Annotated in this window: 213 protein-coding genes, 1 tRNA gene, 1 other RNA gene, 1 pseudogene and 1 riboswitch (2 of these 217 only partly in view); of the genes and pseudogenes, 117 read left to right on the top strand and 99 right to left on the bottom strand. The window is 61.3% G+C overall.

The features are described from left to right. The 5 genes from NIBR502773_RS08040 to NIBR502773_RS08020 all read left to right on the top strand — a co-directional run. Positions 1-675, top strand: partial view of an SDR family oxidoreductase gene (locus NIBR502773_RS08040; RefSeq protein ID WP_141155804.1) — the 3' portion only. It extends 147 nt beyond the left edge of the window; only the last 675 of its 822 coding nucleotides appear in the window; the start codon falls outside the window, past its left edge; it ends in the stop codon at positions 673-675. Positions 676-712: 37 nt separating this feature from the next. Then, on the top strand, positions 713-1,699 hold the full coding sequence (locus tag NIBR502773_RS08035) for a substrate-binding domain-containing protein (protein WP_065926341.1): 987 nt from the start codon (positions 713-715) through the stop codon (positions 1,697-1,699). After that, the gene (gene araG, locus NIBR502773_RS08030; protein ID WP_141157833.1) at positions 1,696-3,195 is read left to right on the top strand and encodes an L-arabinose ABC transporter ATP-binding protein AraG; all 1,500 of its coding nucleotides are present in this window, start codon (positions 1,696-1,698) and stop codon (positions 3,193-3,195) included. Before NIBR502773_RS08035 ends, araG begins: the two co-directional genes overlap by 4 nt. A 19-nt stretch (positions 3,196-3,214) precedes the next feature. Further along, complete coding sequence (gene araH / locus NIBR502773_RS08025; RefSeq protein WP_092486876.1) at positions 3,215-4,180, top strand: L-arabinose ABC transporter permease AraH; 966 nt, start codon at positions 3,215-3,217, stop codon at positions 4,178-4,180. Between the two features lie 87 nt (positions 4,181-4,267). After that, complete coding sequence (locus NIBR502773_RS08020; protein WP_027603627.1) at positions 4,268-5,071, top strand: IclR family transcriptional regulator; 804 nt, start codon at positions 4,268-4,270, stop codon at positions 5,069-5,071. On the opposite strand, the gene NIBR502773_RS08015 is transcribed toward NIBR502773_RS08020, so the two are convergent. After that, positions 5,072-6,124, bottom strand: coding sequence for an NAD(P)-dependent alcohol dehydrogenase (locus NIBR502773_RS08015; protein WP_141155803.1), 1,053 nt, complete (start codon positions 6,122-6,124; stop codon positions 5,072-5,074). A gap of 182 nt (positions 6,125-6,306) precedes the next feature. Between NIBR502773_RS08015 and NIBR502773_RS08010 the strand changes: the two genes are divergently transcribed. Beyond that, positions 6,307-7,200: an AraC family transcriptional regulator gene (locus NIBR502773_RS08010; RefSeq protein WP_141155802.1), complete on the top strand. Its 894-nt coding sequence runs from the start codon at positions 6,307-6,309 to the stop codon at positions 7,198-7,200. Positions 7,201-7,280: 80 nt separating this feature from the next. Here the strand turns inward: NIBR502773_RS08010 and NIBR502773_RS08005 are convergent, their stop codons facing one another. Further along, positions 7,281-8,945: an electron transfer flavoprotein-ubiquinone oxidoreductase gene (locus NIBR502773_RS08005; RefSeq protein WP_065940717.1), complete on the bottom strand. Its 1,665-nt coding sequence runs from the start codon at positions 8,943-8,945 to the stop codon at positions 7,281-7,283. A gap of 533 nt (positions 8,946-9,478) precedes the next feature. Between NIBR502773_RS08005 and NIBR502773_RS08000 the strand changes: the two genes are divergently transcribed. The 14 genes and pseudogenes from NIBR502773_RS08000 to NIBR502773_RS07935 all read left to right on the top strand — a co-directional run bounded on the left by NIBR502773_RS08000 (position 9,479) and on the right by NIBR502773_RS07935 (position 21,132). Continuing rightward, a complete protein-coding gene (locus NIBR502773_RS08000) occupies positions 9,479-10,228 on the top strand; it encodes an electron transfer flavoprotein subunit beta/FixA family protein (protein WP_065924817.1) in 750 nt (249 codons plus the stop codon). A gap of 2 nt (positions 10,229-10,230) precedes the next feature. After that, positions 10,231-11,160, top strand: coding sequence for an electron transfer flavoprotein subunit alpha/FixB family protein (locus tag NIBR502773_RS07995; RefSeq protein ID WP_027603632.1), 930 nt, complete (start codon positions 10,231-10,233; stop codon positions 11,158-11,160). Positions 11,161-11,244: 84 nt separating this feature from the next. Beyond that, positions 11,245-12,060 (top strand): ABC transporter substrate-binding protein, encoded by an 816-nt coding sequence (locus tag NIBR502773_RS07990; protein ID WP_141155801.1) that lies wholly within the window; start codon positions 11,245-11,247, stop codon positions 12,058-12,060. A gap of 9 nt (positions 12,061-12,069) precedes the next feature. Continuing rightward, on the top strand, positions 12,070-12,432 hold the full coding sequence (locus NIBR502773_RS07985; RefSeq protein ID WP_115489087.1) for a DUF4398 domain-containing protein: 363 nt from the start codon (positions 12,070-12,072) through the stop codon (positions 12,430-12,432). Beyond that, positions 12,429-13,244 (top strand): OmpA family protein, encoded by an 816-nt coding sequence (locus NIBR502773_RS07980; RefSeq protein WP_141155800.1) that lies wholly within the window; start codon positions 12,429-12,431, stop codon positions 13,242-13,244. The genes NIBR502773_RS07985 and NIBR502773_RS07980 overlap by 4 nt, the downstream gene beginning before the upstream one ends. 271 nt (positions 13,245-13,515) lie before the next feature. Then, positions 13,516-14,955 (top strand): PLP-dependent aminotransferase family protein, encoded by a 1,440-nt coding sequence (locus NIBR502773_RS07975; protein WP_017527404.1) that lies wholly within the window; start codon positions 13,516-13,518, stop codon positions 14,953-14,955. Between the two features lie 104 nt (positions 14,956-15,059). Further along, a complete protein-coding gene (locus NIBR502773_RS07970) occupies positions 15,060-15,551 on the top strand; it encodes a translation initiation factor 2 (protein ID WP_115489089.1) in 492 nt (163 codons plus the stop codon). A gap of 162 nt (positions 15,552-15,713) precedes the next feature. Next, positions 15,714-15,968 carry a YkgJ family cysteine cluster protein gene (locus NIBR502773_RS07965; protein ID WP_065940713.1) on the top strand — a complete coding sequence of 85 codons (255 nt, stop codon included), beginning with the start codon at positions 15,714-15,716 and terminating at the stop codon, positions 15,966-15,968. Positions 15,969-16,009: 41 nt separating this feature from the next. Then, the gene (locus tag NIBR502773_RS07960) at positions 16,010-16,615 is read left to right on the top strand and encodes an START domain-containing protein (RefSeq protein ID WP_141155799.1); all 606 of its coding nucleotides are present in this window, start codon (positions 16,010-16,012) and stop codon (positions 16,613-16,615) included. 103 nt (positions 16,616-16,718) lie between these two features. Then, positions 16,719-16,955: a hypothetical protein gene (locus tag NIBR502773_RS07955; RefSeq protein WP_027603638.1), complete on the top strand. Its 237-nt coding sequence runs from the start codon at positions 16,719-16,721 to the stop codon at positions 16,953-16,955. Positions 16,956-17,168: 213 nt separating this feature from the next. Then, entirely contained in the window at positions 17,169-17,510 is a 342-nt protein-coding gene (locus NIBR502773_RS07950) for a ribonuclease E inhibitor RraB (protein ID WP_025854181.1), read from the top strand. A gap of 458 nt (positions 17,511-17,968) precedes the next feature. After that, positions 17,969-19,378: a circularly permuted type 2 ATP-grasp protein gene (locus NIBR502773_RS07945; protein ID WP_027603639.1), complete on the top strand. Its 1,410-nt coding sequence runs from the start codon at positions 17,969-17,971 to the stop codon at positions 19,376-19,378. Positions 19,379-19,382: 4 nt separating this feature from the next. Continuing rightward, positions 19,383-20,332: pseudogene (locus NIBR502773_RS07940) on the top strand (alpha-E domain-containing protein). Next, complete coding sequence (locus NIBR502773_RS07935) at positions 20,329-21,132, top strand: transglutaminase family protein (RefSeq protein WP_027603641.1); 804 nt, start codon at positions 20,329-20,331, stop codon at positions 21,130-21,132. The pseudogene NIBR502773_RS07940 and the gene NIBR502773_RS07935 overlap by 4 nt, the downstream one beginning before the upstream one ends. 28 nt (positions 21,133-21,160) lie before the next feature. Here the strand turns inward: NIBR502773_RS07935 and NIBR502773_RS07930 are convergent, their stop codons facing one another. Next, on the bottom strand, positions 21,161-21,967 hold the full coding sequence (locus NIBR502773_RS07930) for a cytochrome c (protein WP_141155798.1): 807 nt from the start codon (positions 21,965-21,967) through the stop codon (positions 21,161-21,163). Between the two features lie 640 nt (positions 21,968-22,607). On the opposite strand from NIBR502773_RS07930, the gene NIBR502773_RS07925 reads away from it, so the two are divergent. The 3 genes from NIBR502773_RS07925 to NIBR502773_RS07915 all read left to right on the top strand — a co-directional run bounded on the left by NIBR502773_RS07925 (position 22,608) and on the right by NIBR502773_RS07915 (position 26,794). Further along, entirely contained in the window at positions 22,608-23,813 is a 1,206-nt protein-coding gene (locus NIBR502773_RS07925; RefSeq protein ID WP_141155797.1) for an acetyl-CoA C-acetyltransferase, read from the top strand. Between the two features lie 16 nt (positions 23,814-23,829). Continuing rightward, positions 23,830-25,974 (top strand): 3-hydroxyacyl-CoA dehydrogenase NAD-binding domain-containing protein, encoded by a 2,145-nt coding sequence (locus NIBR502773_RS07920; protein ID WP_141155796.1) that lies wholly within the window; start codon positions 23,830-23,832, stop codon positions 25,972-25,974. Positions 25,975-26,068: 94 nt separating this feature from the next. Next, entirely contained in the window at positions 26,069-26,794 is a 726-nt protein-coding gene (locus tag NIBR502773_RS07915; protein WP_065940707.1) for an amidotransferase, read from the top strand. On the opposite strand, the gene NIBR502773_RS07910 is transcribed toward NIBR502773_RS07915, so the two are convergent. The 3 genes from NIBR502773_RS07910 to NIBR502773_RS07900 form a co-directional block, all read right to left on the bottom strand. Further along, complete coding sequence (locus NIBR502773_RS07910) at positions 26,791-27,762, bottom strand: magnesium and cobalt transport protein CorA (protein WP_027603646.1); 972 nt, start codon at positions 27,760-27,762, stop codon at positions 26,791-26,793. The genes NIBR502773_RS07915 and NIBR502773_RS07910 overlap by 4 nt on opposite strands. A 139-nt stretch (positions 27,763-27,901) precedes the next feature. After that, on the bottom strand, positions 27,902-28,624 hold the full coding sequence (locus NIBR502773_RS07905; RefSeq protein ID WP_141155795.1) for a 1-acyl-sn-glycerol-3-phosphate acyltransferase: 723 nt from the start codon (positions 28,622-28,624) through the stop codon (positions 27,902-27,904). A gap of 212 nt (positions 28,625-28,836) precedes the next feature. After that, positions 28,837-29,529, bottom strand: a complete 693-nt coding sequence (locus NIBR502773_RS07900) for a crotonase/enoyl-CoA hydratase family protein (protein WP_065924808.1) — start codon at positions 29,527-29,529, stop codon at positions 28,837-28,839. A 336-nt stretch (positions 29,530-29,865) separates the two neighbouring features. On the opposite strand from NIBR502773_RS07900, the gene NIBR502773_RS07895 reads away from it, so the two are divergent. Continuing rightward, positions 29,866-29,955, top strand: a tRNA-Ser gene (locus NIBR502773_RS07895). A 210-nt stretch (positions 29,956-30,165) separates the two neighbouring features. Here the strand turns inward: NIBR502773_RS07895 and NIBR502773_RS07890 are convergent. The 7 genes from NIBR502773_RS07890 to NIBR502773_RS07855 form a co-directional block, all read right to left on the bottom strand. Continuing rightward, positions 30,166-30,750, bottom strand: a complete 585-nt coding sequence (locus NIBR502773_RS07890) for a hypothetical protein (protein ID WP_141155794.1) — start codon at positions 30,748-30,750, stop codon at positions 30,166-30,168. A 330-nt stretch (positions 30,751-31,080) separates the two neighbouring features. Beyond that, a complete protein-coding gene (locus NIBR502773_RS07885; RefSeq protein WP_131699714.1) occupies positions 31,081-31,350 on the bottom strand; it encodes a short-chain dehydrogenase in 270 nt (89 codons plus the stop codon). A gap of 345 nt (positions 31,351-31,695) precedes the next feature. Then, positions 31,696-32,736, bottom strand: coding sequence for an EamA family transporter (locus NIBR502773_RS07875; protein WP_141155792.1), 1,041 nt, complete (start codon positions 32,734-32,736; stop codon positions 31,696-31,698). 77 nt (positions 32,737-32,813) lie between these two features. Next, entirely contained in the window at positions 32,814-33,167 is a 354-nt protein-coding gene (locus NIBR502773_RS07870; protein WP_141155791.1) for a gamma-glutamylcyclotransferase family protein, read from the bottom strand. Between the two features lie 17 nt (positions 33,168-33,184). After that, positions 33,185-33,844 (bottom strand): M24 family metallopeptidase, encoded by a 660-nt coding sequence (locus NIBR502773_RS07865; RefSeq protein WP_141155790.1) that lies wholly within the window; start codon positions 33,842-33,844, stop codon positions 33,185-33,187. A gap of 70 nt (positions 33,845-33,914) precedes the next feature. Continuing rightward, positions 33,915-34,493 carry a DUF4337 domain-containing protein gene (locus NIBR502773_RS07860; RefSeq protein WP_027603653.1) on the bottom strand — a complete coding sequence of 193 codons (579 nt, stop codon included), beginning with the start codon at positions 34,491-34,493 and terminating at the stop codon, positions 33,915-33,917. A gap of 56 nt (positions 34,494-34,549) precedes the next feature. Then, a complete protein-coding gene (locus NIBR502773_RS07855) occupies positions 34,550-35,434 on the bottom strand; it encodes a LysR family transcriptional regulator (protein WP_141155789.1) in 885 nt (294 codons plus the stop codon). 95 nt (positions 35,435-35,529) lie between these two features. Between NIBR502773_RS07855 and NIBR502773_RS07850 the strand changes: the two genes are divergently transcribed. Further along, complete coding sequence (locus NIBR502773_RS07850) at positions 35,530-36,513, top strand: SDR family oxidoreductase (RefSeq protein WP_141155788.1); 984 nt, start codon at positions 35,530-35,532, stop codon at positions 36,511-36,513. Here NIBR502773_RS07850 and NIBR502773_RS07845 read toward each other — a convergent pair. After that, positions 36,485-36,856: a DUF2784 domain-containing protein gene (locus NIBR502773_RS07845; protein ID WP_141155787.1), complete on the bottom strand. Its 372-nt coding sequence runs from the start codon at positions 36,854-36,856 to the stop codon at positions 36,485-36,487. The two genes, NIBR502773_RS07850 and NIBR502773_RS07845, sit on opposite strands and share 29 nt — an antisense overlap. Before the next feature lie 108 nt (positions 36,857-36,964). Here NIBR502773_RS07845 and NIBR502773_RS07840 point away from each other — a divergent pair, with 108 nt between their 5' ends. Beyond that, entirely contained in the window at positions 36,965-37,654 is a 690-nt protein-coding gene (locus NIBR502773_RS07840) for an HAD-IA family hydrolase (protein ID WP_053132697.1), read from the top strand. 47 nt (positions 37,655-37,701) lie between these two features. On the opposite strand, the gene NIBR502773_RS07835 is transcribed toward NIBR502773_RS07840, so the two are convergent. Next, complete coding sequence (locus NIBR502773_RS07835) at positions 37,702-38,448, bottom strand: 3-oxoacyl-ACP reductase family protein (RefSeq protein ID WP_027603657.1); 747 nt, start codon at positions 38,446-38,448, stop codon at positions 37,702-37,704. A gap of 126 nt (positions 38,449-38,574) precedes the next feature. Here NIBR502773_RS07835 and NIBR502773_RS07830 point away from each other — a divergent pair, with 126 nt between their 5' ends. Beyond that, positions 38,575-39,498 carry a LysR family transcriptional regulator gene (locus NIBR502773_RS07830; protein WP_141155786.1) on the top strand — a complete coding sequence of 308 codons (924 nt, stop codon included), beginning with the start codon at positions 38,575-38,577 and terminating at the stop codon, positions 39,496-39,498. A gap of 13 nt (positions 39,499-39,511) precedes the next feature. Here NIBR502773_RS07830 and NIBR502773_RS07825 read toward each other — a convergent pair whose 3' ends face one another. From NIBR502773_RS07825 to NIBR502773_RS07815, 3 genes are all read right to left on the bottom strand, one after another. Further along, the gene (locus NIBR502773_RS07825) at positions 39,512-40,240 is read right to left on the bottom strand and encodes an aspartate/glutamate racemase family protein (protein WP_027603659.1); all 729 of its coding nucleotides are present in this window, start codon (positions 40,238-40,240) and stop codon (positions 39,512-39,514) included. 13 nt (positions 40,241-40,253) lie between these two features. Beyond that, positions 40,254-41,783, bottom strand: a complete 1,530-nt coding sequence (locus NIBR502773_RS07820) for an NCS1 family nucleobase:cation symporter-1 (protein ID WP_141155785.1) — start codon at positions 41,781-41,783, stop codon at positions 40,254-40,256. Between the two features lie 425 nt (positions 41,784-42,208). After that, positions 42,209-42,943: a phosphoadenylyl-sulfate reductase gene (locus NIBR502773_RS07815; protein ID WP_027603661.1), complete on the bottom strand. Its 735-nt coding sequence runs from the start codon at positions 42,941-42,943 to the stop codon at positions 42,209-42,211. Between the two features lie 151 nt (positions 42,944-43,094). Between NIBR502773_RS07815 and thrH the strand changes: the two genes are divergently transcribed. Beyond that, positions 43,095-43,712 carry a bifunctional phosphoserine phosphatase/homoserine phosphotransferase ThrH gene (gene thrH, locus NIBR502773_RS07810; RefSeq protein WP_115489104.1) on the top strand — a complete coding sequence of 206 codons (618 nt, stop codon included), beginning with the start codon at positions 43,095-43,097 and terminating at the stop codon, positions 43,710-43,712. Positions 43,713-43,789: 77 nt separating this feature from the next. Here the strand turns inward: thrH and NIBR502773_RS07805 are convergent, their stop codons facing one another. From NIBR502773_RS07805 to NIBR502773_RS07780, 6 genes are all read right to left on the bottom strand, one after another. Further along, complete coding sequence (locus NIBR502773_RS07805) at positions 43,790-44,146, bottom strand: type II toxin-antitoxin system HigA family antitoxin (RefSeq protein WP_092486821.1); 357 nt, start codon at positions 44,144-44,146, stop codon at positions 43,790-43,792. Further along, the gene (locus tag NIBR502773_RS07800) at positions 44,146-44,448 is read right to left on the bottom strand and encodes a type II toxin-antitoxin system HigB family toxin (RefSeq protein ID WP_115489105.1); all 303 of its coding nucleotides are present in this window, start codon (positions 44,446-44,448) and stop codon (positions 44,146-44,148) included. Before NIBR502773_RS07800 ends, NIBR502773_RS07805 begins: the two co-directional genes overlap by 1 nt. Positions 44,449-44,677: 229 nt before the next feature. After that, positions 44,678-46,021, bottom strand: coding sequence for an aminodeoxychorismate synthase component I (gene pabB, locus NIBR502773_RS07795; RefSeq protein WP_115489106.1), 1,344 nt, complete (start codon positions 46,019-46,021; stop codon positions 44,678-44,680). 102 nt (positions 46,022-46,123) lie between these two features. Continuing rightward, the gene (locus tag NIBR502773_RS07790; protein ID WP_027603666.1) at positions 46,124-47,110 is read right to left on the bottom strand and encodes an alpha-L-glutamate ligase-like protein; all 987 of its coding nucleotides are present in this window, start codon (positions 47,108-47,110) and stop codon (positions 46,124-46,126) included. After that, a complete protein-coding gene (locus NIBR502773_RS07785) occupies positions 47,110-48,642 on the bottom strand; it encodes an inactive transglutaminase family protein (protein WP_027603667.1) in 1,533 nt (510 codons plus the stop codon). Before NIBR502773_RS07785 ends, NIBR502773_RS07790 begins: the two co-directional genes overlap by 1 nt. Positions 48,643-48,647: 5 nt before the next feature. Next, positions 48,648-49,184, bottom strand: a complete 537-nt coding sequence (locus NIBR502773_RS07780; RefSeq protein WP_027603668.1) for an ATP-dependent zinc protease — start codon at positions 49,182-49,184, stop codon at positions 48,648-48,650. Between the two features lie 273 nt (positions 49,185-49,457). Here NIBR502773_RS07780 and NIBR502773_RS07775 point away from each other — a divergent pair, with 273 nt between their 5' ends. The 6 genes from NIBR502773_RS07775 to prpD all read left to right on the top strand — a co-directional run bounded on the left by NIBR502773_RS07775 (position 49,458) and on the right by prpD (position 57,769). Next, positions 49,458-50,168, top strand: coding sequence for a GntR family transcriptional regulator (locus tag NIBR502773_RS07775; protein ID WP_027603669.1), 711 nt, complete (start codon positions 49,458-49,460; stop codon positions 50,166-50,168). Continuing rightward, positions 50,165-51,058 (top strand): methylisocitrate lyase, encoded by an 894-nt coding sequence (prpB, locus tag NIBR502773_RS07770; RefSeq protein ID WP_027603670.1) that lies wholly within the window; start codon positions 50,165-50,167, stop codon positions 51,056-51,058. Before NIBR502773_RS07775 ends, prpB begins: the two co-directional genes overlap by 4 nt. Positions 51,059-51,100: 42 nt before the next feature. Further along, positions 51,101-52,228 carry a 2-methylcitrate synthase gene (gene prpC, locus NIBR502773_RS07765; protein WP_131699698.1) on the top strand — a complete coding sequence of 376 codons (1,128 nt, stop codon included), beginning with the start codon at positions 51,101-51,103 and terminating at the stop codon, positions 52,226-52,228. Between the two features lie 129 nt (positions 52,229-52,357). Beyond that, positions 52,358-54,952, top strand: coding sequence for a Fe/S-dependent 2-methylisocitrate dehydratase AcnD (gene acnD, locus NIBR502773_RS07760; protein ID WP_141155784.1), 2,595 nt, complete (start codon positions 52,358-52,360; stop codon positions 54,950-54,952). An 11-nt stretch (positions 54,953-54,963) separates the two neighbouring features. After that, a complete protein-coding gene (gene prpF / locus NIBR502773_RS07755) occupies positions 54,964-56,154 on the top strand; it encodes a 2-methylaconitate cis-trans isomerase PrpF (protein WP_141155783.1) in 1,191 nt (396 codons plus the stop codon). Between the two features lie 130 nt (positions 56,155-56,284). Next, positions 56,285-57,769 (top strand): 2-methylcitrate dehydratase, encoded by a 1,485-nt coding sequence (gene prpD, locus NIBR502773_RS07750; protein WP_141155782.1) that lies wholly within the window; start codon positions 56,285-56,287, stop codon positions 57,767-57,769. A gap of 57 nt (positions 57,770-57,826) precedes the next feature. On the opposite strand, the gene NIBR502773_RS07745 is transcribed toward prpD, so the two are convergent. From NIBR502773_RS07745 to NIBR502773_RS07725, 5 genes are read right to left on the bottom strand one after another with little or no spacing between them, the layout of a single operon-like run. Beyond that, positions 57,827-58,555 carry an alanyl-tRNA editing protein gene (locus NIBR502773_RS07745; RefSeq protein ID WP_065940685.1) on the bottom strand — a complete coding sequence of 243 codons (729 nt, stop codon included), beginning with the start codon at positions 58,553-58,555 and terminating at the stop codon, positions 57,827-57,829. Between the two features lie 2 nt (positions 58,556-58,557). Beyond that, positions 58,558-59,550 (bottom strand): serine O-acetyltransferase, encoded by a 993-nt coding sequence (locus tag NIBR502773_RS07740; RefSeq protein WP_065940684.1) that lies wholly within the window; start codon positions 59,548-59,550, stop codon positions 58,558-58,560. A 37-nt stretch (positions 59,551-59,587) separates the two neighbouring features. After that, the gene (locus NIBR502773_RS07735) at positions 59,588-60,502 is read right to left on the bottom strand and encodes a PLP-dependent cysteine synthase family protein (RefSeq protein WP_065940683.1); all 915 of its coding nucleotides are present in this window, start codon (positions 60,500-60,502) and stop codon (positions 59,588-59,590) included. A 15-nt stretch (positions 60,503-60,517) separates the two neighbouring features. Continuing rightward, positions 60,518-62,380, bottom strand: coding sequence for a molybdopterin-synthase adenylyltransferase MoeB (moeB, locus tag NIBR502773_RS07730; protein ID WP_141155781.1), 1,863 nt, complete (start codon positions 62,378-62,380; stop codon positions 60,518-60,520). Between the two features lie 23 nt (positions 62,381-62,403). Next, positions 62,404-63,297, bottom strand: coding sequence for a DMT family transporter (locus NIBR502773_RS07725; RefSeq protein WP_168209033.1), 894 nt, complete (start codon positions 63,295-63,297; stop codon positions 62,404-62,406). 160 nt (positions 63,298-63,457) lie between these two features. On the opposite strand from NIBR502773_RS07725, the gene NIBR502773_RS07720 reads away from it, so the two are divergent. After that, a complete protein-coding gene (locus NIBR502773_RS07720) occupies positions 63,458-64,882 on the top strand; it encodes a PLP-dependent aminotransferase family protein (RefSeq protein ID WP_092486799.1) in 1,425 nt (474 codons plus the stop codon). Positions 64,883-65,069: 187 nt separating this feature from the next. On the opposite strand, the gene NIBR502773_RS07715 is transcribed toward NIBR502773_RS07720, so the two are convergent. Beyond that, positions 65,070-65,888, bottom strand: a complete 819-nt coding sequence (locus NIBR502773_RS07715) for a pyruvate, water dikinase regulatory protein (RefSeq protein ID WP_027603681.1) — start codon at positions 65,886-65,888, stop codon at positions 65,070-65,072. Positions 65,889-66,065: 177 nt separating this feature from the next. On the opposite strand from NIBR502773_RS07715, the gene ppsA reads away from it, so the two are divergent. The 8 genes from ppsA (at position 66,066) to NIBR502773_RS07675 (ending at position 74,162) form a co-directional block, all read left to right on the top strand. Continuing rightward, complete coding sequence (gene ppsA, locus NIBR502773_RS07710) at positions 66,066-68,441, top strand: phosphoenolpyruvate synthase (protein WP_027603682.1); 2,376 nt, start codon at positions 66,066-66,068, stop codon at positions 68,439-68,441. A 104-nt stretch (positions 68,442-68,545) separates the two neighbouring features. After that, positions 68,546-69,535, top strand: a complete 990-nt coding sequence (locus NIBR502773_RS07705; protein WP_141155779.1) for an alpha/beta fold hydrolase — start codon at positions 68,546-68,548, stop codon at positions 69,533-69,535. 188 nt (positions 69,536-69,723) lie between these two features. Next, on the top strand, positions 69,724-70,215 hold the full coding sequence (gene rraA / locus NIBR502773_RS07700) for a ribonuclease E activity regulator RraA (protein WP_027603684.1): 492 nt from the start codon (positions 69,724-69,726) through the stop codon (positions 70,213-70,215). 26 nt (positions 70,216-70,241) lie between these two features. After that, on the top strand, positions 70,242-71,237 hold the full coding sequence (locus NIBR502773_RS07695; RefSeq protein ID WP_027603685.1) for a zinc transporter ZntB: 996 nt from the start codon (positions 70,242-70,244) through the stop codon (positions 71,235-71,237). Between the two features lie 86 nt (positions 71,238-71,323). Then, a complete protein-coding gene (locus NIBR502773_RS07690; protein ID WP_015885347.1) occupies positions 71,324-71,569 on the top strand; it encodes a hypothetical protein in 246 nt (81 codons plus the stop codon). A gap of 2 nt (positions 71,570-71,571) precedes the next feature. Beyond that, on the top strand, positions 71,572-72,396 hold the full coding sequence (locus NIBR502773_RS07685) for a mechanosensitive ion channel domain-containing protein (RefSeq protein WP_003175519.1): 825 nt from the start codon (positions 71,572-71,574) through the stop codon (positions 72,394-72,396). Positions 72,397-72,483: 87 nt separating this feature from the next. Beyond that, complete coding sequence (gene sigX / locus NIBR502773_RS07680; protein WP_010208495.1) at positions 72,484-73,074, top strand: RNA polymerase sigma factor SigX; 591 nt, start codon at positions 72,484-72,486, stop codon at positions 73,072-73,074. Between the two features lie 107 nt (positions 73,075-73,181). Further along, the gene (locus tag NIBR502773_RS07675; protein WP_115488471.1) at positions 73,182-74,162 is read left to right on the top strand and encodes an OmpA family protein; all 981 of its coding nucleotides are present in this window, start codon (positions 73,182-73,184) and stop codon (positions 74,160-74,162) included. Positions 74,163-74,219: 57 nt separating this feature from the next. Here NIBR502773_RS07675 and cobA read toward each other — a convergent pair whose 3' ends face one another. The 5 genes from cobA to NIBR502773_RS07650 all read right to left on the bottom strand — a co-directional run bounded on the left by cobA (position 74,220) and on the right by NIBR502773_RS07650 (position 79,916). Further along, positions 74,220-74,963: a uroporphyrinogen-III C-methyltransferase gene (gene cobA, locus NIBR502773_RS07670; RefSeq protein ID WP_065924776.1), complete on the bottom strand. Its 744-nt coding sequence runs from the start codon at positions 74,961-74,963 to the stop codon at positions 74,220-74,222. A 26-nt stretch (positions 74,964-74,989) separates the two neighbouring features. Next, positions 74,990-76,660, bottom strand: a complete 1,671-nt coding sequence (locus NIBR502773_RS07665; protein WP_115488470.1) for a bifunctional protein-serine/threonine kinase/phosphatase — start codon at positions 76,658-76,660, stop codon at positions 74,990-74,992. Beyond that, on the bottom strand, positions 76,660-77,871 hold the full coding sequence (locus NIBR502773_RS07660; RefSeq protein ID WP_027603689.1) for a NarK/NasA family nitrate transporter: 1,212 nt from the start codon (positions 77,869-77,871) through the stop codon (positions 76,660-76,662). The genes NIBR502773_RS07665 and NIBR502773_RS07660 overlap by 1 nt, the downstream gene beginning before the upstream one ends. A gap of 229 nt (positions 77,872-78,100) precedes the next feature. Then, the gene (locus NIBR502773_RS07655; protein ID WP_141155778.1) at positions 78,101-78,676 is read right to left on the bottom strand and encodes an ANTAR domain-containing response regulator; all 576 of its coding nucleotides are present in this window, start codon (positions 78,674-78,676) and stop codon (positions 78,101-78,103) included. A gap of 13 nt (positions 78,677-78,689) precedes the next feature. Beyond that, the gene (locus NIBR502773_RS07650; protein ID WP_141155777.1) at positions 78,690-79,916 is read right to left on the bottom strand and encodes a CmpA/NrtA family ABC transporter substrate-binding protein; all 1,227 of its coding nucleotides are present in this window, start codon (positions 79,914-79,916) and stop codon (positions 78,690-78,692) included. Positions 79,917-80,222: 306 nt separating this feature from the next. Here NIBR502773_RS07650 and sctC point away from each other — a divergent pair, with 306 nt between their 5' ends. The 5 genes from sctC to NIBR502773_RS07625 all read left to right on the top strand — a co-directional run bounded on the left by sctC (position 80,223) and on the right by NIBR502773_RS07625 (position 83,968). Then, a complete protein-coding gene (sctC, locus tag NIBR502773_RS07645) occupies positions 80,223-81,617 on the top strand; it encodes a type III secretion system outer membrane ring subunit SctC (protein ID WP_141157832.1) in 1,395 nt (464 codons plus the stop codon). A gap of 15 nt (positions 81,618-81,632) precedes the next feature. Continuing rightward, on the top strand, positions 81,633-81,857 hold the full coding sequence (locus NIBR502773_RS07640; protein ID WP_115488467.1) for a FliM/FliN family flagellar motor switch protein: 225 nt from the start codon (positions 81,633-81,635) through the stop codon (positions 81,855-81,857). Positions 81,858-82,010: 153 nt separating this feature from the next. After that, positions 82,011-82,409 (top strand): winged helix-turn-helix domain-containing protein, encoded by a 399-nt coding sequence (locus NIBR502773_RS07635; RefSeq protein ID WP_115488466.1) that lies wholly within the window; start codon positions 82,011-82,013, stop codon positions 82,407-82,409. After that, the gene (locus NIBR502773_RS07630; protein WP_115488465.1) at positions 82,402-82,863 is read left to right on the top strand and encodes a transglycosylase SLT domain-containing protein; all 462 of its coding nucleotides are present in this window, start codon (positions 82,402-82,404) and stop codon (positions 82,861-82,863) included. The genes NIBR502773_RS07635 and NIBR502773_RS07630 overlap by 8 nt, the downstream gene beginning before the upstream one ends. An 85-nt stretch (positions 82,864-82,948) precedes the next feature. Beyond that, positions 82,949-83,968 carry a quinone-dependent dihydroorotate dehydrogenase gene (locus NIBR502773_RS07625; protein ID WP_092486772.1) on the top strand — a complete coding sequence of 340 codons (1,020 nt, stop codon included), beginning with the start codon at positions 82,949-82,951 and terminating at the stop codon, positions 83,966-83,968. A 159-nt stretch (positions 83,969-84,127) separates the two neighbouring features. On the opposite strand, the gene rmf is transcribed toward NIBR502773_RS07625, so the two are convergent. After that, entirely contained in the window at positions 84,128-84,343 is a 216-nt protein-coding gene (gene rmf, locus NIBR502773_RS07620; protein ID WP_002553055.1) for a ribosome modulation factor, read from the bottom strand. A 531-nt stretch (positions 84,344-84,874) separates the two neighbouring features. Here rmf and rlmKL point away from each other — a divergent pair. Then, positions 84,875-87,139, top strand: a complete 2,265-nt coding sequence (gene rlmKL / locus NIBR502773_RS07615; protein ID WP_141155776.1) for a bifunctional 23S rRNA (guanine(2069)-N(7))-methyltransferase RlmK/23S rRNA (guanine(2445)-N(2))-methyltransferase RlmL — start codon at positions 84,875-84,877, stop codon at positions 87,137-87,139. Positions 87,140-87,280: 141 nt separating this feature from the next. Then, complete coding sequence (locus NIBR502773_RS07610; RefSeq protein WP_141155775.1) at positions 87,281-89,680, top strand: GGDEF domain-containing protein; 2,400 nt, start codon at positions 87,281-87,283, stop codon at positions 89,678-89,680. Between the two features lie 9 nt (positions 89,681-89,689). Here the strand turns inward: NIBR502773_RS07610 and dacB are convergent, their stop codons facing one another. Next, positions 89,690-91,150 (bottom strand): D-alanyl-D-alanine carboxypeptidase/D-alanyl-D-alanine-endopeptidase, encoded by a 1,461-nt coding sequence (dacB, locus tag NIBR502773_RS07605; RefSeq protein WP_115488461.1) that lies wholly within the window; start codon positions 91,148-91,150, stop codon positions 89,690-89,692. Between the two features lie 237 nt (positions 91,151-91,387). Between dacB and NIBR502773_RS07600 the strand changes: the two genes are divergently transcribed. Then, the gene (locus NIBR502773_RS07600; protein ID WP_010208515.1) at positions 91,388-91,732 is read left to right on the top strand and encodes a YggL family protein; all 345 of its coding nucleotides are present in this window, start codon (positions 91,388-91,390) and stop codon (positions 91,730-91,732) included. 37 nt (positions 91,733-91,769) lie between these two features. Here the strand turns inward: NIBR502773_RS07600 and NIBR502773_RS07595 are convergent, their stop codons facing one another. Beyond that, positions 91,770-92,960: a benzoate/H(+) symporter BenE family transporter gene (locus NIBR502773_RS07595; protein ID WP_141155774.1), complete on the bottom strand. Its 1,191-nt coding sequence runs from the start codon at positions 92,958-92,960 to the stop codon at positions 91,770-91,772. Between the two features lie 247 nt (positions 92,961-93,207). On the opposite strand from NIBR502773_RS07595, the gene NIBR502773_RS07590 reads away from it, so the two are divergent. Further along, positions 93,208-93,972: a GntR family transcriptional regulator gene (locus NIBR502773_RS07590; RefSeq protein ID WP_003175499.1), complete on the top strand. Its 765-nt coding sequence runs from the start codon at positions 93,208-93,210 to the stop codon at positions 93,970-93,972. Between the two features lie 127 nt (positions 93,973-94,099). Here NIBR502773_RS07590 and guaD read toward each other — a convergent pair whose 3' ends face one another. From guaD to xdhA, 4 genes are all read right to left on the bottom strand, one after another. After that, on the bottom strand, positions 94,100-95,404 hold the full coding sequence (gene guaD, locus NIBR502773_RS07585) for a guanine deaminase (protein WP_141155773.1): 1,305 nt from the start codon (positions 95,402-95,404) through the stop codon (positions 94,100-94,102). 7 nt (positions 95,405-95,411) lie between these two features. Continuing rightward, positions 95,412-96,254: a xanthine dehydrogenase accessory protein XdhC gene (xdhC, locus tag NIBR502773_RS07580; protein ID WP_141155772.1), complete on the bottom strand. Its 843-nt coding sequence runs from the start codon at positions 96,252-96,254 to the stop codon at positions 95,412-95,414. A gap of 86 nt (positions 96,255-96,340) precedes the next feature. After that, positions 96,341-98,740 carry a xanthine dehydrogenase molybdopterin binding subunit gene (xdhB, locus tag NIBR502773_RS07575; RefSeq protein ID WP_141155771.1) on the bottom strand — a complete coding sequence of 800 codons (2,400 nt, stop codon included), beginning with the start codon at positions 98,738-98,740 and terminating at the stop codon, positions 96,341-96,343. Then, positions 98,733-100,181, bottom strand: coding sequence for a xanthine dehydrogenase small subunit (gene xdhA, locus NIBR502773_RS07570; RefSeq protein WP_141155770.1), 1,449 nt, complete (start codon positions 100,179-100,181; stop codon positions 98,733-98,735). Before xdhA ends, xdhB begins: the two co-directional genes overlap by 8 nt. Positions 100,182-100,461: 280 nt before the next feature. Here xdhA and NIBR502773_RS07565 point away from each other — a divergent pair, with 280 nt between their 5' ends. The 8 genes from NIBR502773_RS07565 to NIBR502773_RS07530 all read left to right on the top strand — a co-directional run bounded on the left by NIBR502773_RS07565 (position 100,462) and on the right by NIBR502773_RS07530 (position 111,612). Then, entirely contained in the window at positions 100,462-101,121 is a 660-nt protein-coding gene (locus tag NIBR502773_RS07565; protein WP_027603706.1) for a GntR family transcriptional regulator, read from the top strand. Between the two features lie 2 nt (positions 101,122-101,123). Next, positions 101,124-104,612 (top strand): chromosome segregation protein SMC, encoded by a 3,489-nt coding sequence (gene smc, locus NIBR502773_RS07560; RefSeq protein ID WP_141155769.1) that lies wholly within the window; start codon positions 101,124-101,126, stop codon positions 104,610-104,612. Positions 104,613-104,871: 259 nt separating this feature from the next. Continuing rightward, positions 104,872-105,735, top strand: coding sequence for a cell division protein ZipA (gene zipA / locus NIBR502773_RS07555; RefSeq protein ID WP_027603708.1), 864 nt, complete (start codon positions 104,872-104,874; stop codon positions 105,733-105,735). An 86-nt stretch (positions 105,736-105,821) separates the two neighbouring features. Further along, positions 105,822-108,188, top strand: a complete 2,367-nt coding sequence (gene ligA / locus NIBR502773_RS07550) for an NAD-dependent DNA ligase LigA (protein ID WP_141155768.1) — start codon at positions 105,822-105,824, stop codon at positions 108,186-108,188. Between the two features lie 135 nt (positions 108,189-108,323). Beyond that, positions 108,324-109,490 carry a putative zinc-binding metallopeptidase gene (locus tag NIBR502773_RS07545; protein ID WP_141155767.1) on the top strand — a complete coding sequence of 389 codons (1,167 nt, stop codon included), beginning with the start codon at positions 108,324-108,326 and terminating at the stop codon, positions 109,488-109,490. 146 nt (positions 109,491-109,636) lie between these two features. Continuing rightward, an RNA gene (ffs, locus tag NIBR502773_RS07540) (signal recognition particle sRNA small type) lies at positions 109,637-109,733 on the top strand. A gap of 243 nt (positions 109,734-109,976) precedes the next feature. Continuing rightward, on the top strand, positions 109,977-111,023 hold the full coding sequence (locus NIBR502773_RS07535) for an N-acetylmuramidase family protein (RefSeq protein WP_141155766.1): 1,047 nt from the start codon (positions 109,977-109,979) through the stop codon (positions 111,021-111,023). 1 nt (position 111,024) lies between these two features. Beyond that, positions 111,025-111,612: a hypothetical protein gene (locus tag NIBR502773_RS07530; protein WP_141155765.1), complete on the top strand. Its 588-nt coding sequence runs from the start codon at positions 111,025-111,027 to the stop codon at positions 111,610-111,612. A 56-nt stretch (positions 111,613-111,668) separates the two neighbouring features. Here NIBR502773_RS07530 and NIBR502773_RS07525 read toward each other — a convergent pair whose 3' ends face one another. Next, entirely contained in the window at positions 111,669-112,571 is a 903-nt protein-coding gene (locus tag NIBR502773_RS07525; RefSeq protein ID WP_141155764.1) for a DUF2167 domain-containing protein, read from the bottom strand. A gap of 61 nt (positions 112,572-112,632) precedes the next feature. Next, complete coding sequence (locus NIBR502773_RS07520; protein ID WP_141155763.1) at positions 112,633-113,496, bottom strand: LysR family transcriptional regulator; 864 nt, start codon at positions 113,494-113,496, stop codon at positions 112,633-112,635. Between the two features lie 102 nt (positions 113,497-113,598). On the opposite strand from NIBR502773_RS07520, the gene NIBR502773_RS07515 reads away from it, so the two are divergent. Further along, positions 113,599-114,558, top strand: coding sequence for a DMT family transporter (locus NIBR502773_RS07515; protein WP_141155762.1), 960 nt, complete (start codon positions 113,599-113,601; stop codon positions 114,556-114,558). Here NIBR502773_RS07515 and NIBR502773_RS07510 read toward each other — a convergent pair. Further along, positions 114,472-114,843: a VOC family protein gene (locus tag NIBR502773_RS07510; RefSeq protein WP_141155761.1), complete on the bottom strand. Its 372-nt coding sequence runs from the start codon at positions 114,841-114,843 to the stop codon at positions 114,472-114,474. The two genes, NIBR502773_RS07515 and NIBR502773_RS07510, sit on opposite strands and share 87 nt — an antisense overlap. Positions 114,844-114,897: 54 nt before the next feature. Further along, positions 114,898-115,659, bottom strand: coding sequence for an ABC transporter substrate-binding protein (locus NIBR502773_RS07505; protein WP_141155760.1), 762 nt, complete (start codon positions 115,657-115,659; stop codon positions 114,898-114,900). Between the two features lie 133 nt (positions 115,660-115,792). Between NIBR502773_RS07505 and dnaX the strand changes: the two genes are divergently transcribed. The 4 genes from dnaX to recR all read left to right on the top strand — a co-directional run bounded on the left by dnaX (position 115,793) and on the right by recR (position 120,060). Beyond that, the gene (dnaX, locus tag NIBR502773_RS07500) at positions 115,793-117,841 is read left to right on the top strand and encodes a DNA polymerase III subunit gamma/tau (RefSeq protein WP_141155759.1); all 2,049 of its coding nucleotides are present in this window, start codon (positions 115,793-115,795) and stop codon (positions 117,839-117,841) included. Positions 117,842-117,884: 43 nt separating this feature from the next. Beyond that, complete coding sequence (locus NIBR502773_RS07495; RefSeq protein WP_003193199.1) at positions 117,885-118,223, top strand: YbaB/EbfC family nucleoid-associated protein; 339 nt, start codon at positions 117,885-117,887, stop codon at positions 118,221-118,223. A gap of 133 nt (positions 118,224-118,356) precedes the next feature. Then, entirely contained in the window at positions 118,357-119,391 is a 1,035-nt protein-coding gene (locus tag NIBR502773_RS07490; protein ID WP_065924748.1) for an NADP-dependent oxidoreductase, read from the top strand. Between the two features lie 66 nt (positions 119,392-119,457). Beyond that, positions 119,458-120,060, top strand: a complete 603-nt coding sequence (gene recR, locus NIBR502773_RS07485) for a recombination mediator RecR (RefSeq protein ID WP_027603720.1) — start codon at positions 119,458-119,460, stop codon at positions 120,058-120,060. A gap of 78 nt (positions 120,061-120,138) precedes the next feature. On the opposite strand, the gene NIBR502773_RS07480 is transcribed toward recR, so the two are convergent. Together NIBR502773_RS07480 and fnr are read right to left on the bottom strand one after the other, a co-directional pair. Next, on the bottom strand, positions 120,139-120,687 hold the full coding sequence (locus NIBR502773_RS07480; protein ID WP_027603721.1) for an adenine phosphoribosyltransferase: 549 nt from the start codon (positions 120,685-120,687) through the stop codon (positions 120,139-120,141). Positions 120,688-120,766: 79 nt separating this feature from the next. Continuing rightward, on the bottom strand, positions 120,767-121,501 hold the full coding sequence (gene fnr / locus NIBR502773_RS07475; protein WP_027603722.1) for a fumarate/nitrate reduction transcriptional regulator Fnr: 735 nt from the start codon (positions 121,499-121,501) through the stop codon (positions 120,767-120,769). A gap of 151 nt (positions 121,502-121,652) precedes the next feature. Here fnr and NIBR502773_RS07470 point away from each other — a divergent pair, with 151 nt between their 5' ends. Further along, complete coding sequence (locus NIBR502773_RS07470) at positions 121,653-122,120, top strand: hypothetical protein (RefSeq protein WP_115488443.1); 468 nt, start codon at positions 121,653-121,655, stop codon at positions 122,118-122,120. Here the strand turns inward: NIBR502773_RS07470 and hemN are convergent, their stop codons facing one another. The 16 genes from hemN to ccoN (NIBR502773_RS07390) all read right to left on the bottom strand — a co-directional run bounded on the left by hemN (position 122,121) and on the right by ccoN (NIBR502773_RS07390) (position 136,770). Next, positions 122,121-123,503 (bottom strand): oxygen-independent coproporphyrinogen III oxidase, encoded by a 1,383-nt coding sequence (gene hemN / locus NIBR502773_RS07465; protein WP_141155758.1) that lies wholly within the window; start codon positions 123,501-123,503, stop codon positions 122,121-122,123. Between the two features lie 102 nt (positions 123,504-123,605). Then, positions 123,606-124,289 (bottom strand): sulfite exporter TauE/SafE family protein, encoded by a 684-nt coding sequence (locus NIBR502773_RS07460; RefSeq protein WP_141155757.1) that lies wholly within the window; start codon positions 124,287-124,289, stop codon positions 123,606-123,608. After that, the gene (gene ccoS / locus NIBR502773_RS07455) at positions 124,282-124,500 is read right to left on the bottom strand and encodes a cbb3-type cytochrome oxidase assembly protein CcoS (RefSeq protein ID WP_027603726.1); all 219 of its coding nucleotides are present in this window, start codon (positions 124,498-124,500) and stop codon (positions 124,282-124,284) included. Before ccoS ends, NIBR502773_RS07460 begins: the two co-directional genes overlap by 8 nt. A 22-nt stretch (positions 124,501-124,522) precedes the next feature. Beyond that, the gene (locus tag NIBR502773_RS07450) at positions 124,523-126,973 is read right to left on the bottom strand and encodes a heavy metal translocating P-type ATPase (protein WP_141155756.1); all 2,451 of its coding nucleotides are present in this window, start codon (positions 126,971-126,973) and stop codon (positions 124,523-124,525) included. A gap of 8 nt (positions 126,974-126,981) precedes the next feature. Then, a complete protein-coding gene (locus NIBR502773_RS07445; protein ID WP_065940648.1) occupies positions 126,982-127,521 on the bottom strand; it encodes a FixH family protein in 540 nt (179 codons plus the stop codon). Positions 127,522-127,536: 15 nt separating this feature from the next. Continuing rightward, complete coding sequence (gene ccoG / locus NIBR502773_RS07440; RefSeq protein ID WP_141155755.1) at positions 127,537-128,964, bottom strand: cytochrome c oxidase accessory protein CcoG; 1,428 nt, start codon at positions 128,962-128,964, stop codon at positions 127,537-127,539. A 207-nt stretch (positions 128,965-129,171) separates the two neighbouring features. After that, positions 129,172-129,582 (bottom strand): type II toxin-antitoxin system VapC family toxin, encoded by a 411-nt coding sequence (locus tag NIBR502773_RS07435; protein WP_053132925.1) that lies wholly within the window; start codon positions 129,580-129,582, stop codon positions 129,172-129,174. After that, positions 129,582-129,836 (bottom strand): type II toxin-antitoxin system Phd/YefM family antitoxin, encoded by a 255-nt coding sequence (locus tag NIBR502773_RS07430; RefSeq protein WP_027603731.1) that lies wholly within the window; start codon positions 129,834-129,836, stop codon positions 129,582-129,584. The genes NIBR502773_RS07435 and NIBR502773_RS07430 overlap by 1 nt, the downstream gene beginning before the upstream one ends. Positions 129,837-130,011: 175 nt before the next feature. Further along, the gene (gene ccoP / locus NIBR502773_RS07425) at positions 130,012-130,989 is read right to left on the bottom strand and encodes a cytochrome-c oxidase, cbb3-type subunit III (protein ID WP_141155754.1); all 978 of its coding nucleotides are present in this window, start codon (positions 130,987-130,989) and stop codon (positions 130,012-130,014) included. Next, entirely contained in the window at positions 130,986-131,171 is a 186-nt protein-coding gene (locus NIBR502773_RS07420; protein ID WP_003193169.1) for a CcoQ/FixQ family Cbb3-type cytochrome c oxidase assembly chaperone, read from the bottom strand. The genes ccoP (NIBR502773_RS07425) and NIBR502773_RS07420 overlap by 4 nt, the downstream gene beginning before the upstream one ends. 6 nt (positions 131,172-131,177) lie before the next feature. Then, complete coding sequence (ccoO, locus tag NIBR502773_RS07415) at positions 131,178-131,786, bottom strand: cytochrome-c oxidase, cbb3-type subunit II (RefSeq protein ID WP_003193167.1); 609 nt, start codon at positions 131,784-131,786, stop codon at positions 131,178-131,180. Further along, positions 131,786-133,228, bottom strand: a complete 1,443-nt coding sequence (ccoN, locus tag NIBR502773_RS07410) for a cytochrome-c oxidase, cbb3-type subunit I (RefSeq protein WP_027603733.1) — start codon at positions 133,226-133,228, stop codon at positions 131,786-131,788. Before ccoN (NIBR502773_RS07410) ends, ccoO (NIBR502773_RS07415) begins: the two co-directional genes overlap by 1 nt. A 350-nt stretch (positions 133,229-133,578) precedes the next feature. After that, positions 133,579-134,526 carry a cytochrome-c oxidase, cbb3-type subunit III gene (gene ccoP, locus NIBR502773_RS07405; RefSeq protein WP_115488440.1) on the bottom strand — a complete coding sequence of 316 codons (948 nt, stop codon included), beginning with the start codon at positions 134,524-134,526 and terminating at the stop codon, positions 133,579-133,581. Next, complete coding sequence (locus tag NIBR502773_RS07400; protein WP_027603735.1) at positions 134,523-134,723, bottom strand: cbb3-type cytochrome c oxidase subunit 3; 201 nt, start codon at positions 134,721-134,723, stop codon at positions 134,523-134,525. Before NIBR502773_RS07400 ends, ccoP (NIBR502773_RS07405) begins: the two co-directional genes overlap by 4 nt. 3 nt (positions 134,724-134,726) lie before the next feature. After that, positions 134,727-135,335 carry a cytochrome-c oxidase, cbb3-type subunit II gene (gene ccoO, locus NIBR502773_RS07395; RefSeq protein ID WP_065873836.1) on the bottom strand — a complete coding sequence of 203 codons (609 nt, stop codon included), beginning with the start codon at positions 135,333-135,335 and terminating at the stop codon, positions 134,727-134,729. A gap of 10 nt (positions 135,336-135,345) precedes the next feature. Then, positions 135,346-136,770, bottom strand: coding sequence for a cytochrome-c oxidase, cbb3-type subunit I (ccoN, locus tag NIBR502773_RS07390; protein ID WP_141155753.1), 1,425 nt, complete (start codon positions 136,768-136,770; stop codon positions 135,346-135,348). 79 nt (positions 136,771-136,849) lie between these two features. Here ccoN (NIBR502773_RS07390) and NIBR502773_RS07385 point away from each other — a divergent pair, with 79 nt between their 5' ends. Beyond that, entirely contained in the window at positions 136,850-137,542 is a 693-nt protein-coding gene (locus tag NIBR502773_RS07385) for an alpha/beta family hydrolase (RefSeq protein ID WP_141155752.1), read from the top strand. A gap of 93 nt (positions 137,543-137,635) precedes the next feature. Here the strand turns inward: NIBR502773_RS07385 and NIBR502773_RS07380 are convergent, their stop codons facing one another. Beyond that, on the bottom strand, positions 137,636-139,201 hold the full coding sequence (locus tag NIBR502773_RS07380) for a PAS domain-containing methyl-accepting chemotaxis protein (RefSeq protein ID WP_065940642.1): 1,566 nt from the start codon (positions 139,199-139,201) through the stop codon (positions 137,636-137,638). A 103-nt stretch (positions 139,202-139,304) separates the two neighbouring features. Beyond that, a complete protein-coding gene (locus tag NIBR502773_RS07375; protein ID WP_141155751.1) occupies positions 139,305-140,096 on the bottom strand; it encodes a CPBP family intramembrane glutamic endopeptidase in 792 nt (263 codons plus the stop codon). 425 nt (positions 140,097-140,521) lie between these two features. Here NIBR502773_RS07375 and NIBR502773_RS07370 point away from each other — a divergent pair, with 425 nt between their 5' ends. Beyond that, positions 140,522-141,382, top strand: coding sequence for a DMT family transporter (locus tag NIBR502773_RS07370; protein ID WP_141155750.1), 861 nt, complete (start codon positions 140,522-140,524; stop codon positions 141,380-141,382). 30 nt (positions 141,383-141,412) lie between these two features. Here NIBR502773_RS07370 and NIBR502773_RS07365 read toward each other — a convergent pair whose 3' ends face one another. Further along, complete coding sequence (locus tag NIBR502773_RS07365) at positions 141,413-142,297, bottom strand: DMT family transporter (RefSeq protein WP_141155749.1); 885 nt, start codon at positions 142,295-142,297, stop codon at positions 141,413-141,415. Between the two features lie 52 nt (positions 142,298-142,349). Next, a complete protein-coding gene (locus NIBR502773_RS07360; RefSeq protein ID WP_373682387.1) occupies positions 142,350-143,960 on the bottom strand; it encodes a methyl-accepting chemotaxis protein in 1,611 nt (536 codons plus the stop codon). A gap of 405 nt (positions 143,961-144,365) precedes the next feature. On the opposite strand from NIBR502773_RS07360, the gene aceK reads away from it, so the two are divergent. Next, positions 144,366-146,087 carry a bifunctional isocitrate dehydrogenase kinase/phosphatase gene (aceK, locus tag NIBR502773_RS07355; protein ID WP_141155747.1) on the top strand — a complete coding sequence of 574 codons (1,722 nt, stop codon included), beginning with the start codon at positions 144,366-144,368 and terminating at the stop codon, positions 146,085-146,087. Between the two features lie 131 nt (positions 146,088-146,218). Here the strand turns inward: aceK and NIBR502773_RS07350 are convergent, their stop codons facing one another. Beyond that, positions 146,219-146,839, bottom strand: coding sequence for a hypothetical protein (locus NIBR502773_RS07350; RefSeq protein WP_141155746.1), 621 nt, complete (start codon positions 146,837-146,839; stop codon positions 146,219-146,221). Between the two features lie 1,009 nt (positions 146,840-147,848). Here NIBR502773_RS07350 and hrpA point away from each other — a divergent pair. The 4 genes from hrpA (at position 147,849) to NIBR502773_RS07330 (ending at position 154,115) form a co-directional block, all read left to right on the top strand. Then, positions 147,849-151,760, top strand: coding sequence for an ATP-dependent RNA helicase HrpA (hrpA, locus tag NIBR502773_RS07345; protein WP_141155745.1), 3,912 nt, complete (start codon positions 147,849-147,851; stop codon positions 151,758-151,760). A 362-nt stretch (positions 151,761-152,122) separates the two neighbouring features. Next, the gene (locus NIBR502773_RS07340; RefSeq protein WP_115488411.1) at positions 152,123-153,244 is read left to right on the top strand and encodes a beta-ketoacyl-ACP synthase III; all 1,122 of its coding nucleotides are present in this window, start codon (positions 152,123-152,125) and stop codon (positions 153,242-153,244) included. Positions 153,245-153,261: 17 nt separating this feature from the next. Then, on the top strand, positions 153,262-153,876 hold the full coding sequence (locus tag NIBR502773_RS07335) for an RNA polymerase sigma factor (RefSeq protein WP_065940633.1): 615 nt from the start codon (positions 153,262-153,264) through the stop codon (positions 153,874-153,876). Beyond that, entirely contained in the window at positions 153,870-154,115 is a 246-nt protein-coding gene (locus NIBR502773_RS07330) for an anti-sigma factor (protein WP_027603752.1), read from the top strand. The genes NIBR502773_RS07335 and NIBR502773_RS07330 overlap by 7 nt, the downstream gene beginning before the upstream one ends. Positions 154,116-154,222: 107 nt before the next feature. Here the strand turns inward: NIBR502773_RS07330 and NIBR502773_RS07325 are convergent, their stop codons facing one another. Further along, positions 154,223-155,566, bottom strand: a complete 1,344-nt coding sequence (locus tag NIBR502773_RS07325; RefSeq protein WP_065940632.1) for a putative porin — start codon at positions 155,564-155,566, stop codon at positions 154,223-154,225. A gap of 283 nt (positions 155,567-155,849) precedes the next feature. Between NIBR502773_RS07325 and NIBR502773_RS07320 the strand changes: the two genes are divergently transcribed. After that, entirely contained in the window at positions 155,850-156,974 is a 1,125-nt protein-coding gene (locus NIBR502773_RS07320) for a GNAT family N-acetyltransferase (RefSeq protein WP_141155744.1), read from the top strand. Positions 156,975-156,983: 9 nt separating this feature from the next. Here the strand turns inward: NIBR502773_RS07320 and aqpZ are convergent, their stop codons facing one another. The 5 genes from aqpZ to NIBR502773_RS07295 all read right to left on the bottom strand — a co-directional run bounded on the left by aqpZ (position 156,984) and on the right by NIBR502773_RS07295 (position 162,135). Beyond that, complete coding sequence (gene aqpZ, locus NIBR502773_RS07315) at positions 156,984-157,685, bottom strand: aquaporin Z (protein ID WP_141155743.1); 702 nt, start codon at positions 157,683-157,685, stop codon at positions 156,984-156,986. A 226-nt stretch (positions 157,686-157,911) separates the two neighbouring features. Further along, the gene (locus NIBR502773_RS07310; RefSeq protein WP_141155742.1) at positions 157,912-159,744 is read right to left on the bottom strand and encodes an ABC transporter ATP-binding protein; all 1,833 of its coding nucleotides are present in this window, start codon (positions 159,742-159,744) and stop codon (positions 157,912-157,914) included. A gap of 82 nt (positions 159,745-159,826) precedes the next feature. After that, on the bottom strand, positions 159,827-160,390 hold the full coding sequence (locus NIBR502773_RS07305) for a peptidylprolyl isomerase (protein WP_027603757.1): 564 nt from the start codon (positions 160,388-160,390) through the stop codon (positions 159,827-159,829). 3 nt (positions 160,391-160,393) lie between these two features. Further along, positions 160,394-161,197 carry an alpha/beta fold hydrolase gene (locus tag NIBR502773_RS07300; RefSeq protein ID WP_141155741.1) on the bottom strand — a complete coding sequence of 268 codons (804 nt, stop codon included), beginning with the start codon at positions 161,195-161,197 and terminating at the stop codon, positions 160,394-160,396. Between the two features lie 14 nt (positions 161,198-161,211). Continuing rightward, positions 161,212-162,135 carry a LysR family transcriptional regulator gene (locus NIBR502773_RS07295; RefSeq protein ID WP_058425360.1) on the bottom strand — a complete coding sequence of 308 codons (924 nt, stop codon included), beginning with the start codon at positions 162,133-162,135 and terminating at the stop codon, positions 161,212-161,214. Positions 162,136-162,184: 49 nt separating this feature from the next. On the opposite strand from NIBR502773_RS07295, the gene NIBR502773_RS07290 reads away from it, so the two are divergent. From NIBR502773_RS07290 to NIBR502773_RS07275, 4 genes are all read left to right on the top strand, one after another. Continuing rightward, positions 162,185-162,499, top strand: coding sequence for a hypothetical protein (locus tag NIBR502773_RS07290; RefSeq protein ID WP_027603760.1), 315 nt, complete (start codon positions 162,185-162,187; stop codon positions 162,497-162,499). 151 nt (positions 162,500-162,650) lie between these two features. Continuing rightward, positions 162,651-163,253, top strand: coding sequence for an FMN-dependent NADH-azoreductase (locus tag NIBR502773_RS07285; protein ID WP_065940625.1), 603 nt, complete (start codon positions 162,651-162,653; stop codon positions 163,251-163,253). 211 nt (positions 163,254-163,464) lie between these two features. Next, positions 163,465-164,340, top strand: coding sequence for a carboxylate/amino acid/amine transporter (locus NIBR502773_RS07280; protein WP_141155740.1), 876 nt, complete (start codon positions 163,465-163,467; stop codon positions 164,338-164,340). A gap of 68 nt (positions 164,341-164,408) precedes the next feature. Beyond that, on the top strand, positions 164,409-164,825 hold the full coding sequence (locus NIBR502773_RS07275) for an Lrp/AsnC family transcriptional regulator (RefSeq protein ID WP_027603763.1): 417 nt from the start codon (positions 164,409-164,411) through the stop codon (positions 164,823-164,825). A gap of 28 nt (positions 164,826-164,853) precedes the next feature. Here the strand turns inward: NIBR502773_RS07275 and NIBR502773_RS07270 are convergent, their stop codons facing one another. The 6 genes from NIBR502773_RS07270 to NIBR502773_RS07245 form a co-directional block, all read right to left on the bottom strand. Further along, complete coding sequence (locus NIBR502773_RS07270) at positions 164,854-165,531, bottom strand: phenylalanine--tRNA ligase beta subunit-related protein (protein ID WP_027603764.1); 678 nt, start codon at positions 165,529-165,531, stop codon at positions 164,854-164,856. A gap of 4 nt (positions 165,532-165,535) precedes the next feature. Further along, positions 165,536-166,762, bottom strand: a complete 1,227-nt coding sequence (locus tag NIBR502773_RS07265) for an ATP-grasp domain-containing protein (protein WP_257228208.1) — start codon at positions 166,760-166,762, stop codon at positions 165,536-165,538. A gap of 3 nt (positions 166,763-166,765) precedes the next feature. Further along, a complete protein-coding gene (locus NIBR502773_RS07260; RefSeq protein WP_141155738.1) occupies positions 166,766-167,947 on the bottom strand; it encodes an MFS transporter in 1,182 nt (393 codons plus the stop codon). Positions 167,948-167,955: 8 nt separating this feature from the next. After that, positions 167,956-168,270: a Rieske 2Fe-2S domain-containing protein gene (locus NIBR502773_RS07255; RefSeq protein ID WP_141155737.1), complete on the bottom strand. Its 315-nt coding sequence runs from the start codon at positions 168,268-168,270 to the stop codon at positions 167,956-167,958. A 12-nt stretch (positions 168,271-168,282) separates the two neighbouring features. Next, a complete protein-coding gene (locus tag NIBR502773_RS07250) occupies positions 168,283-169,662 on the bottom strand; it encodes an iron-containing redox enzyme family protein (protein ID WP_065940620.1) in 1,380 nt (459 codons plus the stop codon). A 269-nt stretch (positions 169,663-169,931) separates the two neighbouring features. Beyond that, entirely contained in the window at positions 169,932-171,218 is a 1,287-nt protein-coding gene (locus tag NIBR502773_RS07245) for a mechanosensitive ion channel family protein (protein ID WP_065940619.1), read from the bottom strand. Positions 171,219-171,411: 193 nt separating this feature from the next. On the opposite strand from NIBR502773_RS07245, the gene NIBR502773_RS07240 reads away from it, so the two are divergent. Then, positions 171,412-172,758: a DEAD/DEAH box helicase gene (locus NIBR502773_RS07240; protein ID WP_027603770.1), complete on the top strand. Its 1,347-nt coding sequence runs from the start codon at positions 171,412-171,414 to the stop codon at positions 172,756-172,758. Positions 172,759-172,807: 49 nt separating this feature from the next. Here the strand turns inward: NIBR502773_RS07240 and NIBR502773_RS07235 are convergent, their stop codons facing one another. Next, positions 172,808-173,083, bottom strand: a complete 276-nt coding sequence (locus tag NIBR502773_RS07235) for a hypothetical protein (protein ID WP_065940618.1) — start codon at positions 173,081-173,083, stop codon at positions 172,808-172,810. A gap of 154 nt (positions 173,084-173,237) precedes the next feature. On the opposite strand from NIBR502773_RS07235, the gene NIBR502773_RS07230 reads away from it, so the two are divergent. The 5 genes from NIBR502773_RS07230 to copD all read left to right on the top strand — a co-directional run bounded on the left by NIBR502773_RS07230 (position 173,238) and on the right by copD (position 177,622). Next, a complete protein-coding gene (locus tag NIBR502773_RS07230; protein WP_017134854.1) occupies positions 173,238-173,627 on the top strand; it encodes a hypothetical protein in 390 nt (129 codons plus the stop codon). Between the two features lie 130 nt (positions 173,628-173,757). After that, complete coding sequence (locus NIBR502773_RS07225) at positions 173,758-175,473, top strand: copper resistance system multicopper oxidase (RefSeq protein ID WP_115486721.1); 1,716 nt, start codon at positions 173,758-173,760, stop codon at positions 175,471-175,473. A gap of 10 nt (positions 175,474-175,483) precedes the next feature. Next, a complete protein-coding gene (locus NIBR502773_RS07220) occupies positions 175,484-176,308 on the top strand; it encodes a copper resistance protein B (protein ID WP_115486722.1) in 825 nt (274 codons plus the stop codon). Positions 176,309-176,408: 100 nt separating this feature from the next. Beyond that, positions 176,409-176,744, top strand: coding sequence for a copper homeostasis periplasmic binding protein CopC (gene copC, locus NIBR502773_RS07215; RefSeq protein WP_141155736.1), 336 nt, complete (start codon positions 176,409-176,411; stop codon positions 176,742-176,744). Next, positions 176,741-177,622, top strand: coding sequence for a copper homeostasis membrane protein CopD (copD, locus tag NIBR502773_RS07210; RefSeq protein WP_141155735.1), 882 nt, complete (start codon positions 176,741-176,743; stop codon positions 177,620-177,622). Before copC ends, copD begins: the two co-directional genes overlap by 4 nt. Here copD and NIBR502773_RS07205 read toward each other — a convergent pair. The 3 genes from NIBR502773_RS07205 to NIBR502773_RS07195 form a co-directional block, all read right to left on the bottom strand. Then, the gene (locus tag NIBR502773_RS07205) at positions 177,619-178,485 is read right to left on the bottom strand and encodes a DUF6279 family lipoprotein (protein ID WP_141155734.1); all 867 of its coding nucleotides are present in this window, start codon (positions 178,483-178,485) and stop codon (positions 177,619-177,621) included. The two genes, copD and NIBR502773_RS07205, sit on opposite strands and share 4 nt — an antisense overlap. 66 nt (positions 178,486-178,551) lie before the next feature. Further along, complete coding sequence (locus NIBR502773_RS07200; protein ID WP_027603777.1) at positions 178,552-179,274, bottom strand: TorF family putative porin; 723 nt, start codon at positions 179,272-179,274, stop codon at positions 178,552-178,554. Positions 179,275-179,480: 206 nt separating this feature from the next. Further along, entirely contained in the window at positions 179,481-179,660 is a 180-nt protein-coding gene (locus NIBR502773_RS07195; RefSeq protein WP_003193095.1) for a hypothetical protein, read from the bottom strand. A gap of 322 nt (positions 179,661-179,982) precedes the next feature. Here NIBR502773_RS07195 and NIBR502773_RS07190 point away from each other — a divergent pair, with 322 nt between their 5' ends. The 3 genes from NIBR502773_RS07190 (at position 179,983) to NIBR502773_RS07180 (ending at position 182,971) form a co-directional block, all read left to right on the top strand. Beyond that, positions 179,983-180,819, top strand: a complete 837-nt coding sequence (locus NIBR502773_RS07190; RefSeq protein ID WP_027603778.1) for a S1 RNA-binding domain-containing protein — start codon at positions 179,983-179,985, stop codon at positions 180,817-180,819. 113 nt (positions 180,820-180,932) lie between these two features. Continuing rightward, positions 180,933-181,331 (top strand): DUF2177 family protein, encoded by a 399-nt coding sequence (locus NIBR502773_RS07185; protein WP_141155733.1) that lies wholly within the window; start codon positions 180,933-180,935, stop codon positions 181,329-181,331. A 197-nt stretch (positions 181,332-181,528) separates the two neighbouring features. Continuing rightward, positions 181,529-182,971, top strand: a complete 1,443-nt coding sequence (locus tag NIBR502773_RS07180; protein ID WP_141155732.1) for an NCS1 family nucleobase:cation symporter-1 — start codon at positions 181,529-181,531, stop codon at positions 182,969-182,971. Here the strand turns inward: NIBR502773_RS07180 and NIBR502773_RS07175 are convergent. After that, positions 182,883-184,091, bottom strand: coding sequence for an MFS transporter (locus NIBR502773_RS07175; protein ID WP_141155731.1), 1,209 nt, complete (start codon positions 184,089-184,091; stop codon positions 182,883-182,885). The two genes, NIBR502773_RS07180 and NIBR502773_RS07175, sit on opposite strands and share 89 nt — an antisense overlap. A 103-nt stretch (positions 184,092-184,194) precedes the next feature. On the opposite strand from NIBR502773_RS07175, the gene NIBR502773_RS07170 reads away from it, so the two are divergent. The 3 genes from NIBR502773_RS07170 to NIBR502773_RS07165 all read left to right on the top strand — a co-directional run bounded on the left by NIBR502773_RS07170 (position 184,195) and on the right by NIBR502773_RS07165 (position 187,446). Then, positions 184,195-185,088, top strand: a complete 894-nt coding sequence (locus tag NIBR502773_RS07170) for a LysR family transcriptional regulator (protein WP_141155730.1) — start codon at positions 184,195-184,197, stop codon at positions 185,086-185,088. Between the two features lie 143 nt (positions 185,089-185,231). Next, positions 185,232-185,354, top strand: coding sequence for a PA1414 family protein (locus NIBR502773_RS30885; RefSeq protein ID WP_003193089.1), 123 nt, complete (start codon positions 185,232-185,234; stop codon positions 185,352-185,354). A gap of 484 nt (positions 185,355-185,838) precedes the next feature. Continuing rightward, on the top strand, positions 185,839-187,446 hold the full coding sequence (locus NIBR502773_RS07165; protein ID WP_141155729.1) for an NAD(P)-dependent oxidoreductase: 1,608 nt from the start codon (positions 185,839-185,841) through the stop codon (positions 187,444-187,446). A gap of 65 nt (positions 187,447-187,511) precedes the next feature. Here the strand turns inward: NIBR502773_RS07165 and NIBR502773_RS07160 are convergent, their stop codons facing one another. The 4 genes from NIBR502773_RS07160 to speB are packed head-to-tail and all read right to left on the bottom strand — an operon-like array spanning position 187,512 to position 191,827. After that, positions 187,512-188,894 carry a sodium:solute symporter gene (locus tag NIBR502773_RS07160; RefSeq protein ID WP_141155728.1) on the bottom strand — a complete coding sequence of 461 codons (1,383 nt, stop codon included), beginning with the start codon at positions 188,892-188,894 and terminating at the stop codon, positions 187,512-187,514. Positions 188,895-188,918: 24 nt separating this feature from the next. Next, positions 188,919-190,433 carry a cytosine permease gene (locus NIBR502773_RS07155; protein ID WP_141155727.1) on the bottom strand — a complete coding sequence of 505 codons (1,515 nt, stop codon included), beginning with the start codon at positions 190,431-190,433 and terminating at the stop codon, positions 188,919-188,921. Positions 190,434-190,454: 21 nt separating this feature from the next. Next, complete coding sequence (locus tag NIBR502773_RS07150; RefSeq protein ID WP_141155726.1) at positions 190,455-190,877, bottom strand: nuclear transport factor 2 family protein; 423 nt, start codon at positions 190,875-190,877, stop codon at positions 190,455-190,457. Next, entirely contained in the window at positions 190,877-191,827 is a 951-nt protein-coding gene (speB, locus tag NIBR502773_RS07145; RefSeq protein WP_027603787.1) for an agmatinase, read from the bottom strand. The genes NIBR502773_RS07150 and speB overlap by 1 nt, the downstream gene beginning before the upstream one ends. Before the next feature lie 149 nt (positions 191,828-191,976). Between speB and NIBR502773_RS07140 the strand changes: the two genes are divergently transcribed. The 7 genes from NIBR502773_RS07140 to NIBR502773_RS07110 all read left to right on the top strand — a co-directional run bounded on the left by NIBR502773_RS07140 (position 191,977) and on the right by NIBR502773_RS07110 (position 199,803). After that, on the top strand, positions 191,977-192,870 hold the full coding sequence (locus tag NIBR502773_RS07140; RefSeq protein WP_065924693.1) for a LysR family transcriptional regulator: 894 nt from the start codon (positions 191,977-191,979) through the stop codon (positions 192,868-192,870). A 5-nt stretch (positions 192,871-192,875) separates the two neighbouring features. Then, positions 192,876-193,481, top strand: a complete 606-nt coding sequence (locus NIBR502773_RS07135; protein WP_141155725.1) for a tRNA-uridine aminocarboxypropyltransferase — start codon at positions 192,876-192,878, stop codon at positions 193,479-193,481. A 229-nt stretch (positions 193,482-193,710) separates the two neighbouring features. Then, positions 193,711-194,613, top strand: a complete 903-nt coding sequence (cysM, locus tag NIBR502773_RS07130) for a cysteine synthase CysM (protein WP_141155724.1) — start codon at positions 193,711-193,713, stop codon at positions 194,611-194,613. Further along, positions 194,613-195,965 carry a 23S rRNA (uracil(1939)-C(5))-methyltransferase RlmD gene (gene rlmD, locus NIBR502773_RS07125; protein WP_141155723.1) on the top strand — a complete coding sequence of 451 codons (1,353 nt, stop codon included), beginning with the start codon at positions 194,613-194,615 and terminating at the stop codon, positions 195,963-195,965. The genes cysM and rlmD overlap by 1 nt, the downstream gene beginning before the upstream one ends. A gap of 123 nt (positions 195,966-196,088) precedes the next feature. Continuing rightward, complete coding sequence (gene relA / locus NIBR502773_RS07120; protein WP_141155722.1) at positions 196,089-198,332, top strand: GTP diphosphokinase; 2,244 nt, start codon at positions 196,089-196,091, stop codon at positions 198,330-198,332. 66 nt (positions 198,333-198,398) lie between these two features. Next, positions 198,399-199,232 (top strand): nucleoside triphosphate pyrophosphohydrolase, encoded by an 834-nt coding sequence (mazG, locus tag NIBR502773_RS07115; protein WP_115486732.1) that lies wholly within the window; start codon positions 198,399-198,401, stop codon positions 199,230-199,232. 25 nt (positions 199,233-199,257) lie between these two features. Then, positions 199,258-199,803 (top strand): DUF2058 domain-containing protein, encoded by a 546-nt coding sequence (locus tag NIBR502773_RS07110; protein WP_010208656.1) that lies wholly within the window; start codon positions 199,258-199,260, stop codon positions 199,801-199,803. A gap of 150 nt (positions 199,804-199,953) precedes the next feature. On the opposite strand, the gene NIBR502773_RS07105 is transcribed toward NIBR502773_RS07110, so the two are convergent. From NIBR502773_RS07105 to purM, 4 genes are all read right to left on the bottom strand, one after another. After that, on the bottom strand, positions 199,954-200,142 hold the full coding sequence (locus tag NIBR502773_RS07105; RefSeq protein ID WP_065940603.1) for a hypothetical protein: 189 nt from the start codon (positions 200,140-200,142) through the stop codon (positions 199,954-199,956). 273 nt (positions 200,143-200,415) lie between these two features. Then, on the bottom strand, positions 200,416-201,129 hold the full coding sequence (locus NIBR502773_RS07100; RefSeq protein WP_065940602.1) for a DUF3108 domain-containing protein: 714 nt from the start codon (positions 201,127-201,129) through the stop codon (positions 200,416-200,418). 8 nt (positions 201,130-201,137) lie between these two features. After that, on the bottom strand, positions 201,138-201,788 hold the full coding sequence (purN, locus tag NIBR502773_RS07095) for a phosphoribosylglycinamide formyltransferase (RefSeq protein WP_141155721.1): 651 nt from the start codon (positions 201,786-201,788) through the stop codon (positions 201,138-201,140). Continuing rightward, positions 201,788-202,846, bottom strand: a complete 1,059-nt coding sequence (purM, locus tag NIBR502773_RS07090) for a phosphoribosylformylglycinamidine cyclo-ligase (protein ID WP_014719398.1) — start codon at positions 202,844-202,846, stop codon at positions 201,788-201,790. The genes purN and purM overlap by 1 nt, the downstream gene beginning before the upstream one ends. A 357-nt stretch (positions 202,847-203,203) precedes the next feature. Here purM and NIBR502773_RS07085 point away from each other — a divergent pair, with 357 nt between their 5' ends. From NIBR502773_RS07085 to NIBR502773_RS07065, 5 genes are all read left to right on the top strand, one after another. Then, positions 203,204-204,244, top strand: a complete 1,041-nt coding sequence (locus NIBR502773_RS07085) for a DUF2066 domain-containing protein (protein WP_141155720.1) — start codon at positions 203,204-203,206, stop codon at positions 204,242-204,244. A gap of 42 nt (positions 204,245-204,286) precedes the next feature. Continuing rightward, positions 204,287-205,360 (top strand): AI-2E family transporter, encoded by a 1,074-nt coding sequence (locus NIBR502773_RS07080; protein ID WP_065940599.1) that lies wholly within the window; start codon positions 204,287-204,289, stop codon positions 205,358-205,360. A 203-nt stretch (positions 205,361-205,563) separates the two neighbouring features. Beyond that, entirely contained in the window at positions 205,564-206,268 is a 705-nt protein-coding gene (gene hda / locus NIBR502773_RS07075; RefSeq protein ID WP_027603798.1) for a DnaA regulatory inactivator Hda, read from the top strand. A gap of 209 nt (positions 206,269-206,477) precedes the next feature. After that, positions 206,478-207,107 (top strand): C40 family peptidase, encoded by a 630-nt coding sequence (locus NIBR502773_RS07070; RefSeq protein ID WP_027603799.1) that lies wholly within the window; start codon positions 206,478-206,480, stop codon positions 207,105-207,107. A gap of 144 nt (positions 207,108-207,251) precedes the next feature. Then, positions 207,252-207,788, top strand: coding sequence for a C40 family peptidase (locus tag NIBR502773_RS07065; protein ID WP_027603800.1), 537 nt, complete (start codon positions 207,252-207,254; stop codon positions 207,786-207,788). Between the two features lie 122 nt (positions 207,789-207,910). Here NIBR502773_RS07065 and NIBR502773_RS07060 read toward each other — a convergent pair whose 3' ends face one another. Further along, a complete protein-coding gene (locus NIBR502773_RS07060; protein ID WP_141155719.1) occupies positions 207,911-209,224 on the bottom strand; it encodes a sorbosone dehydrogenase family protein in 1,314 nt (437 codons plus the stop codon). Between the two features lie 99 nt (positions 209,225-209,323). Then, positions 209,324-209,581: riboswitch (cobalamin riboswitch) on the top strand. Between the two features lie 72 nt (positions 209,582-209,653). Here NIBR502773_RS07060 and cobO point away from each other — a divergent pair. From cobO to NIBR502773_RS06990, 14 genes are all read left to right on the top strand, one after another. Then, positions 209,654-210,265 (top strand): cob(I)yrinic acid a,c-diamide adenosyltransferase, encoded by a 612-nt coding sequence (gene cobO / locus NIBR502773_RS07055; protein WP_065924919.1) that lies wholly within the window; start codon positions 209,654-209,656, stop codon positions 210,263-210,265. Then, positions 210,262-211,611, top strand: a complete 1,350-nt coding sequence (locus NIBR502773_RS07050) for a cobyrinate a,c-diamide synthase (protein WP_141155718.1) — start codon at positions 210,262-210,264, stop codon at positions 211,609-211,611. Before cobO ends, NIBR502773_RS07050 begins: the two co-directional genes overlap by 4 nt. Then, on the top strand, positions 211,608-212,258 hold the full coding sequence (bluB, locus tag NIBR502773_RS07045; protein ID WP_141155717.1) for a 5,6-dimethylbenzimidazole synthase: 651 nt from the start codon (positions 211,608-211,610) through the stop codon (positions 212,256-212,258). Before NIBR502773_RS07050 ends, bluB begins: the two co-directional genes overlap by 4 nt. Beyond that, positions 212,255-213,163, top strand: coding sequence for an adenosylcobinamide-phosphate synthase CbiB (gene cbiB, locus NIBR502773_RS07040; protein WP_141155716.1), 909 nt, complete (start codon positions 212,255-212,257; stop codon positions 213,161-213,163). Before bluB ends, cbiB begins: the two co-directional genes overlap by 4 nt. After that, on the top strand, positions 213,156-214,145 hold the full coding sequence (cobD, locus tag NIBR502773_RS07035; RefSeq protein ID WP_141155715.1) for a threonine-phosphate decarboxylase CobD: 990 nt from the start codon (positions 213,156-213,158) through the stop codon (positions 214,143-214,145). Before cbiB ends, cobD begins: the two co-directional genes overlap by 8 nt. Continuing rightward, positions 214,142-215,593, top strand: coding sequence for a cobyric acid synthase (locus NIBR502773_RS07030; protein WP_141155714.1), 1,452 nt, complete (start codon positions 214,142-214,144; stop codon positions 215,591-215,593). The genes cobD and NIBR502773_RS07030 overlap by 4 nt, the downstream gene beginning before the upstream one ends. A 427-nt stretch (positions 215,594-216,020) precedes the next feature. Then, positions 216,021-216,542 (top strand): bifunctional adenosylcobinamide kinase/adenosylcobinamide-phosphate guanylyltransferase, encoded by a 522-nt coding sequence (gene cobU, locus NIBR502773_RS07020; protein ID WP_092355238.1) that lies wholly within the window; start codon positions 216,021-216,023, stop codon positions 216,540-216,542. Continuing rightward, positions 216,539-217,594: a nicotinate-nucleotide--dimethylbenzimidazole phosphoribosyltransferase gene (cobT, locus tag NIBR502773_RS07015; RefSeq protein WP_141155713.1), complete on the top strand. Its 1,056-nt coding sequence runs from the start codon at positions 216,539-216,541 to the stop codon at positions 217,592-217,594. The genes cobU and cobT overlap by 4 nt, the downstream gene beginning before the upstream one ends. Continuing rightward, positions 217,591-218,166 (top strand): alpha-ribazole phosphatase family protein, encoded by a 576-nt coding sequence (gene cobC / locus NIBR502773_RS07010; RefSeq protein ID WP_141155712.1) that lies wholly within the window; start codon positions 217,591-217,593, stop codon positions 218,164-218,166. Before cobT ends, cobC begins: the two co-directional genes overlap by 4 nt. Before the next feature lie 2 nt (positions 218,167-218,168). Beyond that, complete coding sequence (locus tag NIBR502773_RS07005) at positions 218,169-218,897, top strand: adenosylcobinamide-GDP ribazoletransferase (protein ID WP_027603811.1); 729 nt, start codon at positions 218,169-218,171, stop codon at positions 218,895-218,897. 42 nt (positions 218,898-218,939) lie between these two features. Then, positions 218,940-219,344, top strand: coding sequence for a MarR family winged helix-turn-helix transcriptional regulator (locus tag NIBR502773_RS07000; protein WP_027603812.1), 405 nt, complete (start codon positions 218,940-218,942; stop codon positions 219,342-219,344). Positions 219,345-219,407: 63 nt separating this feature from the next. Next, positions 219,408-220,607 carry an MFS transporter gene (locus tag NIBR502773_RS06995; RefSeq protein WP_168209032.1) on the top strand — a complete coding sequence of 400 codons (1,200 nt, stop codon included), beginning with the start codon at positions 219,408-219,410 and terminating at the stop codon, positions 220,605-220,607. Continuing rightward, positions 220,604-220,726 carry a hypothetical protein gene (locus NIBR502773_RS30880; protein WP_256221084.1) on the top strand — a complete coding sequence of 41 codons (123 nt, stop codon included), beginning with the start codon at positions 220,604-220,606 and terminating at the stop codon, positions 220,724-220,726. The genes NIBR502773_RS06995 and NIBR502773_RS30880 overlap by 4 nt, the downstream gene beginning before the upstream one ends. A gap of 35 nt (positions 220,727-220,761) precedes the next feature. Beyond that, the gene (locus tag NIBR502773_RS06990; protein ID WP_027603814.1) at positions 220,762-221,313 is read left to right on the top strand and encodes a glutathione peroxidase; all 552 of its coding nucleotides are present in this window, start codon (positions 220,762-220,764) and stop codon (positions 221,311-221,313) included. Between the two features lie 65 nt (positions 221,314-221,378). On the opposite strand, the gene NIBR502773_RS06985 is transcribed toward NIBR502773_RS06990, so the two are convergent. The 4 genes from NIBR502773_RS06985 to NIBR502773_RS06965 all read right to left on the bottom strand — a co-directional run bounded on the left by NIBR502773_RS06985 (position 221,379) and on the right by NIBR502773_RS06965 (position 224,543). Further along, on the bottom strand, positions 221,379-222,662 hold the full coding sequence (locus NIBR502773_RS06985; protein ID WP_115486744.1) for an OmpP1/FadL family transporter: 1,284 nt from the start codon (positions 222,660-222,662) through the stop codon (positions 221,379-221,381). Between the two features lie 146 nt (positions 222,663-222,808). Then, the gene (locus NIBR502773_RS06980) at positions 222,809-223,291 is read right to left on the bottom strand and encodes a hypothetical protein (RefSeq protein ID WP_141155710.1); all 483 of its coding nucleotides are present in this window, start codon (positions 223,289-223,291) and stop codon (positions 222,809-222,811) included. A gap of 280 nt (positions 223,292-223,571) precedes the next feature. After that, on the bottom strand, positions 223,572-223,793 hold the full coding sequence (locus NIBR502773_RS06975; RefSeq protein WP_010563939.1) for a hypothetical protein: 222 nt from the start codon (positions 223,791-223,793) through the stop codon (positions 223,572-223,574). A gap of 444 nt (positions 223,794-224,237) precedes the next feature. Then, positions 224,238-224,543 carry a hypothetical protein gene (locus NIBR502773_RS06965; RefSeq protein ID WP_141155709.1) on the bottom strand — a complete coding sequence of 102 codons (306 nt, stop codon included), beginning with the start codon at positions 224,541-224,543 and terminating at the stop codon, positions 224,238-224,240. A gap of 457 nt (positions 224,544-225,000) precedes the next feature. On the opposite strand from NIBR502773_RS06965, the gene NIBR502773_RS06960 reads away from it, so the two are divergent. Next, positions 225,001-225,279, top strand: partial view of a hypothetical protein gene (locus NIBR502773_RS06960; RefSeq protein WP_043293316.1) — the 5' portion only. It continues 45 nt past the right edge of the window; only the first 279 of its 324 coding nucleotides appear in the window; its start codon is at positions 225,001-225,003; the stop codon falls past the right edge of the window.

Genomic DNA, 225,279 nt, shown 5'->3' with positions numbered 1-225,279 from the left:
GTGATCGCTGATATCCAGGGCGACAAGGTCGAGAAAGTCGCTGCCCACTGGCGCGAACGCGGCGCCGAGATCTACGCCCAACCCGTCGATATCACCTGCAAAGCGCAATGGCTGGCGCTAGTCAATGTGGCCATTGAGCGCTTCGGCCGGGTAGATGTGCTGGTCAACTGCGCTGGGGTCAACGTGTTCCGCGACCCGTTGGAGATGAGCGACGAAGACTGGCGCCGTTGCTTCGCCATTGACCTCGACGGCGCCTGGTATGGCTGCCGCACGGTGTTGCCGCACATGCTCGAGCAGGGCATCGGCAACATCATCAATATCGCCTCCACCCATTCCAGCCACATCATTCCCGGCTGTTTCCCTTACCCGGTGGCCAAGCATGGCCTGCTCGGGCTCACCCGCGCCCTGGGTATCGAATACGCGTCCAAGGGCATCCGCGTGAATGCCATCGCTCCTGGCTATATCGAGACCCAGCTCAACGTCGACTACTGGAACGGTTTCCCCGACCCCCACGCCGAACGCCAGCGTGCGTTCGACATGCACCCGCCCAAGCGCATCGGCCAGCCCATCGAGGTGGCGATGACGGCGCTGTTCCTGGCGACCGACGAGGCGCCCTTTATCAATGCCACCTGCCTGATGATCGATGGCGGGCGGTCGGTGATGTACCACGACTAGAACTTGCCACTCCCAATAACAACAAGAGGTGCCGTTCATGAAAAAAGCAATACGCGTACTGGCAGCTGCCGCCGTGCTCAGTGGCCTCAGTACTTTCGCATTTGCCGAGGAAGTGAAGATCGGCTTCCTAGTCAAACAGGCCGAGGAACCGTGGTTCCAGACCGAATGGGCCTTTGCCGAAAAAGCCGGCAAGGAACATGGCTTTACCGTGATCAAGATCGCTGTGCCCGATGGCGAGAAAACCCTCTCGGCCATCGACAGCCTGGCCGCCAACGGCGCCAAGGGCTTTGTGATCTGCCCGCCGGACGTGTCCCTGGGCCCGGCCATCGTCGCCAAGGCCAAGGCCAACGGCTTGAAAGTGATTGCCGTGGATGACCGTTTTGTCGATGCCAAGGGCAACTTCATGGAGGACGTGCCGTACCTGGGCATGGCCGCGTTTGAAGTGGGCCAGAAACAGGGCGCGGCCATGGCTGCCGAGGCGAAAAAACGCGGTTGGGACTGGAAGGACACCTACGCGGTGATCAACACCTTCAATGAACTCGACACCGGCAAGAAACGCACCGACGGCTCGATCAAATCCCTCGAAGAAGCCGGCATCCCTAAAGACCACATCCTCACCGCCGCACTGAAAACCCTCGACGTCCCCGGCAGTATGGACGCCACCAACTCGGCCCTGGTCAAGCTGCCCAGCGGTGCGAAAAACCTGATCATCGGCGGTATGAACGACAACACCGTGCTCGGCGGCGTGCGCGCCACCGAAAGCGCCGGTTTCGCTGCGGCCAATGTGATCGGTATCGGTATCAATGGCACCGACGCCATCGGCGAATTGAAGAAGGCCAACAGCGGCTTCTTCGGCTCGATGCTGCCAAGCCCGCACATCGAGGGCTACAACACTGCGTTGATGATGTACGAGTGGGTCACCAAGGGCACCGAGCCGCCTAAATACACGGCCATGGATGAAGTGACCCTGATCACCCGCGCCAACTTCCAGGAAGAACTGACCAAGATCGGGCTGTGGAAATGACGGCGGCGGCCCTGCGTTTTGACGCTATCGGCAAGACCTTTCCCGGGGTCAAGGCGCTGGACGGCATCAGCTTCACCGCCCACCCGGGGCAGGTGCACGCCTTGATGGGCGAGAACGGCGCGGGCAAGTCGACGCTGCTGAAGATATTGGGCGGTGCCTATATCCCCAGCAGCGGCAGCGTGCAGATCGGCGCGCAGACCATGGCGTTCAAGTGCGCCGCCGACAGCATCGCCAGCGGCGTCGCGGTGATCCACCAGGAGCTGCACCTGGTGCCGGAAATGACCGTCGCCGAAAACCTGTTCCTCGGGCATTTGCCCGCGCGCTTCGGCGTGGTCAACCGGGGCCTGCTGCGCAAGCAGGCCCTGGCCTGTCTCAAGGGCCTGGCGGATGAAATCGACCCCGAGGAAAAACTCGGCCGCCTGTCCCTGGGCCAGCGCCAACTGGTGGAAATCGCCAAGGCGCTGTCCCGTGGCGCCCATGTGATTGCCTTCGACGAACCCACCAGCAGCCTGTCGGCGCGGGAGATCGACCGCTTGATGGCGATCATCACGCGCCTGCGGGACGAGGGCAAAGTGGTGCTCTATGTGTCGCACCGCATGGAAGAAGTGTTCCGCATCTGCAACGCGGTCACGGTGTTCAAGGACGGCCGCTACGTGCGCACCTTCGATGACATGAGCGCGCTGACCCACGACCAGTTGGTGACCTGCATGGTCGGTCGCGACATCCAGGACATCTACGACTACCGCCCGCGCGAGCACGGCGAGGTGGCGCTCAAGGTCGACGGTTTGTTGGGGCCGGGTTTGCGTGAGCCGATCAGTTTTGAGGTGCGCAAGGGCGAGATTCTCGGCCTGTTCGGCTTGGTCGGGGCAGGGCGCACGGAGCTGTTCCGTTTGCTCAGCGGCTTGGAGCGCGCCAGCGCCGGCAGCCTTGAGTTATGTGGGGAGGCCCTGCAACTGCGCTCGCCCCGCGACGCCATCGCCGCCGGTGTACTGCTGTGCCCGGAAGATCGCAAGAAGGAAGGCATCATTCCGCTGTCCAGCGTCGCCGAGAACATCAATATCAGCGCCCGTGGCGCCCACTCTTCATTCGGCTGGTTGCTGCGCGAGGGCTGGGAGAAGGGCAATGCCGACCAGCAGATCAAGGCGATGAAGGTTAAAACCCCGACCGCCGCGCAAAAGATCATGTACCTGTCCGGCGGCAACCAGCAGAAAGCCATTCTTGGCCGCTGGCTGTCGATGCCGATGAAGGTCCTGCTGCTGGACGAGCCGACTCGCGGCATCGACATCGGCGCCAAGTCGGAGATCTACCAGATCATTCATAACCTGGCCGCCAGTGGCATTGCGGTGATTGTGGTGTCCAGCGACCTGATGGAAGTGATGGGCATCTCCGATCGCATCCTGGTGATGAGCGAAGGCGCGCTGACCGGCGAACTGAGCCGCGATCAAGCGGATGAAGCACGCCTGCTGCAACTGGCACTCCCGCGTTCGCGGGCTTGAAGAATAAGAGGGTGTAGGCATGTCTCAGGTAAAAACTGCAAAGGGCTTCTGGCCGGGTTTCAACCAGCGCAAGTTTCTCGATGACTGGGTGATGCTGTTGGCGGCATTGGGCATCTTTGTGCTCAGCGCGCTGTTTATCGACAACTTCCTCTCGCCGCTGAACATGCGTGGCCTGGGCCTGGCGATTTCCACCGTGGGCATCGCCGCCTGCACCATGCTGTTCTGCCTGGCGTCGGGGCACTTCGACCTGTCGGTGGGCTCGGTGATTGCCTGCGCCGGGGTGGTAGCGGGGATCGTGATTCGTGACACCGACAGCGTGGCGCTCGGTGTGTCCGCTGCATTGGTCATGGGGTTGGTGGTGGGGCTGATCAACGGCATTGTCATCGCCAAGCTGCGTATCAATGCGTTGATCGCGACGTTGGCGACCATGCAGATCGTGCGCGGCCTGGCCTATATCTTCTCCAACGGCAAGGCGGTGGGGGTGATGAACGAGGATTTCTTCGTGTTCGGCAACGGCCAACTGCTGGGCGTGCCGGTGCCGATCATCATCACCGTGCTGTGCTTTGTATTTTTTGGCTGGCTGCTCAACTACACCACCTATGGGCGCAACACCATGGCCATCGGCGGCAACCAGGAAGCCGCGTTGCTCGCCGGGGTGAACGTTGATCGCACCAAGATCATCATCTTTGCCGTGCACGGCCTGATCGGCGCGCTGGCCGGGGTGATCCTCGCTTCGCGCATGACCTCGGGCCAGCCGATGATCGGCCAGGGGTTCGAGCTGACGGTGATTTCCGCCTGCGTGCTGGGTGGGGTGTCGTTGAGCGGCGGCATCGGCATGATCCGCCATGTGATTGCCGGGGTGCTGATCCTGGCGATCATCGAGAACGCGATGAACCTGAAGAACATCGACACCTTCTACCAGTACGTGATTCGTGGTTCGATCCTGTTGCTGGCGGTCATCATCGACCGCATGAAGCAGCGCTAGATCGAACACCACCCACCTTTGGATCGCCACTGTATTGAGGGACGGTATTTGCCATAATGCCCCCGCTTTCATACCTATAGGCCCGATATGCAGGAAAACGCCCACACCCCCGTCAAAGACGCTGCCCCCACCGGCACCCAGACCCTGCTGCGTGGCCTGGGCGTCGTGCAGGCGGTGGCGGCCGGTGCGCGGGATCTGAAAGAGATCGCCAGGCGCATCGGCACCACCCGCAGCACCACCCACCGCCTGGCCAGTTGCCTGGTGGAAGAGCGTTACCTGCGCGTGGTACCGCAAGTCGGCTACCTGTTGGGGCCGAAGTTGATCGAGCTGGGGTTTCAGGCCCGCGAAGAGCTGCCGCTGGTGACCCTGGCGGTGCCGTACCTGGACGAGTTGTCGGCATTGACCGGCGACACCATCCACCTGGCCATTCGCGAATACGACGACGTGCTCTACCTGCACAAGAACCCTGGCCGCAACGGTCCGGAAATGCGCTCGCGGGTCGGCCATCGCATGCCGTTGGCGCGCACGGGCGTGGGCAAGGCGATGCTGCTGGATGACTCGGTGCAAGAGTGGCAGCGCTTGTACGAGACCAGCCTGCCGGCGGGTGGGAAAAACCTGCAATGGCCGCAGCATCCAGAACAGTCCTGGGCGCAGTTCGAGCAGCGCATGCGTGAGTATGTGGTGGGCGGGTATGCGTTCGACCTGGAAGACAACGAACCGTCGATCCGTTGCGTGGCGGCACCGGTGCGCGATGCCAGCCGGCGAATCGTCGCCGGCATCAGCATCGCCAGTACCGTGCCCTACATGCCGCTGGAGAAAATGGCCGAGCTGATCCCTGTGATCAAACAGGTCGCAGCGCGGCTGTCGGCGGAGTTGGGTGCGAAGGCCTGATCAGACCTTCAAGGTCGCCATGTCGATGACAAAGCGGTACTTCACATCACCGGCGATCATGCGGGTATAGGCCTCGTTGATCTGGCGGATGTCGAGCATTTCGATGTCGCAGGTGATGCCATGCTCGGCGCAGAAATCCAGGACTTCCTGGGTTTCGGCAATGCCACCGATCAGCGAACCGGCCAGCACTTTACGCCCCAATACCAGTTTGGCGGCGTTGACCGGTGGGTCCACGGGCTCGATCAGGCCAACCAGGATGTGCACGCCATCAAAGCGTAATACGTCGAGGTAGGGGTTCAGGTCGTGCTGCACCGGGATGGTGTCGAGCAGGAAGTCAAAGCTGCCGGCGGCGGCTTGCATCTGTTCGGCATCGGTGGACACGATCACATGGTCGGCACCCTGGCGACGACCTTCTTCAGCCTTGCTCGCCGAGCGGGTGAACAGTGTCACTTCCGCGCCCATGGCCTTGGCGAACTTGATGCCCATGTGGCCCAGGCCACCCATGCCGAGAATCCCGACCTTGTCGCCAGCCTTGACGCCGTAGTGCTTGAGCGGCGAATAGGTGGTGATGCCTGCGCACAGGATCGGCGCGGCGCTGGCCAGGTCGAGCTTGGCCGGGATCTTCACCACGAAGTGCTCGCTGACCACGATGCTGTCGGAGTAACCGCCCATGGTGTTGCTGCCATCGACGCGGTCCGGTGTGGCGTAGGTCATGGTCGGGCCTTCGAGGCAATATTGCTCCAGGTCCGATTTGCACGCTTCGCAGTGGCGGCACGAATCGACCATGCAGCCGACACCGACGAGGTCGCCGACTTTATGCGCGGTCACGCGGGCGCCGACGGCGGTGACTTTGCCGACGATCTCGTGGCCCGGCATCAGCGGGTACACGGCGATGCCCCATTCGTTGCGCGCCTGGTGGATGTCGGAGTGGCACACGCCGCAGTAGAGAATCTCGATGGCCACGTCATCGGCGCGCGGGCTGCGGCGTTCAAACGACATGGGGGCGAGGGGAGTGGTGGCCGACTGGGCGGCGTAACCGATGGCGGTATACATGGCGAAAACCTCGCAAAAGCAGGGACAGATGAGGCGGGCCATTTTCCGCGTCACCCCCTGATGCGGCCATGGCGATTGCTCCGAGTCTCATGCCTATTCGTCCGGGAGTGCCCCCTGTTTGGATTCATCGGCGGCCAGACCTGCGATGATGCTCTCATCCCTTATTCGCGAAGTTTTTTGCCATGCTGTTGACCCGCCATGTTGATGCCAACGCCATGCTGGTTGCCCTGATCGAGGGGCTGACGTCCCGCGACGGTTTCTCCCCGACCCACCTGCCGGGCGTGCAAGTGCTGCGCGCCAGTTGCGACGTAGAGCGCGGCCCGCAGATCTACGAGCCGAGCCTGATGTTCGTGGCCCAAGGCAGCAAGGTCGCCTACCTGGGCCCGCGTACGCTGGAGTATGGCGCCGGGCACTACCTGATCCAGGCGATGCCGGTGCCGTTCGAGTGCGAGACGTTCGCCATGGCGCCCGGTGCGCCGCTGCTGGGGGTGACCGTGGGCATCGACCGCGTGGTGCTGGGTGAGTTGGTGATGGCCATGGGCATGCAGGCCGGTCCGCCGCCGACCGCGCAAACCCTGGAGTCGATGAGTTCGGTGGTCCTGGATGACGCCATGCGTGGCTGCGTCGAGCGGCTGCTGCAGTGCCTGCACGATCCACTGGAAAGCCGGATCATGGGGCCGGCGCGGGTGCGGGAATTATTGTTCACCGCCTTGCGCGGCCCCCAGGCCGATGTGCTGCGCGCCTTGGTGGAACAGCAGGGGCAGTTTTCGCGGATCGCCACGTCGTTGAACCACCTGCATGCCCACTACGCCGAGCCGCTGAATATCGAGACGTTGGCGGGGTACGCGCACATGAGTGCGTCGACGTTTCACGAGCATTTCAAGCGTTGCACGCTGCTGTCGCCGGTGCAGTACTTGAAGCGTTTGCGCTTGCTCAAGGCTCAGCAGTTGCTGCTGGTGGAGGGCATGGGCGTGGCGCAGGCGGCGCACAGCGTGGGGTACCAGAGTACGTCGCAGTTCAGTCGCGAGTACAAGCGCTACTTCGAGCGTAACCCTGGCGAAGAGCGGGCTGCCTAGTCATTTCAGGCAAGCCCCCTCCCACAGTTGACCGAGTTTGACTGCATAAAAAAGGCTCCCATTCGGGAGCCTCGCTTGGCTTACATATTCGGGTAAGTCGGCCCACCCGCACCTTCCGGTGTGACCCACGTGATGTTCTGCGAAGGGTCCTTGATGTCACAGGTCTTGCAGTGCACGCAGTTCTGGGCGTTGATCTGGAAGCGCTTTTCGCCGTCTTCCTGGGTGATCACTTCATACACGCCGGCCGGGCAGTAACGCTGCGCCGGTTCATCGTAGAGCGGCAGGTTGGTGCCGATCGGGATGCTTGGGTCTTTCAACTTCAAGTGGCACGGCTGCTCTTCTTCGTGGTTGGTACCGGAGATGAACACCGAACTCAGTTTGTCGAAGCTCAACTTGCCGTCGGGTTTCGGGTAGTCGATCTTCTTGCTGTCTTTGGCCAGCTTCAGGCAGGCGTAGTCCGGCTTGGTGTCGTGCAGGGTGAACGGCATCTTGCCGCCGAGGATGTTCTGGTCCAACCAGTTGAAGCCGGCGCCGATGATCGGGCCGAACTTGTGCATCGCCGGGCCGAAGTTGCGGCTGGCGAACAGTTCTTCGTAGAGCCAGCTGGATTTGAAGCTGTCAACGTAAGCGGTCAGCTCATCACCCCCTTCGGACTCGGCAAACAGGCGGTCGGCCACGGCGTCGGCGGCGAGCATGCCGGACTTCATGGCGGTGTGGCTGCCTTTGATCTTGGCGAAGTTGAGGGTGCCCAGGTCGCAGCCGATGAGCGCGCCGCCCTTGAAGACCATCTTCGGCAGCGAGTTCAGGCCGCCTTTGCAGATGGCGCGTGCGCCGTAGCTGATGCGCTTGCCGCCTTCCAGGTACTGGGCCAGCACCGGATGGTGCTTGAGACGCTGGAACTCATCGAACGGCGACAGGAAGGTGTTGCTGTAGGACAGGTCGACGATCAGGCCAACCACCACCTGGTTGTTTTCCAGGTGATAGAGGAACGAGCCACCGGTGTTCTCGTTGCTCATGATGTCCAGCGGCCAACCGGCGGTGTGCACCACCAGGCCTGGCTGGTGCTTGGCCGGGTCGATCTCCCAGATTTCCTTGAGGCCGATGCCGTAGTGCTGGGCGTCGGCGTCGCTGTCCAGGTTGAAACGCTGGATCAACTGCTTGCCGATATGCCCACGGCAGCCTTCGGCGAACAGCGTGTACTTGCCGCGCAGTTCCATGCCGGGGGTATAGACGCCTTCCTTTGGCTGGCCTTCACGGTCGACGCCGAGGTCGCCGGTGATGATCCCGCGCACCACGCCGTTTTCATCGAACAGTGCTTCCTGGGCGGCGAAGCCTGGGTAGACTTCCACGCCCAGGTTCTCGGCCTGCTGGGCCAGCCAGCGGCACAGGTTGCCCAGGGAGATGATGTAGTTGCCTTCGTTGTGCATGGTCTTGGGCACGAAGAAGTCAGGCACCTTGGTGGAGGTGTCGGCGCTGCGCAGCACATAGATGTCATCGCGCACCACGGGGGTATTGAGCGGGGCGCCGAGTTCCTTCCAGTCCGGGAACAGTTCGTTCAGGGCGCGGGGTTCGAACACGGCACCGGAGAGGATGTGTGCGCCCACTTCGGAGCCTTTCTCGACCACGCAGACGCTGATTTCCTTACCGGCTTCGGCGGCCTTCTGCTTCAGTCGGCAGGCGGCAGACAGGCCCGCCGGGCCAGCGCCGACGATGACCACGTCGAATTCCATGTATTCGCGTTCCACAGGCTATCTCCTACTCAAGGCTCAACAGGCTTTTTTTCTAATGGGTGGAGGTTCGGTGTCGTGTCCGTCATCGCCGTGCGCAACGGCAGGGGATGACCCACCTGTCTCTCTAGGTGGCGCATTATATATAGACCACTGTCAGCGTCCAATACAAACGTTTGTTTGAATTGCCCGCAGGCTAGGTAAATCAAAGCAACGCGGCTTATGACTGGCCATTTTGCCGTATTGACCAGAATAGGCGTTCCGGTCAATATACGGTCGGTTTTGCACAGACCGTAGGCAGACTGTAGGTTTCAAGAGCACGTCCAAAAGCACGGCAAAGGCAAAACAGGTGACGCGCGTTTAATTGATGGCGCGCAGTTTACACGCCGCGATAAAGAATGACCTCCCAGTCACCACTGACGAACGGTCATCACTTCCCGTGAGCAAGGTCATTCGCCGCCGTTTTTGGAGGTGCCCTTGTGTGCCGATGAGCATCAACCGCCAGGTTCGCCTAGGCGACTTTCTTTTCACCGGAGAGTAACGAGGAATCCATGAAGGTTCTTGTAGCTGTCAAACGCGTTGTCGATTACAACGTGAAAGTTCGCGTCAAGGCGGACAATTCCGGCGTCGACCTTGCTAACGTCAAGATGTCGATGAACCCTTTCTGTGAAATCGCCGTGGAAGAAGCCGTACGCCTGAAAGAGAAAGGCGTGGCGACTGAAATCGTTGTGGTTTCCATCGGCCCGACCACTGCTCAAGAGCAGTTGCGTACCGCCCTGGCACTGGGTGCCGACCGCGCTATCCTGGTCGAGTCCGCTGAAGAACTGACCTCCCTGGCCGTGGCCAAGTTGCTCAAGGCCGTTGTCGACAAGGAACAGCCTCAGCTGGTGATCCTCGGCAAACAGGCGATCGACAGCGACAACAACCAGACTGGCCAGATGCTGGCTGCACTGACCGGTTACGGCCAGGGCACCTTCGCTTCGAAAGTCGAAGTGAGCGGCGACAATGTTGCCGTGACCCGCGAAATCGACGGCGGCGCGCAGACGGTTTCCCTGAAGCTGCCGGCCATCGTCACCACCGACCTGCGTTTGAACGAGCCGCGCTACGCGTCCCTGCCAAACATCATGAAAGCCAAGAAGAAGCCTCTCGAAGTGCTGACTCCGGATGCTTTGGGCGTTTCCACCGCCTCCACCAACAAGACCGTCAAAGTTGAAGCCCCGGCTGCACGCAGCGCAGGCATCAAGGTCAAGTCGGTGGCTGAACTGGTCGAGAAACTGAAAAACGAAGCGAAGGTAATCTAATCATGACTATCTTGGTAATCGCAGAACACGACAATAAGGTGCTGGCCCCGGCCACCCTGAACACTGTTGCTGCTGCCGCTAAAATCGGTGGCGACATCCACGTACTGGTCGCCGGTCAAGGCGCTGGCGCCGTGGCTGAGGCTGCAGCCAAAGTGGCTGGCGTGAGCAAAGTACTGCTGGCCGACAACGCCGCTTACGCTCACCAACTGCCGGAAAACGTTGCCCCCCTGGTAGCAGAGCTGGGCGCTGGCTACAGCCACATCCTGGCTGCCGCTACCTCCAACGGCAAAAACATCCTGCCACGCGTTGCCGCGCAGCTGGACGTTGACCAGATCTCCGAGATCATCTCGGTAGAAAGCGCCGACACCTTCAAGCGCCCGATCTACGCCGGTAACGCCATTGCCACCGTGCAATCGACCGCTGCCGTCAAAGTCATCACCGTGCGTGCCACCGGTTTCGATCCGGTTGCCGCTGAAGGTGGCTCGGCTGCCGTTGAAGCCGTCTCCGCGGCCCACGACGCTGGCACCTCCAGCTTTGTCGGCGAAGAGCTGGCCAAGTCGGACCGTCCTGAGCTGACCGCTGCCAAGATCGTCGTTTCCGGCGGCCGTGGCATGCAGAACGGCGACAACTTCAAGCACCTGTACGCCCTGGCCGACAAGCTCGGCGCTGCGGTCGGCGCCTCCCGCGCGGCCGTCGACGCAGGCTTCGTACCCAACGACATGCAGGTCGGCCAGACCGGCAAGATCGTTGCGCCACAGCTGTACATCGCCGTCGGTATCTCCGGCGCGATCCAGCACTTGGCCGGCATGAAAGACTCCAAGGTGATCGTCGCGATCAACAAGGACGAAGAAGCACCGATCTTCCAGGTGGCCGATTACGGCCTGGTGGCGGACTTGTTCGAAGCCGTACCTGAGTTGGAGAAGCTGGTCTAATCCAGCCGCTTCACTTATAAAGAGCCCGGTCTAGTGACCGGGCTTTTTTTGGCCCGGGCTTTTTTGAACGCCGGAGAAACCGCCATGGAACTGCGCCCCTGGGCCGTACTGCTGGGACTTACGCTGCTGCCGAGCCTGACCCAGGCAGCCGGCAAATGTGATCGCCTGGTGATCACCGGCAGCCCGGACGCACCGCCGCTGCTGTGGCGCGATCCCCAAGACCCGACGCATTTGATCGGCGCCACCGCCGATGTCTTGCAACTGGTAGCCAAGGAGCTTGGGTTGAAAATCGACCTGCTCTACGGCGGCAAGCGTTCCCTGGCCCTGGACGAAGTGCGCAGCGGGCGCATGGACATCCTCGCCGATGCACCGCTGAACCTTGGCGAGCTGGAAACCCTCGACTACATCCACCCGGCGCTGGTACAGCTCGATTATCTGGTCTGGACCCGCAAGGATTCGGCGCTGGCCTATACCACGGCGGCCGACCTGCATGGCCACAAGGGTGCAGTGTCGGAGCGAGCACGCTTGAGCCGCGACTTTGAAACCTTCGCCGGCCAGCAATTGACCCTGCAACGCCTGCCCACGTTGACCCCGGCCTTCCAGAAACTGCTGCTGGGGGAAGTGGACTACGTGCTGGCCGGGCGTTACTCCGGCATGGCCATGGCCCAGACATTAGGGATGAGCAATGACCTGGTCGCCCGGGACGTGCCCGTCGATCAGCCCGGCCTGTACCTGGCGATTTCCCACAACTCGGCCTGCAATGATCCTTGGCTGCGCGGACAGCTGGCCAAAAAGATGACAGAATTGCCCGGGTCTGGTGTGACGGAAGCCGCGCTGCAGCGCAATCTGGAGCGTTGGAAAGCGCAATTGCAACAACCCGTCGGCACCCCAACAAAGTAGGGATTTTCAGTGACTCTTCGACCTTTTTTCGCGGCCCTCGCCGTTGTCGCTCTGGCGGGATGTGCAGCCGATCCTGCGCCGAATGAACAAATTCGCCTCACCCAGCAAGCCCTGGAACAAGCCAACGCCGTGGGCGCCAGCACCGATGAATCACCCGAACTGAAACTGGCCGAAGACAAATTCGCCCAGGCCAAGGCCGACATGGCCGAGCAATCCTACAAGGACGCGCGCATGCAGGCCGAACAGGCCGAGCTGGATGCGCGCCTGGCCGAAGCCCAGGTGCTGACCCGCAAGAGCCAGGAACAACTGAACGTGCTCAACACCCGCATCACGCGCCTGCGCAAGCAATTGCAGCTGGGAGAAGCCCAATGAACCCGATGATCCGTGGTCTGGGCTGTGCCGTGCTGCTGGGCACTGCGGCACTGGGCGGTTGTGCCAGCCACCCCAATGGCGAACAGGCCTTGCAACAGGCGGGCAGCGACTTCCAGAAGGTCAAGGAAGACGCCAACGTGCTGCGTATCGCACCCAAGGACGTGATCCGCGCCGGTGAATCCCTGGCGCGGGCCGACCGCTTGTCCAGTTACTGGGGCAGCGGCCCCGACGTGGTGCATTACGCCTACCTGAGCCAGCGCTACAGTGCCATCGCCCGCGAACACACCGAGCAGACACTTAACGAAGAGCGTGCAGCCAAGCTCGAACTGGAACGCCAGCGCCTGCAATTGGCCCTGCGCGAAAGCAAGCTGATCAGCGTGCAGCAGCAGGGTAAATGGCTCGAAGAACAGATCGCCAGCCTGACCACCACCCAGACCGATCGCGGCCTGGTGATGACCCTGGGCGACGTGCTGTTCGATACCGGTGAAGCGGAGTTGAAAAATTCGGCCAACCGCACTGTGTTGAAAATCGTGCAGTTCCTGCAACTGAACCCCAAGCGTGTGGTGCGCATCGAGGGGTACGCCGACAATACCGGTGGTCAGCAGGAAAACCTCAAACTGTCCCGTGATCGTGCGCAATCGGTGGCCGATGTGCTGGTGGACCTGGGGATCGACGAGAAACGCATCCAGGTTGAGGGCTACGGCGACCAGTACCCGGTGGAAGCCAACGCCTCCGAGCGTGGCCGCGCGCAGAACCGTCGCGTGGAAATAGTGTTCTCCGACGAGAAGGGCCAGTTGGGCGCCGCTCGCTGAAGCCTTGCGCAAATCAAAAGTGTGGGAGGGGGCTTGCCCCCGATAGCGGTGGATCAGTCACTATTTTCGGCGACTGACACTCCGTCATCGGGAGCAAGCCCCCTCCCACATTGTTCTGTATACATCTGAGTATTCTCTCCACTGACCTTACAGTTTTTACTGTCACTCCCGCGCGCGCTCGACTATTGTGGCAACTGTCCCCGTACACTTCTAAACTGTGCCGGTATGTTTCACACAAAAATAAAATACCCGTGAAATCGAGTGCTGCGTCATGACCAATCTGTTGCTTTACCAACGTATCGCCCAGCAACTGGCTGAGGACATCCGTCGCGGTGTCTATCAACCTGGCGAGCGCGTGCCCTCGGTGCGCAAGATGAGCTCCCAGCTCAATGTCAGCCACGCCACGGTATTGCAGGCCTACGCCAACCTGGAAGATCAGGGATTGATCCGCGCACGGCCGCAGTCCGGTTACTACGTGCACCAGACGCCGGCACTCACGGCGCCCACGCCGGACATCGCGCGGGTCGAGCGCCCGGGGTTGGTCACCCGCAGCAGCATTATCCAGCAGGTATTGGGCGAGTCGCGCCGCGAAGGTGTATTTCCCCTGGGCGCCGCCGTGCCGAGCGTCGACTATCTGCCGGTACGGGCGCTGCACCAGCAATTGGCCAAGGTCACGCGTTTCCAGAGCCCACGCGCCTTCAGCTACATGTTCAGTCCCGGTTTCGAGCCGCTGCGCCGCCAGGTGGCGATTCGCATGCGTGACGCCGGCGTGGTGGTGGACCCCTCCGAAGTGGTAATCACCCACGGCTGTGTTGACGCCTTGCAGATGTCGCTACGGGTGCTGACACGCCCCGGCGACTTGATCGCGGCTGAATCGCCCACCTATTACGGCTTGCTGCAACTGGCCGACCTGTTGGGCCTAAAAGTCATCGAGATCCCCAGCGACCCGTCCACCGGCATGAGCCTGGAAGCCCTGCAACTGGCAGCCAACCAATGGTCGATCAAGGCCCTGGTGTTGACCACGCGCCTGAGCAACCCCCTGGGCGGCACCATGCCCGAGGAACGGCAGAAACAGTTGCTGCGCCTGGCCTCGGATTTCGATATCCAGATTGTCGAAGACGATATCTACGGCGAACTGATGTTCGAACTCGGCCGCACCAAGGCCCTCAAGGCCTATGACCGCCTGGACCGGGTCATCTATTGCTCGAGCTTTTCCAAGACCTTGTCGCCGGGTGTGCGCATCGGCTGGATGATCGCCGGCAAGTACCAGCAGGAAATCCAGCGCCTGCAAATGTTCAGCACCCACTCGGCCTGCAGCGTCACCCAGATGGGTGTGGCAGCGTATCTGGAGAACGGCGGCTACGACCGGCACCTGCGTTACATCCGCCAGGAATACCGCAAGAATCTCAGCGCCTTCCAACTGGCGGTGCAGCAGTATTTCCCGGAAGGCACCCAGATGACCCGTCCGACGGGCGGCTTTATCTTGTGGGTCAGTTTGCCAGGGCGGGTCAATACCCAGGAACTGCACGTGCGCGCCCTGCAACAGGGCATCAGCATTGCGCCGGGGTTGATCTTCAGCAATACCGAGCAGTTCAACCACTGTATTCGTCTTAACTGCGGCACACCGTGGAACCGCGAGGCAGAGCGAGCGCTGATGACCCTGGGGATGCTGGCCAGCCAGTTATGCCAGGAAACCGCAGCCGGCTTTTGAGGCGTTGAAAAGGGACAACGCCGATAGCTGGATGATCACCGTGCTTGTCATGCCGCGCACAACAAGCGAGCATATGGCCCTCTGCCGTTAATGCTGTAGGCAATATGACCTCAATTGTTCGCGCTGCTTTGGTGATTGGCCTGTTAAGCCTGTGTAACGTCGGCACAGCGCTGGCGGCGGCACCCGTGGCTGAAAACAAGCCCGCTGCCAACACCCGGCAGGATGCCCCGGTAAAAAAACCTTCCTCCGCCAAGCAAGCCCCCGTCACGAAGAAGCCAAGCGCCACGGCGAAAAAGCGTGCGTCAACGGCGAAAAAATCCAAGTCAGCCCAGGAAGTGGCACAGACCAAACTGCCACCGGCACAGTTGGATTTGTCCCTACCTTCGGACATGGTCAGGCACCTGCAGCCCCTGGGCACCGTGCCCAAGCCCAAGAGCGTGCCGTTGTTGCCGCCGATGTTCGGTGAAAAGCCTACCGACAACAGTGCGTTCCAGATCAATGGCCGTTTGCTCAGCAATGAGATGAAGCTGCAATTGCGCAACGAAGAGCGCCGTGAAGTGGAAGGTGCGGCGTTGGAATTCGAGTTCAAGCAGTAAACTTTTTCCTGCACAGTGACGCGGGCCATCGACCATCTGTCGCAGACTGGTCGGTCACTTTTGTTTTGTGCGAAAAACCCCTGTTAACCCATTTTAAAACGGCTGTTTAAGGGCGTACTCTAGCCCGGCCGTCCCTATTGAGTCGTCGAGGACCTGCTGGTCATGAATTGCCGTGAAGGCTGTGGCGCCTGCTGCATCGCCCCCTCCATCAGTTCGCCCTTACCCGGGATGCCCAATGGCAAACCGGCGGGCGAACGCTGCCTGCACCTGTCGGTCGAACAGCTGTGCCAACTGTTCGGCCGCCCGGAGCGCCCGGCCGTGTGCAGTGATTTCAAGGCGGATATCGATGTCTGCGGCACCGACCAGGCCGATGCGATTCGGTTGATCGGCTGGTGGGAGCAGATGACGGCGGCTTGATGGGCTTTACTATCGGAACTTCAACAATAAGGAATACAACAATGGGTTCGCTGAAACGAATGGCTGTGCTGTGCGGTTTTACGCTGGTATTTGCTGCCACTGCCCAGGCTGAGGATTGGCAGGTTGCCAAGGATGAAGACGGTATCAAGGTGTCCCTGAGCGAAGTCGCCGGCTCCAAATACAAGGCGTATCGCGGTGTGACCGTGATCAAGGCGCCTGTCGCCAGGATCCAGGCCCTGCAGGAAGATGTGGCCGGTGCCTGCTCGTGGATTCATGAGTGCAAATCCCAGAAGCTAGTGGACAAGAAAGGCGATGAGGCCTGGACCTACACCCAGTTCAAGGCGCCGTTCCCGGTGACCGATCGTGATTCGTACATCCATGTCACCACCACCAAGGACGCCGACGGCAACGTAACCCGCAAGCTGCAGGGCGTGCCGACCTACAAGCCCGAAGAAAAAGGCTACGTGCGTGTCGCTCAGGTCGAGGGCTTCTGGAAACTGGTCCCTAAAGGCGCCAATGAGACCGAAGTCACCTACCAGGTACACACCGAGCCAGGCGGCAGCGTGCCGTCGTGGCTGGCCAACAAGTTCGTGGTGGACGCGCCGTTCAACACCTTGAAAGCCCTGAAGGAACACGCTGAAAAATAACTGCGCTTGATCCGGTGCCTCCTGAGGTGAGTGGAACGTTTGCCGAGCCCTCAAGGTCCAGATAGATGTAAGCCCACACATGGGTTTTATCGAGGAGGCACCGATGCAAAAGTGGCAGATTACCTTCGTTGATGATCACGGCGTACAGTCCGTGGAGCAGTTCACCTGCGAGCACAAGCCCAGCCTCGAAGATGCGGCACACATGATTCGCAACAAGCTGGTGCCCGTGGCCGCCGAACTGGACCTCAATGACCTTGAGGGCCGCAAGCCCGAGCCCACGGTCAAGATCCTCAAAGACCAGAACAGTATTCAGATCCTCGACATCTCTCCCGCCGCCTGAACATTCCCTGTATGCCATTCAAGCACCTCTGGTGGAGGTGATAGCTTCGCGCTACTCTGCAAGTGAGATCAGCGAATGAATCGCTAAGGTCTGGTCTTGTCAGCTACATGCTTGTTTTCCTGCGGTGCTGTACCTGCCGTAGTACCCGCGCCAGTAGGGCGCGGGCTTTGGGAAGCACGGAAAGTCTATCCATCGGTTTGAGGAGGACGTTTCATGAGCACAGCCTATCAAGAAGACATCAGCACCAACGTTCTGCGCCGCATGAAAGAAGGCGGCTTCGACTTTTCACGGTTCCACCCCATTGAGTTCTACGCCATTTTCCCGGATGAGGAACGGGCGCGCAGGGCTGCGGGTGAATTTCGTGGTGAGTCCCTGAATGCCCAGGTCAGTGCGCGCGACGATGGCGCCTGGTACCTGGAACTGAGCAAGATCATGTTTGCAACCTACGATGGCATAGGAGACTTCGAGCAGGACTTTGGAGCGGTGGTCGAGCCGCTGGGCGGAATCATCGAAGGTTGGGGCGTCAAGCAGGAGGTGCGTGGGTTACCCATGTAGCGCCATTGTATGAGCAACACAGCGTATCGGCTGGCCTTAGGGTCGGCCGATTTTGTTTGCGGTATATGAAGATTTGTGGAACTTGCGCCGCTCTTTCTTGCACAAAAAAAAGCCACCCGTAGAAAAGGGTGGCTGAAAGGGAAGACCGAAGGAGCCGGTCGGTACACGAGTGATCACGGTACCGATTACGCAATGGCTAAAGCTGTAGGACATGTCCTGTTCAGCGGATGGGGGCGATTATCCGCACGCTTCGACGGGCAGTGAAATCAACTCTGACTATGCTGTTGATAGCCAAAGCTTGCATTGCCATGAAGCGTGCAGCAGGGCAGCGGGCATTCTGCGCACCAGGACGGTGCGATCAGTTCCTTGCTTATATTTAACCAACTGATTTTTAAGTGTTTATGCCGCTGGCACGGGCCTTGCGATGGTTCTTGCGTCCGGGTGACAAGGAGTACGGCATGATCCGCACTTATTACGACGAAATGTACGATGGGGCAGGGCAGGTTCGCCCTCACTACCGCGAGTTCGCCCGCTGGTTGGCCGACACCCCCGCTGAACTGCTGGCCCAGCGCCGGCGCGAAGCCGACTTGCTGTTTCACCGTGCCGGGATCACCTTCACGCTTTACGGCGACGAGCAGGGCACCGAGCGCCTGATTCCGTTCGACACCATCCCCCGCAGCATTCCCGCCAGCGAATGGCGGATGGTCGAGCGTGGCTGCATCCAGCGGGTCAAGGCGCTGAACATGTTTCTCGCCGACCTCTATCACGAACAACGCATCATCAAGGCCGGGATCATTCCCGCCGAACAGGTACTGGCCAATGAGCAATACCAGTTGGCGATGCAGGGGCTGAACCTGCACCGCGACCTGTATTCCCACATCTCCGGAGTCGACCTCGTACGCGATGGCGACGGCACCTACTACGTGCTGGAAGACAACCTGCGTACACCCAGCGGCGTGAGCTACATGCTCGAAGACCGCAAGATGATGATGCGCCTGTTCCCCGAGCTGTTCGCCGCCCAGCGCATCGCGCCGATCGATCATTACCCCAACCTGCTGCTCGATACCCTGAAAAGCGCCAGCCCCCTGGATAATCCCAGCGTCGTGGTACTGACCCCGGGGCGCTTCAACAGCGCGTTTTTCGAGCATGCATTTTTAGCCCGGGAAATGGGTGTGGAGTTGGTGGAAGGCGCGGACCTGTTCGTGCGCGATGACCGTGTGTTCATGCGCACCACCGACGGCCCCAAAGCCGTGGACGTGATCTACCGTCGCCTCGACGACGCATTCCTCGACCCACTGGCCTTCAACCCCGACTCCATGCTCGGCGTGCCCGGTCTGCTGGCGGCCTATCGCTCGGGCAATGTGGTGCTGGCCAATGCCATCGGCACCGGGGTGGCGGATGACAAGTCGGTGTACCCCTTCGTCACCGAGATGATCCGTTTTTACCTCGATGAAGAACCGATCCTGCAGAACGTTCCCACCTTCCAGTGCCGTAAGCCCGACGAATTGTCCCACGTGCTGGCCAACCTGCCGGACCTGGTGGTGAAGGAAACCCAGGGCTCCGGCGGCTACGGCATGCTGGTGGGCCCAGCGTCCACGGCGGCGGAAATCGAAGCCTTCCGCGCGCGTATCAAGGCCAAGCCCCACGCCTATATCGCACAGCCAACCCTGTGCTTGTCCACCTGCCCGACTTTTGTCGAAAACGGCATTGCGCCGCGCCATATCGACCTGCGCCCGTTTGTGTTGTCCGGCAAGGAAACCCGTGTGGTGCCCGGCGGTTTGACCCGTGTCGCGCTGCGTGAAGGGTCGCTGGTGGTCAATTCGTCCCAGGGCGGCGGCACCAAAGACACCTGGGTGGTCGAGGACTGATGCCATGTTGAGTAGAACTGCCTCGGATTTGTACTGGATGTCGCGCTACCTGGAACGCGCGGAAAACCTCGCGCGCATGCTCGATGTCAGTTATTCGCTGTCGCTGATGCCCCAGGATGGGCGCGGTGATGGCCTGCATGAACTGGCCATGCCGCTGTTGATCACCGGCACGCTGGATGATTACCGCGAGCGCCACGGCGAATTGCACGCCGAACGCCTGCTGCATTTCTTCGCACTGGATGCGGCCAACCCGGCCAGCATCTACAGTTGTCTCGGTGCCGCGCGGGCCAGCGCCCATGCTGTGCGTGGGCGAATTACTGCCGACATGTGGGAAAACATCAACGCCACCTGGCTGGAGATTCGCGAAATATCACAGCAGGGCCTCAGCCGCTACGGCATGAGCCGGTTCTGCGAGTGGGTCAAGGAGCGTTCCCATCTGTTCCGGGGGCGACCTACGGCACCATCATGCGCAATGACGCCTTCCGTTTTATTCGGCTGGGTACGTTTATCGAGCGCGCCGACAACACCCTGCGCCTGCTGGATGCGCGCTATGAAATGGCCGGCGACCAGGCCGAAGCGGTCACCGATGGCACTGCCCACGCCTACTATCAATGGAGTGCCTTGCTGCGCGCGTTATCGTCGTTCGAGGCCTACACCGAGATCTACCGCGACGCCCCAGGTGCCCGGCAAGTCGCGGAGCTGTTGCTGTTGCGCGCCGATGTACCCCGCTCGCTGCGGGCCTGCAGCGAAGAGATCGACCAGATCCTCGCCAGCCTGCCCGGCATCAACGGCCGTCCGGCCCAGCGCCTGGCGGCCGAGATGGACGCGCGCCTGCGGTTTACCGCGATCGATGAAATCCTCGAGGAAGGCCTGCACGCCTGGCTGACCGACTTTATCCCCTTGGTCCGCCAGTTGGGCGACGCCATCTACAGTTCCTACCTGGAGGCCGCATGAGACTCTCCATCAGCCACGAAACCACCTACCACTACGAAGACCAGGTACGCGCCAGCATCCAGTACCTGCGCCTCACGCCCCACGACAGCGAGCGCCAGCACGTGCTCAGTTGGCAACTGGACCTGCCTCGCCCGGTGCGCGCGCAGATCGACCCGTTCGGCAACATCCTGCACGTGCTGACCCTGGACGAACCCCACGACGCCATCATCATTGGCGCCCGTGGCCAGGTGGATATCGATGAGCTGCGTGAGGCTGAGCACGAGAGCCAGTCAGCCTTTCCGTTCCTGCGCTGCACCCGCCTGACCGAGCCCGACGACGCCCTGCGCGCCTTCGCGCAACAGCATTGCCACCAGCGCCGGGATCGCACGGCCCTGATCGACCTGATGCACGCCCTCAACCAGTCGATGGTCTACACGCCCGGCGCCACCGAAGTCGACACCTGCGCCGCCCAGGCCTTCGCAGGGCGGGCGGGGGTGTGCCAGGACCATACCCATGCGTTCCTGGCCTGCGCGCGCAGCCTGGGCATTCCTGCGCGGTATGTGTCGGGGTATTTGTACACGGAAGACAGCACTCACCTGGCCAGCCACGCCTGGGCAGAAGCCTGGCTGGATGACGCCTGGTACAGCTTTGACGTGACCAACCAACTGGCCCGGCCGGAGCGGCATTTGAAACTGGCTGTGGGCCTGGACTACCTCGACGCTTGCCCGGTACGCGGCATGCGCCGTGGCGGTGGGCATGAGCAGATGCATGCCAAGGTGTTCGTGGCACCGACGCCGGTGGTCCTGGTCCAGCAGCAATAACCCGCTCGCCACCGAGATCAGGCTGGGTTCAGGGGTGTTGTTTACGCCCTGCCATATGCTTCAAGTACCCCACCAGCAATTCCAGCTCGCTGTCAGGCAACACGCTGGCGGCGAACGCTGGCATCTTCGCCTGCGGCCAGTGCCTCAGGCTCTGCGGGTCGCGGATATAGCGCTTGAGGAAGTCGCCGCTGAAATATTCCGTAGGGTTGTAGGGAACATTCAGGTCCGGCCCCACCTGTGCATCGCCGGCGCCATTGAGGCGGTGACAGGCCAGGCAGTTCTTCTGGAACAGCGCAAAGCCTTGGTTGACCTGATCATCCGCCGCCAACATCGGGTCGGGCAACAGCGCCGGAAAACGTTCGGCCACCGTCTTCAACTGCTTGATCGCGGAGATCTGGAACGGCCACTGCTCCGGGCTGATATGCCCGGCCTGCGGATCGGTCCACACCAGGTAGAACGGCCCGGCACTCGGCTTGCCGTCTGCCAACGGGGGCCATGGGTGGGCCGGGTCTTCCACGGCCAGCCAGGCGCGGGCGCCGTTTTTTTGCAGCAACGGTGCCGCCGTCAGTTCGGCGGCGAAGCCATCCAGGGCAACGGCTTGCAGATGATTATCGGGCTGTAGGCCCGGCAGGAGCACTGCCAGCGGTACTGCGCGATAGGTCATGTTGCGCTTGTAGGAAACGTCATCGACGACCTGCACTGTCTGCGCATCCGGATGCTTGAGCAGGTCGGCGGTCTGCCAGGTCTTGCGGCTGTGATCCAACTCGACGGTCAATTGCGCCGCCGAAGCGGGCAGGGCGAGCAACAAGGCAAGGAATGCGAAGAACGGTTTCAAGACGACGGCCCCGTGTTAAGTGGCGATAGGGCCCACGATAGCGGAAAAGTGCAGGTAAAAAGGCAGCTCCTGCAACAGGATCGCTATGCACGAAGTCCCGGCAGGTGCTGCCAAAAGCGGTAATCCTGAGGTACAGAACAGGCTCAAGAAGAGGTCACCCAATGACCTTGGTCAAGTTGGGCAAGATCAGAATCAATGTGGTGGCGAACAGAATAAGTCCCGCCTGACGTACTTTCGAATGTTTGAACATGGCTGACTGCCTTTTGTTGTTATTCCTGAGCGTCAAATGCGTGCCGTTGAATATGAGTATCGCAATGTGACGTGTCGCTTTTCTTACAGCTGCTCCAGCAAAACCCGGCAGCAACTTCTTACTGATTGAACCTTAGAGCCCTCGTTCTGCGCGGCTTAGACCCATTTCATATCACCTGATCAGCATTTCAGCTTAAAAAGGCATGAGGCATAACGCCATCTTGGCGCCAATGCCTTGGCTAGACAGCTAAAACGATTAATCCAGCAATTACCTTAGGTGCCTACCGTTCGTCCGAGCGTGGCGGTCAAAAGCAATGAGCGCATCCGTCATTGAAACCGTGTCAATCGGGCCTAAGGTAAGGGCATTACTGCGCAATGGTTCGAGGACGTCATGACCCAAGCTTTGATCTTTGATGCGATACGCACGCCCCGCGGCAAAGGCAAGGCCGACGGCGCCCTGCACAGCGTCAAGCCGGTAAACCTGGTGGCCGGCCTGCTCACCGCGCTGGCACAACGCAACGACCTCGACACCCAGCAGGTGGATGACATCGTGCTCGGCTGCGTTACCCCGGTGGGCGACCAGGGCGCCGACATCGCCAAGACCGCCGCCCTGGTGGCGGACTGGGCCGTCAACGTCGCCGGTGTACAGATCAACCGATTCTGCGCCTCGGGCCTGGAGGCGGTTAACCTCGGCGCGATGAAAGTGCGTTCCGGCTTTGAGGACCTGGTGGTGGTCGGCGGCGTGGAGTCCATGTCCCGCGTGCCCATGGGCAGCGATGGCGGGGCCTGGGTGCTCGACCCGCAGACCAACATGCACAGCCACTTCACGCCCCAGGGTATCGGCGCCGATCTGATCGCCACCCTGGAAGGTTTCACCCGCGAGGATGTCGATACCTTTGCCCTACAGTCCCAGCAGAAAGCCGCCAGGGCGCGTGCAGACGGTTCCTTCAACAAGTCGTTGATCGCGGTGCAGGACCAGAACGGCATCGTGCTGCTGGACCATGATGAATTCATTCGCGCCGATTCCACCCTCGAAGGCCTGGGCAAGCTCAAGCCCAGCTTCGAAATGATGGGGCAGATGGGCTTCGACGCCACCGCGTTGCGGGTCTACAGCCATGTGGAACGCATCCACCACGTCCACACACCAGGCAACAGCTCCGGCATTGTCGACGGCGCCGCATTGATGTTGATCGGCTCCGAAGCGAAGGGCCGCGAGCTGGGCCTGCAACCGCGGGCGCGCATCGTCGCCACGGCCGTCACTAGCACCGACCCGACCATCATGCTCACAGGCCCGGCGCCGGCCACCCGTAAAGCGCTGGCCAAGGCCGGTTTGCGCGTAGAAGACATCGACCTGTTCGAGGTCAACGAAGCCTTTGCCTCGGTGGTGCTCAAGTTCATCAAGGACATGGGCATCGACGCCGAACGCGTCAACGTCAACGGAGGCTCCATCGCCATGGGCCACCCGTTGGGCGCCACGGGTTGCGCGATCCTCGGCATCCTGCTCGACGAACTGGAGGTGCGCCAGCAGCGCTACGGCCTGGCCACCCTGTGTGTCGGCGGCGGCATGGGCATCGCCACCATTATCGAACGCCTCTGAGCCCAAGGAATTTGTCATGACCGCTGCCATTCGTTACGAAAAAGGCCAGGACCAGATCGTGGTGCTGACCCTCGACATGCCCGGCCAGAGCGCCAACACCATGAACGCCGCGTACCGTGAGGCGATGGCGGCCACCGTCGCACGCCTGCAAGCGGAAAAGGACGACATTGCCGGCGTGGTTATCACCTCGGCGAAGAAGACCTTTTTCGCCGGCGGCGACCTCAATGAACTGATCAAGGTCGACAAGGCCCATGCCAAGGATTTCTACGCCAGAGTCCTGGTGTTGAAGGCGCAACTGCGCAGCCTGGAAACCCTCGGCAGGCCGGTGGTGGCCGCCATCAATGGCGCAGCCCTCGGCGGCGGTTGGGAGATCTGCCTGGCGTGTCACTACCGCGTCGTGCTGGATGACAAGTCGGTGCAACTCGGTTTGCCGGAGGTCACCCTTGGCCTGCTACCAGGCGGCGGTGGTGTGGTGAGGATGGTGCGCATGCTGGGCTTGGAAAAGGCGTTGCCGTATTTGCTCGAAGGCAAAAAAGTCCGGCCACAGCAAGCGCTGCAAGCCGGGTGGGTCGATGAGCTGGTGGCGGATCGCACTGAGCTGCTGGCCAAATCCCGCGCATGGATTCTCGCCAATCCGCAGGCCAGGCAGCCGTGGGACAACAAGGCCTATCAGATTCCCGGTGGTACGCCGTCTCACCCGAAAGTGGCGCAAATGCTCGCCATCGCACCATCGATTTTGCGCAGCAAAACCAACGGCTGTTTCCCGGCCCCGGAGAAAATCCTCTGCGCCGCCGTGGAGGGCGCGCAGGTGGATTTCGACACCGCGCACTTGATTGAAACCCGCTACTTCACCGAATTGGTCACCGGGCAGGTGGCGAAAAACATGATGGGCACCTTCTGGTTCCAGCTCAATGAAATCAACGCCGGTAGCTCGCGGCCTCAGGGCTTTGCGCCTTACGTGACGCGTAAGGTCGGAGTGCTCGGCGCCGGGATGATGGGCGCGGGCATCGCCTATGTCAGCGCCTGTGCGGGCATCGAAGTCGTGCTCAAGGACATCAACCTGGCAGCCGCCGAGAAGGGCAAGGCACATTCGGCGGCGCTGTTGGACAAGAAGGTCAGCCGTGGGCAATTGACCGCCGAGCAGCGCGAAAGCACCCTCGCGCGGATTCATCCTACGGCTTCAGATACTGATCTGGTCGGCTGCGACCTGATCATCGAGGCCGTGTTCGAAGACCGCGAACTCAAGGCCAAGGTCTCGGCTGCCGCACACAGTGTGGTCGGCGCCGACGCGGTGATCGCCTCCAACACGTCCACCTTGCCCATCAGCGGCCTGGCCACGGCGGTGCCGGATCAAGGCAAGTTCATCGGCCTGCATTTCTTCAGCCCGGTGGACAAGATGCCCCTAGTGGAAATTATCAAGGGCGCCCGCACTTCGGACGAAACCCTGGCCCGAGGTTTCGATTTCGTCCTGCAGATCAAGAAAACTCCGATCGTGGTCAACGACAGCCGTGGGTTCTTCACCTCGCGGGTGTTCGGCACCTTCACCCATGAAGGCATCGCCATGCTGGGCGAAGGCGTGGCTGCGCCGATGATCGAGACCGAGGCGCGCAAGGCGGGTATGCCGGTGGGGCCGCTGGCGGTGTCCGATGAAGTGTCCCTCAGCCTGATGAGTCATATCCGACAGCAGGCTGCCAAGGATCTGCAGGTTGAAGGTAAAACAGTCCCAAGCCATCCGGCGACGGTGGTAATTGATCTGTTGGTGAACGAGTACAAACGCGCGGGCAAGGCGGCGGGGGGAGGTTTCTACGAGTACCCGGCGGGCGGGCAGAAGCATCTGTGGCCTGAATTGAAAGCGCGCTTTGAGCGAGCCGACCAGCGCATTTCAGCGCAGGATGTGCGCGACCGTTTGCTGTTTATCCAGGCCATCGAGACCGTGCGCTGCGTAGAGGAGGGCGTGTTGATGTCCACCGCCGACGCCAACGTGGGGTCGATCTTCGGGATCGGTTTTGCCGCCTGGAGTGGTGGCGCGTTGCAGTTTATCAACCAGTACGGCCTCAATGACTTTATCGCCCGTGCCCGCTACCTGGCGGAACAGTATGGGGAGCGGTTCTCGCCGCCGGCGTTGTTGCTCGACAAAGCTGCGCAGAACACGACCTTCTGACGGTTTTGGGCATGTACAGGGCTTGCCTTGTCAGGGTATTTCAAGGCAGGCTCTGGGGTGTGCATTATTCCCATCACCGTGTCAGGTATTTTTTATGTCGCTACGCGTCTGTATCCTGGAAACCGATATCCTGCGTCCAGGCTTGATCGATCAATACCAAGGCTACGGGCAGATGTTCAAGCGCCTGTTCTCCAAGCAGCCGATTGCCGCCGAATTTGTTGTGTACAACGTGGTGCAGGGCGAATACCCGTCGGACGACGAAGTGTTCGACGCCTACCTGGTGACCGGCAGCAAGGCCGATTCCTTCGGCACCGACCCCTGGATCCAGACCCTCAAGACCTACCTGCTCGAACGCTATGAGCGCGGCGACAAGTTGCTGGGCATCTGCTTCGGCCATCAATTGCTCGCGTTGCTGCTGGGCGGCAAGGCCGAGCGCGCGGGGCAGGGCTGGGGCATGGGCATTCACGATTACAAACTGGATACCCAGGCGCCGTGGATGAGCCCTGAAGTGCCAGAGCTGACGCTATTGATCAGCCACCAGGACCAGGTCACCACCTTGCCGGACAATGCCACGGTCATCGCCTCCAGCGAGTTTTGCCCGTTCGCCGCCTATCACATCGGCGACCAGGTGCTGTGCTTCCAGGGGCATCCGGAATTTATCCATGACTATTCTCGCGAGTTGCTGGAGATTCTTCAGACGACCCTGGGTGAAAAAGTCTACACAAACGGCGTGGCCAGCCTGGCGCGCGACCACCACGGCGTCACCGTGGCGGAATGGATGATGCGTTTCGTGGCGCACAAGCCTGAAGCCCGGGTTTAAAGCCAGCCCGAGCGTTTGAAACTGGCCCACAAGCCGGTGCAACCGAACGCAATAAACCCGAGCACCGCAAAATAGCCGTAGTGCCATTGCAGCTCGGGCATGTTCTGGAAGTTCATCCCATAAATCCCCGCCACAGCGGTGGGGAACGCCAGGATCGCCGCCCACGCGGCAAACTTGCGCTGAACCACGCTCTGGCGCGACGCTTCGAGCAATACACCGATCTCGATGGTCTGGCTGGCGATATCGCGCAGGGTGGTGAGGTCTTCCATCTGCCGCGTGACGTGGATCTGCACGTCACGGAAATACGGGCGCATGTTCTTGTCGATAAACGGAAAGCTCAGCTTCTGCAGTTCCTGGCTGATCTCTACCATCGGTGCCACATAGCGCTTGAGTCGCAGCACGTCGCGGCGCAGGCCATGGATCTTCTGGATATCGCGCTCGCTCAGCGAGCTGCACAGCACGTTGTGCTCCAGTTCATCGATCTCGGCGTGGATCGCCTCGCTGACCGGCTGGTAGTTCTCGGTGACAAAATCCAGCAGGGCATAGAGTACGAAATCTTCCCCATGCTCCAGCAATAGCGGCCGGGCCTCACAGCGTTGCCGAACAAAGCCGTAGGACGCCGAATGGCCGTTGCGCGCAGTGATGATGTAGCCGTTGCCGGCGAAGATATGGGTCTCGATAAACTCCAGCTTGCCGTTCTCGCGTACCGGTGAATAGGTGACGATAAACAGCGCATCACCGAAGGTTTCCAGCTTGGGGCGGCTGTGTTTTTCCAGGGCATCTTCGATGGCCAGTTCATGCAGGTTGAACTGGCGTTGCAGGTTGGCCAGCTCCTGGGCGTTGGGCTCTTCCAGGCCGATCCACACAAAGTGCCCGGGTTTGGCGGCCCAGGCCGCGCCTTCGTCGAGGGTGATATCCGTGACTTTCTTTCCGGCGCTGTACACGGCGGCCGCAACAACTCTACCCATGGTGCTGATCACTTCTTATTAGGAGGACAGGTGTTGGGCAGCTTAGCTTGAATGACGTTCCGTTGCGGCGTTTGCAGGTGCTCGCTTTTTGTGACGAGCAAGCTTGTTTACGTGGGGGGCCAGGCCCCCCGGAAGGTGTTCAGGCAGATTGCACTTCGCGATCCATTGCAGCAATGCACTCATCCATCTGCGCCTGACAGGTCTGCATCAACTGCGGGATGTCATCCGAAGTCAGGCCCACAGTAGGAATCGGCGGCAACGAGCGTATGAGCACATCACCACTGTTCCAGCGATTGAGCTTCATATGGGTAACGTAATTGCTGACACACACCGGCACGATGGGCACGCCAGCGGCGATGGCCATATGAAACGCGCCTTTCTTGAACGGCAACAGGCCTTTGCCCAGGTTGCGCGTGCCTTCCGGAAACACCCAGATCGACGTGTCCTGATGCTGCAACGTATGAGTGGTGGTGAGCATCGCGCGACGTGCCTTGTGCGCATTGCCGCGGTCGATCAGCACATTGCCCGCCAGCCAGAACAACTGGCCGAACAGCGGTACCCATTTCAGGCTCTTTTTGGCGATACACACGGTGCGATGGGGCACCACGGTGCCCAGCACAAACAAGTCATAGTTGGACTGGTGGTTGGCGATGATCACACACGTACCCGGCTTGTTGCGCAGGGAGTCGACATCGGTCTTCACCTTCAGCCGCAGGATCCACATGGCCGGCAGCGCATAAAGGCGCGCGCACAAGCGGCTGTTGTCCGGGTTGAACGGCCGGCAGGCCCCGAGCAGCACGCCCAGTGCACCGGTCACCATAAAGTGCAGGCCCATCAATAACATGCGTAACAGAAAAAGCATCGACACGGCCCATCGGGATAAAAGGTGGCGCAGTGTACGGATGTGCACTGAATTCGGCAATTACCCGTAAAGAGGTAGGAGATAGGCGATGTTTAAGCACATGTTTCAACATGTGCCGATATAGGCAGGCTAGAGCGGCTAAAGATGTTTCGGATTCATTTGTACGAAAAAGCCCGACGCAAGGTCGGGCTCTGATGTTTCGGTTGTAGGGCTTAACTCAGGATATGGCCCTGATCCTGGATGATTGCCTCATCCAACGCCTCCAGCAGCGCCTTACGCACCTTCAGCTTGGTGTGCTTATGGGCATTCATATTCAGCTTCTTCAACTGACGTGCCGCTTCCAGCGCCGCCGCCTGCAGCTCTTCAGGTGCCACCACCTTGTCGAGGAAACCGGCCTGCAACGCGCCTTGCGGGTCAAACATCTCGGCATTGATCACCGAGCGATGAAACGCCGATTTACGCAGACGGTCCCGCGCCAGCTCGATACCGGCGTGGTGCATGGTCATGCCGATCGCCACCTCATTCAGGCCAATGCTAAACGGGCCTTCCACCCCGATCCGATAATCTGCCGACAACAACAGGAACGCACCCTTGGCCACCGCATGCCCAGGGCACGCCACAATCACCGGGAACGGGTGCGACAACAGGCGACGCGCCAACGTCGAACCCGACGTCACCAGGCCGATGGCTTCTTTAGGGCCGGCTGTCATTACCTTCAAGTCATAACCACCCGACAGGATCCCCGGCGTGCCGGTGATGATCACCACCGCCCGATCTTTCTCGGCCTGGTCCAGCGCTGTATTGAACGCACTGACCACATCCGGAGAAATGGCATTCACCTTGCCGTTGCTCAGGGTCAGGGTCGCGATACCGTCTTCGAGGTGGTAAGCAATCAACTCACTCATGACGCGGTTCCTTGTAGGATTTGTTATAGAGAGGCTGTTTATAAAGGCGCATGCGCAGACGTTACCCACCACGCCCGCCCCGGTAAAGCGCCGTGACTGACTGCCCAGTCAGACTTTCCCCGCAGGGAGAGCACTGGAAGGCCTGGGGCAGGGCGCAACACCGACCCCAGACACAGGCCGCCCATGCCCAAGAATGGCAGAATCACCACCCCTTGCCGGGCGCATCTCGGCATAGCCGTCTAACCGCATGAAAATTCTGAAAAAAACCTTTGCCATCAGAAAGGCTTTCGACTACATTAGCGCGCCTCGACAGACTGAACTGGTTTGGCGAGATACGGTGAAGTGTCCGAGTGGCTTAAGGAGCACGCCTGGAAAGTGTGTATACAAGAAATTGTATCGAGAGTTCGAATCTCTCCTTCACCGCCAAATTGATAAAACGCAAGCCCCTGATTTTCCTAGAGAAAGTCGGGGGTTTGTGGTTTTTGGCGTCCAAAAAATGCCCCCATGGGACCATCATGGGACTGGCGCGCTGTTTTGGTGCGAAATTGTTCACCAGTCATCTGCGAATTTTTGAGTCGTGAAAGTGGCTTCGCGAGTCCTGTTGCATCCATTTCATACGGTGCTTCGGGTGCCCTGTCAGGCTGGCGTTCGTAGCACCAAAAATTGCACGAGGACAATCGCCAAATAGATGAACGTACTAGCACCTAATAGAAGCAAGGCACGTGCAATATTGATTTTTAGAGGAGATGAGTAGCCCACCCATGAAAGCCTCACGTTTTTCGCGATGCATTCCGCGCTTCGAACTAAAAGAAGCTCTGGCAGATCTCTGTTGATGCACATTATTTCAATCCCGATTTCCTCCTTTGGGGATAGGTTATCGAATATCAAAATATGGCGACCATCCTGATCAGTTTTATGTTCGTAATGACGAACGGGCCAGAGATTTATGTATTGCGGTTTCCAATTGAAAACTAATTCGATCTTTGTTGCCGTCTCTCGTCCAGTGTTGATCACCTTGATTGAAGCTGTGCATACGCGTTGAGTCGGGCTTACAACGTTGCCTTCAGGATCGTTGAGCGGCTCCTGTACTAAAAAATGGAAGAAATGGGGGCTTGCCCATACCAGCTTTGCTTTAGCCTTGAGCCCCGAATTCAGTATCCAAGTTAGTAGCGGAACCGCTAGCGATACAATTTCTTTGCCATATGCACTTAGAAAGTTCATGTGTTTTCCTTGATGTGGACTGTCGAGTTTCCAAAGCGAGAATATTCTTTTTTCTACGGCTGAAACCTACTGTCGAGCAAAACTCGTTTCATTTTGCGTTTCTAATAACGACACTTATGTAAAAAAGGCCCCCACACCGAAGCCAAGTGCGGGGGCCTTTTTTTTGGCTACGGAAACCAATCCCCCCTAGAGTGGCCTACCGGCTCCCGGCACTCTGGTTTTACAAGGAAAAGCGGAAAAATTTATTTGATTTTTAAACAAAACCCCTGATTTCGAAAGAAACCAGGAGTTTGTGATTTTCGGATTCTGAAAAAGACTGTGAGTATTAAATCACGCGCCCGGCGCATCCATGTGGCGCCCTATGACATCCAGCAAATCGCATCCGTCTCGCAGAGGGATTGAGCAGAGCAATGCAAAATCGCTCAGAACAACGGCATCACTGCTGATTTCACTGCGTAGTGCGAGGTTCTCCAGGACTTGGGTGACGGCGCGAAGTCGATATGTCGCGGCATCGAGCAGTATCTGCAGAGGCACGGTAGTGTCGACAAAAAGGGCAGGGGTGGCGCTGTCGTTGCTGGTAAGTGCTATGTATTGGTTCATGAATTAAGTCCGTTCACTTAGTAGAAGGTCCGCCACACATTTGTCGCCAAACAAATGGTGGCAGCTGTACGCGGGTTGGCGAACCGGGACAAGAACGGACAAAGACCGGCAGACCCAAGGGTCTCCCACGCACAGCTACCATTGAGCAGCTTATTGCGTGCAGGGCCGACCCGCAAATTAGCCGGGAGGCTTTCTGCCATCTTGTAGTCGAGTCGCCAAACCCGATCGCCATTTCAGCGACCGAGGGACTATAGGCTGGGTGGTTTTGAAGTGGGAGAGTGGCGCTTCTGAGTGACTTGTAGGAAGTTGCTCAAATCTATTGTTGCTGCGCAATAGATCACCCCCTCAATGCCTATGCCGATGATGCACATCCGGAAAATGCGCATGGCTGTGCCTCAGCGGACTGTGCACATGCACATGGCTATGGGGTTCCGCCGGATCCCACTCAAACCCGTGCTCATGCTGATGATGTTCATCATGCACATGCCGATGCCCGTGTTCCGTCGCGTCATGCTGATGATCATGGGCATGTCGTTCCGTCAGGTGCAGCCAAACCCCCACGGCCATCAGCGCTGAGGCAATCCAGAACGCCAGCGTCACTGACTCACCCAACAACAGCACCGCAATCGCAGCACCCAGGAACGGCGCGGTCGAAAAATACGCCCCCGTGCGTGCACTGCCCAGTCCGCGTAACGCCAACACGAACATCACCAGGCTGATGCCGTAGCCCAGAAAACCCACCAGCAAGATAGGCGCCAGCTGCGCCATGCCCGGAATCTGCGCCCCGAGATAAAGCGCCAACCCGCCATTCACCAGCCCCGCAATCAACCCCTTGGCCCCGGCGATAAACAGCGCGTCCGATGCAGACACCTTGCGTGTCAGGTTGTTATCGATCCCCCAGCACAGGCACGCCACGGCAACCGCCAGCGGCCCCGTCCAGTCATGGCTGGTGCCACCGCCGTCGGCCCCCGACAGCACCACGCCGCCCAGCACGATGGCGATCATCCCCAGGACGATGCGACGGTCGGCGTTTTCCCTGAACACGACCCAGGCGATAACGGCGGTCAGCACCGATTCCAGGTTGAGCATCAGGGAGGCGGTTGCGCCGGCGGTGCGGCTCAAGCCGAACATCAACGCGACGGGCCCGAGGATGCCGCCGAATGCGATGGCGCCGAGCAGCCAGGGCCATTCCGAAGGGGTTAGCCCGGAGGGTTTCCAGCCGCGATCACGAATAACGCGCACACCCGCGAGGCCGACGCCACTGCCAAGATAGAGCAGGCCGGCGAGCAGCACGGGCGAGAGGCCCAGGCCGAGGTGCTTGGCGAGCGGGGTGCTGGCGCCGAACAGGGCGGCGGCGGCGAGTGCGTAGAAGATACTGAGGTTCATGGGCCATCCTCGAAAGGTTGGCCCATGATACGTCGTGGGCTCAGGTTAAAGCTTGGGCGATTTGGGCAACGTCATCTTCAGGCTTGCACATACACCCACGCCGTCAGCCCGGACGCCAACGTCACAGCCATGCGCTTGTAGTCCGCCACTTCATACGCATCCGCCGCCGCCAGTTCCTGCTCGGAAATCTGAAACACCATCCCCTCAATACGCGCCCCCGCCTCGGTGGTAGGTTGCACAATCGGGTGATGGGTCTTGCCACTGCTGGCCAGTACCTGCGGGTCGCTGATTTCTACCCAGCTTTGCGCGTAGCCCAGCATTGCATCGTGTCGGCCCGCCAGTTCCCGCCCGAAGTTGGCCAGTTGCACGGTTTTGTCCTGCAATGTGCCGTAGGAAAACAACAGCACAGAGTGTTCAGTGGAGCGTTCCATTTCTGTTCCTTTAACGGTCAGGCGAGTAAGTCTTCATAGAAGGCACCGTAGGGCTTGGTCGGGTGGGCGATCTGGATTTCCAGGATCCACAGCCCTGCATTCGGGTAGTGCTCGAAGTCACCCAGGTCGCCGCCACGATGGATGGCGTGGGGGAAGTCGCTGACGCGATGGCCCTTGATGTCCAGGTTCAGTTGCCAGCCCATGGCCTGGGCTTGTTGTTCGGCGTAGCGGTAAAGCTCCAGGCCGACGACCTGGTCGTTTTTCCAGCGCGCTTGCACGCGGTCGAACAGCGTCTTGGCGGCGTGGGCGCAGGCAATCATGTCCGCGTCGTTGCCGGTGGCGAAGGTCGCGCCGGCATCGCCTTCGTGGCCTTGCCACACGGCGCCCATGTCGATGAAGAAGATGTCGTTGTCACCCAGCACCGGGTCGCCATCGGAGCGCTGCTTGAAGGTCTTGAGGGTGTTGGCGCCGAAGCGCACCAGCAGCGGGTGCCAGATGCGTTGCATGTCGAGCTCGGCAAGCACGTGCTTGCCCAATTCGCGCGCTTCGGATTCCAGCATGCCGGGGCGGATGTGCTGGGCGAGGTGGTCGATGGCTTGCCAGGTCATGGCCTGGGCATAGCGCATGGATTCAATGCTGTAGGCGGCGCCCACGGCTTCTTTGGGTTGTGCGGACACCGGTCTCTCCTTGGGTAACGTTATGCCATTTACTATATAGCGATGAATGCAACGCGCCCAAGTAAAATTGCTAGATATGCAGCCAGGCCAGGCTACCTAGCACCACCGCCACACCCGCCGCCGCATAGGACATGCGCTTCAACCATTCCCTTCTCGTCAACAACGTAATCGCCGCCAGCGAAATCGCGATCTGAATCGCGGTCATCGCCTGGGCCCAGCGATGATGCTGGTGCAAGGCCTGCTCGGATTTTTCATCCCATTCCTTTGAGGTCGCTTCCAGTTTTTCCGCTTGCTTGCGTACCTCTTCCTTCTGGCTTTTGTAGCGCTCGATCTCATCCTTGTAATGGGCGGCATCCACACCGGGAATATGGGTCGCGAGTTCCGCCAGGTTCTGTCGGCTGGACTTGGCCTGGTAGTAGTTCCATTGGTTGGCGGCGTCGGTCTTGATGATGGCCGCGTTGTTCTTGTCCATCGCCGCCTCACTCTCGGTGGAGCCGGCCTGGTAGCTGAGCATGGCGCCGAGGGTGGCCATCAGCGCGGTCATGACGGCGATGCGGCTGGCGAAACTGTCACCACGGGCGTGGGCATGTTCGGTGGTGTGTTCGAGGTGTTTTTCGTGGGGGCTGGGGACTTCGAAGGCTTCGGACATGGGGGCGCGCCGGTGAAGGGACTGAGGGAGTCTGATTCTTTACCAGTGAAGCTGTCTCAAGCCTGTACGTAATGCTGCAAACCCTGCACCAGGGCGTCGAACATCACTCGGCAGCGCGGGCTGTTGCGCAGGTCTTCGTGCATGGTGACCCAGGTGTCCATCTTGAACGCAAAGGCATCCGGCAGAACGCGCAGCAGGCGTGGGTCGCGCTTGGCCAGTTGCACCTGGCAGCCGCCAATGCCGGCACCGGCGCGAATCAGCGCCAGTTGTGCCAGGTCGCTGTCGCTGCTGAGGGCAAACGCGCTGCGCTCGAAGCCAGGAATAGCCAGGCTGCGGATAAACGCGGTTTCCTGGTCGAAGCCGATCACCGAGTGCGCCGCCAGTTCTTGCAGGTGCTGCGGGATACCGTGCTGTTGCAGGTAGTCGTCGCGGGCGTGCAAGCCCACTTCGATCAGGCCGATACGCCGTGCCAGCAGTTGTTCCTGGCTCGGGCGGACCATGCGCACGGCGATGTCGGCTTCCAGTTGCAGCAGGTCGCTCAGGCGGTTGGTCAGGATCAGTTCGACCTTGAGGTGGGGATGTTGCTGGCGCAATTGGCTGAGGATCGGCGGCAGTACCTCAACGCCGACCACTTCACTGGCAGACACCCGCACTACGCCGCGTACTTCATCGCCTTGTGAAGAGGCGGCGCGCTCGAGGGCGGCGGCGGTACGCGCCATGGTTTCGGCGTGGGCGCGCAGCGTGTGGGCGACCGCCGTCGGCAACAAACCGGTCGGTGAGCGGGTAAACAGCACAACGCCCAGCGCCGTTTCCAGGGCGGCAATATGCCGACCGACCGTGGGCTGCGTGATGCCGAGCTGCCGTGCGGCCCCCGACAACGAGCCCTCCTTGAGTACACCGAGGAAGGTTCGGTAAAGCTCCCAACCGATAGTCAATGCCATGCATAAATGTATAGCGGCTGGATGCTCTTGGGCAATTTATCTATAGCGTGCCGGCGCTCAGGATGACCCCATCAACTCAGTGCGGGAGGCAGGGCATGGACAAGGTATTGGTACTCGGCGCGACCGGTGGGATCGGCGGTGAAGTGGCACGCCAGTTATTTGCCAAAGGGTGGCAGGTCATAGCGCTGACGCGGGAGGTGGACAAGGCCCGTCGCCACAGCAGCAATTTCACCTGGGTACAGGGTGATGCGATGAACCGTTCGGATGTGCTCGCGGCGGCCAAAGGGTGTTCTGTGATCGTGCATGGAGTGAATCCGCCCGGTTATCGCCGCTGGGCCGAGCTGGTGTTGCCGATGCTGGATAACAGCATTGCCGCGGCGATCGCAGAAGGGGCGACCATTGTGTTGCCGGGCACCGTCTATAACTATGGGCCGGATGTTTTCCCACGGGTTGGCGAAGATTCGCCCCAGCACCCGCACACGCGCAAAGGTGCGATTCGCGTCGAGATGGAGCGGCACCTGCTGGACGCATCGCGTAACGGTGCGCGGGTGCTGATTGTGCGGGCCGGGGACTTTTTCGGCCCCAAGGCGGCCAACAGCTGGTTTTCCCAAGGCCTGGTCAAACCGGGCAAACCGGTGGGCACGGTGAGTTACCCGGGCGCGCCGGGTATGGCGCACCAGTGGGCCTACCTGCCGGACGTGGCACGCACGATGGTCCAGTTGCTGGCGCGTCGCGAAAGCCTGGAACCGTTTGCGCGTTTTCATATGGCCGGGTATGTGGACACCGATGGCACCCAGATGGTTGAGGCCATCCGCCGAGTCGTCCAACGCAGGACGGGCACCACACCCCGCGTGGGCGCGTTCCCCTGGTGGCTGCTGAAGCTGGTTGCGCCTTTTGTCGTCACCTTCCGCGAACTGCAGGAGATGCGTTACCTGTGGCAAACCCCGCTGCTCCTGGACAATTGTCGGCTCCTGCAAGCCCTGGGCAGTGAACCCCATACGCCGCTGGATGAGGCGGTGGAGGCCACGCTGGTCGGCATGGGCAACCTGGCTACTGCGGCAAACCCCGCGGCTGCCTGATCAAGCGCACATACACCGCGATATTGATCACCAGCACCAACGCGCCCAGGCCCAGCTGGATCTGTGGCGTCAGCCCGGCCGGGTAGATCAGCGTGAGGATGTAATGCTCGATAAACCCACCGCCATAACCGTCCTGCCCGGCGAGGTGGCGAAACAGGTTTTCCCAGCGGGTCAGCGGGCAGGGCAGGTGGAACACTTCGACCGCTACGCCCCATGCAGCGGCGGGCAGGTGCAGCCAGATAACCGGACGCCATCTCAGGGCCAGCAGCCCACCAAACAGTACGAACAGGATGAAACACAGGTGGAACAGCACGAGGCTGTCTGCGGCTAGACGATAGAGCATTGCGCGCGCATCGAAAGGAGGGGGCGCACAGTCTAAAGGGTTGCTAGCGGGCAAGCGTGGCCGTTATTGTGCTGAATCCATTTAGTCCTTCCTCCAGGGTTTGTAGTGATGAATGCACCGCGTACGGCAGTCGGTCCGATCAAGGCCGTGATTTTCGATATGGACGGGTTATTGCTGGATACGGAAGGCATCTACACCGAAGTCACGCAGATCATCGCTGAACGCTACGGACGAACCTACGACTGGGGCATCAAGCAGCACATCATCGGGCGCGGCGCCCAGGATTTGGCCGACTATGTGGTCAAGGCACTGGACCTGCCAATTACCCCGGCTGAATTCCTCGAGATTCGCGAGCCGTTGATGAGCGAGCGCTTTCCCAAGGCCTTGGGCATGCCTGGCGCGGAGGCGCTGGTGCGGCACTTGAAGGCGCACAACATACCGATTGCGGTGGGCACCAGTTCGTCGCGCAATTCGTTTGGCCACAAGACCACCCTGCACCGCGAGTGGTTTGGTTTGTTCGACACCATCGTCACCGCTGACGACCCGGAAGTTGGCGCCGCCAAGCCGGCGCCGGACATCTTCCTCACCGCGGCGCGCCGCCTGGGCGTTGCGCCCGAGGATTGCCTGGTGTTCGAAGACTCGCCGTTTGGTGTGACGGCGGCGAAGGCCGCCCATATGACCGCCATCGCCGTGCCCGATGAAGCCATGGCCGACAGCAAGTACCAGCATGCCGACCAGATCATCCGCAAGCTTGCGGACTTCGACCTGGCGGCCTATGGCCTGCCGCCCATCTCCTGAACCAACAAGGTCAACCTGTGGGAGGGGGCAAGCCGCTCCCACATTGCTTAAGCGCTGAACCCACCATCGATAGTCAGGCTGGCACCGGTGATATACCCCGCTTCCGGCCCGGCCAGATACGCCACGAAACTGGCAATCTCTTCCACGTGCCCGTAACGACCCACCGCCATCAACCCGATCAGGCTCTCGGCAAAATCACTGTTTGCCGGGTTCATATCGGTGTCCACCGGCCCAGGCTGCACGTTATTGATCGTGATGCCACGCGGCCCAAGATCCCGCGCCAGGCCCTTGGTCAAACCGACCAGCGCCGCCTTGCTCATTGCGTACGGGCCACCACCGCCAAACGGCATACGTTCGGCATTGGTGCTGCCGATGTTGATCACCCGGCCACCTTCACCCATATGCCTGGCGGCTTCCTGGGTGGCGATAAACACGCTGCGCACGTTGATCGCCAGGGTCTGGTCGAAGTCTTCCAGCTTGAAGTCTTCCAGCGGTGCGATGGCCAGCACGCCGGCGTTATTCACCAGGATGTCCAGGCGGCCAAAGGCTTCCACGGTGGCGTTGACTGCGTTGCGGATCGCAGTGGCATCGGCGCTGTCGGCGTGAATCGCCAGGGCTTTGCCGCCTTCGCTGATCACGCTGTGCTGCAGGGCTTCAGCCTTGGCTGCCGAGCTGACGTAGGTAAAGGCAACGGCTGCACCCTGTGCTGCCAGGCGCTTGACGATGGCGGCGCCGATGCCGCGGGAACCGCCTTGAATCAAGGCGACTTTGCCGCTGAGGTTGTGTGTGGTCATGTCGATCTCCTGGTTATTCAAGGCGCAATGCCTTGTTGTTGGAGCCGAGTATCGACCTCGCTCGCCGCTGCCGGTAGATCGTGATTGCTATAGTCTGTGTAAACCAAAAGTTTAGAGTGGGGCGACATGGAAAGCTTTGGCAGTATCGAATGCTTTGTGCGCAGCGCTGAAGGTGGCAGCTTTGCCGAGGCCGCCCGGCACCTGAGCCTGACCCCGGCAGCGGTCGGCAAAAGCGTCGCCAAGCTCGAAGCACGCCTCGGCGTGCGGCTGTTCCAGCGCAGCACCCGGCGCCTGGCCCTGACCGAAGCCGGCAAGCTGTTCCTGGCCGAAGTCAGCGGCAGCCTCACCACCATCCAGAATGCCGTGGCTAACCTGGCCAGCGCCGAAGGGCGGCCGGTGGGCACGCTCAAGGTCAGCATGGGCACGGTGTTTGGCAATCGCTACGTGGTGCCGTTGCTGGGGGCGTTCATGGCGCGCTTTCCGGATATCAGCCCGGACTGGCATTTCGACAACCGCCAGGTGGACCTGATCGGCCAGGGCTTCGATGCCGCCATCGGTGGCGGTTTTGAGCTGCCTCAAGGGGTGGTGGCGCGCAAGCTGGCGCCGGCGCATCGGGTGCTGGTGGCCTCGCCGGATTACCTGGCGCAGCGCCCGCCGGTGCGCGAGCCCGAAGACTTGTCGCGCTGCAAGGGCATTCTGATCCGCTCGCCGCAAACCGGGCGTATCCGTTCCTGGCAGTTGACCAGTGTCGAACGTGAACACCGCCCGCTGGTGCTCAAGCCCGGCATGACCATGAGCGACTCCGAAGCCGCCTGCTGCGCCAGTGCCCAAGGCCTGGGGATGGCGCTGGTGAGCATGCCCATGGCCGTGCCGTTCCTCGACAGTGGCGCGGTGGTGCGCGTGTTGCCCGGCTGGTGTGTCGACGACGGCAATATTTCCATCTACTACGCCGAGCACAAACTGCTGCCCGGCAAGACCCGGGCATTTGTGGATTTCATCATCGAGCAGTTTGCCGAGAGGAAGCTGGGCCAGAGGTTCAGCGCAATCTGAAAGCAGGTGCCGGTCAGCGGCCGAACCGAGTCGGCCAGCCAATCACCTGCTTCGGCCGTGGCGTCGCGTAAGTGCGGATCTTCGACGTCGACAACCCCAGCCGCACCAGGGATTCGGCAATGGTCACCGCCGCCGTCACCCCATCCACCACCGGCACGCCGGTGCGCTGGCGAATCTGCTCATCCAGCCCGGCCATGCCGCCGCAACCCAGGCAGATCACTTCGGCCTTGTCCTCGCGAATGGCCAGTTCCGCCTGGCGCACGATGGCTTCCATGGCGGCCAGCGGGTCCTCTTCCAGTTCCAGCACCGCCATGCCGCTGGCGCGCACCGAGGCGCAGCGCTGGTACAGGCCGGCGAGTTTCAGGCGGTCTTCGATCAGCGGCACGGTGCGGTCCAGGGTGGTGACCACGGAGTAGGCGTGGCCCAGGAACATTGCGGTGCTGGCCGCCGCTTCGGTGATGTCCACCACCGGCACATTCAGCAACTCCTGCAAGCCTTCCCGGCCGTGCTCGCCGTAGCCGGCCTGGATCACCGCATCGAACGGTTGGTCGTAGGCCATCACCCGGTCCATCACGGCGATGGCGGCCAGATAGCTTTCAAAGTTGCCCTCCACCGATTCCGCGCCGAAGTAGGGCGTGAGCCCGACAATCTCGGTGCCCGGCGAGGCCACGGACCGCGCCTGTTGAGCGATGGTTTCAGTGATGGATTCGGTGGTGTTGACGTTGACCACGAGGATGCGCATGGAAGGTCCTTACTCAGTGACTGACGTTATCGACGGCAATGCTTTCGCCGCTGACATCGGCGTAGAACGGCTGGCGCTTGGCGATCAGCAGGTACAGCAACCCTGCAATACCGGCGCCAAACAACCAGGAAAACGGTGAGACGCTGGCAAAACCGGGCAACAGCGCCAGCAGGATGGCGATCACGGCTGCAGGAATAAACGCCGCCACGGCACGCATATTCACCCCGCGGCTGTAGTAATAAACGCCATTCGGGTTTTCGCTATACAGCTGCGGCACGTCCACCTGGCTTTTACGAATCAGCCAGTAATCGACCATGATCACCCCGTACAGCGGCCCCAGCAGCGCGCCCAGGCCGGAGAGGAAATACACGATCACCAACGGGCTGTTGTAGAGGTTCCATGGCAGGATCAGTACGGCCACGGTGGCGCTGATCAAGCCGGCGCGGCGGAAGTTCAGGTATTTGGGGGCCAGGTTGCTCAGCACAAAGGCCGGCGCGACGAAGTTGGCCATGATGTTCACCGCCACGGTGACGATCAGGAACGCCAGGCAGCCCAGCACGAGAAAGAAGGTATTGGGGATGGCGGCGATGATTTCAGTCGGGCTTTCGATCACCCGGCCATTGAGTTGGAATTGACCGCCGCACAGCAGCACGGTGATGGCCGCGAACACCAGGATATTCACCGGCAGGCCCCAAAAATTGCCGACCAGGATGGTCTTGCGGCACGGCGAAGAGCGCGCGAAGTCGCAGAAGTTGAGGATCAGCGTGCCATAGATCGCCAGCCACAACGCGCCACCGGCAAAGATATTGCGCCACATCTCGCCGCCGCTCAGCGGTTCGCGGATCGACCAGGCGATGTTGCCGCCGGCCTGGAAGTACATCCAACCGGCCAGCGCCGCCACCGTCAGCAAAATCACCGGCCCGGCGAAGCCTTCATAGCGGCGCACCATCTCCATGCCATAGGCCAGGATCACCAGTTGCACGAACCAGATCGCCACGAAACAGGCCCAACCCAGGGTCGATAATCCCAGGATCGAGTTGTGGTCATAGCCGGCAAAGCCCGGATGAATCGCCGTCAGCAGTACGCGGAAAACTACCGACGCCAGGTACGTCTGGATACCGAACCAGGCAATCGCGATTACGGCGCGGATCAACGCCGGTATCTGCGCGCCGTGAATGCCGAAGCTGATGCGGCTGATCACCGGAAACGGCACGCCGGTCTTCTGGCCCATATACCCCGACAGGTTCATGAAGAAGTACACCAGCGCCGCGCCGATGCCCAGGGACAACAGGATCTGCCAGCCGCCCAGGCCCAGCGCATAGAGGCCGATGGCGAACGAATAGTTGGCGATGTTGTGCACGTCATTGGTCCACAGCGCGAAGATGCTGTAGCGCCCCCAACGTCGGCCTTCGACCTTGGTGGGCGCCAGGTCCTTGTTGTGCAGGCGCGGGCTGAGCACCAGGGGGCCGGGGCTCGCGGCGTCCGGGTTCAGGGCGGAGGAGGGTAGATCCAGTGCGATGTTATTCGGGAGGCTTGTACGCATTCCGGCAGGCTCCAGCGCATCTGCTGAGGCGCTGCAGATGGCAAAGTGTATGTAGGTTTTGTATTTATTGTATACAAAGAGTATTTCACCTTAAGCCACATGCGTGCCAGCTTTGGATCTATGAAAGTCCTGGGTAATTTCGTTTTTATAGGTTGGTTGAATAACTGGCTGAATTTGAAGAAATATAAATTGACCGATTGAACAGCTATTTATTTTTGGACTGTCAGCCTGTGATTCACCAGGCCAACCAAGGGGAGGGGAGAGGTGTTACGTTATGGTGCGGATGAAGAAAAATTGCACACATAAATGGCACCGATGGTTACATCTATGTGTACATCTCTGACATTCAACACAAGACAAAATGTGGGAGGGGGGCAAGTCGAATCGTCGCCCCGCCCCTCCACATTTTCTAATCGCGTCCGCCCTTAGGCCTTGCTGATGATATTCCCGGCATGCAGCCCGCATTCCTTCTGCGTGGCTTCTTCCCACCACCAGCGCCCTTCGCGCTCGTGCTGGTTCGGCAGCACGGGCCGGGTGCACGGCTCACAGCCGATGCTGATAAAGCCGCGCTCATGCAGGCTGTTGTACGGCAGCTCCAGCATGCGGATGTAACCCCAGATCTCCTCGCTGGTCATCTGCGCCAGCGGGTTGAACTTGTACAGGGTGCGTTCCGGGGTGGAGAAGGCCGTGTCGATTTCCAGCGCCGCCACCTGGCTGCGGGTGCCGGGGCTCTGGTCGCGGCGCTGGCCGGTGGCCCAGGCGCTGACGCCGGAAAGCTTGCGGCGCAGCGGTTCGATCTTGCGCACGCCGCAGCATTCGCCATGGCCGTCCTTGTAGAAGCTGAACAGGCCTTTTTCCTTGACGAAGGGTTCCAGCTTGCTCTGGTCCGGCGAGATCAGTTCGATATCGATCTTGTAGAAGTCGCGCACCTGCTCGATAAACCGGTAGGTCTCCGGGTGCAGGCGGCCGGTGTCGAGGCTGAACACCTTGACGTTCTTGTTCAGCTTCCAGGCCATGTCCACCAGCACCACATCCTCGGCGCCGCTGAAGGAAATCCACAGGTCATCACCGAACTGGCTGAACGCCAGCTTGAGAATGTCCTGGGCAGACTTGTTGGCATAAGTCGTGGCGAGTTCAACGACGTCGAAGGCTTGGTTCATCAGGACGGTTCCTACAGTTCAATGGCGCTGAGCGCTCTATAGGGGAGCGATGGTATCAAAATCCGCCCTGCGTTGCGGCGGCGGGCTTGAATCGCTAGAGTTCGGCAGTCCTTTTGCTCGCTCAACTAACAACATCCAATGGGAGTGTCTTGTGGAAATTGCCTGTCTCGACCTGGAAGGGGTGCTGGTGCCGGAAATCTGGATCGCCTTCGCCGAAAAAACCGGTATTGAATCCCTGCGGGCCACCACTCGGGACATTCCCGACTACGACGTGCTGATGAAGCAGCGCCTGCGCATCCTCGACGAACACGGGCTCAAGCTCGCCGACATCCAGGAAGTGATCGCCACCCTCAAGCCGTTGGACGGCGCCATCGAGTTCGTCAACTGGCTGCGCGAGCGCTTCCAGGTGGTGATCCTGTCCGACACCTTCTACGAATTCTCCCAGCCGCTGATGCGCCAGCTGGGCTTCCCGACCTTGTTGTGCCACCGTCTCATCACCGACGAAAACGACCGCGTGGTCAGCTATCAACTGCGCCAGAAAGACCCCAAGCGCCAGTCGGTATTGGCGTTCAAGACCCTCTACTACCGCGTGATCGCCGCGGGCGACTCCTACAACGACACCACCATGTTGGGCGAGGCCGACCGTGGGATTCTGTTCCATGCGCCGGACAATGTGATTCGAGAGTTCCCGCAATTCCCGGCGGTGCATACGTTTGAGGATTTGAAGAAAGAGTTCATCAGGGCGTCGAATCGGCCGTTGAACCTGTAATTTCTTTCGGTCCGGCTGATGGCCCTATCGGGGGCTTGCTCCCGATGGGGAAAGTAGCGCCACTACCCATGTTTCTGTCAGCTCCCTGCAAGCAACCGCTCATAAGGAATACTCAAGCCTTCATGCAGCCGCTTGATCATCGACAGGCTCAGCTTTCGCTTGTGGTTCAGCACCTCTGACACCCGTCCGCTGGTGCCGATAAATGGCTCCAGGTCGCGGGCAGTCATGCCCAGTTGCTCCATGCGAAATTTAATGGCTTCCACCGGATCGGAAGGTGGCATTGGGTAATGTTCGGCTTCGTACTTCTCAATGAGTACTGCAAGAATTTCCAGCTCATCGCCTTCAGTCGAGCCGATGTCCGCTCCCCAGAGCTGCTGTACCCGCGCGAGTGCAGCAGTGAGGTCTTCCTGGGAGTGTATGGGTTTGATGTTCATTACACGGTCTCCGCGTTGATCTGGTCGTACTGCCCATGAGTCCCTACGAACCGTATGAACCCAAGCTGTCGCTGGTAATCGATCGCCATGATCACTCGATATTTGTTGCCGCCCACGTTGAATACAACCCTGCCACCTTTGAGAATGCTCGCGGTCCTGAGCGCTGCCTTGAGTGCTTGTGGCGTCGGGTAAATGGCCTTTTCCATATGGCGATACAGTTCTATAAGCGGTGCCTTTGCATCGATATAGGCGGGTTGGCTTTCCCAGAATATTCGTAAGGTCGAGAGGGCGATTATCCGCATCGCTGCAACCTCCCAATTTGGGAGATGATAGGCGCGGTTGAGAGGGGGCGCAATCTCGGAAATATTTCCTGACGGGTAGGCAGTCGCTTCATGTGATCCTTCACAGACGGCGGGTGGACGGTTGAAGCCGGACGCTATCTTCTGACGTTCAACTACGTCTACTGCGGTTCTGATTCAGGTTTTTTCTACTGCTCGGCGCTGCGTCTGAGAACCAGGAAGGCACTGTGCGCTACAGGCTTTCCAGCGTTTGTAACAACACCCGCACCTTCGTCAGCGACTCCTGGTACTCCGCCTCCCACTGCGAATCCGCCACGATCCCACCGCCGCCCCAACAGCACACCTGGCCATCCTTGACCAGCAAACTGCGGATGGCGATGGAGCTGTCCATCTCGCCGCGCACATCCAGGTACACCAGCGAACCGCAGTACAGCCCACGGCGTGTGGGCTCCAGTTCGTCGATGATCTGCATCGCGCGGATCTTCGGCGCACCGGTGATCGAGCCACCAGGGAAGCTGCCGGCGATCAGGTCGAGGGCATCTTTATCGTCGGCCAACTCGCCGGTCACGCTGCTGACCAGGTGGTGCACATTGGGGTAGCTTTCCAGGCTGAACAATTCCGGCACATTGACCGAGCCGGTGCGGCACGTGCGGCCGAGGTCGTTGCGCAGCAGGTCGACGATCATCAGGTTCTCGGCGCGGTCCTTGGGGCTGGCCAGCAGTTCGGCGGCATTCGCCGCGTCTTCTTCCGGCGTAAGGCCGCGGGGGCGGGTGCCTTTGATCGGGCGGGTCTCGACGTGGCGCTCGCTGATGCGCACGAAACGCTCCGGCGACAGGCTCAGCACCGCGCCGTCGTCGGGCAGGCGCTGGAACCCGGAAAACGGCGTCGGGCAGGCTTCGCGCAGGGCGCAATAGGCTGCCCAGGGATCACCGATGCATGGCGCGCGGAAACGCTGGGCGAAGTTGACCTGGTAGCAGTCGCCCGCCTGGATGTAATCCTGGATACGCACGATGGCTTGGCGGTAGGTCTCGGCGCTGAGGTCGGGGGCCATCGGGCCCTGGAGTTTGAACGTCGCAGAGGTGTCGACCGTCCCATGGCTGAACAACGCGATCAGCCGTTGCCGTTCGCTGTCTGCCAGCGACGGGTGAAACACCAGTTGGCTGCTCTGGGCCTGGTGGTCACTGATCAGCGCCCAGGCGTACAGCCCGAAGCGCGCGTCCGGCAGGTGCAGGTCATCCACCGCCAGGTGCGGCATGGGCTCCAGGTGCCGACCGAAGTCGTAGCTCAGGTAGCCGATCAAGCCACCGGCGAACGGCAACTGCAAACCGGCGGGGATTGCGGCTTCACCCAATCGCGTCAGGTTTTCTCGCAGGCGTTGCAGGAAAGCGGCGCCGCTTTCGTCAGGCGCTACCGTCAAGGTTGCGTCGGGCCAGGCGCTGAGCAGGTCGTAACGCCCACGCTCGGCCGCCGGGCGGCCGCTGTCGAGCAGTACCGCGCCGGGAGCGTGACGAATCGCCGCAAAATACTCGGCGGGGTTGGCCCGGTAGGGCAATGGGTGTACGGAGCAGGTCGACATGCGGGGTTGGATCAGCCAATGGCGCGGGGGGAGAGGGATTGTAGTCCCCCGTAGGATTTGCTCCTAGAGGGGATGTCGGGGATAGACAGTTCGAAGACTGGATCAGCCTTCCACGGGCGGAATATGCCCGAACATCTCCTGCACGAACTTCACCCGTTCTTCCGGGGTTTCCGTTACGCCGGCGGCTTTCAGTTCTTCCAGTCGCGCCTCCACCGCATGGGTGCGCAAGGTCAGGCCGCAGTCGTTGGCGATCTGGATATTCAGCCCCGGCCGCGCATTCAGCTCCAGGATCAGCGGGCCCTTTTCCTGGTCGAGCACCATGTCCACGCCGATATACCCCAGCCCGCACAGCTCGTAGCAGCCGGCCGCAAGCTTCATGAACCCGTCCCAGTTGGGCAGTTGCACACCGTCCACCGCGTTGGTGGTGTCGGGGTGCTTGGTGATGATGTTGTTCAGCCAGGTACCGCGCAGGGTCAGGCCGGTGGCGAGGTCGACGCCCACGCCGATCGCGCCTTGGTGCAGGTTGGCCTTGCCGCCCGACTGGCGGGTCGGCAAGCGCAGCATCGCCATCACCGGGTAGCCCATCAGCACGATGATGCGGATATCCGGTACGCCTTCGTAGCTGATGCTCTTGAAGATCTGGTCAGGCACCACGCGGTACTCGATCAGCGCACGGTCGCGGTGGCCACCCAGGGAGTACAGGCCGGTGAGGATGCTGGAAATCTGGTGCTCGATCTCTTCATGGCTGATGATCTTGCCCGACACCGTGCGGTAGCGCCCCTCGAAACGGTCCGCCACCACCAGGATGCCGTCGCCGCCGGCACCCTGGGCCGGCTTGATCACGAAGTCGCTGCGCCCGCCAATGATCTCGTCGAGCTTGTCGATTTCCTTCTCGGTGGAGATCACCCCGTACATTTCCGGCACATGGATGCCGGCGGCGATGGCCCGCTCCTTGGTGATGATCTTGTCATCCACGATCGGGTACAGGCTGCGCTTGTTGTACTTGAGCACGTAGTCGGCATTGCGCCGGTTGATGCCCATGATCCCCCGCGCTTCCAGGGCCTTCCAGGTCTTCCAGAAGCCGAACATTACGAGTCAGCCTTGAGGAAGGCCTTGAAGCGCACCAGCTCGGTCAGGCGGTAGCCACGATAGCGCCCCATTGCCAGCATGAAGCCCACCAGGATCAGCAGGATCGCCGGGAAGGTAAAGACGAAGTAGATCAGCTCCGGCACGCTCATGATGATGTGCGCCAGGGACGCGGCGAACAGCGTACCAATCGCGACTTTCATGGCATGGCTGGCGCCGCGCTCTTCCCAGGTGATGGACAGGCGTTCGATGGTCATGGTCAGGATCACCATCGGGAACAGCGCCACCGACAGCCCGCGCTCCAGCCCCAGCTTGTGGCTGAACAGGCTGATGGCGGCGATCAATACCACCACGAAGGTCAGCACTACCGACAACCTCGGCAGCATCTGCAGCTTCAGATGTTCCAGGTACGACCTGAGGGACAGGCCCAGCGCGGTGATAATCGTGAACAGCACAATCCCGAAGCCCAGCTGCGTCTCGCGGAACGCCAGGGCAATCAGCACCGGGGTAAAGGTGCCGAGGGTCTGCAGGCCGATCAGGTTGCGCAGGATCAGGATCACCAGCACCCCAATCGGGATCATCACCATGATCATGAAGGTCTGCTGGGTTTGCAGCGGCAGGCCGTACAGCGAGTATTCGAGGAAGTTGGCGTCGGTGTTCTCGTCGGTCAGCTTGGCCAGGCGAATGGCGTTCATTTCGCTGTTATTGAGGCTGAAGGTGACCATGGCTTTCTTGCCGCCATCGACGGTGATCAGGTTTTCATCGCCGGTCCACCACAGCAGGCGGTCGGCGGGCAGGCCCTGTTCGCCGGTTTCCGGGTTGAAGTACAGCCAGTCGTTGCCATTGAAGCTGCGCAGCCACAATTCCGGGGTTTGCGGCTGGTCGGCCACCAGGCGGATGGTGTGGACCTTTTCCACCGGCACGTGGGCGATGGACAGCAGCAGCTCGACGATCTTGGCCTTGTGCGGCGTCGACGGGTCGCCGGCCAGCAACAGCTTCACGTTGTCGTCGTTGAGGTTGTTGGTGCGCTTGATGGCTTCGGTGATAAAGGTCTCGACGTCGGCCGAATGCTGGCGGATCGGCGCCAGCAGGGCTTCGGCGGCAATTTTTTCCGGGCCTTCCACGGCAATACTGTCGCGGAAGGTCGGGCCCTTGATCTTGGTTTTTTCGCCGCTGTAGCGCTTGGTCAGCACCAGGCGGTAATACAGGGTCTGGTTGCCCTTGGCGCGGCGTGCCGACCAGGTGACCTTGCGGTTGCCGTCGATGCGGTTGACGCTCACCCCGTAGTTATTCGAGATAAAGCTCTCATTGAGGCTGACGAAGTCGCGGCTCAAGGGCGGCACGAACATCTGGATCTTCACCGGGTCCTTGGGGTTGGCGACGAACTCGACCTTGGCGTCGATGTTCCACAGGTCGTCGGTGGCGTCCTCGGTGACGGGAATGCCCAGCACGAAGATCTGGTAGGCGGTGACCGAAATACCCAACACCACCAGGATGGCGATCAGGATTCTCAGGTGCAGGGTTAGAGCGCGCATTCGGTTTACTCGGCGGTATGAGCGTCGGCGGCGCAGGCGGGTTTGCCTGCTGCGTATTTAAGACTGGGGTCGACCAGCGCATCAAAGCGTTTCAACGCTTCGGAGCCGATCAGCAGCGGGTATTGGAAAGCGCTGCGGTCAGTCAAGTTCACTTCGATGCTGCGTAAAGCGGTGCCCATGCAGATATCCAGGGCAATCACAGGACGGGCGGTGTAGTTCTTGTCCTCATCGGGGTCGTAGTCGCCGGCGCGACGCTTGATTTTGCTGACGCGGGCCAGGGGGCGTTCGATGGGATGGGAATGGGCGGTGTCGATGGCCAGGTAGAAGCGCACCCAGGATTCGCCGTTGCGCTTGAAACGCTTGATATCACGGGCGCTGAGGGAGGCGGTCTTGGCGCCGGTGTCGAGCTTGGCGGCTACTTCCAGGTCGATGCCGGCCAATTGCGCGTATTCATTGAGGCCATACACGGTCTTCTCGGCGGCAGCGCCAAGGCTCGGTATGGACAATAGGCAAAACAACAGGGGGAAGGGCTTGAGTCTCATAGATCCTGAGGCGGTGCAGTGCGATGTTCAATTCAAGGCGACTGGCATTGCTGCGCAAGCTCCCTTCGTGCGCCGTTTCATCAAGTGATGTCAGGCAAATGCGGCGGGCATTCTAACATGATGCTTTTCTGGCGCCAGCGCTGGCAGCCGGCCATGCCTTGAGGGGATACAGCCGGGATTATTAGACGATTGTCGACAATATCGATTTATTCTTTGACTGGTCGCGGTTTATTGGCTAGTTTTTGCCGCATTGCTTTCAAAGGTGTCGACAATATGCTGGGTCAATCAGAAGCTCCGATAATGGCGTCGGACGAATCCCAAACGATGTCCGAGAACGTCTTCCGACGCATCCAGGCCGCCATCGTCAAGGGTGAGATCGCGCCCGGCAGCAAGATTTCCGAGCCGGAACTGGCCCGCACCTACGGCATCAGCCGTGGCCCGCTGCGCGAGGCGATCCACCGCCTGGAAGGCCAGCGCCTGCTGGTGCGCGTGCCCCATGTGGGCGCCCGGGTCGTGTCCTTGAGCCACGCCGAGCTGGTTGAACTGTATGAAATCCGCGAGTCCCTGGAAGGCATGGCCTGTCGCCTGGCCGCCGAGCGCATGACCGACGCGGAAATCGAAGAATTGCGCCAGGTGCTGCACACCCATGAGCGCGACGCCGCGTTCCAGGCGGGTGTCGGCTATTACCAGCAGGAAGGCGACTTCGATTTTCATTACCGGATCATTCAAGGTGCGGGCAACCGCACGCTCACCCAGATGCTCTGCGGCGAGCTGTACCAGCTGGTGCGCATGTACCGCATCCAGTTCTCCGCCACCCCCAATCGTCCACGCCAGGCCTTTGCCGAGCATCACCGCATTCTTGATGCGATTGCCGATCGCGACGGTGAACTGGCCGAGTTGTTGATGCGCCGGCATATCGGTGCTTCCAAACGCAATATTGCCCGTCATTTCCCAGGCGGCGCCCCTGATAGAGGTGAGTCATGAGTTCGAACAACAAAAGCACACCCGGCCAGCGTTTCCGTGACGCAGTCGCCAGCGAGCACCCCTTGCAGGTGGTCGGTGCGATCAACGCCAACCATGCGCTGCTGGCCAAGCGCGCCGGCTTCAAGGCGATCTACCTGTCGGGTGGCGGGGTGGCGGCCGGTTCCCTCGGCGTGCCGGACCTGGGCATCACCGGCCTGGATGACGTACTCACCGACGTGCGCCGTATCACCGACGTCTGCGACCTGCCGCTGCTGGTGGACGTGGACACCGGCTTCGGCTCCTCGGCGTTCAACGTCGCGCGCACGGTCAAATCGATGATCAAGTTCGGCGCGGCCGCCATCCATATCGAAGACCAGGTCGGCGCCAAGCGCTGCGGCCATCGTCCGAACAAAGAGATCGTGTCCCAGCAGGAAATGGTCGACCGCATCAAGGCCGCCGTGGACGCGCGCACCGATGACAGCTTCGTGATCATGGCGCGCACCGACGCGCTGGCCGTGGAAGGCCTGGAGTCCGCCCTGGAGCGTGCCGCCGCCTGCATCGAAGCCGGCGCCGACATGGTGTTCCCGGAAGCCATCACTGAACTGGAAATGTACAAACTGTTCGCCGCCCGTGTGAAGGCGCCGATCCTGGCCAACATCACCGAGTTCGGCGCCACGCCGCTGTACACCACCGAACAGTTGAAATCTGCCGATGTTTCCATCGTGCTGTACCCGCTGTCGGCCTTCCGTGCCATGAACAAGGCCGCCGAGAACGTCTACACCGCGATCCGTCGCGACGGCACTCAACAGAACGTGATCGACACCATGCAAACCCGCATGGAGCTTTACGATCGCATCGACTACCACACCTTCGAGCAGAAGCTTGACGCGCTGTTCGCCGCGAAAAAGTGACGAACACGCCTCCCTGAATAACGACAAAATTGGAGAACAACCATGGCTGAAGCAAAAGTACTGAGTGGTGCCGGCCTGCGTGGCCAGGTCGCCGGGCAGACCGCACTGTCCACCGTGGGCCAGGCCGGAGCCGGCTTGACTTATCGTGGCTACGACGTGCGCGAACTGGCTGCCGATGCACAGTTTGAAGAGGTCGCTTATCTGCTGCTGTACGGCGAACTGCCGACCCAGGCCGAACTGGCCGCCTACAGCGCCAGGCTGAGCAAATTGCGTGATCTGCCGCAGGCGCTGAAAGAAGTGCTCGAACGCATCCCCGCCGACGCCCACCCGATGGACGTGATGCGCACCGGTTGCTCGTTCCTCGGTAACATCGAGCCGGAAAAAGACTTCAGCGTGCAACGCGACGTGACCGACCGCCTGCTCGCCGCATTCCCGGCGATCATGTGCTACTGGTACCGCTTCAGCCACGACGGCAAGCGCATCGACTGCGTGACCGACGAGCCGAGCATCGGCGGCCACTTCCTGCACCTGCTGCACGGCAAGAAGCCGAGCGAACTGCATGAAAAAGTCATGAACGTGTCGTTGATCCTCTACGCCGAGCACGAGTTCAACGCCTCGACCTTCACCGCGCGGGTGTGTGCCTCGACCCTGTCCGACCTGTATTCCTGCGTCACCGCCGCCATCGGTTCCCTGCGCGGCCCGCTGCACGGCGGCGCCAACGAAGCGGCGATGGAAATGATCGAGCGTTTCGGTTCGGCAGAGGAAGCTGTCGAAGGCACCCTCGGCATGCTGGCCCGCAAGGACAAGATCATGGGCTTCGGCCACGCGATCTACAAAGACAACGACCCGCGCAATGAAGTGATCAAGGGCTGGTCGAAAAAACTCGCTGACGAAGTGGGCGACACCGTGCTGTTCCCGGTCTCCGAGGCCATCGACAAGACCATGTGGGAACAGAAAAAACTGTTCCCCAACGCCGATTTCTACCATGCCTCGGCGTACCACTTCATGGGCATCCCGACCAAGCTGTTCACGCCGATCTTCGTCTGCTCGCGGCTTACCGGCTGGGCCGCGCATGTGTTCGAACAGCGCGCCAACAACCGCATCATCCGTCCAAGCGCCGAGTACACCGGCGTCGAACAGCGCAAGTTCGTGCCAATCGAACGTCGCTGAAGACCGACGATCCCAGGACTGGAATGAGGTCAAAGTGTGGGAGGGGGCAAGCTCCCTCCCACATTTTGAGCGCATTCCAGCCCCGGATCAGCCGGCTTTGTTTGCAATCACCGTGACCGAGTCCTGACGATGAACACTGAATTTCGCAAACCACTCCCCGGCAGCCGCCTGGATTACTTCGACGCCCGCGCGGCTGTCGATGCAATCAGCCCCGGCGCCTATGCCACGTTGCCCTACACCTCTCGTGTGCTCGCCGAGAACCTGGTGCGCCGCTGCGACCCGGCCACCCTCAACGCATCCCTGAGCCAGTTGATCGAACGCAAACGCGACCTCGACTTCCCCTGGTTCCCGGCCCGCGTGGTGTGCCACGACATTCTTGGCCAGACCGCCCTGGTCGACCTCGCCGGCCTGCGTGACGCCATCGCCCTGCAAGGCGGCGACCCGGCCCAGGTCAACCCGGTGGTCCCGACCCAGTTGATCGTCGACCACTCCCTGGCCGTCGAAGCCGGTGGTTTCGACCCGGACGCGTTCGAGAAAAACCGCGCCATCGAAGACCGTCGCAACGAAGACCGCTTCCACTTTATCGAGTGGACCAAAAAGGCCTTCAAGAACGTCGACGTGATCCCGCCGGGCAACGGCATCATGCACCAGATCAACCTGGAGAAAATGTCCCCGGTGGTCCAGGTGCGTGACGGTGTGGCCTTCCCGGATACCTGTGTCGGCACCGACAGCCATACCCCCCACGTCGATGCATTGGGCGTGATCGCCATTGGCGTCGGCGGCCTTGAAGCCGAAAGCGTCATGCTCGGCCGCGCGTCGTGGATGCGCCTGCCGGAAAGTGTCGGTGTCGAATTGACCGGCCAGCTGCTGCCGGGCATCACCGCCACCGATATGGTGCTGGCCCTGACCGAGTTCCTGCGCCAACAGAAAGTGGTCGGCGCCTGGCTGGAGTTCTTCGGTGAAGGCGCGTCCAAACTGACCCTCGGCGACCGCGCGACCATCTCCAACATGGCCCCGGAATACGGCGCCACGGCGGCCATGTTTTATATCGACCAGCAGACCATCGCCTACCTGAAACTCACCGGCCGCGAAGACGAGCAAGTCGCCCTGGTCGAACAATACGCCCGCCACACCGGCCTGTGGGCAGACGATCTCAAAGGCGCGCAATACGAGCGTGGCCTCACCTTCGACCTGTCCAGTGTGGTGCGCAACATGGCTGGCCCGAGCAACCCGCACGCCCGCGTCGCCACCCGCGACCTGGCCGCCAAGGGCATCTCCGGCCAGTGGGATGAAGTGCCGGGGCAAATGCCCGACGGCGCGGTGATCATCGCCGCCATCACCAGTTGCACCAACACCAGTAACCCGCGCAACGTGATCGCCGCCGGGCTGCTGGCGCGCAACGCCAACAGGTTTGGGCTGGCGCGCAAGCCGTGGGTCAAGTCGTCCCTGGCGCCGGGTTCGAAAACCGTGGCCATGTACCTGGAAGACGCCGGCCTGGGCCATGAGCTGGAAAAGCTCGGCTTTGGCGTGGTGGCGTTTGCCTGCACCACCTGCAACGGCATGTCCGGCGCGCTAGACCCGGCGATCCAGCAAGAGATCATCGACCGCGACCTGTACGCCACCGCCGTGCTCTCGGGCAACCGCAACTTCGACGGGCGTATCCACCCGTACGCCAAGCAGGCGTTCCTGGCTTCGCCGCCGCTGGTGGTGGCCTATGCGATTGCCGGCACCATCCGTTTCGACATCGAGAAGGACGTGCTCGGCCTCGACGCCGACGGCAAGGAAATCCGCCTGCAGGACATCTGGCCGAGCGACGAAGAAATCGACGCGGTGGTCAAGGCGTCGGTCAAGCCGGAGCAGTTCCGCGCGGTGTATATCCCGATGTTCGCGATCCACGAAGACACCGGCCCGAAAGTCGCGCCGCTGTACGACTGGCGCCCGCAGAGCACCTATATCCGTCGCCCACCGTACTGGGAAGGCGCGCTGGCCGGTGCGCGGCCGCTCAAGGGTATGCGCCCGCTGGCGGTGCTGCCGGACAACATCACCACCGATCACCTGTCGCCGTCCAACGCGATCATGCTCGACAGCGCCGCCGGCGAATACCTGGCGAAAATGGGCCTGCCGGAAGTCGACTTCAACTCCTACGCCACCCACCGTGGCGACCACCTGACCGCCCAGCGCGCGACGTTCGCCAACCCGAAACTGTTCAACGAAATGGTGCGGGAGAACGGCAAGGTCAAGCAGGGCTCCCTGGCGCGGATCGAACCGGAAGGACAGGTCACGCGGATGTGGGAAGCCATCGAAACCTACATGGAGCGCAAGCAGCCGCTGATCATCATTGCCGGCGCCGACTACGGCCAGGGCTCGTCCCGCGACTGGGCCGCCAAGGGCGTGCGCCTGGCGGGTGTGGAAGCGATTGCCGCCGAGGGTTTCGAGCGCATCCACCGCACCAACCTGGTGGGCATGGGCGTGTTGCCCCTGGAGTTTCTGCCGGGCACCGACCGTCACACCTTGCAGATTGACGGCAGCGAAACCTACGACGTGATCGGCCAACGCACCCCGCGTGCGCAGTTGACGCTGGTGATCAATCGCAAGGATGGCGAACGTGTCGAGGTGCCGGTGACGTGCCGCCTGGACACCGCCGAAGAAGTGTCGATCTACGAGGCCGGCGGCGTATTGCAACGTTTTGCCCAGGATTTCCTGGAATCGGCGACCACCGCCTGAAGAGGATGACCATGGCACACGCAGCGCAAATCAAGATCCCCGCCACCTATATGCGTGGCGGCACCAGCAAGGGCGTATTTTTCCGCCTCCAGGACCTGCCCGAGCCGGCGCAGGTGCCGGGAGCGGCGCGGGATGCCTTGCTGCTACGGGTGATCGGCAGCCCCGATCCCTACGACAAGCAAATCGACGGCATGGGCGGCGCTACATCGAGCACCAGCAAAACCGTGATCCTCGCCAAAAGCACCCGCGCCGATCATGACGTGGACTATCTGTTTGGCCAGGTCTCCATCGACAAACCCTTTGTCGACTGGAGTGGCAACTGCGGCAACCTGTCGGCGGCGGTGGGTTCGTTCGCCATCAGCGCCGGGCTGGTCGACGTGGCCCGCGTGCCCCATAACGGCGTGGCCGTGGTGCGGGTCTGGCAGGCCAATATCGGCAAGACCATCATCGCCCACGTGCCGATCACCGACGGGGCGGTGCAGGAAACCGGCGACTTCGAGCTGGACGGCGTGACCTTTCCGGCGGCCGAAGTGCAGCTGGAGTTCATGGACCCGGCGGCGGAAGAAGAGGGCGGCGGCGGCTCGATGTTCCCCACCGGCAACCTGGTCGACGATCTGGAAGTGCCGGGTGTCGGCACCTTCAAGGCCACGCTGATCAACGCCGGCATCCCGACGATTTTCATCAACGCCGAAGACCTCGGCTACACCGGCACCGAGCTGCAAGGTGCGATCAACGGCGACCCCAAGGCTCTGGCGATGTTCGAGACCGTACGGGCCTATGGCGCGTTGCGCATGGGGCTGATCAAACACCTCGACGAAGCGGCTCAGCGCCAGCACACGCCGAAGGTGGCGTTCGTGGCCAAGCCTGCCGACTACGTGGCGTCCAGTGGCAAGGCGATCAAGGCCGGCGATGTGGATTTGCTGGTGCGCGCCCTGTCCATGGGCAAGCTGCACCACGCGATGATGGGCACGGCGGCGGTGGCGATCGGCACGGCGGCGGCGATTTCGGGGACCTTGGTCAACCTCGCTGCGGGCGGTATTGAACGTAATGCCGTGCGCTTCGGGCATCCCTCCGGCACCTTGCGCGTGGGGGCTGAAGCCACCCAGGTGGACGGTGAGTGGGTGGTGAAGAAAGCCATCATGAGCCGCAGTGCGCGGGTGTTGATGGAAGGTTTCGTCCGCGTACCCGGCGACTCTTTCTAAAGTCCAACATCAATCCCCTGTGGGAGGGGCAAGCCCCCCTCCCACAGTCATAAACAGGCATTCAGACCTGCGAAACGATCAACCCTGAACCTGAGGATGCAACAACCCTAACTCACTTTGGAGATCCGCCATGAGCACCAACGTCGACCAGAACAACCGCCCCGACTACGACCAGGTTTTGCAGGACATCGCCGACTATGTCCTCAACTACCGGGTCGAGTCCCAGGCCGCCTTGGACACCGCCCGCAACTGCCTGATGGATACCCTCGGTTGCGGCCTGCTGGCCCTGCGTTTTCCCGAGTGCACCAAGCACCTGGGGCCGATGGTTGAAGGCACGGTGGTGCCGTTTGGCGCGCGGGTGCCGGGCACCTCGTTTCGCCTGGACCCGGTCAAGGCGGCCTGGGACATTGGCTGCATCGTGCGCTGGCTCGACTACAACGATACCTGGCTCGCCGCCGAGTGGGGGCATCCCTCGGATAACCTCGGCGGCATCCTTGCCGTGGCGGATCACCTGTCGCAAAAGCGTGTGGCCAATGGCGACGCGCCGCTGACCGTGCGCGCGGTGCTGGATGCGATGATCATGGCCCACGAAATCCAGGGTGTGATTGCCCTGGAAAACTCGTTCAACCGCGTTGGCCTCGACCATGTGCTATTGGTGAAAGTCGCCTCCACGGCGGTTACCGCCAAGCTGATGGGCGCCAACCGCGAACAGTTGCTGTCGGCGCTGTCTCACGCCTTCGTCGATGGCCAGGCCTTGCGCACTTATCGCCATGCGCCGAATGCAGGCTCGCGCAAATCCTGGGCGGCGGGGGATGCGTCGAGTCGCGGCGTGCGCCTGGCGGATATCGCCCTGCGCGGCGAAATGGGCATCCCTGGTGTGCTGAGCGCGCCGCAATGGGGCTTCTACGACGTGCTGTTCAGCCACACCAACAAAGACCTGGCGCTCAAGCCCGAGGACAAGCGTGCGTTCAGCCTGTCCCAGCCATATGGCACCTACGTGATGGAAAACGTGTTGTTCAAGATCAGCTTCCCCGCCGAGTTCCACGCGCAGACCGCCTGTGAAGCCGCGGTGACCTTGCATCCGTTGGTCAAGGATCGCCTGCACGACATCGAGCGCATCGTGATCACCACCCATGAGTCGGCGATTCGCATCATCTCCAAGGTCGGGCCACTGGCCAATGCGGCCGACCGTGACCATTGCCTGCAATACATGACCGCCGTGCCCCTGGCATTCGGCAACCTGGTGGCCGAGCACTACGAGGATGCATTCCACGCCGCTCACCCGATCATTGATCAGTTGCGCGACAAGATGGTCATCGTCGAAGACCCATGCTACAGCCGTGAATACCTGGAAGCCGACAAGCGTTCCATCGCCAATGCCGTGCAGGTGTTCTTCAAGGATGGCTCCAGCACCGAGCCAGTGGCGGTGGAATACCCGATCGGCCATCGCCGTCGTCGAGTGGAGGGCATTGCGTTGCTGGAAGACAAGTTCAAAGCCAACCTGGCCACGCGCTTTACCGCCCAGCGCAGTACCGAGATCTTTGCGTTGTGCACCGACCAGGCGAAGCTCGAGGCCACGCCGGTCAATCGCTTCGTGGACCTGTTCGTCATCTAGCAGGCGCCGCAAAACTAAAAATGTGGGAGAGGCAGGCCCCTCCCACAGTTGTTGCGTTCACTCAAACCGCAGAATCACCCGGCGGTTGTGCTTGCTCTTCTTCTCGATCTTCTCGCAGAACACCCGGCCGATTTCCTCGGTGTTGAGCACATGGGTACCGCCGCATGGCTGGATATCGATCCCGCCGATTTCAATCACCCGTACCGAACCCTGGATCACCGGCGGCGCAACCGCCTGGGTGCGGGTGATCTGCAGCAGGGTGGCGTACTCCGAAGCCGGCATCGACAGGGTCTTCACCTCGTGGGCCTGTTCGATCAGCGCGTTGAGGTCGCGGGTGATGCTGTCCTTGTCGAGGGTCATTTCCGGCAGGTCGAAATCCAGGCGGCCTTTGTCGGCACTGATGCTGCAACCGGTCACCGGTGCGTCGATGAGCGAGCACAGCAGGTGCAGGCAGGTGTGCATTTTCATGTGCTGGTAGCGCCGCTCCCAATCCAGGCCGGCGTTCACCATCACGCCGGCGACCAGTTGCTCGGGGCAGTGTTCCACCTGGTGCCAGATGATCGAACGCAGCACCGGGTCGCGCACCGTGCCGGTCACGTCGACCCGGGTACCGTCCGCCAGGGTCAGGTGGCCGGTATCGCCGGGTTGGCCGCCGCCGGTGGGGTAGAACAGGGTGTGCTCCAGGGCGATGCCGTGTTCGCTGACGGCAATCACCCGGGCGCTGAATGCGTTTTGGTAGGGCGCGCTGTCAAACAGCGCCAGGGTTTCCATGGTGTGCACGGACATGTTCAACCTCCGACGATCAGTGGGCTGGCTTGCAGCAGGTGGCGCACCATCGCGCTCAAGCCAGGGGGGGAGAGCAGGGTGATTTCGAATTCCGGCCCGCAGACTTTCAGGTTCAGCGGCAGGCGCGGCAGGTAGTTGCCGGATTCGAGGCGGTGCAGCCTGAATTGCAGGTGGTGACGTTCCTTCACCGTTGGCTCCAGCATCAGGCCTTGCAACGGATGAAAGTCGGCGTCCAGCACCGTGACCTTGTGGCTGGCATTGACCTCGCCGACCACGTGCAGGCGCTCATCCAGGGCGAAGGCCCCGAGGTAGTTGCTGTGGTCCGATTCATCGTTTTTTTGCAGTTGGATCTGGTTCACCACCTTCACCTTGGTGCCGGCGGGTACGTCCTGGGTGATCACACAGGAAGGGCTGATAAACACGTTGTCGCCGATCAGCACATAGCCCAGCACCCGGGCGCCGGAGCCGACTTCGACATTGTTGCCCAGGCGCGGATGACGCTTGCCATCGGGGTTGTTGGCGATGCCGCGGGCGCCCAGGGTCACGCCGCAGAGGATGTAGCAGTCGTTGCCGATCTCGCAGGTTTCGCCGATTACCGTGCCGTAGCCGTGGTCGAGCACAAAGCGCCGGCCGATACGTGCTGCCGGGTGGATTTCGGCCCCGGACAGGACCTTGCCCTGGTTGCTCAGCTTGAGGGCGATGCGTGAAAACACGCCGTTGGTCTGGTCGGGGAAATTCCACACCTGATGCGCAAGCCGGTAATAGAGCACCGCCTTGAACGACGCGTAGGACTCCAGGATCAGTTCGCCGCGGCCACGGGATGCCGGATCGCGATAGGCATATGCGATCAGGTCTTCGGCCACCGCCTGGGCGGCATTTTGGATCAGCGGCGCAAGGTGCGGCTCCAGCTGTTTCATCTGCATGGGGGTGAGGGTCTTGATGAGCTGGGTAAGCAACTCATCGTGCAACTGTTGCATGTCGATAAAGCCGCCCATGGAGGCATCCCCGCATTCTGGCTGGTTGGAAAACCGGTTATTCGAAACTGGGCAGGTAGCTGTCGGCATTGTCGTAGACCATGGTCAACACCACCGTTTCGGGCGGCAATTCGGGGGCGAGCCTGGCGATGGCCACCATGTTGGCGGCGGAGGACAGGCCCAGGCTGATGGCGTCGGTGCGCATGATGCGTTTCATCATGTCGATGCAGTCCTGGCGCGAGACCTTGAGCATGCCGTCGATCACCTCCAGATTGAGGATGCTCGGGATCAGGCCGATCGACAGGCCCTGGATATGGTGCGGCGCGTGCTGGTTCTTCAGCAGGTCGCATTCTTCGGGCTCCACGCCCATCACGCGCAGGGCTGGCCAGGCGGCCTTGAGGGTTTCGCCGATACCGGTGATATGGCCGCCGGTGCCGATGCCGCTGACGAAATAGTCAACACGGCGATCACCGAAGGCGCGCAGGATTTCCGGCGCGGTGGTGTCACGGTGGGTTTGCGGGTTGGCGCCGTTGCGTTGCTGGTTGAGCATCACGTAGCTGGGGTTTTCCAGCTGCAACTCCATGCATTTTTCACCGTGGGAATTGTTGCCGAGGCGGCTGTCGGAGAGCACCACCTTGGCGCCGTACAGGCGCAGCAGCTTCTGTTTTTCGGGGCTGTAGTTGTCCGGGATCACCAGCACCACCTTGTAGCCCAGCACGTTGCCGGCCATCACCAGGCCGATGCCGGTATTGCCGCCGCTGGGTTCGATGATGGTTTGCCCGGAGTCACGGATCAGCACGCCGCGCCGCTCGGCGTCGAGGATCATGCCCAGGGCGATGCGCGCCTTGTGGCTGCCCCCCGGGTTGAGGGATTCGAGCTTGGCGTAGACCTCGATGCCGAGGTCTTCGGAAAACTGCGCCAGGCGGACGATCGGCGTATGGCCGATGGCGTCGAGGATAGAGTTATGCAGCATCGGTCAGCCCCCGGATCAGTACAACGGCATGTCGGGTTCGACGTCGCGAACCCAGTGTTTCATGCCGCCTTGCAGGACTTTGGTGTTGGCGAAACCCGCCGCCAACAGGGTGCTGGCCGCTTGCTCGGCGCGGGTGCCGGCGTAGCAGATCAGGTAATGGGTGTTGTCGCGGCTGAGGCGCCCGAGCTGGCCATCCAGCTCGGCCAGGGGGATGTGCACCACCCCCGGTAATTTGCACACCTCCAGTTCGCTGGCGTCGCGCACATCCAGCAGCACGTCGGCGCTGCTGGGGTGTTCGAGTACCTGCTTGAGTACGCGCGGCTTGATGTAGCGCTCTTCGGCCAGGGACGGTTGGCTGGGCACGGCGTCCGCACATACGGCTGGCGCCAGGGTTTCGCTATGGCGCAGGTCGGAGCAGCACGGGCAGTCGGCACGGCGCTTGAAACGGATCTCGCTGAACTTCATCGCCAGTGCATCGAAGCGCATCAGGCGGCCGGACAGGGGCTCGCCAATGCCGATCAACAGTTTGATCGCCTCGGTGGCCTGGATCATCCCGACCACCCCGGGAAGTACGCCGATCACCCCTCCGGCGCTGCAATTGGGCGCCAGTTCCGCGGGCGGTGCGCTGGGGAACAGGCAGCGGTAGCACGGCCCGCCTTGGTAATTGAGCACGCTGATCTGCCCGTCGAAACGGTAGATGGCGCCGTACACCAGAGGTTTGCCCAGTTGCACGCAGGCGTCGTTGACCAGGTAGCGGGTGTCGAAATTGTCGGTGCCGTCGATCACCAGGTCATAGGCGCCCACCAGTTCCAGGGCGTTGTCGGCGTTCAGGGCGGTGTCGTGGGCGTTGATCTGGATATGGCGGTTGAGGTCCTGCAAGCGCTGCTTGGCCGAGTCGACCTTGGGCATGCCCAGGGTGCTGTTGCCGTGGACGATCTGGCGTTGCAGGTTGCTGCTTTCCACCACGTCGAAATCCACCAGCCCCAGGGTACCGACACCGGCCGCTGCCAGGTACAGGCTGATGGGCGAGCCCAGGCCGCCGGTGCCGATAATCAGGACCTTGGCTTTCTTGAGGTTCAACTGGCCTTCGCGGCCGACGCCGGGCAGGGTGATATGGCGCACATAACGTTGCACTTCCTCGTTGCTGAGGCTGTCGACGTCCATACCGCCGGAGGTGGCGAGCAGCACTTCGATGCGGGCTTTTTCCGGCAGCCGGTCATCGGCGCTGATCAGCTCTTCCTCGGCGGTGAACAGGAAGTGTTCCTTGAGCTGGTTGTTCTTTTCGTGAAACAGATGGGCGCGCAACTGCGGGTGGCTGCTGCAGAGGTTTTCAATGACTTCGCGCAATGTCGATCCGGCGCCCTCGAGGGTCGATTCCGGCAGCTTGGCCACGCGAACCAGAATGTCGGGGAAAGAGACAGCGTTCATGGACAACTCCGTGTGCAGGTCGTTGAAGGGGGTAAGGGCGAAATGCCTGCCATCCCAGGCAAACAGTTTTGAACCCAGGGCCTGGCCCTGGCGAACGTCGACCACCAGGTAACTGACGGGGTAGATCGGCTCGCCCATGAACAGGGCCTTGTCCTGGTCTTCATCGCTGAAATAGGCGCCGACATCCGGGTGGGAGTGGTAGATCACCAGGACCGGGTTGTCGCTGCGAAACGCCTTGTTCATCAGCAGGGTGTCGGCCACCGAGAAGGTGTAGCCATTGGCCGCGCTGCGCGGGTACATCTCGGGGTTTCTGCGGTGCAGTTCGTTCTGGATGTTGCTGCCCAGGTACACGCTGCCGTCGGCGAAGACAAAGCCGCAGCATTCCTCGGGATAGCTGCGGCTGGCGTGGGCGTAGATCTGTTCCAGGGCTTTTGGGCGGAGGACGTCCATGTTTCTCTCGCGTTGATGGAGGGTCAATTTTTCTTGGCCAGGAGTTTTTCAACAGGCAACTTGGTGATCGCAAAGCCGGCCAGCAGGATGGCCGAATACAGCATCAGGTCGCGGGAAATCGCCACGCCTTCATACCAGGCGCCGATGACCACCGCGAACACCGGGAAGATGATGAACACAAACGACAGGATGATCGGGCTCAAGCGCTTGAGCAGCATGAAATACACGATGAACCCACCCACCGAGGCTACCAGCCCCAGGTAGAACAGGGCGCTCCAGGAGCGCAGGGTGATGGCTTCGAAGGTCGGCGTTTCAAACCATAACCCGGCCACGAACAGCATCAGCCCGGCAATCCCGATGGGAAGGGTGTTATAGGTGATCACGCTGATGGCGCTGCCTTTTTGCTTGGTAATCACGTAGCACAACGCATGCATGATCGCGGCCGCCAGGATCGCCAGTACCCCCAGGAACTCGGCGTGGTCCAGGTGCAGGCCCTGGCTCCTGATGATCATGTAGAGGCTGCCGAAGCCGATACCGATGCCGACCACCTGGGAAAAGTAGATGCGCTCACGCAGGAACAATGCGGAGAAAATCAGGATGAATACCGGCATGCAACTGAACAGCAGGGCGGTAAGACCGGATGACACATGCATCTCGCCGTAGTTGAGCAGGTAGTAGGGCACGCTGAAGTAGGACAGGGTCACGAATACGAAGAACCAGCGACTCTCGCGGGGAAACAGGATGGGCTCGCGGCGCACCTTGGCAAAACACAGGAACAGCGGGAAGGCGATCAGGAAGCGCAGGCCGGCGGACGTCAGCGGCGGCACGCTCTCCACGGCGATCTTGATCCCCAGCCACGTGGTGCCCCAACTCAGGCACACGATCAGGAACATCACGCTGGTTACCAGCCCGGCCAGCCACTGTTTTTGCGTTTTGGTTTTGGCGGTGTTTTCGAGAACGGCGGACATTGGCATCGTTTATTGCTTCCCTGAGCCTGAATTGAACTCTATATTGAACTTGTAATGAGTTATGAAATTCGGCGATTGAACCCGTAAAAGCACACTATTAGGGCGAAAGATGGCTGTCAAAACAAATATTGACATGGTGTCAATTATGCGTGAGGGGTTGTCCAACGGGCAGGGCGTGAAGTACAAGCGCCTGTCCGATGTCATGGAACGGGGCATCCTCGAAGGCTTGATTGAGCCGGGACGAAAACTGCCGCCTCATCGGGTGCTTTCCGACAACCTGGGGGTGACCATCGGCACCATCAGCCGGGCCTACGGTGAGCTGGAGCGTCTGGGGTTGGTGGTAGCGCGAGTGGGTGACGGCACTTTCGTCCGCAAGCGTGGGATGGAACGCCAGCGTGATGAAGGCTTTCGTAACTTCAGCGAGGAGCCGCGCCAGTACTTCGACATGAGCCGCAACATGCATATCCCGGGTCAGGAAACCACCTTCCTGGCACAGAGCTTCCAAACCCTGTCGACCAACGCCAAGTTCCTCCAGGACATCAGCGCCTACACCCCGGATGCCGGCCTGCCGCGTTATCGCGACGCGGGGGCGCAGTGGCTGGTGCAGTGTGATTTTCATCCGATCCCCGAGCAGGTGATCTGCGTCAACGGCGGCCAGCATGGCCTGCTGTGCGCGATGATGGCCCTGCTGCGCGCCGGCGATACGGTGGTCACCGAACAATTGACTTACCCGGGGCTGATCACCGCCGCACGCATGCTGGGTATCCGCCTGATCGGCCTGGAGATGGACGAAGAAGGCGTGCTGCCGAGCGCGCTGGATGAAGTCTGTCGTAATCACCGGGTTTCAGCGTTGTATTGCACGCCGACCATCCAGAACCCGACCACGGCGGTGTTATCGGTGGCGCGCCGTGAAGCCTTGGTGAAGGTGTGCCGGGAACATAATCTGCTGATTCTTGAGGACGAAGCCCACGGCGTATTGGTTGAAGACCGTCCACCGCCCCTCAGCCATTTCGCCCCCGAACGTACGATTTTGATCAGCAGCTTGAGCAAGGCCGTGTCTGCCGGGCTGCGTGTGGGTTATGTGCATGCGCCCCCGGCGCTGGTCAGCCGTATCTCGGCGGCCTTGCGCTCCACCTGCTGGATGGCGACGCCGGTGACCCTGGAGCTGGCGACGCAGTGGATCGAAAACGGCACGGCGGAATACCTGCTGCGCCAACAGATCAACGAGATCAGCCGACGCAAAGCGTTGGTGCAGGATTTGTTGGCCGGCCTGGCGTACCGCACCCACCTGAACAGCCCGCACTTCTGGATCGAAGTGCCGGAGCCCTGGCGCGCGTCGGAAATCGAGGCGGAGCTCAAGCAGAATAATTACCTGATCGCCACCGCCGAGGCGTTTGCCGTAGGGCAGACGGCGGTGCCGCAGTTCATTCGGGCGAGTATCTGCAATACCTCGGGGGATGATCAGTTGTTGCGGGCGGGGTTTGATGCATTGGCGACGGCGTTGGGGCAAGGGGGAGGGCGGTTTCACCTATAGCCAGTGGACGTCCATGCTGTGAGCAGGCTCGTTGTGGTGAGCGGGCTTGCCCCGCGCTGGGCTGTGCAGCAGCCCCAATCAAGATAAATGCGGTGTGTCAGCCAGTTCTCGCTGACTGGTTTGGGGCTGCTGCACAGCCCAGCGCGGGGCAAGCCCGCTCACCACAGTAAAGCAGTGTCTCAAGGCATTATTTGAAGCGCCGCTCCACACCTTTCTCCACCAGAATCTTCGCCGAAATCTCTTCCACCGAAAAATGCGTGGAATTGATATGCGCAATATTCTCGCGACGGAACAGATTTTCTACTTCGCGCACTTCGAACTCGCACTGGGCATAGCTGGAGTAGCGGCTGTTGGGCTTGCGCTCGTTGCGGATGGCGGTGAGACGGTCCGGGTCGATGGTCAGGCCGAACAGCTTGTGCGAATGGGCGCGCAGCGCGGCGGGCAGCGTCAGGTGCTCCATGTCGTCTTCGGTCAGCGGGTAGTTGGCCGCACGGATGCCGAATTGCATGGCCATGTACAGGCAGGTGGGCGTTTTGCCGCAGCGCGACACGCCGACCAGGATCAGGTCGGCCTTGTCGTAGTAGTGAGTGCGGGCGCCGTCGTCGTTGTCGAGGGCGAAGTTCACCGCCTCGATACGCTCCATATAATTGGAGTTATGCCCAATGGAATGGGACTTTCCGACCGAATAGGAGGAGTGTTCGCTCAACTCCTGCTCCAGCGGCGCCAGGAACGTCGAGAAAATGTCGATCATGAAACCATTCGACGTTGCGAGAATCTCACGGATGTCTTGATTGACGATGGTGTCGAAAATGATCGGCCGAAAGCCGTCTTTTTCAGCCGCCAGATTGATTTGTTGTACCATGGCCCGCGCTTTATCCACGCTGTCGATATAGGGCCGCGTGAATTTGGCGAAGGTATTGTTTTCGAACTGCGCGAGCAGGCTCTGACCCAGGGTTTCGGCGGTAATGCCGGTGCCGTCGGAGATAAAGAAAGCAGATCGTTTCATTTGAGCCCTGGGCCTTAAGCTGATGACGAATCTTGGATATGATAGGCGCGATTTTGCCGTCCCATAGTGGGCCGCATTCTCACTTATTTTCCAGGTCCAGGCCACAAACGCGGGTAATCGCTCCTACGAGCAGCCGGCGTCCTGAGCTTTTCCAACACAGTTAGTGGAGAGATCACCTTGGTAGAGTACGTAGTTTCCCTCGATAAGCTCGGCGTCCATGATGTAGAGCACGTAGGGGGCAAGAACGCATCCCTCGGCGAGATGATCAGTAATCTTGCAGGCGCTGGTGTGTCGGTGCCCGGTGGTTTCGCCACCACGGCCCAGGCTTACCGCGATTTCCTCGAACTGAGCGGCCTCAACGCTCAGATCCACGCCGCGCTGGATGCCCTGGACGTCGATGACGTCAACGCCCTGGCCAAAACCGGTGCCCAGATCCGCCAATGGATCATGGAAGCCGAGTTCCCCGAGAAGCTCAACGAAGAAATCCGCACCGCCTTCGCCACCCTGTCGGCCGGCAACCCGGACATGGCCGTCGCCGTGCGCTCCTCGGCCACCGCCGAAGACCTGCCCGACGCCTCCTTCGCCGGCCAGCAAGAGACCTTCCTCAACATCCGCGGCGTGGAAAACGTGATCCGCGCCGCCAAGGAAGTGTTTGCCTCGCTGTTCAATGACCGCGCCATTTCCTACCGTGTGCACCAGGGTTTCGACCATAAGCTGGTGGCCCTGTCTGCCGGCGTGCAGCGCATGGTGCGTTCGGAAACCGGCACCGCAGGCGTGATGTTCACCCTCGACACCGAGTCGGGCTTCCGTGACGTGGTGTTTATCACCGGCGCCTACGGCCTGGGCGAAACCGTTGTACAAGGCGCGGTCAACCCCGACGAATTCTACGTGCACAAGCACACCCTTGAAGCCGGCCGCCCGGCCATCCTGCGCCGCAACCTGGGCAGCAAGGCGATCAAGATGATCTACGGCGACGAGGCCAAGGCCGGTCGCTCGGTGAAAACCGTAGACGTCGACAAAGCCGAGCGCGCGCGCTTCTGCCTGAGCGACGCGGAAGTCAGCGAATTGGCCAAGCAGGCGATGATCATCGAAAAGCACTACCAGTGCCCGATGGACATCGAATGGGCCAAGGACGGTGATGACGGCAAGTTGTACATCGTGCAGGCCCGCCCGGAAACCGTGAAGAGCCGCACCTCGGCCAACGTCATGGAACGCTACCTGCTGAAAGAAACCGGCACCGTGCTGGTGGAAGGCCGTGCCATCGGCCAGCGCATCGGCGCCGGCAAGGTGCGGATCATCAAGGACGTGTCCGAGATGGACAAAGTCCAGCCTGGCGACGTGCTGGTTTCCGACATGACCGACCCGGACTGGGAGCCGGTGATGAAGCGTGCCAGCGCCATCGTCACCAACCGTGGCGGGCGTACCTGCCACGCGGCGATCATCGCCCGCGAATTGGGGATTCCAGCAGTGGTCGGTTGCGGCAACGCCACCCAATTGCTCAAGGACGGCCAGGGCGTGACCGTGTCCTGTGCCGAAGGCGACACCGGCTTCATCTTTGAAGGCGAGCTGGGCTTCGACATCAAGCAAAACTCCATCGACGCCATGCCCGACCTGCCGTTCAAGATCATGATGAACGTCGGCAACCCGGACCGTGCCTTCGACTTCGCGCAGTTGCCGAACGCCGGTGTGGGCCTGGCCCGCCTGGAGTTCATCATCAACCGCATGATCGGTGTGCACCCCAAGGCCCTGTTGAACTACGACGGCCTGCCGCTGGACATCAAGGAAAGCGTGGACAAGCGCATCGCCGGCTACGACGACCCGGTGGGCTTCTACGTCGAGAAGCTGGTGGAAGGCATCAGCACCCTGGCGGCGGCGTTCTACCCGAAAAAAGTCATCGTGCGCCTGTCGGACTTCAAGTCCAATGAATACGCCAACCTGATCGGCGGCAAGCTCTACGAGCCCGAAGAAGAAAACCCGATGCTGGGCTTCCGTGGCGCCTCGCGTTACATCAGCGAAGCGTTCCGTGACTGCTTCGAGCTTGAATGCCGCGCCCTCAAGCGTGTGCGCAACGAGATGGGCCTGACCAACGTCGAGATCATGGTGCCGTTCGTCCGTACCCTTGGCGAAGCGAGCCAGGTCGTCGACCTGCTGGCCGAAAATGGCCTGTCCCGCGGCGAAAACGGCCTGCGCGTGATCATGATGTGCGAACTGCCGTCCAACGCCATCCTCGCCGAAGAGTTCCTGGAGTTCTTCGACGGTTTCTCCATCGGTTCCAACGACCTGACCCAGCTCACCCTGGGCCTGGACCGCGATTCCGGGATCATCGCCCACCTGTTCGACGAGCGTAACCCTGCTGTCAAGAAGCTGCTGGCCAACGCCATCCAGGCGTGCAACAAGGCCGGCAAGTACATCGGTATCTGCGGCCAGGGCCCTTCCGATCACCCGGACCTGGCCAAATGGCTGATGGAGCAGGGTATCGAAAGCGTCTCGCTGAACCCTGACTCCGTGCTGGAAACCTGGTTCTTCCTGGCGGAAGGTCAAGCGTCCGCCTGAGGTCGCCATGTCAAAAGTGCCGGTCCCCCGTCAGGGTGACCGGCATTCTTATCTGTACAGGGCGGAATCCTTGCGGACGTCGCCCTTTTTTGTGCAAGAGCATTATGCAAAGCAGCAGCAACCTGTTTCCTGTCGCCCTGATCAGCGCTGAGCGTCGTGGCGACCTGAGTGAAGACGTGTATCGCCTCAAGCCCGGTAACAGCCCCGACGGTACCGTCGAGCTGGCTGTGACCCGTTTAGGCCTGGCCGATGTCCCGGAAAACCGGGGCATACCGGTTATTTTGTTGCACGGCAGTTTTTCCAACCGGCGTTTCTGGTATTCGCCCAAGGGGATCGGCTTGGGCGCCTACCTGGCCCGCCAGGGATTCGATGTGTGGATCCCGGAAATGCGCGGTCATGGGCTGTCCCGGCGCAACCAGGACTACGCCCGCAACCGCGTCGCCGACTACGCGCGTTACGATCTGCCGGCCATCGGCGCCTTTGTGCGTGAGCAAAGTGCGCAGATTCCCCATTGGATAGGTCATTCTCTCGGCGCTACAACCCTGGCGGCGGCCCTGGGTGGGCAGCACCTGGGTGCGCCGGCAGTGGCCTCGGTAGCACTGTTTGGCTGTCAAGTCAGTCGCAGCCACTGGCCATTGAAACTTCCTCCAGTGGAGTGGACCGGCCGTCTGCTGTTGAAGCGCTTCGGCGAAGTGTCCGGCTCGCGGCTCAAGCGGGGCCCGGAGGACGAACCGGCCGGCGTGCTGATCGAAGCCATGCGCTGGAATGGCCTGTTCGGCCGCTTTGGCGAGGGTAAGCGCGATTGGTGGAAAGGCCTGGCGGACGTCGATGTGCCGCTGCTGGCCGTCAGCGCGGCGGGCGACCAGCAGGATCCGGACTGGGCGTGCCGTAAGCTGTTCGAGCAGATCGGCTCCGAGCACCGTCAGTACCTGTGCCTGGGGCGTCAGCAAGGGTTCAGCGGTGATTTCGGGCATGTGGAAATGCTCGTCAGCAAAGCCGCCCAGGCCGAGGTCTGGCCGCTGGTTGAGCAATGGTTGAACGATCCGCTGACACCTTTATTGGGTGCCAAGCCCGAGGCATTGGTCGTAGTTTGACGCAGGGCTCTGCCAAGGGCGTTTCGCTCGTGTGTGGTTGCGGCTAATATATGACGCGTTAAACGCTTCTGGTCATATTCAGTCGCGCAGTGGTTATTGCGTTACGACGAAGCGGATGGGATGTTGCGCACCGGCTCCGGCTGGTGCTTCTTTCGAAAGACACTTCTTTGGCGGAAAGGAATTTTTCAATGAACCATTACGTGACCCCCGACCTGTGCGACGCCTACCCGGACCTGGTGCAGGTAGTCGAGCCGATGTTCAGCAACTTCGGCGGCCGAGATTCCTTTGGCGGCGAGATTGTCACCATCAAATGTTTCGAAGATAACTCCCTCGTCAAGGAGCAGGCCGACCAGCCGGGCGCCGGCAAGGTACTGGTGGTCGACGGTGGTGGTTCCCTGCGGCGCGCGCTGCTGGGCGACATGATCGCCGAGAAAGCCGCGAAAAACGGTTGGGAAGGGTTGGTGATCTATGGCTGCATCCGTGACGTCGATGTGATCGCCCAGACCGACCTTGGGGTGCAGGCGCTGGCCAGTCATCCGATGAAAACCGATAAGCGCGGCATCGGCGACCTGAACGTCGTGGTGACATTTGCGGGTGTGACGTTCCGCCCAGGTGAGTACATCTACGCCGACAATAATGGCGTGATCGTCTCGCCAAGCCCGCTGCAGATGCCTGAATAAAACCGCAATAACCGACAGGGGTGAGGATGTTCGAGGAAGAAAACGCGCAGTGGGGGCTGGTGCATGCCCTGGTGCTGGACGGTAAAGGCGGTGCGCGTTCGATTGCCCGGACTGAGCTCGACGACTTGCAACTGCAGCCCCAGGAAAGCCTGTGGCTGCACTGGGATCGCAGCCATCCCCAGACCCAGACCTGGCTGCGCAAATCCAGTGGCTTGAGCGAATTTGCCTGCGACCTGCTGCTGGAGGAGAACACCCGCCCACGCCTGTTGCCGCTGCCGGATGCCGAGTTGCTGCTGTTCCTGCGCGGGGTCAACCTCAACCCGGGGGCCGAGCCGGAAGACATGGTCTCGGTACGTATCTTCGCTGCCGCCAGCCGTGTGATCTCCCTGCGTCTGCGCCCGTTGCGCGCCACCGATGAACTGCTCGTGCAGTTGGCGGATGGCAAGGGGCCGAAAACCGCTTCGGAGCTCATCCTTTATATGGCGCAGTACTTGACCAACAAGGTCCAGGATCTGGTCACGGATTTGTCGGAAATCGTCGACGCTGAGGAAGAAAAACTCGATACCGACGAACGGTATACACCTGAACATGGCAGTGTTTTGCAGATCCGTCGCCGAGCGGCCGGGCTCAAGCGTTTCCTGTCGCCGCAGCGGGATATTTTTGCCCAGCTCACGCGGATAAAATTGCCGTGGTTCTGTGACGACGATGCCGACTACTGGAACGAATTGAACAACAGCCTGACCCGCTACCTGGAAGAGCTCGAATTGACCCGGGAGCGCGTGGGGCTTGTGCTTGAGGCCGAAGACCGACGCTTGAGCGTACGCATGAACCGCACCATGTACCGCTTCGGGATCATCACGGGAATCTTCCTGCCGATGAGTTTCCTGACCGGTTTGCTGGGTATAAATGTGGGAGGCATACCGTTCTCTGCCAGCCCCTACGGATTCGTGATTGCATGCCTGTTGATGGTGTCGGTGGCGCTCGGACAATGGTGGTTGTTTCGACGATTGCGCTGGGTTTGAGCTGAATATGACCTGAACGTAGGAAGGGTCCTATGTGACCCCGGGAATTTTACCCTCGTCTTTTAAAACACTTGCGAGAGGTCTTTATGCACGATCCGTTCGAACAGTCTTTGCGTGACATGCTCAATGCCTCGCCGTCCAACCGCGACGACGATGCCTGCCTGGGCCGCGTATTGAAAACCGCTAACCGTCAGGTGGGCGCGGGTGACCTGTTCGGTCTGCTCGGCCGCTGGATGCCGGCGTTGATGATGGCCCTGAACAACGGTTCGGCCCATGTATCACCGGTCTCCCGTCGTAAACCTCTTGCTCGCACTGCTGATAAGGCTGATTGAATATGGAACTTGATCTCTGGACCCAGAGCCTGGTCACCGCGATGACCGCATTGTGGACCAAGGTGGCGAATTTCATTCCCAACCTGTTTGGTGCCCTGGTTTTGGTGCTGCTGGGCTTTGTCGTAGCCAAGCTGCTCGACACCCTGCTGTCCAAACTGCTCGCGAAACTGGGCCTTGACCGCCTGATGGCCGGCACTGGCTTGACCAAGCTGCTGGGCCGCGCCGGGTTGCAAGTGCCGATCTCCACGTTGATCGGCAAGATCGTCTATTGGTTTGTTTTACTGATTTTTCTGGTTTCTGCGGCGCAATCCCTTGGACTTGAGCGAGTTTCAGCTACGCTCGACATGCTGGCGCTGTATTTGCCGAAGGTTTTCGGCGGCGCGCTGGTGCTTCTCGTAGGCGTTTTGCTTGCTCAACTGGCCAACGGGCTGGTGCGCGGCGCCGCTGAGGGGGTGGGGTTGGATTATGCCGCTGGCCTGGGGCGTATCGCCCAGGGGCTGGTGATCATCATCAGTATTTCGGTCGCGATCAGCCAGTTGGAGGTCAAGACTGACCTGCTCAACCACGTGATCGTCATCGTTTTGATTACCGTTGGTCTGGCCGTTGCGCTGGCCATGGGCTTGGGAAGCCGGGAAATTGCCGGCCAGATTCTCGCGGGAATCTATGTGCGTGAGTTGTATCAGGTTGGGCAACAGGTGCGTGTGGGCGAGGTCGAAGGGCAAATCGAGGAGATCGGCACAGTCAAGACGACGGTGCTGACCGATGACGGCGACCTGGTGTCGCTGTCCAATCGGATTCTCCTCGAGCAGCAGGTCAGTAGCCGCTAACCCGGCAAACCCTGCTAATGTACGCCGCCGCAAGCCCGGCTGACCGGGCTGTAGCGGACATTGACCTGACTGTCGGCACGACTTGTTTTGAATAAAGCCCAAACGCTGTCCACGCGCTATGACCCCCGTGAGCTCTCTGATGAGGAGTTGGTCGCGCGCTCGCACACGGAGCTGTTTCACGTAACTCGCGCGTATGAAGAATTGATGCGCAGATATCAACGCACTCTGTTCAACGTTTGTTCAAGGTATTTAGGGAACGATAGAGATGCGGATGATGTCTGTCAGGAAGTGATGCTCAAGGTGCTGTACGGCCTGAAGAACTTCGAGGGCAAATCGAAGTTCAAGACGTGGCTGTACAGCATCACCTACAACGAGTGCATCACGCAGTATCGGAAGGAACGGCGAAAGCGTCGCTTGATGGACGCCTTGAGTCTGGACCCCCTTGAGGAGGCGTCTGAAGAAAAGGCGCCGGCACCCGAGGAGAAGGGCGGACTTGATCGCTGGCTGGTGTATGTGAACCCGATTGACCGGGAAATTCTGGTGCTACGATTTGTCGCAGAGCTGGAATTCCAGGAAATCGCTGACATCATGCACATGGGTTTGAGTGCTACAAAAATGCGTTACAAGCGTGCTCTAGATAAATTACGTGAGAAATTTGCGGGCGAGACTGAAACTTAGTGCGTGGCAAATATCTCTTACGTGTAGGCAAGTTCTGTTAGACTTGTCGCCGAGTTGTCCCCCGGTTTGTGGGACTGCTTTACAATCACCAGATGGGGATTTAACGGATGAAACTGAAAAACACCTTGGGCTTGGCCATTGGTTCTCTTATTGCCGCTACTTCTTTCGGCGTTCTGGCACAAGGCCAAGGCGCAGTTGAAGGCGAGCTGTTCTACAAGAAGCAGTACAACGATAGCGTCAAGCACATCGAAGACGGCTTCAATCCTGGCGCTCGCATCGGTTACTTCCTGACCGACGACCTGTCCTTGAACCTGTCCTACGACAAGACCAACCACACCCGTTCGAACGACGGTACTGGTAACCAGAAGATCAAAGGCGATACCGGCAGCCTGGTTGCCCAGTATCACTTCGGTCAAGCTGGCGTAGACAGCCTGCGTCCATACGTAGAAGGCGGCTTCGGTCACCAGAGCCGTACCAACGTTCAGGCTGACGGCCACAGCGGTCGCGACCAGACTACCTTCGCTACCGTTGGTACTGGTGTGAAGTACTACTTCACCAACAACCTGTACGCTCGTGCCGGTGTTGAAGCTGACTACGGTCTGGACAACGGCAAGTGGGACTACTCCGCACTGGTTGGCCTGGGCGTGAACTTCGGCGGTAACGCTGGCGCAGCTGCTCCAGCTCCTACCCCAGCACCAGCTCCAGAGCCAACTCCAGAGCCAGAAGCTCCAGTTGCCCAGGTTGTTCGTGTTGAGCTGGACGTCAAGTTCGACTTCGACAAGTCCGTTGTTAAGCCTAACAGCTACGGCGACGTGAAAAACCTGGCCGACTTCATGGCTCAGTACCCAGCTACCAACGTAGAAGTTGCTGGTCACACTGACTCCGTAGGTCCAGATGCCTACAACCAGAAGCTGTCCCAGCGTCGTGCTGACGCTGTTAAGCAAGTCCTGGTTAAAGACGGCGTGGCTCCTAGCCGCATCACCGCAGTAGGTTACGGCGAATCCCGCCCAGTTGCTGACAACGCAACTGAAGCTGGTCGTGCTGTTAACCGTCGCGTAGAAGCGTCGGTTGAAGCTACCGCTCAGTAATTACTGAGATGTAGAAAAACCCGGCTTCGGCCGGGTTTTTTTCGCCTGGAATTTGCCTCAGGCGCTGACTGCGGCAGCGACATAAGCCGTCTGCTCGGCGGCCGCAACATGGCCGATCACCAGAATCGCCGGGCTCTTCAAGGCAAATGCCTGTGCGTCTTCATGCATCCGTGACAGCTCACTGCGGCATTCGCGCTGTTGGGGCAGTGAGGCGTTTTCGATCATCGCCACCGGCATATCTGCCGCCATCCCGCCTTCGAGCAATTGCTGGCGAATCTCCTCCAGCTTGGCCACTCCCATATACACCACCAATGTCGTCCCGCCCTCGGCCAATGCGCGCCAATTAAGGCTGCTGTCGTCCTGGGTATGGGCCGTGACCAGGGTCACACCGCGGCTGACGCCACGCAACGTCAGTGGAATCGCGCAATTCGTTGCACCCGCCAGCCCGGCGGTGATCCCGTTGACCAACTCTACCTCGACGCCGCGTTCACGCAGCCACACGGCTTCTTCACCACCGCGCCCGAAAATGCACGGGTCACCCCCTTTCAGCCGCACTACGCACTTGCCTTGGCGGGCGTAACGCAGCATCAGGCGGTGGATAAAGTCTTGCGGGGTCGAGCGGCAGCCGCCGCGTTTGCCGACCGTGATCACCCGCGCCTCGGCGCAATGCTCCAACACCGCCGGGTTGACCAAGTCATCGATCAGTACCACATCGGCTTCGTGCAGGGCCCGTACAGCCTTGAGGGTCAACAGCTCCGGATCGCCAGGGCCCGCGCCCACCAGCCAGACTTTTGCGTTCATGGTTTTTTCCTCGTCTAGAGCTGACGTCAGCTGTGAAAGAGTGAATACAGAAGAATCAGATTGATCAGCATCGAGACCAGGCCCAAGGTGCGCCAGACCTTCAACGGTTCGCGCTCCAGCAGGGGCCTGGGGCGAATGCTCAGTTCATGGCGGTCAGCCTGTTCCAGCACCAGCAGCCATTCCTCGGCGGTTTCATAGCGATGCGCCGGCTGGGCAGCCACGGCCCGCTCCAGGCTCAGGGGGAGCCAGTCGGGGAGATCCGGGCGATAGCGGCTGGCGCTGACAGCCTGGGCAAATCGAGGCCGTTGGAAGGCTTCGATTTCCCCGTAGGGGTAATGCCCGGTCAACAGGTAATACAAGGTGACGCCTACGCTGTACAAATCCTGCTGGGCTGTCGGACGGTCGCCATTGAACGCTTCGGGCGCGATAAAGCTCGGGGTGCCGGGCAGTACGTGGGCACGGTCCTCGGAAAGACCGGGGCAGTAGGCCAGGCCGAAATCCAGCACGCGCAATTCACCGTCATCCCCCAGCAGCAGGTTTTCCGGCTTGATGTCGCGGTGCAGGATCTGCCGTCGATGCAGCATGCCGACTGCGCGCAGCAAACGCTCGGCGACGGACTGCCATTGCGCCAGGGGCAATGGGCCCTGGTGCTGGAACAGCTCGGCCAGGGTCTGCCCCGGGTATTCCCGCATGACGTAGTACAAATGCTGGCGCCCGCTGGCGGCGTGCACCTCAGGAAAGGCACGCCCGGCTACCCGGCGCAAAAACCACTCTTCCGACAGTAATGCCTGGCCGGCGTCGCTGTCGTCGTCGCGGCTCAGTGGCAGGGTTTTCAGCAGCCAGGGTTGCTGTTGGGCATCGCGCACCCGGTACAGCAATGACTGCCTGCTTTGCGCCAGTACGCTGTCCACCTGCCAGCCTTCAAAGCGTTGCCCGGATTTCAGCAGCGGTGGCAAGGGCCATTGCTGCAATTGCACCAGGGCGTCGCCGAGGGTGGCGGCGCCCAGCGTGTCGACGCGCACCAGCAAGGCGCTGGCATTGTCCTGGCTGCCCGCCAGGTGTGCGGCATTGACCAGTGTGGTGACCGCCAGGTCCAGGTCGGTTTGTTCGCGCAGGATCGCGCTGATGCTGTGATCGCCCAGGGTGGCCCATACGCCGTCGCTGAGCAGCAGGAAGCACTCACCTTCGCGCAATTGACCGTCGAGAAAATCCAGCACCAGGTGCTGATCCAGGCCAAGGGCACGCTTGAGTACGTGCTGCATGCCCGGTTGTTCCCACACATGGTCTTCGCTGATGCGCTGCAACTCACCGTCCAGCCAGCGATACGCCCGGCAATCACCGACATGGGCCAGGGTGAAACGCTGGCCGCGAAAGACCAGGGCACTGAGGGTAGTCAGCAACGGCTGGCCGCCGCCATTGGCCTGCAACCAGCGGTTTTGCGCCAGCAGCAAGCGCTCCAATGCCTGTGCCACACCCCAGGTTTGCGGTGTGGCGTAGTAATCCAGGGCCAGGGCCTGCAAAGTCGAGCGTGCGGCCAGGCCGCCGTCGGCGCACTGGCTCACACCGTCGGCCAGGGCGCACAGGTAACCTTTGCTCGCCGCCAGTTCCGCTGCGGGGGTGACGACCCGCAGCGCATCCTGGTTTTCCGCCCGTGGGCCGATGGCGCTGGCATGGGCGACGCTCAGTTGCAGGCTCATCAGACGCGTGCGGCGGTCACTGCGGCCGAACCCCAGGTGGTTCTCCAGCGACGCTTGACGCCATGCAGGCCGAACCAGGCCAGTACGCCCAGGCTGGCGAACAGCCACAAGGCCAGTTGATAGCTGCCGGTGCTCTGCTTGATCGCGCCCATGCCCGCGGCCAGGGCGAAACCGCCGATGCCGCCGGCCATGCCGATCAGGCCGGTCATCACACCGATCTCACGCCGGAAACGCTGTGGCACCAACTGGAACACCGCGCCATTGCCCGCACCCAGGCCGAGCATGGTGCAGACGAAGAGCGCCAGTGCTGCATAGGAACTGGGCAGGTTGAAACCCACCGCCGCAATGCAGATCGCCGCGACGCTGTACATGCCGAGCAAGGTGCGGATCCCGCCGAAACGGTCGGCCAGGGCGCCGCCCAGTGGGCGCATCAGGCTGCCACCGAACACGCAGGCGGCGGTGTAATAGCCGGCAGTCATGGGGCTCAGGCCGTATTGGTCGTTGAAATAGCCGGGCAGGGCGCTGGCCAGGCCGATAAAACCGCCGAAGGTCACGCTGTAGAAAAACATGAACCACCAGCTGTCGCGGTCGCCCAGGGCCTTGAAATAATCGGCCATGGACTTGGCTTTCGGCCGCTCGGGTGCATTGCGTGCCAGCCAGGCGAAGACGATCAGCGTCAGGATCAGCGGAATCAGCGCAAAGCCGAACACATTGCTCCAGCCAAACGCCGCCGCCAGCACCGGGGCCAGCAACGCCGCGAACACCGTGCCCGAGTTACCGGCACCGGCGATGCCCATGGCCTTGCCCTGGTGTTCGGCCGGGTACCATTGGGACGCCAGCGGCAGCGCCACCGCAAAGGATGCGCCGGCCATGCCGAGGAACAGTCCCAGCAACAAGGCTTGTTCGTAGCTGTGAATCCCCAGTTTCCAGGCGCTGAACAAGGCGACGATCACAATCACCTGGCCAATCAGCCCGGCGGTCTTGGGCGACAGCTTGTCCGCCAGCATGCCCATCAGGAAGCGCAGCACCGCGCCGGCCAGGATCGGCGTCGCCACCATCAGGCCGCGTTGTTGGGTGGTCAGGTGCAGGTCGGCGGCAATCTGCACCGCCAGCGGGCCCAACAAATACCAGACCATGAAACTCAGGTCGAAATACAGGAACGCGGCAAACAGGGTCGGGGTGTGCCCGGATTTCCAGAAGCTTGATTTCATCACGCACCTCAACGGTTGGGAGTCTTGTAAGAAGGCCTGGTGATGGAGCCGCCGGCTGAGGCCGCCCCACCGGCCCCGTGCTACCGGGGCCAAAACAAAAAAACGCCGCCACCGGGTTCGCGAGGGCAAACCGGGTGTGCGACGTCTTTGTCGTGAAGGGGCAACCGCCGTTGGTTACCTGTGGTGATTACTTAGCAAGTCCTGCGCCAACCTGCTGGCCGCAGGGTGCTCAGCCGAGCAGTTCACTCATGGCGATGATCTGCTCCGCCACCTGGATCAGTTTCTGCTGGCGGCTCATGGCCTGGCGGCGCATCAGGGTGTAGGCCTCTTCTTCATTGCAGGCCTTCATTTTCATCAGCATGCCCTTGGCCAACTCGATGCGCTTGCGCTCGGCCAACTGTTGGTCACGGGCCTGGAGCTGGGCGCGCAAGGCCTGGTCGCTCTCGAAGCGAGCCATGGCCACGTCGAGGATCGGTTGCAGGCGCTGCGCCTGAATGCCTTCGACGATGTAGGCGCTGACCCCGGACTTGATCGCCTGGCGCATCACGTCGGGGTCGTGCTCGTCGGTAAACATCACGATGGGCCGGGGCTGGTCGCGGCTGACCAGCACCACTTGCTCCATCACATCGCGGCTCGGTGACTCGGTATCGATCAGGATGACGTCCGGGCGCACCGTTTCGACGCGCGCAGGCAGGTCGATGGTCAGGCCGGACTCATCGATCACTTCAAAACCAGCCTCGATCAGCGCTGTCCTCAGGCGGCCGACTTTGCGCGGCGTGTCGTTGATCAACAGGATTCGCAGCATGGAAATCCTCCTGTCAGCGCAAGGCTTGGCGGCTGGTAGGGTCGACCATGGCATGCAGGCGGAAGCTGCGCGCGTAGCCGGCGGGGTCCGAGCCGTCCCAGATCTTGCCGTCGATCAGTTGGCTGCTGCGCATATCCTGGCCGTTGTCGCTGAGGCCCAGTGCCTCGGCGGCTTGGCGATACAGCGCCAGCTGTTGAACTTGGCGCGCAACGCCGAGGTAGTCAGGGTCTTCGCGCAGCAGGCCCCAGCGGCGGAACTGGGTCATGAACCACATGCCATCGCAGAGGTAGGGCAGGTTGACCTCGCCATCGGCAAAAAAACGCAGGGCGTGCGGGTCCTGCCACTGGTTGCCCAGGCCGTCGTCATAGGTGCCCAGCAAGCGGGGTTCGATGCAGTCGAGCGGGGCATCGAGGTACTCGCGGCCGCTGAGCAATTGTGCGGTGGAGCGGCGGTTTTCGGTGTTTTGCTCGATAAAGCGGCTGGCCTCCAGGATCGCCATCACTAGCACGCGGGCGGTGTTGGGGTACTGGTCGACAAACGCCTTAGTGCAGCCGAGCACCTTTTCCGGATGGTTCGGCCAGATCGCCTGGCTGGTCGCCAGGGTAAAGCCCTGGTGTTGCTTGACGGCACTGGCGCACCAGGGCTCGCCGACGCAAAAGCCATCGATACGCCCGGCCTGCAGGTGCGCGAGCATTTGCGGGGGCGGTACCACGACGCTGTCCACATCCTGTAGCGGATGAATGCCTTGGCTCGCCAGCCAGTAGTACAACCACATGGCGTGAGTACCTGTGGGAAAGGTCTGGGCGAAAGTCAGTTTTGTTCGGCTTTGGTGCACGTGGCGGTCCAGCGCCTCAGGAGTGACCACGCCCTGCTGTTGCAGGCTGCGGGACAGGTTGATGCTTTGGCCGTTCTGGTTCAGCCCCATCAAGACCGCCATGTCGGTAGGTGCGACGCCGCCGATGCCCAGGTGCACGGCATAGACCAGCCCGTACAGGCTGTGGGCGGCGTCCAGCTCGCCGCTGACCAGTTTGTCCCGCAGGTTGGCCCATGAAGATTGGCGCTTGAGGTTGAGGGTCAAGCCATACGGCTGGGCGAAGCCCTGGGTCGCTGCCACCACCAGGGATGCGCAATCGCTCAAGGCCATGAAGCCCAGGTCAAGGCTGCTCTTTTCCGGGGCGTCACTGCCGTTGACCCAAGCCAGTGGGTCGTTCGTCGGGCTGTTGCCAACCGAATCGTTCATCAACACCTACCTTTTCTTTCACAAAAAAGCGTCGTTCCCTCAGATGGCGATGCAAGGCCATTGCGGGTAACGACGCCTTTGTCCGTAAGCCCGCTCCGCCGTTGGTGCGCGCTCTGATACAGAGTCCATAGCAAGGCACATGCCACGGGCCGATGGGCACCGCCCGCCGTCAACTTTTCATCAAGATTGAAATTGGGCGGCCTCTCAGTATGGCCGCTTCTTACTGCCAGGCTGCCCAGGAAATCCAAGGTGTACGCTCATTTCTCCGTAACCACTGCCTGTCTCTGGCTGCTGTTTGCCGCGCTGATGCTGGGAAGTGTCGATGCCCAGGGCCAGACCTACCAGGCACGGGATGAGAGCCTGCATACCGTCTTTACCGCCTTGTCCGTGCCGATGGGCCTGCCCATCGTCGTGAGCAGTGAAGTGGCACGCATACGCATCAGCGAGGTCATTGACCTCGATATGCCGCTGCACGCCCTGGAGGCGCTTGCGTTGCAGTACGGCTTGATCTGGTACAGCGATGGCCAGGCGCTCTACCTCTACAACGCCAGCGAGGCAAAGCGTTCGGCAGTGGTGCTGAGGCATATATCTGTCGAGCGGTTTCGTGGCCTCATGCGCCGCTCGGGGCTTGATGAGACGCGCTACCCCCTGCGCGTGAGCGGGGCACGCACATTCGATGTGTCCGGGCCACCTCATTATGTCGACCACATTTTGCGCCTGGCCCAATTGATGGATCGCGAGCGGGCTGAATTACAAGTAGGTACCCAGGCGTTTGCTGTCGTTCAGGTACTCAACACCCATGTGGCAGACCGCAGCTATGCCATGGGTGACGAAAAGGTCACGGTGCCGGGCATCGCGTCGACGATCGAAACCCTGTTGGGTTCTGAACAGAAGGGGCCGCTGGCCGACAAGAGCCTGGTGGTGATCGCCTATCCGGACACCAATAGCCTGCTGATCAAGGGCAAGCCAGCGCAACTGGGGGTCATCGAGCGCCTGGTGGCGGAATTCGACACGCCCAAGCGCTCTATCGAAGTCTCGCTCTGGATGGTGGACGTGGACCGTGACGAACTGAAAAAGCTGGGTTTTGACTGGGACAAGGATGGGAAGGCCCAGGCCACGCGCATTCTGGAGCCGATGGACGATAACCGCGTGATGGCGCAAATCGCCGTGCTGGAACGCCGGCGGCGAGTAAGGGTGATGACGTTGCCGGTGATTCTCACCCAGGAAAATGTGCCGGCCGTGTTCCAGGATCACCACACCTTCTACCTGCCGACTCCCGGAGCTGAACATGCTGATTGGAAGCCCGTGCAATACGGCTCCCAGGTTAGCGTGCTGCCGCGTTTTGCCGAAGGGAACCAGATCGAGATGCTGCTCCATGTCGAGGATGGTCGACAATTGAACCAGGCGGGGCGGCGCGGCAAACCGACCGCGGTCGGTCGGGTGAGTGTCAGCAGCGTGGCAAGGGTGCCGCAGGGTAAGCGCTTGTGGCTGGGAGCGTTCAGCCGTGAGGCACATGAGTTGGGACGCAGCACCGTTTCAGCTGGCCCGGCCAAGGTTCGCCTGTTTGTGATTGAGGCCCGGGCCGTGGGAGGCGAGATGAAAACGTTGGCCACTGGCGTTGGCCCGCCACCGTTGAGTGCGGCGCAATACGAGCGCGTGCAACGTGCGTTCGTACGCCCGGGTCGCGATGGTTCTCCGTGAATAAGGCGTTGCCCCATGCATTTGGAAATTCTTCTACAGGAACAACTGATCAGCCGCAGGCGCCTGGCAGCCTTTGCTCCTGGGAAGGTGTTGCCATTGTCGCCCGGCATCATCCACTGCGTGGAAGTTCGGGTTAATGGCCGGTTGCTCGCATTGGGCGAGTTGGTGCAACTGGAAGATCGGTTGGGCGTTGAGTTGCACGAGGTCTATAAAAGGGGAGCGCCTGAGGTGTATGGGTGAAGTGTCTTACAGAGTGTTGCTAAAAATCGTTGGCTGTATGGGTTTTTTCCTAGCGTGGCCTGCAAGGCGGTTTTTTATAGTCGTGATGTGGGCGCAAGGGCCAGTACTGGAAAATAAGGGCTTCAATGTCAGTAGTCGGATGTCGAGGTAGATATGGCCGTCGTTAATGATGAATTGACGGCGACTTCCCTGCTCTTTTCCCGGTGGACGCTGCATGGCGATGGTCGCTTGACCGGAGACGGCAGCGATGTCCAGTTGCCACCCAAGGAGCTGCATGTTTTGCGGCTGCTGCTGGTCTCTGGCGGTGTACTGATGACCAAGGACCGCTTGCTGGAGCTGGCCTGGCCTCAGGGGGAGGTCGCCGAGGAGTCGCTGACCCGTTGCATTTATTCGCTGCGCAAGCATCTTGGCGCTGACAAAGGCTTTATCAAGACCATCTATGGTCGCGGGTATCGCTTTACATGCCCGGTGAAGGCTGAGCGCCATGGGCGCGGGCCTATGGATACCCGGCAGCATGTGTGTTCGGCCTGTGGACAAGTCAGTCATGGCTGAGTTCTGGCGCAGGCTACTGTGGCTTGGCCTGGTGACGAGCGGCAATCAGGCACTGGCCTATTGCTGGGAGGAAACTGCCCGCCGCTACGATATCGAACCGGAATTGCTACAGGCTATCGCCGCCGTGGAGTCGGATTTTCGCCCGGATGCGATGAACTACGCCAACGGTAATGGCACACGGGATATCGGCCTGATGCAGATCAACAGTATCCATTTACCTCGTCTGCTCAAGCTGGGTATCACTGAGGAAAGGCTGTTGAGTGAACCCTGCCTGTCGGTGGAAGTCGGGGCCTCCATACTGGCCGAGTTTATCCAGCGCTTTGGCTACAACTGGACGGCGGTGGGGTCCTACAATGTCGGGCCCGGCTCCGGCCCTGAGCGCGACGCGTTGCGCATGCGCTATGCAGAAAAAATCTGGGCACGTTATGAGACCCTGGTACAGCAACGCTACTGACGTTTGGGCGGCGCGCCTCGCGTGCACCCCGCCACCCCGCTATAATCGCCGCCACCTTCCGCCGCCATCCGAGTCTAGCCCGCCCATGTATACCCTGGCCCGCCAGCTGTTGTTCAAACTCTCCCCGGAAACCTCCCACGATCTGTCCCTGGACCTGATCGGCGCCGGTGGCCGCCTGGGGCTCAATGGCCTGGTATGCAAGGCACCGGCGAAAATGCCGGTGTCGGTGATGGGGCTCGACTTTCCCAACCCGGTCGGACTGGCCGCCGGCCTGGACAAGAACGGTGCGGCCATCGATGGCTTCGCGCAGCTGGGTTTCGGTTTTGTGGAGATCGGCACCGTGACGCCGCGACCGCAACCGGGTAACCCCAAGCCGCGTATCTTTCGCCTGCCGGAAGCCGAGGCGATCATCAATCGCATGGGGTTCAACAACCTGGGCGTCGATCATCTGCTGTCGCGCGTCGAGGCCGCAAAGTACAAAGGCATCCTCGGTATCAATATCGGCAAGAACTTCGACACGCCGGTCGAGCGTGCAGTGGATGACTACCTGATCTGCCTGGACAAGGTCTACGCCCACGCCAGCTATGTCACCGTCAACGTCAGCTCGCCCAACACCCCGGGCCTGCGCAGCCTGCAGTTCGGCGATTCGCTCAAGCAATTGCTCGAAGCCCTGCGTCAACGCCAGGAAGACCTGGCCGTGCGCCATGGCAAGCGCGTGCCGTTGGCAATCAAGATTGCCCCGGACATGAGTGACGAAGAAACCGTGCTGGTGGCCCAGGCACTGGTGGATGCGGGCATGGATGCGGTCATTGCGACCAACACCACCCTCAGCCGTGTCGGCGTCGAAGGGTTGGCCCATGGCGATGAAGCGGGCGGCCTGTCGGGTGCGCCAGTGCGTGACAAGAGCACCCATATCGTCAAGGTGCTGGCCGCTGAGTTGGCCGGGCGTTTGCCGATCATCGCGGTGGGCGGCATTACCGAAGGCAAGCATGCCGCCGAGAAGATCGCTGCGGGCGCCAGCCTGGTGCAGTTGTACTCGGGTTTTATTTATAAAGGCCCGGCGCTGATCCGCCAGTCAGTGGATGCGATTGCGGCCTTGCGCTGATAGTAGATGCACGCTGGGCGGGGAATAGTCATTAAAAAACACCGCCAATAAAAAGGGCTCCTTAAGAGGAGCCCCTGGGCCGAAGCCCGCCGCCTGGATAGGGCGTGCGTGGTTAAGTCGCTACATATTCGAGGTGTTGTCGGAATTAAATGCCCTTGATTAGCCGACGGCGTGAAGTTCGTTGAGTCTGTGGATTCCCGCAGTGCCAGTCATACCGTCCCAGTTGTCGCCGCGTCCTTCTCGCCAGCCGTTGATCCAGGCTTGGCGTACCGACGGTAGAGTAAATGGGCAAAGCTCACGGGATTTGCCATGAACGCCATATTGATATCCGCGTAAAAATGCTCTTTCCAACGGATCACGCTTAAGTCTTCTCATAGGGTGTTTCCCTCACTTGTTGACTGTCTTGATATCCTTCGGCCTCGTCTGAGGCCGGGCAGAGTTTTTCTGCCGTTGGTGGGCTCGCTGCCGGCGTGGCGAGCCTATGTGTTGGCGTCGTTGCGGCGCCAACCTGTGTTGAGTTCTAACCAATAGGTCACATGGATTCAATGATCGTTTTGTCATAAGCACGTAACGATAACGATGCTATAGCCATAAGCTGGGATGGCTTTTCGCCCCATTTGTTGGGCAAAGCCAGCTATGATGCACCCTGCAAAGAGGATGGGTTTAATCCTTTAGTGAGAATATCCTTCTGTTGCTGTCGGTTATTATTCGACGAAGGGTCGGAATATTTCTTTTTGTTGCGTCAAATTCTCTCTCTGCCCCGTCAATAAAGGCTCCAAGGCCCGTCAGACGGGGTGGAACGGCACATTCGTGCCACGCGAGCACTCTTAAGAAAAGTGCTTGATTGAAAACCGAGCCGGCGATGCGTCGCCCGTTCACTTATTGCTGAAAAGCCTGGAATGCCCCATGTCGGACCGTTTTGAACTCTTCCTCACCTGCCCCAAGGGCCTCGAAGGCCTGCTGATCGAGGAAGCCGTCGGGCTTGGCCTTGAGGAAGCCCGCGAGCACACCTCGGCCGTGCGCGGCATGGCCGACATGGAAACCGCCTACCGCCTGTGCCTCTGGTCGCGCCTGGCCAACCGTGTGTTGCTGGTGCTCAAGCGCTTCCCAATGAAGGACGCCGAAGACCTCTACCACGGTGTGCTGGATATTGAATGGGCCGATCACATGGTCTCTGACGGTACCCTGGCGGTGGAATTCAGCGGTCACGGCTCAGGCATCGACAACACCCACTTCGGCGCGCTGAAGGTCAAGGATGCGATCGTCGACAAGCTGCGTACCCCGACCGGCGAACGCCCGTCCATCGACAAGATCAACCCCGACCTGCGCATCCACCTGCGCCTGGACCGTGGCGAAGCGATCCTGTCCCTCGACCTGTCCGGCCACAGCCTGCACCAGCGCGGCTACCGCCTGCAGCAGGGCGCCGCGCCGTTGAAGGAAAACCTCGCGGCGGCGATCCTGATTCGTGCCGGCTGGCCGCGCATTGCTGCCGAAGGCGGCGCGCTGACTGACCCGATGTGCGGCGTGGGCACCTTCCTGGTGGAAGGGGCGATGATCGCCGCCGACATGGCACCTAACCTCAATCGCGAATTGTGGGGCTTCACCACCTGGCTCGGTCACGTCCCGGCGCTGTGGAAAAAACTCCATGCCGAGGCCACTGAACGCGCGGCCATTGGCATGAACAAGCCGCCGTTGTGGGTGCGGGGCTACGAAGCCGACCCGCGCCTGATCCAGCCCGCCCGCAACAACATCGAGCGCGCCGGCCTGAGCCACTGGATCAAGGTGTACCAGGGCGAAGTCGGCACCTTCGAGCCGCGCCCGGACCAGAACCAGAAAGGCCTGGTGATCTGCAACCCGCCCTACGGCGAGCGCTTGGGTGACGAAGCCAGCCTGTTGTACCTCTACCAGAACCTCGGCGAGCGTCTGCGCCAGGCCTGCATGGGCTGGGAAGCGGCGGTGTTCACTGGCGCGCCGGACCTGGGCAAGCGCATGGGGATCCGCAGCCACAAGCAGTATTCGTTCTGGAACGGCGCATTGCCGTGCAAGTTGCTGCTGATCAAGGTCAACCCGGATCAGTTCGTCACCGGCGAGCGCCGTACCCCGGAACAGCGTCAGGCCGAACGTGAACAGGCCGTTTACGACCAGGCTCCGGCCGAGCCGCAGGAGCGCCAATACAACAAGAACGGCAACCCGATCAAGCCCGCCCCGGCCCCCGTGGTCGAGCAGGCGCGCCTGAGCGAAGGCGGGCAGATGTTCGCCAACCGCCTGCAAAAGAACCTCAAGCTGCTGGGCAAGTGGGCCAAGCGTGAAGGGGTGGATTGCTACCGCGTCTACGACGCCGATATGCCTGAATACTCCATGGCCATCGACCTGTACCACGACTGGGTCCACGTGCAGGAATACGCTGCGCCAAAATCCATCGACCCGGAAAAAGCCTCGGCCCGCATGTTCGACGCCCTGGCGGCCATTCCCCAGGCGCTGAACATCGACAAGAGCCGCGTGGTGGTCAAGCGTCGCGAGCGCCAGAGCGGTACCAAGCAATACGAGCGCCAGAGTGCCCAGGGCAAGTTCACCGAGGTCAGCGAAGGCGGCGTGAAGCTGCTGGTCAACCTCACCGACTACCTGGACACCGGTCTGTTCCTCGACCATCGTCCGATGCGCATGCGTATCCAGAAGGAAGCGGCCGGCAAGCGTTTCCTCAACCTGTATTGCTACACCGCCACCGCCAGTGTGCACGCAGCCAAGGGCGGCGCGCGCAGCACCACCAGTGTCGACCTGTCCAAGACCTACCTGGACTGGGCCCGTCGCAACTTCTCCCTCAATGGTTTCTCCGACAAGAACCGCCTGGAGCAGGGTGATGTGATGGCCTGGCTGGACGCCAGCCGCGATGAGTTCGACATGATCTTCATCGACCCGCCGACCTTCTCCAACTCCAAGCGCATGGAAGGCATCTTCGACGTGCAGCGCGATCACGTGCAGTTGCTCGACCTGGCCATGGCCCGCCTGGCACCGGGTGGCGTGTTGTACTTCTCGAACAACTTCCGCAAGTTCCAGCTGGAGGACAACCTCAGCGAACGCTATGCGGTCGAAGAGATCAGCGACAAGACCATCGACCCGGATTTTGCGCGTAACGCGAAGATCCACCGGGCGTGGAAAATCACCGCTCGCTGATCGCCGCCACGAAAAAGCCGCAAGCCTGGACTATTCCGGGCTTGCGGCTTTTTTACGCTGGTCAAACCCTGGGCCGATGGCTATAACTTAAGGCCTAGCCAAAGTGACACCCCCCGCACGCTGGCGTTGTGAGTGTTGCCTATGCCGTTGCAAGCCGTTCGCCCGAAAATCCTAGGCTTTATCAGTGAACAGGCGTCGGCTTGGCTGGTGGCGTTGGTGGTGTTATTGGCAGGTTTTGCGCTGACGGCCATCGTCGCCTGGGCGGCCTCCGACCTCTATCAGCAACAGGTTCGCCAGCGCTTTCAGTTGCTGGTCAACGAGCGTTACACCCGCTTGCAGGAGCGTTTCGAGGATCAGGAACAACGCCTGAACAGCCTGCGGCGGTTCTTCGTCAACTCCGATGTTGTGTCCCGCGAGGAGTTCGACGGGTTTGCCCAGCCGTTACTGTTGCGCGCCCGGGCCTACGCCTGGGCACCCCGCGTGTTTCGCGAACAGCGCAGCCAGTTTGAACAAGAGGTGTCCCGCCTGCGTGGGGTACCCTTTGTTATCCGTGAACTTAATAGCGCCGGCGAACTGGCCCCGGCGCCCGAGCGTGATGAATACGTTCCGGTGCTCTACAGCCAGACTCAAAGCCTGCTGGGGTCGCCCCTGGGTTTTGATCTGTTGGCCCAGCCCCTGCGGCGCTCGGCCCTTGAGCGGGCGCAAAAGAGCGGCAAGTTGGCGGTGTCCCAACCCATGCAGTTGGTGGGGGTCGAGCCGGCTTATGTCACTGGTGTATTACTGGTCGCGCCGGTGAGTCACCTGCCCACCTCCGAGCCGTCCCCAAATGAGCCATACGGTTACGTGATGGCGGTGATCAGCATGCGCCAGTTGGTCGCCGACGGCTTGCCCAAAGCGGAGCGGGACAACCTGGTGATGCAGATCGTCGACACCTCCGACCTGCAAAAGCGCGTGCTCTTCGAGTCCGGCAATGCCGTGGCCAACAGTGACCTTGCTGGCGCGCGTCGCCTGACCCTGGGCGACCATGTGTACGCCCTGAGCCTGCGCCCGAGCAAGGTGTTCGAGCAGGCCAACTATTCCTCGCTGTCCACGATCCTGACCATGGGTAGCCTACTCAGCCTGCTGCTCAGCGCCTTGCTCTATGTGCTGGTGAGCCAACGCCAGCGTGCGTTGAAACTGGTGGAGCAACGCACTGTGCAGTTGCGCTTGCGTGAGCAGGAACTGCGGGGTGCCCATGGCCAGTTGCGCAGCGTACTCAACGCCGCTACCCAAGTGGCGATCATTGCCACTGACTTGCGCGGTGTGATCAACACCTTCAACGCCGGTGCCGAGCAGATGCTGGGGTACGAGGCCGAGCAGGTGGTGGGCAAGCTGACCCTGGAAAGCCTGCACTTGGCGTTGGAGCTGGAGGCGCGTTCCGCGAGCCTGAGCGTGACCTTGGGCAAGCGTATCCCGGCGAGCCAGGCGATGCTGGTGGAAAGCCCCGACAACCTGCACGAAGCCCGGGAGTGGACCTTGATCCGCCAGGATGGCAGTCAGCTGATTGTGAACATGTTGGCCACCGTCTTGCTGGATGACCATGGCCTGTGGGTCGGGCACCTCGCGATTTACCTGGACGTCACCGAGCAGAAACGCGCCTACGAGGCCCTAGCGGCGCGGGACCGCCTGCTCAAGAAACTCAGTGCCCACGTACCTGGGGGGATCTTCCAATTCACCCTGGAACCCCAGGATAACTGGCGCTTTATCTACGCCAGCGACGGCATGCGCGATATCTATGAAATCGAGGTCAGCGCGTTGCAGCGGGATGCGACGAAGGTCTTCGAGCGAATCCACCCGCTGGACGCGGATCGGGTGCGGGCCTCGATTCGCCTGTCGGCATTGCAGTTGAGCCACTGGCGCGAAGAGTACCGGGTGCAGTTGCCGCAACGGGGGGTGCGCTGGATTCGCGGCGAGGCCACCCCGGAAGAGTTACCGGGGGGCGGTACGCTGTGGCATGGCTATGTGTCGGACATTTCCGACTTGAAGCGGGTTGAAGAGGAACTGCGCGCGCTGTCCATCACAGATTCCCTGACCGGGATTCACAACCGTCGCTATTTCCAGGACCGCCTCAGGGCCGAGATGGCGAGGCTCAACCGGATCAGTGGGGCGCTGTCGGTGATCATGCTCGATATCGATCATTTCAAGCGTATCAACGACCAGCACGGGCATGCGGTTGGCGACGGGGTGTTGCAGGAGTTGTGCAGGCGCATCAGTCAGCGTCTGCGCCGCACCGACGTGTTCTGCCGCCTGGGGGGCGAGGAATTCATGGTGCTGTGCCCCAATACCGATGGTGAGCAGGCCTACAGCTTGGCGATGGAGTTGTGGCAATCCCTGCGTAGCCTGCCGATGGAACCGGTGGGCATCGTCACCGCCAGCTTTGGTGTGGCCAGCTGGCGGGTGGATGAAGGCATTGATGGCCTGTTGTTGCGTGCCGACTCGGCGGTGTACGTGGCCAAGCAGGCGGGCAGGGACCGGGTGGAGGCCGAGAGGGCGCGGGCCTGATGCTCGCTCCTATAGGACGGGAGCCGCCGCCGCCATTTTTGGCTGGCGGTACAGATCCAGCAGCACCTGGTCCAGCACCGACGACGCGCCCCACGGCTTCGGATCGTTGAGGATCGCCACCACCGCCCAGGTGTTGCCATTGTTGTCGCGGCTGAACCCGGCAATGGCGCGCACGGTGTTCAAGGTACCGGTCTTGACGTGGGCCTCGCCGCGCATGGCGGTGGTTTTCAAGCGCTTGCGCATGGTGCCGTCGGTGCCAGCAATCGGCATGGAACTGATGTACTCCGCAGCGTAGGGGCTTTTCCAGGCGGCTTGCAGCATGGCGGCCATCTCGCGGGCGCTGACCCGTTCGGCACGGGACAGGCCCGAACCGTTCTCCATCACCAGGTGTGGCGCGGTGATGCCTTTTTTCGCCAGCCACTGGCGCACTACACGTTGCGCGGCCTTGGCATCGTCGCCGTCGGCATCGTTGCGGAACTGCGCGCCCAGGCTCAGGAACAATTGCTGGGCCATGGTGTTGTTACTGTATTTGTTGATGTCACGGATGATTTCCGCCAGGTCCGGCGAAAAGGCGCGGGCCAGTACCTTGGCATCCTTGGGCACCGGTGCCTGGATATCGCGGCCCTGAATGGTGCCGCCCAGTTCCTGCCAGATCGCCCGTACCGCACCGGCGGTGTAGGTGGCGTGGTCCAGCAACGACAGATAAGTCTGCGAGCTGCAGCCATCGGCCAATTGGCCGCTGACGGTGACCGTCATACTGCCATCGGCGCCCGTGACCGGGTTGTAGCGTACGTCGCCGGTGCACTGCTTGGCGTTGGAGGCCTTGACCTGGTTGTCGATGCGGATGCTGGCAATCGGCGGTTCGACCGAGACGAGCACGCGGCCCGAATCGTTGCGGGTCACAAAGCGCAGGGCCTTGAGGTTGACCAGCAGGGCGTCGGGCTTGACCAGGAACGGTTTGTTCTCGTCGTTGCCGTCGTCATTGAATTCCGGCAACTGCGGCTGGTTGAAGAAACTGCGGTCCAGCACCAGGTCGCCGGTGACTTGCTGCACGCCATTGGCCCGCAGGTCGCGCATCAGCAGCCAGAGTTTTTCCATATTCAGCTTGGGGTCGCCGCCACCCTTGAGGTACAGGTTGCCGTGCAACACGCCACCGCTGAGGGTGCCGTCGGTGTAGAACTCGGTTTTCCACTGGTGGTTGGGGCCGAGCATTTCCAGGGCCGCATAGGTGGTGACCAGCTTCATGGTGGAGGCCGGGTTCACCGAGACGTCGGCGTTGAACACGGTGGGGGTGCCGGGGCCGTTCAGCGGGATCATCACCAGGGACAGCGCAGTGTTTTGCAGCTTGGCTTTGGCCAGTGCCTGCTGGACGTTGGCAGGCAAGGTGTTATTGATCGGGGCCGCGGAGGTGGAAAAGGCCAGTGGCAGGAGAAAACTGGCAAGTAGCAATGGACGCAAAGATTTGATCATAAGAAATAAAACCCTACTGCTGAGGAGGGTGAAAAAGGCGAGGGGTAAATAGGAAAAATCCCTCAATGGTCATGAAAGTGTCGGCATTATGCCCCAAGGTGAAGGCACTTGTAGCTGAACGATAGCTGGTAATCGGCGTTTTTTTAACAGCAAACGGCCGCCCGTCCCAGAGAGTCGGGCAATCGTCGCCTTAAACTGCTAAAGTGCCGCCCGTTATTACTTATGAGGATTGTTCCAATGGCGACTAACCGTTCCCAGCGTCTGCGCAAAAAACTGTGCGTTGATGAATTTCAAGAGCTGGGTTTCGAACTGAACCTGGACTTCAAAGAAGGCCTGAGTGAAGAAGCTATCGACGCTTTCCTCGAAGCATTCATCAAAGAAGCCATGGAAGCCAACGGCCTGGGCTATGTCGGAGGCGACGACTACGGTCTGGTTTGCCTGCAGAAGCGTGGCTCGGTCTCCGAAGAGCAGCGCGCTGCCGTCGAAGCCTGGCTGAAAACCCGTTCCGAGCTGACCAAGGCTGAAGTCAGCCCGCTGCTGGACGTGTGGTATCCGGAAAAGCCGATCAACGCGGCTAAGTGATACTGAAAAAAACGGCGACCTGAGGGTCGCCGTTTTTTTATGCCTTGCGCCAGTTCAGAATCAGCAGCGTCAACACCCCCGCCACAATTCCCCAGAACGCCGACCCGATGGAAAACAACGTCAAGCCTGACGCGGTGACCATGAAGGTGATCAGCGCCGCTTCCCGTTCCTTCGGCTCATTCATGGCGATACTCAAGCCATTGATGATCGAGCCAAACAAGGCCAAGGCCGCAATCGACAGCACCAGTTCCTTGGGCAAGGCTGCGAACAGTGCCGCCAGTGTTGCGCCGAACACCCCGGCTATCCCGTAGAACACCCCGCACCATACGGCGGCGGTGTAGCGTTTATTACGGTCTTCATGGGCGTGGGGGCCGGTGCAGATCGCTGCGCTGATCGCCGCCAGGTTGATGCCGTGGGAGCCAAAGGGCGCCAGCACCAGCGAGGCCAGGCCGGTGGCGGTGATCAGCGGCGAGGCCGGCACGTTATAGCCATCGGCCCGCAGGACGGCGACGCCGGGCATGTTCTGCGAGGTCATCGCCACCACGAACAACGGAATCCCGATGCTGATAGTTGCCGCCAGCGAGAAGTGCGGCGTCGTCCATACCGGCGTCGCCACTTCCAGGTGGAAACCGCTGAAGTCCAGCAAGCCCATCAGCCCCGACAGCAGGGTACCGATCACCAAGGCGGATAGCACCGCGTAGCGTGGCGACAGGCGCTTGATGATCAGGTAGGTGAAAAACATCCCCAGGACCAGGCCGGTGCGATGCTGCGCGGCGACGAAAATCTCGCTGCCGATCTTGAACAGGATCCCCGCCAGCAACGCGGCCGCCAACGACGCAGGGATACGCTTGACCAGTTTTTCAAAGCTGCCGGTGAGCCCGCAGAGCGTCACCAGCACCGCGCAGGTGATGTAGGCGCCGATGGCCTCGCCGTAACTCACACCGCCCAGGCTGGTGATCAACAGCGCCGCGCCGGGGGTGGACCAGGCAATGGTGATCGGCGTGCGGTAGCGAAGGGACAGGCCGATGCTGCAGACCGCCATGCCGATGGAAATCGCCCAGATCCACGAAGAAATCTGCGCCGTGGTCAAGCCGGCCGCCTGGCCGGCCTGGAACATCAGCACCAGGGAGCTGGTATAGCCGGTCATCATGGCGATAAAGCCGGCGACGACGGCGGAGGCAGAAGTGTCGGCCAGCGGGCGCAAGGGCGCTTGGGTGGCGTCGGTCATGGAGAGGTGTTCCTTTTACCTGGGTGTTTGCCGGTGACGGCGCAGATTCAAGCCTAAACTCAAACGTAACGACTCATTGCAATACAGACGGCACCGCAAACAGCCGTACAGTGTGTGTTGGCGCAGTGGGTTGTGTACAATGTGCGCTGTTTTTAGGTGATACTTGCCAGCGACCCCGTGTTGCCGTATTACCTTAAAGTTGCCGTATTACCGTTAATTCGCCGCCGTTCTCCCTACCCGAGTGCCCATGAACGAACAGTTGCAACCTCTCAAGAAACAACCGCGAGCCGGCAAGGCCGGTCGCAGCGGAACCCAGGACGATATCGTCTACGCGCATATCTTCGAGGCGATCCTCGAGCAGCGCCTGGCACCCGGTACCAAATTGAGTGAAGAGGCACTGGGCGAAATCTTCGGCGTCAGCCGCACCATTATTCGCCGCGCGCTGTCGCGCCTGGCCCATGAAGGCGTGGTGCTACTGCGGCCCAATCGTGGCGCGGTGGTGGCGAGCCCAAGCGTGGAAGAAGCACGCCAGGTGTTCCTGGCCCGGCGCCTGGTAGAGCGAGCGATCACCGAGCTGGCAGTGCAGCACGCCACCGCCGAGCAACTGGCCGAACTGCGCCAGATGGTCAACGACGAGCGCGACAGCTTCTCCCGCGGCGATCGCGGTGCGGGCATCCGCCTCTCCGGCGAATTCCACCTCAAGCTGGCCGAAGCCGCGAAAAACGCGCCGCTGATCAGCTTCCAGCGCAGCCTGGTGTCCCAGACCTCGTTGATCATCGCCCAGTACGAAAGCGGCAACCGCTCGCACTGTTCCTACGATGAGCACACCCAGCTGATTGATGCGATCGAAGCACGGGACGCAGCGTTGGCGGTGAACTTGATGATGCATCACATGGATCACATCGACAGCAAGCTCAACCTCGACGAGGAAAGTGCGTCGGATGATTTGCATGCGGTGTTCTCGCATCTGTTGCAGACCAAGAAGCCGGGGCGTTCTTCAGTCAAGCTGTAAACCCGATTAAAAAATGTGGGAGGGGGCTTGCCCCCGATGGCAGAGTGTCAGTCACTGAATTAAGTGCCTGATCCACCGCTATCGGGAGCAAGCCCCCTCCCACATTTGTTTTGTGTCGTGGCGCAGATCAGCGTTGGTGCACGAGTTGGCCGGCAGCGTAGGTCTGCAACACCGTCCGATCATCCCCCAGGGTCATCAACACGAACAACGTCTCGGCAATGTTATTGGCCTGCTTCAAGCGATAGCTCAGCAGCGGCGTGGCGTTGTAGTCCAGCACCAGGAAGTCTGCATCGGTGCCCGGCTGCAACGTGCCGATCTTGTCTTCCAGGCGCAGCGCCCGCGCACCGCCCAGGGTGGCCAGGTATAGCGACTTGAAGGGGCTCAACCGCGCGCCCTGCAGTTGCATGACCTTGTAGGCTTCGTTCAAGGTTTGCAGCAGCGAGAAACTGGTGCCGCCACCCACATCGGTGCCCAGCCCGACATTCAGCTTGTGTTTCTCGGCCATCGGCAGGTTGAACAGGCCGCTGCCGAGGAAGAGGTTCGAGGTCGGACAGAACGCCACCGCCGACCCCGTCTCCGCCAACCGTGCGCATTCGTCATCACACAGGTGCACGCCGTGGGCAAACACCGAGCGCTCGCCCAGCAGATGGTAGTGATCGTACACATCCAGATAGCCGTTGCGCTCCGGAAACAGCGCCTTCACCCACTCGACTTCCTGCTTGTTCTCACTGATGTGCGTCTGCATGTACAGGTCCGGGTATTCGCCCAACAGTTGTCCGGCGAGCGCCAATTGTTCCGGCGTGCTGGTCGGCGCAAAACGCGGGGTGACCGCATAGTGCAGGCGGCCCTTGCCGTGCCAGCGTTCGATCAGTGCCTTGCTTTGCTGGTAGCCCGATTCGGCGGTGTCGGTGAGGTAGTCCGGAGCGTTGCGGTCCATCATCACCTTGCCGGCGATCATGCGCAGGTCGAGTTTTTCCGCCGCCTCAAAGAATGCGTTCACCGACTGCGGATGCACACTGCCGAACACCAGTGCGGTGGTGGTGCCGTTGCGCAGCAGTTCCTTGATAAAAATGTCTGCGACTTCTTCGGCGTGGGCCTTGTCGGCGAACTGGCTTTCGCACGGGAAGGTGTAGGTGTTGAGCCAGTCCAGCAACTGCTCGCCGTACGCGCCGACCATGCCGGTTTGCGGCAGGTGGATATGGGTGTCGATCAGGCCGGGGATGATCAGCGCATCCTGGTAATGGGTGATGTCGATGTCGGCAAGCAAGCTCGGCAGCAGGTCGGCGGCATGGCCCAGGGCGCTGATCCGGCCGTTTTCGATCACCAGCAGGCCGTCTTCGAAATACTCGTAGGAGGCTTCGATCCCAACTTCAGCGGGGTCGGCGATGCTGTGCAGGAGGGCGGCACGGTAGGCTTTGCGAGTCAAAGGCATGGTCGTCTCAATTGATAGCTTGGCTGCGGCGCGAGGCCGGCAGCAATTTGGCAATAGGTTCGGCGCTCGCGGTGTGCTGGCCGAAACTGGCGTTATAGGTGGCGATGATTTCGCCGGCGATGGAGATGGCGATCTCCACCGGCAACTTGCCCTTCACCTCAGTGAGGCCCATGGGGCAGCGCATGCGTTGCAACTGTGCGGCGTCGAAGCCGCGATCGCGCAGGCGGTGTTCGAACTTGACGCGTTTGGTCTTCGAACCGATCAGGCCGAAGTAGGCGAAGTCATTGCGCTTGAGCAGGGCTGCGGTGAGTTCCAGGTCCAGCGCGTGATTGTGGGTCATTACGATGCAGTAACTGCCCACCGGCAGGTCGGCAATTTCGTCCACCGGCTCTTCGCTGATGATTTTACGCACGCCCTGGGGGATATGTTCCGGAAACTCCTGTTCGCGGGAATCGATCCAGCGTACCCGGCACGGCAGGCTCGCCAGCAACGGCACCAGCGCACGGCCGACATGGCCTGCGCCGAACACCGCGATCTGCGCCTGCACCTGGCCCATGGGTTCGAACAGCAGCACGGTGACGCCACCGCAGCACTGGCCCAGGCTGGCGCCGAGGCTGAAGCGCTCCAGATGGGTGTTCTGCTGGCCACGCACAAGCATGTCGCGGGCGATCTGCATGGCCTTGTATTCCAGGTGCCCGCCGCCGATGGTGTCGAAGGTTTGCGCGGCACTGATCACCATCTTCGAACCGGCATTGCGCGGCGTGGAGCCGAGCTCTTCGATGATGGTCACCAGTACGCAGGGTTCGCCCCGGTTCTGCAGGTCGGCGAGGGCGCTGATCCAGTTGTTCATGTTTACCTCAACATTACTGTTGGCAGTTCGGCCGTCATCGGGAGCAAGTCGAATCGTCGCACCGCCCCTGATGGCAGCGCGTCGGTCTAGAGCGAAGCCATTTCAGTTTCAGTCTCGACAGCTGTCGCCGTCTGCAACTTGCGCATCTGCTCACACCCCCACAACACCCGCTCCGGTGTCGCCGGCGCATCGATCTTCGGCTGATGGCGATAATCAGCCAGGCTCGCCACCGCATCCTTGATCGCGCACCACGAGGCAATCCCGAGCATGAACGGTGGCTCGCCCACGGCCTTGGAGTGGAACACCGTGTCTTCCGGGTTCTTGCGGTTTTCCACCAGCTTCACGCGCAAATCCAAAGGCATGTCGGCCACCGCCGGGATCTTGTAGCTGGCCGGGCCGCAGGTCTCTAGCTTGCCCTTGTTGTTCCACACCAGCTCTTCCATGGTCAGCCAGCCCATGCCCTGGATAAAGCCTCCTTCTACCTGGCCGATGTCGATGGCCGGGTTCAGTGAGGCGCCCACATCGTGGAGGATGTCGGTGCGCAGCATCTTGTATTCGCCGGTCAGGGTGTCGACGATCACTTCGCAGCACGCCGCGCCGAAGGCGAAGTAGTAGAACGGCCGACCGCGGGCCTGACTGCGGTCGTAGAAGATTTTCGGGGTCTTGTAGAAGCCGGTGCTCGACAGCGAGACCTGGGCGAAATACGCCTGCTGGATCAGCGTTTCGAAGGTCAGGATCTGCTCGCGCACGCGCACATGGCCGTTATGGAACTCCACATCCGCTTCGCTCACGTCGTACTTGCGCGCGGCGAATTCCACCAGGCGTTGCTTGATGGCTTCGGCGGCGTTCTGGGCGGCCTTGCCGTTCAGGTCCGCACCGCTGGACGCGGCGGTCGGCGAGGTGTTGGGCACTTTGTCGGTGTTGGTGGCGGTGATCTGCACGCGGTCGATGTCCACCTGGAACACTTCGGCCACCACTTGTGCGACCTTGGTGTTCAAGCCCTGGCCCATTTCGGTGCCGCCGTGGTTCAGGTGGATGCTGCCGTCGGTGTAGATATGGATCAGCGCACCGGCCTGGTTCAGGAAGCTCGCCGTGAACGAGATCCCGAATTTCACCGGCGTCAGCGCCAGGCCTTTTTTCAGGATCGGGCTGTGGGCGTTGTACAGGCGGATCGCTTCGCGGCGCTCGGCGTATTGGCTGCTGGCTTCAAGTTCGGCGGTCATCTCTTCGAGCATGTTGTGCTCGACGGTCTGGTAGTAGTGGGTGACGTTGCGCTCGGTCTTGCCGTAGTAATTGGCCTTGCGCACCGCCAACGGGTCCAGCGCCAGATGGCGGGCGATGGCGTCCATCACTTCCTCGATGGCGACCATGCCTTGCGGGCCGCCGAAGCCGCGATAGGCGGTGTTGGACGCGGTGTTGGTCTTGCAGCGATGGCCGTTCACCGTGGCATCGCCCAGGTAATACGCGTTGTCGGCATGGAACATGGCACGGTCGACGATCGAGTTGGACAGGTCCGGCGAGCAGCCGCAGTTACCGGCCAGTTCCAGGTTGATCCCGTGCAGGCGACCGCTGTCGTCGAAACCCACGTCGTATTCGATATAGAAGGGGTGGCGCTTGCCGGTCATCAGCATGTCTTCGACGCGCGGCAGGCGCATCTTGGTCGGCTGGCCGGTGAGGCGCGCCACCACCGCGCACAGGCACGCCGGGCTCGCCGCCTGGGTTTCCTTGCCGCCGAAACCGCCGCCCATGCGGCGCATATCGACGACGATCTTATTCATCGACACATCCAGCACTTCGGCCACCAGCTTCTGCACTTCGGTGGGGTTCTGCGTGGAGCAATAGACGATCATGCCGCCGTCTTCGGTGGGCATTACCGAGGAAATCTGGGTTTCCAGGTAGAAGTGTTCCTGGCCGCCGATATGCAGGGTGCCCTGGAGGCGGTGCTTGGCGGTTGCCAGCGCGCCGGCCGAATCACCCCGTTGGTGGGTGTGGCTGTCGAGCACGAAGTGCTTGTTGCGAAAGGCCTCGACCACATCCAGCACGGGCTCCAGGTCTTCATATTCGATCACGGCCGCCATCGCGGCCTTGCGTGCGGTGTCCAGGTCGCGGGCGGCCACGGCCAAAACCACCTGGCCGACGAACTGCACCGTGTCGATGGCCAGCAAGGGATCGCCGGGCAGCAGCGGGCCGATGTCCTTCAGGCCCGGCACGTCTTCGTGGGTGATGACGATACGTACACCGTCGAAGGCGTAGCAGGGCGTGGTGTCGATGCGGATGATCCGGGCGTGGGCGCGGTCGGACATGCGTGCATACAGGTGCAGCTGGTTGGGGAATTCCAGGCGGTCATCGATGTATTGCGCTTCACCGGACACGTGCTTGGCGGCGCTGTCATGCTTGACGCTGCGGCCGACTCCGGAGGTCAGGTCCTGGGCAAACAGCGCGGCCAGTTCGGCCTGGGTTTTTTCCACGGCGTGATGGTTAGACATAAGCGGTCACCCGAGTCTCGATGTGCGGCGTTTGCAGTTCGATGAAGTATTTGCGCAGCAGGTTCCGGGCGCTGAGCAGGCGGTATTCCTTGCTGGCGCGGAAGTCCGACAGCGGGGTGAAATCCTCGGCCAGGGCGGCGCAGGCTTTTTCCACGGTGGCAGCGTTCCAAGTGGCGCCGACCAATACCGCCTCGCAGTATTTTGCGCGTTTGGGCGTGGCGGCCATGCCGCCGAACGCGACGCGGGCATCACTGATCACACCGTTGTCGATCTTTAGGTTGAAGGCTGCACACACAGCGGAAATATCGTCGTCCAGGCGCTTGGAAACCTTGTAGGCACGGAACAGCGCGTGGCCCTTGGGGACGATGATTTTCTCGATGAACTCGCTGTCCTGGCGCGCCGTCACGCGGTAGTCGATGAAGTAGTCTTCCAGCGCCAGGGTGCGGCGCACCTCGCCTTTGCACAGCACGATCTGCGCCCCCAGGGCGATCAACAGCGGCGGCGAATCGCCAATCGGCGAGGCGTTGCCGATATTGCCGCCGAGGGTGCCCTGGTTACGGATTTGCAGGGAAGCGAAGCGGTGCAGCAGGTCGCCGAAATCCGGGTATTCGTGGTGCAGCGCGGTGTAGCAGTCGGAGAGGGCAGTGGCGGCGCCGATTTCCAGGCGGTCGTCGAAGTCCTCGATGCGCTTCATCTCTTCAATATTGCCGACATAGATCATCACCGGCAGGGTGCGGTGAAACTGGGTGACTTCCAGCGCCAGGTCGGTGCCGCCGGCCAGCAGGCGGGCTTGTGGGTAGGCGTCGTAGAGGTCGGCCAGGTCGGCAACGGTGAGGGGCACCAGGCAGCGTTTGTCGCCGCTGTTGAGTTCACCGGTTTGGGTCGGCGCGATGGCTTTGAGGCGGGCGATGGTCTCGGCCTGGCGGCTGTCGAACTGGTCCGCCGGTTTGTTGCAGCAGGCCTGTTCGGCGGCGGCCAGGATCGGCCGATAGCCGGTGCAGCGGCACAGGTTGCCGGCCAGGGCTTCGTGGGCCTTCTGGCTGTCGGGGGCGTCGCTGTTCTTTTGCAGGGCGAACAACGACATCACAAAACCGGGGGTGCAAAAGCCGCATTGCGAACCGTGGCACTCCACCATGGCCTGTTGCACGCTGTGCAGTTGGCCCTGGTGCTTGAGGTCTTCGACGCTGATCAGTTGCTTGCCGTGCAGCGACGATACAAATGTCAGGCAGGAATTGAGGCTGCGATAACGGATCTGCTCAACGCCCTGAGGGTCGGTGTGCAACTCGCCGACCACCACCGTGCACGCACCGCAGTCGCCGCTGGCGCAGCCTTCCTTGGTACCGGGTTTGCCCACATGCTCGCGCAGATAGTTGAGCACGGTCAGGTTGGGGTCCAGGGCGTGCTCGCTACGGAGTTCCTGGTTAAGTAAAAACTGGATCACGGAAGGCCTCGCAGACTCATTATTGTTGTTAACCGCTTTGCGCCGAATCTAGTCATGTCTGACTTTTCGGTCAACGATTTTCTGACCATGAGGTCAAGAAATTGCGATCGCAACACTTTCAATTATGGTTCAGTCTTCTGAAACCGGCGTTTTTGGGGGCGTGTGGGTTTTCAGTGCTGCTTATTTCATGCCAAATTCGCCACGGTGGGCGTAGCGCCATCAGCGGGCCAATGCGCTACACTGCCGCGCTTGTACCGATAGAAGATTTTGAAGGGAAAACATGACGTTCAAGGCGCCGGACAGTCTCGCCGAGCAAATCGCTCACCACCTCGCCGAACGTATCATTCGCGGCGATCTCAAGCCTGGAGAGCGGATCCAGGAACAGAAAGTCACGCTGGCGCTGAATGTCAGCCGTGGCTCCGTGCGTGAAGCTTTACTGATCCTCGAACGCCGCCACCTGATCGCGATCCTGCCGCGCCGTGGCGCCCATGTGACCGAGCTCACGGCGCACAAGGTGCAGAGCCTGTGCACGCTGATGAGTGAGCTGTATATCCTGCTTGGCAATGCGGTCGCCCAGGGCTGGCAGACCCAGGCCGACATGGCGCCGTTCGTCCAGATCCAGCAGCGCCTGGTGAGCAATTTCGAGCGCCAGGACATCCGCGCCTTTGTCGAAGAATGCTTCAATGTGATGCGCGCCGCGTACCCCTTCGCCAACAACCCGTATTTGCAGGAAACCGTCGAGAACCTGCAACCGGCGATGAACCGTGCCTATTACCTGGCCCTGGATCAGCGCAAGGCGTCCATGAGCGAGTACCTGGCGCTGTTCGAGCAACTGCTCGCCGCCGTACTCGCCCGTGACCTGGAGCAGATCCGCCAGGTGCTGTCGGCCTACTGCCAGCGCAGCAGCTCGCTGGTCATCGCTGCGTTGGCGGACGCCTAAACGTGCGGCTCAAGTGCATCAAACTGGCGGGGTTCAAATCCTTCGTCGACCCGACCACGGTGAACTTCCCCAGTAACATGGCGGCAGTGGTCGGGCCCAATGGCTGCGGCAAGTCGAACATCATCGACGCCGTACGCTGGGTGATGGGCGAGAGCTCGGCAAAAAACCTGCGTGGCGAGTCGATGACCGATGTCATCTTCAACGGCTCCACCAGCCGCAAGCCAGTGAGCCAGGCCAGCATCGAACTGGTGTTCGACAACTCTGACGGCACCCTGATCGGCGAATACGCGGCCTACGCGGAAATCTCGATCCGCCGCAAAGTGACGCGCGACAGCCAGAACAGTTACTTCCTCAACGGCACCAAGTGCCGGCGCCGGGACATTACCGACATCTTCCTCGGTACCGGCCTGGGCCCGCGCAGCTATTCGATCATCGAACAGGGCATGATCTCCAAGCTGATCGAAGCCAAGCCCGAAGACCTGCGCAACTTTATCGAAGAGGCGGCCGGCATCTCCAAGTACAAGGAGCGCCGCCGAGAGACCGAAAACCGTATCCGCCGCACCCATGAAAACCTCGCCCGCCTCACCGACCTGCGCGAAGAGCTGGAGCGCCAGTTGGAGCGCCTGCACCGCCAGGCCCAGGCGGCCGAGAAGTACCAGGAATACAAGGGCGAAGAGCGCCAGCTCAAGGCGCAACTGTCGGCCCTGCGCTGGCAGGCGTTGAACGATCAGGTGGGCCAGCGCGAAGCGATCATCGGCACCCAGGAAATCAGCTTTGAAGCGCTGGTGGCCGAGCAGCGCAATGCCGACGCCGCCATCGAGCGCCTGCGCGACGGGCACCATGACCTGTCCGAGCGCTTCAATCTGGTGCAGGGCCGCTTCTATTCGGTGGGCGGTGATATCGCCCGGGTCGAGCAAAGCATCCAGCACGGCCAGCAGCGCTTGCGTCAGTTGCAGGATGACTTGAAGGAAGCGGAACGCGCGCGCCTGGAAACCGAATCGCACCTGGGCCACGACCGCACCTTGCTGCTGACGTTGGGCGAAGAGCTGGACATGCTCACCCCCGAGCAGGACATCACCAACGCCGCCGCCGAAGAGGCCGCCGCCGCGCTGGAAGAATCCGAAACCACCATGCACGGCTGGCAGGAGCAGTGGGACGCCTTCAACCTGCAATCCGCCGAACCGCGGCGCCAGGCCGAGGTGCAGCAGTCGCGCATCCAGCAACTGGAAACCAGCATGGAACGCCTGGCCGAGCGCCAGCGTCGCCTGCAGGAAGAGCGCGTGCTGCTTGCCGCCGACCCGGAAGACGCGGCGATCATGGAACTCAGCGAGCAACTGGCCGAAAGCGAAATGACGCTGGAAGAGCTGGAAGCCAGCGAAGAACAGCAAGTGGAGCGCCTGGAGCAATTGCGCCAGCAACTGCAACAGGCGACCCAGGCCCAGCAGCAGGCCCAGGGTGATTTGCAGCGGCTTAACGGCCGCCTGGCGTCCCTTGAAGCCTTGCAGCAAGCGGCGTTGGACCCAGGCACCGGCACCGCCGAATGGCTGCGTGACCAGCACCTGGCCGAGCGTCCGCGCTTGGCCGAAGGCTTGAAAGTTGAAGCCGGTTGGGAGCTGGCGGTAGAGACCGTTCTAGGCGCCGACCTGCAAGCCGTACTGGTGGATGATTTTGGCGGCTTCGACCTGGCCGGCTTTGCCCAGGGCGATCTGCGTTTGCTCAGCCCCGCCGCTGATGGCACGCGAGTGCCGGGCAGCCTGCTGGACAAGGTCGAAGCGGCGATTGACCTGTCGCCGTGGCTGGGCCAGGTCAAGCCGGTGGACTCCCTGGAACAGGCCCTGGCCCAGCGCGGTCAACTGGCGGGCGGCGAAAGCCTGATCAGCCGCGACGGTTATTGGGTCGGCCGCCACTTCCTGCGGGTGCGCCGTGCCAGTGAAGCGGAAAGCGGTGTTCTGGCCCGAGGCCAGGAAATCGTCAACCTGATCGCCGAGCGCGAAGAGCGCGAAGCCACCCTGGAAAGCCTCGAAACCGAACTGCAAACCCTGCGCGCCACCCAGCGCCAGCAAGAGACCGGCCGCGAACACCTGCGCCGCCTGTTGCAGGACGAAGCGCGCCAGCAAGGCGAATTGAAAGCCCAGCTTTCCGCGAGCAAAGCCAAGGCCGAGCAACTGACCCTGCGCCGCACCCGCCTCGACGAAGAAGTGGCGGAGATGGGCGAACAGCGCGCCCTCGAACACGAACAGATTGGCGAAGCGCGCCTGCAGTTGCAGGAGGCCCTCGACAGCATGGCCCTGGACACCGAGCAGCGTGAATTGCTGCTGGCCCAGCGTGACAGCCTGCGCGAACGCCTCGACCGCGTGCGCCAGGAAGCCCGACAGCACAAGGACCACGCCCATCAGTTGGCCGTGCGCCTGGGTTCGCTCAAGGCCCAGCACGCGTCCACGGCCCAGGCCCTTGAGCGCCTGGAGATGCAGTCCGAACGCCTCACCGAAAAACGCGAGCAACTGAGCCTCAACTTGGAGGAGGGCGAAGCACCACTGGAAGAACTGCGCCTCAAGCTTGAAGAGTTGCTCGACAAGCGCATGACCGTCGACGAAGAACTCAAGACCGCGCAGATCGCCCTGGAAGACGCCGACCGCGAACTGCGCGACGCAGAAAAACGCCGGACCCAGGCCGAGCAGCAATCCCAGCTGATTCGCGGCCAGCTCGAACAACAGCGCATGGAATGGCAAGCCCTCACCGTGCGCCGCAAGGCCCTGCAAGACCAATTGCTCGAAGACGGCTACGACTTGCACGGTGTGCTCAATACCTTGACCGCCCAGGCCAGCGAGAAAGAAGCCGAGGAAGAACTTGAACGGATTGCCGCACGTATCCAGCGACTGGGCGCGATCAACCTCGCGGCCATCGATGAATACCAGCAGCAGTCCGAGCGCAAACGTTATCTGGATGCCCAGGACGCCGACCTGGTGGAAGCCCTGGACACCCTGGAAAACGTGATCCGCAAGATCGACAAGGAAACCCGCAACCGCTTCAAAGATACCTTTGATCAGATTAATGGCGGTTTACAGGCGTTATTCCCGAAAGTTTTCGGTGGTGGCAGCGCTTACTTGGAACTGACGGGCGAAGATCTACTCGATACAGGGGTAACGATCATGGCGCGGCCTCCGGGCAAGAAGAACAGCACCATCCATTTGTTGTCCGGCGGCGAAAAAGCCCTGACCGCGTTGGCCCTGGTGTTTGCCATCTTCAAGTTGAACCCGGCGCCGTTCTGCATGCTCGACGAAGTTGACGCCCCATTGGATGACGCTAACGTTGGACGCTATGCGCGACTGGTCAAGGAGATGTCCCAGACGGTGCAGTTCATCTATATCACCCACAACAAGATCGCCATGGAAATGGCTGATCAGTTGATGGGGGTGACAATGCACGAGCCAGGCTGCTCGCGGTTGGTCGCGGTGGATGTGGAAGAAGCGATGGCGATGGTGGAATCTTGAGTTGGGCCATGAGAGAAAGTTTTCAGCGCGATGTCAGGTGATTTACCGGCCTGGTGAAAGTGGCAAATGGACATATTTGTTCAAGGCATTTTGACAGACGGTGTAAAGTTATCTTTGGTCGTGCTAGTTTAATGTCAATTTTTCGTGTGCGTGGGCAAAACGTCAGTCAGAACATAGAGTTGGCGCCACGTTTTAAAGCGGTTTGCACGGTGCTAAACCCCTTATTTTTCAGCATTTTTTATTAGAGGCACGGGATTACATGGAAATCGGTCTGCGCGAGTGGCTGATCGTCATCGGCATCATTGTCATTGCCGGTATTCTTTTTGATGGCTGGCGCCGCATGCGCGGTGGCAAGGGTAAGCTCAAATTCCGCCTGGACCGCAACCTGTCCAACTTGCCCGACGACGACGGCAGCGCCGAGCTGCTGGGGCCGCCCCGTGTGCTGGATACCCATAAGGAACCGCAACTGGACGAGCATGACCTGCCGTCGATGAGTGCACCGGTGCGTGAAGCCCGCGAGCCCTCGTCCAAGCGTGGCAAGCGCGCCAGTGCAGCTGTTGCCGAACCCCATCAGGGTGACCTGAACCTCGATGTCGATGAAGGCCCGAGCTTCAGCAGCCGTGATGACGATTTCCCTGACGAAAACGCCGGTAAGAATGCGCCGCGTCAATCCGTCAACGATCAGCCTGCCGCCGAAGAAGTGCTGGTGATCAGCGTGATCTGCCGCGACGCCGCCGGCTTCAAGGGCCCGGCCCTGTTGCAGAACATCCTCGAAAGCGGCCTGCGCTTTGGCGAGATGGATATTTTCCACCGCCACGAAAGCATGGCCGGCAACGGCGAAGTGCTATTCTCCATGGCCAACGCGGTCAAGCCAGGCACTTTCGACCTGGACGACATCGACCTGTTCAGCACCCCTGCGGTGAGCTTCTTCCTCGGCCTGCCGGGCCCGCGTCACCCGAAACAAGCCTTCGACGTGATGGTGGCCGCTGCCCGCAAGCTGTCCCAGGAACTCAACGGCGAGCTCAAGGACGACCAACGCAGCGTCCTGACCGCCCAGACCATCGAACACTACCGTCAGCGCATCGTCGAGTTCGAGCGTCGCGCCCTGACACAGAAACGCTGAGGATTGGTTTCCAGCGTTGTCATTAGAATAAGCGCACCAACATTTGAGCAGCTTCGGCTGCTCTTTTGCTTTATGAGAGAACACCCATGACCGCCGCCCACACCCGCATCCTCGAACTGCGCGCTGAACTGGATCAGCACAACTACCGTTACCACGTGCTCGACGAGCCGAGCATTCCGGACGCCGAGTACGACCGCCTGTTTCACGAGCTCAAGGCCCTGGAGGCCGAGCATCCGGAGCTGGTGACGCGTGATTCACCGACGCAGCGGGTCGGCAGTGCGGCATTGTCAGCCTTCACCCAGGTGCGTCATGAGATCCCCATGCTCAGCCTGGGCAATGCGTTTGATGAAACCACAATGCTGGAATTTGATCGCCGGGTCACCGAGGGCCTCGACCTGCCCGTGGGCGATCTGTTCGGCGGTGGCGCGGCGGTGGAATACAGCTGTGAGCCGAAGCTGGATGGCCTGGCGGTCAGCCTGCTTTACCAGGATGGCGAATTGGTACGCGGCGCCACCCGTGGCGACGGCACCACCGGCGAGGACATCAGCGTCAACGTGCGCACCGTGCGCAATATCCCGTTGAAACTGCACGGTAGCGGCTGGCCGGCGACCCTGGAAGTGCGCGGCGAAGTGTTCATGTCCAAGGCCGGTTTCGAGCGGCTCAACGCCTCGCAACTGGAAGTCGGCGGCAAGACCTTCGCCAACCCGCGTAATGCGGCGGCGGGCAGCTTGCGTCAACTGGACTCGAAGATCACCGCCAGCCGTCCGCTGGAGTTCTGCTGCTACGGCATCGGCCAGGTGACCGGGGATATCAGCGACACCCATATTGGTAACTTGAAGCAACTGCAGAAGTGGGGCATGCCCATCAGCCATGAGCTGAAACTGGCCAAGGGCATCCAGGAGTGCTTGGACTATTACCGCGATATCGGCGAGCGCCGTAACAGCCTGCCCTATGAAATCGACGGTGTGGTGTTCAAGGTCAACAGCATTGCCTCGCAACGTGAACTGGGCTTCCGCGCCCGCGAGCCGCGCTGGGCCATCGCGCACAAATTCCCGGCCATGGAAGAACTCACCGAGTTGCTCGACGTGGAGTTCCAGGTCGGCCGCACCGGCGCCGTGACGCCGGTGGCGCGCTTGAAACCGGTCAAGGTCGCGGGCGTCACCGTGTCCAATGCCACCCTGCACAACATGGATGAAGTCGCGCGCCTGGGCTTGATGATCGGCGATACCGTGATCATCCGCCGTGCCGGGGATGTGATCCCGCAGGTCGTCTCCGTGGTCACCGAGCGCCGCCCGGAACACGCCCGCGCGGTGCAGATCCCCGAAAGCTGCCCGGTGTGCGGCTCCCATGTGGAGCGCACCCAGCTGGTCAAGCGCAGCAAGGGCAAGGAAACCGTCAGCGAAGGCGCGGTGTACCGCTGCGTCGGGCGCCTGGCCTGTGGTGCCCAGCTCAAGCAGGCGATTATCCATTTCGTCTCGCGCCGGGCCATGGACATCGACGGGCTCGGTGACAAAACCATCGAGCAACTGGTGGATGAAAAACTCATCGGTTCGCCGGCCGACCTCTACAAGCTCAAATACGAGCAGATCATCGACTTGGAAGGCTTCGCCGATATTTCCAGCAAGAAGCTGATCACCGCCATCGAAAACAGCAAGACCCCGACCCTGGCACGTTTTATCTATGCCCTGGGCATTCCCGATGTGGGCGAAGAGACGGCCAAGGTGCTGGCGCGCTCCCTGGCGTCCCTTGAGCGCGTGCAGAAGGCCTTGCCGGAAGTGTTGACGTACCTGCCGGATGTAGGCCTGGAAGTGGCCCATGAGATCCACAGCTTCTTCGAAGACAGCCACAACCAGGAAGTGATCGGCGCGTTGCTGTCGCCTGATGAATGCGGCCTGCAATTGCAGGATCAGGGCGAGCTGAGCGCCGAGTTTGCCGCCAGTACCACCTTGGGCGGCTTCCTCGACAAGCTGCACGTACCCTCCGTCGGCCCCGGCGCCGCGCAGAAACTTGCGGACAAGTTCGGCAGCCTGGAAAGTGTGATCAGGGCGGACTGGCTCGACATGCGCCAGGCGCTGCCGGAGAAGCAGGCCAAGGCCGTGCGCGAGTTTTTCGATAACCCGGAAAACGCCAGCCATGCCCTGGCCATCGAGCAGCAGCTCAAGGACTTCGGGATGCACTGGCAGAGCGAGAAGAAGGTGGTCGAAGGCCTGCCCGAAGCAGGGCATACCTGGGTGCTCACCGGCTCCCTGGAGCTGATGAGTCGCGACGTGGCCAAGGACAAGCTCGAAAGCCTCGGCGCCAAGGTGGCCGGTTCCGTGTCGGCCAAGACCCATTGCGTCGTGGCCGGGCCGGGTGCCGGCTCCAAGTTGGCCAAGGCCAGCGAACTGGGGTTGAAGGTGCTGGACGAAGAGGCCTTTGTCGCATTCCTTGCCAAACACAACATTTCGGTCTGACGCGGCTTCGCAGCCTGGCGCGGGCTTGTCGAATCGTCGCACCGCCCGCGCCAGGCTGCGAAGCCGCCCTTGAAGAAAGTGGAACGATCCTGAGTCCCAGATGATCTAGTCTCAGTCACCCAGGGAGAGATCGCCATGTTCCGCTACTTCGAGCAACTCAGTTCGCGCATCGCTGCACCGTTCATGGCCGAAACCTCGCGCAACGGCAAGGTGTGGCAGTGTCGGTGCGGGCAAGCGCTGTTCTTTCGCAACAGCCAATGCCTGGCCTGCCACGCGCTGCTGGGCTATCAACCGCAGCAAAGCCGCTTGTCTTCCCTGCAGCCGGGGCCGGTGGAAGGCACCTGGCTACAGGACGACAATCTCGATGCCGGCGCCTTCCGCCGCTGCGCCAACCTCGACACCGCGGCGGCCTGCAACTGGCTGATTCCCGCCCACAGCACCGCACCGTTGTGTGTGGCGTGCAGCCTCAACCGCACCATCCCCGACCTGTCGATCCCGGAGAACCCTGAGCGCTGGCGCAAGGTGGAGACCGCCAAGCGTCGGCTGGTAGCACAGTTGATCAGCCTGGGCCTGCAAGTGGTGCCCAAGAGCGTCGACGAGGACAGCGGCCTGGCGTTCGACTTCGTCGGCATCGACCTGGAAGGCAACGCGCCCATGACCGGGCATGCCAACGGCCTGATCACCCTCGACATCAAGGAAGCCGACGACGCCCACCGCGAAAAAATCCGCGTGCAGATGCGCGAACCCTATCGCACCTTGCTGGGCCACTTTCGCCATGAGGTCGGCCACTATTACTGGGACCGTCTGATCGCCAACAGCCACTGGCTGGAGCCTTTTCGCTGCCTGTTCGGCGACGAACGCGCCAGTTACGCCGACGCGCTCGATCAGCACTACCAGAACGGCCCACGCCCCGACTGGCAGCAGACCTGCGTCAGTGCCTACGCCACCATGCACCCCTGGGAAGACTGGGCCGAAACCTGGGCCCACTACCTGCACATGATGGATGCCGTCGACACCGCCCTGGGCTTTGGCATGAGCGCCCGTGAGATGGACCTGGATTACCAGCCATTCCCCCTCACCACTCTCTACGACCCCGAACATCCCGGCGGCGTGGCATTCCTGTCCTTCGTCAACGCCTGGATCGAACTGGCTGGCATGCTCAATGAACTGTCCCGCGCCATGGGCCAGCCGGACTTCTACCCATTCGTGCTGCCACCGGCGGTGATTGCCAAGCTGCACTTCATCCACCTGGTGATCCAGGAAGAGGGTGGCCGGGCGGACGAGGTGTTGCAGGCACAATGATGAACCCCTGTGGGAGGGGATGCTGACGGCCATGGCAAGTGCTTGAACCCCTTCATATTTTTAATCCGTTGCCAACGGTTGTAACTTCCGATGAGATCGGTACAATGGCCCCGCTTGCCGAGAGGCCAGCGTCGTTATGGTGACCCCATCGGTCCCCCCGCAACGATTACCCGTGAACCTGGTCAGAGCCGGAAGGCAGCAGCCACAGCGGGAACATTGTGTGCCGGGGTGTGGCTGGTGGGGTTGCCTCCATAGCGCTCTTCCTTGCAGTGCCCCTTCGATTCAAATCCAAATGACCTGCTTTCAGTCAACTGCCGATGTTTTATTGCACGGTCGATGATGGTTGTTTCACAACTTTCCAACACCCCTCTGGACAACCCCAAACCGCCTTGTTAATTTCCGCCGGCCACTTGTTACAGAGTATGACGAGGGCGCCGACTTGATATTGAAGTGCCATCACTTCTTTAACTAACAAGGATGTCTGTGATGAAAAGCCTGCAAGGGTTACCCCGTCTTATCAGTGCTTCGGTAGGTGCGCCGGGTAAAGCCCGCAACTTGCCCGCCGATGTGCAGTGCATCCAGTATTTATTCAATCTGATCATTCCCAAGATGGGTTTCCCGCTGGCCGAAAACGGCAAGTGCGATGGCCAGTTGGTGCAGTGCATCAGCCAATACCAGTTTCGCCACCTCAAGTATGCCCATCCCGATGGCGTGGTCGACCCCACCGGTCGCACGTTCAACAGCCTGATCGAAGAAGCGGTGAAGGTACCGGTGAAGGCCTTCCCGACGATGCGCATCCCGAGTTTTCTCAATGCATTCGGCAACAATCAGGGCGATGCGGTGCAGGCCACGGTCAATGTGTACCTGGACCGCATGCGCGCGATGATCGAGGCCGAGCGGCGTAACCGGCAATTGATGCTCCAGGCCACGTGCGACGGAGGCATGACCCTCAGCGAAACGGACTTTCAGAACGCCGCCACGCAATTGGGCAGCGGTATTTCGGTGAATATCATCAAGGCCTTCGCCACCGTGGAATCAGGTGGGCGTTCCGGGTTCGGGCCGGCCAAGTTGCCGGTGATCGCGTTTGAAGGGCACTTGTTTCGCAAGTACACCAAGCACATCTACGACCAGGCGCACCCGCTGCTGTCCTACGCCTACAAGAAAAAGGCCGGGCCGCAGTGGCAGGCCAATAACAAGGACCAGGCCAAGGCTTGGGAAACCATGGCCACCGCTTTTGGCCTGGACCAGGAAGCGGCCCTCATGTCGGCGTCGTGGGGCATGTTCCAGATCATGGGCTTCAACTACGCGTCGTGCGGTTACAAGACGGTGTTTGAGTTCGCCGCAGCATTAAAGGTAAATGCCGGCAACCAACTAAAAGCCTTCCTCGGTTTTTGCAGCAAGAGCCCGGCATTGATGAAGGCCATGAAAGCCAAGGATTTTACCGGCATGGCACGTAACTATAACGGCGAGGACTACGGCAACTACGACGTCCTTATGCAAAAAGCCTACGAAAAACTTGAAGGGAAAAAATAGGATGATCCGTTTTCTAGCGTTAGGTGTGTTGTCGTTGTGCGCCGTGGGCCCTGCCTTGGCCGGTCCGGCCGCGTTGCATTCGGGCAAGTACGAAGGGCTGATGCTGGCGGTGACGCCGGAGCATCAGGTCGAAGGGTTCTATTCGGAAGCCATGGGCGAGGGCGTCACCCGCCGTTGCGCGTTTTACCTGCAAGGCAAGCCTGAGGCGCTCACCACGTGGCTTGACGAGGCTCATCCCGGCAGCCTGGCGCCTTCGTCCGATGGCGTGACCCTCACGGTGGAAGAGGGCCGCCAGCACCCCGGCTGCCTGAATGTGCTGATGCCGGAGATTGCCACCGGCCTGGACCTGACCCAGACCGCCAGCAAAAAATGGATCGGCCTGGTGACGGTGTCTGCCGACAAGGCTTACCTGCTCAAGGCCCCAGGCGCCAAGGCCGCCAAGCGTCCGTATATCGTCAAGCGCGATGTGGTCGGTGTGCTGGCCTTCAAGGACGGTTGGGCCCAGGTCGAGTTCATCAATGCCGACGACCGCTCGTTCAGTGGCTGGATCAGCCAGGATCAATACAGTCGACTGGTCGCGCCCAACTGAGTCATCCCAATCGCCGCAGTGTGCCGGGCACGCTGCGGCGTTTTTGTGCCTGGGGTTCAGGCCTTGCTGCGGTTGAACAGCTTGCGAATCACTGCGAGCAGCGCCACTACGCCGATCACCAGGAACTTCTTCGCAGCCAGCAGGAAGATACCGATCTTGGCAAATAGCCCGGCCTTGGCGGCGATCCCACCGGCAACCAGCGCGGCGAGGCCGTAAGTGGCAAGCTTGTCGGTTTTCGGGTTGAAGTCGGTATAGAGGTTGCCGTCGGTGAAGTTGGTAAAGGCCAGCACCTTAGGCAATTCCTGCTGGATGGTGGCCAGGTCGGCCATGGCGGCCACAGCGTTGAGTTCCAGTACGCCTTCACGGCCCAACACGCGGATGCTGTAGTTGAGGGTGTTCTGGTCGGCGTCGTCAGCCTTCAGTTCGCGGGCCCAATACATCTTGTGGGTGGTGTCGTCGTAGCGCGGTGGCTCGGCCCAGCCCAGCAGGTGCAGGCCGGCGTAGCCTTGTTTCTGGCGTTCCTTGTTCTCTGCTTCGTCTTCTTCCTGCATTTGCTTGAGCAGGTCAGCGTAGTCGATTTTTGCCGCATCTTCCTCGGAGATGTGCCCATCTGCCTTGTAGCTGACGATCACGCCCCAACCGCGTTCCGACAATGGGCTGACGGCTTTGGGCACGATCATGCCCAGGGTCTTGAAGCCCGGCGGGTTGCCCCAGCCATCGGTGAGCAAGCGCTCGGTATCGGCGGGGTCGAGGTAGTAGAACTCGTCGGTGAGCTTGAGGGTGGCGATGCCGCTGGGCAGGGTGACCGTGCCGGTCTTTTGGTTGAGTGACGCCAGAAAGTGCTCGGCTGTTTCGGCGGGGGCACTGGTTTCAACGGGGGCAGGCGAGGCAGCAGCAAAGGCAGGCGCGGCAGGCAGGCTCAGAGCGGCCGCCGCCAACAACAGGCGGAAGTAATTCATGGTAGTCCCTTACATTTTGAATTAATTTCGCTGGAGGATAACCGAAACAACATGTTGCGAGTTAGCCAAAAGTCTCCCGCAACAGCTCGGCAAATGCGTCCCTGGCCAGATGCCGCTGGGTGTCCTTGTGCCAGAACAGCAGGTTATCCACGGCCGCCAGCTCTTCAAATCGATAAGACGCCAGCTGATTGGCCTGCTCATACCGGGCCAGGATCCCCTCCGGCGCCAACGCTACGCCAATCCCCGCGCTGACGCAGCCGATGATCGTGCCCCAGCTGGCATAACTGGCGATAGTCGGCTTGAAGTCATGGGACTTGACCCAGTTTTCCAGGGCTGCGCGATACGGGCAACCGGGTGGCCATACCAGCAGGGTGCGGCCGGCGAGGTCCTCGGCGCCACTGATGGGGGCGCTGGACGCGCTGGCGATCAGCACCAGGCGCTCGCTGTAGACCACGCTGTGTTCGAGCTTGGTGCGTTTGTTGCCGGCGGCCACCAGCGCCACATCCAGGCGGTGGTGTTGCAGGTCGTCGAGCAAAGGGCCCCAGGCGCCGGTCACCAGTTCCAGGCTGACATCGGGGTAGCGCCGGTGATACTCCGCCAGCAGGGGCGGCAAACGCCCGCTGGCGCTGGACTCCACCGCGCCGATACGCAAGGTGCCACGGGGAATCGCATTGGCGTCCACGGCGCGTTTGGACTCATCCACCAGCGCCAGGATGCGCTCGCAGTAATCCAGGAAAATCTCACCGGCGGCACTGATGGCCAGTCCACGCCCGGCGCGGATGAATAGCGGTGTGCCCAGCTCGCCTTCCAGCTGCTTGATGCGCGTGGTGATGTTGGACGGCACGCAATGCAGCAGCACGGCCGCCTGGGCCACGCTGCCGGTTTGTGCCACGGCTCGCACCATTTTCAGTTGGGCCAGTTCCATTGCTCAGTTCCAGTGATTGCAGAAGTCAGAAACGGTTAATTGTCCTGCGCCTTGCCCGGGCCAAGACTGACGGCACTCCTTCCCGGTTTCTGGACGCCGTCGATGAATACCCCTTCACCCGTAAAGCTTACGCTAGTCATCGCCAGCGTCATCCTGTGTTGGGCCTATTCGCCGATTGGCGTGCACATGGGGCTGCACAGCTACAGTCCGGGCCAATTGGCGTTATTAAGGTTTTTGATTGCCTCGCTGTTCATGGGCGGTGTGGCACTGGTGATGGGCATCGGCCGGCCGCGCCTGCGGGATGTTCCGTGGTTGCTGGTGCTGGGGTTCTTCGGCGTGTTCCTGCATCACACCAGTCTCAACTATGGGCAGCAATGGGTGACGGCGGCGGCGTCCAGCGTCCTGGCGCAGTCGGCGCCGTTGTTCAGTGTGCTGATCGCGTTTTTCTGCCTGAACGAGCGGGTCAGTGCCTGGCGCTGGGGCTGCGTCTTGCTGGGGCTGCTCGGCGTGCTGGTGGTGATCTGGGGGGATCAGGGGCTGGGTGAGATCGACCCGCGTGGTTTGTTGATCCTGCTGGCGGCGGTGTCGTGGAGCGTGTACTTCGCCCTGCAGAAACACTATGCCCACCGCTACAGTCCGCTGACCATGGCGTGCTACATGGTGTGGGCGGGCACCCTGATGCTGTGTGTGAACCTGCCGGGCCTGCCGGCTGCAGTGGTGCAGGCGCCGTTGGCGGAGAACGTGGCTGTGCTGGTGCTCGGGATTTTCCCCAGCGCCTTGGCGTATCTGGCCTGGGGGTATGTGTTGAAGCATGTGGAGGTCAGTCGCGCGTCGGTGGCGATGTACCTGATCCCGCCGGTGGCGATGGTGATGGCCGCGACGTTGCTGGGCGAACACATTGCCGTGCAGGTGATGCTGGGCGCTGTGATCGTGCTGGCCAGCGTGGCGGCCATCAGCCTGGAAGGGCGCTGGCGGTCAGTCGTTCAGGCAAAACGCGCGCAAGCGGTGGCCATCGAGGTCCTGGGCGACAAAGGTGTAGCCGAAATCCAGGGCCGTCGGTGACTGGACAATGATGGCGCCCCGTTCTGCCCATTGGTCGTGCAACGCGTCCACGGCGGCCGTGTCGGGCAGCGAGAAGCCCACTTCACCGCCACCGCCTGTGAACCGGGCTGCCGGCTCGACGGTATGACGCGACCACAGCCCGAGTTTTACCCCGTTGTCCAGAATGAACAGAGCAAAGGTCGGGTTCAATTCGACCGGCGGCTTGCCCAGCAGGCGGCTATAGAAATTGGCACTGGTGGCTGGGCTGTCGACGTACAGCAGGAAGTAATGGGCGAGGGTGTTCATGTGGGTTCCTTGAGAACGGGCGTGGTGTGGAGCCGAGTCTATAAGGAGTGCCTGTCAGTTTTTGTCAGGAGCGTGCAGGGGCACCGGGTCTTCGCCAGTGTATAGCTTGATGATGTCGTCGATTTCGCCGGACATTTTCATCCGCAGCAAAGTGCGCAGGATCTTTTGGGCCGGCACGTCGGGATCGTTGCGCACGATGCAACCGAGGTTTTGCTCCTCAATTACCGCAACTTTGTGCAAGCGCTGGCTGATTGGCATTTTCTGGTTGAAACGGTCGACGATCCATTCGTTACTCACCGCGTAGTTGAATCGCCCCGCCACCAGCTTGTGCAGCACCTGTTCTTCGCTGCGTGCGTCGTCGCGGGTGAGTTGGCCGTTGGCAAACAGTGGATCGAGGGCGCCATAGCGATAGTTGAGCACCGTGCCGATCGGCTGGGGTGTCAGCTTGAGCACCTGCACCGGCTGGTTGAGCACACTGACCAGCACATTGCGCTGCACCATTAAAGGCAAGCTCCAGATGTAGTCGCCGGACAGGTTGTCGACCCACGCCTGGGTGACATAACAGCGCACATCAATATCCCCGTGGCCCATGGCTGTGGCGATACGGGCGCGGGCCAGCACGTGGAATTCCGCCGGCTGGCCAACCTGGGTGGCCAGGCTCAACATCAAATCATACAAAATACCCTGTGTAGGCCGGCCGTTCTCCACCTGCACCATAGGCATCGCCCAACTGTCGGAAACCGAGAAACGCAGCGGTGCAGGCGCCGCCAGGCAAGCCGTGGTCATCATCCATAAAGCGCCCAGGACTACGCGCATACACTCTCCGGGTTCAGGCCTTTTCGGGGCCAGTCAGCAGAGCTTAGTCAGATTAGGCGAGCGTGCCGGATGCAATTTCCCCCTTGCTCCGCTAGCATTACCCGCTTCCGCTTCCCAGTTGCGACGGTTTTCGATGAGTTATCAGGTTCTTGCACGTAAATGGCGTCCGCGCTCGTTCCGCGAAATGGTCGGCCAGACCCATGTGCTCAAGGCTCTGATCAATGCCTTGGACAGCCAGCGGCTGCACCATGCCTACCTGTTCACCGGTACCCGGGGAGTGGGCAAGACCACCATTGCGCGCATCATCGCCAAATGCCTGAACTGTGAAACCGGTATCACCTCGACGCCCTGCGGCACCTGCTCGGTATGCCGTGAGATCGACGAAGGGCGTTTCGTCGACCTGATCGAGATCGACGCCGCGAGCCGCACCAAGGTCGAAGACACCCGGGAACTGCTCGATAACGTGCAATACGCGCCCAGCCGTGGCCGCTTCAAGGTCTACCTGATCGACGAAGTGCACATGCTTTCCAGCCATTCCTTCAACGCCTTGTTGAAAACCCTGGAAGAGCCGCCGCCCTACGTCAAATTCATCCTGGCCACCACCGACCCGCAGAAACTGCCTGCAACGATCCTGTCGCGGTGCCTGCAGTTCTCCCTGAAAAACATGACCCCCGAGCGCGTGGTGGAGCATTTGACCCACGTGCTGGGCGTCGAGAACGTACCGTTCGAAGACGACGCACTGTGGCTGCTGGGCCGCGCCGCCGATGGCTCGATGCGCGATGCCATGAGCCTCACCGACCAGGCCATTGCCTTTGGTGAAGGCAAGGTCATGGCCGCCGATGTGCGCGCCATGCTCGGCACCCTGGACCACGGCCAGGTGTTCGACGTGCTGCACGCGCTAATCGAGGGCGATGCCAAGGCGTTGCTCGAAGCCGTGCGCCACCTCTCGGAGCAAGGCCCGGACTGGAACGGTGTGCTCTCGGAAATCCTCAATGTGCTGCACCGCGTCGCCATCGCCCAGGCGTTGCCGGAAGGTGTCGACAACGGCCATGGCGACCGCGACCGCGTGTTGGCCCTGGCCCAGGCGTTGCCGGCCGAAGACGTGCAGTTCTACTACCAGATGGGCCTGATCGGTCGTCGCGACTTGCCTTTGGCACCCGACCCGCGCGGAGGCTTCGAGATGGTCCTGCTGCGGATGCTGGCCTTCCGGCCTGCCGATTCGGCGGACGCACCGAGACAGCCGCTAAAGCCAGTGGGGATCAGCCAGGCCACAGTTGATTCCGCCAAACCAGTGGCTGGCGCGGCGGTGGTCGCGCCAGTGGTTGCTGCCCCCGTCGCACCGGTGCCTGAGCCGGCAGCGGTGGTGGCGGCAGCGGTGGTTGAGCCGGAACCGGTTGTCGAGCCCGAGCCTGTGGTCGACCTGCCCTGGAATGACCCGGTAGACGCTGAGGTCGAGGTCGAACAGCAGCCCTATGTCGAGCCCGTCCTGGAAACCGTCGGTGAGCAGCCTGAGCTGACGCCGATGCCTGCGCCGACGCCGGACAGCGTGGTACCGGCCGCCCCCGAGTGGGTGTCGGCCCCGGTTCCCGAGCCGACCGTGGCCCAAGTCGAAGCCGCAACCCCGGGCATCGACCTCGACGACGAACCGCCGCTGGACGAAGATTACATCGAGCCGGACATGGATTCGGCCTACAGCTACCTGGACGACCTGGCCAGCGAGCACACCGCCGAGCCGGCCCCGGAACCCGAGGCTGAGCCTGCTGCGGCACCGGCCACCGGCCTGGCCCTGCAATGGCTGGAGCTGTTCCCGAAACTGCCGATTTCCGGCATGACCGGCAGCATCGCCGCCAACTGCACCCTGATCGCCATCGATGGCGACCACTGGCTGTTGCACCTGGACCCGGCCCACAGCGCCCTGTTCAACGCGACCCAGCAGCGGCGCCTCAATGACGCCCTGAACCAGTACCATGGGCGCACGCTGACCATCGCCATCGAGTTGATTAAGCCCGAGCAGGAAACCCCGGCCCAGGCCGCGACCCGCCGGCGTATCAACCGCCAGCGCGAGGCTGAGGACTCGATCCACGGCGATCCGCTCATCCAGCAAATGATGCAGCAGTTCGGTGCGGTCGTTCGCCAAGATACAATTGAACCTGTCGAAGCCCCGGTGCCCCAGGCGTCCTGACACCGGGCTATTCATTGATCCACGTACTTTTGAGGTGATTCCCATGATGAAAGGTGGCATGGCCGGCCTGATGAAGCAGGCGCAGCAGATGCAGGAAAAGATGGCCAAGATGCAGGAAGAGCTGGCCAACGCCGAAGTCACCGGTAAAGCCGGTGGCGATATGGTCAGTGTGGTGATGACCGGTCGTCACGACATCAAGCGCGTGAGCATCGACCCAAGCGTATTGCCAGGCGTGGGCGAAGATGACCTGGAAATGCTCGAGGCGTTGTTCGCCGCGGCCGTCAACGACGCCGTGCGCAAGATCGAAGCCAACAGCCAGGACAAAATGTCCGGCGTGACCGCCGGCATGCAACTGCCACCGGGCATGAAGCTGCCGTTCTGATCGCCAGGCTTTAGCTAGACTCCAATGCCAGGCCTTGTGCCTGGCATTTTTGTTTGTGCCAATCCAATCGAACCCTGGCGCGGCACCCATGGTCTGCACCCTATACCGATAGATTCGATCAAGGAGCCCCTTCATGCCTCACGAACCGACTTTGAACCAGCGCATTGTCCTGGTCTCACGCCCTCAAGGCGCACCCACCCCGGAAAACTTCCGCCTGGAACGGGTGACCTTGCCGGAGTTGGCAGACGGCCAGGTCCTGCTGAAAACGCTCTACCTTTCCCTCGACCCTTATATGCGCGGGCGCATGAGCGACGCACCGTCCTACGCCGCACCAGTGGAAATCGACGAGGTGATGACCGGCGGGGCTGTCAGCCGTGTCGAGCAATCGCGTAATCCGAAATTCGAGGTGGGTGATCTGGTCGTCGGCGCCACCGGTTGGCAGAGCCACAGCATTTCCGACGGCCGCAACCTGATTCCGGTGCCCAATGGCCTGGCCAGCCCGTCCATGGCCTTGGGGGTGCTGGGCATGCCGGGCATGACCGCCTACATGGGCCTGATGGACATCGGCCAGCCGAAAGCCGGAGAAACCCTGGTGGTGGCGGCTGCCTCCGGCGCGGTGGGTTCGGTGGTCGGCCAGGTGGCCAAGCTCAAGGGCCTGCGTGTGGTCGGTATTGCAGGCGGTGCCGAGAAGTGCCGCTACGTGGTGGACGAATTGGGTTTTGATGCCTGCATCGACCACAAGAGCGCAACGTTTGCCGACGACTTGGCCCAGGCCTGCTTCAAGGGCGTGGACATTTATTTCGAAAACGTCGGTGGCAAGGTGTTCGACGCCGTGCTGCCGTTGCTCAACCCTAAGGCGCGCATCCCCCTGTGCGGGTTGATCGCCGGCTATAACGCCCATGAAGCGCCCAGCGGGCCTGACCGTTTGCCGGCGCTGCAACGCACGTTGTTGACCAAGCGTGTACGGATCCAGGGCTTTATCGTGTTTGACGACTATGGTGATCGCCAGCCGGAGTTCCTCAGCGCCATGGCTCCGTGGGTACGCGACGGCAAGATCAAGTTCCGCGAAGATGTGGTCGAGGGCCTGGAGCAGGCGCCCGAAGCCTTTATCGGTTTGCTGGAAGGGCGCAACTTCGGCAAGTTGGTGGTACGGGTCGCGCAGGATTGAGCATTTGACGCTAATCCGAGGCGCGGGTATAAACCGCGTCTCGTTGTTTTGTCGGACCACTCGCCCATGAGCTTCAGCCCCCTGATTCGCCAACTGATCGACGCCCTGCGCACGTTGCCGGGTGTCGGCCAGAAAACCGCCCAACGCATGGCGCTGCAACTGCTGGAGCGGGATCGCAGCGGCGGTACCCGGTTGGCCCAGGCCCTGAGCCAGGCCATGACCGGGGTGGGCCACTGCCGCCAGTGCCGTACCCTTACCGAAGAAGAACTCTGCCCGCAATGCGCCGACCCGCGCCGCGACGACACACTGCTGTGCGTGGTGGAAGGGCCGATGGATGTGTACGCGGTGGAGCAGACCGGTTATCGCGGACGCTACTTCGTGCTCAAGGGCCATCTCTCGCCGCTCGATGGGCTGGGGCCGGAGGCCATCGGCATTCCGCAGCTGGTGGCGCGTATCGAGGAGCAGGGCACCTTTACCGAGGTGATCCTGGCCACCAACCCGACCGTGGAAGGTGAAGCCACCGCGCATTACATCGCCCAACTGCTGAGCAACAAAGGCCTGGTCACTTCGCGCATCGCCCATGGCGTGCCGCTGGGTGGCGAATTGGAGTTGGTGGACGGCGGCACGTTGGCGCATTCGTTCGCCGGTCGTAAACCGATCGCACTCTGACGATCAGCGCAGGATCAAATGTGGGAGGGGCAGTGCGGCGAATCCACTTGCCCCTGATAGCGTCAGTCCGCGCAGCCGTTACCGCTCGGTGAGGGCAAAGCGGGTCAGGCAAAACGTCGGGATGCCCATGTCTTCCAGGCGTTGCGAGCCGCCCAGTTCCGGCAGGTCAATGATCGCCGCCGCTTCAAAGATCTTCGCCCCCATGCGTCGCACCAGGTTGGCCGCCGCGATCAGGGTACCGCCCGTGGCGATCAGGTCATCGAACATCAGCACCGAATCACCTTCGCACAGGCTGTCGGCATGCACTTCGAGGAAGGCCTCGCCGTATTCGGTCTGGTAACCCTCGGACAGCACATCAGCCGGCAGCTTGCCCTGCTTGCGGAACAGGATCAGCGGCTTGTTCAGTTGGTAGGCGATGATCGAACCGATCAGGAAGCCGCGCGCATCCATCGCGCCGATATGGCTGAAATCGGCCTCGACATAGCGATGGGCAAAGGTGTCAGCCACCAGGCGCAGGGCCTTGGGCGATTGGAACAGCGGTGTGATGTCACGAAAGATCACCCCAGGCTTGGGGAAGTCGATGACGGGGCGGATCAGGGATTTGATGTCGAACGAATCGAAAGTCATCGTCGAAGAGTCCTGGGCGGAAAACGGACTCGAAGTATACCTGCGGCCTCACCGATTGGCGCGGCCGCAAGCGTCTGCATCAGCCTTCCAAGGAACCACCGGCGAGTGCGCACAGCTGGATCGGGTCGAGGATGTGCACTTCCTTGCCTTCGGCGGCCAGCAGTTCGCTCTGCTGGAAGCGGGTAAACACACGGGATACGGTTTCCACTGCCAGGCCCAGGTAATTGCCGATTTCGTTGCGCGACATGCTCAGGCGGAACTGGTTGGCCGAGAAACCACGGGCACGGAACCGCGCCGACAGGTTGACCAGGAAGGTGGCAATGCGCTCGTCGGCGGTTTTCTTCGACAGCAGCAGCATCATCTGCTGGTCGTCACGAATCTCGCGGCTCATCACGCGCATCAACTGACGGCGCAGTTGTGGCAGTTGCAGAGCCAGTTCGTCCAGGCGCTCGAAGGGGATTTCGCACACCGACGTGGTTTCCAGGGCCTGGGCCGACACCGGGTGAATCTCGGTGTCCATGCCCGACAACCCGACCAGCTCGCTGGGCAGGTGGAAACCGGTGATCTGCTCTTCGCCGCTGTCGCTCAGGCTGAAGGTCTTCAGCGCACCCGAACGTACTGCATAGACGGAATCGAACTTGTCCCCCTGGCGAAACAGAAACTCGCCTTTCTTGAGCGGGCGACCGCGTTTAACGATTTCGTCCAGCGCATCCATGTCTTCCAGATTCAACGAAAGTGGCAAGCAGAGGGGAGCCAGGCTGCAATCCTTGCAGTGAGCCTGGCTGTGAGCGCGCAGTTTGACTGGCTCGGACATTTCTTAAATCCTTGTGGGAAAACACACATAAGACGTAAGGGTACCGCACTGGCGGGCAGTGAAGCCAGCCTGTACAAAAAACAGGCAACGGTATAAAGCTTTTTGTACCGATGCCGATACAGTTGCATATCTACCCTTCGGAGCTCGGATCATGTCTGTTATCGCGGCTTACAACCCTGCCATCCGTGTACCCAGCGTGCAGGACTTGAAGCCCGCTGCCGAGGCCGAGGAAAAGCTGCCCGTGGCCGCGCCGGCGCCTGAAACCAAGGTGATTGAAGGGGTGACGGTGACTATTTCCGCCGCCGCGTTCAAGGCGGCCGGGGCGCCCAAAAGCGCGAATGCCGATATCGACGACAGCGGCCTGGACGATAACGTCAAGGAGGTGCTGAAAATGATCCGCAAGCTGAAACAGCAGATCGCCGAGAAAATGGCTGAGCTTCAGGCGATCGCGGCAGACAAAAGCTTGACCCCGGAGCAGGCCCGGGCCAAGACCGCCAATGTGCAAGGCGCGATCAGTTCGTTGCAGGCAGGTTTGATGACGGCCCAGACCTCTCTGGCCAAAGCGATGAAGACCATGAGCGCCGATGACGCGCTCAAAGCCGCTTCGTTGTCGATGTAACTAGATCACCCGCGAAAACCGCTGCCGGTTCTGGTGCTCCAGGTACGCATCGAACACCATGCAGACCGAACGCACCAGCAGCCGTCCGGCGGGCAGCACGCGAATGCCTTGGGCATCCAGTTCGATCAGGCCGTCTTGCGCCATCGCCTCAAGTTGCGGCCAGACCTCGTCGAAATACCCGCGAAAATCGATGTTGAACGCCTGTTCGATCTGCTCGAAGGCCAGGCTGAACGTGCAGATCAACTGCTGGATCACTTCCCGACGTAACCGGTCATCCGTGGTGCAGATCAAGCCACGGCTGGTGGCCAGTTGGGCGCTCGCCAGGGCGTTCTGATAGCCGTTCAGGTCACTGCTGTTCTGGCAGTACAGATCGCCGATCTGGCTGATGGCTGACACGCCGAGCCCGATCAGGTCGCAATGGCCGTGGGTGGTGTAGCCCTGGAAGTTACGTTGCAGCGTGCCTTCTTCCTGGGCAATGGCGAGTTCGTCGTCCGGCAGGGCGAAGTGGTCCATGCCGATATAGCGGTAGCCGGCCTGGGTCAGTTGCTCGATGGTGGTCTGCAGCATCAGCAGCTTGGATTCCGGCGACGGCAGTTCCTCGCTGTTGATCCGTCGTTGGGGCATGAAGCGTTCCGGCAGATGCGCGTAGTTGAACACCGACAGGCGGTCCGGCTGCAGCTTGATCACTTCCTCCACGGTGCGCGCGAAGTTGATCGGCGTCTGCTTGGGCAGGCCGTAGATCAGGTCGATATTGATCGAGCGAAACTGCAGGGTACGCGCGGCGTCGATCACCGCGCGGGTTTCTTCCAGGCTTTGCAGGCGGTTGACCGCGCGCTGCACGTCGGGGTCGAGGTCTTGCAGGCCGATGCTCACACGGTTGAAGCCCAGTTCACGCAGCAGGCCCATGGTCGCCCAGTCGGCTTCGCGCGGGTCGATCTCGATGCTGTAGTCGCCGGAGTCGTCGTCGAGCAGATTGAAGTGCTGGCGCAGGCTGCCCATGATCTGGCGCAGTTCGTCGTGGCTGAGAAAGGTCGGGGTGCCGCCGCCGAAGTGCAGTTGTTCAACCGACTGTTTCGGGTCGAGGTGGCAGGCCACCAACTGAATCTCCTGCTCCAGGCGTTGCAGGTAGGCCTGGGCGCGGCCGCGGTCCTTGGTGATCACCTTGTTGCACGCGCAGTAGTAGCAAATGTTCGCGCAGAATGGCACATGCACATACAGCGACAGCGGTCGCGTGGCCTTGCGGCTTTCGCGCAGGGCGTGGAGCAGGTCGAAGGTGCCGACCTGGCTGTCGAATTGTACGGCGGTGGGGTAGGACGTGTAGCGCGGTCCCGCCAGGTCGTAGCGGTGAATCAGATGTGGGTCCCAACGAATGGCGTCGAGCATGCGGGCATTCCCCGGATAGGCTAGTGAGCCGAGTCTAGGGGTGTGGTTGGTAGGGCATCTTGATTTGCATCAACGGGGAGCGGCGCTATGCCACATAGCCTTTTAATGGCCCATCAGCCAGTGCTGGTGCGGACCTGGCAGGGTCCAGATACCGAAAATAATCACCAACAGGCCACCGGCCATCCGCACGCTGCGCTTGCGCAATAACGCGGTCACGCGTTCGGCCGCCAAGCCGGTTGCCAGCAGTACCGGCCAGGTGCCTAAGCCAAAAGCCAGCATCAGCAGCGCACTGTCCAGCGCATTACCCTGGCTGGCGGCCCACAGCAGGGTGCTGTAGACCAGCCCGCACGGCAACCAGCCCCACAGCGCGCCCAGCAGCAGCGCGCGGGGCACGCTGGATACCGGCAGCAAACGGTTGGCGACGGGCTGTATGCAGCGCCACAGGCCGCGCCCGAGGCTTTCGATACGGGTGAGGCCACTCCACCAACCGGCCAGGTACAGCCCCATGCAGATCAACAGCAACCCGGCGAGCACACGCATGAACAGGGCCGCCGGGCTGTTGGCCAGCGCCCAGCCGGCCAGGCCGATCAATAACCCGGCGCTGGCATAGCTGAGGATGCGCCCCAGGTTGTAGGCCAGCAGCAGGCGGAACCGGCGGCTGCGTTGTTCCTTGGGAATCGCCAGGGTCAGCGCGCCCATCAGCCCGCCGCACATGCCCAGGCAATGGCCGCCGCCCAGCAGGCCGAGGATCAGCGCGGAGACCAGCAGCGGCGCCAGCTCAAGCATGGGGCGGGTCTTTGGGCACGGGCGGTTGCTCGGGGCCGTTGGCTTCGTCCACGGCCGCCAGGTGGTTCGGGTCCTGGTCGTCGAACAGCACGCTGTGGGCCGGGCCGTCGAGGTCGTCGTACTGGCCGCTGTCCACCGCCCAGAAAAAGATGTAGATGGCCACGCCCACTAACAGCAGCGCCGCCGGAATCATCACGTATAGAGCTGGCATCTGCACTCCATGCCCGCGCGGCTCAAGCCGGCAGCGGGCGGGTTACCAAAGGGGCGCTTGTGGCCTGCGCACTCGGCAGGCGAGTCAGGCGCAGGGCGTTGAGCACCACGGTCAACGAACTGAGGGACATGCCGATCGCTGCCCAGATCGGAGTGATCCAACCGAGGGCGGCAAACGGCAGCATAAGGCCATTGTACAGCCCCGCCCACAGCAGGTTTTCAATGATCACCCGACGGGTGCGTCGTGCCAGGGTAAAGGCCTGCACCAGCGCGTCGAGGCGGTTGGACAGCAGCACCGCATCAGCGCTGGTCTTGGCCAGGTCGGTGGCCGAGCCCATGGCCACGCTGATGTCGGCGGCGGCCAGCACCGGCACATCGTTGACGCCATCGCCGAGCATCAGCACCTTGCGGCCTTCCTTGTGCAGTTGTTTCAGCACGTGGAGCTTGTCGTCGGGGCGCAGGCCGCCGTGGGCTTCATCGATACCCAGTTCAGCGGCGACGCTGGCGACCATCGGCGAACTGTCCCCCGACAGCAGCAGCGTGCGCCAACCACGCGCCTTGCAGGCGGCCAGCAGGTCGGGGGCATCGCTGCGCAGGCGGTCGTCGAGGATGAACCAGGCCAGGGCACCGTCGCCGTCGCCCAGCAGCAGCCATTGGCCGTCATCCTCCGGAGCGGCGGGAATCGGGCACCCACTGAGTGCACAAACAAACCCTGGCTGGCCGATGCGCAACTGGCGTGTGTCGACACGGCCTTCCAGGCCAAGGCCCGGGGAACTGAGCACTTCGCCGGCGGCCAGCGGCGCACGCCCGAAGGCGCGGGCAATCGGGTGTTCGGAGCGGTTTTCCAGGGCGGCGGCGAGGCCCAGGCATTCGTCGCTGTTCAGAGCGGCCAGGGGCCGGATCGCTTTCAACGCCAGGCGGCCTTCGGTGAGGGTGCCGGTCTTGTCGAAGATCACCGTGTCAATCTGGTTCAGGCCTTCGAGCACATGGCCACGGGTCAGCAATAGGCCGAGCTTGTGCAGGGTGCCGGTGGCGGCGGTGAGGGCGGTCGGCGTGGCCAGGGACAACGCGCACGGACAGGTGGCGACCAGCATTGCCAGCACGATCCAGAACGCCCGCGATGAATCCAGCTCCCACCACAACAGGCCGATCACCGCCGCGGCAATCAGCGAACACAGCAGGAACCACTGCGCGGCGCGGTCGGCGATCTGCGCCAGGCGCGGCTTCTCGGCCTGGGCCCGTTCCAGCAGGCGCACGATGGCGGACAGGCGGGTCTCATGGCCCAGGGCGCGCACTTCGACGGTCAACGCACCTTCGACGTTCAGCGTGCCGGCGGTGACGGCATCACCGGTTTGGCGCGGCAGCGGCAGGTACTCACCGGTGAGCAGCGATTCATCGATGCTGGAGCGGCCGTCGAGGATCACCCCATCTGCCGGCAGAACCGCGCCCGGATGCACCAGCACGCGGTCGCCCAGTGCCAGTTCGCTCAAGAGAATACGTTCGCTCTGGCCGTCACCTTTGAGGCGCAGGCATGAAGCGGGCAGCAGGTTGACCAACTGCGCGGTGGCGGCGGCCGTGCGTTCCCGGGCACGGCGCTCCAGGTAGCGACCGGCCAGCAGGAACAGCGCAAACATGCCCACCGCATCGAAATACAGCTCGCCCACGCCGGTGATCGCGGTCCAGATCCCGGCCAGGTAAGCCCCGCCAATGGCCAGGGACACCGACACGTCCATGGTCAGGTGACGTGTACGCACGTCGCGCATGGCGCCCTTGAAGAACGGCGCGCAGCTGTAGAACACGATGGGGGTGGTCAGAAACATCGCCACCCAGCGCAGGATCACATGCAGTTCGGGGCTCAGGTCGATATTGAATTCCGGCCAGGTGGCCATGGTCGCCATCATCGCCTGGAACCACAGCAGCCCGGCGACCCCCAGCTGGCGCAGGGCCAGGCGGTTCTCGCTGGCCAGTTGCTCGGCCGCACGGTCCGCTTGATACGGGTGGGCGGCGTAGCCGATATGGCGCAGTTCACTGAGCACCTGGCTCAACGGCAATTGCCCGTCGGCCCAGCGCACCTGCAGACGATGGTTGGACAGGTTCAGCCGCGCCTCGGCCACGGCGGGCAGGCTGCGCAGGTGTTTCTCGATCAACCAGCCACAGGCGGCGCAACTGATTCCTTCCATCAACAGGGTGGTTTCGGCGAGCTCGCCTTGATGATGTACGAAGGGTTTTTGCACGTCGGCGCGGTCATACAACGCCAGTTCATCCACCAGTTGCACCGGCAGCGTCTCGGGGTTGGCCGAGGCTTCGCTGCGGTGCTGGTAATAGCTTTCCAGTCCACCGGCCACAATGGCTTCGGCCACGGCCTGGCAGCCGGGGCAGCACAGCTCGCGGCGCTCGCCGAGGATCACGGCGGTGAACCGACTGCCGGGCGGGACGGGCAGGGCGCAGTGGTAGCAGGGGGTTGGGCTGGTCATGGGCGCTGCTATTTTTTCAGGTCTTCAGCACCCAGCAACGGCTCGTCACCCAGCAGCAAGTCCTTGTCGTGGCTGACTTCCTCTTCCTCGAACAGGCGCCAGGTCTTGTCGCCCTCCACACCCAGCAATTCCACGAAGCGGCGGCCTTCGACCTTGTCGGTGACCTGGCCGATGTAGCGGCCCGGTTCGCTGTCGCTGCGGGTCAGGTTGATCTTGCGATCCTTCTCCGGCTGGGTCGGGGAGATGAGGTTCAGTTCCAGGGTGTTCGGGTTGCTGTAGCCGGTGAGTTGCAGCTCGACTTCGCCGGTCAGCTCATCCAGGTGCAGCTTGGCGCGCAGTTGCAGGGTCTGGGCCAGACGTTCGCGGTCCAGGGAGCGGTTGATGCCTTTGCCGGCCTCGTAGTAGTTGTCGTTGACCAGGTTGTCCGGGTTGTTCACCGCGATGGTCACCATGGACAAGGTCAAGGTCACCGAGCAGGCCAGGATCCCAATGATGATCCAGGGCCAGAGGTGCTTGTACCAGGGGCTTGCGGCAGTGGCTACGGGCATTGTTCAGTTCTCTCGTTATCGAACTTGTGGGCCGATGAATCGGCTCTTGGCTTCAACGTGGACGCTGGCGTCATCGGCATCGGTGAGGATGAATTTCACCTCGTTGGTACTCGACGGCAGTTGCTCCGGCGCACTCGACAGCTCCACCGGCATGCTGACGATATCGCCCGCCGCTACTCTGATTTCACGTCGGCCTTGCAGCTTGAGGTCCGGCAGGCCGGCGGCGTCGAGCACGTAGGTGTGATCGCGCTGGTCCTTGTTCATGATCTTCAGGCTGTAGACGTTTTCGATGCGCCCTTCGGCGTTTTCACGGTACAGCACGCGGTCTTTGCTCACGTCGAAGCCCACCAGCGAACGCATGAAGAACGCCCCGGCCAACAGGCTGATCATCGCCAGCAACACCAGGGCATAACCGATCAGGCGTGGGCGCAACGTGTGGGTTTTCTGCCCCGACAGGTTGTGCTCGGTGGTGTAGCTGATCAGGCCGCGCGGGTATTCCATCTTGTCCATGATGGTGTCGCAGGCGTCGATACAGGCGGCGCAACCGATGCACTCGATTTGCAGGCCGTCGCGGATGTCGATACCGGTGGGGCATACCTGGACGCACATCGTACAGTCGATGCAGTCACCCAGGCCCTGGGCCTTGTAGTCGGTGCCTTTTTTACGCGGGCCACGCACTTCGCCACGGCGTGGATCGTAGGAAACGATCAGGGTGTCCTTGTCGAACATCACGCTCTGGAAGCGTGCGTACGGGCACATGTAGATGCACACCTGTTCGCGCAGCCAGCCGGCGTTGCCATAGGTGGCGAGGGTGAAGAAGCCGACCCAGAAATACGACCAGCCGTCGGCCTGGCCGGTGAAGAAGTCGAACACCAGCTCGCGGATCGGCGAGAAGTAGCCGACGAAGGTCATGCCGGTGACAAAACCGATCAACAGCCACAGCGTGTGCTTGCTGAATTTGCGCAGGAACTTGTTGGCCCCCATGGGCGCCTTGTCCAGCTTGATGCGCTGGTTGCGGTCGCCTTCGGTGACCTTTTCGCACCACATGAAGATCCACGTCCACACGCTTTGCGGGCAGGTATACCCGCACCATACGCGGCCGGCGTACACCGTGATGAAGAACAGGCCAAACGCCGCGACGATCAGGATGCCTGACAGCAGGATGAAGTCCTGGGGCCAGAAGGTCGCGCCGAAAATAAAGAACTTACGTTCCGGCAGGTTCCACCACACCGCCTGGTGGCCGCCCCAGTTCAGCCACACCGTGCCGAAGTAGAGCAGGAACAGACCGGCGCCGCCGAGCATGCGCAGGTTGCGGAACAGGCCGGTGAAGGCGCGGGTGTAGATTTTTTCGCGCGAGGCGTACAGGTCGACAGTCTTGGTGTCAGCACTGCTGGCGTTTTTGGCAGGCGGGGTAACGTCATGTACCGGTATCTGGTTGCTCATCATTGCATCCCACGGCGGTGGAGATTTGCCTCGGCCAGTACGTGCCAACCGGGGTCAAATTAAGGGTCTTGCAGTGGCGTAATGATACGCCCCCGGTACGGCTCAAAGGGTGCGACCTTTGGTCGCGTTGGGGGAAATCAATTGATGGTGTACGTGATCTGGATCAATTGACTTGGGAAGTATGGACGGTTTTCGTGGGGGAGGCGGTCATTCGTCCCAAGGATTGATCAGTGGAACGCCGCTGGATTTGAAGTCGCTGACGTTGCGCGTGACAACCGTGAGCCCATGCACCAGCGCGGTCGCGGCAATTAATGCGTCACTTTCATTGGCGCGGTCCGGCACATGCAAGTGTGCGCAACGCAACGCAACTGCAGCATCGACGGGCAGGATTCTGGCATCAAAGGCCGGCATCACATGACGCTTGAGCCAGGTTCGCAACACCTTCCCCTGAGCCGGGTCGCGCCGCTCAATGCGCAAGACCCCGGTTTCCAATTCTTTCAGGGTGATTGCCGAAATAAACATACGCGGTGCGATGACACTTTTGGCCCAGGCGACCACGTTTGCATCAGCCTGGGGTTTACGCAGTTCAGAGATGACGTTGGTGTCGAGCAGATACATCAAGAGAGGTCCACGGGTCGATGAGTGATCACGGCACGTTCGGTTTCAAAGTCGATATCGGCCGCTTCCGGCATCACCAGCAGGTCAACGATGTTGGCATTGAGACCTGTCAGCTTTTGGTAGTCCTCAATGCTTAGCAGTACATGGGCAGGCTTGCCGCGATCGGTGATAAAAACCGGGCCTTGGCGAGCGGCTTTTTTTGCACCGCTTGTGTCTTGATTGAATTCGCGACTGGAAATGGTGGTGAAAGTCATGGTGCGCCTCCCCTGGAACGGGTTGAATGTAGTTATGTTACTACTTCACCTTTGCTAGCCACAAGCTTAAAACTACAAGCGGTCAACGTGCTTTTCCCATGGGGTTGTCACGGCCTTGGAAATGAAAAAGCCCCGCCAGCTTTCGCTGGGCGGGGCTCTTTTGTTTCCGAGAGCCTTACTGCTCTTCGGCCTTCTTATCCCCATGGGACAAGCTGTAAACATACGCCGCGAGCAAGTGCACCTTGTCGTTGCCTTGCAGTTGCTCCTGCGCAGGCATCTGGCCCTGGCGGCCCCAGCGGATGGTCTGCTGCAGTTGGGCGAAGCTCGAACCGTAGATGAACGCACCCGGGTGGGTCAGGTCCGGCGCGCCCATGGCGGGAGTGCCCTTGCCGGCCGGGCCGTGGCAGGCCACGCAGTTGGCGGCGAAGAGTTTCTCACCGTTGGCCACATCGGCTTTCACGCCTTCCGGCAGCTTGCGGCCGTCGAGGTTGGTGACGACGAACGCGGCGACGTCGCTGACGCCTTGCTCCTTGAGGATGTCCAGCCAGGCCGGCATGACGGCATGGCGGCCCTTCATGATGGTTTCCTTGATGGTGGCCGGTTCGCCCCCCCAGCGCCAATCGGCGTCGGTCAGGTTGGGGAAACCGTAGGCGCCCTTGGCGTCGGAGCCGTGGCACACCGAACAGTTGGAGGCGAACAGGCGCCCGCCCATCTTCAAGGCCTGCGGGTCCTTGGCGACATCTTCAATCGGCATCGACGCGAATTTGGCGAAGATCGGCCCGAACTTGGCGTCCGACCTGGCCATTTCCTTTTCCCATTCGTGCACGCCGGTCCAGCCGGTCTGGCCGTTGGCGAACGGGGTTTGCTTGTCGTTGTCGAGGTAGTTGTAGCCCGGCAGCAGGCCTTTCCAATTGCCCAGGCCGGGGTAGAGCGCCAGGTAGCCAAGGGCGAAGACGATGGTGCCGACGAACAGCATGAACCACCACTTGGGCAGCGGGTTGTCGTACTCCTCGATGCCGTCGAACGAGTGGCCGACGGTCTCGTCGGTCTGCTCGGCGCGCTGGCCCTTGCGGGTCGACAGCAGCAGCCAGGTCAAGGCGAAGATGGTACCCAGGCTGAGGACTGTGACGTACAGACTCCAGAACGTAGTCATTCTTTGTTACTCCTAGAAGCTTGCTCGACGTGCTTGATGGCTTCGGGATCATCCGCAAAGGGCAACATGGTCGCGTCGTCAAACTCCGACTTGCGCCGGGGACTGAACACCCACAGCGCCAGGCCGATAAAGGCCACCATCACCACGACGGTGCCCAGGCCTCGAATCATCCCGATATCCATGAAGAATCACCGTTTGCTTTTGATGATGGTGCCCAGGCCTTGCAGGTAGGCCACCAATGCGTCCATTTCGGTCTTGCCCTTCACGGCTGCGGCTGCACCGGCGATGTCTTCGTCGGTGTAGGGCACGCCCAGGGTGCGCAGGACTTCCATCTTCTTCGCGGTGTCCTTGCCGTCGAGCTTGTTTTCCACGAGGAACGGATACGCCGGCATTTTCGACTCAGGCACCACGTTGCGCGGGTTGTACAAGTGCGCACGTTGCCAGTCATCGGAGTAACGCCCGCCGACACGGGCCAGGTCCGGGCCGGTGCGCTTGGACCCCCACAGGAACGGGTGGTCCCACACGCTTTCACCGGCGACCGAGTAGTGGCCGTAGCGTTCGGTTTCGGCACGGAACGGGCGGATCATCTGCGAGTGGCAGCCGACACAGCCGTTGGCGATGTAGACGTCGCGGCCTTCCAGCTCAAGGGCGGTGCGTGGCTTCATGCCTTCCACCGGCTTGTTGGTCACGTCCTGGAAGAACAGCGGAACGATCTGGGTCAGGCCGCCGATACTCACGGCGATGACCATGAAGAAGGCCAGCAGGCCGATATTCTTCTCGACTACTTCATGCTTCATCAGTGGGCTCCCACAACGGCGATCTTGGCGGCGGCTTCGGCTTCTGCCGGGTCCGAGGCACGCACGGTGCGCCAGACGTTGTAGGCCATTAACAGCATGCCGCTGGCGAAGAACGCACCCCCCAGGGCGCGGACGATGAAACCAGGGTGGCTGGCTTGCAGCGCTTCGACGAAGGAGTAGGTGAGGGTGCCGTCATCGTTGATCGCACGCCACATCAGGCCCTGGGTGATGCCGTTGACCCACATCGAGGCGATGTAGAGCACGGTGCCGATGGTGGCCAGCCAGAAGTGCGCGTTGATCAGCCCGACACTGTGCATCTGCACACGGCCGAACAGTTTGGGAATCATGTGGTACAGCGCGCCGATGGAGATCATCGCTACCCAGCCGAGGGCGCCGGCGTGTACGTGGCCGATGGTCCAGTCGGTGTAGTGGGACAGCGAGTTGACGGTCTTGATCGCCATCATCGGCCCTTCGAAGGTCGACATGCCGTAGAACGCCAGGGACACCACCAAAAAGCGCAGGATCGGGTCGGTGCGCAGCTTATGCCAGGCGCCCGACAGGGTCATCATGCCGTTGATCATGCCGCCCCAGCTCGGGGCCAGCAGGATGATCGACATCGCCATGCCGAGGGACTGCGCCCAGTCCGGCAACGCGGTGTAGTGCAGGTGGTGCGGGCCGGCCCAGATGTACAGGGTGATCAGTGCCCAGAAGTGCACGATGGACAGGCGATACGAGTAAATAGGCCGTTCGGCCTGTTTGGGCACGAAGTAGTACATCATCCCCAGGAAACCGGTGGTGAGGAAGAAACCTACGGCGTTGTGGCCGTACCACCACTGGATCATCGCATCCGTCGCCCCGGCGTAGGCCGAGTAGGACTTGAACAGGCTGACCGGCAACGAGGCGTGGTTGACGATATGCAGCATCGCCGTCACCAGGATGAAGGCCCCGTAGAACCAGTTGCCCACATAGATGTGCTTGGTCTTGCGCTTGACGATGGTGCCGAAGAACACCACTGCGTAGGTCACCCAGACGATGGCCAGCAGAATCGCGATCGGCCATTCCAGCTCGGCGTATTCCTTGGTGGTGGTGTAGCCCAGCGGCAAGGTGACGATGGCGCCGACGATGACCGCTTGCCAACCCCAGAAGGTGAAGGCCGCGAGGCTGTCGGAGATGAGTCGCGTCTGGCAGGTTCGCTGCACGACATAGTAGGAGGTGGCAAACAATGCACATCCGCCGAAGGCGAAGATCACCAGGTTGGTGTGCAGCGGGCGCAGGCGGCCGAAGGTTGTCCATGGCAGACCGAAATTCAATTCCGGCCACACCAGTTGCGAGGCGATGAACACCCCGAGCCCCATGCCAAGGATCCCCCAGACCACCGTCATGATGGCGAACTGGCGGACTACCTTATAGTTATAAGCAGTCGGACTGATTGCTGTGCTCATTCTAAGGTTCCACGGTTTAGGTTTTTTTATAGGTAAAATTCGGCCGCAAGTATGTAGAAAGCAAGGGGCCATTGCAACGCAAGGCTGACCTGTGTCAATGCGTTCCACGCCAGATTCTGCGCCCTTTCCATGTTTGGCGTAAGGATAAAATCCCAAATCGAAAGCTGATCGAGTGGACAGGAAATTTCGGGGGTCGCAACGACTGTCGTCGCGTTCGCCAGGATCGGTCCGCTGTGCAAGCAAGCGTAGACCCGAATGGCAGGAGGGGAAAGGTGTGCTTTGGAAGGGTGCGACACTTGGTCGCGTAGCGCGGTAGAGCTGCCGCCCCAGATTGGGGCGGCAGTCAGGTGTTACTGGGCTGGGCTTTCTGGCGTTGCGCCATCAGCGTTATGGGACAGGCTGTAAACGTAGGCGGCGAGCAGGTGCACTTTGTCGTTGCCCTGCAGCACTTCCTGGGCAGGCATCTGGCCTTGGCGGCCGTGGCGAATGGTCTGCTGCAACTGCGCGAGGCTGGTGCCGTAGATGTAGCCGGCGGGCAGGGTCAGGTTCGGCGCGCCCATGGCTTCCATGCCGTGGCCCTGCGGACCATGGCAGGCCACGCAGGTGGTGTTGAATGCGGCTTGCCCTGCGGCCAGGTCGGCGGTGCTGTCGGCCGGCAATGGCAACTTGGCCAGGTCGTGACGCACATAGGCGGCGACGTTTTTCACGCCGTCGTCGCCGAGCATGTCACCCCAGGCCGGCATCGCCGCGTGGCGACCGTTCATGATGGTGGTCTTGATCGCTTCGGCTGAACCACCCCAACGCCAGATGTTGTCAGCCAGGTTTGGAAAGCCGAATGCGCCCTTGGCATCCGAGCCGTGGCACACCGCGCAGTTGGAGGCGAACAGACGGCCGCCCATTTTCAACGCTTGCGGGTCTTTCGCGACTTCTTCCACGGGCATGGCCGAGAATTTGGCGAAGATCGGCCCGAACTTGGTGTCGGCCTTGGCCATCTCCTTGTCCCACTCCTTGGCCGAGGTCCAGCCGTCTTCATAGCCCGGCAACACGCCTTTCCAGTTGCCCAGGCCCGGATAGAGGACCAGGTAGCCGACCGCAAACACCAGGGTGCCTGCGAACAACATGAACCACCACTGGGGCAGGGGGTTGTCGTATTCCTCGATACCGTCGAAGGCGTGGCCCATGGTCTGGTCGACACTGCCCTTGGTCTCGCCCTTGCGGGTACCGATCAACAGCCAGGTCAGGCCGATCAGGCTGCCGAGGGTCAGTACGCAGATCCATGTACTCCAAAAGGTAGTCATGGCCGGTTGCTCCTTGTTACAGGCTCTTCTTGAGCGTCGGTTGGAGAGGGTTCATCGGCGAAGGGCAGCAGGCGCGCCTGCTCGAATTCCGCATTGCGCCGGTTGTTGAACACCCACAGCGACAGGCCGATAAAGGCGATGGCGACCACCAGCGTGCCAAGGCCGCGGATGGTGCCCGCATCGAATTCAAATCCCATGGCTCACCTCTTGCTCTTGATGGCAGTGCCGAGTACTTGCAGGTACGAAACCAGCGCGTCCATTTCGGTCTTGCCCTTGAGGCTGGCCACGGCGCCACTGATGTCGTCGTCGGTGTACGGCACGCCGAGGGTGCGCATCACGTTCAACTTGGTCTCGGTGTGGCTGCTGTCGACCGCCGCCGTGACCAACCACGGGTAGGCCGGCATTTTCGACTCAGGCACGACGTTGCGCGGGTTGTACAAGTGCGCGCGGTGCCAGTCGTCCGAGTAGCGTGCGCCGACGCGCGCCAGGTCTGGCCCGGTGCGCTTGGAGCCCCACAGGAACGGGTGGTCCCACACGCTTTCACCGGCCACCGAGTAGTGGCCGTAGCGCTCGGTCTCGGCGCGGAACGGGCGGATCATCTGCGAGTGGCACTGTACGCAGCCTTCGCGGATGTAGATGTCGCGGCCTTCCAGTTGCAGCGCGGTGTAGGGCTTCATGCCTTCCACCGGCTTGTTGGTCACGTCCTGGAAGAACAGCGGGACGATCTGGGTCAGGCCGCCGATGCTCACGGCGAGCACCATGAGCAGCATCAGCAGGCCGACGTTCTTTTCAATCGTTTCGTGTTTCATCACTGACTCCTCAGGCCATCTGCGCGGCAGGTGCGGCTTCGACAGGTTGTGCCGAGCGCACGGTGCGCCATGTGTTGTAAGCCATCAGGAACATGCCGCTGAGGAACACCGCACCGCCCACCAGCCGCACGATGAAGCCTGGGTGGCTGGCCACCAGGGTTTCGACGAAGGAGTAGGTCAAGGTGCCGTCTTCGTTGATCGCACGCCACATCAGGCCCTGGGCGATGCCGTTGACCCACATCGAGGCGATGTAGAGCACGGTGCCGATGGTGGCCAGCCAGAAGTGCGCGTTGATCAGGCCGAGGCTGTACATCTGCTCGCGACCGAAGACTTTCGGGATCATGTGGTACAGCGCGCCGATGGAGATCATCGCTACCCAGCCGAGGGCGCCGGCGTGTACGTGGCCGATGGTCCAGTCGGTGTAGTGGGAGAGGGCGTTGACTGTCTTGATCGCCATCATCGGACCTTCGAACGTCGACATGCCGTAGAACGCCAGGGACACCACCAAAAAGCGCAGGATCGGGTCGCTGCGCAACTTATGCCAGGCGCCCGACAGGGTCATCATGCCGTTGATCATGCCGCCCCAGCTCGGCGCCAGCAGTACCAGCGACATCACCATGCCCAGGGACTGTGCCCAGTCCGGCAGCGCGGTGTAGTGCAGGTGGTGCGGGCCGGCCCAGATGTACAGGGTGATCAGCGCCCAGAAGTGCACGATGGACAGGCGATAGGAGTACACCGGGCGCTCGGCCTGTTTCGGCACGAAGTAGTACATCATCCCGAGGAAACCGGCGGTGAGGAAAAAGCCTACCGCGTTATGCCCATACCACCACTGCACCATGGCATCCGTCGCACCGCCATACAGCGAGTAGGACTTGGTCAGGCTGACCGGGATTTCCAGGTTGTTGACGATGTGCAGGATCGCCACGGTGATGATGAACGCACCGAAGAACCAGTTACCGACGTAGATGTGCTTGGTGTTGCGCTTCATCACCGTGCCGAAGAACACGATGGCGTAGGCCACCCAGACGATGGTGATCAGGATGTCGATCGGCCATTCCAGCTCGGCGTATTCCTTGGAGCTGGTGTAGCCCAGGGGCAAGCTGATCGCGGCCAGGAGGATGACAAGTTGCCAGCCCCAGAAGCAGAACGCGGCGATTTTCGGCGCGAACAGCCGGGTTTGGCAGGTACGCTGCACCGAGTAGAAGGAGCTGGCGAACAGCGCACAGCCACCGAACGCGAAGATCACCGCGTTGGTGTGCAATGGGCGCAGGCGGCCGAAGCTGGTCCAGGGCAAGTCGAAGTTGAGCGCGGGCCAAACCAATTGGGCGGCGAGAAAAACCCCGAGCCCCATGCCGACGATGCCCCACACCACCGTCATAATGGCGAATTGGCGGACCACCTTGTAGTTATAGGCGGTACTTAAAGTAGTGTTCATGGTTCCCCATCCACGGTTCAACCCAAGCAAATGCGGCACTTGGGCTGGAGTTATAGGCAGACTGAATAGCGAGGCAAGCATGGGCAAAGAGCACAAGGCCAGTATTGACGGGGATCAATGGGCGCAGTGTGTGCGGGAACACGGGTGGCTTTGGGATGTCGCGTCGGGCCGTGCTTCGGGTGATTGCGTGACGTTGATCCTGGCCCATGGCGCCGGCGCACCGATGGACTCATCCTTCATGAACGACATGGCTGCACGCCTTGCCGGGCATGGCGTCAACGTGTTGCGCTTCGAGTTTCCCTACATGGCCCAGCGCCGGGTGGACGGCGGCAAACGCCCACCCAACCCGGCGCCAAGACTGCTGGAAGCCTGGCGCGGGGTGTATGCCGAGGTGCGACGTCATGTCGCTGGGAAACTGGCCATTGGCGGCAAGTCCATGGGCGGGCGCATGGCGAGTCTGTTGGCGGACGAATTGGCCGCCGACGGGCTGGTGTGCCTGGGGTATCCGTTCTATGCGGTGGGGAAACCGGAGAAACCACGGGTCGAGCATTTGGCCGGGCTGAGCACGCCGACGCTGATCGTGCAGGGCGAACGGGATGCCCTGGGCAATCGGGCGGCGGTGGCGGGCTATGATTTGTCGCCGAGCATCGAGGTGATGTGGCTGGTGGCGGGGGATCACGACTTGAAGCCGTTGAAGGCTTCGGGGTTTACGCATGAGCAGCATTTGGAGGCTGCGGCCGTGCAGGTGGCTGAGTTTCTCAGCGCCTGTTAGGGCCAATCGGGAGCAAGCCCCCTCCCACATTCGACCGCCTTCCAAGGGATGTACGCGGTTAACTGGGGGAGGGGGCTTGCTCCCGATATCGGTCTACCGGTTGAAACGCTCGACCAACGAATACTGGGTATTCGCCGTATGCGTCAGCTCTTCACTCAACTGCGCCGAGTTCAACGCCTGCTCCGAGGTCTGGTCCGCCAACAGCGCAATGGTGCTGATATTGCGGCTGATCTCTTCGGCCACCGAGCTTTGCTCTTCGGTGGCGGCCGCGATCTGGGTGGTCATGTCGGTGATATGCGCCACCGCTTCACTGATGCCCACCAACGCCTGGTCCGCCTCCATCACCCGCGCCACACCCTCTTCGGCCTGGCGATGCCCGGCATCCATGGTTTGCACGGCGGCGGCAGCGGTTTGCTGCAGCTTGGCGATCAGGGCGTGGATCTGCCCGGTCGACTCAGCCGTGCGCTGCGCCAGTTGGCGCACTTCATCGGCGACCACCGCAAACCCGCGGCCCATCTCACCGGCTCGCGCCGCTTCAATGGCGGCGTTGAGCGCCAGCAGGTTGGTCTGGTCGGCAATGCCTTTGATCACGTCGACTACGCCGCCGATCTCGTCGCTGTCCTTGGCCAGTTGGGTGACGGTCACGCCCGTTTCCCCCACGGCCACCGACAGACGCTGAATCGCCTCGCGGGTTTCCCCGGCAATATCGCGACCGCGACCGGTCAGGCGATTGGCTTCCTGGGTCGCATCGGCCGTGCGCTGCACATGGCTGGCCACTTCCTGGGTGGTCGCCGCCATCTGGTTGACCGCCGTGGCCACCTGCTCGGTTTCCACGCGCTGGCGTTCCAGGCCGCTGGAGCTGTTATGCGCCAGGGTATTGGACTGCGCCGCCTGGTCGTTGAGGTGCTCGGCAGTGTCCTGCAAGCGCGTCAGGCAGGTCTTCAGACGCGCCTCCTGGCTGAGGATCGACATCTCCAGGCGCGCCTGGGCACCACGGCTGTCGGTGTACATCTGCGCGATCAACGGGTCGGAGGTGGTCTGTTCGGCCAGGCGCAGCAGGCGCTTGAGGCCGCGCTGTTGCCAGCTCAGGCCCAGCAGGCCCAATGGCACCGACAAACCCGCCGCCAGGGCAAAGCCCCAGTGGGAGTTGAGCGACGCACCGATCATGAAGCTCAACTGGCTGATCAGGATAAACGGCAGCCAGTCCTGCAACACCGGCAGCCACTTGTCCCGCTGGGGAACGGCCGACTTGCCCTGGTTGATGCGTTGGTAGAGCGCCTCGGCACGGCGGATCTGCTCGGCGGTGGGCTTGATGCGCACCGATTCGTAGCCGACCACCTGGTTGCCTTCGAAGACCGGCGTCACATAGGCGTTGACCCAGTAGTGATCGCCCGTCTTGCAGCGGTTCTTAACGATGCCCATCCATGGCAAGCCTTGTTTGAGCGTGGTCCACATATGCCCGAACACGGCCGCTGGCACGTCCGGGTGACGCACCAGGTTGTGCGGGGCACGCACCAGTTCGTCGCGAGAGAACCCACTGATTTCGACAAACGCGTCGTTGCAGTAGGTAATCACGCCTTTGGCATCTGTGGTGGAAATCAACCGTTGCTGAGCGGGGAAGGTACGTTCGCGCTGGGTAACGGGCTGGTTATTACGCATGATTGTTCAATCCGCAAGGCTTTCATTGGGTATCGGCGGTAACGGGGGTTTATTTAACTTATTTTTGCAACAATCGGCGGGTTGGTCATTCCTCGAGTGGATATCAACCCGCCAGCATCGGATAGGTAAACAACCCGAAGTGAAGCAGATTCAAGCCAAAGTGCGTGGCAATCGCCGCACCGAGCCCGCCAAACCGATACGCCAGGCCATAACCGACCCCGGCGAGGCCCGCCAGCAGCATCCATTGCCACCCCGCACCCACGTGCACCAGGCCGAACAGCAGCGATGCCAGCAGCAGCGCGAGGTTTTCCCCGTAGGGCAGCTGTTTGAAGCGTCGGCTCAAGCCGCCTTGAATGTAGCCACGGAACAGGGCTTCTTCCACCAGGGTCACCAGCAACAGGTTATTGAGCACCCACAGCCAGGCCTGGTCCGGCCATTTCGGCGCCCAACTGATCACGCCCAACAAGGCTGCGCCACCCAGCGCGACGATGGCGGTAAGGGTCAGTACCAACGCGGTGACGCAGATCCACAGGCGCAACGAACGCCGCGCCACAATCCATGGGCAGGCCAGCAGCAACCAGAAACCAATCAACGGCTTGTCCAGGTTCAGGTACATCGAGAACGGCACGGCATCGGGGGTGAAGCGCTGCGGGGCAATGCCGCGACCGTTATGGAACCCCGGCAGCCAGTGCATCGCCAGGCCTAGCGCCAACACGACAAACAGCCCGTGACCCAGGTAACGCGCCCACGGCGTGCGCTGCTGGCGTACGGCATAGCCGGCGATCAACAGCAGGGCGACGGACACCAGCGCCAGTACGCCCAGTTGCCCGTAGGCCAAGGCCAGCACATAGCCGATGGAAAGAAGCGCCAGGTACAGCCAGGGCAGTGGGAGCATGGAGGAATCCTTGGAAAAAACCGGTCGGCATTATAGCGATGGCCTGCGCGCCGAAACGTGAAAACGCCTCCCCGCAAAAGGGCTTGGGCAAGTGATTGCAAAACATGTCATCGGCTGGTTATAGTCCTTGCGTCCTTATTCCTTCAAAAAGATCAGCACATGCCAGCTTCTCTGCGCATAGCGGTAGTCGATTCAGCGGTCAACGCTGTGCGCGTGCCGTGCGCGAACAAGCAGCCTGTGCAGATCAGTCACTACCCCCCACCTGTCAGTAGCACGCCGGTGTACGCAGTCGTATCACCGCCGGGTGTTGGCATTTCGGGCTGATCGGCACGTTGCTGTGCCCGCTCTGCCTGCCTGAAAAAAACTACTGAATTTCAGCCTCTGCGGCTGAATCGGCTTTTTTTGCCTGATTACAGGTGGTAACCATGTCCGTTCTTTCGAAACACTCCGTGGCCGCGGCGGCCTCGACGAGCCTGTTTGTCCTGCTGTGGAGCAGCGGGGCGATCTTCTCCAAGCTGGGCCTGGCCCATGCTTCGCCCTTCGCCTTCCTGCTGATCCGTTTTGCCATCGCCCTGGCGGGGCTGATGATCCTGGTGCCGGTCCTGCGGTTGAAACTGCCGCGTCCCGGCAAGCCCATGTTGTACGCGGCGGCAACGGGGTTGGTATTGCTGGGGGCCTATCAGATTTTCTATCTGCTGGCCCTGGACCTCAGCGTCACCCCCGGCGTCATGGCGACCATCATGGGGGTGCAGCCGATCCTCACCGTGGTGCTGATGGAGCGCCAGCGATCCTGGCGCCGGATGTTCGGCCTGAGTCTGGGCTTGGCCGGGCTGATCATGGTGGTCTACCAAGGCATCGGGCTGGCGGGCATGTCCCTGGCCGGGATGCTGTTCGGGCTGCTGGCCCTGGCAAGCATGACCTTCGGCTCGATCATGCAAAAGCGCATCACCGACAACCCCCTCGGCACCCTGCCGGTGCAGTACCTGGCGGGGCTGCTGTTGTGTTCGGTGTTTGTGCCGTTCCAGCCGTTCCACGTTGAACACAACGCCGGCTTTTACCTGCCGGTGCTGTGGATGGGCCTGGTGGTGTCGTTGCTGGCAACGCTGTTGCTGTACCGCCTGATCGCCCGGGGCAACCTGGTGAATGTCACCAGCCTGTTCTACCTGGTGCCGGCAGTGACGGCGGTGATGGATTACCTGATCTTCGGCAATCGGCTCGCGATGCTGAGCCTGTTGGGGATGGGCTTGATCATCATTGGGCTGGTCTTCGTGTTCCGCAAAAACTGATGCCCCCCGTAGGTGCCGGCCAGCCGGCGCCTACGGTTTTCGAGGCCGCAATACCAGCCACAACGCCCCGGCAATCAACACGCCGCCATATAAATGCGCCATCGATAACGGCTCGTCGAGCAACAACGCCCCCCACAACACGCCGAACGGCGGGATCAGGAAGGTGGTGGTCATCGACCTCACCGGACCAATCGCAGTGAGCAGCCGGAAGTACAACACGTACGCAAACGCCGTACACACCAGCCCCAACCCCAGCAGCGACGACCAGACCTGCCAGCCACCCCAACTCGCCGGCGGATGGCTGATCGCGCTGTAGGCAAACAACGGCAGCAGAAACAGAGTCGCGCCCAGCATGCTGCCCAGGGCCGCGAGACGACTGTCCAGGCCGCCGCGCTGGTCCAGCCAGCGCCTGGCGAGGAACCCGGCAAAGCCATAACAGGTGGTGGCCAACAGGCAAGCCAGTGCGCCCATCAATAATTCCAGGTCAAACGCCACCGGTCCTGCACGGGTCAGCACGCCTACACCGAACAGACCCAGGCACACCCCGGCGATTTTCGACGGGGTGAGGCGTTCGCTGAAAAACAGCCCGCCAATCAACACGCCCATCAACGGCGTGGTGGCATTGAAGATCGCCGAGTAACCCGCCGGCAGTACCTGGGCGGCCACCGAATACATGGTCGCCGGGATCCCCGAGTTGATCACCCCCAGCAACAGGACCGTCTTGAACTTACCCTGGAAATCCCAGCTCACCCGCGCCATCGCCAGGATCACCAATAGCCCGGCGGCGGCAATCGATACGCGGAAAAATGCGGTCGGCACCGTGCCGATTTCCGGCGCGATGATGCGCATGAACAGAAAGCTCGCGCCCCAGATGGCGGCGAGCCCCAGCAGGTAAAGGGTGTCAACAGGCCTCACGGAACACTCCTACATCAATAAGGTGGCGAGTGTTGCACGCCGCCTCCACTGATTACAGGACAAACCGCGTTACCAGCCCATTCAGGTCCACCGCCAGGCGCGACAGTTCCTGGCTGGCGGCCGAGGTCTGAGTGGCGCCGGCGGCGGTCTGGGTGGACAGGTCGCGGATGTTCACCAGGCTGCGGTCCACATCGCGCGCCACCAGCGCCTGTTGCTCGGCGGCGCTGGCGATCACCAGGTTGCGCTGGCTGATCTGCGAGATGGCGGCGGTGATTTTTTCCAGGGCACTGCCGGCGCTGTTGGCCCGTTGCAAGGTCTGGCCGGCGTGCTCGGCGCTGCTGTTCAGCGCCTCGACGGTGGCCTGGGTGCCTTGCTGGATACCGGTGATCATCTGTTCGATTTCTTCGGTGGAGTCCTGGGTGCGCTGTGCCAGCGAACGCACCTCGTCGGCGACGACCGCAAACCCACGCCCGGCTTCACCGGCACGCGCCGCTTCAATCGCGGCGTTGAGCGCCAGCAGGTTGGTTTGCCCGGCGATGCCACGGATCACTTCCAGCACCTTGCTGATGTCCTGGGCTTGCAGCGCCAGGCCTTCGGCCTTGTTCGAGGCGCCGAGCACTTCGTCCACCAGGTTCTGGATCGAACTGATGGTTTCGCTGATCTGGTAGTGGCCGTGCTTACTGTCTTCATCGGAAGCCTGGGACGCCTCGGCGCTGGACACCGCATTGCCGGCGACCTCGTCCACTGCCGTGCTCATCTCGGTCACGGCGGTGGCAGCCTGCTCGATTTCATCGTTCTGCGCCTGCAGGCCGCGGGTGCTTTGTTCCATCACCGCGCTCATTTCTTCCGCGGCGGAAGCCAGTTGCTGCGCCGATTCGCTGATGCCTCGGATGGTGGTCTGCAGCTGCGCTTGCATGGTCGCCAGGGCGCTCAGCAATTGCGCGGGTTCGTCATGGCCGCGCACCACGATCGGCTGGCTCAAGTCGCCGGCGGCGATGGTGCGCGCCACGTTCAGGGCCTGGCCGATCGGCGCGGTGATGCTGCGGGTCAGCAGCCAGGCCAGCAGCAAGGTGGCGATCAATGCGACTGCGATAATCAGGCCGACAATCCACTGTGCGCTCGAATACATCTGTGCGGCCGAATCAGCCGCCGCTTCGACGCCGTTCTGGTTAAAGACGATCAGGTTTTCCAGGCTCTGGCTCAGGAGCGTGCCCTGGGGGGCGAGACGGCTGACGAGCAGGTCGAGGGCGTCTTGCTGTTGATCCTTGTCCACCAGCGCGACCATCTGCCCGACGATGGCCAGGTACGTCGCGACATTGCCCTTGAGGGTTTTCAGCAGTTCGCGCTCTTCGTCATTGCTCAGCAAGGTTTCATGACGTTCGAGCAGGGCTTGCAGTTCGCTGCTGGTGCGGCTGATCAGGCCTCTGCTGGTGTCACGCACGCGAGATTCGTCGGTGCTCACCAGGCGCAGGGACTCCAGGCGGACAGTGGCCACCAGGGCTGCGCTGTCATGGATATTCTCGATGCTCGGCATCCAGGTTTGTTCAATGACCAGCGCGCTTTCCCGCAGCTTGGCCATCTGGCCCAGGCCAAACATTCCCACAATCACCAGCAAGCTGGCCAAAACCCCAAAACTCAGACTGGCACGCAGACCGATCCTCATGTTCCTCAATGACATCTCAATGCTCCTTGGGCGATTAGAACCTGCTCCCGGATCGGTCTTCGGACCTTGTTAGGGTGGGAGAGGGCGCGCTATATATCAAAGTGCCATCAAGGTAGTAATCGGGGTTTCCCTTAGTTGGATCCAAAGCCCTATGGAGGACCCGCGGCCGTTCTGGTTGGCGGTTTTCCGGCTTCTACCTGCCAGGCCACGGCGCTCAAGGCGTGTGGATCAAACGCGGATCGACTATGAGGTGCGTTTATTGACCGGATGGTCGAATTAAAAAAATTGAAAATAAATGTACGAAATGAACGGACTTGTATAAGTCAGTGCAAAAAATGACCCTTCTCCTGCCTGCGTACACTGGCTAAGCTCAGGGCTTCCCGATGCCCGCTCGAGGTTTCCCGCATGTCGCCATCCACGCCTGCCCTCGCTATCGCCCGCACCATCCTCGAAGGCTTCGACGATTACCGCGAACACTTTCGCCAGATCACCGATGGTGCCCGCGAGCGTTTCGAAAGGGCCCAGTGGCAACAGGGGCAGGCGGCGTCGGCGGCGCGGATCAACCTGTACGAAGACAAGGTCGGTGAAGTCAGCGCGCGCCTGCGTGCGAACTTCGAGGGCAGCGCATTGCTCGACATTGACCTATGGCCGCTGGTGAAAAGCGCCTATATCGGCCTGATCGACCTGCGCTTTGACGATGAGCTGTCCGAGACCTGGTACAACTCGATCTTCTGCGGCCTGTTCAGCCATGACCTGATCAGCGACGGCTGCATGTTCATCCACACCACGCGGCCGAGCCTGCGCCGGGCGCGGGCGGCACAAACCCGTATCTACGCGCCCGCCGGCCAGATTCTCGAGATGCTCGCGCAGATTTTTGCCGACTATCGTTTCAGCGAGCCCTACGCCGACCTGGCAGCCGACCTGCATCGCCTCGAAGCCCAACTGCGGGAAAACCTGCCGGACTGGGTGTGCAAGGACCCGGACCTCAAGGTCGAGCTGTTTTCCTCGGTGCTCTACCGCAACAAAGGTGCCTACCTCGTCGGGCGCATCTACACCCGCGACGAACAATGGCCCCTGGTGATCCCGCTGCTGCACCGCGAAGGGCAGGGCATCCAGATCGATGCGCTGATCACCGACGAGGCCGAGGTGTCGATCATCTTTTCGTTCACCCGTTCCTACTTCATGGTCGACGTGCCGGTGCCGGCGGAATTCATCGGCTTTCTCAAACGCATCCTGCCGGGCAAGCATATCGCTGAGTTGTATACCTCGATTGGTTTCTATAAACACGGCAAGTCGGAGTTCTACCGCGCGCTGATCAATCACCTGGCCACCACCGACGATCAATTCATCATGGCCCCTGGCGTGCGTGGCATGGTCATGAGCGTGTTCACGCTGCCGGGCTTCAACACCGTGTTCAAGATCATCAAGGACCGTTTTTCACCGTCGAAAAACGTCAACCGCGCCACGGTGATCGAGAAGTACCGCCTGGTCAAAAGCGTCGACCGCGTCGGGCGCATGGCCGATACCCAGGAGTTCGCCGACTTCCGCTTTCCCCTGGGCAAGTTCGAGCCCGAGTGCCTGGCGGAACTGCTGGACGTCGCCGCCGGCACCGTCGAAGTGGAAGGCGACACCGTGCTGATCCGCCACTGCTGGACCGAACGGCGCATGACCCCGCTCAACCTCTACCTGGAACACGCCAACCCCGCCCAGGTGCGCGAAGCCCTGGAAGACTACGGCCTGGCGATCAAGCAACTGGCGGCAGCGAACATCTTCCCCGGCGACATGCTGCTGAAGAACTTCGGCGTCACCCGTCACGGGCGCGTAGTGTTTTATGACTATGACGAAATCTGCTTTCTCACCGAGGCCAACTTTCGCCACATCCCCGCGCCGCGTACGCCCGAGGACGAAATGGCGTCCGAGCCCTGGTACTCCATCGGCCCGCTGGATGTATTCCCGGAAGAATTCCCGCCGTTCCTGTTCGCCGATGCCGGCCAGCGCAAATTGTTCGATGAGCTGCACGGCGAGTTGTACAACGCCGATTACTGGAAAGGTCTGCAGGACGCGATTCGCGCGGGGAAGGTGATTGATGTGTTTCCGTATCGACGCAAAGAGCGTGATCACTCATAAAAACGGGCGAAGGTTTTGCAACCATCCGCCCGCAGCAGTTTTGGTATGTGCAACTTTAGCGCTTATGGGCATCTGACTTATTCGTTGGTAACAACATAAGAGCAGAGCGTGTGGATGTTCAGGAAGGTTCCTTAAATTTTAAAACCGGTGGTATTTCCTCCCTGGCTTCTGAAGTTAACGCCCTTCTCTTTGCGATTCTCAGCACTTATAGCCTTAAACCAGGGCTGGTCACGACCCATCGTCGTCAGTTCGTCGGTGAGATTGCTTGCACGGTTTCTCTCGGTTGGGTTGGTGCCATTGGACTGAACATCGCGAGCTTGTTTATACAATCCCCCCATTTCCTTGTTAAACGCTTTGTCGGCTTTTTTATTCTCTCGGTAATCACTGAGTTTTTGCAGTGGATTTTTGCTTTGAGGGCTAACTTCAAGCTTCTTGATTCGCTGCTCCAGCAGGGTGATAGGTGCCTCATAAGCCGTTTTGGGCATGGCATTTATCGGGAAATCAACCGGTAGTTTTTCCAGCTTGTCTTTGGTTGTCCTGGCTTGATCAAGCTGTTTTTGTTGGGACGAACTCAACGCGGAGTAGGGCTTTTTGTCCACCAGCGAATGCGATGTATCGGCGCGGCTGGACGTCTGGAGCCAGGAACCTTGTGTTGAACGGCTTTCAGGCGCGATGTTCTGGTGTTTGTCGGAGTATCGGTTCTCATAGTTATAGGAGCCGCTGCTCGGGTTAAAGTTAGAATCAATAGGCATAAAATCTCCTTTAAAGCTGATGTACAGGACGTCTCAGTGTTTTCTTGGGGAGGCTGCGCCGCGCAACCGGGCCGATATTTTACAAGTTACTCATGAAGTTCATTCCTCGAATGGCCTGGCTTGTAGAATGATATTGCGAGATTCTATTCGCCGTCAGGCTTGTTGGCCGCTCCGATGAAGCTTGGCTGCTGGTTGATGTTGACGACGGCCTTTCGGTATAGGCCGGAGCAAACTCGTAGCGCGGTGGTGGCAGGGTATCTGCCGAGCGTGGTTGGGACCGCATGGACTCTTGGTAGCTCGGCGGCTGGCGCGGCGTTACGGAATCGATTGGCATATTAAGCTCCGTATTCAATGGGGAGTACTTTGAGTTGCTTGAGATATCTGGCAACTCATTGAAGCCTGCGTATCTCACCCATCAAATCGGACTTTCTCTTTTTAACAGTGTGACGGGCGCCCAAAGCCCTGTAGTACAAGTCGCTATTGGGGGCAGCCCTCATTTTAAACTTTGGACAATATGAACATCCCGAGCGTTGCCAGTCTGCTTGTAGCGCTGTTTGCGCTTCGATTCTCCGTCAGGTTGGTGGCCGGCTCGGCTGGAGTACGGCTATTACTGGTCGAAGGCTGCGTACCTGTTGCTTGCGCATCGCTCGGAGGGGGCTCATTGGGCCGCAGGTTCCGAGAACTCATTGCTTCATCGTATGAGGGCGGGTTGTCTGAGGGTGTAGTGGACGGCCTGATTTCCATGGAAGCTCCGTTTCACGTTAGGTGGGTGTCTGGAAGTCTCATTGAACCGTTCACGTGCCATCCATCCCATCGGACTACTGCTATTGAAACTACCGAATGGTCCACTCCGTGTCGTAGTAAATATCGTCATCGGCGGTAAGTCAGCGCAGTCCTGATTGACTGACCGTCTCCATACTGGTCGAAATCTGCGACAATCCCCGTCCTCTCTGATGACTTACGCTGCGCAGGCCTCACCTGCCTCACCCAAAAGACCCTTGCCGCCCTGATGACTGACCAAGCGCCCGCTATCGACCAACTGCTGAAAAACCTCGACCACGCCATGCTCGCCGACCGCCACCGCTTGCGGCGCCAGTTGCTCGAGCTGCGCAAGAAGCCCGACGAGGAGAAGCTGGCGCAGTGGGTGGTGCGCATGCAGGCGTCCTGCGCCCAGGTCACGGCACGGCGCGCCAGCCTGCCGGTGATTCGTTACGACGACAGCCTGCCGATCGCCGCCAAGCGCGATGAGATCAAGGACGCGCTGCAAAAGCATCAGGTGCTGATCATTGCCGGCGAGACCGGCTCGGGCAAGACCACCCAGTTGCCGAAGATCTGCCTGGAGATCGGCCGCGGCCAATATGGCCTGATCGGCCATACCCAGCCACGCCGGATCGCTGCGCGCAGCGTCGCCAGCCGCGTCGCCGAAGAGTTGGCCACGCCGCTGGGCGCGTTGGTCGGCTATCAGGTGCGCTTCGAAGACCAGAGCGACGCCAACACCCTGATCAAGCTGATGACCGACGGTATCCTGCTGGCGGAGACCCAGAACGACCGTTACCTGGAACGCTACGACACGATCATCGTCGACGAAGCCCACGAACGCAGCCTGAACATCGACTTCCTGCTGGGTTACCTGAAAACCCTGCTGCCGCGTCGTCCGGACCTGAAAGTCATCATCACCTCGGCGACCATCGACCTGGAGCGTTTTTCCAAGCACTTCGACGACGCACCGATTGTCGAGGTCTCGGGCCGCACCTTCCCGGTGGACACCTGGTACCGCCCGCTGACCCTGGAACAGGACGAGGAGGGCAACCGTGTCGAAGACGACCTGACCGTCGACCAGGCGATCCTCGCCACCCTTGATGAAATCGCCGCCTATGAGCGCAGCGAGCGCCGCAGTCCCGGCGACGTGCTGGTGTTTTTGCCCGGTGAGCGCGAGATTCGCGATGCGGCCGAGATGCTGCGCAAGGCCCAGCTCAAGCACACCGAGATCCTGCCGTTGTACGCGCGCCTGTCACCGGCCGAACAACAGCGCATTTTTCAGTCCCATCCAGGGCGCCGCGTGGTACTGGCGACCAACGTGGCAGAAACCTCGCTGACCGTGCCGGGCATTCGTTATGTGATCGACAGCGGCACCGCACGCATCAGCCGCTACAGCTACCGCGCCAAGGTGCAACGCCTGCCGATCGAGGCGATTTCCCAGGCCAGTGCCAACCAGCGTAAAGGTCGTTGCGGCCGGGTGGAGCCGGGGATCTGTATTCGCTTGTACAGCGAAGAGGATTTTATCGGGCGTCCGGAATTTACCGACCCGGAAATCCTGCGCACCAACCTCGCGGCGGTGATCCTGCAGATGCTGCACCTGCGCCTGGGCGAAATCACCGATTTCCCGTTTATCGAACCGCCGGACGGCAAGGCCATCAGCGACGGTTTCAACCTGTTGCAGGAACTCTCAGCCGTCGACCGCAACAGCCAGCTCACGCCATTGGGCCGCCAGTTGGCGCGCCTGCCGGTAGACCCGCGCATGGGCCGCATGCTGCTCGAAGCCGCCAAGCTCGGCAGCTTGCAGGAAGTGTTGATCGTGGCCAGCGCCATGTCGATCCAGGACCCGCGCGAGCGCCCACCGGAGCGCCAGCAGGCCGCCGACCAGGCCCATGCGCAGTGGAAAGATGCGGACTCGGACTTCGCCGGGCTGGTCAATTTGTGGCGTGGTTTTGAAGAGCAGCGCCAGGCACTCACCGCCAGCCCGCTGCGCAACTGGTGCCGCAAGAACTTCCTCAACTACCTGCGCCTGCGCGAATGGCGTGATTCCCATCGCCAGTTGAGCCTGATCTGCCGCGACATGCAGTTGACCGTCAACAAAGAACCGGCGGACTTCCCCAAGCTGCACAAGGCGGTGCTGTCCGGCCTGCTCAGCCAGATCGGCCAGAAGACTGAAGACGGCGATTACCTCGGCGCTCGTCAGCGACGTTTCTGGATCCACCCCTCCTCGGGCATCGGCAAGAAACGCCCGCAATGGCTGATGACCGCCGAACTGGTGGAAACCACCAAGCTGTATGCGCGCATGGTGGCGAAGATCGATGCCGACTGGATCGAACCGCTGGCCGGGCACTTGATCAAGAAAAACCACTTCGAACCCCACTGGGAGAAGAAGCGCGGCCAGGTGGTGGCGTTCGAGCAGATCACCCTGTTCGGGCTGATCGTGGTCGGGCGTCGGCCGGTGCATTACGGGCCGATTGACCCGGTGGTGTCGCGGGAGTTGTTTATTCGCGAAGGCTTGGTGCGTGGCGAGATCCAGTCCCGCGCCAAGTGCCTCACGGCCAACCAGCAACTGCTGGAGCAGCTCGACGAACTGGAAGCCAAGGCGCGCCGCCGCGATATCCTGGCCGATGAAGAAACCCTGTACGCGTTCTACGATGCACGGCTGCCGGCGGAGATCCACCAGACCGCCACCTTTGACAGCTGGTACAAGGTCAACAGCCAGAAAGACCCGCAGTTGCTGATCATGCGCGAGGAAGACGTGCTGGCCCGCGAGGCCAGTGAAGTCACTGCCGCCCATTACCCGGACACCCTGCACCTGGGCGACCTGGAACTGGCCCTGAGTTACCACTTTGAACCCAACCACCCCCGCGACGGCGTGACCCTGCGCGTACCGGCACCGCTGCTGCCGGCCTTGCCGCCGGAACGCCTGGAATGGCTGGTGCCAGGGCTGATCGAAGCCAAGTGCATCGCCCTGGTGCGCAACCTGCCCAAGGCCCTGCGCAAGAACTTCGTGCCGGTGCCGGATTTCGTCAAGGCGGCGCTGCAGCGCATCGAGTTTGGCCAGGGTTCGCTGCCCCAGGCATTGGGGCGCGAATTGCTGCGCATGACCGGGGCGCGGGTCAGCGATGAGGCCTGGACCGAAGCGGCGCAGCAGGTGGAAAACCATCTGAAGATGAACCTGGAAGTGGTCGACGGCCAAGGCAAGTTCCTTGGCGAAGGCCGCGACCTGGCCGAACTGACTGCACGCTTTGCCGAAGCCAGCCAGGCCGCGCTGGCCGTGCCGCACACCGCGAAAAGCCAGCAGCCGGTGGAGGCCAAGGTGTTCGCGGCGGTGGCCGAGAAAACCCAGCAGAAGATCGCCGGGCTGTCGATGACGGTCTACCCGGCGCTGGTGGAAGAAAACGGCACCGTGAAAGAGGGGCGTTTCTCCACCGCCGCCGAGGCTGAGTTCCAGCACCGCCGGGCGTTGCAGCGCCTGCTGATGCAGCAATTGGCGGAACCGGCCAAATTCCTGCGCGGCAAATTGCCCGGCCTCACTGAACTAGGTCTGATGTACCGCGAACTGGGGCGTATCGACGCCCTTGTGGAAGACATCCTGCTGGCCAGCCTCGACACCTGCGTGCTGGAAGGCGAAGCCAGCCTGCCCCGTGACGGTGCCGGTTTGGCGGCGCTGGCTGAACGTAAGCGTGGCAGCTGGACCGAACACGCCGAACGCCTGGCGCGCCTGACCCTGGACGTGCTGAAGCTCTGGCATGGCCTGCAAAAGCGCTTCAAGGGCAAGATCGACCTGGCCCAGGCCGTGGCCCTGAACGACATCAAGCAGCAATTGAGCAACCTGGTGTATCCCGGCTTTGTGCGCGAAACCCCGGCGCAGTGGTTCAAGGAATTGCCGCGTTTTCTCAAGGCCATCGAATTGCGCCTGGAGAAACTGCCGAGCCAGGTGCAAAAGGATCGGGTGTGGAGCAGCGAACTGGGCGGCCTGTGGGCGCAGTACCAGAACCGCTTGAACAAGCACGCCCAGGAAGGCAAGCGCGACCCGCAACTGGAGCTGTATCGCTGGTGGTTGGAGGAATACCGGGTGTCGTTGTTTGCCCAGCAGTTGGGGACCAAGGTGCCGATTTCCGACAAGCGCTTGAGCAAGCAGTGGAGCCTGGTCGAGGCCTGATCCCTTTCTCGGTTATCCAGACCAGACAGGTCCAAATGTGGGAGGGGGCTTGCCCCCGATAGCGATGTGTCAGTGACAGAACCTGTGTCTGGTACACCGCTATCGGGGGCAAGCCCCCTCCCACATTGAAACTTGATCGCGCTTTGATCAGGGTGTTTATCCGGCATATGGCGCCAAACCCCAGGGTTTGTGGCAAACTTCGCGGTTATAAATGCCGGGATCGTCGTGATGGGCTGGTGTGTAGCCACGGCGCGAAGGAATAAAGCGTTGCCAGTTTGATGTCCGCTGGGCGGAATAAAACTACTTAAAGTTTGGTACGTCGGTACCAATATCATCTGCCTGACAGATTTAGAGGAACGATCGTGCATAACGTCGTCATCAGCGGCACTGGCCTTTACACCCCTGCCAACAGCATCAGCAACGAAGAGCTGGTGCAGTCTTTCAATGCTTACGTGCACCAGTTCAACTCGGACAACGCCGCTGCCATCGAGCGCGGTGAAGTCCAGGCGCTGACGGAGTCGAGCGCCGCGTTCATCGAAAAGGCGTCGGGCATCAAGAGCCGCTTTGTGATGGACAAGGAGGGCATCCTTGACCCGCAGCGCATGGCGCCGCGCCTGCCTGAGCGCAGCAATGACGAGTGGTCGGTGCTTTGCCAGATGGCCATCGGTGCCGCCGAGCAGGCCCTGCAGCGCGCCGGCAAGACTGCCGCCGACATCGACGGTGTGATCGTCGCCTGTTCCAACCTGCAACGTGCCTACCCGGCCATCGCCATCGAAGTCCAGGAAGCCCTGGGCATCGCAGGCTTCGGTTTCGACATGAACGTGGCGTGCTCCTCGGCGACCTTCGGCATCCAGAACGCCGCCAACAGCATCCAGCTGGGCCAGGCCCGGGCGATCCTGATGGTCAACCCGGAAGTCTGCACCGGCCACTTGAACTTCCGCGACCGCGACAGTCACTTTATCTTCGGCGACGCCGCCACGGCCGTGGTCCTCGAGCGTGCCGACCTGGCGACCTCCGAGCATCAGTTCGACGTGGTGAGCACCAAGCTGCTGACCAAGTTCTCCAATAACATCCGCAACAACTTCGGCTTTCTCAACCGCGCAGCGGAAGAGGGCATCGGTGCGCCCGACAAACTGTTCGTGCAGGAAGGCCGCAAAGTCTTCCGCGACGTGTGCCCGATGGTCGCGGAACTGATCGGCGTGCACCTGGAAGAGAACCAGTTGAACGTGGCCGATGTGAAGCGCTTCTGGCTGCACCAGGCCAACCTGAGCATGAACCACCTGATTGTGAAGAAACTGCTGGGCCGCGAAGCCACGGTGGAAGAAGCACCGGTGATCCTCGATACTTACGCCAATACCAGCTCGGCGGGTTCGGTGATTGCATTCCACACCTACCAGGACGATCTGCCCAAGGGCGCTGTCGCGGTACTCAGTTCGTTTGGCGCAGGCTATTCGATCGGTAGCGTGATCCTGCGCAAGCGTTAAGACAATCGAGGTCTTGAATGGCAGCAGCGGACGACGCGCACCTGCTTGAACGACTGCTCAAGGGCGAGCAACGGGCCTACAAGGAATTGGTCACCACGTACCAAAGCGCGATGCGGGCGGTGGCGTATGCCATCGCCGGCCAGCGGCATGCCGACGAAGTGGTGCAGGACGCCTGGCTGTCGGTGGTGCGCAACCTGGCCAAATTCGAAGGGCGTTCCAGCCTCAAGACCTGGCTGCTGACCATCACCGCCAACGCCGCCAAGGGGCGCTACAAGCAGAATCGCCGGGAAGTGCTGCTCGACGACTTGCCTTCGCCCCATGGCACCATCGGGGATGACCGCTTTACCGCCGATGATGGCCACTGGGCCGTCGCCCCGTATGCCTGGCACCAGGACACCCCGGAAGCCTTGCTGACCGAGGATGAACTGCGCAAGTGCCTGGAGCACACGTTGCTGAGTTTGTCCGAACTGCAAAGCAGCGTGCTGGTGCTGCGTGAACGCCAGGGCCTGGAACTGGAGGAGATCTGTAATCTTCTGACGCTCTCACTCTCCAATGTCCGCGTGCTGTTGCATCGAGCACGGCTTAAAGTCTTCGCCACGGTGGAGCATTTTGAGGAAACGGGCGAATGTTGACCTGTAAAGAACAAGTGGCACGTTCCAGTGACTATCTCGATGGGCAATTGACCTTTCGCGAACGTCTGCTGGTGCGTCATCACTTGATGTTCTGCCCCAACTGCCGACGGTTTATCCGCCAGATGCGCCTGCTGCAGGCGACGTTGCGGATGCTGCCGCAGGAACCGGTGAAGGATGTGGACGCCTTGGCGCAACGGCTGGCTGCCGAGCGGCTCAAGGACCAGAAAGGCGGGGAATAAGCAGGCTCGCGTGGGGAGATCGGACGGATGATGGGGACCGGTCCTCCCACGCAAGTCTGGTACAGCCACCTTGGGCCTTCCTGGCCCAAGGCTTTCAACTTTTACATTTAGAACTTGGCTTCTGCATCCAGCTGGAAGGTGTTGGCTTTGGCGCTACCGTCCACCAGCGTGCGGCTGTAGGTGTCGGTTTTGGTCAGGAAGTAGGTTGCGCCGACGGCGAAGTTCTTGTCGATGTCATAGCCGACTTTGAACTTGTGACCACGGGAACCGGTGAAGCCGCCGCCGAAGTCCGAATCGGTGAAGGCACCCACCACGGCGTTTTTCTGCACGTCGCGATAGTTGTAGTCCAGGTTGAAACCGAACACCTTGGACTTGGCACCCAGCAACCAGGCAGTGTCCGCATCGTCGACAGCGTCATTGTTTTTCACGTACTGACCATAGAACGACAGGGGGACCGCCAGGCCGCCGATATCGACTTGACCGAAGCCTTCATACAGGCGGAACTCGCCGTTGGGGGTGTTACCGTTGGTGGCCAGCACGTTCGGGGTACTGGTGCCTGAGGCGCGGCTGTCTTCATCGTTCTGGTAGGCATAGACGCTGCCGCCCAGGGTCATTTTCAGGTTGTCGGTCACCGAGAAGCGGGTCCCCAACTGGCCGGTGGTCAGGCGCAGGTCATGGCGGTACTGCACGCCGTCACCGTCCACGTTGTCCTTGAGGTTGTAGTTACCCAGGCTGCCGAACAGCTCGGCGCTGCCGCCCAGTGGGTACTTGTAGGTGAGTGCCAGGCCTTCCGGGTTGATGTCGCTATCCCAGATCACATCGCCCATGTTGACCCAGGGCTGCAGCATTTTGCCGCCAATGATGTGCAGGTTTTTGATCTGGTCGGGGTGGTAGTCGATATAGCCGAGGTCCAGCCAGATCGATTTTTTATCGAAGTAGCCGTCCAGGTCCTGGTTGGTGGAGCGCGCATCGCTGCCGCCGCCGGTGGCGATACGGATACCGGTGTCCACCTGTGGGTTGATTTCGGTGTAGGCGCCGAGGCGTGCGCGGATCCGTTCGCGGTCCTTGTCACGACCGGTGACGCCGGCGCGGGTAACGCCATTTTCGCCTTCGACCTTGATGGTCTCGTGGCGCATGCGCACATCACCCTTGAACTGAGTCTTGGCGGCCCAGGCCAGCTTCTGGTCGAAGCTGCTCAGCTCGTTGGTTTTCTTCGCGGTGGCCGCGATCTGTTCGTTGGTCTCTTGTTGAGCTTGCCGTGCGATCTGCTGTTCTTTCTGGTCTTTGGCCAACTCGTTTTGCAGTTCGGTGTACTGCGAAGCGGTGATCTGGCCGTTGGCCTTGAGCATGTCGAGCAATTTAGCGTCGACTGCAGCGCCGGCCGGAACGCTCAGGGCCAGTAACAGGCCACCGCACAGGGCCGCTGCAGTTTTAGTGGAAGCAAGACGCATATCAATCTCCGAAAGTGAGGAGGGATGGCAAACCATCCAGGACACAACCGACCGATGACGGACGGAAAAATAACCACCTGATAGAACCAGGCGCTCTAAAAACAGGCGTCAGTATCACGATCGTTTATGACGGAGCAGTGGCGAAGTGATGTCATGTAGATGACAAATTATTTAAGAATGGAACTATTGATTTAGAGCCTTGTCGGGCGATTCGGGGGTGTGCCCGGACCTGCGATAAGCGATACTCGCCAGGCTTTCATGCCATGACGTAGTGAGGATGCCAATGCCGCTGCAACGCCTGGACAACCTGTCCGAAATCGCTCCGCAGGCCTGGGACGCACTGGTGCCGGACGCCCAGCCCTTTGTGCGGCATGCCTTCCTCAGCGCGCTGGAAGACAGTGCCAGCCTGGGCCCTCAATCGGGCTGGCAACCCGAACATTTGTTGCACTGGGAAGGCGACCGCCTGGTGGCGGCATTGCCCAGTTATCGCAAATGGCATTCCTACGGCGAGTACGTGTTCGACCATGGTTGGGCCGATGCCTGTGAGCGTGCGGGCATTGATTACTACCCCAAGCTGCTGACGGCCGTACCGTTCAGCCCGGTCAGCGGCCCCCGCTTGTTGGCGGCCAGCGCCGACGATGGGTTCGAACTGCTGAAGAGCCTGCCGGGCTATCTGGAAATCGAAGGGCTCTCCAGTGCCCATATCAACTTCACCGACGGCTTGGCCGATGAGGCGTTAGCCCAACAACCGGGTTGGTTGCAGCGCCTGGGCTGTCAGTTTCACTGGCAGAATCGCGGCTACCGTGACTTCCAGGATTTCCTCGACGCCCTCAGTTCCCGCAAGCGCAAACAGATGCGCAAGGAGCGTGAACAAGTGGCGGGGCAGGGCATCGACTTCGAATGGTTGCAAGGCCACGAGTTGAGCGAGGCGCAGTGGGATTTTGTCTACGCCTGCTACGCCAATACCTACGCTGTACGCCGCCAGGCACCGTACCTGACCCGCGCGTTTTTCAGCCTGCTGGCCGAGCGCATGCCCGAAGCGATCCGTGTGGTGCTGGCCAGGCAAGGCACACGTCCGGTGGCCATGGCCTTCAGCCTGATCGGTGGCGACAGCTTCTACGGCCGCTACTGGGGTTGCCTGGCGGAGTTCGACCGGCTGCATTTCGAAACCTGCTTCTACCAGGGTATGGACTACGCCATCGCTCATGGCCTGCAACGCTTCGACGCCGGCGCCCAGGGCGAGCACAAATTGATTCGCGGGTTTGAACCGGTGATTACCCGGTCGTGGCACTACCTGCGCCACCCCGGGTTGAAGAATGCCGTCGAGGATTTCCTCAAGCGCGAGCGGGTGGGGATTGTGGCGTATGCCGAAGAGGCGAGGGCGGCCCTGCCTTACCGGCAGGGCTGACCCTTTGCCTCAGACCGGCTCCTCCTTGCCCAGCCATCGATAGACAACACCGCCCGCCACCGCACCCAGGATCGGCGCGAGCCAGAACATCCACAACTGCTGGATCGCCCACCCGCCGACGATCAAGGCCGGGCCGGTACTACGGGCCGGGTTGACCGAGGTGTTGGTCAAGGGGATGGAGATCAGGTGGATCAAGGTGAGGGCCAGGCCAATGGCGATGGGCGCGAGGCCCTTCGGGGCACGGTGGTCGGTGGCGCCGAGGATGATTAGCACGAACATCGCTGTCATCACCAGCTCGCAGACAAACCCCGCTGCCATTGAATAGCCGCCCGGCGAATGCTCGCCATAGCCGTTGGAGGCCAGCCCGCCGGCCAGTTCAAAGCCCGGCCTGCCACTGGCGATGAAGTACAACAATGCGGCGGCGACCACCCCGCCAATGACTTGGGCCACGATGTACGCCGGTAACTCCCTGGCCGGAAACCTCCCGCCCACTACCAGCCCCACCGATACCGCCGGGTTGAGGTGACAACCGCTGATATGCCCGATGGCCACCGCCATGGTCAGCACCGTGAGCCCGAACGCCAGGGCCACACCCAGCAACCCGATCCCGACGGCGGGAAACGCGGCGGCCAACACCGCACTCCCGCAACCGCCCAACACCAGCCAAAACGTTCCCAACCCCTCTGTGACTGAACGCTTGAACAAAGACATGCAGCACGTCCTTGATAGATCGCTCTACCCAATCAGTAAATCAGTGATGCTCCCTGCAGATTTACTTCAGCGCCCGTCTGGGCACTGCACTGAGTACAGCACGGTTTTTACACAAATCCAGGCCACCCAATGTGGGAGGGGGCTTGCTCCCGATAGCGGAGTGTCAGTCGCAAAATGTGGTGACTGACCCACCGATATCGGGAGCAAGCCCCCTCCCACATTTGCTTCAGTCGATGCCGACAAACCCCCCGGTCTGGTGTTGCCACAACCGTGCATACAACCCGCCATGGGCCAGCAGTTCGGCATGGCTGCCCGTCTCGGCAATCTGGCCTTTCTCCAGCACCACCAGGCGGTCCATCCGTGCGATGGTCGACAACCGGTGCGCAATCGCAATCACCGTCTTGCCTTGCATCAGGGTCTCCAGGCTTTCCTGGATCGCCGCTTCCACTTCCGAATCCAGCGCCGAGGTGGCTTCGTCCATGATCAGGATCGGCGCATCCTTGAGCAGTACACGGGCAATGGCGATACGTTGACGCTGCCCACCGGAGAGTTTCACCCCGCGTTCGCCGACGTGGGCATCCAGCCCGGCACGGCCTTCCGAGTCCGACAGCAGCGGGATGAACTCATCGGCACGCGCCTTGTGCACGGCGGCCCAGAGTTCTTCGTCGGTGGCGTCCGGCTTGCCGTACAGCAGGTTGTCGCGGATCGAACGGTGCAGCAGCGAGGTGTCCTGGGTGATCATGCCGATCTGTTCGCGCAGGGTTTCCTGGGCCACTTCGGCGATGTTCTGGCCGTCGATCAGGATGCGCCCGCCTTGCAGGTCGTAGAGGCGCAGCAGCAGGTTGACCAGGGTCGACTTGCCCGCGCCGGACGGGCCGATCAGGCCGATTTTTTCCCCGGCCTTGATCTCAAGGTTCAGGCCGCCAATGATCCCGCTCTGCTTGCCGTAGTGGAAATCCACGTGCTCGAAGCGGACTTCGCCACGGGGCACGCTTAAACGCGGGGCGTTGTCGCGATCAATCACGGCCAGGGGTTGGGCGATGGTTTTCAGGCCGTCCTGCACCATGCCGATATTTTCGAAGATGCCGTTGACCACCCACATGATCCAGCCGGACATGTTGACGATGCGAATCACCAGGCCAGTGGCCAGGGCGATGGCGCCCACGGAAATCAGCGACTGGGTCCACAACCACAGGGCAAGGCCGGTGGTGGTGACGATCAGCAGGCCGTTCATGCTGGTGATTGCGATGTCCATGCTGGTCACCACACGGCTGGCCAGCTGGGTTTTTTCGGTCTGCTCGATGATCGCTTCCTTGGCGTACTGCTGCTCGTATTGGGTGTGTGCGAACAGCTTCAAGGTGGTGATGTTGGTGTAGCCGTCGACGATGCGGCCCATCAGTTTGGAGCGTGCCTCCGACGAGATCACCGAGCGTTCTTTCACGCGCGGCACGAAGTAGCGCAGCGCCAGGCTGTAGCAAACGATCCAGGTCACGAGTGGGATCATCAGGCGCCAGTCGGCCTCGGCAAACAGCACCAGGGAGCTGATGGCGTAGATCGCCACGTGCCAGATAGCGTCCACCGCCGCCACGGCGGAGTCGCGCAGGGAGTTGCCGGTTTGCATGATGCGCTGGGCGATACGCCCGGCGAAGTCATTCTGGAAGAAGTTGAGGCTCTGCTTGAGCACGTAGCTGTGGTTCTGCCAGCGGATCAGGCTGGTCATGCCGGGGCTGATGGTCTGGTGCACCAGCAGGTCGTGCAAGGCGCCGAAGATCGGGCGCAGCAGCAGGGCGACCACGGCCATCCAGATCAGCTCGGTGCTGTGGAGCTGGAAGAAGTTGGCGGGTGGCGTGCCCTGGGCCAGGTCGATGATACGGCTCAGGTAGCTGAACAGCGCGACTTCAATCAGCGCACCGATCAGGCCCACCACCAGCAAGGCGGCGAAGTGCGGCCACACCTGGCGCAGGTAGTAGAGGTAGAAGGGCAGGACTTTGTCGGGAGGGGCGGCGCTGGGGGCGTCGCGGAAAATATCGATCAGTTGTTCAAAACGACGATAGAGCATTAGGGTTGACGCCCGCCTGGCGGGCTCTCCTTTCAAATGCGCGCGCGGCCTTGTGGGCTGCGCGCGGAGCTACCTGCAGACCTCAGTCGATGCGCTTGGCCGACTTGATCAGGACAGGATCGATAGGCACGTTCTGCATGCCTTGCTTGGTGGTGGTCTGGGAGTTGACGATGATGTCGACCACATCCATGCCCTTGACCACCTTGGCGAACACGGCATAACCGGCATCGCGACCCGGGTCGAGGAAGGCGTTGTCAGCCACGTTGATGAAGAACTGGCTGGTGGCCGAGTCCGGGTTCGAGGTGCGGGCCATCGACAGGGTGCCACGCACGTTATGCAGGCCGTTGCTGGCTTCGTTCTTGATCGGCGCTTCGGTCGGCTTTTGCGACATCTGCTGGGTGAACCCGCCACCCTGGACCATGAAGCCCGGGATCACGCGGTGGAAGATCGTGTTGGTGTAGAAGCCTTTGTCGACATAGGCGAGGAAATTCTTGGTACTGATCGGCGCCTTGACCGGGTCCAGTTCGATTTCAATGTCGCCGTTGGTGGTGGAGATCAATACGTGTGGCGCCTTGGAAGGCTCGGCGGCCATCAGGTTGGCAGCGAACAGAACGGAACCGGCAAAAAAGGCGATTTTTTTCAGCATGGGTCAGTGATCCTGGGTAGTGGTTTCGACTGTCTCTAGAAAATCGAGCAGGGTGGTATTAAAGACTTCGGGTTGGTCCAAGGGCGTGGCATGGCGGGAATCCTCGATCACCACCAGTCGCGCATCGGGCAGCAGTTTTACATAGTTTTCTTTCTGGGCCACGGGGGTGTAGTCGTGGTCGGCGCTGATGACCAGGGTTGGACAGGTAATCCTCGAAAGTCGTTCCTGTACGCCCCAGCCCACAATCGCATCGAAGCTGGCGAGATAAGCACGTTTGTCGTTTTTTGCCCAGCGTTCGGCCATCTTGCGGCGCAGGTCGGCCTGCTCAGGTTTGGGGAACAGCCGGTCACCGAGGGCCTTGCCGATGGTGGCCAGGCTGAGGGTGCGGGCCAGGGTCCATCGCTTGGCCCACTGCCAGTAATCGTCGGCACTGCGCACCTTCACCTGCGGCGCGCTGTTGACGATGCACAGGCTCTTGACCCGGCCGGGTTCGTCCACCGCCAGCTGGAACGCGATCATGCCGCCCATGGACAAACCCACCACATGGGCGGGCAGCAGGTCCAGGTGCTCGATCAGGGCGATCAGGTCGTAGGTGAACCCTTCGATGCTGTAGCGCTCCCGAGGCTTGTCGGAGCGCCCATGGCCGCGCACATCCACCACGATCAGGCGGTAGTGGCGGGCCAGCACCGGCACCTGCAATTCCCAATCCTGGCTGCTGGAGCCCAGGCCGTGGATCAGGATCAGCGGCGTGCCGTGGCCGTATTCCTCATAGTGCAGGCTGCAGCCTTCATGGTCGAACCAGGCCATGCATGAACTCCGTTTCAGGCTTGCCGGGGGGCGGCGAAAGGCGCGTCCAGAGGGGCGGTGTCAAAGGTGCGCAGCAGCTCCACGAGGATCTGCGTCGCCGGCCCCAAGGGTTTGTCCTTGTTTGAATACAGGTAGAACGTGGGGTGGCGGCTGCCGCCCTGTTCCAAGGGTAGCTGCTTGAGCACGCCTTCGGCGAGTTCACGCTCGATCATGTGCCGTGGCAGCCAGGCAAAACCCAGGCCGCTGCCGACAAACGCGGCGGCGGTGGCCAGGCTGCCGACGGTCCAGCGTTGTTCGGCGCCGAGCCAGCCCACATCCCGGGGTTGCTGGCGACCGGAGTCGCGGATCACCACCTGCATCTGGCTTTCCAGGTCCTGGAAGCTCAGTTCGCGGTTCATGCGGTGCAAGGCGTGCTCGGGGTGGGCCACGGCGACGAACTCCACGTCGCTCATTTCGGTGCCCAGGTAGCCGGGGATGCTGAAGCCGCAAATCGCCAGGTCGGCCACGCCTTCCATCAACAGCTCTTCGACGCCGGACAGCACCTCTTCACGCAAACGCACCCGGCAGCCACGGCTCTGCGGCATGAACGCGGTGAGTGCGCGTACCAGGCGCGCGTTGGGGTAGGCCGCATCGACGACCAGCCGCACTTCGGCTTCCCAGCCCTGTTCCATATGGTGGGCGAGGTCTTCCAGCTGGCTGGCGTTTTTCACCAGTTGCCGGGAGCGGCGCAGCAGCACTTCACCGGCGTCGGTGAGTACCGCCTTGCGCCCGTCGATGCGCAGCAGCGGCACGCCGAGTTGGTCTTGCATACGGGCCACGGTGTAGCTCACCGAAGACTGCGAACGGTGCAGCGCTTCCGCTGCCTGGGCGAAGCCGCCGTGGTCGACGACGGCTTGCAGCGTGCGCCATTGATCGAGGGTAACGCGGGGCGCTTTCAAGATGTGTTCCTCTTGTCCTAAGCTGGCGGTCCCTATTGGAGACTGCCGAATGAGAAAATTCTGTTGTGTGTTGCTGACGCTGCTGCCGATGAGCGCGTTTGCCTACCCCATCGACGTGACGAAAAAGATCGACGGCGTGAGCATCGATTACACCGCCTCCGACGTGGACGGCGATATCAGCTCGATCCAGCTGAATAACTACGGCACCCAGGACGCCGTGTGTTCGGTAACGTTCACCAACGGCCCGGAGTCGCCGCGTCGTCGCACGGTTACGGTGCCGGCGGGGAAAAGCACCAACACCACGGTCAAGTTCAACCGCGCCATTATCAAGATGCGTATCGCGTTGGCCTGCGCGCCGAAATAACACACCAGCGGAGCATGCCCATCGCGATACTCCGCTTATAAACAAATTTATAGATGGGTTATAGCAGTTTTTTGCGCTTTTTTATCGAATTGGCTCTGTCTAATCTCCACTCCATCGACTTACAGCAATTACAGATGGAGCCTACGAAGCCATGTCCAATGTCCTGATCATCGAAAGCAGCGCCCGCCAGCAGGATTCGATCTCCCGTCAACTGACCCAGCAGTTCATCAGCCAATGGCAGGCCGCCCACCCGATGGACCGGATCACGGTACGTGACGTGGCGCTCAACCCGGTTCCGCACCTGGACGCCAACCTGCTCGGCGGCTGGATGAAACCGGCGGATCAGCGCAACGGTAGCGAACAGGCTTCCCTCGACCGCTCCAACGAGTTGACCGACGAACTGCTGGCCGCCGACGTGCTGGTGATGGCCGCACCGATGTACAACTTCGCCATCCCCAGCACCCTCAAGGCCTGGCTGGATCACGTGTTGCGGGCGGGTGTGACCTTCAAGTACACCCCCACCGGGCCGCAAGGTTTGTTGACCGGCAAGCGTGCCATTGTGTTGACCGCCCGGGGTGGCATCCACACCGGCGCCAGTTCCGATCACCAGGAACCGTACCTGCGCCAGGTCATGGCCTTTATCGGCATCCACGACGTCACTTTCATTCACGCCGAAGGGGTGAACCTGAGCGGGGACTTCCAGGAAAAGGGCATCAACCACGCCAAGGCCCAGCTGGTACAGCTCGTGGCATGAGGTGGTTGATCTTTTAATCGTCAGATAATCGCGCGGTGTTTATATCGCTCCACGCAAACCCTTCAAGTACGCGTACGAACCTCCCTTTGCACTTGTTGCTCCTGAGTGCTCCTGCCCGACTGCCGCTTTAGCGAGGTCGGGTTTTTTTTGCCCCGAGTTCCTTCAATCGTCGAAAACCTTTAATGTCCCGCCCATTCGATGCGAGGCGCACATGGGCTATCTACTGGTTGTCACCCTGATTCAGGCATTTTCCTTCAGCTTGATCGGCGAATACCTTGCCGGTCACGTCGACAGCTACTTCGCGGTGCTGGTGCGTGTGGTACTGGCCGGGCTGGTCTTTATCCCGCTGACTCGCTGGCGTTCGGTGGAACCTGCCTTTATGCGCGGCCTGCTGGTGATCGGCGCGCTGCAGTTTGGCGTGACCTATGTGTGCCTGTACCTGAGCTTTCGTGTGCTCACGGTGCCAGAGGTGCTGCTGTTCACCATCCTCACGCCGTTGCACGTGACCCTGATCGAAGACGCCCTCAACCGACGCTTCAACCCGTGGGCACTGGTTGCTGCCCTGGTGGCAGTGGCGGGGGCGGCGGTGATTCGCTTCGACCAGATCACCCCGCACTTCCTGATGGGCTTCCTGCTGCTGCAGCTGGCTAATTTCACCTACGCCGCCGGGCAAGTGATGTACAAGCACCTGGTGGCACGCTACCCGAGTGACCTGCCGCACTACCGGCGCTTCGGTTATTTCTACCTCGGCGCGTTGCTGGTGGTGCTGCCGGCGTTCTTGCTGTTCGGCAAGGCCAACTTCCTGCCCGAAGCGCCGCTGCAGTGGGGCGTGCTGGTGTTCCTCGGGCTGGTCAGCACTGCCTTGGGAATGTATTGGTGGAACAAGGGCGCCTGCCTGGTGCATGGCGGCACGCTGGCGGTGATGAACAACCTGCATGTGCCAGTGGGGTTGTTGCTGAACCTGCTGATCTGGAACCAGCACGAGCCGCTGGGTCGCCTGGCCTTGGGTGGCCTGGTGATCCTGGGGGCGGTGTGGATCAGTCGATTGGGCGTAAAGCCCGCGCCTGGCGTACAGTCTGCGACGTGATCGGTCGAGGGCAAGCGTGAGCGGCAATGAAAGTCTGCTATCGAAAAGAACGGTGTGGGGGCGGCAGAGTGGACAAGATTGATGAACTGATCATTGCAGCCTTGAAGGATGACTCCCGAGTCAGCCTGGCGCAATTGGCACGGCAAGTTCACAAGTCTCGAACCGCAGTGGAGTCGCGCGTTCAAAAGCTGATTGAAAAAGGCATCATCCTGGGCTTCACCATCAACGTCGCCGAGGGCGATGAGACCCTGCAAGCGGCGTTCTTGATGCTGACGCTCAATGGCAGCAACTGCCATCTGGTGTTTCCGAAGATCCAGCAGTTCAGCCAGGTGGTGCATGCCTATTCCCTGTTTGGCGACGTGGACATGATGCTCGACGTTCGGTACAGGAGCTTTGAAGAGCTGATGGTCTTCAAGGACAGCCTGCTGAAGATCGAGCATGTGAAGGAAGTGGTGGTCAACCCGGTGCTGAAGGCCTGGCGCTAGGCGCCGGCCACTCCTTCATGTGCTGGCTTCAGGCGTGGTCGCGCACGGTTTCAAGAAAATGATGGCTCAGGTTCGGCATTTTCTGGCGCAGGGTGTCCACGAGTTCTTCGATGACCGCCTGGTTGAATTGGAACGATGTGTCGTCGTGCCCCAGGATCACCACCAACAACCTCGACGAGTCTTTTGTCAGCCGGAAGTCGTGGGCATCGGCATCCACCTTGCCGATGCTCGCCAACGGCACATCACCGCAGGTATAGACGATATCGCCGACGGGAATGGTGATGGCCTTCTTGGCGAACAGGGGGCGTAGCACCCTCGGCTTTTCCGACCGCATCACGTAGATGTCATCCTTCTGATGATAGGTGTGCACGCCGATACTGACCCCATGTCGGATCGCGACCGCGTTATAGGCGTCGACGATGTTGTTGATGGGGTACACGCCTTTGGCGATGAAGCGGCGCAGCAGCTTTTCGTTGGCACTCACGGTATTTTCGTAGCCGAGTTTCTTGAGCTGTTTGGCAAACCCTTCGTACACGACGTTCGAGTCCAGCTCGTTAAGGCGCGAGGCCACGTGGTTCAGGTTACTTTGCAGTACCCCGACGAAGCTCTGGTCATCGGAGACGGTGATGTCTTCGATCACGGCGGCGCACGCATTATTGATGCCCAGCTCACAGGCTGACTTTCTGATGATCAAGCGACTTTTCATAACCTTAGCCCCACAGTTTTTTTCGCAGGTTGGCGGTACTGGCGTCCAGTTGCTGCGCCGAAGGACTTTGCAGCCAGAACAGCCCCGGACAGGTGGCGAAGTCGATCGTGACCGGCGTGGTATCGCCGGCGCCGATGAAATAACGGTGCCCGCAATAGGCCTCGTCCGCCTGGGCGCTTTGTATGGCCTGGGGGGAGGGCGGAGCGAAGGCATGGCGTTCATCGGAGCAGAAGAAACCGATCCGGCCATGGCTGATCTGGCTGACCGCATCGGCCTGGGGGCGTGGGTGGCCGAGGTAGCTGTCGATCGACAGTGACAGCAAGTCGGGGTGATACACCTGCTGGAACAGCAGGGGCGCGATGCCGCCGTGCAAGCGACCGCCGGCCTCGATCATCACCGGCCCGTCCTCAGACCAGATGATTTCCATGTGAATCGGCCCGACCCGCACGCCCAGGGCCGCTGCCGCCTGGCGCGCGTAGTCGGTCAGCGGTTGCAGTTCTGCCGCCTGCGGGTCGAGGGTGTCGAGGCTTTCGTAGACAAACATGCTGCCGTTCTTCTGGATCTTGGTGTACTTGCAGACGCTGGCAACGATGTAGGTGCCGTCAAAGGCGACCATATCCACCACGTACTCCGGTCCCGCTATGAACGACTGCACGATAAAACCGAGGTTGACTTCGCCCAGGTCGTTTTTCTGCTGCCAGGCCGCGTTTTGCAAGGCGGTCTCCACTTCGCCCTTGCCTTGGGCAAACACCACGCCTTCGGTGGCGGCCGAGTTCAGCGGCTTGACCACATAGGTGGCGGAGTCGTCGAGTTTGGCCAGCACTTCGCCGATGCGCCTCGGTGAGCTCAGCAGGTGCGAATCGATGTGGGCCAACTGGTATTTTTTCAGCGCCTGCTGCATGGAGAACTTGTTACGTCGCAGGTCGCTGGTGATACGGCTGTTGCCCGGGATGTCGAGCAGCTCCGTCAGGTAATCCGTGAGGTAGATCGCGGTCTCGCAACCGGCGATCACGGCGCTCGGTGACAAGGCTTCCAAGGTGATCAACAGGCTCTCTTCCCAGGCATACACCTCATGGAAGTTCTCGGTGATCAGGTCGTTGGTGAAGTGTTCAGGCAAGGCGCGCGTGGAGATCACGGCGATGCACCGTATGCCCTGTGCGTTGAGCAAGGGCGCGTAGAGTTTGCCCGTGGAGAACGGGTCAACGATGAGTACGGTTTTCACGTCGTGCATTCCTTATTCCGTGGTGGCGGTGGGCGCGGCGGCCGGGGTCAGGTTCCACGCCAGTACGGCGGTGGCCAACAGGCCGGCGGAGACGATCATCAACAGGCGGGCGCCTTCGAGTCCGAGAAATCCCGAGGTGGTGAAGAACGTCAGGATCATCGGTGCCGAGCCACTGACCAGCAGGTAGTAGAGTGAGCTCTTGGCCGCGATCACATCGGCTACCCGGGCGTTGGGCGCCGACTCGATCAGGGTTTTACGCAACTGGATCCGCAGGCTGTTGATGCAAAAACCCAGCAGGAAGGCTGCAGCCATCATCACGTAGAGGTTCTGGAAGTAGACGATTGCCACGTCCGCCAGTATCACCAGCGAGATGGCCCCGTAGCTGTTGAGCTTGATGCGCGGCAACACCGCGGCGCTGAAGGCGCCCAGGCCGGCCAGGCCACTGGCGACGCCGAACAGGGTGGCATTCCATTCATTGAGCTTTTGAAAAACGATGGGCACCAGGCTGTTGAACGCGCCGATATGGAAACCGATCATGCTCAACACGATGATCAGGATGTAGAGGTTGCGCGGCAGGTCCAGCGGCCGCGCAGTGGAGGGCCCTGTGGCCTGTTCGCCGGTGTGTTCGTTGGGGGTGTCGGCCACCAGGAGGATCGCCGCGAGCGAGAGGATCGCCGCCAGGCTGATGATCTGCAGCGTCTGGTTGACCGAGAACACATCCACGATCAATCCGCCCAGCAGCGCACCGCCGAAGGCACCGATTTGGATGGAGGTTTGCATCAACCGCGCGCAGGTATCGCTGTCGGTGAGGCCGGCCAGCACCAGCTTGGTATTTTTCGATTCCAGGGTGCTGATGGTGAAGTAGTCGGTGACGCCCACCACGAACGCGATGGCCAGGAAGCCGATCGGCAGCAAGGCGGCCTGGGTAAACGACAGCCCCAGTACTGCGGCGAAGGCCGCCAGGCGAATGTACAGCAGGCGTTTCAGGCTGAGTTCAATGGTAAAGAACTTGCCGATGTACTGTTCGCACAAATAGGGCACCACGGTGGCCACGCACAAGGTGGCGCCGACCAGGAATGTCGAACCGGTGGTCTCCAGGCCGAACCAGACCATCGCGATGACAATCGCCATGTCGAGGCCGGTGAACAGGGTCACGATTGAATAGAACGCGGTCAATGTCGATTTAGTATTCATGGGCTTCATCAGTCGTAACGGGAGATTTTAAGCAGCGGCACACAGCGCTCGGTGTCGCCGACGACGGTGGTGATCTGGTTCCTTACGCGCACCGTGGGCAGTGCTTTCTTTTCCAGGTTGCAGACCTTGTAGGCGTTGTCGTGCCAGGGGCAGATCACGCTTTGGCCGTCACCTGTCACTTCGCCCATGTGCAGCGGGCCGCCGCGATGGGGGCACGAGGTGGGCAGCAATTGCGTCGAATAGGCGTGACGCTTGAGAAAATAGGTTCTTTCCTCCACGGCCACATAGTTGGCGTGGGTGATATTCAGGCTGATGGCTTTCATTGGGTTGCCCACTCAGATGGCGGTGACGGTGTACGTGCAGGACGGGCTGGTGATGCGGGTGCCGTGCAGCATTCCCTTGGGAATCACCACGCCTTCGCCGGCCTTGAGGTGCACCGTCAGTTCGGGGCTGGCGACGAACTCCAGCTCGCCTGATTCGACCCAGAACAGTTCGTCATTCGGGTGGGTATGCAGCACCGACAGCTCGTGTTCGGTCTCGGTAATCCTCAGGTCCACGGGTTTTTGGCCCTGGAGCGCCGCTGCCTGCGCGCGATGCTCTTCGAACGCGTCATGCCAGTTGATATGGGCATACAACTCTTCGTCGGCGATGTCCTGAAGCAGCCTGAACTCTTCAAAGCCGCGAATAAGGTCGGGGATGATCTTGGTGCCGAACTGCTTGATCATGGGAATGATCAGGCGCTGGAGGGCCATTCTTCCGTGGTGCACATCGATGTGGGCATGCTCATCGAAATAGTCCGTGGAGACGCTGCCGTTGAAGATGGTCTTGATCGCGCGTGACTGGTGCTTGGTGGTCAGCGCCAACGTGGCTTCGGTGTAGTACATGGCGCCGATATAGCGGAACAGCTCGCCATGGTTGGCCGATACATAGTGGAAGTAGTTGGTGAGCGACAGCGACGCCGGCGTATAGAACTGCCAGTAGTGGTGCACGTGATGGGACATGCCCATGTCCTGGAGCATGTCTTCAAAAATGGTGCTGTGCTTCTTTTTGTCTACGCCGTAGCCATACTCGTCGATCAGGATCTTGAACAATTCGCTGGTGTACACGCCGCTGTTACCCAGTACGTTGCGGGCCATGGCCGATGCTTCACTGAGGAAGTCTCCCGCACATTGCGTCATGAAAAACCTGGCGGCTCGCTCGGGGTGGCGGCTGGTGGTCAGCACTTCATGGAGTTTGGACTCGGACTGGGCGACGTCATCCAAGACTTTATCAGTGTGGGCGATAAAAGAGTCCAGGCACCAAGGGCCGTTGATATGCACTTCTTCCTTGAGCCAGTTGTACAAGTAGTGTTCCAGCAACGGGCGGATCTTTTTGCCACTGGCTGCGTGCTGCGGATCATAGAAACGCTTGAACGCCTTGAAGTCGAGTTCCAATGGCGGCTTGGGCAAGAAGACCAAGTCTTGTTCGTAGATATTCAATAACAACCGCTGTGCCAATAGATGCTGGCTGTTTGAAAGCTGGTCGCTGGTCAGGCAGGTGGTAATGATTGAATCGGTGACGTCCTGCGGCCGCGAAGGGCGCTGGTAGGGGTTTTGGGTATAAAAGTCGTGGGGTTGAGCAAAGGCGCCAGCGCCACAATAGTGGGTCAATGCTTCGGCATTCGAACTTAATACAAAGTCTGCTGCATTATCGGAAAGCTGAGTTGTCCATAACATGAGGGTGGCCTTTTGCTGGCGTTGTTTGATTACCAGATGCTAAGGCGTTGGTTTTTTTAAAAACAGATTAGAAATAGTGCGCGCAAGTAGTGAAATTCACTAAAGGCGTAGGAGAAATTTTCTTTATGGGGTGGGCCCGTTGAATAAACGGCAGCAGCGGCTATACATAGATGCCGGCTTTTATCGGTCGCGTTTAGATGAATACGCTTGCACCCATCGTCCTATATAGCGACGAGGCGCTTGCCAGCCCCTCGTCGCTATCGTTGTCACTACGCCGGGGTTTCCAAGGTTCGGGCAGTGCCTGCCAGGGCCAGTATCCCGGTGCGCAAGTCGGTGCCGCTGGGTTGCTGGTAAAGATTCAATCCGAACTCCGGCAACACGGCCAGCAGGTAGTCGAAAATATCCCCCTGGATCCGCTCGTAATCGGCCCACGCGGTGGTGCGGGTGAAGCAGTAGATCTCCAGCGGCACGCCCTCGGCGGTGGTTTGCATCTGGCGCACCATGCAGGTCATGTTCGGCTGGATGTCCGGATGGCTTTTGAGGTAGGCCAGGGCATACGCGCGGAAGGTGCCGAGGTTGGTCATGCGCCGGCGGTTCGCCGACAGTTGCGCGCTGTGGCCCTGGGCTTCGTTCCAGGCCTTGAGTTCGGCCTGCTTGCGCCCGATGTAGTCGGTGAGCAGGTGCACCTGGGTCATGCGCACTTCTTCATCGTCGCGCAAAAAACGCACGCCGCTGGCATCGATAAACAGGCTGCGCTTGATGCGTCGCCCACCCGAGGCCTGCATGCCGCGCCAGTTCTTGAACGATTCGGACATCAGGCGCCAGGTCGGGATGGAGACGATGGTCTTGTCGAAGTTCTGCACCTTGACCGTGTGCAGGGTGATGTCCACCACATCGCCGTCGGCGCCGACCTGGGGCATTTCGATCCAGTCGCCGACGCGCAGCATGTCGTTGCTGGTCAATTGCACGCTGGCGACGAACGACAACAGCGTGTCCTTGTAGACCAGCAGGATCACCGCCGACATCGCACCCAGGCCTGACAGCAGCAAGAGTGGCGAACGGTCAATCAGGGTCGCGACGATGATGATCGCGCCAAACACGTACAGCACCATCTTCGCCAACTGCACGTAGCCCTTGATCGAGCGGGTACGCGCGTGTTCGGTGCGCGCATAGATGTCCAGCAGGGCGTTGAGCAGGGCGCTCATGGCCAGCATCAGGAACAGGATGGTCAGGGCCAGCGCCACATTGCCGATAAACAGGATGGCGGTCTTGCTCAGGTCCGGCACCAGGTACAGGCCGAACTGGATCACCAGCGACGGCGTCATCTGCGCCAGGCGGTGGAAGACTTTGTTGTGCCGCAGGTCGTTGAGCCAGTGCAGCGCCGGTTGTCGGCCGAGCAATTTGACGGCGTGGAGGATGAGGTAACGCGCCACCCGTCCGAGCAGCAGGGCCACCACCAGCAACACCAGGAAACCGAGGCTGGCATGCAGCAGCGGGTGTTCGTCGAGGGTGCCCCAGAGGTCTTGGACGTTGAGCCAGAGCTGTTTGATATCCATGGATGAAACCGATTCTTCTGTAAGACAAGACGGCGCGATTAGAGCATTTAAGTGCAACAAAGTTGATGCCGCGGACAAATGCTCTGACAAAAAAGCAACTGATTAGCGCCGTTCGCGTAAAGACACTCGGTTTGGACGCCCGAAACCGGTACCCTATGCAGCTGATTTTTTGTATTTCTTCGAGGTAGCACCCGTGTTTTCCCAATTCGCCCTGCACGAACGCCTGCTCAAAGCCGTGGCCGAGCTTAAATTTGTCGAGCCTACGCCTGTGCAGGCAGCGGCCATCCCGCTCGCGCTCGAAGGGCGTGACCTGCGGGTGACGGCTCAAACCGGGAGTGGCAAGACCGCCGCTTTCGTGCTGCCGATTCTTAACCGCCTGATCGGCCCGGCCAAGGTCCGCGTCAGCATCAAGACCCTGATCCTGCTGCCGACCCGCGAACTGGCCCAGCAGACCTTGAAGGAGGTGGAGCGCTTCTCGCAGTTCACCTTCATCAAGTCCGGCCTGATCACCGGTGGCGAAGACTTCAAGGTCCAGGCCGCCATGCTGCGCAAGGTGCCGGACATTCTGATCGGCACGCCGGGCCGCATGATCGAGCAACTCAATGCGGGCAACCTTGACCTCAAGGAAGTCGAGGTGCTGGTGCTCGACGAAGCGGACCGCATGCTCGACATGGGCTTTGCCGACGACGTGCAGCGCCTGGTGGCTGAATGCGTGAACCGCCAGCAGACCATGCTGTTCTCCGCCACCACCGGTGGTTCGACCCTGCGCGAGATGGTCGCCAAGGTCCTGAACAACCCTGAGCACCTGCAGGTCAACAACGTCAGCGACCTGAACGCCACCACGCGCCAGCAGATCGTCACCGCTGACCACAACGTGCACAAGGAACAGATCCTCAACTGGTTGCTGGCCAACGAGACCTATCAGAAGGCCATCGTCTTTACCAACACCCGCGCTGCCGCCGACCGCATCTACGGCCGACTGGTGGCCCAGGACTACAAGGCGTTCGTGCTGCACGGCGAGAAAGACCAGAAGGACCGCAAACTGGCGATCGACCGCCTCAAGGCCGGCGGCGTGAAGATCCTGGTTGCCACCGACGTCGCCGCGCGCGGCCTGGACGTGGACGGCCTGGACATGGTCATCAACTTCGACATGCCCCGCAGCGGCGACGAATACGTGCACCGTATCGGCCGTACCGGGCGTGCGGGCAACGATGGCCTGGCGATCTCGCTGATCTGCCACGGCGACTGGAACCTGATGTCGAGCATCGAGCGCTACCTCAAGCAGTCGTTCGAGCGCCGCACCATCAAGGAAGTCAAAGGCACCTACACCGGGCCGAAGAAGGTCAAGGCGTCGGGCAAGGCCGTTGGCGTGAAGAAGAAAAAAACCGACGCCAAGGGCGAGAAGAAAAAGGCCGGTGCCAAGTCGCCGACCAAGCGCAAGATCGCCAACCGGCCGAAGACCGACAACCTGTCGCTGGTCAGCAAGGATGGCATGGCGCCGCTCAAGCGTCGCAAGCCAGAAGCACCCGCTGCCGAGTAAGGCGTAAGGGATGTGAAAAAACCGGACGTTGTCCGGTTTTTTTATGGCCTCAGTTTTTCGCTTTGGCCGCCGCTTCTTTCAATTCCTTGAGGCGGGCGTCGATCAACTGGCACTTGTCGGGAAACTCCGCGCTTTCAGTATCCAGGTCCATCTTCTGCAGCTCGTCGTTCATCTCCTTGGCCTTGGTCGGGTTCTGCTCGGTGAGTTTGGCCACTTCCTGGGCCAGTTGCTCGCGCTTGGCCGTGGCCTCTTCCGGGGTGCAGGCCCAGGCGGGCAGGGCGGTGAGCAACGTGGCGGCGATGGCCAGGTTCATCAGGGTTTTCATGGTCGGACCTCCTTGGCGGTGATGCTCAGTTGAGGGGGCGAACGTCTGGAAAGTTCAGAGAAATGACGCCCGTCGGTTGGTCTGAACGGCCACAGACCCACAGGGTCACTCCTACAGACGGGCTACTTTCCTTAGGCCTGCAGGAGGAATCAGGATGACGACTTACAACTGGGATCTGATCGAACGTCTGCTGCATGAAGTGCAGAACGGCGAGGGCAGCTTTGCCCCGCGCAAATACGCCGAGCAGGAAGCGGCCGAGAAGGCCACGGCGGGCGAGTCCACCGGTAACCTGGATGCGCTGAAAAAGACGGCCGCGGACTATGAAGCGCTGTTGTTCAAGCGTGGGTTTATCGAGTCGCGGCCTGAGGAAGAAGGCGGTAACGGAGAGAATTTCATTCTGACCGCCCTGGGCGCGCAGCTGTTGGCGCTGATCGACAGCTCCATCCCGGGCAATGATCATCCGCGTCAGGTGCTGGATGAGCAGGCCGATGCGTTGGATCCGGCGACCTTCGCTGAGGTGGCGTCCAAGGCGCAGATCGCCTGACCCCTCCATGCCCCGGCACCCAGGCGGTGCCGGGCACGCCGAAACTGTCGGATCGGTAATCTGCCGCTAAGGTTGCTGACAGCCGGCGACCCCTAATCTGCTGCCATTCAACTGACGGACTTGAATCGGCATGCACTCTACTACCTCCAGACGAACCTTCGTCAAAGGCCTGGCCGCCGGCGGCCTGCTCGGCGGGCTCGGGCTATGGCGCACGCCGGTATGGGCGCTGACAAGTGCGGGCGAGCCCACGGTGCTGGCGGGCAGCGAATTCGCTCTGTTTATCGAGCAGACGCCGGTCAATCTCACGGGTCAACAGCGCACCGCGTTGACCATCAATGGCAGCCTGCCCGGCCCGTTGCTGCGCTGGCGTGAGGGCGACACCGTGACCCTGCGCGTGCACAACCGCCTCAGCGAGCCGACGTCGATCCACTGGCACGGCATCTTGTTGCCGTCGACCATGGACGGCGTGCCCGGCCTGAGTTTCAAGGGCATCGAGCCGGGTGGCGTGTTTGTCTACCAGTTCAAGGTCAGACAGCATGGCACTTACTGGTACCACAGCCATTCCGGGTTCCAGGAGCAGCAGGGGGTGTACGGCCCGCTGGTCATCGAGCCGTTGGAGCCTGAGCCCTTCACCTGCCAGCGCGACTACGTGGTGATGCTCTCGGACTGGACCGACGAAGACCCCGTCGCCTTGATGAAGACCCTCAAGAAGCAGTCCGATTACTACAACCTGCATAAGCCCACCGTGGGCGATTTCGCACGGGATGTGGGCAAGCAGGGCTGGTCGGCCACCGTCTCTGACCGGCTGATGTGGGCGCAGATGAAGATGAACCCTACCGACCTCGCGGACGTCAGCGGCCAGACCTACACCTACCTGCTCAACGGCCAACCCCCCGGCCTCAACTGGACCGGGGTATTTGAGGCCGGGGAGAAAATACGCCTGCGCTTTATCAACGGTTCGGCGATGACCTATTTCGATGTGCGCATTCCGGGGCTGAAGATGACCGTCATCGCCGCCGATGGCCAGCCGGTCAAGCCGGTCAGCGTCGATGAATTCCGTATTGCGGTTGCCGAAACCTTCGATGTGCTGGTGGAGCCCACGGCAGCGGCCTACACGCTGTTTGCCCAGTCCATGGACCGCACGGGTTATGCCCGTGGCACGCTTGCCCGCCAGGCGGGGGCGACGGCACCCGTACCGGCCCTTGAGCCGCGCCCCTGGCTCACCATGGACGACATGGGCATGGGTGGGATGGATCACGGCGCCATGGCGGACATGCCGGATATGGCGGGCATGGATCACAGTGGGATGGGCGCGATGTCGATGCAGAGCCACCCGGCCAGCGAGCAGAACAACCCTTTGGTGGACATGCAGGCGATGAGCCCAGTGCCCAAGCTCGACGATCCCGGTATCGGCCTGCGCAATAACGGTCGGCGAGTGCTGACTTACGCCGACCTGCACAGCACCTTTGAGGACCCCGATGGCCGCGACCCCGCGCGCACCCTTGAATTGCACCTCACCGGGCATATGGAGAAGTTCGCCTGGTCATTCAATGGCGTGAAGTTCTCCGATGCCGAGCCCTTGCAGCTGACTTATGGCGAGCGCGTCCGGCTGGTGCTGGTCAACGACACGATGATGAGCCACCCGATTCACCTGCACGGCCTGTGGAGCGACCTGGAGGATGAAAGCGGCCAGTTCCAGGTCCGCAAGCACACCATCGACATGCCGCCGGGCTCGCGCCGCAGTTACCGGGTGACCGCCGATGCCCTGGGCCGTTGGGCCTATCACTGCCACCTGCTGTACCACATGGAAATGGGCATGTTCCGTGAAGTGCGCGTGCATGAATGAGGACGCGAGCATGAATCGTCGAGTTTTATCGGTGTGTATCGCGCTGGCCGGGTGGGCATTCGGCTCGCCGGTGCAGGCCGAGGAGTTTCAAGGCATGAGCCCGGCGGTTCCGGCGCTGACCGAAAGCCGTACGCCGATCCCGCTGCTCACCGACGCGGATCGCGCCGCCGTGTACAACGCGCCGGGCGGGCATGTGGTGCATGACAGCGGCATCAACTCAATGCTGCTGGTCAACCAGCTGGAATGGCAAGGCGGTGGTGGCGGTGGTGCGCTGAACTGGGACATCAAGGGTTGGGTCGGTGGTGACATCGACCGCCTGTGGCTGCGCAGCGAAGGCGAGCGCAGCGCCGGTCGCACTGACAGCGCCGAAGCCCAGGCGGTGTGGGGGCACGCCATCAGCCCTTGGTGGGACCTGGTTGGCGGCTTGCGCCAGGACTTCAAGCCCGGGGACAGCCAGACCTGGGCCGCGTTCGGCCTGCAGGGCATGGCGCTCTACAACTTCGAGGCCGAGGCGACGCTGTTTGTGGGCGAGTCGGGCCACACCGCGGCACGCCTGGAAGGTGACTACGACATCCTGCTGACCAACCGCCTGATCCTTCAGCCGACGGCCGAACTCAATTTTTATGCGCAGAACGATCCGCAACGCCGGGTGGGCGCAGGCCTGTCGGAAAGCGAGCTGGGCCTGCGCTTGCGCTACGAGGTGCGCCGGGAGTTGGCGCCTTACGTGGGGGTGAGTTGGAACCGCAGCTATGGGCGGACGGCGCAGTACGCTCGCGATGAAGACGAAGACATCAGCCAGCTGCGCTGGGTGGTCGGTGTGCGCCTTTGGTTTTAACCGGTTTTTTATTCCTATAACTCGCCGCCTTGAGCGGCCTGGAGCCTTGCATGTCGATGTTGAAAACCGCGTTAACGGGGGGGCGCTGTGGGTCGGATTGATGATCAGCCTGCCGGCCTCGGCCCATCCGAAACTGCTGTCATCCCTCCCTCCAGCCGGGGCCCAAGGTGCCGCGCCGGCCGTCATTGAACTGCGCTTTTCGGAGAACCTGCTGACGCAGTTTTCCGGGGCCAGGCTGACCATGACCGATATGCCCGGCATGCCCAATTCGCCGATGCCCATTAAGGCCAGTGTCGCGGCGAGCACCGACCCCAGGGTGATGCTGATCAAGCCGGCTTCTGCACTGGCTACTGGCACCTACCGGGTCGATTGGCGCGCAGTGTCATCCGACACTCACCCGATTACCGGTAACGTGGTGTTCAGCGTCCAGCCATGAGCGAACTGACCCAAGTCACACTGCGCTTTGCGCTCTATCTTGACCTGATGCTGTTGTTTGGCCTGGGGCTCTTTGGTCTTTACGGGCTCAAGGCGCCGGAGCGCGTGCTGCTGAATTTGAGGGGCCTGCTGCGGCTGACGGCTGGCCTCGGGATAGTGCTGTCGATGGCGTCGCTGTTGACGCTGACCCAGGCCATGAGTGGCGCGACGGATTGGCAGACGCTGTGGCCGCATCTGCACATGATGCTCTGGCAGACCGACCTGGGCGTGACGTGGTGGCTACGGATGGGGGCGCTGGTGGTGGCTGCGCTTGGCCCCCGCCTGCCATTGGCCACGTTGTCGGGCGCCGCCGCGTTGGTGACGCTGGCGTGGACCGGGCACGGCGTGATGCATGAAGGCACGCTGGGGGTGTGGCACATCCTCAGCGACGGCGCACATCTGTTGGCAGCGGGCGGCTGGGTCGGGGCGTTGGCGGCGTTCGGGTTGTTGTCGAGGCGCACGTCTTTGCACGACGCTTATCACGTTCGGGTGCTGGCAAGGGCGCTGAAGGGGTTCGAGCATGTGGGAGCGGGATTTGTCGCGGTGCTGATCGGCACCGGGGTGGCCAACTATCTGTTGGTGGTCGGGCTGAATCTGGACGGCCTTACCGGCGGTGTCTACGCGATCCTGTTGTGCCTGAAGCTGGGGCTGTTTGGCCTGATGCTGGGGCTGGCGGCGCTCAATCGTTTCCACCTGACGCCGCTTCTGCAACGCTCCGTGGCGGCCGGTGATTATGTCGCTGCCATGGCTGCGCTACGGCGCAGCATGGTGCTGGAGATGGGGGCCGGGGCGCTGATCCTCGCGCTGGTGGCCTGGTTGGGCACCCTGGCGCCCAATTAGGACTGCGCGCTTTTCAGGCACTTGAGCGCCTGGAAGTCACTGCGGACCTTGTCGACTTTCTGGGTGAGTTTCAGCCGTTGCGGCACGCTGCTGTCGGCCATGATGTCGATGATCAGGCTGCGCGCGGCGGCTTCGGTCTGGGCATACGCCGCGCGATACTCCGGTGTCCACAGGCTTTCGCGGTCCACCAGCAGTTGCTGGATTTTCTGCGGGAAATCGGCGCTGTGGCGTTGCTGCACGGCGTCGATGAATTGTGCCTGCCAGTGGGCTCGGTTGCCGATCCACTGCTCGTTCTGCTCGCCCAGGCTGATGGACCAGGCCATGACCCGGTTCTTCTGGCTATCGCTCAGTGGCCCCATCCACGCATCCAGACGCTTGTTCATACGCTCGGCTCGGTCCTGGATCTGCTTGGCCAGCGGCGGCTTGAGGTATTCGTCCTGGCGTTTGCGCAAGTCCTTGGCCAGGGCATCGTTCATGTCGTTGACCTGCTGGTCATCCAGTCCTTGTAACAATTCAATCGCCGACGGGGTGATTTCCCGCGCCACCTCGGCAATCGCCTGCTTGGCCTCAACCGTGCGGGTTTGCAGCGCTGCATCGGTGACCTGGTTGCTCTCGACCATTGCTTGCAGGCGGTCGAGCCAGTCGAGGTAACCCGGCAATTGGGTGTTGCAGTGCCAGGCCAGGTGGTCCTTGAGCTTGTCGTTGAACCAGCTCTTCTGCCCGGCGTTCATGTCCAGGTAGTCGTTGAGGGTCCAGGGGATGATCACGTCCAGATTGCGGTAGGCCAGGCCCACGCGGTTGCAGCCGGCGAGCACCAGGCTCAGGGTCAGAAATACCACCAGCAGTTTGAGCCGATGCAACATGGGCGTGTCCTTGCGCAGAGGGAGTCAATGCATGTGAACCCGCGGCGCACACGACAGTTCAGCCCATCAATAAAACGACCGCACCGCCTTCAGGGTCAACAGGCCATCGCATTGCGAATTGTGTCCGGAGTAGGCCGAGCAATCGCCGCCGCTGAGGCTGGAGTCGCTGTAGATCAGGTCCAGGTCGATGCCTTTCCAGGCGCGGGAGAACTGCACCGACCAGTCGCTGAAGCTGCTGATGGTGCCGCCCTCTACCGAAGCCGGCGTGCCCAGCTGATGGGTGGTGTACTTCATGCTGACGCCGATGCCGAAGGGCTGGGTACCGCCGAGGTCGGCGAACAGCGTGCTGTCCTGGCGGTCCGGGTCGTTGCTGAAGGAAGCGCCAAAACGATTGCCGAGTAGATTCAGACCGCCGTAGAACTCCTGGCTGTCGAGGGGGCTGAGCTTGGGGTAGCTGTAGTGGATCAGGCCGACTTCGTAGCCCAGGGTCTGGTCGAAAGGGTGCTTGAACCCCATGTAGGAGTCGACTTCGAGGGTGCTGGCCGAGGACAGGCCCATGTTCGGCGAAAACTGGCCGAAGTACAGGCCGCTGTCATGGCTCAGGTCCAGCCCGCCATGGAACGAGTCACTGCCCGGCGAGGTCGGCTTGACCAGGCCCTGGGCCATGCTGCGGCTGGGGGTGGTGCCCAGTTTCAGGTCGAAGTCACCCAGTTCACGCTGGAAAATCTGCGCTTCGGCGAGAGGGCTGGCCGCCAGGATACTGGCCACGAAAATGCAGCGTTTAAGCATGCTTCACTCCATGAAAAGCGAGGAGCAGTAACGGAAAAATAGGGCAGATGCCCGTGCTAGACGTGTGCAAGCATACCGGCGAATGCCAGAAGGTGAGGCCCGTTCGTCGATTTGCACGTTCTGAAGATGACGCGAGAGGGTATTTCGGGCTCTAGTCCTAGCGCCTTGAAGGCAAGACGCTTAGGGACCAGATGTGCTGCGCGGTATTACTTTTTACCCAGGCTGATCTGCTTGGACGGGCCGAAAGTCTGGCCGCTCACGCCCTTGGCAATTTGCTGGATTTCGCCACCGGACTTGAGGAAAGCAGCAATCTGGCTGTTGATCGATTCGCTGGTTTCAACGGCGGGAGCTGGCTTTGCTTTGCTGTTGGATGCTTTTACACGCATGGCGGCCACTAACCTGTAGAAAATTAACTTGGCCAGGCATCGTACAGGAAATACTTGACAATTGCTTGGTAAATATCCCCGGGGAATAAGCGCAGCGGCGGAAAACAGCCAAAGTTCATCTTTGAAATAAACCCCTAACTTACTGTTTTAACTCGAAACCACGGGCTGAGCCGGCACCGGTGGCGTGGCAAAATTCAGCCGAATGATCGGACGAGCGGGGCGGTGCCACTGGAACGCCAGGCAAACCCGCGATTTTTCAGGCGCGCGCGCGCGGCGAGGGCAACTCGGGTAGAATGCCGCCCACGTAATGAGGGTATTGGAAATGGCTTTAGTCGGGCGCTACAACAGCTTGCAAGTGGTTAAACACACTAACTTTGGTTTGTACCTCGATGGTGCGCAAGATGGCGAAATCCTCTTGCCTAATCGGTATATCCCCAAAGATATTCCCAGTGAAGATGAAGACTGGCTTAACGTTTTCATTTATCTGGACAGCGATGACAAACTTATCGCCACTACCGAAAAACCGAAAGTTCAAGTCGGCGAATTTGCCAGTTTGAAAGTCGTGGAAGTCAACAGTATTGGCGTGTTCCTCGACTGGGGGTTGCCAAAGGATCTGTTGCTGCCGTATTCGGAAGAGAAACGTCAGCTGACCGCCGGTGAATACTGCGTGGTGCATGTCTACCTCGACAAACACACCAAGCGTATTACCGCGACCGCGCGCCTCGACCGCTACCTGGACAAGACGCCGGCCAACTACGTCGTGGGCCAGGAAGTCGACCTGCTGGTTGCCGAAGCCACCGACATGGGCTTCAAGGCGATCATCAACAATAAGCACTGGGGCCTGATCCACAAGAACGAAGTGTTCAAGTTCCTGCGCCCGGGCAAGGAAGAGAAAGGCTTTATCAAAGAGATCCGCGCCGATGGCAACATCAGCCTGAGCCTGCAACCGGTCGGCCAGGAAGCGGCGTCCAGCCTCAACTCGAAGATCCTCGCCAAGTTGCGTGAAAACAACGGCAGTTTGCCGGTCAGCGACAAGAGCGACCCTGCGGTGATCAGCAACTTGTTTGGCGTGAGCAAGGGCAACTTCAAGAAAGCCATTGGTGCACTCTACAAGCAGGGCCAGATCGTGATTCACGCGGATCGCATTGAACTAAGCTGAGTGCGGTTTGCTCTTCTGTAGGAGCGAGCGTGCTCGCGAAAAAGGTCCATCCGACACCGTGATGCGCCTGGAATATTTTCGCGAGCAAACTCGCTCCTACAGAGGCTGCATCAATGTCCAAGAAGTCTGCCTTCGCCTACCTCGGCACCTTGCTTGCCTTCCTGATCCTCGACGGCCTCTGGCTTGGCGTCCTCATGGGCCCGACCTACAAATCCCTGCTGGGTCCGCTGATGCTCGATCAGCCTCGCCTGTTGCCCGCCGCGCTGTTCTATCTCCTGTATGTCCTCGGTTGCGTGGTGTTCGTGGTCTTGCCCAGTGCCAGTTGGCAGCGCGCGGCGCGACTGGGTGCATTGCTGGGCCTGGTGGCCTACGGCACCTATGACCTGAGCAACTGGGCCACGCTGCAGGGTTGGTCCGGCGGGTTAGCGGTGATGGACATGGCCTGGGGCACCTTCCTCACAGCGGCGTGCTGCACGGTCGGGTACTTGTGTGCACATCGAGTGCACCAGTGATTGTGTACAGGATTAATCTGCACCGTTGCTGAGCGCAGTCCCCGTTACTAAACCTCTATGTACCCCGTTGGAACACCGTTGCAGAGGGATTGTGTGCTATTGGCACGCATTCTGCTGACTATCTCGTATACAAACCATGCCGCCTCCCGTATGCACCCCGTGACGGAAGCGCAGGCCGGTATTACGAGGAGCCCGCGATGACCGAACAATTGCCCAAAGGCTACAGCCCCCGCCTGTACAACCAGGACCTGGGGCCGCTGCCGCAAAAGTGGACCTGGTACAACATCTTTGCCTTCTGGATGAGTGACGTGCACAGCGTGGGCGGCTATGTGTTCGCCGCCAGTCTGTTTGCCTTGGGGCTGGCCAGTTGGCAGGTGTTGATTGCCTTGCTGGCAGGCATTTGCATTGTGCAATTGATTGCCAACCTGGTGGCCAAGCCCAGCCAGCAGGTCGCCGTGCCCTATCCAGTAATCTGCCGGCTGGCGTTTGGCGTGTTCGGCGCGAACATTCCCGCCGTTATTCGCGGCTTGATTGCGGTGGCCTGGTACGGGATTCAGACCTACCTGGCGTCGAGTGCCCTGATCATTGTGGTATTGCGCTTTTTCCCACAGATGGCGGTGTTTGCAGAGCCGCATTTTGCCGGCCTGTCTTACCTGGGCTGGTTTGGTTTCCTCAGTTTATGGGTGTTGCAGGCGGCCGTGTTCTGGGCCGGCATGGAGTCCATCCGCCGCTTTATCGATTGGGCGGGGCCGGTGGTCTATGCGGTGATGTTTGCCCTGGCCGGCTGGATCGTCTGGAAGGCAGGGTGGGCGAATATCAGTTTTACCCTGGCGGAAAAATCCCTGTCGGGCTGGCAGGCGTTCGGCCAGGTGATCGTGGCGACGGCGCTGGTGGTGTCGTACTTTTCCGGGCCGACCCTGAATTTCGGTGATTTCAGCCGTTACTGCCGCAGCATGCAGGACGTGCGGCGTGGCAATTTCTGGGGCCTGCCGGTGAACTTCCTGGCGTTTTCCCTGGTGACCGTAGTGATCGTCTCGGGCACCTTGCCGGTGTTTGGCGAAATGCTCCATGACCCGATCGCGACCGTCTCGCGCATTGATAACAGCATGGCGGTGCTGCTGGGCGCTTTTGCATTTGTGACTGCCACCATCGGCATCAACATCGTCGCCAACTTCGTGTCCCCGGCGTTCGACTTCGCCAACGTCGCGCCGAGCAAGATCAGCTGGCGCGCCGGCGGCATGATCGCCGCGGTGGCGTCGATCTTCATCACCCCGTGGAACCTGTTCAATAACCCGCTGATGATCCACTACACCCTGGATATCCTCGCGGCCTTTATCGGCCCGCTGTTCGGGATTCTGCTGGTGGACTTCTACCTGATCAAAAAGCAGAAGATCGACGTGGATGCGCTGTTCGATGACAGCCCGAGCGGGCGCTATTACTTCGACGGCGGTGTGAACTGGACGGCGGTCAAGGCGCTGGTGCCCGCGACACTGGTGGGTGTTGCGATTACCTTCACGCCGGCGTTGCAGGGCATGGCTAACTTTGCCTGGTTCACCGGCTGCTTCCTGGGTGGGCTGTTTTTCCTGGTGTTGGCGCGGCGTGAGCAGGTTCGTGCGCCGGCACCGTTGGTCGCCGGCTGACCAACACCCCTCCCGCCACTGACAGGCCTGCACCGGCAATCACCAACGCCGGTTGCAGGCCACCGCTCAGGTGGCTGCTCACCGATGCCAGCAACGGCCCACTCAATTGGCCGATGGCAAAGCTGGCGGTCAGCAGCCCGGTGCTGCGCTGATAGCCGTGGGGCGCAACGTCCCGCAGGCGCGCCATCACCAACTGCATGCAGGCCAGGAACGGCCCGCCGCACAGCAACACCCCCAGCGCCAGGCCCCAACCGTTACCCAGCAGGCAGGCGAATACCCCGGCCGCCTGCAGCCACAACGTGGTCATCAGCCAGCGGCGGGTGGTGTCCGGGTCCTTGGGACGCAGGCTTGCGACCACTACCCCAATCGCCGCGGCCAAACCAAAGCAGGGCCAGAACAGATCAGCCTGCCAGGCGCCGTTGAATTGCGCGCTGGCCATCTGTGACAGGAAGGTCGCCGGAATGATGTAGCCCAGGCCGAACAACACGTAGATCCAGCACAGGTGAGTAATGCTGCCGTTGCTGGCCGTGTCGGCGCGGCTTGCAACAGGCGCAGTGACGGCGGACGGCTGTGGCAGGAAGGGCAAGATTGCCAGCAGCATCACCAGCGCCACTACGCCATAGATCAGCCACAACGTTGCTGAGCTCTGGCCCAATAGGTTGGAGCCCAGCGCCAGCAACCCGGTCAATACAATCCCCAGCCCCGGCCCGGCGAACACCAGGGCGCCGAGGCGTGCACGCCCGGCGGCAATCGCCAGCGGCTGGCTCAGGCTGGTGATCATCACCAATGCCCAGGCACTTGCAACCCCGGTACCGAAGCGCAACAGCATGTGTGGCCAGAAACCCTGGGCCCAGTACGACGCCAGGGTCAGCAACACGCACAACCAGAGCCCGCCATACAGGCGACCCCGCACATGGTGATGGCTGCGCGCAAAAATCGAATCCACCGCGCCCACGAAGTAGCCCAGGTAATTGGCCGCTGCGATCAGTCCGGCGCCGGTCAGGTCGATCTGGCCTTCACTGAGCAAGTGGGGCATTTGCGGGGTAAGGGCGAAGCGGCCAATGCCCATGGCCATCATCAGGGCGATAAAGCTGGCGAGTAAGCGGGTGAGGGGTGACATGGTCGGGTGTCCTGCGGGTAAGCGAATACCGTCAGGCTAGAGCGGATTGACTTTCTGTAAAAATGAATAATAGTGAGTAACTTGTTCAGTTTTGGAGAAAGTCATGGAGTTCAGTCAATTGCGCATCTTCCAGGCGGTGGCGGAAGAGGGCTCCATTACCCGCGCTGCCGAGCGCCTGCATCGAGTGCCGTCGAACTTGTCGACCCGGCTCAAGCAGATGGAAGAACAGCTTGGCGTGGAATTGTTCGTGCGCGAACGCCAGCGCTTGCAGCTTTCTCCGGCGGGCAAGGTGTTGCTGGACTACAGCACCCGTCTGCTGGCGCTGCATGATGAAGCCCATGGCGCCGTGCAAGGCGGGCAACCGGCCGGCAATTTTGTACTGGGCAGCATGTACAGCACGGCGGCAGTGCATTTGCCGAAGCTGCTGGCGCGCTATCACAAGGCCTATCCGATGGTGAACCTCCAGGTGCTGTCGGCGCCCAGCGGTGAACTGCTCGAAGGGTTGATCACCGGTCGCCTGGACGCCGCATTTGTGGACGGGCCCATCACGATTGCCTCCCTGGACGGTGTGGCCCTGTGCGAAGAACGCCTGGTGCTGATATGCGAAGCCGACCACCCGCCGGTGCGCGGGCCGCAGGATGTTGCCGGCCGCTCGGTGTTCACCTTTCGCCGCAGTTGCGCCTACCGCACGCGCCTGGAAACCTGGTTTTCCCACGAGCACGTCGCCATGGGGCGGGCGATTGAGATCGAGTCTTACCAAGGCATGCTCGCCTGTGTCATCGCCGGTTCAGGGGTGGCGCTGATGTCCGAATCCATGCTCGACAGCCTGCCGGGCAAGGACAGCGTGTCCGTTCATCCGCTGACAGGGCAATTTGCCACTGCGACGACCTGGCTGATGTGGCGAAAGGGTATGCTCGGCGCTAACCTCAACGCATGGATCGACCTGCAGCACGAGGGCAGGGCCGAGGTCCTGCAAGACGCACGTGCGATTGCTTGAGCGATCCGTCAGGATTTGCATCAATTCAGTAACAGTTCGTTGTGGTTTCATTCAAGCAATACGTAGGACTTAGGGCTACTATCAATGTAGGAAAAGGCGACAGAACTTGCGCCGACCAGCATTTCCCTCAAAGGGGGCAAACCATGAAAGAGAAAATCCAGAACTGGCTCCACGACCTTGGCGTTGCATTGGGCTTGATCGAGCCCCCCCTGCAACCGGTGCCGATTCGTACCGATGACGAGCAGCGTCGTCCGCGCCGCAGATAATCTCTGGCTGAAGCAGGATTGAAGGTGGGGGCGAGTAAGCCCGCTCCCACCGTTTATTTTGCGCCAGGCAAAACCAGCGGGCGTGACATCCCACGTCGCAGCGTCCATACAGCGTTTCCAACGCCAGTCATACCTCTCGCCGTCCCAGTCACCCTTGCCCCGGGCCTGCGTGATAGCACCCTCACGCCATAACACTCACTTGCCCCAGTGATCTGAACAATCGTTCGGATGCGAGCGTTTGCTTTCAGGAACCGTCTGTCATCCCTCGGTAACCCAGGCAAGTAGTCCGAATCCATGCAGGTCAGTCAGGCCTCTGACCTTCACGTGTCGGAATCAGGCTACTTGTTCATCAGAAGTGGCTGGCTTATTCAATTCAAACCATGAGCGTAGGTTGAGTTCCTCAACGGCCTTCCAATAACGCCCCACCTTTATTGAAGGGCTCTCTGCGAGGCACCAGTCCGTCAGAAGTGTTGGAGACACAGCTATGAGGCTCTCTTCCATTCCGCCAGTCGCCGCGTCACTCATCGCCATAACCGGAAATATCCTGCATCTCGCACCGGTGTCGAGAGCCTGGAAGGCTCACGCACCCAGCAACGTGGTGTTCTTTCCCCCGACATTGACCAAACACGATCTGCTCATACAGATCGGTCTCCTGAGTCCATCGGCGATCATTGTCGGGGACCAGGCGATCGATGCAGACGTCATCGCCCAATGGCGCATATCCCACCCGTTTGGCGACCTCCATCTGATCCGCAGAGGTACGAGCCTGGATAAGGTGCGACTGGACCTTTGCGGCTCCAACGACATCCGCGTAGTCAATACGCCGGGGGTCAACGCGCCCCATGTCGCCGCCTATATGGCGCGCTGGCTGACACTGGCCGATGGCTCCCTGCCGCGCGACATCTGTGTGCTGGGATACGGCAACGTGGGCAGGGAGCTGGTCAAGTTATTGCTTGATCGAGATCCGGAGGTTCGGATCAAGGTATTGGATCGACATGGTCAGAGGCCGGACACTCTCGGCAAAACCTGTTCCGACAGCCGAGTGTCCTTTGGCGTGGACTGGTTCGAGGTGCTGGAGGGGGCCCGTGCTGTCGCTATCTGTTTATCCCTGAATGATGAGTCCACCCATCGCATTGACCGGGCCCTCATTCAGTGCCTGCACAGGCAGGCTCGCCTGGTCTGCGTCGCCAAGCCGGATGTCTTCAGCGATGACGCTTTGCGGGCCCTGGCAACGGCTGAAGCTATCCAGCTTGTATTGGACTACGGGCCTGGGACACTGGATGCATTTCGGGTGCGCGCGCAGGCACTCGGCTGCAGTGTCTCCAAGTGGCGCAAACCGGCGACCCTGACAACCCAGGCGGCAGTGACTGAAGCCTGCCATGGCGACCTTGACTATGCCGTCTCGATTCAACTGAGCCTGACCGCCTTGCGCTGCCTGGTCCGGCGCAAACTTGCCCACTCATTGATGATCCCCGCGCAACAGGCAGATGCCCGCGCGCCGCGCGTATCGATCATCGGTCGAGGCATCAACGGCCTGCTCCAAGCCGTGATGTTCCGCCTGGCCAATTATCAGGTTTCGGTCTACGGAGGACATCAGCAGAGCGATGGCGCCAGTCATAAGCAGGTGAACATGCGCCACCTTTCAGCCACGGAGACGACTGCAAAGCCGCTGGACAACGCTTATCTGACGCCTGGAAACCAGTACCTGGCCGTGGAGTGCAACCGTGCAGGCATTGAGCTGTTTGAAAAGTTTCTGGCCGACAATCCATTGATTGACGCATCGGGCGACGATCTGGGCATTGCGCATTTGATGGATGAGATAGAGGCGCTTTTGCGGCGCGCTGGGGTTCGGTTCCTGCCCCAGCATCTGAGTCCGGCCCGCATTGCTGAACTGAGCAGAGAACAGTTCGTCGTCACGGCCATGGAAGGAGAGGAGCCTGATGGACTGTCGATAGTTTATTGCTCCGCCTACAACCGCATTGCCGCCGGCGGAACGTATGCCGGCGGCACCACCCAGGGATTGGTGTGGGCCTCCTTGGTCGAGGAAATCATCCAGGCAAAGGCACCCGCAGTTTCGGCCATGTACTCATGATAAAAAACGGGCGCGACATCCGACGTCGCGCCCGCTGAAGAAACCGCTCTAAATCCCGCTCTATCTCAAACTGCGCTGGCCGCGACCCCCTCTGGCCGGCGTGACAACACACTCACCAGCACAAAACTCACCAGCGCCACTGCCAGGCTGTAGTAGATCGGCGTGTTCGCATCCAGGCCATCCTTGAACATGAACACCAGCGCCGTTACAAAACCCAGGCTCATGGACGTGATTGCCCCCGACGTGGTCGCGCGCTTCCAGAAGATCGCGCCGATCAGCGGGATCAGCATGCCACCCACCAGCAGGTTGTAGGCCAGGGTCAGGGCGCTGATCACGTCATTGACCACCAGTGCGATGCCCAGCACGACGATACCGGTCAGCATCGTGAACAGGCGGTTGATTGCCAGGCTCGATTGTCTGCCGCCGCGCAGGCGTGGCAGCAGGTCTTCGGTCAATACGGTGGAGGCGGCGAGCAAGCCGGCGCTGGCGGTGGACATCATTGCCGCCAGTGCCGCCGCGATCACCAGGCCGCGGATGCCGTCCGGCAGCGAGACTTTGACGATGGCCGCGAACGCGTTGTTGACGTTGTCCAGGTCCGGAATCAGCACATGGGCCGCCATGCCGATCAGCGCACAGGCGAGGCCGTAAAGGATGCAGTAGAAGCCGGCGAAAGTGCCTGCGTACTTGGCGACCTTTTCGTCACGGGCGGTGAACACCCGCTGCCAGATGTCCTGGCCGATCAGGATGCCAAAGAAGTAGATCATGAAGTAGGTGATGATCGTGTCCCAACCGATCGCGGTGAAGCTGAAGCTCGATGCCGGCAGCTTGGCCACGAGTTCGTCCCAGCCGCCGACGCGGTACAGGCAGATCGGCAGCAGGATAAACATCAGGCCGACGGTCTTGATCACGAATTGCACGATGTCGGTGAGGGTCAGCGACCACATGCCGCCGATGGTCGAGTAGACCACCACCACACCACCGCCCAGCAACACCGAAATCCAGAACGGCAGGCCGAACAGCACTTGCAGCACCGTGCCGATGGCCAGGATCGAGGTCACGCCGATCATCAGCGCGTAGGCCAGCATGATCACCGCACTCGCCTGGCGGGCCATGGGGTTGTAGCGTTTTTCCAGTACCTGGGTGACGGTGAAGATTTTCAGCTTGAGCAGCGGCTTGGCCAGGAACAGGTTCAGCGCGATGATCCCCATGCCCAGCGCCGCACACAGCCAGAAGCCGGAGATGCCATGCACATAACCCAGGCGCACGGTACCGACGGTGGATGCACCGCCCAGTACCGTGGCGGCCATGGTGCCCATGTACAGCGACGGGCCCAGGTTGCGACCGGCCACCAGGTAGTCTTCGTGGGTCTTGGCGCGGCGCATGCCGTAATAGCCGAGCACGAGCATGCCGGCGGCGTAGATGAGTACGACGAATAAATCCAAAGCCATGACGGCGGGTCTCCGATTATTGTTTTAGGTAACAGGCGAACTTGTTGTGGGAGCGGAGCCTGCTCCCGCAGGGCTGCGAAGCGGACCCTTGGGGCCATACACCGAAGCCGGCTCCGGAAACACACGCAACAACGTCAGGTACACCACCGACGCCAGCCCCAGCGTCACCGGCAGGCTGATATCGATGCCATCGGCCAGGTTGCCCAGCGGCCCGACAAACTGCCCCGGCAGGTTGACGAAGCACAGGCCCACCAGCGCACTCGGAATCCAGGCCCCCAGCCCGCGCCAGTTCCAGCCATGGCTGAACCAGTAGCGGCCGCCGGTTTCACCCCGGGTGAACACCTGCAGGTCATCCGGGCAGTAGAAGCCGCGACGCACGATCAGGCCGATGATCATCATCACCATCCATGGCGTGGTGCAGGTGATGATCAGCACGGCGAAGGTCGATACGCTCTGCACCAGGTTGGCGGCGAAACGTCCGATAAAGATGAAGGCAATGGACATCACCCCGATCAGCAGCGTGGCCTTGACCCGCGACAGCAGGCGTGGGAACACGCTGGACATGTCCAGTCCGGTGCCATACAGCGAAGTGGTGCCGGTGGACATGCCGCCAATCACCGCGATCAGGCACACCGGCAGGAAGAACCAGGTGGGTGCCACCGCCAGCAGACCGCCGACGTAGTTGTTGGCCGCGATGTAGTCCGGCGCCTTGATCGCCACGATGGTGGCGGTGGCCAGGCCGAACAGGAACGGGATCAAGGTGGCGATCTGTGCCAGGACTACCGCCAGCATGATGCGCATTTTCGGCGTCTCACGTGGGATATAGCGTGACCAGTCACCCAGGAACGCCCCGAAGGAAATCGGGTTGCTCATGGCCACCAGCGCCGCGCCGATAAAGGCCGCCCAGAAGCCGGCCTGGCCCAAGGCTACGCTGCCGGCGAAGTGGCTGTCGAAGGTCGGCGCGAACGCGAAGATGCCCAACAGAAACAGCAGGCTTGCCGCCCAGACCGCAATGCGGTTGACCCACAGCATGAAGCGGAAGCCGTAGATGCACACCGTCAGGACAAGCATGGCGAATACGCCGTAGGCCAGGCCCAGGGTCAGGTCGGTTTCCGGCAGGCCGATCAGCCGTTTCGCACCGCCGACCAGCGCATCGCCTGAACTCCACACCGACAGTGAGAAGAAGGCAATCGCCGTCAGCAATGACAGAAACGAGCCGACAATCCGCCCGTGCACGCCGAAGTGCGCACCGGAAGACACCGCGTTGTTGGTGCCATTGATCGGCCCGAACAGACCCATCGGCGCCAGGATCAACGCACCCACCAGCACGCCCAGCACAATCGCCCAGACGCCGGCCTGGAACGACAGGCCGAACAGCACCGGAAAGGAACCGAGCACGGCGGTGGCAAAGGTATTGGCGCCGCCAAAGATCAGGCGGAACAGATCCTTGGGGGTGGCGGTACGTTCGTTGTCCGGGATCTGTTCGACCCCGTTGGTTTCTATTGTGCGAATACTTTTATCGTTGTTTTTATTATTCATGATCAGCTCCGATCACATTGGCTAAGGGGGCGGCAGCCCTTCCGGCATAGCGGACAAATGTTCGTGACAGGCCAGCCACAGGCCTTCTTGTTGTTCTGTGCGAGATCCTTGGCGTTTGAAGACAATGGTCTCGCGTTCCTGGCTAAAGAATTGCTCCCCGTTCATGCGCAGCTCGGTGGCCACGTCATGGATAAATATCGCCACGTCACCCTGCAGGCTGACCACGGCGTTACTTGAGGCGCAGGACAGCACCTCAAATCCTTCATCCCGGCGCCAGCTGTCCCACAATGCCTGGTAGGCATCGCGACTGAGCAGTGGCTGGGGGAGGGTGTAGAACACAAAGCTGGCATCGGCCGTGAACGCGCCGAAGTAGGCGGCGCGGTCGTTACGCGCAAAGGCCGACACCAGGTCGGCGGCGGCTTTCAATACCTGCGGCACGCTCATCAGCGGTGCGCCACGCCAGGCAGTACGCAGAGCATCTCGTACAGCAGGTTGGCGCCCAGCAGCGAGGTGTTGCCGGTGGTGTCGTAGGGCGGCGAAACTTCTACCAGATCACAACCAACCAGGTCGAGGCCCTGGCAGCCACGGATGATTTCGATCGCCTGGATGGTGGTCAGCCCGCCGATTTCCGGGGTGCCGGTGCCGGGCGCCCAGGCCGGGTCGATGCCGTCGATGTCGAAGCTCAGGTACACCGGGCCGCCGCCGACTTTTTCCCGCACCTCGGCCATCAGTGGCGCGAGGGAGTGGTGCCAGCATTCTTCGGCCTGCACTACGCGAAAGCCCTGTTTGCGGCTCCAGTTGAAGTCTTCGGCGGTATAACCCTGGGCGCGCAGGCCGATCTGCACCACGCGGTCGCAATCGAGCAGGCCTTCTTCCACGGCGCGGCGGAAGGTGGTGCCGTGGGCGATTTTCTCGCCGAACATATGGTCGTTGACGTCGGCGTGGGCATCGATGTGCACCAGCCCGACCTTGCCGTGTTTCTTGTGGATCGCCCGCAGGATCGGCAGGGTGATGGTGTGGTCGCCGCCCAACGTCATCGGGATCACGTTGTGCTCGAGAATCTCATCGTAGGCCTCTTCGATGATGCGCACGGCGTCCAGCAGGTTGAAGGTGTTGATCGCCACGTCGCCAATGTCCGCCACCGACAGCGAGTCGAACGGCGCGGCACCGGTGGCCATGTTGTAGGGGCGGATCATTACCGACTCGGCGCGGATTTCACGCGGCCCGAAGCGGGTCCCGGCACGCAGCGAGGTGCCGATGTCCAGGGGCACGCCGATAAAGGCCGCATCCAGGCCCTTGGCCGATTGCAGGTGGGGAAGGCGCATCATGGTGGCGATGCCGGCGAAGCGCGGCATTTCGTTGCCGCCCAGTGGTTGGTGGAAAATCTTGTCCACGGGATTGCCTCATCGTTGTTGTGTTTATCAGGGGCCGATTCTGCGAAAAGCGCAGGAAGGGAAGAATCGGCAGGGGCAAATACTTAGTTCAGGTTTTTCTAAACTAATGCGGGAGGGTAGACTGCCCACATCTACACCCGGAGCCGCCCATGGCCAGCGCCTTGCCCGACCTGAAACTCCTGCGCATCTTCGTCAGCGTCGTGCGCCACCAGGGGTTCGCCAACGCCCAGCACGAACTCAACCTGTCCACCTCGGCCATCAGCACCTACATGAGCCAGTTGGAAAGCGCGTTGGGCCTGGTGCTGTGCCATCGCGGCCGGGGTGGGTTCAGCCTGACCAGCAAAGGCGAGCTGTTCCACCAGGAAACCTTGCGCCTGCTGGGTGAGCTGGAAGGCTTCGAGCAATACGCCGCCGCGCTCAAGGGCGAGCTGCGCGGCACGCTCAAGCTCGGCGTGCTCGACTCCACGGTGAGCGACAAGGCCTTGCCGTTCGCCGAGGTTATCGGCGCCTACAGCCTGGAGCACCCGGCGGTGCACCTGAATCTATCGGTGATGAGCCCCTATGAACTGCAACTCGGCGTGCAGGACAACCGCCTGGACCTGGCCATCGGTGCCTTCTCCAACCGCATGAGCGGGCTGATCTACATGCCGCTGTACCGCGAGCAACACTGGTTGTATTGCAGCACCCGCCATCCGTTGTTCAGCGAACGACGCATTCCCGAGCAGGTGATCACCCAGCAGCGCATGGTCGGGCGCGGCTACTGGAGCCAGGCCGAACTGGCGCGCCACGGCTTCAAACACAGCGCCGCGACGGTGGAAAGTATGGAGGCGCAGTTGATCCTGGTGCTCTCGGGTGCCTACATCGGCTACCTGCCCGAGCACTACGCCCAGGCCTGGGCCGACAAGGGCGACCTGCGCGTATTGCTGCCGGCGACCTTCGGCTACCAGGCGCCGTTCTCGATGATCATGCGCCGGGGCCGCAGCCGCGAACCGCTGATCCAGACCTTCCGCGATCTACTCAAAGCCCAGCTCAACCAGGCCTGAAAACCATGTCCCGACCCCACTGTTCCCGCTGCCTCAGGCCCGCCGCCCATTGCCTGTGTGCACTGATTCCCTGCATCGATAGCCGCACCCGCGTGCTTGTTTTGCAGCACCCGAGCGAGGTCAATCATGCGCTCAACACCGCGCGGCTGGCGGCGTTGGGATTGAACAATGCGCAGTTGGTAGTGGGCGAGGTCTTTGATGATCTGCCGACCCTGTTGAACCCGCCCGGCTATCAGGCGCGGCTGTTGTTTCCGGCTGACGATGCCCAGCCGCTGCAAGCCTATGCTCCCGGCGATCAGCCGTTATTGTTAGTGGTGCCTGACGGCACCTGGCGCAAGGCGCGCAAACTGCTGCACCTCAATCCTTTGCTGGCGGCGCTGCCTCGGGTGACGCTGGTCGAGGGCGCCGTGTCCCGCTATCGACTGCGCAAGGCGCCGGGGCCTGGCGCGTTGTCGACGGTGGAGGCGATTGTGCAGGCGTTGCAGGTGCTGGAGGCGCCAGTTTCGTTCGAGCCGTTGCTCAAGCCGTTTGATGCATTGATCGAAGGGCAGATTGCGGCGATGGGGGAGGAGGTCTTTCGGAGAAATCATGGCGATGGGCATTTGCGCTAGGCGGGATATCGAGGCGCGGCCATCGGGGGCAAGCCCCTCCCACATTCGACCGAGTTCCAGCATGAGAATGCGGTCCAGTGTGGGAGGGGGCTTGCTCCCGATGGCGCCCGCTCAGCCACCACCGCCTCGCTTATTCCTTTAAGCCATAAGCACCACACTTTGCGTGATATGGCCCGCCGACCTTTCCCGGTATGATGTTCGCCCCCGCAGTCTGGATTGCGAATACGCCATGACCTTGCAGTACCCTACAATCGCCGATTGCGTCGGCAACACGCCCCTGGTCCGCTTGCAACGCATGGCGGGTGACACCAGCAATACCCTGTTGCTCAAGCTCGAAGGCAACAACCCGGCCGGCTCGGTAAAAGACCGCCCGGCGTTGTCGATGATCACCCGCGCCGAACTGCGCGGGCAGATCAAGCCCGGCGACACCCTGATCGAAGCCACCTCGGGTAATACCGGGATCGCCCTGGCCATGGCCGCCGCGATCAAGGGCTACAAGATGGTGCTGATCATGCCCGACAACGGCAGCGCCGAGCGCAAGGCGGCGATGACCGCCTATGGCGCCGAGTTGGTGCTGGTCACCCAGGAAGAAGGCATGGAAGGCGCCCGCGACCTCGCCGAGCGCATGGCCGCCGAAGGCCGTGGCCAGGTGCTGGACCAGTTCGCCAATGGGGACAACCCCGAAGCGCACTACACCACCACCGGTCCGGAAATTTGGCGCCAGACCCAGGGCACCATCACCCATTTCGTCAGTTCCATGGGCACCACCGGCACCATCATGGGCAACTCGCGCTACCTCAAGGAGCAGAACCCGGCGATCCAGATCGTCGGCCTGCAACCGATGGAAGGCGCGGCGATCCCAGGCATTCGTCGCTGGCCCGAAGAGTACTTGCCGAAGATCTACAACGCGACGCGCGTGGACCGCATCATCGACATGGCCCAGCGTGAAGCCGAAGACACCACCCGCCGCCTGGCGCGTGAAGAAGGCATCTTCTGCGGCGTGTCGTCCGGCGGCGCCGTGGCGGGTATGTTGCGCTTGTCCAAGGAAGTGGAAAACGCGGTGATCGTCGCGATCATCTGTGACCGAGGCGACCGTTACCTGTCGACCGGCATTTTCGACGAACCCAACTGATGGCCAAGCACGAGAGAGGCCTGCGCTTCCAACCGACGGGCGGCAGCCGGGCCCCACAGATTCCCGTGGGCAAGAAGCAACGCCTGACCATCGAGCGCCTGGCCAACGACGGCCGCGGCATCGTGTTCTTTGAAGGTCGCACCTGGTTTGTCAACGGTGCGCTGGCCGGCGAAGAGGTTGAAGCGCGGGTATTGGGCACCCACGGCAAGGTGGTCGAGGCCCGTACCGAGCGCGTGTTCAAGGCCAGCGAGCTGCGTCGCCCGGCACCGTGCGCGCACTTCGGTCGCTGTGGCGGTTGCAGCGTGCAGCACTTGCCCCATGCCGAACAACTTGCCCTGAAACAGCGCATGCTCGCCGAGCAACTGTCCCGCGTGGCCGGTGTCGAACCGCAGGAGTGGGCCGCGCCATTGAGTGGGCCGGAATTCGCTTACCGGCGCCGCGCCCGGGTGGCCGTGCGCTGGGATGCCAAGGCGAAGAAGCTTGAGGTGGGTTTCCGCGCCGTGGCCAGCCAGGATATCGTCGCCATCGATGATTGCCCGGTGCTGGTACAGGCCTTGCAACCGATCATGCAGCGCCTGCCGAACATGCTGCGCCGCCTGAGCAAACCTCAGGCCCTGGGGCATGTGGAGTTGTTCAGTGGCTCGTCCGTCGCCGTGTTGCTGCGGCATATGGCGCCGTTGTCAGAGGCGGACCTGCTGATCCTGAAAGAATTCTGCAGCTTCCATGACGCCCAGCTGTGGCTGCAGGGTGAAGGCCAGCCGGAACCGATTGAGCCCGATCAGTCACTAGGTTTCCGATTGGACCCATGGGACCTGGAGTTGGCGTACCGACCGGGGGATTTTGTCCAGGTCAACGCCGGGGTCAACGAGGCGATGGTTGCCCAGGCCCTGGACTGGCTGGCGCCGCAGCCTGATGAGCGGGTGCTGGACCTGTTCTGCGGCCTGGGCAACTTTGCCCTGCCGCTGGCGAAACGGGTGCGCGAAGTGGTGGCGGTGGAAGGTGTGCAGGCCATGGTGGATCGGGCTGCACGGAACGCCATCAGCCACAATTTGCATAATGCGCAGTTTTTTCAGGCCGATTTGTCCCAGCCGTTGACTGACGCGGAATGGGCCAAACAGGGCTTTTCTGCGGTACTCTTGGACCCACCCCGCGATGGTGCCCAAGAGGTTGTGCGTAAGCTCGCCACCCTGGGGGCCAAGCGCCTGGTGTATGTGTCCTGTAACCCGGCGACGCTGGCGCGGGACACGGTTGAGCTGGTCAAGCAAGGCTACCGGCTAAAACGTGCCGGGATCCTCGACATGTTTCCGCAGACAGCGCATGTCGAGGCCATGGCGTTATTTGAAGCGGGCTAGGATGCCCGTTTAATCCGACTGGCCTGCGTTCTCCAAGGCCTATGATCTGCCACGGAGCTCGCAGTAAAAAGGTCGGCGATGATTTTGGCGCATCCAAGGTGCGTCATAGGGAAGGTAAGCAAGATGGTACAGGTGAGAGCACACCAGCCGATCAACACCGACGGCAGTATCAATCTCGAGGCATGGCTGGATCATGCCATCAGTGTCGACCCGGCACTGGACCGTGAAGCCTTGAAAGCAGCCTGCGAGTTCGCTCGTGAGTCTGAGCAACAAGACAATGCAGCCAAGAACCTGTGGGCCGAAGGCACTTCCAGCTTTCGCACCGGGTTGGAAATCGCCGAGATCCTTGCCGATCTCAAGCTGGACCAGGACTCGCTGATCGCCGCCGTGCTCTATCGCGGCGTGCGCGAAGGGCACATCCAGTTGCCGACCGTCAGCCAGCGCTTTGGCGCGGTGGTGGCCAAGCTGATCGACGGCGTGCTGCGCATGGCCGCCATCAGCGCCAGCCTCAGCCCGCGCCAGTCCATGGTGCTGGGCACCCAGGGCCAGGTGGAAAACCTGCGCAAGATGCTGGTGGCGATGGTCGACGACGTGCGTGTCGCCCTGATCAAGCTGGCCGAGCGCACCTGCGCGATCCGTGCGGTGAAGACCTCCGACGACGAAAAGCGCAACCGCGTCGCCCGCGAAGTCTTCGACATCTATGCGCCCCTGGCCCACCGCCTGGGTATCGGCCATATCAAGTGGGAGCTGGAGGACTTGTCCTTCCGCTACCTCGAACCTGATCAATACAAACAGATCGCCACGCTGCTGCACGAGCGGCGGCTCGACCGTGAGCGCTTTATCAGCGACGTGATGGGCCAGTTGCGCGCCGAGCTGCAGGCCACCGGGGTCGATGCCGACATCAGCGGCCGCGCCAAACACATCTACTCGATCTGGCGCAAAATGCAGCGCAAGGGCCTGGCCTTCAGCCAGATCTACGACGTGCGCGCCGTGCGCGTGCTGGTGCCGGAAATGCGCGACTGCTACACCGCGCTGGGTATCGTCCATACGCTGTGGCGGCACATTCCCAAGGAGTTCGACGACTACATCGCCAACCCCAAGGAAAACGGCTATCGCTCGCTGCACACCGCGGTGATCGGCCCCGAGGGCAAGGTGCTGGAAGTGCAGATCCGCACCCACGCCATGCACGAAGAGGCAGAACTGGGCGTGTGCGCGCACTGGCGCTACAAGGGCACCGACGTCAAGGCCGGGTCCAACCAGTACGAGGAGAAAATCTCCTGGCTGCGCCAAGTGCTGGAATGGCACGAAGAACTCGGCGACATCGGCGGCCTGGCCGAACAGTTGCGCGTGGATATCGAGCCGGACCGGGTCTACATCTTTACCCCCGACGGCCATGCCATCGACTTGCCCAAGGGTGCGACGCCGCTGGACTTCGCCTACCGCGTGCACACCGAGATCGGCCATAACTGCAGAGGCGCCAAGATCAACGGGCGCATCGTACCGCTCAACTACAGCCTGCAAACCGGCGAGCAGGTCGAGATCATCACCAGCAAGCACGGCACGCCGAGCCGCGACTGGCTGAACCCGAACCTGGGCTACATCACCACGTCGCGGGCGCGGGCGAAGATCGTCCATTGGTTCAAGCTGCAGGCCCGCGACCAGAACGTCGCCGCCGGCAAGACCCTGCTCGAACGCGAGCTGGGTCGCCTGGGCCTGCCCCAGGTGGACTTCGACAAGCTGGCCGAAAAGGCCAACATGAAGATTGCCGAAGACATGTTCGCCGCCCTCGGTGCCGGCGACCTGCGCCTGGCGCAACTGGTCAACCTGGCCCAGCAACTGGTCGAGCCGGAGCGCGGAAACGAACAACTGGAGCTGATCCCACGCAAGGCCACCGGCTACAAGCCCGGCAAGCGCGGCGATATCCAGATCCAGGGCGTCGGCAACCTGCTGACGCAAATCGCCGGCTGCTGCCAGCCGTTGCCGGGGGATGCCATCGTCGGCTACATCACCCAAGGCCGTGGCGTGAGCATTCACCGCCAGGACTGCGCCTCGGTGCTGCAGCTGGGTGGGCGTGAGCCGGAGCGGATTATCCAGGTCAGCTGGGGTCCGGTGCCGGTGCTCACCTACCCGGTGGACATCATCATCCGTGCCTACGACCGTTCCGGCCTGCTGCGCGACGTCTCGCAAGTGCTGCTCAATGAGCGCATCAACGTGTTGGCGGTCAACACCCGCTCGAATAAAGAGGACAACACCGCGTTGATGTCTCTGACCATCGAGATTCCGGGGTTGGACGCACTGGGGCGGCTGCTGGGGCGGATTTCCCAGTTGCCGAACATCATTGAGACGCGGCGCAACCGTACCCCATGATTCGCAGAATGAATGCAGGCTAAATGTGGGAGGGGGCTTGCTCCCACACTGATCGGACACAGAAAGATGTATTCACTTGAAGACCTGCTGCACCTGATGAGCCGCCTGCGGGACCCGCAATACGGGTGCCCGTGGGACATCAAGCAAACCTACGCGACCATTGTCCCGCACACCCTGGAAGAGGCCTACGAAGTGGCCGACGCCATCGAGCGCGGCGACTTTGATCATCTGCAAGGTGAGTTGGGCGACCTGTTGTTCCAGGTGGTGTATTACAGCCAGCTGGCACGGGAAGAGGGGCGTTTCGAATTTGCCGGGGTGATCGACAGCATCACCCGCAAGCTGATTCGCCGCCATCCCCATGTGTTCCCGACCGGCGATCTGTATGCGCCGCTGGATATTCCTCGACTGAGCGAAGAGCAGGTCAAGGAACGTTGGGAGCAGATCAAGGCCGAGGAGCGTGCGGAAAAATCCGACGCGCCGGAGCAGCTGTCCCTGCTGGACGATGTGCCCACCGCCTTGCCGTCCCTGTCCCGGGCCGCCAAATTGCAGAAGCGCGCCAGCCAGGTCGGCTTCGACTGGCCATCGGCGTTGCCGGTGGTGGATAACGTGCGCGAAGAGCTGGACGAAGTGCTCGAAGCCATGGCCGACAACGACCCGGAGGCCATCGCCGATGAAGTCGGTGACCTGCTGTTCGCGGCGGTCAACCTGGCCCGTCACCTCAAGGTCGACCCGGAAACCGCGCTGCGTGGCGCCAATGCCAAGTTCGAGCGACGCTTCCGATTTATCGAACAGGCATTGCGCGATACCCACCAACCCATAGAAGATTGCACCCTCGAAGAGTTGGACGCCCTGTGGGGCGAAGCCAAACGTCAGGAAAAGAACGTGTCCAGCTGCGGTTGAGCAGTTGCCTAAGTGAGTAAGCACCATGAGCCTTTCCCTTCGCGACCAGTTGCTCAAAGCAGGTCTGGTCAACCAAAAGCAGGCCAAGCAGGTCGGCAAAGAGAAACAGAAACAGCAGCGCCTGGTCCACAAGGGCCAGATCGAGGCCGATGACACCCAGGCTCGCCTGGCTGCCGAAGCCCAGGCCGAGAAGGTCAAGCGTGACCAGGAGCTGAACCGCCAGCAGCAGGAAAAAGCCGAGGCCAAGGCCCGTACGGCCCAGGTCAAGCAACTGATCGAAACCTCTCGCCTGCCTAAGCTCACGACCGAGGACTACTACAACTTCGTGGATGACAAGAAGGTCAAGCGCCTGTCGGTCAACACCTTGATGCGCAACAAGCTGAGCAACGGCTCCCTGGCCATCGTGCATCACGGTGGCGGCTACGAGGTGATCCCCCGTGAAGCCGCGCTGAAGATCCAGGAGCGCGCCCCGGAACGTATCGTGCAGCTCAATATCCTGACCGAAAGCCAGGTGCCGGATGAGGATGATCCGTATGCGGCCTACCAGATCCCGGATGATTTGATGTGGTAAGGCTGTAGCAACGAATTGTGGTGAGCAGGCGTGCCCTGCGTTGGGCTGCGAAGTAGCCCCAGAACACACAAACCCCGCTCAAAAGGCGGGGTTTGTGTTTTACAGGCCCCCCAGCTGCGTGGGGCTGGGGGCCTACAGGATTTCGAAGTTTCAGGAGCTTTGCGTCTGGCGTTTCATCTCAAGGGCTTCGAGCTCGTTTTTATAATTATGAGCGTCGCTCTCGTTGTGAAACATGCCGACCAGCAGGTCTTGTTGGTGGACATCCCAGATGTGAATCCCATGGCCCAGCGCTTCGTGGGACATATGTTCGTCGTCGCGTTCAGTTACTTTTACAGTCATCTGCTTGCTCCAATTTCTGGTGGGTATGCGGCAAGTCGTCGCAGGTCTTTTTATACGGTTTGTTAGCTTGCTAAGTAAACCGCTTTAGAGGTTTATGACAGAAGTTTCATGTTGGGCACCATCGGGAGCAAGCTCCCTCCCACAGGGGAAAGTGTTCGCAGTTCAAATGTGGGAGGGGGCTTGCTCCCGATGACGGCAGACACTTGAACCCAAAACCCCAGACGAAAAAAAGCCCCGCATTCAGCGAGGCTCTTGTTCAGCTCATCCGCGCACTCAGTTGCCTTTGACAGCCTTGCCGTCAACGGTACCGTCTTGCAGCATGATGTTGTATTCCTTGCCGTCGGTCTCAACCTGACGCAGGGCAACCAGGATGCCGCCCTGGTCCTTGGCAAACCACATCTGGGTGATGCGCTTGCTTTGAGTCGGGTCGCGTACGCGCTCGACCTTGATCGCGTCAATGCTGCCGACCTTGGTCTGGACCTTTTCCGGGCCGATCACGCGGAAGTCGTAGGTGTCGACGTCGGTGCCTTCAACCACGTTGTAGCTCATGCTTTTCTTGCCGGCTGCCACGTCGCGCTGCAAGGCCAACTGGTAGGTCGACTTGTCGAGCATGCCGCTTTGCAGGGGCACATTGACCGGGTCTTTGTTTTCAAAGCCTGTGACTTTCTTGGTCGACGGGTCGAAGTCCAGGTTGATCTTCTTGGTCTTGCCCAGGCCGCCGCGTTCGAAGGCGTAGCTCTTCGGTTGCAGGGTGTCCTTGTCGAACAGGATCACGCTGGTTTCGGTCAGGCTGGCGATCATCATGGAAGCCTTGAAGTTCAAGGTCCAGGTGCCGTCACCGTTCTTGGTCAGGCTGCGTTCCGCCGAACCACTCATGGGCAACTGTTTCCAGTCGGCGGTGTAGCTGGCGGAGAACGGGTGTAGATCTGCCGCTTGCACGGCAGGCAAGGCGAACAGCGCAAAAGCGAAGAGCAAGGCGCGACGCATAAAATCTCCTAGGTTCGAATCAAGTGGCCGCTGGCCGCAAGTAACTGACCGTCCAATAATGCACCCTGGTCACCAAGAATCAACCGCCCCTCGGCAAACCAGCGCACAGCCAGCGGGTAAATCCTGTGTTCCTGGGTATGCACCCGTTGCGCAAGGGTCTGCGCCGAGTCGTCAGACTCTACCGGAACCACTGCCTGTACGACCAGAGGCCCGCCATCGAGTTCCTCGGTGACGAAGTGCACGCTGCAGCCATGCTCGCTGTCACCGGCATCCAGCGCGCGTTGGTGCGTGTGCATGCCTTTGTACTTGGGTAGCAGGGAAGGGTGGATATTCAGCAGGCGCCCTTCGTAGTGCCGCACGAAACCAGCGCTGAGAATGCGCATGAAACCGGCCAGTACCACGAGTTGGGGGTTGAAGGCGTCGATCAGTTCGACCAGGGCGCTGTCGAAGGCCTCGCGGCCTTCGAAAGCCTTGTGATCCAGCGAGCGGGTTTCGATACCCGCGTCCCTGGCGCGTTGCAGGCCGTAGGCGTCGCTGCGGTTGGAGATCACCGCAGCGATGCGCACCGGGCTGTCGCCGGTGCGCGTGCTGTCGATCAGGGCCTGCAAGTTACTGCCGGTGCCGGAAAGCAGCACCACGACATCACAGGTCCGAGGCATCAGTGAGCCTTGAGGTTCTTCAGTTCAACCTGAGCCGCGCCTTCGGCAGCGGTGGCGATCTGGCCGATGACCCAAGGCTGCTCGCCGGCTTCACGCAATACGTTCAGCGCGGTTTCAACGTGTTCCTGCGCGACGCAGATCACCATGCCCACGCCGCAGTTCAGCACGCGGTGCATTTCGGTTTCATTGACGTTGCCTTTTTCCTGCAGCCAGTCGAATACCGCAGGACGCTGCCAGCTGGCCACGTCGACGATCGCCTGGGCGCCTTTTGGCAGTACGCGCGGGATGTTGTCCAGCAGGCCGCCGCCGGTGATGTGGGCCATGGCCTTGACCGCGCCGGTGTCCTTGATCAGCTTGAGCAGTGGCTTGACGTAGATGCGGGTCGGGGCCATCAGCAGGTCGGTCAGCGGCTTGCCGTCGAGCTGGATGTTCTCGATGTCGGCACCGGACACTTCGATGATCTTGCGGATCAGCGAGTAGCCGTTGGAATGCGGGCCGGAGGATGGCAGGGCGAGCAGGGCGTCGCCGGCAGCCACTTTGGAGCCGTCGATGATCTCGGCTTTTTCCACCACGCCGACGCAGAAGCCGGCCAGGTCGTAGTCTTCGCCTTCGTACATGCCTGGCATTTCAGCGGTTTCGCCGCCGACCAGGGAGCAACCCGACAGTTCGCAGCCGGCGCCGATGCCGGTCACCACCTGCGTGGCGGTCTCGACGTTCAGCTTGCCGGTGGCATAGTAGTCGAGGAAGAACAACGGCTCGGCACCGCATACCACCAGGTCGTTGACGCACATGGCGACCAGGTCGATGCCGATGCTGTCGTGCTTGTTCAGGTTCAGTGCCAGGCGCAGCTTGGTGCCCACACCGTCGGTACCGGAAACCAATACGGGCTGCTTGTAGCCGGCCGGGATCTCGCAGAGGGCGCCAAAACCGCCCAGGCCGCCCATGACTTCGGGGCGCGCAGTGCGCTTGGCAACGCTCTTGATGCGTTCGACCAATGCTTCACCGGCGTCGATGTCTACACCGGCGTCCTTGTAGCTCAGGGAGGGTTGCTTGCTCATGATCCAGGCCTTTAGGGGGGATTCAGGGGTAACGACCGAGCGGGCAGGCGCTTTTGGTAAAAGGCCCAGCCGTTGACGGTCTGCGAAGGCGCGCGATTTTATCAGGCTTGAGGGGCAGCGGCCATCCTCGGGCCGACGGGCAGGGCAGATAGATTTAAAAAAGCAGGTTAAAAAAATGCTGATCGGGTCTGTTCAGGCACGTATTAAGGTATAGCCTTTAAACCGCTGTCGTTAATGACATGGCGAAAACTTACCGGGACCCCGTGAATGTTTTAGTTGTCGCTGTGGTCACAGCCTGGCTACACCGATTTCACGCGGTCTGTTCCAGCCGCTAAATTTGTCGTTCGGGAATCTTCCATGCGTCTGTGTAATGTCTTTTTTGTAGGCTGCTTGTCGTTGATCAGCCTGGCGAGTCATGCCGAAACCCTCAATGGCCTGTACCAGGTACTCGAACCCGTCAGCAGCCAATCGCCGCAAGAGCGCGACCAGGCGACCCAGCGCGCGGTGGAAACCCTGGTGACTCGCCTGACCGGCGACGCCAAGGCCGCGCAAGGCCCGGGCCTGGCGGCGATTCGCAAGGATCCGCAGCAAATCATCACTCAATACGGTTACGACGCCGGCCCGCCCGAGAGCCTGCAAGTGGACTTCGACCCGGTCAGCACTGATCGCGCCTTGCGTGAAGCCGGCCTGTCGATCTGGGGCAGCAATCGGCCATCGATCCTCGGCTGGTGGCTGAACGACTCCACCGAAGGCAGCAGCCTGGTCGGCGATGGCCAGGCCGCTGCCCAGGCGCTGCGCCGTGCGGCACAGCACCGTGGCTTGCCATTGCGCCTGCCCCTGGGGGACCTGGATGAACAGGTGGTCGCCACCGCGCCGAATCTTGAAAGCGCCGATGCCACGCCGTTGCGCGCTGCGTCCGAGCGCTACGGTGCCGACGCCTTGCTGGCCGTGCATGCACGCCAGGAAGGCAATCAATGGCAGGCCAAATGGCGCCTATGGCTGGGTGACAAGAGCGAGCAGGGCACCGCGCAAGGCGCCGACACGGGCGCGCTGGCCGATGCAGTCATGCTGGCGGTCAGCCAAAAACTGGCGCCGCGCTTTGCGGTCAAGCCCGGTGTGAGTGCCGAGCAACTGCTGGAAGTGCAGGGCATGAACCTGGAGCGGTACGCGGCCCTGGGGCACCTGCTTGAGCCGTTTGGCGGTCAGCCGCAATGGGTGGATGGCAATCGTATTGTGTATCGGGTCAACGGCAGTGCCGATCAGTTGCGTACCCAGTTGAGCCTGGCCAAGTTGCAGGAAGTGCCTGCCGGTGAGGCCCCGATGCAGCAGCCTGCGGTCGATGGCACACAACCGGCAGCGGCACCTGCGCCCCAGGCGCAACTGCGTTTTCGTTGGTAAAAGTTCTTCCTATATAGATAGAAGCAAATAATGGAGTGGTTTATGGCGGATACGCGTCGTTGGGTGTGGCTTGGCGGGATCGTCCTGCTGTGCGTTTTTGTGTTCCTGCTGCATTCGATCCTGACGCCGTTCCTGGTTGCGTTGCTGCTCGCCTATCTGTTCGATCCCGTGGTGGATCGCCTGGAAAAAGCCGGTCTGTCGCGGACCTTGGGCGTGGTTGCGGTGTTTGCACTGTTCACGTTGATCATCACCGCGCTGGTGCTGGTGCTGGTACCGATGCTGGCCAAGCAACTGTTTCGTCTCTATGAGCTGGCGCCGCAGATGCTCGACTGGCTGCAGCATACGGCGATGCCGTGGGCCCAAGCCAAGTTGGGCCTGTCGGATGGCTTCTGGAAGTTCGACAAGGTCAAGGCGGCGATCAGCGAGCACATGGGCCAGACCACCGATATTGTGGGGGTGATCCTCAGCCAGGCGACCGCCTCCAGCCTGGCGCTGATCGGCTGGCTGACCAACCTGGTGCTGATTCCGGTGGTGGCGTTCTACCTGCTGCGCGATTGGGACATCATGATGGCCAAGATCCGCAGCCTGTTGCCGCGCAACCGTGAAGAGCGCATCGTGGCCCTGGCCGGCGAGTGCCATGAGGTGCTTGGTGCCTTTGTGCGCGGGCAGCTGCTGGTGATGCTGGCACTGGGGATCATCTACGCGGCGGGCTTGATGGCCATCGGCCTGGAGCTGGGCCTGTTGATCGGCCTGATCGCCGGCCTTGCCGCTATCGTGCCGTATATGGGCTTTGTGATCGGGATCGGCGCGGCGTTGGTGGCTGGCCTGTTCCAGTTTGGCGGCGACCTGTATCCGATGCTGGGGATTGTCGCGGTGTTCATGGTCGGCCAGGCCTTGGAAGGCATGGTGCTCACGCCGTTGCTGGTGGGGGATCGGATTGGCCTGCACCCGGTGGCGGTGATCTTTGCGATCCTGGCGGGCGGTGAGCTGTTCGGCTTTACCGGCATTCTGCTGGCACTGCCGGTGGCAGCGGTGATCATGGTGCTGGTGCGTCACGTGCACGATCTGTACAAGGATTCCGACGCCTATACGGGGGTCGAAGACCCCGACCTGTAACCGCTGCGTCATAAACCCGGCTTCGGCCGGGTTTGTTGTTTATGGGGCTAGGGCGTCAAACAATCCGCTCAAAACCGGCAAGTTAACGCAAACCTTTGATTTTGCTTGTGGTCTGCTGCATTGTGCGCCCGGCGTCACGGGTATAAACTTTGCAAACTTTACACAGAGGCCACTAACGGTTCGATGGGAGCCGTTCAGTCAGCATGAAACCGATTCAGCTGCCCTTAGGTGTGCGTCTGCGTGATGACGCTACCTTTATCAATTACTACCCAGGCGCCAATGCCGCTGCACTCGGCTATGTCGAGCGGCTCTGCGAAGCCGACGCCGGGTGGACCGAAAGCCTGATCTATCTGTGGGGTAAACACGGCGTAGGGCGTACCCACCTGTTGCAGGCCGCTTGCCTGCGTTTCGAGCAGATGGGCGAGCCGGCGGTTTACCTGCCCCTGGCCGAGTTGATGGATCGCGGCATCGGGATCTTCGACAACCTTGAGCAATACGAACTGGTGTGCCTGGACGATCTGCAGGCAGTGGCCGGCAAGGCGGATTGGGAAGAGGCGCTGTTCCATCTGTTCAACCGCCTGCGTGACAGCGGCCGGCGCTTGTTGATTGCCGCCTCCACCTCGCCACGGGAGTTGCCGGTGAAGCTGGCCGACCTCAAGTCGCGCCTGACCCTGGCGCTGATCTTCCAGATGCGCCCACTCTCCGACGAAGACAAACTGCGGGCCCTGCAATTGCGCGCATCCCGTCGCGGCCTGCACCTCACCGATGAAGTCGGGCACTTTATCCTCACCCGTGGCACCCGCAGCATGAGCGCGTTGTTCGATTTGCTCGAGCAGCTCGATCAGGCCTCCCTGCAGGCTCAACGAAAATTGACGATCCCTTTTCTCAAGGAAACGTTGGGCTGGTAACCGGTTGAATCTACGGGATTCGGCAATTTCCAGGCGCCAGAAATCCTGCGTTTAAGCCACGTTGGCTACGCATGTGAACCGATAAATGGAATTACGGCTTAGATGTCATAGTCCAATCGCGAAGTCACATAGATCACGATTGAATTTGCAAATCGATGTGATAGAAGGCATAGTCTCGACTTCTTTACATACCAGCCACGGTCGTGCCCATGCTAAATCGCTTCGCACCCCTCGTGCCCCTCGCACTCGTTACCCTGTTGTTTGGTTGCGCCTCCCACCCTCAACAGGTGGTTGAGCAGCAAAAACCTCAACAACAGTCCCAGGCAAAATTCGTTGCTGCACAGTCTGCTTCTGTCTATGAAGAAGAGGTCGCAACCGAAAAGGAACTGGCCGATTTCTCCGGCAACAAGCCTTACCAGCTTCCAGTCCTGGCCGACAGCATCCTCGAACGCGGCATGTCCCTGATCGGTACCCGTTACCGTTTTGGCGGTACCTCTGAAGCCGGTTTCGACTGCAGCGGTTTCATCGGCTACCTGTTTCGTGAAGAAGCTGGCATGAACCTGCCACGCTCCACTCGCGAAATGATCAACGTGAAAGCACCGTTGGTCGCGCGCAACAATCTCAAGCCTGGTGATCTGCTTTTCTTCAGTACTGCGGGCCGTGGTCGCGTAAGCCATGCCGGTATCTACCTGGGCGATAACCAGTTTATCCACTCCAGCAGCCGTCGCAGTGGCGGTGTTCGAGTCGACAGCCTGGGTGACAGCTACTGGAGCAAAACCTTCATCGAAGCCAAGCGCGCACTCGCCATGGCCCCGACTACGGTTACCGCCAGTAAGTAAACTTAAAGTGATACTTGAAGTTTGACGTGTAAGCGCTAGAATCCCTGGACATTGTTGTAATCCGTTCGCGCGAGCTTTGCTTGCGCGTTCTGGTTTTCAGCGTTCGGCAGCGATAGCCGCATCCAGACCAGGATTGTTCTGCACATGTCGACCTCAGCCCGCCTGCTCCTTATTCTCTGCGCCGCGCTTATCAGCGCCTGCGCCAGCCGGCCGCCACCCGCTCCCGTTGCGGTCAAGCCCAAGCCGGTATTCAACTATTCCACCCAGAATTTCTCGCCTGCGGCCGAAGACGTACTCTTTCGTGCACTGGGCCTGGTCGGCACGCCTTACCGTTGGGGCGGCAACACGCCGGATTCGGGTTTTGATTGCAGTGGCCTGATCGGCTTCGTCTTCCGCGACGCCGCCGGCATCTCCCTGCCGCGCACCACCCGCGAACTGATCGTGATGCGCGCCCAGGACGTCAGCGAGCAGAACCTGCAGACCGGCGACCTGCTGTTCTTCGCCACCGGTGGCGGTTCCCAGGTCAGCCACGCCGGCATCTATGTGGGCGAAGGCCGCTTTGTGCACGCGCCGCAGACCGGCGGTACGGTCAAGCTGGACACCTTGTCCAAGGCGTATTGGCAGAATGCCTATCTGAGCGCCAAGCGTGTGTTGCCAGCAAACCTGGCACGTAATCCCTGAACCAAATGTGGGAGGGGGCTTGCCCCCGATAGCGAAGTATCAGTCACAGTATCTGTGCCTGACCCACTGCTATCGGGAGCAAGCCCCCTCCCACATTGGTTTTGTGATGCTTCTGGGGGCGTTTATTTAGCGGCCGACACCCGCCACACCTTATTCCCCACATCATCCGCCACCAGCAAATCCCCCTGCTGATCAATCACCACGCCCACCGGCCGGCCCATGGCGTTCTCATCTTTATCGAGAAACCCGGTCAGCACATCCACCGGCTGCCCTTTAGGCTGGCCTGCCTCGAACGGCACGAAGATCACCTTGTAGCCACTGTGGGGCTTGCGGTTCCACGAGCCATGCTGGCCGATGAACGCGCCGTTGCTGAGCGGTGCCGGTAGTTTGCTGCCCTCGGCGAACGTCAGGCCCAAAGACGCGGTGTGCGGCCCTACCGCATAGTCCGGCACGATTGCCTTGGCCACCAGGTCCAGGTTCTGCGGCGTGACGCGTACATCCACATGCTGGCCGTAATAGCTGAAGGGCCAGCCATAGAACCCGCCATCCTTGACCGAGGTGATGTAGTCCGGCACCAGGTCGCTGCCGATCTCGTCGCGCTCGTTTACCGCGGTCCATAGCTTGCCGCTCTGGGGTTCCCAGGCCATGCCGTTAGGGTTGCGCAGGCCGGAAGCGAAAATGCGCTGCTGGCCGCTGGCGCGATCCACTTCCCAGATAGCCGCCCGGCCCTGTTCCGCCTCAAGACCGTTCTCACCGACGTTGCTGTTGGAGCCGACACTCACGTACAGCTTGCTGCCGTCCTTGCTGGCGATCACGTTCTTGGTCCAGTGGTGATTCAGGGGCCCGCCCGGCAGGTCGACCACCTTGGTGCCAGGTGCCTTGATCGCGGTTTCGCCCGCTTGATAGGGGAAGCGCAGCAGCTTGTCCGAATCGGCCACGTACAGGTCATTGCCGACCAGTGTCATACCGAAGGGCGAATTGAGGTTTTCCAGGAACACCGTACGGGTCTCGGCAACGCCATCGTGATCGGCGTCGCGCAGCAGGGTAATGCGATTGGGGCTCGGCACCCCGGCACCGGCGCGGCCCATGACCTTCTCCATGACCCAGCCGCGAATGCCCTTGGAATCATCCGGCTTGGGCGGCGCATTGGTTTCTGCCACCAGCACATCGCCGTTGGGCAGCACATACAGCCAGCGCGGGTGATCCAGGCCTTCGGCGAACGCCGCCACTTGGGTGCCGGCCGCTGCCGTTGGCTTCACGCCCTGCGGCCAACCGATAGCGGGGGCGATGTTCACCGTGGGAATCAGGGTTTTGTTCGGCTCCGGTAGCTGCGGCGACGGCCCGGTGCCGTCGGACACCTGCAGGGTGGAGCTTTCACCGCAGGCCGCAAGGGTGCCGGCGAGCATGATGAGTAGGGCGAGTCTGGTTTTATGCATGGTGTTCTCCTTGATACCTGTAAGGGTAGAGGAGGGCGCTGGTGCGATGGTTCAAGTGCAAGGCCAGCTTTAATTGACGCTCCACCCCCAACCCACTAACCTTCGCGGCTTGTTCCAGGTGCTCTGTGACCCATGGGTCGACCGAGTGAAACAGGGAAGCCGGTGAGCGAGCGCACTTGTACACAGTGCTGCCGCGATTCCGGCGCTGCCCCCGCAACGGTAAATGAGTCAAGACGGTGCCTTTTGCCACTGTATCGCCCGCGATATGGGAAGGCGCGCCGTCGGCGTGTTCGCTCTGTCGATGAGCCAGCGCACCACTCATGAGCCCGGAGACCGGCCTGGATCATCCAACAGCATCACGGTGGGCGATGCTTGGCTGTCTGTTTTTTCCTGCCTGCCGTTTTTGTCCAGCCCCAATGGAGAGCTGCCATGACCGATACCCCCGACCGCGACGAACGCCACCTGGCGCGCATGCTGCGCAAAAAAGCCGTGATCGACGAGCGCATCGCCAATTCCCCCAATGAGTGTGGCTTGCTGCTGGTGCTGACCGGCAACGGCAAAGGCAAGAGCAGCTCGGCATTCGGCATGCTCGCGCGCGCCATGGGCCACGGCATGCAGTGCGGTGTGGTGCAGTTCATCAAGGGGCGCAACAGCACCGGTGAGGAGTTGTTCTTCCGCCGCTTCCCCGAGCAAGTGCGTTTCCACGTGATGGGCGAAGGCTTCACCTGGGAGACCCAGGACCGCCAGCGCGATATCGCCGCCGCCGAAGCCGCCTGGGCCGTGTCCCGCGAACTGCTGCAAGACCCGCGCATCGGCCTGGTGGTGCTGGATGAGCTGAACATTGCCCTCAAGCATGGTTACCTCGACTTGGACCAGGTCCTCAGCGACCTGCAAGCGCGTCCGCCGATGCAGCACGTGGTCGTCACCGGCCGTGGCGCCAAGCCTGAATTGATCGAAATGGGCGACACCGTCACTGAAATGGGCATGCTCAAGCACGCGTTCCAGGCCGGTATCAAGGCACAGAAGGGCGTCGAACTTTGAATCAGCCCCGTCACTGCCCGGCCGTCCTGATCGCCGCACCGGCGTCCGGCCAAGGCAAAACCACCGTCACCGCCGCGCTGGCCCGTTTGCACCGCAACCTGGGGCGCAGGGTACGCGTGTTCAAATGCGGCCCGGATTTCCTGGACCCGATGATCCACGAGCGCGCCAGCGGTGCGCCGGTGTATCAATTGGACATGTGGATGGTGGGCGAGCAGGAAAGTCGTCGGCTGCTGTGGGAAGCGGCGGGTGAGGCCGACCTGATCCTGATCGAAGGCGTGATGGGCCTGTTCGATGGCACACCGTCCAGCGCCGACCTGGCGCGGCATTTCGGCGTGCCGGTGCTCGGTGTGATCGACGGCACCGCCATGGCCCAGACCTTTGGCGCCCTGGCCCTGGGCCTGGCGCGTTATCAGCCGGACCTGCCGTTTGCCGGGGTACTGGCCAACCGCGTCGGCACCCTGCGCCATGCGCAGTTGCTGGAAGGCAGCCTCACCGAAGGCTTGCGTTGGTATGGCGCCCTGTCCCGCGAAACCGGAATCGAACTGCCCAGCCGCCATTTGGGCCTGGTGCAGGCCAGCGAGCTGAATGACCTCGACGTGCGCCTGGACGCCGCCGCCCAGGCCCTGGGCAGCAGCTGCGAAGTCGCATTGCCGCCACCGGTGACCTTCGCCGCGCCGGAAGTGATCGAGGCCGAGCCGTTGCTGGCCGGTGTGCGCATTGCGGTGGCCCGTGACGAAGCCTTCGCCTTCACCTATGGCGCCAGCCTCGACCTGCTGCGGGCGATGGGGGCCGAACTGACGTTTTTCTCGCCGATCCATGATCTCCAACTGCCCGAGGCCGACAGCCTGTACTTGCCCGGCGGTTACCCGGAATTGCACCACCAGGCGCTGTCGCAAAACACGCCGATGCTTGACGCCATTCGTAACCATCATGCCGCCGGCAAACCCTTGCTCGCCGAGTGTGGCGGCATGCTCTACCTGTTGGATTCGCTTACCGATGTCGACGGCACCCGCGCCGAGCTGGTCGGCCTGCTGCAAGGCGATGCGGTGATGCAAAAGAAACTCGCGGCCCTGGCCCTGCAAAGTGTCGAGCTGCCGGAAGGCGTGCTGCGCGGGCACACGTATCACCATTCCCTGACCAGCACCGAGTGCCAGCCGATTGCCCGTGGCCTGAGCCCGAACGGTGGGCGCGGTGCCGAAGCGGTGTTCCGGCAGGGGCGGATGACGGCCTCTTACGTGCACTTCTATTTTCCGTCGAATCCGACGGCGGTAGCCGCGTTGTTTGCCCCGGACCGAGCTGAAACCCCATCCACTGTGGGAGGGGGCTTGCCCCCGATAGGGCCATGACCGACAACGCTTTCCCCCAGGCCGACCGCGACGCCGTCTACCGCGCCATCGCCGAACGCCGCGACATGCGCCACTTCAGCGGCGGCAGTGTCGCCCCCGAATTGCTGCATCGCCTGCTCCAGGCCGCGCACCAGGCGCCCAGTGTCGGCCTGATGCAGCCCTGGCGGTTTATCCGCATCAGCGACCGCGCGTTGCGCAGCCAGATTCAACAGTTGGTGGAAGAAGAACGCGTGCGCACCGCCGAGGCGTTGGGCGAGCGCTCCGATGCGTTCATGAAGCTCAAGGTCGAAGGCATCCACGACTGCGCCGAAGTGCTGGTGGCGGCGTTGATGGATGATCGCGAGCGCCACATCTTCGGGCGGCGCACCTTGCCGGAGATGGACCTGGCGTCGCTGTCCTGTGCGATCCAGAACCTGTGGCTGGCGGCGCGGGTCGAGGGGCTGGGCATGGGCTGGGTCTCGCTGTTCGACCCCCAGGCCCTGGCCGACCTGCTGGGCCTGCCGCCCGGTGCGAAACCCCTGGCGGTCTTGTGCCTGGGGCCGGTGACGGAGTTTTACCCGGCACCGATGTTGCAGCTCGAAGGCTGGACCGAGCCTCGGCCGTTGAGTGACATGGTGTATGAAAATGCGTGGGGAGTGAGTCAATGAGTGTGGCCTTGCTGTGTGTCGCTGCGGTGGCGTTGGATGCGCTGCTGGGCGAGCCCAGGCGCTGGCATCCGCTGGTGGCGTTCGGCAATTTTGCCGGGCGCATCGAGCAGCGTTTCAACAGCGGTGGCCGGGGCTGGCGCAGCCATGGCGTGACCGCGTGGGTTATCGCCGTGGTGCCGTTGACCCTGCTGGCCACCGCGTTGTCGTGGGCGCCGTATATCGGCTGGGTCCTGGAGATCCTCGCGTTGTACTGCGCCCTCGGCATGCGCAGCCTCGGCGAGCATGTGATCCCGGTGGCCCAGGCCCTGCGCAGCGAGGACCTCGACGCGGCTCGCACACGGGTGAGCTACCTGGTCAGCCGCCAGACCAGTGAACTGGACCGCACCGAAGTCGCCCGCGCCGCCACCGAATCGGTGCTGGAAAACGGCAGCGATGCGGTGTTTGCCGCGCTGTTCTGGTTTGTCGTCGCCGGTGTGCCGGGCGTGGTGCTCTACCGCCTGAGCAATACGCTCGACGCCATGTGGGGCTATCGCAACGAACGCTTCGAGCGCTTCGGTTGGGCCGCGGCCAAGATCGACGATGTACTCAACTATGTGCCTGCACGCCTGGTGGCCTTGACCTACGCCGTGCTGGGCAAAACCCGCCTGGCCCTCAAATGCTGGCGCACCCAGGGGCCGACCTGGGACAGCCCCAATGCCGGGCCGGTGATGGCATCCGGCGCTGGCGCGTTGGGCGTTGAGCTGGGTGGCGCCGCGATTTACCACGGCGAGGTGCACCAGCGTCCGCCACTGGGCGAAGGCCCGGCGGCGGATGCCGACTCTATCGACCGCGGCTGGCAACTGGTGCAGCGCGGCGTATGGTTGTGGTTGCTGATTCTCTGCGTGGGGGGGCAATTTTATGCTTGAGCACGGTGGCCGGCTGCGCAAGGCGGCGATTCAGTACGGAATTGCCGAAGCCGATTGGCTGGACCTGTCCAGCGGCCTTGCACCCTGGCCATGGCCGATCCCGGAGATTCCGCTGCGGGCCTGGGCGCGCTTGCCGGAGTCCGACGACGGCCTGGAACAGGCGGCCAGCGAGTATTACGGCGCCGCGCATCTGCTGCCGGTGCCCGGCTCCCAGGCGGCGATTCAGTTGCTGCCGCGCTTGCGCCGTGCCGGCAAGGTCGGCGTGCTGTCGCCGTGCTACGCCGAACATGCCGAGGCCTGGCGGCGTGCCGGTTACGTGGTGCGTGAAGTGCAGGAGCAGGAAGTCGACTTCTTCCTCGACGTCCTTGACGTGCTGGTGGTGGTCAATCCCAATAACCCCACCGGATTGAGCCTGGCCCCGCAACGCCTGCTGGATTGGCACGCAAGGCTGGCCCAGCGCGGCGGCTGGCTGGTGGTGGACGAAGCGTTCATGGATGTCACCCCGCAGTTGAGCCTGGCGAGCCAGGCCCATCAGGTCGGCCTGATTGTGCTGCGCTCGTTCGGCAAGTTTTTCGGCCTGGCCGGTGTGCGCCTGGGCTTTGTGCTGGCCGAGCGCAGGTTGCTCAAGTTGCTGGCCGAACAGGTTGGGCCCTGGGCCGTCAGCGGGCCGACGCGGGTGCTGGGCCAAGTGTGCCTGCGCGATACCGCCGGCCATGCGCGGCAGCGGGCGCGCTGCATCGAGGCCGGCCAGCGCTTGTTTGAACTGCTCGAGCGCCGTGGCTTTCAACCCCAGGGCGGCTGCGCGTTGTTCCAGTGGTTGATCACCCCGCACGCCGAGCGCATGCACGAATTCATGGCCCAGCGCGGCATCTTGCTGCGCCTGTTTGTGCACAACAGCAGCGTGCGGTTTGGCCTGCCCGACACCGAGGCCGACTGGCTGCGCCTTGACGAAGCGCTGGCGGCCTACAAGGACGCCTCATGACGACGCTGATGGTGCAAGGCACCACCTCCGATGCCGGCAAAAGTACCCTGGTGACCGCGTTGTGCCGCTGGCTGGTACGCCAGGGCATCGCCGTGGTGCCGTTCAAGCCACAGAACATGGCGCTCAACAGCGCCGTGACAGCCGAAGGCGGCGAGATCGGCCGTGCCCAGGCGGTGCAGGCCCAGGCGGCCAACCTGGCGCCCCACACCGACATGAACCCGGTGCTGCTCAAGCCCAACAGCGACACCGGCTCCCAGGTGATCATCCATGGCCGCGCCGTGACCAGCATGAACGCGGTGGCCTATCACGATTACAAAGCCATCGCGATGCAGGCGGTGCTGGCCTCCCACGCGCGGTTGAGCGAAACCTACCCGGTGGTGATGGTGGAGGGTGCAGGCTCCCCGGCGGAGATCAACCTGCGCGCCAATGACATCGCCAACATGGGTTTCGCCGAAGCCGTCGACTGCCCGGTGCTGCTGATTGCCGACATCAATCGCGGCGGAGTGTTCGCCCATCTGGTCGGCACCCTGGAATTGCTCTCTCCCAGCGAACAGGCGCGGGTCAAGGGCTTCATCATCAACCGCTTTCGCGGCGACATTGCACTGCTGCAACCCGGCCTGGACTGGTTGCAGGCACGCACCGGCAAACCGGTGGTGGGCGTATTGCCCTATGTGATGGACCTGCACCTGGAAGCCGAGGACGGCATCGACCAACGTCAGATCGACAAGGCGGCGCAGGTGCTCAAGGTGGTGGTGCCGGTGTTGCCGCGCATCAGCAACCACACGGATTTCGATCCGCTGCGCCTGCATCCCCAGGTGGATTTGCAGTTCATCGGGCCGGGCCAGCCGATTCCGGCCGCCGACCTGATCATCCTGCCGGGCTCGAAAAGCGTGCGCAGCGACCTCGCTTACCTGCGTGCCCATGGCTGGGACACCGCCGTGGCGCGGCACTTGCGCTACGGCGGCAAGGTGCTGGGGATTTGCGGCGGTTTGCAGATGCTCGGTGAGCAGGTGCACGACCCGTTGGGCCTGGAAGGGCTTGCCGGTTCCAGCGACGGTCTGGGTCTGCTGGCATTCAGCACGACCCTGGAAGCAGAGAAACAGCTGCGCAATGTGCGTGGGCGCTTGTTGCTGGAGGACGCCGAGGTCAGTGGCTATGAGATCCATGCCGGCGTGACGTGCGGCGCGGCCCTGGCGAACGCCGCCGTGCTGCTGGAGGACGGTCGCCATGACGGCGCGCACAGTGCTGACGGGCAGATTCTCGGCACGTATCTGCATGGCGTGTTCGAGACGCCGGCGGCCTGCAGCGCGTTGCTGCGTTGGGCCGGGTTGCAGGATGTGCAGGCGGTGGATTATCACGCCCTGCGCGAGCGCGATATCGAGCGCCTGGCGGATCTGGTGGAGAACCACTTGGATACCGATTTGTTGCGCAAACTGTGTGGGGTTTAAGGGTGTACACACGGTTCAAATGTGGGAGGGGCGGTGCGACGATTCGACTTGCCCCCGATAGCGGTGTATCAGGTGCTGAATTGTTCAGGTATACCGAGTACATATCCATTCCTGCGGTAACGGCCACGTATGGTTCCGCTCTTACAGCGGCTCACTTTTGGAAAGGCCCAAAAGTAAGCAAAAGGCCTTCGCCCCACCACTCGGCACCTCGCTTGGGCTCGGTGTGCCCTCACTCCGGCTTGAATCCGTGGGCCGCCGCAATGGGCCATCCCTGGCCCAGTGCGGCTAACCCGGCGTCCTGCCGGGTTACCCACGGATTCAAGCCTGCGTTCGGCCAGCGTGGTTTACGGGGCGACCTCAGATCAAAAGTCAGATCAAAAACGACTCGCTGCGCATCGTGGATGGGTGGGTGGGTAGGGGGTGTCTCATGCTTCAACTGATTTTAGGCGGCGCCCGTTCCGGTAAAAGCCGCCTGGCCGAAAAGCTCGCCAGCGACAGCGCTTTGCCCGTCATCTATATCGCCACCAGCCAACCGCTTGACGGCGAGATGAATGCCCGCGTTGCCTTGCATCGCGAGCGTCGCCCTGATCACTGGGGTTTGATCGAAGAACCTGTCGAGCTGGCGCGTGTGCTACGCGAAAACGCCGCGCCCGGTCGTTGCCTGTTGGTGGATTGCCTGACCCTTTGGTTGACCAATCTGCTGATGCTCGAAGACGCGCAGCGCCTGGCGTTCGAGCGCGATCAATTGCTGGAAAGCCTGGCCGTGCTGCCGGGTGAAATTATTTTTGTCAGCAACGAGACCGGTTTGGGTGTCGTGCCGCTGGGCGAATTGACTCGCCGCTATGTGGATGAAGCCGGTTGGCTGCATCAAGCCTTGGCCGAGCGATGTCAGCGTGTTGTCCTGACGGTTGCCGGCCTGCCCCTGACGTTGAAAGGTACTGCGTTATGACTGACACCTGGTGGCTCAACCCTTGTAAGGCCATTGACGCCTCGGCGTACGAACAAGCCCTGGCGCGCCAGCAGCAATTGACCAAACCGGCCGGTTCCCTGGGCCAGCTGGAAGCGCTGGCGGTGCAATTGGCCGGCTTGCAGGGCCAGGTCAAGCCATCGGTGGACCGGCTGTGGATCGCCATCTTTGCCGGTGACCATGGTGTGGTTGCCGAGGGTGTATCGGCGTTTCCCCAGGAAGTGACCGGGCAGATGCTGCATAACTTTGTCACCGGTGGCGCGGCCATCAGCGTACTGGCGCGGCAACTGGATGCGCAGTTGGAAGTGGTCGACCTCGGTACGGTGACCCCTTCGCTGAGCCTGCCCGGCGTCCGTCACCTGAATATCGGCGCGGGCACCGCCAATTTCGTCAAGGGCCCGGCAATGACCGGCGCCCAGGGCCGATTGGTATTGCAGGCGGGTCGCGACAGTGTGCTGCGCGCCCGTGAAAGCGGTGCGCAGTTGTTTGTCGGCGGCGAGATGGGCATCGGCAACACCACCGCCGCCAGTGCGCTGGCCTGCGCCTTGCTCGATTGCCAGGTGACTGACCTCACAGGCCCGGGCACCGGGTTGAGTGCCCAGGGCGTCAGCCACAAGGTGGCGGTGATCGAGCGCGCGCTGGCCGTGCATGCCGCGCAGCGTGGGGATGCGCTGCACACTCTGTTTAATCTCGGTGGCTTTGAAATCGCTGCCTTGGTGGGCGCTTATCTGGCCTGTGCCCAGGAAGGCATCGTGGTGCTGGTGGATGGGTTTATCTGCACCGTCGCGGCGCTGGTCGCCACGCGCTTGAACCCGGCGTGCCGCGACTGGCTGCTGTTCGGCCACCGCGGTGCCGAGCCTGGCCATCGCCATGTCTTGCAGAGCCTCGATGCACAACCGTTGCTGGAGCTCGGCCTGCGCCTGGGCGAGGGCAGTGGCGCGGCGTTGGCGGTGCCATTGCTGCGCCTGGCGTGTGCGCTGCACGGGCAGATGGCGACGTTTGCCGAAGCGGCCGTGGCAGATCGCCCGGCATGACTTTGCACCTGGACCTGTTGCGCCATGGCGAAACCGAACTGGGCGGCGGCCTGCGCGGCAGCCTGGACGATGCATTGACCGCCAAGGGCTGGGAACAGATGCGCGCCGCTGTGCTGGCACAGGGGCCCTGGGAGCGGCTGATCAGTTCGCCGCTGCAACGCTGTGCGCGGTTCGCGGAGGAACTGGGCGCGCGGTTGAATGTGCCGGTGAGCCTGGATAAGGACCTGCAGGAACTGCACTTCGGTGCCTGGGAAGGGCAGAGTGCGGCAGCGCTGATGGAGACCGACGCCGAAGGCCTGGGCCGGTTCTGGGCCGATCCCTATAGCTTCACGCCGCCCCAGGGCGAACCGGTCAGCGCGTTTTCCCAGCGGGTTTTGGGCGCCGTCCTACGCCTGCATAAGGCGTATGCCGGTGAGCGTGTGCTGTTGATCAGTCACGGCGGGGTGATGCGTTTGTTGTTGGCCCAGGCTCGGGGGTTGCCCCGTGAGCAGTTGCTGAATGTGGAAGTCGCTCATGGTGGGTTGTTCAACCTGCAGGTCGGCGCCGATGGCGTGTTGAAGGAAGGAATCTAAGCATGCTGCCGTTCTGGATCGCCGTGCAGTTCCTGAGCAGTTTGCCGATTCGCCTGCCGGGTATGCCGCAGCCGCAGGAACTGGGGCGCTCGTTGCTGTTTTATCCCGTGGTCGGGTTGCTGTTCGGCGTGCTGCTGTGGGGCCTCAATACGCTGTTGACCGGATCACCGCTGTTGTTGCACGCCGCGCTGCTGCTGACGGCCTGGGTATTGCTCAGTGGCGGCTTGCACCTCGACGGCCTGGCGGACAGCGCCGATGCCTGGCTGGGTGGCTTCGGCGACCGCGAGCGCACCCTCAGCATCATGAAAGACCCGCGCAGCGGGCCGATTGCGGTGGTCACCCTGGGCCTGGTGTTGCTGCTCAAGTTCACCGCACTGGTGGCTTTGATCGAACAGCGCAACGGTGTGGCGTTGATTCTCGCGCCGTTGATCGGGCGCGCGTCGATGCTTGGGTTGTTTCTCACCACCCGTTATGTGCGAGCGGGTGGCTTGGGCCAGGCGTTGTCGGATCATTTACCGCGCGTCGTCGGGCAACAGGTGCTGATCCTCAGTGGCCTGGCCTGCATCCTGATCGGTGGTTTCAGCGGGGGGCTCGCCGTGCTGCTCGCGGCCGTGTGTTTTATCGGCCTGCGCCAACTGATGGTCAATCGCCTCGGCGGCACCACCGGCGATACCGCTGGCGCGCTGCTGGAGCTGCTGGAAGTGGCTGTTCTGGTCGGTTTGGCGCTGTAACACTTTCTTGCATTTACTTAATCGCGGGTATATACACGTTCCATGCTTGCCTCCCAATGTTTATGTACCAACCTGCGACGTGCCGCCCGTGGCGTCAGCAGGCACTACGACGGCGCCCTCGACGGCTTCGGGATCAACGTCGCCCAGTATTCCTTGCTGTGCAACCTGCAGCGCCTCGATCAACCGAGCATTTCCAGCCTGGCCGACGCCATGGGCCTGGATCGCAGCACCTTGGGGCGCAACCTTCGGGTGTTGGAAGGTGAGGGCCTGGTGCGGATGGTGGAGGGGGATGACCTGCGCAACCGCCTGGTGCTGTTGACCGCCGCCGGTGAAGAGCGCCTGGCCGCTGCGTTACCCGCCTGGGAGGCAGCGCAACAGAAATTGATCGATCAACTCGGCGCGGAAAAACGCGAAACCCTGTTGGCCTTGCTGGATGAACTCGCCTGAACGCGGGTTTGTTCGAATACAAGCGGGTATATACCCGCGAACGGAGAATAAGAAATGACGTCGATGTGGCGCACCAGCGGTTGGATCCTTGTAGGGAGTGCGCTGATCCTGGCGTTGTCCTTGGGCGTGCGGCACGGGTTCGGCCTGTTCCTGGCGCCGATGAGCAGCGAATTCGGCTGGGGCCGTGAGACCTTTGCCTTTGCCATCGCCTTGCAGAACCTGATCTGGGGCCTGGCGCAGCCGTTTACCGGTGCCCTGGCCGACCGGTTCGGCGCCACCAAGGCGGTATTTGTCGGCGGGGTGTTGTACGCCGCAGGCTTGGTGTTGATGGGCCTGTCGGATTCGGCGTGGTCGTTGTCCTTGAGTGCCGGCCTGCTGATCGGGATTGGCCTGTCGGGTACATCGTTCTCGGTGATTCTGGGCGTGGTCGGCCGCGCCGTGGCGCCGGAAAAGCGCAGCATGGCGATGGGCATTGCCAGCGCCGCCGGTTCGTTTGGCCAGTTCGCCATGGTGCCGGGCACCTTGGGCTTGATCAGTTGGCTGGGCTGGTCGGCCGCCTTGCTGGCGCTGGGTTTGATGGTGGCGCTGATTCTGCCGCTGGTGAGCATGCTCAAGGACCGTCCGCTGCCGGTCATGGCCGGCCAGCAGACCCTGGGTGAAGCCTTGAGGGAAGCCTGCTCTCACTCCGGGTTCTGGCTGCTGGCCTTCGGCTTTTTCGTCTGCGGTTTCCAGGTGGTGTTTATCGGTGTGCACCTGCCGGCCTACCTGGTGGACCAGCACTTGCCGGCCACCGTCGGTACCACGGTGTTGGCGTTGATCGGGCTGTTCAATATCTTCGGCACCTATACCGCCGGCTGGCTTGGCGGGCGCATGTCCAAGCCGCGCCTGTTGACCGGGTTGTACCTGCTGCGGGCGGTGGTGATCATCCTGTTCCTGTGGGCACCGGTGACCGAAGTCACGGCCTACCTGTTCGGCATGGCCATGGGCTTTTTGTGGCTGTCCACGGTGCCGCTGACCAACGGCACGGTCGCCACGTTGTTCGGGGTGCGAAACCTGTCCATGCTCGGTGGGATCGTGTTCCTTTTCCACCAGCTCGGCTCGTTCCTTGGCGGCTGGTTGGGTGGAGTGGTCTATGATCGAACCGGTAACTACGATTTGATCTGGCAAGTGGCGATCTTGTTGAGCGTGCTCGCCGCAGCCCTTAACTGGCCGGTGCGTGAGCGGCCGGTGGCGCGATTGCAGGCGCAGATGGAGGCAGCATGAGTTCGACCTGGTATTGGTGTGGCGGGGCCGCCGCGACCGCGCTGTTGCTGGCCCTGGCCTGGTGGGGCTGGCAGCGCGGTGGCCTGGCGTTGATGCAACTGGGTATGTCGATCTGTTAAGTTCGGTGCCTGAACTCTTTAAAGGACTTTTCGACATGCAGATGCGCTGGCTGGCTGTACCTGTGCTGATGGCTGCTTTTGGCGGTGTGGCGTTGGCTGCCGATTGCCCGCCGTTGCTGGAGGGTCAACTGCCCAAGTTGCGCGCCAAGGAATCCATCGACCTGTGCCAACGTTTTGCCGGCAAGCCCCTAGTGATCGTCAACACGGCGAGCTTTTGCGGGTTCGCGCCGCAATTCAAAGGCCTCGAAGCGCTGTATCAGCGCTACAAGGATGAAGGGTTGGAGGTGATCGGCGTGCCATCCGATGACTTCAAGCAGGAAGCCAAGACCGGCGAAGAAACCGCCAAGGTCTGCTACGTGAATTACGGCGTGACCTTCACCATGACCGAGCCGCAGAAGGTCAAGGGGCCGGACGCGGTGCACCTGTTCAAGGTATTGGCGCAGCAGAGCAATGCGCCGAAGTGGAATTTCTACAAGTACGTGGTCGACCGGCAGGGCAAGGTGATTGCCGATTTCTCCAGCCTGACCAAGCCGGACAGCCCCGACCTGATCAAGGCGGTGGAGCAAGCCATAGCGTCCAAACCCTGACCAACGCCCATTGAAAAGCCCCGCCTCCTTTGCAGGAGCGCGGGGCTTTTTTACACCCGCCTGGATCAGAAGGTGTAGGTCATGCCCAGGCCGAAACCGTTGGCACTGTTTTCGTACTTGGCGCGGTAACTGGCTGTCGACGGGGCGTCAGCCGTCTGGTTGATCTTGACGTCTTCTTCTTTCAGGTACGAATACGCCAGGTCGACGGTCATGTTATCCATGACTTTGTAGCCCAGGCCCACGCTGAAGATCGTACGGTCGCCCGTCGGGATGCGCGGCGAACGATCGGTGTTGTTGGCTGGGGATTGGTCAAAGGTCAGGCCGGTACGCAGCACGACTTGCTTGGTCAACTGATACGAGGTACCCACCGCGTAGGCCCAGGTGTCGTGCCAATTTTGTTCTTCAGTGATAGAACCCAGTTGGCTTGGCGCCAGTAAGCCGCCTGCAGCTGTTACGCCTTCGTTGTTGACGGTGATCTCTTTCAGGCGACTCCAACGCGTCCAGGTTGCACCGCCGTAGAGTTTCCAGGCGTCGGTCAGGTCTTGGGTGACCGACAGGTCGTAGGACTCTGGGGTGTCGATTTTCAACGAAGCGTCGTAACGGTTGTTACGCAGGAACGGTTGAGTGGCTGCTGGGCCGCTGACCGTGGTGTGGCCTTCCAGCTTGTATTTGACCTTCGAGTGGTAGGTCAGGCCCACGCGAGTGGTGTCGGTGGCCTGGACCAATACGCCGACGTTGAAACCCAGGGCGGTATCGTCACCCTTGATTTTGACGTTGGTATCGGAAGCGAGCGGGCTGAGCGTCTTGTCCGACTCGAGCACACCGGAAATCCGGTTGATGGTCGGGCCAAAACCGATGGATACACGGTCGTTGAATGCGTAGCTGACAGTGGGCTGGAAGGTCATGACCTTCACTTCGCTCTTGCTGCCGAAGCCACGGCCCTGAAAGCCGTTTTCATAGTCGGTCACCAGGCCGAACGGTGCGTATACACCGAAGCCGACGGCCCACTGATCGTTGAGTTTATTGGTGTAGAAACCGAATGGCACCGCGGTGAACGGAACCATGTCACCTTTGTTGGAGCCGCGAGAGTTGCCACCGGTATTGCTGATGTCGGTGGAGGCATCGATAGCCGCAACACCACCGGTGATTTGCTGGCCATTCAGGCGCGACATACCGGCAGGGTTACCGTAGACAGTGCTTGCATCATCGGCAGAAGAGGAGCGACCTGCGAAACCCGTACCCATCCCGCTGACGCTCTGTTCGTTCAGTGCGAAACCGCTTGCGAACAGTTGGGAGGATGCCATGGCAACGGCGAGGCTAAGTGTGGTCTTGAGCATTACTTTTTTCATTATTAGAACTCCGTGGTGATCACCGCAGCGGAAAGTATCAATAAAATTAACATCGCGCTATAGGCTGTAATGCAGGAGATAGAGCGGTTTTGTAGGACAATCCGACCAAAATTCGGCTTTTTTGCCGAATCTTGCAAATTGCCCGGTCAGCAGGTCACGTGATTCAAGGGCGAAACACAGGTTTGCCAGGCCTGGGTGAAATCCCGCAGCCTTCCTTGAGGATGAAATATTTCTTTCCAGATACGCGCCATGGCTAAAACATCACCGGGTGGTGGCAGGGCAGGGCTGTGTTGTTCGACCAGGAGCCAGGCGATGGCCGTGGCATAACGCAGGTTTACGGTGAGTTCCAGTTGGGGCGCACTGAGAAAGGCGTGTTGGCTGGCGAGCCCGCGTACCAGGCTGGCACGCTCGGGGTCGAGCGCCAGGTAGTTATCCCACAAGGCACGATGGCGAGGTTCGGTGATGCTGTACAGGCCGTGGCCGCGTCGATCATGCAGGGCAGAACCCAATTCCGACTGGCTGGCGGCGATACCCAGCAGCAGTGACTCAGCCGTGGGGCTCTGCTGTCCGAGGTACGTCAGCGTCGGCCGGATCACATAACGACACAATTCACTGGCTGCGATACCCATACATGCCTCAATCCGTGAAAAGGGTCGACGAGCCCTGAGAAAGGGGGGCTTGGCAGCAGTGGATCGGCTCTCAGGCTCGTCGGAAGCGGATCATGCCGCTTGAGTTGAAGTGTAGTGTCATATTCATGAGGTAAAGGACTGTTTTTAAAACATCTTCTTCATCCAGTTATAACGTTTATATCGATTTGAACTTAGTGCAAATACTCGAGCCAAGAATGACGGGCAATAAAAAACCCTGCGTTTTAAGCAGGGTTTTTTGTGTTTCAGCGACTCGGGTCGATCAGGCAACCAGTGCCTGACGGGTACGCTCGATCACGGCCTGCAGCGGTTCAGCGCTGGAGTATTGATCGGGGTACAGGCGTTCGCTGTGACGGGCGATGCCGTGTTCGTTGACCAGGGTGAAGCTGAAGCAGCCTTTGCGAGCGGCCATGATCAGGCAGTTCATTGGGGCAAAAGCGTTGGTGAGGGTGCGAATGGCATCCTGAGTGTGGATAGCGGACATATTATTGGTGTTCCTACAAATGACACGGATAAGAACCGTGCAACGTTAAAACGTTCCAGTAACGTTGATCACCATTGATCGAACGAAGAACCCGACTGGAACAAAGCAGCCAGTTTGAAGCGCTGATTAAGTTAGGCGCGCTTGGGCTGGCAGGTAGGTACTTAGGAGGGCAGGCGACACAACAAGGGCAAAGGTTCTGGGCCCGGGGTGAAGATCCTGATCAATTTGCAGGTTGGTTCGGTCAGAGTATGAAAACTTCGCGGCACCCTTTGCTTGTTCAAAGGCAGTGTCGTCGCAAGTGATACCTGGAAACCATCGAGGTGGTCGATCCCGTGTTGTTCAGGGGAGTTGTTCGACCAGAATTGACTTTCAGCTTGGTACTAACGCTGCGGATAGTAACGGATTGAAACAGGCAATGGAAGCGTGCTAGTCAAAAAACTTCAATCAGCCGCCCAGCAGGCCACGGTACACCAGCACCGTGACGGCGGCGGCGAGGGAACAACCCAATCCATAGGCGGCCAGGGTCAGGCGCAAGGATTGGCCGGTCTCGACCATCTTCATCACATCGCCCATGTCGTCGATACGGCCTTCACCCAGCTCGATGCACAAGCTCACGGCGGTGAACGCGGCCGATAGCAGGATGGCGATGGCAAACAACGCCCCATCCGGGGATGGCAGCGCGACATTGATCCCTAGTGAAATGGCGCAGATGGCCAGTAACAACACGGCGAATAACAGAATTCCTTTCATCGGCCCACTCAGCGTTGCGTTGCCCGTCGGGCAGTGTGGCGAGCGGGAAAAGATTTGAAAAGTCCCTGCTTTGCCTCGGCGGTAACATTTTTGAAGGCTATCGCTTCAAAAAAAGCCGGGGATATAACCATCGGATCGGTACTTGTGCACATTAGTTGCGGCGTGTGTAACCAGGCTGTCAATCGCTGGACAGGGCCGCCATTTGCCTGCAATGGAAATTTAAGTCAATGAAAAATCTGGCTTTTTTTTATTGGTGAAAAAATCGTCAGTTTGACTGCGGGCCCCGTTCCATGGGCCTTTGCGCGAGTTAAAGGCTGGTTGTCCACTGAGTTATCCACAGCTTCTGTGGATTGTCCCGAGCGCTTGCTCTAGAACGGGCGTGCAGGTTTTTTTCAGCTTTACCTGTGCGAAAAAAAGAGTAGAGTGGCGCGCCTTCCGTTCTGTCCCACAGTGCTTTATGAAGTTTCGCTCAGTATCACCTTCTGTTACCGACACCCCCCAGACTGTTACCGCACCCAAGCGTTTTTCCTTGAAAGTCGCCCTGTGGTTGCTCGACAGCCCACGCCTGGGGCATAGCACCAACGTCAAACACTTCGCCGGGCGCTTGCTCAAGCAGCCGGCCCGTGAGGGCGTAGTGGCTGCGCAAAGCCGTCTGGGCCAATTGATGTGCCGCGAGTGCGGCAACGCCCGCGACCGCCGCATCGGCCACGATCTGCTGCGCCTGGCCGCCCGTGCC

Origin of the sequence: Pseudomonas sp. NIBRBAC000502773 (assembly GCF_006517195.1) — a bacterium.
GTDB classification, from domain to species: Bacteria; Pseudomonadota; Gammaproteobacteria; order Pseudomonadales; family Pseudomonadaceae; genus Aquipseudomonas; species Aquipseudomonas marginalis.
The sequence above is the reverse complement of the archived record's forward strand: the minus strand, read 5'-3'. Positions and strand labels throughout refer to the sequence as shown.

Bases quoted from the DNA above. Each gene is read 5' to 3' on its own strand.
- NIBR502773_RS08035 (WP_065926341.1), top strand. From the start codon at position 713: ATGAAAAAAGCAATACGCGTACTGGCAGCTGCCGCCGTGCTCAGTGGC.
- araG (WP_141157833.1), top strand. From the start codon at position 1,696: ATGACGGCGGCGGCCCTGCGTTTTGACGCTATCGGCAAGACCTTTCCC.
- araH (WP_092486876.1), top strand. From the start codon at position 3,215: ATGTCTCAGGTAAAAACTGCAAAGGGCTTCTGGCCGGGTTTCAACCAG.
- NIBR502773_RS08020 (WP_027603627.1), top strand. From the start codon at position 4,268: ATGCAGGAAAACGCCCACACCCCCGTCAAAGACGCTGCCCCCACCGGC.
- NIBR502773_RS08015 (WP_141155803.1), bottom strand. From the start codon at position 6,124: ATGTATACCGCCATCGGTTACGCCGCCCAGTCGGCCACCACTCCCCTC.
- NIBR502773_RS08010 (WP_141155802.1), top strand. From the start codon at position 6,307: ATGCTGTTGACCCGCCATGTTGATGCCAACGCCATGCTGGTTGCCCTG.
- NIBR502773_RS08000 (WP_065924817.1), top strand. From the start codon at position 9,479: ATGAAGGTTCTTGTAGCTGTCAAACGCGTTGTCGATTACAACGTGAAA.
- NIBR502773_RS07995 (WP_027603632.1), top strand. From the start codon at position 10,231: ATGACTATCTTGGTAATCGCAGAACACGACAATAAGGTGCTGGCCCCG.
- NIBR502773_RS07990 (WP_141155801.1), top strand. From the start codon at position 11,245: ATGGAACTGCGCCCCTGGGCCGTACTGCTGGGACTTACGCTGCTGCCG.
- NIBR502773_RS07980 (WP_141155800.1), top strand. From the start codon at position 12,429: ATGAACCCGATGATCCGTGGTCTGGGCTGTGCCGTGCTGCTGGGCACT.
- NIBR502773_RS07975 (WP_017527404.1), top strand. From the start codon at position 13,516: ATGACCAATCTGTTGCTTTACCAACGTATCGCCCAGCAACTGGCTGAG.
- NIBR502773_RS07970 (WP_115489089.1), top strand. From the start codon at position 15,060: ATGACCTCAATTGTTCGCGCTGCTTTGGTGATTGGCCTGTTAAGCCTG.
- NIBR502773_RS07965 (WP_065940713.1), top strand. From the start codon at position 15,714: ATGAATTGCCGTGAAGGCTGTGGCGCCTGCTGCATCGCCCCCTCCATC.
- NIBR502773_RS07960 (WP_141155799.1), top strand. From the start codon at position 16,010: ATGGGTTCGCTGAAACGAATGGCTGTGCTGTGCGGTTTTACGCTGGTA.
- NIBR502773_RS07955 (WP_027603638.1), top strand. From the start codon at position 16,719: ATGCAAAAGTGGCAGATTACCTTCGTTGATGATCACGGCGTACAGTCC.
- NIBR502773_RS07950 (WP_025854181.1), top strand. From the start codon at position 17,169: ATGAGCACAGCCTATCAAGAAGACATCAGCACCAACGTTCTGCGCCGC.
- NIBR502773_RS07945 (WP_027603639.1), top strand. From the start codon at position 17,969: ATGATCCGCACTTATTACGACGAAATGTACGATGGGGCAGGGCAGGTT.
- NIBR502773_RS07935 (WP_027603641.1), top strand. From the start codon at position 20,329: ATGAGACTCTCCATCAGCCACGAAACCACCTACCACTACGAAGACCAG.
- NIBR502773_RS07925 (WP_141155797.1), top strand. From the start codon at position 22,608: ATGACCCAAGCTTTGATCTTTGATGCGATACGCACGCCCCGCGGCAAA.
- NIBR502773_RS07920 (WP_141155796.1), top strand. From the start codon at position 23,830: ATGACCGCTGCCATTCGTTACGAAAAAGGCCAGGACCAGATCGTGGTG.
- NIBR502773_RS07915 (WP_065940707.1), top strand. From the start codon at position 26,069: ATGTCGCTACGCGTCTGTATCCTGGAAACCGATATCCTGCGTCCAGGC.
- NIBR502773_RS07910 (WP_027603646.1), bottom strand. From the start codon at position 27,762: ATGGGTAGAGTTGTTGCGGCCGCCGTGTACAGCGCCGGAAAGAAAGTC.
- NIBR502773_RS07905 (WP_141155795.1), bottom strand. From the start codon at position 28,624: ATGCTTTTTCTGTTACGCATGTTATTGATGGGCCTGCACTTTATGGTG.
- NIBR502773_RS07900 (WP_065924808.1), bottom strand. From the start codon at position 29,529: ATGAGTGAGTTGATTGCTTACCACCTCGAAGACGGTATCGCGACCCTG.
- NIBR502773_RS07890 (WP_141155794.1), bottom strand. From the start codon at position 30,750: ATGAACTTTCTAAGTGCATATGGCAAAGAAATTGTATCGCTAGCGGTT.
- NIBR502773_RS07885 (WP_131699714.1), bottom strand. From the start codon at position 31,350: ATGAACCAATACATAGCACTTACCAGCAACGACAGCGCCACCCCTGCC.
- NIBR502773_RS07875 (WP_141155792.1), bottom strand. From the start codon at position 32,736: ATGAACCTCAGTATCTTCTACGCACTCGCCGCCGCCGCCCTGTTCGGC.
- NIBR502773_RS07870 (WP_141155791.1), bottom strand. From the start codon at position 33,167: ATGGAACGCTCCACTGAACACTCTGTGCTGTTGTTTTCCTACGGCACA.
- NIBR502773_RS07860 (WP_027603653.1), bottom strand. From the start codon at position 34,493: ATGTCCGAAGCCTTCGAAGTCCCCAGCCCCCACGAAAAACACCTCGAA.
- NIBR502773_RS07855 (WP_141155789.1), bottom strand. From the start codon at position 35,434: ATGGCATTGACTATCGGTTGGGAGCTTTACCGAACCTTCCTCGGTGTA.
- NIBR502773_RS07850 (WP_141155788.1), top strand. From the start codon at position 35,530: ATGGACAAGGTATTGGTACTCGGCGCGACCGGTGGGATCGGCGGTGAA.
- NIBR502773_RS07845 (WP_141155787.1), bottom strand. From the start codon at position 36,856: ATGCTCTATCGTCTAGCCGCAGACAGCCTCGTGCTGTTCCACCTGTGT.
- NIBR502773_RS07840 (WP_053132697.1), top strand. From the start codon at position 36,965: ATGAATGCACCGCGTACGGCAGTCGGTCCGATCAAGGCCGTGATTTTC.
- NIBR502773_RS07835 (WP_027603657.1), bottom strand. From the start codon at position 38,448: ATGACCACACACAACCTCAGCGGCAAAGTCGCCTTGATTCAAGGCGGT.
- NIBR502773_RS07830 (WP_141155786.1), top strand. From the start codon at position 38,575: ATGGAAAGCTTTGGCAGTATCGAATGCTTTGTGCGCAGCGCTGAAGGT.
- NIBR502773_RS07825 (WP_027603659.1), bottom strand. From the start codon at position 40,240: ATGCGCATCCTCGTGGTCAACGTCAACACCACCGAATCCATCACTGAA.
- NIBR502773_RS07820 (WP_141155785.1), bottom strand. From the start codon at position 41,783: ATGCGTACAAGCCTCCCGAATAACATCGCACTGGATCTACCCTCCTCC.
- NIBR502773_RS07815 (WP_027603661.1), bottom strand. From the start codon at position 42,943: ATGAACCAAGCCTTCGACGTCGTTGAACTCGCCACGACTTATGCCAAC.
- NIBR502773_RS07805 (WP_092486821.1), bottom strand. From the start codon at position 44,146: ATGAACATCAAACCCATACACTCCCAGGAAGACCTCACTGCTGCACTC.
- NIBR502773_RS07800 (WP_115489105.1), bottom strand. From the start codon at position 44,448: ATGCGGATAATCGCCCTCTCGACCTTACGAATATTCTGGGAAAGCCAA.
- pabB (WP_115489106.1), bottom strand. From the start codon at position 46,021: ATGTCGACCTGCTCCGTACACCCATTGCCCTACCGGGCCAACCCCGCC.
- NIBR502773_RS07790 (WP_027603666.1), bottom strand. From the start codon at position 47,110: ATGTTCGGCTTCTGGAAGACCTGGAAGGCCCTGGAAGCGCGGGGGATC.
- NIBR502773_RS07785 (WP_027603667.1), bottom strand. From the start codon at position 48,642: ATGCGCGCTCTAACCCTGCACCTGAGAATCCTGATCGCCATCCTGGTG.
- NIBR502773_RS07780 (WP_027603668.1), bottom strand. From the start codon at position 49,184: ATGAGACTCAAGCCCTTCCCCCTGTTGTTTTGCCTATTGTCCATACCG.
- NIBR502773_RS07775 (WP_027603669.1), top strand. From the start codon at position 49,458: ATGCTGGGTCAATCAGAAGCTCCGATAATGGCGTCGGACGAATCCCAA.
- prpB (WP_027603670.1), top strand. From the start codon at position 50,165: ATGAGTTCGAACAACAAAAGCACACCCGGCCAGCGTTTCCGTGACGCA.
- prpC (WP_131699698.1), top strand. From the start codon at position 51,101: ATGGCTGAAGCAAAAGTACTGAGTGGTGCCGGCCTGCGTGGCCAGGTC.
- acnD (WP_141155784.1), top strand. From the start codon at position 52,358: ATGAACACTGAATTTCGCAAACCACTCCCCGGCAGCCGCCTGGATTAC.
- prpF (WP_141155783.1), top strand. From the start codon at position 54,964: ATGGCACACGCAGCGCAAATCAAGATCCCCGCCACCTATATGCGTGGC.
- prpD (WP_141155782.1), top strand. From the start codon at position 56,285: ATGAGCACCAACGTCGACCAGAACAACCGCCCCGACTACGACCAGGTT.
- NIBR502773_RS07745 (WP_065940685.1), bottom strand. From the start codon at position 58,555: ATGTCCGTGCACACCATGGAAACCCTGGCGCTGTTTGACAGCGCGCCC.
- NIBR502773_RS07740 (WP_065940684.1), bottom strand. From the start codon at position 59,550: ATGGGCGGCTTTATCGACATGCAACAGTTGCACGATGAGTTGCTTACC.
- NIBR502773_RS07735 (WP_065940683.1), bottom strand. From the start codon at position 60,502: ATGCTGCATAACTCTATCCTCGACGCCATCGGCCATACGCCGATCGTC.
- moeB (WP_141155781.1), bottom strand. From the start codon at position 62,380: ATGGACGTCCTCCGCCCAAAAGCCCTGGAACAGATCTACGCCCACGCC.
- NIBR502773_RS07720 (WP_092486799.1), top strand. From the start codon at position 63,458: ATGGCTGTCAAAACAAATATTGACATGGTGTCAATTATGCGTGAGGGG.
- NIBR502773_RS07715 (WP_027603681.1), bottom strand. From the start codon at position 65,888: ATGAAACGATCTGCTTTCTTTATCTCCGACGGCACCGGCATTACCGCC.
- NIBR502773_RS07705 (WP_141155779.1), top strand. From the start codon at position 68,546: ATGCAAAGCAGCAGCAACCTGTTTCCTGTCGCCCTGATCAGCGCTGAG.
- rraA (WP_027603684.1), top strand. From the start codon at position 69,724: ATGAACCATTACGTGACCCCCGACCTGTGCGACGCCTACCCGGACCTG.
- NIBR502773_RS07695 (WP_027603685.1), top strand. From the start codon at position 70,242: ATGTTCGAGGAAGAAAACGCGCAGTGGGGGCTGGTGCATGCCCTGGTG.
- NIBR502773_RS07690 (WP_015885347.1), top strand. From the start codon at position 71,324: ATGCACGATCCGTTCGAACAGTCTTTGCGTGACATGCTCAATGCCTCG.
- NIBR502773_RS07685 (WP_003175519.1), top strand. From the start codon at position 71,572: ATGGAACTTGATCTCTGGACCCAGAGCCTGGTCACCGCGATGACCGCA.
- NIBR502773_RS07675 (WP_115488471.1), top strand. From the start codon at position 73,182: ATGAAACTGAAAAACACCTTGGGCTTGGCCATTGGTTCTCTTATTGCC.
- cobA (WP_065924776.1), bottom strand. From the start codon at position 74,963: ATGAACGCAAAAGTCTGGCTGGTGGGCGCGGGCCCTGGCGATCCGGAG.
- NIBR502773_RS07665 (WP_115488470.1), bottom strand. From the start codon at position 76,660: ATGAGCCTGCAACTGAGCGTCGCCCATGCCAGCGCCATCGGCCCACGG.
- NIBR502773_RS07660 (WP_027603689.1), bottom strand. From the start codon at position 77,871: ATGAAATCAAGCTTCTGGAAATCCGGGCACACCCCGACCCTGTTTGCC.
- NIBR502773_RS07655 (WP_141155778.1), bottom strand. From the start codon at position 78,676: ATGCTGCGAATCCTGTTGATCAACGACACGCCGCGCAAAGTCGGCCGC.
- NIBR502773_RS07650 (WP_141155777.1), bottom strand. From the start codon at position 79,916: ATGAACGATTCGGTTGGCAACAGCCCGACGAACGACCCACTGGCTTGG.
- sctC (WP_141157832.1), top strand. From the start codon at position 80,223: ATGCTGGGAAGTGTCGATGCCCAGGGCCAGACCTACCAGGCACGGGAT.
- NIBR502773_RS07640 (WP_115488467.1), top strand. From the start codon at position 81,633: ATGCATTTGGAAATTCTTCTACAGGAACAACTGATCAGCCGCAGGCGC.
- NIBR502773_RS07635 (WP_115488466.1), top strand. From the start codon at position 82,011: ATGGCCGTCGTTAATGATGAATTGACGGCGACTTCCCTGCTCTTTTCC.
- NIBR502773_RS07630 (WP_115488465.1), top strand. From the start codon at position 82,402: ATGGCTGAGTTCTGGCGCAGGCTACTGTGGCTTGGCCTGGTGACGAGC.
- NIBR502773_RS07625 (WP_092486772.1), top strand. From the start codon at position 82,949: ATGTATACCCTGGCCCGCCAGCTGTTGTTCAAACTCTCCCCGGAAACC.
- rmf (WP_002553055.1), bottom strand. From the start codon at position 84,343: ATGAGAAGACTTAAGCGTGATCCGTTGGAAAGAGCATTTTTACGCGGA.
- rlmKL (WP_141155776.1), top strand. From the start codon at position 84,875: ATGTCGGACCGTTTTGAACTCTTCCTCACCTGCCCCAAGGGCCTCGAA.
- NIBR502773_RS07610 (WP_141155775.1), top strand. From the start codon at position 87,281: ATGCCGTTGCAAGCCGTTCGCCCGAAAATCCTAGGCTTTATCAGTGAA.
- dacB (WP_115488461.1), bottom strand. From the start codon at position 91,150: ATGATCAAATCTTTGCGTCCATTGCTACTTGCCAGTTTTCTCCTGCCA.
- NIBR502773_RS07600 (WP_010208515.1), top strand. From the start codon at position 91,388: ATGGCGACTAACCGTTCCCAGCGTCTGCGCAAAAAACTGTGCGTTGAT.
- NIBR502773_RS07595 (WP_141155774.1), bottom strand. From the start codon at position 92,960: ATGACCGACGCCACCCAAGCGCCCTTGCGCCCGCTGGCCGACACTTCT.
- NIBR502773_RS07590 (WP_003175499.1), top strand. From the start codon at position 93,208: ATGAACGAACAGTTGCAACCTCTCAAGAAACAACCGCGAGCCGGCAAG.
- guaD (WP_141155773.1), bottom strand. From the start codon at position 95,404: ATGCCTTTGACTCGCAAAGCCTACCGTGCCGCCCTCCTGCACAGCATC.
- xdhC (WP_141155772.1), bottom strand. From the start codon at position 96,254: ATGAACAACTGGATCAGCGCCCTCGCCGACCTGCAGAACCGGGGCGAA.
- xdhB (WP_141155771.1), bottom strand. From the start codon at position 98,740: ATGTCTAACCATCACGCCGTGGAAAAAACCCAGGCCGAACTGGCCGCG.
- NIBR502773_RS07565 (WP_027603706.1), top strand. From the start codon at position 100,462: ATGACGTTCAAGGCGCCGGACAGTCTCGCCGAGCAAATCGCTCACCAC.
- zipA (WP_027603708.1), top strand. From the start codon at position 104,872: ATGGAAATCGGTCTGCGCGAGTGGCTGATCGTCATCGGCATCATTGTC.
- ligA (WP_141155768.1), top strand. From the start codon at position 105,822: ATGACCGCCGCCCACACCCGCATCCTCGAACTGCGCGCTGAACTGGAT.
- NIBR502773_RS07545 (WP_141155767.1), top strand. From the start codon at position 108,324: ATGTTCCGCTACTTCGAGCAACTCAGTTCGCGCATCGCTGCACCGTTC.
- NIBR502773_RS07535 (WP_141155766.1), top strand. From the start codon at position 109,977: ATGAAAAGCCTGCAAGGGTTACCCCGTCTTATCAGTGCTTCGGTAGGT.
- NIBR502773_RS07530 (WP_141155765.1), top strand. From the start codon at position 111,025: ATGATCCGTTTTCTAGCGTTAGGTGTGTTGTCGTTGTGCGCCGTGGGC.
- NIBR502773_RS07525 (WP_141155764.1), bottom strand. From the start codon at position 112,571: ATGAATTACTTCCGCCTGTTGTTGGCGGCGGCCGCTCTGAGCCTGCCT.
- NIBR502773_RS07520 (WP_141155763.1), bottom strand. From the start codon at position 113,496: ATGGAACTGGCCCAACTGAAAATGGTGCGAGCCGTGGCACAAACCGGC.
- NIBR502773_RS07515 (WP_141155762.1), top strand. From the start codon at position 113,599: ATGAATACCCCTTCACCCGTAAAGCTTACGCTAGTCATCGCCAGCGTC.
- NIBR502773_RS07510 (WP_141155761.1), bottom strand. From the start codon at position 114,843: ATGAACACCCTCGCCCATTACTTCCTGCTGTACGTCGACAGCCCAGCC.
- NIBR502773_RS07505 (WP_141155760.1), bottom strand. From the start codon at position 115,659: ATGCGCGTAGTCCTGGGCGCTTTATGGATGATGACCACGGCTTGCCTG.
- dnaX (WP_141155759.1), top strand. From the start codon at position 115,793: ATGAGTTATCAGGTTCTTGCACGTAAATGGCGTCCGCGCTCGTTCCGC.
- NIBR502773_RS07495 (WP_003193199.1), top strand. From the start codon at position 117,885: ATGATGAAAGGTGGCATGGCCGGCCTGATGAAGCAGGCGCAGCAGATG.
- NIBR502773_RS07490 (WP_065924748.1), top strand. From the start codon at position 118,357: ATGCCTCACGAACCGACTTTGAACCAGCGCATTGTCCTGGTCTCACGC.
- recR (WP_027603720.1), top strand. From the start codon at position 119,458: ATGAGCTTCAGCCCCCTGATTCGCCAACTGATCGACGCCCTGCGCACG.
- NIBR502773_RS07480 (WP_027603721.1), bottom strand. From the start codon at position 120,687: ATGACTTTCGATTCGTTCGACATCAAATCCCTGATCCGCCCCGTCATC.
- fnr (WP_027603722.1), bottom strand. From the start codon at position 121,501: ATGTCCGAGCCAGTCAAACTGCGCGCTCACAGCCAGGCTCACTGCAAG.
- NIBR502773_RS07470 (WP_115488443.1), top strand. From the start codon at position 121,653: ATGTCTGTTATCGCGGCTTACAACCCTGCCATCCGTGTACCCAGCGTG.
- hemN (WP_141155758.1), bottom strand. From the start codon at position 123,503: ATGCTCGACGCCATTCGTTGGGACCCACATCTGATTCACCGCTACGAC.
- NIBR502773_RS07460 (WP_141155757.1), bottom strand. From the start codon at position 124,289: ATGCTTGAGCTGGCGCCGCTGCTGGTCTCCGCGCTGATCCTCGGCCTG.
- ccoS (WP_027603726.1), bottom strand. From the start codon at position 124,500: ATGCCAGCTCTATACGTGATGATTCCGGCGGCGCTGCTGTTAGTGGGC.
- NIBR502773_RS07450 (WP_141155756.1), bottom strand. From the start codon at position 126,973: ATGACCAGCCCAACCCCCTGCTACCACTGCGCCCTGCCCGTCCCGCCC.
- NIBR502773_RS07445 (WP_065940648.1), bottom strand. From the start codon at position 127,521: ATGCCCGTAGCCACTGCCGCAAGCCCCTGGTACAAGCACCTCTGGCCC.
- ccoG (WP_141155755.1), bottom strand. From the start codon at position 128,964: ATGAGCAACCAGATACCGGTACATGACGTTACCCCGCCTGCCAAAAAC.
- NIBR502773_RS07435 (WP_053132925.1), bottom strand. From the start codon at position 129,582: ATGTATCTGCTCGACACCAACGTCATCTCTGAACTGCGTAAACCCCAG.
- NIBR502773_RS07430 (WP_027603731.1), bottom strand. From the start codon at position 129,836: ATGACTTTCACCACCATTTCCAGTCGCGAATTCAATCAAGACACAAGC.
- ccoP (WP_141155754.1), bottom strand. From the start codon at position 130,989: ATGACTACGTTCTGGAGTCTGTACGTCACAGTCCTCAGCCTGGGTACC.
- NIBR502773_RS07420 (WP_003193169.1), bottom strand. From the start codon at position 131,171: ATGGATATCGGGATGATTCGAGGCCTGGGCACCGTCGTGGTGATGGTG.
- ccoO (WP_003193167.1), bottom strand. From the start codon at position 131,786: ATGAAGCATGAAGTAGTCGAGAAGAATATCGGCCTGCTGGCCTTCTTC.
- ccoN (WP_027603733.1), bottom strand. From the start codon at position 133,228: ATGAGCACAGCAATCAGTCCGACTGCTTATAACTATAAGGTAGTCCGC.
- ccoP (WP_115488440.1), bottom strand. From the start codon at position 134,526: ATGACTACCTTTTGGAGTACATGGATCTGCGTACTGACCCTCGGCAGC.
- NIBR502773_RS07400 (WP_027603735.1), bottom strand. From the start codon at position 134,723: ATGGGATTTGAATTCGATGCGGGCACCATCCGCGGCCTTGGCACGCTG.
- ccoO (WP_065873836.1), bottom strand. From the start codon at position 135,335: ATGAAACACGAAACGATTGAAAAGAACGTCGGCCTGCTGATGCTGCTC.
- ccoN (WP_141155753.1), bottom strand. From the start codon at position 136,770: ATGAACACTACTTTAAGTACCGCCTATAACTACAAGGTGGTCCGCCAA.
- NIBR502773_RS07385 (WP_141155752.1), top strand. From the start codon at position 136,850: ATGGGCAAAGAGCACAAGGCCAGTATTGACGGGGATCAATGGGCGCAG.
- NIBR502773_RS07380 (WP_065940642.1), bottom strand. From the start codon at position 139,201: ATGCGTAATAACCAGCCCGTTACCCAGCGCGAACGTACCTTCCCCGCT.
- NIBR502773_RS07375 (WP_141155751.1), bottom strand. From the start codon at position 140,096: ATGCTCCCACTGCCCTGGCTGTACCTGGCGCTTCTTTCCATCGGCTAT.
- NIBR502773_RS07370 (WP_141155750.1), top strand. From the start codon at position 140,522: ATGTCCGTTCTTTCGAAACACTCCGTGGCCGCGGCGGCCTCGACGAGC.
- NIBR502773_RS07360 (WP_373682387.1), bottom strand. From the start codon at position 143,960: ATGAGGATCGGTCTGCGTGCCAGTCTGAGTTTTGGGGTTTTGGCCAGC.
- aceK (WP_141155747.1), top strand. From the start codon at position 144,366: ATGTCGCCATCCACGCCTGCCCTCGCTATCGCCCGCACCATCCTCGAA.
- NIBR502773_RS07350 (WP_141155746.1), bottom strand. From the start codon at position 146,839: ATGCCTATTGATTCTAACTTTAACCCGAGCAGCGGCTCCTATAACTAT.
- hrpA (WP_141155745.1), top strand. From the start codon at position 147,849: ATGACTGACCAAGCGCCCGCTATCGACCAACTGCTGAAAAACCTCGAC.
- NIBR502773_RS07335 (WP_065940633.1), top strand. From the start codon at position 153,262: ATGGCAGCAGCGGACGACGCGCACCTGCTTGAACGACTGCTCAAGGGC.
- NIBR502773_RS07330 (WP_027603752.1), top strand. From the start codon at position 153,870: ATGTTGACCTGTAAAGAACAAGTGGCACGTTCCAGTGACTATCTCGAT.
- NIBR502773_RS07325 (WP_065940632.1), bottom strand. From the start codon at position 155,566: ATGCGTCTTGCTTCCACTAAAACTGCAGCGGCCCTGTGCGGTGGCCTG.
- NIBR502773_RS07320 (WP_141155744.1), top strand. From the start codon at position 155,850: ATGCCGCTGCAACGCCTGGACAACCTGTCCGAAATCGCTCCGCAGGCC.
- aqpZ (WP_141155743.1), bottom strand. From the start codon at position 157,685: ATGTCTTTGTTCAAGCGTTCAGTCACAGAGGGGTTGGGAACGTTTTGG.
- NIBR502773_RS07310 (WP_141155742.1), bottom strand. From the start codon at position 159,744: ATGCTCTATCGTCGTTTTGAACAACTGATCGATATTTTCCGCGACGCC.
- NIBR502773_RS07305 (WP_027603757.1), bottom strand. From the start codon at position 160,390: ATGCTGAAAAAAATCGCCTTTTTTGCCGGTTCCGTTCTGTTCGCTGCC.
- NIBR502773_RS07300 (WP_141155741.1), bottom strand. From the start codon at position 161,197: ATGGCCTGGTTCGACCATGAAGGCTGCAGCCTGCACTATGAGGAATAC.
- NIBR502773_RS07290 (WP_027603760.1), top strand. From the start codon at position 162,185: ATGAGAAAATTCTGTTGTGTGTTGCTGACGCTGCTGCCGATGAGCGCG.
- NIBR502773_RS07285 (WP_065940625.1), top strand. From the start codon at position 162,651: ATGTCCAATGTCCTGATCATCGAAAGCAGCGCCCGCCAGCAGGATTCG.
- NIBR502773_RS07280 (WP_141155740.1), top strand. From the start codon at position 163,465: ATGGGCTATCTACTGGTTGTCACCCTGATTCAGGCATTTTCCTTCAGC.
- NIBR502773_RS07270 (WP_027603764.1), bottom strand. From the start codon at position 165,531: ATGAAAAGTCGCTTGATCATCAGAAAGTCAGCCTGTGAGCTGGGCATC.
- NIBR502773_RS07265 (WP_257228208.1), bottom strand. From the start codon at position 166,762: ATGCACGACGTGAAAACCGTACTCATCGTTGACCCGTTCTCCACGGGC.
- NIBR502773_RS07260 (WP_141155738.1), bottom strand. From the start codon at position 167,947: ATGAATACTAAATCGACATTGACCGCGTTCTATTCAATCGTGACCCTG.
- NIBR502773_RS07255 (WP_141155737.1), bottom strand. From the start codon at position 168,270: ATGAAAGCCATCAGCCTGAATATCACCCACGCCAACTATGTGGCCGTG.
- NIBR502773_RS07250 (WP_065940620.1), bottom strand. From the start codon at position 169,662: ATGTTATGGACAACTCAGCTTTCCGATAATGCAGCAGACTTTGTATTA.
- NIBR502773_RS07245 (WP_065940619.1), bottom strand. From the start codon at position 171,218: ATGGATATCAAACAGCTCTGGCTCAACGTCCAAGACCTCTGGGGCACC.
- NIBR502773_RS07235 (WP_065940618.1), bottom strand. From the start codon at position 173,083: ATGAAAACCCTGATGAACCTGGCCATCGCCGCCACGTTGCTCACCGCC.
- NIBR502773_RS07230 (WP_017134854.1), top strand. From the start codon at position 173,238: ATGACGACTTACAACTGGGATCTGATCGAACGTCTGCTGCATGAAGTG.
- NIBR502773_RS07225 (WP_115486721.1), top strand. From the start codon at position 173,758: ATGCACTCTACTACCTCCAGACGAACCTTCGTCAAAGGCCTGGCCGCC.
- NIBR502773_RS07220 (WP_115486722.1), top strand. From the start codon at position 175,484: ATGAATCGTCGAGTTTTATCGGTGTGTATCGCGCTGGCCGGGTGGGCA.
- copC (WP_141155736.1), top strand. From the start codon at position 176,409: ATGATCAGCCTGCCGGCCTCGGCCCATCCGAAACTGCTGTCATCCCTC.
- copD (WP_141155735.1), top strand. From the start codon at position 176,741: ATGAGCGAACTGACCCAAGTCACACTGCGCTTTGCGCTCTATCTTGAC.
- NIBR502773_RS07205 (WP_141155734.1), bottom strand. From the start codon at position 178,485: ATGTTGCATCGGCTCAAACTGCTGGTGGTATTTCTGACCCTGAGCCTG.
- NIBR502773_RS07200 (WP_027603777.1), bottom strand. From the start codon at position 179,274: ATGCTTAAACGCTGCATTTTCGTGGCCAGTATCCTGGCGGCCAGCCCT.
- NIBR502773_RS07195 (WP_003193095.1), bottom strand. From the start codon at position 179,660: ATGCGTGTAAAAGCATCCAACAGCAAAGCAAAGCCAGCTCCCGCCGTT.
- NIBR502773_RS07190 (WP_027603778.1), top strand. From the start codon at position 179,983: ATGGCTTTAGTCGGGCGCTACAACAGCTTGCAAGTGGTTAAACACACT.
- NIBR502773_RS07185 (WP_141155733.1), top strand. From the start codon at position 180,933: ATGTCCAAGAAGTCTGCCTTCGCCTACCTCGGCACCTTGCTTGCCTTC.
- NIBR502773_RS07180 (WP_141155732.1), top strand. From the start codon at position 181,529: ATGACCGAACAATTGCCCAAAGGCTACAGCCCCCGCCTGTACAACCAG.
- NIBR502773_RS07175 (WP_141155731.1), bottom strand. From the start codon at position 184,091: ATGTCACCCCTCACCCGCTTACTCGCCAGCTTTATCGCCCTGATGATG.
- NIBR502773_RS07170 (WP_141155730.1), top strand. From the start codon at position 184,195: ATGGAGTTCAGTCAATTGCGCATCTTCCAGGCGGTGGCGGAAGAGGGC.
- NIBR502773_RS30885 (WP_003193089.1), top strand. From the start codon at position 185,232: ATGAAAGAGAAAATCCAGAACTGGCTCCACGACCTTGGCGTTGCATTG.
- NIBR502773_RS07165 (WP_141155729.1), top strand. From the start codon at position 185,839: ATGAGGCTCTCTTCCATTCCGCCAGTCGCCGCGTCACTCATCGCCATA.
- NIBR502773_RS07160 (WP_141155728.1), bottom strand. From the start codon at position 188,894: ATGGCTTTGGATTTATTCGTCGTACTCATCTACGCCGCCGGCATGCTC.
- NIBR502773_RS07155 (WP_141155727.1), bottom strand. From the start codon at position 190,433: ATGAATAATAAAAACAACGATAAAAGTATTCGCACAATAGAAACCAAC.
- NIBR502773_RS07150 (WP_141155726.1), bottom strand. From the start codon at position 190,877: ATGAGCGTGCCGCAGGTATTGAAAGCCGCCGCCGACCTGGTGTCGGCC.
- NIBR502773_RS07140 (WP_065924693.1), top strand. From the start codon at position 191,977: ATGGCCAGCGCCTTGCCCGACCTGAAACTCCTGCGCATCTTCGTCAGC.
- NIBR502773_RS07135 (WP_141155725.1), top strand. From the start codon at position 192,876: ATGTCCCGACCCCACTGTTCCCGCTGCCTCAGGCCCGCCGCCCATTGC.
- cysM (WP_141155724.1), top strand. From the start codon at position 193,711: ATGACCTTGCAGTACCCTACAATCGCCGATTGCGTCGGCAACACGCCC.
- rlmD (WP_141155723.1), top strand. From the start codon at position 194,613: ATGGCCAAGCACGAGAGAGGCCTGCGCTTCCAACCGACGGGCGGCAGC.
- relA (WP_141155722.1), top strand. From the start codon at position 196,089: ATGGTACAGGTGAGAGCACACCAGCCGATCAACACCGACGGCAGTATC.
- mazG (WP_115486732.1), top strand. From the start codon at position 198,399: ATGTATTCACTTGAAGACCTGCTGCACCTGATGAGCCGCCTGCGGGAC.
- NIBR502773_RS07110 (WP_010208656.1), top strand. From the start codon at position 199,258: ATGAGCCTTTCCCTTCGCGACCAGTTGCTCAAAGCAGGTCTGGTCAAC.
- NIBR502773_RS07105 (WP_065940603.1), bottom strand. From the start codon at position 200,142: ATGACTGTAAAAGTAACTGAACGCGACGACGAACATATGTCCCACGAA.
- NIBR502773_RS07100 (WP_065940602.1), bottom strand. From the start codon at position 201,129: ATGCGTCGCGCCTTGCTCTTCGCTTTTGCGCTGTTCGCCTTGCCTGCC.
- purN (WP_141155721.1), bottom strand. From the start codon at position 201,788: ATGCCTCGGACCTGTGATGTCGTGGTGCTGCTTTCCGGCACCGGCAGT.
- purM (WP_014719398.1), bottom strand. From the start codon at position 202,846: ATGAGCAAGCAACCCTCCCTGAGCTACAAGGACGCCGGTGTAGACATC.
- NIBR502773_RS07085 (WP_141155720.1), top strand. From the start codon at position 203,204: ATGCGTCTGTGTAATGTCTTTTTTGTAGGCTGCTTGTCGTTGATCAGC.
- NIBR502773_RS07080 (WP_065940599.1), top strand. From the start codon at position 204,287: ATGGCGGATACGCGTCGTTGGGTGTGGCTTGGCGGGATCGTCCTGCTG.
- hda (WP_027603798.1), top strand. From the start codon at position 205,564: ATGAAACCGATTCAGCTGCCCTTAGGTGTGCGTCTGCGTGATGACGCT.
- NIBR502773_RS07070 (WP_027603799.1), top strand. From the start codon at position 206,478: ATGCTAAATCGCTTCGCACCCCTCGTGCCCCTCGCACTCGTTACCCTG.
- NIBR502773_RS07065 (WP_027603800.1), top strand. From the start codon at position 207,252: ATGTCGACCTCAGCCCGCCTGCTCCTTATTCTCTGCGCCGCGCTTATC.
- NIBR502773_RS07060 (WP_141155719.1), bottom strand. From the start codon at position 209,224: ATGCATAAAACCAGACTCGCCCTACTCATCATGCTCGCCGGCACCCTT.
- cobO (WP_065924919.1), top strand. From the start codon at position 209,654: ATGACCGATACCCCCGACCGCGACGAACGCCACCTGGCGCGCATGCTG.
- bluB (WP_141155717.1), top strand. From the start codon at position 211,608: ATGACCGACAACGCTTTCCCCCAGGCCGACCGCGACGCCGTCTACCGC.
- cbiB (WP_141155716.1), top strand. From the start codon at position 212,255: ATGAGTGTGGCCTTGCTGTGTGTCGCTGCGGTGGCGTTGGATGCGCTG.
- cobD (WP_141155715.1), top strand. From the start codon at position 213,156: ATGCTTGAGCACGGTGGCCGGCTGCGCAAGGCGGCGATTCAGTACGGA.
- NIBR502773_RS07030 (WP_141155714.1), top strand. From the start codon at position 214,142: ATGACGACGCTGATGGTGCAAGGCACCACCTCCGATGCCGGCAAAAGT.
- cobU (WP_092355238.1), top strand. From the start codon at position 216,021: ATGCTTCAACTGATTTTAGGCGGCGCCCGTTCCGGTAAAAGCCGCCTG.
- cobT (WP_141155713.1), top strand. From the start codon at position 216,539: ATGACTGACACCTGGTGGCTCAACCCTTGTAAGGCCATTGACGCCTCG.
- cobC (WP_141155712.1), top strand. From the start codon at position 217,591: ATGACTTTGCACCTGGACCTGTTGCGCCATGGCGAAACCGAACTGGGC.
- NIBR502773_RS07005 (WP_027603811.1), top strand. From the start codon at position 218,169: ATGCTGCCGTTCTGGATCGCCGTGCAGTTCCTGAGCAGTTTGCCGATT.
- NIBR502773_RS07000 (WP_027603812.1), top strand. From the start codon at position 218,940: ATGCTTGCCTCCCAATGTTTATGTACCAACCTGCGACGTGCCGCCCGT.
- NIBR502773_RS06995 (WP_168209032.1), top strand. From the start codon at position 219,408: ATGTGGCGCACCAGCGGTTGGATCCTTGTAGGGAGTGCGCTGATCCTG.
- NIBR502773_RS30880 (WP_256221084.1), top strand. From the start codon at position 220,604: ATGAGTTCGACCTGGTATTGGTGTGGCGGGGCCGCCGCGACCGCGCTG.
- NIBR502773_RS06990 (WP_027603814.1), top strand. From the start codon at position 220,762: ATGCAGATGCGCTGGCTGGCTGTACCTGTGCTGATGGCTGCTTTTGGC.
- NIBR502773_RS06985 (WP_115486744.1), bottom strand. From the start codon at position 222,662: ATGAAAAAAGTAATGCTCAAGACCACACTTAGCCTCGCCGTTGCCATG.
- NIBR502773_RS06980 (WP_141155710.1), bottom strand. From the start codon at position 223,291: ATGGGTATCGCAGCCAGTGAATTGTGTCGTTATGTGATCCGGCCGACG.
- NIBR502773_RS06975 (WP_010563939.1), bottom strand. From the start codon at position 223,793: ATGTCCGCTATCCACACTCAGGATGCCATTCGCACCCTCACCAACGCT.
- NIBR502773_RS06965 (WP_141155709.1), bottom strand. From the start codon at position 224,543: ATGAAAGGAATTCTGTTATTCGCCGTGTTGTTACTGGCCATCTGCGCC.